The sequence below is a fragment of the Polynucleobacter sp. AP-Melu-500A-A1 genome (genome assembly GCF_018882125.1).
GTDB lineage: Bacteria > Pseudomonadota > Gammaproteobacteria > Burkholderiales > Burkholderiaceae > Polynucleobacter.
The window spans coordinates 1-230686 of the sequence record NZ_JACVOZ010000002.1 but is presented as its reverse complement, the minus strand read 5'-3'; the positions used below and the strand labels follow the sequence as shown (position 1 = coordinate 230686).

General features: G+C 43.7%; 225 protein-coding genes, 11 tRNA genes and 1 riboswitch (1 of these 237 cut by a window edge). Of the genes, 98 read left to right on the top strand and 138 right to left on the bottom strand.

Going from position 1 to position 230686, the window contains the following annotated elements; genetic code table 11:
- Together ICN38_RS04515 and ICN38_RS04510 are read left to right on the top strand one after the other, a co-directional pair.
- A protein-coding gene (locus ICN38_RS04515) for an AMP-binding protein (protein ID WP_216255627.1) crosses the window boundary here: on the top strand, positions 1 to 484 show its final stretch. The gene continues 1190 nt to the left of window position 1, outside the view; 484 of the gene's 1674 nt are visible here — the last part of the coding sequence; its start codon lies off the left edge, out of view; the stop codon is at positions 482 to 484.
- A complete protein-coding gene (locus ICN38_RS04510) occupies positions 484 to 1233 on the top strand; it encodes a 1-acyl-sn-glycerol-3-phosphate acyltransferase (RefSeq protein WP_216255625.1) in 750 nt (249 codons plus the stop codon). Before ICN38_RS04515 ends, ICN38_RS04510 begins: the two co-directional genes overlap by 1 nt.
- On the opposite strand, the gene ICN38_RS04505 is transcribed toward ICN38_RS04510, so the two are convergent.
- The 4 genes from ICN38_RS04505 to ICN38_RS04490 form a co-directional block, all read right to left on the bottom strand.
- Positions 1230 to 2981 (bottom strand): IlvD/Edd family dehydratase, encoded by a 1752-nt coding sequence (locus tag ICN38_RS04505; RefSeq protein WP_216255621.1) that lies wholly within the window; start codon positions 2979 to 2981, stop codon positions 1230 to 1232. The genes ICN38_RS04510 and ICN38_RS04505 overlap by 4 nt on opposite strands.
- A gap of 94 nt (positions 2982 to 3075) precedes the next feature.
- Entirely contained in the window at positions 3076 to 3978 is a 903-nt protein-coding gene (locus ICN38_RS04500; RefSeq protein ID WP_216255619.1) for a transporter, read from the bottom strand.
- Entirely contained in the window at positions 3956 to 4510 is a 555-nt protein-coding gene (locus ICN38_RS04495; RefSeq protein WP_216255618.1) for a hypothetical protein, read from the bottom strand. Before ICN38_RS04495 ends, ICN38_RS04500 begins: the two co-directional genes overlap by 23 nt.
- Positions 4511 to 4575: 65 nt before the next feature.
- Positions 4576 to 4651 (bottom strand) — tRNA-Asn (locus ICN38_RS04490).
- Between the two features lie 21 nt (positions 4652 to 4672).
- On the opposite strand from ICN38_RS04490, the gene thiD reads away from it, so the two are divergent.
- Positions 4673 to 5557, top strand: a complete 885-nt coding sequence (gene thiD, locus ICN38_RS04485) for a bifunctional hydroxymethylpyrimidine kinase/phosphomethylpyrimidine kinase (RefSeq protein ID WP_216255616.1) — start codon at positions 4673 to 4675, stop codon at positions 5555 to 5557.
- A 12-nt stretch (positions 5558 to 5569) separates the two neighbouring features.
- On the opposite strand, the gene thiE is transcribed toward thiD, so the two are convergent.
- The 6 genes from thiE to ICN38_RS04455 all read right to left on the bottom strand — a co-directional run bounded on the left by thiE (position 5570) and on the right by ICN38_RS04455 (position 11643).
- Positions 5570 to 6496: a thiamine phosphate synthase gene (thiE, locus tag ICN38_RS04480; protein WP_216255614.1), complete on the bottom strand. Its 927-nt coding sequence runs from the start codon at positions 6494 to 6496 to the stop codon at positions 5570 to 5572.
- Positions 6497 to 6509: 13 nt separating this feature from the next.
- The gene (locus ICN38_RS04475) at positions 6510 to 7328 is read right to left on the bottom strand and encodes a thiazole synthase (protein ID WP_216862712.1); all 819 of its coding nucleotides are present in this window, start codon (positions 7326 to 7328) and stop codon (positions 6510 to 6512) included.
- Between the two features lie 12 nt (positions 7329 to 7340).
- Entirely contained in the window at positions 7341 to 7538 is a 198-nt protein-coding gene (gene thiS / locus ICN38_RS04470) for a sulfur carrier protein ThiS (protein WP_216255612.1), read from the bottom strand.
- Entirely contained in the window at positions 7529 to 8674 is a 1146-nt protein-coding gene (thiO, locus tag ICN38_RS04465; protein WP_216255610.1) for a glycine oxidase ThiO, read from the bottom strand. Before thiO ends, thiS begins: the two co-directional genes overlap by 10 nt.
- A 2-nt stretch (positions 8675 to 8676) precedes the next feature.
- Positions 8677 to 10620 carry a phosphomethylpyrimidine synthase ThiC gene (gene thiC, locus ICN38_RS04460; RefSeq protein WP_216862711.1) on the bottom strand — a complete coding sequence of 648 codons (1944 nt, stop codon included), beginning with the start codon at positions 10618 to 10620 and terminating at the stop codon, positions 8677 to 8679.
- A gap of 34 nt (positions 10621 to 10654) precedes the next feature.
- A riboswitch (TPP riboswitch) is annotated at positions 10655 to 10761 on the bottom strand.
- A 48-nt stretch (positions 10762 to 10809) separates the two neighbouring features.
- Positions 10810 to 11643 carry an NUDIX hydrolase family protein gene (locus ICN38_RS04455; RefSeq protein WP_216255609.1) on the bottom strand — a complete coding sequence of 278 codons (834 nt, stop codon included), beginning with the start codon at positions 11641 to 11643 and terminating at the stop codon, positions 10810 to 10812.
- Positions 11644 to 11665: 22 nt separating this feature from the next.
- Here ICN38_RS04455 and ICN38_RS04450 point away from each other — a divergent pair, with 22 nt between their 5' ends.
- Positions 11666 to 13324 carry a thiamine pyrophosphate-binding protein gene (locus ICN38_RS04450; RefSeq protein WP_216255606.1) on the top strand — a complete coding sequence of 553 codons (1659 nt, stop codon included), beginning with the start codon at positions 11666 to 11668 and terminating at the stop codon, positions 13322 to 13324.
- 80 nt (positions 13325 to 13404) lie between these two features.
- Here ICN38_RS04450 and ICN38_RS04445 read toward each other — a convergent pair whose 3' ends face one another.
- The 3 genes from ICN38_RS04445 to ICN38_RS04435 form a co-directional block, all read right to left on the bottom strand.
- Positions 13405 to 14427, bottom strand: coding sequence for a tripartite tricarboxylate transporter substrate binding protein (locus tag ICN38_RS04445; RefSeq protein WP_216255604.1), 1023 nt, complete (start codon positions 14425 to 14427; stop codon positions 13405 to 13407).
- Between the two features lie 212 nt (positions 14428 to 14639).
- A tRNA-Arg gene (locus ICN38_RS04440) sits at positions 14640 to 14714 on the bottom strand.
- A gap of 196 nt (positions 14715 to 14910) precedes the next feature.
- Positions 14911 to 16143 carry an MFS transporter gene (locus ICN38_RS04435; protein WP_216255602.1) on the bottom strand — a complete coding sequence of 411 codons (1233 nt, stop codon included), beginning with the start codon at positions 16141 to 16143 and terminating at the stop codon, positions 14911 to 14913.
- A gap of 171 nt (positions 16144 to 16314) precedes the next feature.
- On the opposite strand from ICN38_RS04435, the gene ICN38_RS04430 reads away from it, so the two are divergent.
- Positions 16315 to 18303, top strand: a complete 1989-nt coding sequence (locus ICN38_RS04430) for a DNA topoisomerase IV subunit B (RefSeq protein WP_216255600.1) — start codon at positions 16315 to 16317, stop codon at positions 18301 to 18303.
- A gap of 71 nt (positions 18304 to 18374) precedes the next feature.
- Positions 18375 to 20753: a DNA topoisomerase IV subunit A gene (gene parC, locus ICN38_RS04425; RefSeq protein WP_370624370.1), complete on the top strand. Its 2379-nt coding sequence runs from the start codon at positions 18375 to 18377 to the stop codon at positions 20751 to 20753.
- A gap of 26 nt (positions 20754 to 20779) precedes the next feature.
- On the opposite strand, the gene ICN38_RS04420 is transcribed toward parC, so the two are convergent.
- Positions 20780 to 21739 carry an XdhC family protein gene (locus tag ICN38_RS04420; protein ID WP_216255599.1) on the bottom strand — a complete coding sequence of 320 codons (960 nt, stop codon included), beginning with the start codon at positions 21737 to 21739 and terminating at the stop codon, positions 20780 to 20782.
- A gap of 82 nt (positions 21740 to 21821) precedes the next feature.
- Here ICN38_RS04420 and ICN38_RS04415 point away from each other — a divergent pair, with 82 nt between their 5' ends.
- Positions 21822 to 22463: an NTP transferase domain-containing protein gene (locus tag ICN38_RS04415; protein ID WP_255562712.1), complete on the top strand. Its 642-nt coding sequence runs from the start codon at positions 21822 to 21824 to the stop codon at positions 22461 to 22463.
- A gap of 21 nt (positions 22464 to 22484) precedes the next feature.
- On the opposite strand, the gene ICN38_RS04410 is transcribed toward ICN38_RS04415, so the two are convergent.
- From ICN38_RS04410 to ICN38_RS04400, 3 genes are read right to left on the bottom strand one after another with little or no spacing between them, the layout of a single operon-like run.
- Complete coding sequence (locus ICN38_RS04410; protein WP_216255594.1) at positions 22485 to 22940, bottom strand: RidA family protein; 456 nt, start codon at positions 22938 to 22940, stop codon at positions 22485 to 22487.
- A gap of 48 nt (positions 22941 to 22988) precedes the next feature.
- Positions 22989 to 24164, bottom strand: a complete 1176-nt coding sequence (locus ICN38_RS04405; protein WP_216255592.1) for a VWA domain-containing protein — start codon at positions 24162 to 24164, stop codon at positions 22989 to 22991.
- 23 nt (positions 24165 to 24187) lie between these two features.
- Complete coding sequence (locus ICN38_RS04400; RefSeq protein ID WP_216255590.1) at positions 24188 to 25069, bottom strand: MoxR family ATPase; 882 nt, start codon at positions 25067 to 25069, stop codon at positions 24188 to 24190.
- A gap of 177 nt (positions 25070 to 25246) precedes the next feature.
- Here ICN38_RS04400 and ICN38_RS04395 point away from each other — a divergent pair, with 177 nt between their 5' ends.
- The gene (locus ICN38_RS04395; protein WP_216255588.1) at positions 25247 to 25612 is read left to right on the top strand and encodes a cytochrome c; all 366 of its coding nucleotides are present in this window, start codon (positions 25247 to 25249) and stop codon (positions 25610 to 25612) included.
- A 13-nt stretch (positions 25613 to 25625) separates the two neighbouring features.
- On the top strand, positions 25626 to 25979 hold the full coding sequence (locus tag ICN38_RS04390; protein WP_216255586.1) for a cytochrome c: 354 nt from the start codon (positions 25626 to 25628) through the stop codon (positions 25977 to 25979).
- Between the two features lie 59 nt (positions 25980 to 26038).
- Here the strand turns inward: ICN38_RS04390 and ICN38_RS04385 are convergent, their stop codons facing one another.
- The gene (locus ICN38_RS04385) at positions 26039 to 26677 is read right to left on the bottom strand and encodes a GntR family transcriptional regulator (protein WP_216255584.1); all 639 of its coding nucleotides are present in this window, start codon (positions 26675 to 26677) and stop codon (positions 26039 to 26041) included.
- Positions 26678 to 26738: 61 nt separating this feature from the next.
- On the opposite strand from ICN38_RS04385, the gene scpA reads away from it, so the two are divergent.
- Genes scpA through ICN38_RS04345 form a run of 8 tightly spaced genes read left to right on the top strand, consistent with a single transcriptional unit; the run spans position 26739 to position 35912 of the window.
- Entirely contained in the window at positions 26739 to 28958 is a 2220-nt protein-coding gene (scpA, locus tag ICN38_RS04380) for a methylmalonyl-CoA mutase (RefSeq protein WP_216862710.1), read from the top strand.
- A gap of 15 nt (positions 28959 to 28973) precedes the next feature.
- Positions 28974 to 29999: a methylmalonyl Co-A mutase-associated GTPase MeaB gene (gene meaB / locus ICN38_RS04375; RefSeq protein ID WP_216255580.1), complete on the top strand. Its 1026-nt coding sequence runs from the start codon at positions 28974 to 28976 to the stop codon at positions 29997 to 29999.
- A gap of 9 nt (positions 30000 to 30008) precedes the next feature.
- Positions 30009 to 31541: an acyl-CoA carboxylase subunit beta gene (locus tag ICN38_RS04370; RefSeq protein WP_216255579.1), complete on the top strand. Its 1533-nt coding sequence runs from the start codon at positions 30009 to 30011 to the stop codon at positions 31539 to 31541.
- A gap of 14 nt (positions 31542 to 31555) precedes the next feature.
- Positions 31556 to 33592, top strand: coding sequence for an acetyl-CoA carboxylase biotin carboxylase subunit (accC, locus tag ICN38_RS04365; RefSeq protein WP_255562711.1), 2037 nt, complete (start codon positions 31556 to 31558; stop codon positions 33590 to 33592).
- A gap of 9 nt (positions 33593 to 33601) precedes the next feature.
- Positions 33602 to 34075, top strand: a complete 474-nt coding sequence (locus ICN38_RS04360) for a VOC family protein (RefSeq protein WP_216255577.1) — start codon at positions 33602 to 33604, stop codon at positions 34073 to 34075.
- Positions 34076 to 34108: 33 nt separating this feature from the next.
- Positions 34109 to 34846, top strand: a complete 738-nt coding sequence (gene tsaB, locus ICN38_RS04355; RefSeq protein WP_216862709.1) for a tRNA (adenosine(37)-N6)-threonylcarbamoyltransferase complex dimerization subunit type 1 TsaB — start codon at positions 34109 to 34111, stop codon at positions 34844 to 34846.
- Positions 34846 to 35382, top strand: a complete 537-nt coding sequence (locus ICN38_RS04350; protein ID WP_216255574.1) for a GNAT family N-acetyltransferase — start codon at positions 34846 to 34848, stop codon at positions 35380 to 35382. The genes tsaB and ICN38_RS04350 overlap by 1 nt, the downstream gene beginning before the upstream one ends.
- Positions 35379 to 35912: a DNA polymerase III subunit psi gene (locus ICN38_RS04345; RefSeq protein ID WP_216255572.1), complete on the top strand. Its 534-nt coding sequence runs from the start codon at positions 35379 to 35381 to the stop codon at positions 35910 to 35912. The genes ICN38_RS04350 and ICN38_RS04345 overlap by 4 nt, the downstream gene beginning before the upstream one ends.
- Positions 35913 to 35925: 13 nt before the next feature.
- Here the strand turns inward: ICN38_RS04345 and lplT are convergent, their stop codons facing one another.
- Positions 35926 to 37245 carry a lysophospholipid transporter LplT gene (gene lplT, locus ICN38_RS04340; protein ID WP_216255571.1) on the bottom strand — a complete coding sequence of 440 codons (1320 nt, stop codon included), beginning with the start codon at positions 37243 to 37245 and terminating at the stop codon, positions 35926 to 35928.
- Positions 37246 to 37319: 74 nt separating this feature from the next.
- On the opposite strand from lplT, the gene alr reads away from it, so the two are divergent.
- Entirely contained in the window at positions 37320 to 38420 is a 1101-nt protein-coding gene (alr, locus tag ICN38_RS04335; protein WP_216256252.1) for an alanine racemase, read from the top strand.
- On the opposite strand, the gene ICN38_RS04330 is transcribed toward alr, so the two are convergent.
- On the bottom strand, positions 38421 to 39335 hold the full coding sequence (locus ICN38_RS04330; protein ID WP_216255568.1) for an outer membrane protein assembly factor BamD: 915 nt from the start codon (positions 39333 to 39335) through the stop codon (positions 38421 to 38423). It abuts the gene before it with no gap.
- Between ICN38_RS04330 and ICN38_RS04325 the strand changes: the two genes are divergently transcribed.
- The 7 genes from ICN38_RS04325 (at position 39329) to ICN38_RS04295 (ending at position 46941) form a co-directional block, all read left to right on the top strand.
- Entirely contained in the window at positions 39329 to 40366 is a 1038-nt protein-coding gene (locus ICN38_RS04325) for an RluA family pseudouridine synthase (RefSeq protein WP_216255566.1), read from the top strand. The two genes, ICN38_RS04330 and ICN38_RS04325, sit on opposite strands and share 7 nt — an antisense overlap.
- Positions 40363 to 41127, top strand: coding sequence for a peptidoglycan editing factor PgeF (gene pgeF / locus ICN38_RS04320; RefSeq protein WP_255562709.1), 765 nt, complete (start codon positions 40363 to 40365; stop codon positions 41125 to 41127). Before ICN38_RS04325 ends, pgeF begins: the two co-directional genes overlap by 4 nt.
- A gap of 124 nt (positions 41128 to 41251) precedes the next feature.
- Positions 41252 to 42886 (top strand): class I poly(R)-hydroxyalkanoic acid synthase, encoded by a 1635-nt coding sequence (phaC, locus tag ICN38_RS04315; protein ID WP_216255564.1) that lies wholly within the window; start codon positions 41252 to 41254, stop codon positions 42884 to 42886.
- A gap of 30 nt (positions 42887 to 42916) precedes the next feature.
- Complete coding sequence (locus ICN38_RS04310; RefSeq protein WP_216255562.1) at positions 42917 to 43657, top strand: 3-ketoacyl-ACP reductase; 741 nt, start codon at positions 42917 to 42919, stop codon at positions 43655 to 43657.
- Positions 43658 to 43765: 108 nt separating this feature from the next.
- Positions 43766 to 44326, top strand: coding sequence for a polyhydroxyalkanoate synthesis repressor PhaR (phaR, locus tag ICN38_RS04305; protein ID WP_216255560.1), 561 nt, complete (start codon positions 43766 to 43768; stop codon positions 44324 to 44326).
- Positions 44327 to 44328: 2 nt separating this feature from the next.
- Positions 44329 to 45687 (top strand): 30S ribosomal protein S12 methylthiotransferase RimO, encoded by a 1359-nt coding sequence (gene rimO, locus ICN38_RS04300; protein ID WP_216255558.1) that lies wholly within the window; start codon positions 44329 to 44331, stop codon positions 45685 to 45687.
- A 69-nt stretch (positions 45688 to 45756) separates the two neighbouring features.
- Complete coding sequence (locus ICN38_RS04295; protein ID WP_216255556.1) at positions 45757 to 46941, top strand: acetyl-CoA C-acyltransferase family protein; 1185 nt, start codon at positions 45757 to 45759, stop codon at positions 46939 to 46941.
- 27 nt (positions 46942 to 46968) lie between these two features.
- Here the strand turns inward: ICN38_RS04295 and serB are convergent, their stop codons facing one another.
- Both serB and mfd read right to left on the bottom strand, forming a co-directional pair.
- Positions 46969 to 47856 carry a phosphoserine phosphatase SerB gene (gene serB, locus ICN38_RS04290; protein WP_255562708.1) on the bottom strand — a complete coding sequence of 296 codons (888 nt, stop codon included), beginning with the start codon at positions 47854 to 47856 and terminating at the stop codon, positions 46969 to 46971.
- A 19-nt stretch (positions 47857 to 47875) separates the two neighbouring features.
- Positions 47876 to 51418, bottom strand: a complete 3543-nt coding sequence (gene mfd / locus ICN38_RS04285) for a transcription-repair coupling factor (RefSeq protein ID WP_216255554.1) — start codon at positions 51416 to 51418, stop codon at positions 47876 to 47878.
- A 23-nt stretch (positions 51419 to 51441) separates the two neighbouring features.
- On the opposite strand from mfd, the gene ispD reads away from it, so the two are divergent.
- The 10 genes from ispD to ICN38_RS04235 all read left to right on the top strand — a co-directional run bounded on the left by ispD (position 51442) and on the right by ICN38_RS04235 (position 61299).
- Positions 51442 to 52191, top strand: coding sequence for a 2-C-methyl-D-erythritol 4-phosphate cytidylyltransferase (ispD, locus tag ICN38_RS04280; protein ID WP_216255551.1), 750 nt, complete (start codon positions 51442 to 51444; stop codon positions 52189 to 52191).
- A gap of 10 nt (positions 52192 to 52201) precedes the next feature.
- Positions 52202 to 52705, top strand: coding sequence for a 2-C-methyl-D-erythritol 2,4-cyclodiphosphate synthase (ispF, locus tag ICN38_RS04275; protein WP_216255549.1), 504 nt, complete (start codon positions 52202 to 52204; stop codon positions 52703 to 52705).
- A 41-nt stretch (positions 52706 to 52746) separates the two neighbouring features.
- Positions 52747 to 53337, top strand: coding sequence for a malonic semialdehyde reductase (locus tag ICN38_RS04270; protein ID WP_216255548.1), 591 nt, complete (start codon positions 52747 to 52749; stop codon positions 53335 to 53337).
- A gap of 68 nt (positions 53338 to 53405) precedes the next feature.
- Positions 53406 to 53492: transfer RNA gene (locus ICN38_RS04265), tRNA-Leu, on the top strand.
- 56 nt (positions 53493 to 53548) lie between these two features.
- Complete coding sequence (gene tig / locus ICN38_RS04260; protein ID WP_216255545.1) at positions 53549 to 54886, top strand: trigger factor; 1338 nt, start codon at positions 53549 to 53551, stop codon at positions 54884 to 54886.
- Positions 54887 to 54929: 43 nt separating this feature from the next.
- On the top strand, positions 54930 to 55553 hold the full coding sequence (gene clpP, locus ICN38_RS04255) for an ATP-dependent Clp endopeptidase proteolytic subunit ClpP (protein ID WP_216255544.1): 624 nt from the start codon (positions 54930 to 54932) through the stop codon (positions 55551 to 55553).
- Positions 55554 to 55583: 30 nt separating this feature from the next.
- Positions 55584 to 56942, top strand: coding sequence for an ATP-dependent Clp protease ATP-binding subunit ClpX (clpX, locus tag ICN38_RS04250; RefSeq protein WP_216255542.1), 1359 nt, complete (start codon positions 55584 to 55586; stop codon positions 56940 to 56942).
- Positions 56943 to 57121: 179 nt separating this feature from the next.
- Entirely contained in the window at positions 57122 to 59554 is a 2433-nt protein-coding gene (lon, locus tag ICN38_RS04245; protein WP_216255540.1) for an endopeptidase La, read from the top strand.
- A gap of 107 nt (positions 59555 to 59661) precedes the next feature.
- Positions 59662 to 59737, top strand: a tRNA-Val gene (locus ICN38_RS04240).
- Positions 59738 to 59838: 101 nt separating this feature from the next.
- The gene (locus ICN38_RS04235) at positions 59839 to 61299 is read left to right on the top strand and encodes a peptidylprolyl isomerase (protein ID WP_216255539.1); all 1461 of its coding nucleotides are present in this window, start codon (positions 59839 to 59841) and stop codon (positions 61297 to 61299) included.
- Between the two features lie 6 nt (positions 61300 to 61305).
- Here ICN38_RS04235 and ICN38_RS04230 read toward each other — a convergent pair whose 3' ends face one another.
- Positions 61306 to 61998, bottom strand: coding sequence for an arylesterase (locus ICN38_RS04230; RefSeq protein ID WP_370624364.1), 693 nt, complete (start codon positions 61996 to 61998; stop codon positions 61306 to 61308).
- 4 nt (positions 61999 to 62002) lie between these two features.
- On the opposite strand from ICN38_RS04230, the gene ICN38_RS04225 reads away from it, so the two are divergent.
- From ICN38_RS04225 to ICN38_RS04215, 3 genes are read left to right on the top strand one after another with little or no spacing between them, the layout of a single operon-like run.
- Entirely contained in the window at positions 62003 to 62677 is a 675-nt protein-coding gene (locus tag ICN38_RS04225; protein WP_216255537.1) for an ABC transporter ATP-binding protein, read from the top strand.
- A gap of 21 nt (positions 62678 to 62698) precedes the next feature.
- Positions 62699 to 66736, top strand: coding sequence for a phosphoribosylformylglycinamidine synthase (gene purL / locus ICN38_RS04220; protein ID WP_216255536.1), 4038 nt, complete (start codon positions 62699 to 62701; stop codon positions 66734 to 66736).
- Positions 66737 to 66755: 19 nt separating this feature from the next.
- Positions 66756 to 67511, top strand: coding sequence for a spermidine synthase (locus tag ICN38_RS04215; protein WP_216255535.1), 756 nt, complete (start codon positions 66756 to 66758; stop codon positions 67509 to 67511).
- Positions 67512 to 67587: 76 nt separating this feature from the next.
- On the opposite strand, the gene ICN38_RS04210 is transcribed toward ICN38_RS04215, so the two are convergent.
- Together ICN38_RS04210 and ICN38_RS04205 are read right to left on the bottom strand one after the other, a co-directional pair.
- Positions 67588 to 70173 (bottom strand): bifunctional aconitate hydratase 2/2-methylisocitrate dehydratase, encoded by a 2586-nt coding sequence (locus ICN38_RS04210; RefSeq protein ID WP_216255534.1) that lies wholly within the window; start codon positions 70171 to 70173, stop codon positions 67588 to 67590.
- A 190-nt stretch (positions 70174 to 70363) separates the two neighbouring features.
- The gene (locus ICN38_RS04205) at positions 70364 to 70552 is read right to left on the bottom strand and encodes a superinfection immunity protein (protein WP_216255533.1); all 189 of its coding nucleotides are present in this window, start codon (positions 70550 to 70552) and stop codon (positions 70364 to 70366) included.
- Positions 70553 to 70665: 113 nt separating this feature from the next.
- On the opposite strand from ICN38_RS04205, the gene ICN38_RS04200 reads away from it, so the two are divergent.
- The 4 genes from ICN38_RS04200 to ftsB are packed head-to-tail and all read left to right on the top strand — an operon-like array spanning position 70666 to position 74889.
- The gene (locus tag ICN38_RS04200; RefSeq protein ID WP_216255532.1) at positions 70666 to 72327 is read left to right on the top strand and encodes a CTP synthase; all 1662 of its coding nucleotides are present in this window, start codon (positions 70666 to 70668) and stop codon (positions 72325 to 72327) included.
- 8 nt (positions 72328 to 72335) lie between these two features.
- Positions 72336 to 73199, top strand: coding sequence for a 3-deoxy-8-phosphooctulonate synthase (gene kdsA / locus ICN38_RS04195; protein ID WP_216255531.1), 864 nt, complete (start codon positions 72336 to 72338; stop codon positions 73197 to 73199).
- 56 nt (positions 73200 to 73255) lie between these two features.
- Positions 73256 to 74542, top strand: coding sequence for a phosphopyruvate hydratase (eno, locus tag ICN38_RS04190; protein ID WP_216255530.1), 1287 nt, complete (start codon positions 73256 to 73258; stop codon positions 74540 to 74542).
- A gap of 20 nt (positions 74543 to 74562) precedes the next feature.
- Positions 74563 to 74889 (top strand): cell division protein FtsB, encoded by a 327-nt coding sequence (ftsB, locus tag ICN38_RS04185; protein WP_216255528.1) that lies wholly within the window; start codon positions 74563 to 74565, stop codon positions 74887 to 74889.
- A 15-nt stretch (positions 74890 to 74904) separates the two neighbouring features.
- Here the strand turns inward: ftsB and ICN38_RS04180 are convergent, their stop codons facing one another.
- The gene (locus tag ICN38_RS04180; protein ID WP_216255526.1) at positions 74905 to 75870 is read right to left on the bottom strand and encodes an Hsp33 family molecular chaperone HslO; all 966 of its coding nucleotides are present in this window, start codon (positions 75868 to 75870) and stop codon (positions 74905 to 74907) included.
- A gap of 55 nt (positions 75871 to 75925) precedes the next feature.
- Between ICN38_RS04180 and gltX the strand changes: the two genes are divergently transcribed.
- The 5 genes from gltX to ICN38_RS04155 all read left to right on the top strand — a co-directional run bounded on the left by gltX (position 75926) and on the right by ICN38_RS04155 (position 79102).
- A complete protein-coding gene (gene gltX, locus ICN38_RS04175) occupies positions 75926 to 77332 on the top strand; it encodes a glutamate--tRNA ligase (protein WP_216255524.1) in 1407 nt (468 codons plus the stop codon).
- A gap of 78 nt (positions 77333 to 77410) precedes the next feature.
- Positions 77411 to 77486, top strand: a tRNA-Ala gene (locus tag ICN38_RS04170).
- Between the two features lie 35 nt (positions 77487 to 77521).
- Positions 77522 to 77597: transfer RNA gene (locus tag ICN38_RS04165), tRNA-Glu, on the top strand.
- Between the two features lie 41 nt (positions 77598 to 77638).
- Positions 77639 to 77715, top strand: a tRNA-Asp gene (locus ICN38_RS04160).
- 304 nt (positions 77716 to 78019) lie between these two features.
- Positions 78020 to 79102: a sterol desaturase family protein gene (locus ICN38_RS04155; protein WP_216255522.1), complete on the top strand. Its 1083-nt coding sequence runs from the start codon at positions 78020 to 78022 to the stop codon at positions 79100 to 79102.
- 22 nt (positions 79103 to 79124) lie between these two features.
- On the opposite strand, the gene ICN38_RS04150 is transcribed toward ICN38_RS04155, so the two are convergent.
- The 3 genes from ICN38_RS04150 to ICN38_RS04140 are packed head-to-tail and all read right to left on the bottom strand — an operon-like array spanning position 79125 to position 81530.
- Positions 79125 to 79916, bottom strand: a complete 792-nt coding sequence (locus ICN38_RS04150) for a MipA/OmpV family protein (protein ID WP_216255520.1) — start codon at positions 79914 to 79916, stop codon at positions 79125 to 79127.
- Positions 79903 to 80640 (bottom strand): sterol desaturase family protein, encoded by a 738-nt coding sequence (locus ICN38_RS04145; RefSeq protein ID WP_216255518.1) that lies wholly within the window; start codon positions 80638 to 80640, stop codon positions 79903 to 79905. Before ICN38_RS04145 ends, ICN38_RS04150 begins: the two co-directional genes overlap by 14 nt.
- 17 nt (positions 80641 to 80657) lie before the next feature.
- A complete protein-coding gene (locus ICN38_RS04140; RefSeq protein WP_255562737.1) occupies positions 80658 to 81530 on the bottom strand; it encodes a carboxylesterase in 873 nt (290 codons plus the stop codon).
- Between the two features lie 44 nt (positions 81531 to 81574).
- Between ICN38_RS04140 and ICN38_RS04135 the strand changes: the two genes are divergently transcribed.
- Genes ICN38_RS04135 through ICN38_RS04125 form a run of 3 tightly spaced genes read left to right on the top strand, consistent with a single transcriptional unit; the run spans position 81575 to position 83509 of the window.
- Positions 81575 to 82024: a DUF4118 domain-containing protein gene (locus ICN38_RS04135; RefSeq protein WP_216255516.1), complete on the top strand. Its 450-nt coding sequence runs from the start codon at positions 81575 to 81577 to the stop codon at positions 82022 to 82024.
- A complete protein-coding gene (locus tag ICN38_RS04130; protein WP_255562707.1) occupies positions 82024 to 82251 on the top strand; it encodes an acyl carrier protein in 228 nt (75 codons plus the stop codon). Before ICN38_RS04135 ends, ICN38_RS04130 begins: the two co-directional genes overlap by 1 nt.
- Before the next feature lies 1 nt (position 82252).
- A complete protein-coding gene (locus ICN38_RS04125) occupies positions 82253 to 83509 on the top strand; it encodes a beta-ketoacyl synthase (RefSeq protein WP_216255515.1) in 1257 nt (418 codons plus the stop codon).
- Here ICN38_RS04125 and ICN38_RS04120 read toward each other — a convergent pair.
- On the bottom strand, positions 83506 to 83853 hold the full coding sequence (locus ICN38_RS04120) for a hypothetical protein (RefSeq protein WP_216255514.1): 348 nt from the start codon (positions 83851 to 83853) through the stop codon (positions 83506 to 83508). The genes ICN38_RS04125 and ICN38_RS04120 overlap by 4 nt on opposite strands.
- A gap of 139 nt (positions 83854 to 83992) precedes the next feature.
- Between ICN38_RS04120 and ICN38_RS04115 the strand changes: the two genes are divergently transcribed.
- Positions 83993 to 84217, top strand: a complete 225-nt coding sequence (locus ICN38_RS04115; RefSeq protein ID WP_216255513.1) for a hypothetical protein — start codon at positions 83993 to 83995, stop codon at positions 84215 to 84217.
- 86 nt (positions 84218 to 84303) lie between these two features.
- Here the strand turns inward: ICN38_RS04115 and ICN38_RS04110 are convergent, their stop codons facing one another.
- Positions 84304 to 84972, bottom strand: a complete 669-nt coding sequence (locus tag ICN38_RS04110; protein ID WP_255562706.1) for a hypothetical protein — start codon at positions 84970 to 84972, stop codon at positions 84304 to 84306.
- 90 nt (positions 84973 to 85062) lie between these two features.
- Here ICN38_RS04110 and hyi point away from each other — a divergent pair, with 90 nt between their 5' ends.
- The 4 genes from hyi (at position 85063) to ICN38_RS04090 (ending at position 88105) form a co-directional block, all read left to right on the top strand.
- A complete protein-coding gene (gene hyi / locus ICN38_RS04105) occupies positions 85063 to 85836 on the top strand; it encodes a hydroxypyruvate isomerase (RefSeq protein ID WP_216255512.1) in 774 nt (257 codons plus the stop codon).
- 33 nt (positions 85837 to 85869) lie between these two features.
- Positions 85870 to 86457 carry a YqiA/YcfP family alpha/beta fold hydrolase gene (locus ICN38_RS04100; protein WP_216255510.1) on the top strand — a complete coding sequence of 196 codons (588 nt, stop codon included), beginning with the start codon at positions 85870 to 85872 and terminating at the stop codon, positions 86455 to 86457.
- Between the two features lie 81 nt (positions 86458 to 86538).
- Positions 86539 to 87114 carry an HNH endonuclease gene (locus ICN38_RS04095; RefSeq protein ID WP_370624363.1) on the top strand — a complete coding sequence of 192 codons (576 nt, stop codon included), beginning with the start codon at positions 86539 to 86541 and terminating at the stop codon, positions 87112 to 87114.
- Positions 87115 to 87145: 31 nt separating this feature from the next.
- Positions 87146 to 88105: a DUF3108 domain-containing protein gene (locus ICN38_RS04090; RefSeq protein ID WP_216255508.1), complete on the top strand. Its 960-nt coding sequence runs from the start codon at positions 87146 to 87148 to the stop codon at positions 88103 to 88105.
- A 1-nt stretch (position 88106) separates the two neighbouring features.
- On the opposite strand, the gene ICN38_RS04085 is transcribed toward ICN38_RS04090, so the two are convergent.
- The 6 genes from ICN38_RS04085 to mltG form a co-directional block, all read right to left on the bottom strand.
- Complete coding sequence (locus tag ICN38_RS04085) at positions 88107 to 88520, bottom strand: transporter (protein WP_216255506.1); 414 nt, start codon at positions 88518 to 88520, stop codon at positions 88107 to 88109.
- 165 nt (positions 88521 to 88685) lie between these two features.
- Positions 88686 to 89393 (bottom strand): ankyrin repeat domain-containing protein, encoded by a 708-nt coding sequence (locus ICN38_RS04080; RefSeq protein ID WP_216255503.1) that lies wholly within the window; start codon positions 89391 to 89393, stop codon positions 88686 to 88688.
- Positions 89390 to 90184, bottom strand: a complete 795-nt coding sequence (locus ICN38_RS04075; protein ID WP_216255501.1) for a TatD family hydrolase — start codon at positions 90182 to 90184, stop codon at positions 89390 to 89392. The genes ICN38_RS04080 and ICN38_RS04075 overlap by 4 nt, the downstream gene beginning before the upstream one ends.
- Before the next feature lie 21 nt (positions 90185 to 90205).
- The gene (locus tag ICN38_RS04070) at positions 90206 to 91354 is read right to left on the bottom strand and encodes a DNA polymerase III subunit delta' C-terminal domain-containing protein (protein WP_216255499.1); all 1149 of its coding nucleotides are present in this window, start codon (positions 91352 to 91354) and stop codon (positions 90206 to 90208) included.
- Positions 91355 to 91993, bottom strand: a complete 639-nt coding sequence (gene tmk / locus ICN38_RS04065; protein ID WP_216255498.1) for a dTMP kinase — start codon at positions 91991 to 91993, stop codon at positions 91355 to 91357.
- A gap of 9 nt (positions 91994 to 92002) precedes the next feature.
- Entirely contained in the window at positions 92003 to 93079 is a 1077-nt protein-coding gene (mltG, locus tag ICN38_RS04060; protein WP_216255496.1) for an endolytic transglycosylase MltG, read from the bottom strand.
- A 20-nt stretch (positions 93080 to 93099) separates the two neighbouring features.
- Between mltG and ICN38_RS04055 the strand changes: the two genes are divergently transcribed.
- Both ICN38_RS04055 and ICN38_RS04050 read left to right on the top strand, forming a co-directional pair.
- Positions 93100 to 94101: a folate-binding protein YgfZ gene (locus tag ICN38_RS04055; protein WP_216255495.1), complete on the top strand. Its 1002-nt coding sequence runs from the start codon at positions 93100 to 93102 to the stop codon at positions 94099 to 94101.
- A gap of 6 nt (positions 94102 to 94107) precedes the next feature.
- Positions 94108 to 94965 carry an NRDE family protein gene (locus ICN38_RS04050; RefSeq protein ID WP_216255493.1) on the top strand — a complete coding sequence of 286 codons (858 nt, stop codon included), beginning with the start codon at positions 94108 to 94110 and terminating at the stop codon, positions 94963 to 94965.
- Positions 94966 to 94967: 2 nt separating this feature from the next.
- Here the strand turns inward: ICN38_RS04050 and ICN38_RS04045 are convergent, their stop codons facing one another.
- Entirely contained in the window at positions 94968 to 95450 is a 483-nt protein-coding gene (locus ICN38_RS04045) for a PaaI family thioesterase (protein ID WP_216255491.1), read from the bottom strand.
- Between the two features lie 56 nt (positions 95451 to 95506).
- Between ICN38_RS04045 and ICN38_RS04040 the strand changes: the two genes are divergently transcribed.
- The 5 genes from ICN38_RS04040 to ICN38_RS04020 are packed head-to-tail and all read left to right on the top strand — an operon-like array spanning position 95507 to position 99120.
- Positions 95507 to 96973, top strand: coding sequence for a YdiU family protein (locus ICN38_RS04040; protein ID WP_216255490.1), 1467 nt, complete (start codon positions 95507 to 95509; stop codon positions 96971 to 96973).
- A gap of 25 nt (positions 96974 to 96998) precedes the next feature.
- On the top strand, positions 96999 to 97415 hold the full coding sequence (msrB, locus tag ICN38_RS04035; RefSeq protein ID WP_216256245.1) for a peptide-methionine (R)-S-oxide reductase MsrB: 417 nt from the start codon (positions 96999 to 97001) through the stop codon (positions 97413 to 97415).
- A 25-nt stretch (positions 97416 to 97440) separates the two neighbouring features.
- A complete protein-coding gene (locus tag ICN38_RS04030; RefSeq protein WP_216255488.1) occupies positions 97441 to 97989 on the top strand; it encodes a septation protein A in 549 nt (182 codons plus the stop codon).
- Positions 97986 to 98270 carry a BolA/IbaG family iron-sulfur metabolism protein gene (locus tag ICN38_RS04025; RefSeq protein WP_216255487.1) on the top strand — a complete coding sequence of 95 codons (285 nt, stop codon included), beginning with the start codon at positions 97986 to 97988 and terminating at the stop codon, positions 98268 to 98270. The genes ICN38_RS04030 and ICN38_RS04025 overlap by 4 nt, the downstream gene beginning before the upstream one ends.
- Positions 98271 to 98325: 55 nt before the next feature.
- Positions 98326 to 99120 (top strand): peptidylprolyl isomerase, encoded by a 795-nt coding sequence (locus ICN38_RS04020; RefSeq protein ID WP_216255485.1) that lies wholly within the window; start codon positions 98326 to 98328, stop codon positions 99118 to 99120.
- Positions 99121 to 99132: 12 nt separating this feature from the next.
- Here the strand turns inward: ICN38_RS04020 and ICN38_RS04015 are convergent, their stop codons facing one another.
- The 4 genes from ICN38_RS04015 to ICN38_RS04000 all read right to left on the bottom strand — a co-directional run bounded on the left by ICN38_RS04015 (position 99133) and on the right by ICN38_RS04000 (position 102846).
- Positions 99133 to 100290, bottom strand: a complete 1158-nt coding sequence (locus ICN38_RS04015) for an MFS transporter (RefSeq protein WP_216255483.1) — start codon at positions 100288 to 100290, stop codon at positions 99133 to 99135.
- Positions 100291 to 100304: 14 nt separating this feature from the next.
- Positions 100305 to 101420, bottom strand: a complete 1116-nt coding sequence (gene aroC / locus ICN38_RS04010; RefSeq protein ID WP_216255480.1) for a chorismate synthase — start codon at positions 101418 to 101420, stop codon at positions 100305 to 100307.
- A gap of 43 nt (positions 101421 to 101463) precedes the next feature.
- Positions 101464 to 101919 (bottom strand): CBS domain-containing protein, encoded by a 456-nt coding sequence (locus ICN38_RS04005; RefSeq protein ID WP_216255478.1) that lies wholly within the window; start codon positions 101917 to 101919, stop codon positions 101464 to 101466.
- A 78-nt stretch (positions 101920 to 101997) separates the two neighbouring features.
- The gene (locus tag ICN38_RS04000; RefSeq protein WP_216255476.1) at positions 101998 to 102846 is read right to left on the bottom strand and encodes a YihY family inner membrane protein; all 849 of its coding nucleotides are present in this window, start codon (positions 102844 to 102846) and stop codon (positions 101998 to 102000) included.
- A 21-nt stretch (positions 102847 to 102867) separates the two neighbouring features.
- On the opposite strand from ICN38_RS04000, the gene wrbA reads away from it, so the two are divergent.
- From wrbA to ICN38_RS03980, 4 genes are all read left to right on the top strand, one after another.
- Positions 102868 to 103470, top strand: a complete 603-nt coding sequence (gene wrbA, locus ICN38_RS03995; protein ID WP_216255474.1) for an NAD(P)H:quinone oxidoreductase — start codon at positions 102868 to 102870, stop codon at positions 103468 to 103470.
- Positions 103471 to 103499: 29 nt separating this feature from the next.
- Positions 103500 to 103874 carry a DUF2069 domain-containing protein gene (locus ICN38_RS03990; RefSeq protein WP_370624362.1) on the top strand — a complete coding sequence of 125 codons (375 nt, stop codon included), beginning with the start codon at positions 103500 to 103502 and terminating at the stop codon, positions 103872 to 103874.
- On the top strand, positions 103871 to 105289 hold the full coding sequence (locus tag ICN38_RS03985; protein ID WP_216255470.1) for an FAD-binding oxidoreductase: 1419 nt from the start codon (positions 103871 to 103873) through the stop codon (positions 105287 to 105289). Before ICN38_RS03990 ends, ICN38_RS03985 begins: the two co-directional genes overlap by 4 nt.
- A gap of 79 nt (positions 105290 to 105368) precedes the next feature.
- Complete coding sequence (locus ICN38_RS03980) at positions 105369 to 105557, top strand: hypothetical protein (protein ID WP_216255469.1); 189 nt, start codon at positions 105369 to 105371, stop codon at positions 105555 to 105557.
- A gap of 16 nt (positions 105558 to 105573) precedes the next feature.
- Here ICN38_RS03980 and ICN38_RS03975 read toward each other — a convergent pair whose 3' ends face one another.
- Positions 105574 to 106773, bottom strand: a complete 1200-nt coding sequence (locus ICN38_RS03975) for an MFS transporter (RefSeq protein ID WP_216255467.1) — start codon at positions 106771 to 106773, stop codon at positions 105574 to 105576.
- Positions 106774 to 106902: 129 nt separating this feature from the next.
- Here ICN38_RS03975 and ICN38_RS11605 point away from each other — a divergent pair, with 129 nt between their 5' ends.
- Positions 106903 to 107172, top strand: a complete 270-nt coding sequence (locus ICN38_RS11605; RefSeq protein WP_216255465.1) for a serine/threonine protein kinase — start codon at positions 106903 to 106905, stop codon at positions 107170 to 107172.
- A gap of 3 nt (positions 107173 to 107175) precedes the next feature.
- On the top strand, positions 107176 to 107958 hold the full coding sequence (ppk2, locus tag ICN38_RS03965; protein WP_216255463.1) for a polyphosphate kinase 2: 783 nt from the start codon (positions 107176 to 107178) through the stop codon (positions 107956 to 107958).
- A 4-nt stretch (positions 107959 to 107962) separates the two neighbouring features.
- Here the strand turns inward: ppk2 (ICN38_RS03965) and ICN38_RS03960 are convergent, their stop codons facing one another.
- From ICN38_RS03960 to ICN38_RS03925, 8 genes are all read right to left on the bottom strand, one after another.
- Complete coding sequence (locus ICN38_RS03960; RefSeq protein ID WP_216255461.1) at positions 107963 to 108856, bottom strand: alpha/beta fold hydrolase; 894 nt, start codon at positions 108854 to 108856, stop codon at positions 107963 to 107965.
- Between the two features lie 19 nt (positions 108857 to 108875).
- Positions 108876 to 109133, bottom strand: a complete 258-nt coding sequence (locus ICN38_RS03955; protein WP_216255459.1) for a hypothetical protein — start codon at positions 109131 to 109133, stop codon at positions 108876 to 108878.
- 5 nt (positions 109134 to 109138) lie between these two features.
- Positions 109139 to 109825 carry a DUF3313 family protein gene (locus tag ICN38_RS03950; protein ID WP_216255457.1) on the bottom strand — a complete coding sequence of 229 codons (687 nt, stop codon included), beginning with the start codon at positions 109823 to 109825 and terminating at the stop codon, positions 109139 to 109141.
- Positions 109826 to 109910: 85 nt separating this feature from the next.
- Entirely contained in the window at positions 109911 to 110294 is a 384-nt protein-coding gene (locus ICN38_RS03945) for a hypothetical protein (RefSeq protein ID WP_216255455.1), read from the bottom strand.
- 71 nt (positions 110295 to 110365) lie between these two features.
- Positions 110366 to 113314, bottom strand: coding sequence for an ABC transporter substrate-binding protein (locus ICN38_RS03940; protein WP_216255453.1), 2949 nt, complete (start codon positions 113312 to 113314; stop codon positions 110366 to 110368).
- A gap of 75 nt (positions 113315 to 113389) precedes the next feature.
- Positions 113390 to 113887, bottom strand: coding sequence for an arsenate reductase ArsC (locus tag ICN38_RS03935; protein WP_216255452.1), 498 nt, complete (start codon positions 113885 to 113887; stop codon positions 113390 to 113392).
- Between the two features lie 174 nt (positions 113888 to 114061).
- The gene (locus ICN38_RS03930) at positions 114062 to 114466 is read right to left on the bottom strand and encodes an ATP-binding protein (protein ID WP_216255450.1); all 405 of its coding nucleotides are present in this window, start codon (positions 114464 to 114466) and stop codon (positions 114062 to 114064) included.
- A 35-nt stretch (positions 114467 to 114501) separates the two neighbouring features.
- On the bottom strand, positions 114502 to 114843 hold the full coding sequence (locus ICN38_RS03925) for an STAS domain-containing protein (protein ID WP_216255447.1): 342 nt from the start codon (positions 114841 to 114843) through the stop codon (positions 114502 to 114504).
- Between the two features lie 143 nt (positions 114844 to 114986).
- On the opposite strand from ICN38_RS03925, the gene ICN38_RS03920 reads away from it, so the two are divergent.
- The gene (locus ICN38_RS03920; protein ID WP_216255444.1) at positions 114987 to 116396 is read left to right on the top strand and encodes a SpoIIE family protein phosphatase; all 1410 of its coding nucleotides are present in this window, start codon (positions 114987 to 114989) and stop codon (positions 116394 to 116396) included.
- Between the two features lie 173 nt (positions 116397 to 116569).
- Here the strand turns inward: ICN38_RS03920 and ICN38_RS03915 are convergent, their stop codons facing one another.
- Positions 116570 to 116938 (bottom strand): phosphate-starvation-inducible protein PsiE, encoded by a 369-nt coding sequence (locus tag ICN38_RS03915; RefSeq protein WP_216255442.1) that lies wholly within the window; start codon positions 116936 to 116938, stop codon positions 116570 to 116572.
- 187 nt (positions 116939 to 117125) lie between these two features.
- Between ICN38_RS03915 and ICN38_RS03910 the strand changes: the two genes are divergently transcribed.
- On the top strand, positions 117126 to 117275 hold the full coding sequence (locus ICN38_RS03910) for a hypothetical protein (RefSeq protein WP_216255440.1): 150 nt from the start codon (positions 117126 to 117128) through the stop codon (positions 117273 to 117275).
- A 252-nt stretch (positions 117276 to 117527) separates the two neighbouring features.
- On the opposite strand, the gene ICN38_RS03905 is transcribed toward ICN38_RS03910, so the two are convergent.
- From ICN38_RS03905 to ICN38_RS03895, 3 genes are all read right to left on the bottom strand, one after another.
- Positions 117528 to 118118 (bottom strand): hypothetical protein, encoded by a 591-nt coding sequence (locus ICN38_RS03905; protein WP_255562704.1) that lies wholly within the window; start codon positions 118116 to 118118, stop codon positions 117528 to 117530.
- Between the two features lie 168 nt (positions 118119 to 118286).
- Positions 118287 to 118363: transfer RNA gene (locus ICN38_RS03900), tRNA-Arg, on the bottom strand.
- A 46-nt stretch (positions 118364 to 118409) separates the two neighbouring features.
- Positions 118410 to 118486: transfer RNA gene (locus tag ICN38_RS03895), tRNA-Pro, on the bottom strand.
- A 60-nt stretch (positions 118487 to 118546) separates the two neighbouring features.
- Between ICN38_RS03895 and ICN38_RS03890 the strand changes: the two genes are divergently transcribed.
- Both ICN38_RS03890 and ICN38_RS03885 read left to right on the top strand, forming a co-directional pair.
- The gene (locus ICN38_RS03890; RefSeq protein WP_216255438.1) at positions 118547 to 118909 is read left to right on the top strand and encodes a hypothetical protein; all 363 of its coding nucleotides are present in this window, start codon (positions 118547 to 118549) and stop codon (positions 118907 to 118909) included.
- 100 nt (positions 118910 to 119009) lie between these two features.
- The gene (locus ICN38_RS03885) at positions 119010 to 121085 is read left to right on the top strand and encodes a TonB-dependent receptor (protein ID WP_216255436.1); all 2076 of its coding nucleotides are present in this window, start codon (positions 119010 to 119012) and stop codon (positions 121083 to 121085) included.
- On the opposite strand, the gene ppk2 (ICN38_RS03880) is transcribed toward ICN38_RS03885, so the two are convergent.
- A complete protein-coding gene (ppk2, locus tag ICN38_RS03880; RefSeq protein WP_216255434.1) occupies positions 121086 to 121991 on the bottom strand; it encodes a polyphosphate kinase 2 in 906 nt (301 codons plus the stop codon).
- A gap of 67 nt (positions 121992 to 122058) precedes the next feature.
- Positions 122059 to 122754: a 1-acyl-sn-glycerol-3-phosphate acyltransferase gene (locus ICN38_RS03875; RefSeq protein ID WP_255562703.1), complete on the bottom strand. Its 696-nt coding sequence runs from the start codon at positions 122752 to 122754 to the stop codon at positions 122059 to 122061.
- 182 nt (positions 122755 to 122936) lie between these two features.
- On the opposite strand from ICN38_RS03875, the gene ICN38_RS03870 reads away from it, so the two are divergent.
- The 4 genes from ICN38_RS03870 to ICN38_RS03855 are packed head-to-tail and all read left to right on the top strand — an operon-like array spanning position 122937 to position 126155.
- Positions 122937 to 123746 (top strand): UDP-2,3-diacylglucosamine diphosphatase, encoded by an 810-nt coding sequence (locus ICN38_RS03870; protein ID WP_370624361.1) that lies wholly within the window; start codon positions 122937 to 122939, stop codon positions 123744 to 123746.
- Positions 123743 to 124771, top strand: coding sequence for a glycosyltransferase family 1 protein (locus ICN38_RS03865; RefSeq protein ID WP_216255431.1), 1029 nt, complete (start codon positions 123743 to 123745; stop codon positions 124769 to 124771). Before ICN38_RS03870 ends, ICN38_RS03865 begins: the two co-directional genes overlap by 4 nt.
- A 9-nt stretch (positions 124772 to 124780) precedes the next feature.
- Positions 124781 to 125185 carry a diacylglycerol kinase gene (locus tag ICN38_RS03860; protein WP_216255429.1) on the top strand — a complete coding sequence of 135 codons (405 nt, stop codon included), beginning with the start codon at positions 124781 to 124783 and terminating at the stop codon, positions 125183 to 125185.
- A gap of 43 nt (positions 125186 to 125228) precedes the next feature.
- A complete protein-coding gene (locus tag ICN38_RS03855; protein ID WP_255562702.1) occupies positions 125229 to 126155 on the top strand; it encodes a GNAT family N-acetyltransferase in 927 nt (308 codons plus the stop codon).
- Positions 126156 to 126158: 3 nt separating this feature from the next.
- Here ICN38_RS03855 and ICN38_RS03850 read toward each other — a convergent pair whose 3' ends face one another.
- The 8 genes from ICN38_RS03850 to ICN38_RS03820 form a co-directional block, all read right to left on the bottom strand.
- Positions 126159 to 127640: a Ppx/GppA phosphatase family protein gene (locus ICN38_RS03850; RefSeq protein ID WP_216256241.1), complete on the bottom strand. Its 1482-nt coding sequence runs from the start codon at positions 127638 to 127640 to the stop codon at positions 126159 to 126161.
- Positions 127641 to 127820: 180 nt separating this feature from the next.
- The gene (locus tag ICN38_RS11580; protein WP_370624360.1) at positions 127821 to 128033 is read right to left on the bottom strand and encodes a GDCCVxC domain-containing (seleno)protein; all 213 of its coding nucleotides are present in this window, start codon (positions 128031 to 128033) and stop codon (positions 127821 to 127823) included.
- Positions 128034 to 128086: 53 nt separating this feature from the next.
- Complete coding sequence (locus tag ICN38_RS03845; protein ID WP_216255427.1) at positions 128087 to 128803, bottom strand: MgtC/SapB family protein; 717 nt, start codon at positions 128801 to 128803, stop codon at positions 128087 to 128089.
- Between the two features lie 14 nt (positions 128804 to 128817).
- Positions 128818 to 130563 (bottom strand): alkaline phosphatase, encoded by a 1746-nt coding sequence (locus ICN38_RS03840; protein ID WP_216255425.1) that lies wholly within the window; start codon positions 130561 to 130563, stop codon positions 128818 to 128820.
- An 80-nt stretch (positions 130564 to 130643) separates the two neighbouring features.
- Positions 130644 to 132086, bottom strand: coding sequence for a DUF2252 domain-containing protein (locus ICN38_RS03835; RefSeq protein ID WP_216255422.1), 1443 nt, complete (start codon positions 132084 to 132086; stop codon positions 130644 to 130646).
- A 62-nt stretch (positions 132087 to 132148) separates the two neighbouring features.
- A complete protein-coding gene (locus tag ICN38_RS03830; protein ID WP_216255420.1) occupies positions 132149 to 132589 on the bottom strand; it encodes a tautomerase family protein in 441 nt (146 codons plus the stop codon).
- 22 nt (positions 132590 to 132611) lie between these two features.
- Positions 132612 to 133115 carry an arsenate reductase ArsC gene (locus ICN38_RS03825; RefSeq protein ID WP_216255419.1) on the bottom strand — a complete coding sequence of 168 codons (504 nt, stop codon included), beginning with the start codon at positions 133113 to 133115 and terminating at the stop codon, positions 132612 to 132614.
- A 21-nt stretch (positions 133116 to 133136) separates the two neighbouring features.
- Positions 133137 to 133316, bottom strand: coding sequence for a hypothetical protein (locus ICN38_RS03820; protein WP_216255416.1), 180 nt, complete (start codon positions 133314 to 133316; stop codon positions 133137 to 133139).
- Between the two features lie 402 nt (positions 133317 to 133718).
- Here ICN38_RS03820 and ICN38_RS03815 point away from each other — a divergent pair, with 402 nt between their 5' ends.
- Both ICN38_RS03815 and ICN38_RS03810 read left to right on the top strand, forming a co-directional pair.
- On the top strand, positions 133719 to 134195 hold the full coding sequence (locus ICN38_RS03815) for an MgtC/SapB family protein (protein WP_216255414.1): 477 nt from the start codon (positions 133719 to 133721) through the stop codon (positions 134193 to 134195).
- An 83-nt stretch (positions 134196 to 134278) separates the two neighbouring features.
- Positions 134279 to 134479: a hypothetical protein gene (locus ICN38_RS03810; RefSeq protein WP_216255412.1), complete on the top strand. Its 201-nt coding sequence runs from the start codon at positions 134279 to 134281 to the stop codon at positions 134477 to 134479.
- 3 nt (positions 134480 to 134482) lie between these two features.
- Here ICN38_RS03810 and phoR read toward each other — a convergent pair whose 3' ends face one another.
- From phoR to pstS, 7 genes are all read right to left on the bottom strand, one after another.
- Entirely contained in the window at positions 134483 to 135781 is a 1299-nt protein-coding gene (gene phoR / locus ICN38_RS03805) for a phosphate regulon sensor histidine kinase PhoR (RefSeq protein ID WP_216255409.1), read from the bottom strand.
- Positions 135782 to 135847: 66 nt separating this feature from the next.
- The gene (gene phoB / locus ICN38_RS03800) at positions 135848 to 136561 is read right to left on the bottom strand and encodes a phosphate regulon transcriptional regulator PhoB (protein ID WP_216255407.1); all 714 of its coding nucleotides are present in this window, start codon (positions 136559 to 136561) and stop codon (positions 135848 to 135850) included.
- Between the two features lie 20 nt (positions 136562 to 136581).
- Positions 136582 to 137289, bottom strand: coding sequence for a phosphate signaling complex protein PhoU (phoU, locus tag ICN38_RS03795; RefSeq protein WP_216255405.1), 708 nt, complete (start codon positions 137287 to 137289; stop codon positions 136582 to 136584).
- A 12-nt stretch (positions 137290 to 137301) separates the two neighbouring features.
- Positions 137302 to 138138: a phosphate ABC transporter ATP-binding protein PstB gene (pstB, locus tag ICN38_RS03790; RefSeq protein WP_255562701.1), complete on the bottom strand. Its 837-nt coding sequence runs from the start codon at positions 138136 to 138138 to the stop codon at positions 137302 to 137304.
- 8 nt (positions 138139 to 138146) lie between these two features.
- Positions 138147 to 139013 (bottom strand): phosphate ABC transporter permease PstA, encoded by an 867-nt coding sequence (gene pstA, locus ICN38_RS03785; protein WP_216255403.1) that lies wholly within the window; start codon positions 139011 to 139013, stop codon positions 138147 to 138149.
- Complete coding sequence (gene pstC / locus ICN38_RS03780; protein WP_216255401.1) at positions 139010 to 139999, bottom strand: phosphate ABC transporter permease subunit PstC; 990 nt, start codon at positions 139997 to 139999, stop codon at positions 139010 to 139012. The genes pstA and pstC overlap by 4 nt, the downstream gene beginning before the upstream one ends.
- A gap of 87 nt (positions 140000 to 140086) precedes the next feature.
- On the bottom strand, positions 140087 to 141109 hold the full coding sequence (gene pstS, locus ICN38_RS03775; protein ID WP_216255399.1) for a phosphate ABC transporter substrate-binding protein PstS: 1023 nt from the start codon (positions 141107 to 141109) through the stop codon (positions 140087 to 140089).
- Positions 141110 to 141516: 407 nt separating this feature from the next.
- Between pstS and ICN38_RS03770 the strand changes: the two genes are divergently transcribed.
- Both ICN38_RS03770 and ICN38_RS03765 read left to right on the top strand, forming a co-directional pair.
- Positions 141517 to 142032 (top strand): hypothetical protein, encoded by a 516-nt coding sequence (locus ICN38_RS03770; protein ID WP_216255397.1) that lies wholly within the window; start codon positions 141517 to 141519, stop codon positions 142030 to 142032.
- A 59-nt stretch (positions 142033 to 142091) separates the two neighbouring features.
- On the top strand, positions 142092 to 143003 hold the full coding sequence (locus tag ICN38_RS03765; RefSeq protein WP_216255394.1) for a hypothetical protein: 912 nt from the start codon (positions 142092 to 142094) through the stop codon (positions 143001 to 143003).
- A 34-nt stretch (positions 143004 to 143037) separates the two neighbouring features.
- On the opposite strand, the gene ICN38_RS03760 is transcribed toward ICN38_RS03765, so the two are convergent.
- The 5 genes from ICN38_RS03760 to ICN38_RS03740 all read right to left on the bottom strand — a co-directional run bounded on the left by ICN38_RS03760 (position 143038) and on the right by ICN38_RS03740 (position 149004).
- Positions 143038 to 143598: a hypothetical protein gene (locus tag ICN38_RS03760; RefSeq protein ID WP_216255392.1), complete on the bottom strand. Its 561-nt coding sequence runs from the start codon at positions 143596 to 143598 to the stop codon at positions 143038 to 143040.
- A 446-nt stretch (positions 143599 to 144044) separates the two neighbouring features.
- Entirely contained in the window at positions 144045 to 145388 is a 1344-nt protein-coding gene (gene glmM / locus ICN38_RS03755) for a phosphoglucosamine mutase (RefSeq protein WP_216255390.1), read from the bottom strand.
- 32 nt (positions 145389 to 145420) lie between these two features.
- Positions 145421 to 146293, bottom strand: a complete 873-nt coding sequence (folP, locus tag ICN38_RS03750; RefSeq protein WP_216256239.1) for a dihydropteroate synthase — start codon at positions 146291 to 146293, stop codon at positions 145421 to 145423.
- 23 nt (positions 146294 to 146316) lie between these two features.
- Positions 146317 to 148194, bottom strand: a complete 1878-nt coding sequence (gene ftsH, locus ICN38_RS03745) for an ATP-dependent zinc metalloprotease FtsH (protein ID WP_216255389.1) — start codon at positions 148192 to 148194, stop codon at positions 146317 to 146319.
- A gap of 135 nt (positions 148195 to 148329) precedes the next feature.
- The gene (locus ICN38_RS03740; protein WP_216255387.1) at positions 148330 to 149004 is read right to left on the bottom strand and encodes an RlmE family RNA methyltransferase; all 675 of its coding nucleotides are present in this window, start codon (positions 149002 to 149004) and stop codon (positions 148330 to 148332) included.
- Between the two features lie 126 nt (positions 149005 to 149130).
- Between ICN38_RS03740 and ICN38_RS03735 the strand changes: the two genes are divergently transcribed.
- Complete coding sequence (locus ICN38_RS03735) at positions 149131 to 149757, top strand: YhbY family RNA-binding protein (protein ID WP_216255385.1); 627 nt, start codon at positions 149131 to 149133, stop codon at positions 149755 to 149757.
- A 40-nt stretch (positions 149758 to 149797) separates the two neighbouring features.
- Here the strand turns inward: ICN38_RS03735 and ICN38_RS03730 are convergent, their stop codons facing one another.
- From ICN38_RS03730 to gloB, 7 genes are all read right to left on the bottom strand, one after another.
- On the bottom strand, positions 149798 to 150289 hold the full coding sequence (locus tag ICN38_RS03730; RefSeq protein WP_255562736.1) for a DUF4149 domain-containing protein: 492 nt from the start codon (positions 150287 to 150289) through the stop codon (positions 149798 to 149800).
- A 22-nt stretch (positions 150290 to 150311) separates the two neighbouring features.
- Positions 150312 to 150788: a transcription elongation factor GreA gene (greA, locus tag ICN38_RS03725; RefSeq protein WP_216255380.1), complete on the bottom strand. Its 477-nt coding sequence runs from the start codon at positions 150786 to 150788 to the stop codon at positions 150312 to 150314.
- 58 nt (positions 150789 to 150846) lie between these two features.
- Positions 150847 to 154110 (bottom strand): carbamoyl-phosphate synthase large subunit, encoded by a 3264-nt coding sequence (gene carB, locus ICN38_RS03720; RefSeq protein WP_216255378.1) that lies wholly within the window; start codon positions 154108 to 154110, stop codon positions 150847 to 150849.
- A complete protein-coding gene (carA, locus tag ICN38_RS03715) occupies positions 154110 to 155294 on the bottom strand; it encodes a glutamine-hydrolyzing carbamoyl-phosphate synthase small subunit (RefSeq protein WP_216256238.1) in 1185 nt (394 codons plus the stop codon). The genes carB and carA overlap by 1 nt, the downstream gene beginning before the upstream one ends.
- A gap of 239 nt (positions 155295 to 155533) precedes the next feature.
- Positions 155534 to 157417 (bottom strand): propionate--CoA ligase, encoded by a 1884-nt coding sequence (locus ICN38_RS03710; RefSeq protein ID WP_216255376.1) that lies wholly within the window; start codon positions 157415 to 157417, stop codon positions 155534 to 155536.
- Positions 157418 to 157444: 27 nt separating this feature from the next.
- Positions 157445 to 158875 (bottom strand): transglycosylase SLT domain-containing protein, encoded by a 1431-nt coding sequence (locus tag ICN38_RS03705; protein ID WP_216255375.1) that lies wholly within the window; start codon positions 158873 to 158875, stop codon positions 157445 to 157447.
- On the bottom strand, positions 158875 to 159684 hold the full coding sequence (gene gloB / locus ICN38_RS03700) for a hydroxyacylglutathione hydrolase (protein WP_216255373.1): 810 nt from the start codon (positions 159682 to 159684) through the stop codon (positions 158875 to 158877). The genes ICN38_RS03705 and gloB overlap by 1 nt, the downstream gene beginning before the upstream one ends.
- Before the next feature lie 6 nt (positions 159685 to 159690).
- On the opposite strand from gloB, the gene ICN38_RS03695 reads away from it, so the two are divergent.
- The 5 genes from ICN38_RS03695 to dnaQ all read left to right on the top strand — a co-directional run bounded on the left by ICN38_RS03695 (position 159691) and on the right by dnaQ (position 166169).
- Entirely contained in the window at positions 159691 to 160494 is an 804-nt protein-coding gene (locus tag ICN38_RS03695; protein WP_216255371.1) for a class I SAM-dependent methyltransferase, read from the top strand.
- A 4-nt stretch (positions 160495 to 160498) separates the two neighbouring features.
- Positions 160499 to 160963 (top strand): ribonuclease HI, encoded by a 465-nt coding sequence (rnhA, locus tag ICN38_RS03690; protein ID WP_216255368.1) that lies wholly within the window; start codon positions 160499 to 160501, stop codon positions 160961 to 160963.
- Between the two features lie 114 nt (positions 160964 to 161077).
- Positions 161078 to 162364, top strand: a complete 1287-nt coding sequence (locus ICN38_RS03685) for an efflux RND transporter periplasmic adaptor subunit (protein ID WP_216255365.1) — start codon at positions 161078 to 161080, stop codon at positions 162362 to 162364.
- A complete protein-coding gene (locus ICN38_RS03680; protein WP_216255363.1) occupies positions 162361 to 165459 on the top strand; it encodes an efflux RND transporter permease subunit in 3099 nt (1032 codons plus the stop codon). Before ICN38_RS03685 ends, ICN38_RS03680 begins: the two co-directional genes overlap by 4 nt.
- Positions 165459 to 166169, top strand: coding sequence for a DNA polymerase III subunit epsilon (gene dnaQ, locus ICN38_RS03675; RefSeq protein WP_216255361.1), 711 nt, complete (start codon positions 165459 to 165461; stop codon positions 166167 to 166169). Before ICN38_RS03680 ends, dnaQ begins: the two co-directional genes overlap by 1 nt.
- Before the next feature lie 7 nt (positions 166170 to 166176).
- Here the strand turns inward: dnaQ and ICN38_RS03670 are convergent, their stop codons facing one another.
- The 4 genes from ICN38_RS03670 to ICN38_RS03655 all read right to left on the bottom strand — a co-directional run bounded on the left by ICN38_RS03670 (position 166177) and on the right by ICN38_RS03655 (position 170205).
- On the bottom strand, positions 166177 to 167268 hold the full coding sequence (locus tag ICN38_RS03670; RefSeq protein WP_216862706.1) for a tartrate dehydrogenase: 1092 nt from the start codon (positions 167266 to 167268) through the stop codon (positions 166177 to 166179).
- A 61-nt stretch (positions 167269 to 167329) separates the two neighbouring features.
- Complete coding sequence (locus ICN38_RS03665) at positions 167330 to 167989, bottom strand: SprT family zinc-dependent metalloprotease (protein ID WP_216255359.1); 660 nt, start codon at positions 167987 to 167989, stop codon at positions 167330 to 167332.
- 93 nt (positions 167990 to 168082) lie between these two features.
- Complete coding sequence (locus ICN38_RS03660; protein WP_216255356.1) at positions 168083 to 169060, bottom strand: tripartite tricarboxylate transporter substrate binding protein; 978 nt, start codon at positions 169058 to 169060, stop codon at positions 168083 to 168085.
- A 23-nt stretch (positions 169061 to 169083) separates the two neighbouring features.
- Positions 169084 to 170205 (bottom strand): NADH:flavin oxidoreductase/NADH oxidase, encoded by a 1122-nt coding sequence (locus ICN38_RS03655; RefSeq protein ID WP_216255354.1) that lies wholly within the window; start codon positions 170203 to 170205, stop codon positions 169084 to 169086.
- A 157-nt stretch (positions 170206 to 170362) separates the two neighbouring features.
- Between ICN38_RS03655 and ICN38_RS03650 the strand changes: the two genes are divergently transcribed.
- Positions 170363 to 171883 carry a CoA-acylating methylmalonate-semialdehyde dehydrogenase gene (locus ICN38_RS03650; protein WP_216255352.1) on the top strand — a complete coding sequence of 507 codons (1521 nt, stop codon included), beginning with the start codon at positions 170363 to 170365 and terminating at the stop codon, positions 171881 to 171883.
- Positions 171884 to 171948: 65 nt separating this feature from the next.
- Here the strand turns inward: ICN38_RS03650 and ICN38_RS03645 are convergent, their stop codons facing one another.
- The 26 genes from ICN38_RS03645 to rpsO form a co-directional block, all read right to left on the bottom strand.
- Positions 171949 to 172617 carry an amino acid ABC transporter permease gene (locus ICN38_RS03645; RefSeq protein WP_216255350.1) on the bottom strand — a complete coding sequence of 223 codons (669 nt, stop codon included), beginning with the start codon at positions 172615 to 172617 and terminating at the stop codon, positions 171949 to 171951.
- The gene (locus tag ICN38_RS03640) at positions 172614 to 173351 is read right to left on the bottom strand and encodes an amino acid ABC transporter ATP-binding protein (RefSeq protein ID WP_216255348.1); all 738 of its coding nucleotides are present in this window, start codon (positions 173349 to 173351) and stop codon (positions 172614 to 172616) included. Before ICN38_RS03640 ends, ICN38_RS03645 begins: the two co-directional genes overlap by 4 nt.
- Before the next feature lie 34 nt (positions 173352 to 173385).
- The gene (locus ICN38_RS03635; protein WP_216255346.1) at positions 173386 to 174039 is read right to left on the bottom strand and encodes an amino acid ABC transporter permease; all 654 of its coding nucleotides are present in this window, start codon (positions 174037 to 174039) and stop codon (positions 173386 to 173388) included.
- Between the two features lie 23 nt (positions 174040 to 174062).
- Complete coding sequence (locus tag ICN38_RS03630; protein ID WP_216255344.1) at positions 174063 to 174812, bottom strand: transporter substrate-binding domain-containing protein; 750 nt, start codon at positions 174810 to 174812, stop codon at positions 174063 to 174065.
- Between the two features lie 73 nt (positions 174813 to 174885).
- Complete coding sequence (locus tag ICN38_RS03625; RefSeq protein ID WP_216255343.1) at positions 174886 to 175368, bottom strand: DUF1178 family protein; 483 nt, start codon at positions 175366 to 175368, stop codon at positions 174886 to 174888.
- Positions 175369 to 175432: 64 nt separating this feature from the next.
- Positions 175433 to 176032 carry an NUDIX hydrolase gene (locus tag ICN38_RS03620; RefSeq protein WP_216255341.1) on the bottom strand — a complete coding sequence of 200 codons (600 nt, stop codon included), beginning with the start codon at positions 176030 to 176032 and terminating at the stop codon, positions 175433 to 175435.
- A 123-nt stretch (positions 176033 to 176155) separates the two neighbouring features.
- Positions 176156 to 177655, bottom strand: a complete 1500-nt coding sequence (nuoN, locus tag ICN38_RS03615) for an NADH-quinone oxidoreductase subunit NuoN (RefSeq protein ID WP_216255338.1) — start codon at positions 177653 to 177655, stop codon at positions 176156 to 176158.
- A 10-nt stretch (positions 177656 to 177665) separates the two neighbouring features.
- A complete protein-coding gene (locus ICN38_RS03610; protein ID WP_216255336.1) occupies positions 177666 to 179132 on the bottom strand; it encodes an NADH-quinone oxidoreductase subunit M in 1467 nt (488 codons plus the stop codon).
- Between the two features lie 24 nt (positions 179133 to 179156).
- A complete protein-coding gene (gene nuoL, locus ICN38_RS03605) occupies positions 179157 to 181202 on the bottom strand; it encodes an NADH-quinone oxidoreductase subunit L (RefSeq protein ID WP_216255334.1) in 2046 nt (681 codons plus the stop codon).
- A gap of 2 nt (positions 181203 to 181204) precedes the next feature.
- On the bottom strand, positions 181205 to 181513 hold the full coding sequence (gene nuoK / locus ICN38_RS03600; RefSeq protein ID WP_216255331.1) for an NADH-quinone oxidoreductase subunit NuoK: 309 nt from the start codon (positions 181511 to 181513) through the stop codon (positions 181205 to 181207).
- Positions 181510 to 182157 carry an NADH-quinone oxidoreductase subunit J gene (locus ICN38_RS03595; RefSeq protein ID WP_216255329.1) on the bottom strand — a complete coding sequence of 216 codons (648 nt, stop codon included), beginning with the start codon at positions 182155 to 182157 and terminating at the stop codon, positions 181510 to 181512. The genes nuoK and ICN38_RS03595 overlap by 4 nt, the downstream gene beginning before the upstream one ends.
- A 20-nt stretch (positions 182158 to 182177) precedes the next feature.
- Positions 182178 to 182669 (bottom strand): NADH-quinone oxidoreductase subunit NuoI, encoded by a 492-nt coding sequence (gene nuoI, locus ICN38_RS03590; protein ID WP_215296983.1) that lies wholly within the window; start codon positions 182667 to 182669, stop codon positions 182178 to 182180.
- An 11-nt stretch (positions 182670 to 182680) separates the two neighbouring features.
- Entirely contained in the window at positions 182681 to 183754 is a 1074-nt protein-coding gene (nuoH, locus tag ICN38_RS03585; RefSeq protein WP_216255328.1) for an NADH-quinone oxidoreductase subunit NuoH, read from the bottom strand.
- 8 nt (positions 183755 to 183762) lie between these two features.
- Positions 183763 to 186078: an NADH-quinone oxidoreductase subunit NuoG gene (gene nuoG, locus ICN38_RS03580; protein WP_216255326.1), complete on the bottom strand. Its 2316-nt coding sequence runs from the start codon at positions 186076 to 186078 to the stop codon at positions 183763 to 183765.
- Between the two features lie 31 nt (positions 186079 to 186109).
- Positions 186110 to 187408 (bottom strand): NADH-quinone oxidoreductase subunit NuoF, encoded by a 1299-nt coding sequence (gene nuoF / locus ICN38_RS03575; RefSeq protein WP_216255324.1) that lies wholly within the window; start codon positions 187406 to 187408, stop codon positions 186110 to 186112.
- Positions 187405 to 187911 (bottom strand): NADH-quinone oxidoreductase subunit NuoE, encoded by a 507-nt coding sequence (nuoE, locus tag ICN38_RS03570; protein WP_216255323.1) that lies wholly within the window; start codon positions 187909 to 187911, stop codon positions 187405 to 187407. Before nuoE ends, nuoF begins: the two co-directional genes overlap by 4 nt.
- A gap of 23 nt (positions 187912 to 187934) precedes the next feature.
- Positions 187935 to 189188 (bottom strand): NADH-quinone oxidoreductase subunit D, encoded by a 1254-nt coding sequence (locus ICN38_RS03565; protein ID WP_216255321.1) that lies wholly within the window; start codon positions 189186 to 189188, stop codon positions 187935 to 187937.
- A 3-nt stretch (positions 189189 to 189191) separates the two neighbouring features.
- Positions 189192 to 189791: an NADH-quinone oxidoreductase subunit C gene (locus ICN38_RS03560; protein ID WP_216255319.1), complete on the bottom strand. Its 600-nt coding sequence runs from the start codon at positions 189789 to 189791 to the stop codon at positions 189192 to 189194.
- Positions 189792 to 189794: 3 nt separating this feature from the next.
- Positions 189795 to 190277 carry an NADH-quinone oxidoreductase subunit B family protein gene (locus ICN38_RS03555; protein WP_216255318.1) on the bottom strand — a complete coding sequence of 161 codons (483 nt, stop codon included), beginning with the start codon at positions 190275 to 190277 and terminating at the stop codon, positions 189795 to 189797.
- 5 nt (positions 190278 to 190282) lie between these two features.
- Positions 190283 to 190642, bottom strand: a complete 360-nt coding sequence (locus ICN38_RS03550) for an NADH-quinone oxidoreductase subunit A (protein ID WP_216255317.1) — start codon at positions 190640 to 190642, stop codon at positions 190283 to 190285.
- Positions 190643 to 190751: 109 nt separating this feature from the next.
- Positions 190752 to 190836, bottom strand: a tRNA-Leu gene (locus ICN38_RS03545).
- A gap of 86 nt (positions 190837 to 190922) precedes the next feature.
- Positions 190923 to 191267 (bottom strand): preprotein translocase subunit SecG, encoded by a 345-nt coding sequence (secG, locus tag ICN38_RS03540; RefSeq protein WP_216255316.1) that lies wholly within the window; start codon positions 191265 to 191267, stop codon positions 190923 to 190925.
- A gap of 21 nt (positions 191268 to 191288) precedes the next feature.
- A complete protein-coding gene (gene tpiA / locus ICN38_RS03535; RefSeq protein WP_216255315.1) occupies positions 191289 to 192047 on the bottom strand; it encodes a triose-phosphate isomerase in 759 nt (252 codons plus the stop codon).
- A gap of 13 nt (positions 192048 to 192060) precedes the next feature.
- Entirely contained in the window at positions 192061 to 193059 is a 999-nt protein-coding gene (locus ICN38_RS03530) for an NAD(P)H-quinone oxidoreductase (protein ID WP_216255314.1), read from the bottom strand.
- A gap of 24 nt (positions 193060 to 193083) precedes the next feature.
- A complete protein-coding gene (gene pnp, locus ICN38_RS03525) occupies positions 193084 to 195252 on the bottom strand; it encodes a polyribonucleotide nucleotidyltransferase (RefSeq protein ID WP_216255313.1) in 2169 nt (722 codons plus the stop codon).
- A 268-nt stretch (positions 195253 to 195520) separates the two neighbouring features.
- The gene (gene rpsO / locus ICN38_RS03520; RefSeq protein ID WP_068323724.1) at positions 195521 to 195790 is read right to left on the bottom strand and encodes a 30S ribosomal protein S15; all 270 of its coding nucleotides are present in this window, start codon (positions 195788 to 195790) and stop codon (positions 195521 to 195523) included.
- A gap of 214 nt (positions 195791 to 196004) precedes the next feature.
- Between rpsO and ICN38_RS03515 the strand changes: the two genes are divergently transcribed.
- The gene (locus ICN38_RS03515; RefSeq protein WP_216255312.1) at positions 196005 to 196598 is read left to right on the top strand and encodes a hypothetical protein; all 594 of its coding nucleotides are present in this window, start codon (positions 196005 to 196007) and stop codon (positions 196596 to 196598) included.
- A 35-nt stretch (positions 196599 to 196633) separates the two neighbouring features.
- Here ICN38_RS03515 and ICN38_RS03510 read toward each other — a convergent pair whose 3' ends face one another.
- The 6 genes from ICN38_RS03510 to ICN38_RS03485 all read right to left on the bottom strand — a co-directional run bounded on the left by ICN38_RS03510 (position 196634) and on the right by ICN38_RS03485 (position 203341).
- Positions 196634 to 198181 carry a 2-isopropylmalate synthase gene (locus ICN38_RS03510; RefSeq protein ID WP_216255310.1) on the bottom strand — a complete coding sequence of 516 codons (1548 nt, stop codon included), beginning with the start codon at positions 198179 to 198181 and terminating at the stop codon, positions 196634 to 196636.
- Positions 198182 to 198413: 232 nt separating this feature from the next.
- On the bottom strand, positions 198414 to 199277 hold the full coding sequence (pssA, locus tag ICN38_RS03505) for a CDP-diacylglycerol--serine O-phosphatidyltransferase (RefSeq protein WP_216255309.1): 864 nt from the start codon (positions 199275 to 199277) through the stop codon (positions 198414 to 198416).
- A 24-nt stretch (positions 199278 to 199301) separates the two neighbouring features.
- A complete protein-coding gene (locus tag ICN38_RS03500; RefSeq protein ID WP_216255307.1) occupies positions 199302 to 199949 on the bottom strand; it encodes a phosphatidylserine decarboxylase in 648 nt (215 codons plus the stop codon).
- Between the two features lie 45 nt (positions 199950 to 199994).
- Positions 199995 to 201011: a ketol-acid reductoisomerase gene (ilvC, locus tag ICN38_RS03495; RefSeq protein ID WP_216255305.1), complete on the bottom strand. Its 1017-nt coding sequence runs from the start codon at positions 201009 to 201011 to the stop codon at positions 199995 to 199997.
- Between the two features lie 54 nt (positions 201012 to 201065).
- Positions 201066 to 201557: an acetolactate synthase small subunit gene (ilvN, locus tag ICN38_RS03490; RefSeq protein ID WP_216255302.1), complete on the bottom strand. Its 492-nt coding sequence runs from the start codon at positions 201555 to 201557 to the stop codon at positions 201066 to 201068.
- Positions 201557 to 203341 carry an acetolactate synthase 3 catalytic subunit gene (locus tag ICN38_RS03485; RefSeq protein WP_216255300.1) on the bottom strand — a complete coding sequence of 595 codons (1785 nt, stop codon included), beginning with the start codon at positions 203339 to 203341 and terminating at the stop codon, positions 201557 to 201559. Before ICN38_RS03485 ends, ilvN begins: the two co-directional genes overlap by 1 nt.
- A gap of 193 nt (positions 203342 to 203534) precedes the next feature.
- Between ICN38_RS03485 and ICN38_RS03480 the strand changes: the two genes are divergently transcribed.
- From ICN38_RS03480 to ICN38_RS03465, 4 genes are read left to right on the top strand one after another with little or no spacing between them, the layout of a single operon-like run.
- Entirely contained in the window at positions 203535 to 204104 is a 570-nt protein-coding gene (locus tag ICN38_RS03480) for an RNA polymerase sigma factor (RefSeq protein ID WP_216255298.1), read from the top strand.
- On the top strand, positions 204101 to 204559 hold the full coding sequence (locus ICN38_RS03475) for a DUF3619 family protein (protein ID WP_216255296.1): 459 nt from the start codon (positions 204101 to 204103) through the stop codon (positions 204557 to 204559). The genes ICN38_RS03480 and ICN38_RS03475 overlap by 4 nt, the downstream gene beginning before the upstream one ends.
- A gap of 14 nt (positions 204560 to 204573) precedes the next feature.
- Entirely contained in the window at positions 204574 to 205179 is a 606-nt protein-coding gene (locus tag ICN38_RS03470; protein ID WP_216255294.1) for a DUF3106 domain-containing protein, read from the top strand.
- A 29-nt stretch (positions 205180 to 205208) separates the two neighbouring features.
- Positions 205209 to 205745 (top strand): RDD family protein, encoded by a 537-nt coding sequence (locus ICN38_RS03465; protein WP_216255292.1) that lies wholly within the window; start codon positions 205209 to 205211, stop codon positions 205743 to 205745.
- Between the two features lie 16 nt (positions 205746 to 205761).
- Here ICN38_RS03465 and ICN38_RS03460 read toward each other — a convergent pair whose 3' ends face one another.
- The 8 genes from ICN38_RS03460 to ICN38_RS03425 form a co-directional block, all read right to left on the bottom strand.
- Complete coding sequence (locus ICN38_RS03460) at positions 205762 to 208245, bottom strand: ABC transporter permease (protein WP_216255290.1); 2484 nt, start codon at positions 208243 to 208245, stop codon at positions 205762 to 205764.
- A complete protein-coding gene (locus ICN38_RS03455; RefSeq protein ID WP_216255289.1) occupies positions 208242 to 209027 on the bottom strand; it encodes an SDR family oxidoreductase in 786 nt (261 codons plus the stop codon). The genes ICN38_RS03460 and ICN38_RS03455 overlap by 4 nt, the downstream gene beginning before the upstream one ends.
- A gap of 22 nt (positions 209028 to 209049) precedes the next feature.
- Positions 209050 to 209985 (bottom strand): tripartite tricarboxylate transporter substrate binding protein BugE, encoded by a 936-nt coding sequence (locus ICN38_RS03450; RefSeq protein ID WP_255562733.1) that lies wholly within the window; start codon positions 209983 to 209985, stop codon positions 209050 to 209052.
- A 64-nt stretch (positions 209986 to 210049) separates the two neighbouring features.
- The gene (locus ICN38_RS03445; protein ID WP_216255285.1) at positions 210050 to 210676 is read right to left on the bottom strand and encodes a membrane integrity-associated transporter subunit PqiC; all 627 of its coding nucleotides are present in this window, start codon (positions 210674 to 210676) and stop codon (positions 210050 to 210052) included.
- Entirely contained in the window at positions 210673 to 211605 is a 933-nt protein-coding gene (locus ICN38_RS03440) for an MlaD family protein (protein WP_216255283.1), read from the bottom strand. The genes ICN38_RS03445 and ICN38_RS03440 overlap by 4 nt, the downstream gene beginning before the upstream one ends.
- Positions 211602 to 212378: an ABC transporter ATP-binding protein gene (locus ICN38_RS03435; RefSeq protein ID WP_216255281.1), complete on the bottom strand. Its 777-nt coding sequence runs from the start codon at positions 212376 to 212378 to the stop codon at positions 211602 to 211604. The genes ICN38_RS03440 and ICN38_RS03435 overlap by 4 nt, the downstream gene beginning before the upstream one ends.
- Positions 212378 to 213550 (bottom strand): ABC transporter permease, encoded by a 1173-nt coding sequence (locus tag ICN38_RS03430; protein ID WP_216255279.1) that lies wholly within the window; start codon positions 213548 to 213550, stop codon positions 212378 to 212380. Before ICN38_RS03430 ends, ICN38_RS03435 begins: the two co-directional genes overlap by 1 nt.
- An 88-nt stretch (positions 213551 to 213638) precedes the next feature.
- Positions 213639 to 213715 (bottom strand) — tRNA-Arg (locus ICN38_RS03425).
- Positions 213716 to 213733: 18 nt separating this feature from the next.
- Here ICN38_RS03425 and greB point away from each other — a divergent pair.
- Positions 213734 to 214234, top strand: a complete 501-nt coding sequence (greB, locus tag ICN38_RS03420; protein ID WP_216255277.1) for a transcription elongation factor GreB — start codon at positions 213734 to 213736, stop codon at positions 214232 to 214234.
- Positions 214235 to 214245: 11 nt separating this feature from the next.
- Here the strand turns inward: greB and ICN38_RS03415 are convergent, their stop codons facing one another.
- Genes ICN38_RS03415 through ICN38_RS03400 form a run of 4 tightly spaced genes read right to left on the bottom strand, consistent with a single transcriptional unit; the run spans position 214246 to position 218467 of the window.
- Positions 214246 to 216618 carry a RelA/SpoT family protein gene (locus ICN38_RS03415; protein ID WP_216255275.1) on the bottom strand — a complete coding sequence of 791 codons (2373 nt, stop codon included), beginning with the start codon at positions 216616 to 216618 and terminating at the stop codon, positions 214246 to 214248.
- A gap of 15 nt (positions 216619 to 216633) precedes the next feature.
- Positions 216634 to 216837: a DNA-directed RNA polymerase subunit omega gene (rpoZ, locus tag ICN38_RS03410; RefSeq protein ID WP_011902918.1), complete on the bottom strand. Its 204-nt coding sequence runs from the start codon at positions 216835 to 216837 to the stop codon at positions 216634 to 216636.
- 44 nt (positions 216838 to 216881) lie between these two features.
- A complete protein-coding gene (gene gmk, locus ICN38_RS03405; RefSeq protein WP_216255273.1) occupies positions 216882 to 217520 on the bottom strand; it encodes a guanylate kinase in 639 nt (212 codons plus the stop codon).
- A 17-nt stretch (positions 217521 to 217537) separates the two neighbouring features.
- A complete protein-coding gene (locus tag ICN38_RS03400; RefSeq protein WP_216255271.1) occupies positions 217538 to 218467 on the bottom strand; it encodes a YicC/YloC family endoribonuclease in 930 nt (309 codons plus the stop codon).
- Between the two features lie 42 nt (positions 218468 to 218509).
- Here ICN38_RS03400 and rph point away from each other — a divergent pair, with 42 nt between their 5' ends.
- The 4 genes from rph to ICN38_RS03380 are packed head-to-tail and all read left to right on the top strand — an operon-like array spanning position 218510 to position 222104.
- A complete protein-coding gene (gene rph, locus ICN38_RS03395; RefSeq protein WP_216255269.1) occupies positions 218510 to 219250 on the top strand; it encodes a ribonuclease PH in 741 nt (246 codons plus the stop codon).
- A gap of 12 nt (positions 219251 to 219262) precedes the next feature.
- The gene (gene rdgB / locus ICN38_RS03390; protein WP_216255266.1) at positions 219263 to 219856 is read left to right on the top strand and encodes an RdgB/HAM1 family non-canonical purine NTP pyrophosphatase; all 594 of its coding nucleotides are present in this window, start codon (positions 219263 to 219265) and stop codon (positions 219854 to 219856) included.
- The gene (gene hemW, locus ICN38_RS03385; protein WP_216255264.1) at positions 219856 to 221049 is read left to right on the top strand and encodes a radical SAM family heme chaperone HemW; all 1194 of its coding nucleotides are present in this window, start codon (positions 219856 to 219858) and stop codon (positions 221047 to 221049) included. Before rdgB ends, hemW begins: the two co-directional genes overlap by 1 nt.
- A gap of 44 nt (positions 221050 to 221093) precedes the next feature.
- A complete protein-coding gene (locus ICN38_RS03380) occupies positions 221094 to 222104 on the top strand; it encodes a tripartite tricarboxylate transporter substrate binding protein (protein WP_216255262.1) in 1011 nt (336 codons plus the stop codon).
- Between the two features lie 217 nt (positions 222105 to 222321).
- On the opposite strand, the gene ICN38_RS03375 is transcribed toward ICN38_RS03380, so the two are convergent.
- From ICN38_RS03375 to ICN38_RS03355, 5 genes are all read right to left on the bottom strand, one after another.
- Positions 222322 to 222912 carry a response regulator transcription factor gene (locus ICN38_RS03375; RefSeq protein ID WP_216255260.1) on the bottom strand — a complete coding sequence of 197 codons (591 nt, stop codon included), beginning with the start codon at positions 222910 to 222912 and terminating at the stop codon, positions 222322 to 222324.
- A gap of 154 nt (positions 222913 to 223066) precedes the next feature.
- Positions 223067 to 223945 carry a dienelactone hydrolase family protein gene (locus ICN38_RS03370; protein ID WP_216255258.1) on the bottom strand — a complete coding sequence of 293 codons (879 nt, stop codon included), beginning with the start codon at positions 223943 to 223945 and terminating at the stop codon, positions 223067 to 223069.
- Positions 223946 to 223996: 51 nt separating this feature from the next.
- Entirely contained in the window at positions 223997 to 224638 is a 642-nt protein-coding gene (locus ICN38_RS03365; protein ID WP_216255257.1) for a c-type cytochrome, read from the bottom strand.
- A 97-nt stretch (positions 224639 to 224735) separates the two neighbouring features.
- Positions 224736 to 224981, bottom strand: a complete 246-nt coding sequence (locus ICN38_RS03360) for a hypothetical protein (protein ID WP_216255254.1) — start codon at positions 224979 to 224981, stop codon at positions 224736 to 224738.
- Entirely contained in the window at positions 224981 to 225259 is a 279-nt protein-coding gene (locus ICN38_RS03355; protein WP_216255251.1) for a hypothetical protein, read from the bottom strand. The genes ICN38_RS03360 and ICN38_RS03355 overlap by 1 nt, the downstream gene beginning before the upstream one ends.
- 293 nt (positions 225260 to 225552) lie before the next feature.
- Here ICN38_RS03355 and ICN38_RS03350 point away from each other — a divergent pair, with 293 nt between their 5' ends.
- Positions 225553 to 226413, top strand: a complete 861-nt coding sequence (locus ICN38_RS03350; RefSeq protein ID WP_216255249.1) for a M48 family metallopeptidase — start codon at positions 225553 to 225555, stop codon at positions 226411 to 226413.
- 29 nt (positions 226414 to 226442) lie between these two features.
- Here the strand turns inward: ICN38_RS03350 and ICN38_RS03345 are convergent.
- On the bottom strand, positions 226443 to 230686 hold a 4244-nt coding region (locus ICN38_RS03345), incomplete at its 5' end, for a TonB family protein (RefSeq protein WP_216255247.1).

Below are 230686 nucleotides of genomic sequence, written 5' to 3'. Positions count from 1 at the left end.
AGGTGAAGATGGTATGGAAGTTCCTTTGGGGCAGCTTGGTGAGATCTGTATTCGGGGACCCCAGGTGATGACTCAATATTGGAACATGCCAGAAGAAACGCGCAACGCCTTTACTGCCGATGGATATTTTCGCTCAGGCGATATTGGCATGATGGATACCGATGGTTATGTCAAGATTATCGATCGCAAAAAAGATATGATTATTGTGTCTGGCTTCAAAGTGTTTCCAAACGAAGTAGAGGAAGTTTTATCTTTGATGCCTGGAATTTTAGAGTGTGCGGTTGTCGGCACACCAGACGACGAAACTGGTGAAGCGGTCAAAGTCTTCATCGTTAAAGAGCATGAACATCTTACCGAAGAGCAAGTTTTTGCGTATTGCAAGCAGCAGATGACAAACTATAAGCGCCCTAAGAAAATTATTTTCCGCTCAGATCTGCCAAAATCCAATGTTGGAAAAATATTGCGACGTGAATTAAGGGATTAATGTCAATATTGATTCGTTCCTTTCTGTTTTATCTGTACCTAATATCGATCACGATGATTGCAGGCTTGTTTTGCATCCTGTTTACAGCATTTACCAGTGCTCAGCAACGATATATATTATTTCGTTACTGGAGCGGCCTGAATTTATTGATGCTAGATAAAATTTGTAATATTCAGTGTCGCGTCCTTGGTATGAAGCATGTAATAGAGTGCGGTCCCAAACCAATGATTTTGCTAAGCAAACATCAATCTGCCTGGGAAACCCTTGTGTATCCCTATTTATTTCCCAAAACTTTGTGCTTTGTATCAAAACGGGAGTTGCTATGGCTCCCATTTTTTGGGTGGGCATTAGCATCATTGAAGATGATTACTATTAATCGTGGTGATAGCGATGCAGCACGTGCAGCTGTTGCAGTTCAAGGTAGAGAGCGATTGGCACTGGGTCAATGGATCGCCATTTTTCCGGAAGGCACTAGGACCCCAGTGGGATCCTACCGTCCTTACCGTAAGGGGGGATTTCGCTTGGCGATTGCAACCAATACTGACATTATTCCAGTTGCCCAAAATGCTGGCAATGTTTGGCCACGAAATAGCTTTAGAAAATATCCGGGACTCGTAACGGTCTCGATTGGACCCGTTATATCCGTTAAAGGTAAAACTGAAGAACAAATTCAGACGGAAGTTGAAGGTTGGATCGAGGGAGAAATGCACCGCATCGATCCAGCTGCATATTCACTACGGACAAATTAGTTCTTCGGCGTTTTACCAACTATCGTGACTGCTCTCAAGAAATCAAAGTCCACACCCTTATCTGCTTGCATAACCGTATCTAAAAATAGTTTTTTATAGCCACGCTCAGCAGTAGGTGAGGTGATGGGGTTTTCTTGAGCTCGCTTAGCCAATTCTTCATCGGATATGAGAAGACTAATCTCGCGATTCTGAACACTTAAGCGAATCTGATCACCATTGCGAACATGTGCCAAAGGACCGCCTATCGCAGATTCGGGGGTGACATGTAAAACGATGGTACCAAAAGCAGTACCGCTCATACGACCATCAGAGATGCGCACGATATCCTTTACGCCGGCCCGTGCAAGTTTCATAGGAATGGGAATATAGCCAGCCTCTGGCATCCCCGGTGCACCCTTAGGGCCAATATTTTTGAGAACCAAAATATCATCTGCGGTAACATCTAAATCAGGACTGTCGATACGAGTCACCAGATCTTCAGCATTTTCAAAAACGACTGCGCGGCCAGTATGCTCCATGAGTTTTTCATTGGCAGCAGATTGTTTAATGATTGCACCACCAGGGGCAAGATTGCCATGTAATACCGCAATGCTGCCACGCGGATAAATAGGATTATCAAATTTACGGACAACATCTTGTTTAAAACTTGGGGGTGCTGCATCAATTTCTTCACCCAAGGTCTTGCCTGTTACCGTCATCGTATTTAATTTAAGCAGTGGCTTTAATTCGCGGAGCAGGGTAGTCATGCCACCAGCATCATGAAAGTTTTCCATATAGTGATCGCCAGAAGGCTTTAGATCTACCAGAACCGGTGTTTCATTTCCCATTCTATCTAGCGCATCCAAATCAATTTCGAGGCCCATACGTCCAGCAATAGCAGCGAGATGAACAATGCCATTGGTCGAGCCACCAATGGCAAGCAATACACGCATGGCATTCTCAAAAGCATCTGCTGTTAGAACTTTATCGATTGTGAGGCCATCTTTAGCCATTTGTACGGCACAAGTACCGGTTTCTTCAGCAATACGAATGCGATCAGCAGTAACAGCTGGTGGTGTGGCACCTCCAGGGACTGTCATCCCAAGTGCCTCAGAAATGCAGGCCATCGTACTAGCAGTGCCCATAACCGAACAGGTTCCCACGCTGGCAACCAGTTGATCATTTACTTCATCTTTTTCAATTTCATCAATTTCACCGGCGCGGAACTTACCCCAGTAACGGCGACAATCAGTACAGGCGCCAACCCGTTCGCTGCGATGTGAGCCAGTAAGCATTGATCCGGTGATTAATTGAATAGCAGGTAAACCAGCAGAAGCAGCGCCCATCATTTGAGCCGGTACTGTTTTATCGCAACCACCAATCATCACTACAGCATCCATCGGCTGTGCACGGAGCATTTCTTCGGTATCCATGGACATGAGATTGCGTAGAAACATACTGGTAGGAGCTGCAAAGCTTTCATGAATCGAGATTGTTGGAAAGTCCATCGGCAATCCGCCGGCAAGCATCACGCCCCGTTTTACAGCCTCTATTAGTTGAGGCATATTTCCATGGCAAGGATTAAATGCGCTGCCTGTATTGATGATGCCAATCACGGGACGATCTAGTGCGCTATTGGTATAGCCAGCGCCCTTAATAAAGGCTTTGCGTAAGAATAAAGAGAAGCCCTTATCTCCATAACTCGTGAGACCTTTGCGTAAGCCGCTTTCAGGTTTTTGATCGGATTGATTTTTAGGCTTTGAACTCATAATGGTCTTTTTGTCTCCACAACGATATTTTATTTAATATTACAGATCTCTATTGATATTAAAGGTGATTGTAGCTATACAGGCACCAGCACGCTTACATTCCGCCACCCCAGCGATATTGCCAGGAAATTCCAATCAAATCATAGCTGTTATTAGTACGAGAGTAGGCTCCAGTACTACCATAGATCTTGATTGAATTTTGTTTATCCAGTGGATAGGAAAAGGTGGCACCAAAACGCCAATTTTCTTGAGAACTGCCGACAGGGTTACCGTTCAAAAACGCTTGCCCTCCAAAGTAGTAGGTGGCATCTGCTGAAAGCCATGCGGTATTGGGAAAGTAATAGATTGCATGCGTTTGAGTTGAATAGATAGGGCTTTGCGAAAGCGTATTGCCACCTAAGAAACTATTGTTGCTAGTGTAGATAGTTGCTGATCCAGCTAATTCCAGGCGCCAAGGACCTATGGCTTGAGATGCGCCGATACCGGGTTGGATAAACCAGCGATTGGCACCAACATTAAACATTTGTTGATTGTTGTACTGACCCCAGGGAATGGATGCAGCGAGACTGGCACCGATGATGAGATCTTGTTGATAGTTTTTAAACTCATCTAGGGTGAGTGCTGGTGCACCATACAGATTGATTGAAGCTTTAATCAGAGGATCTGAAAGACCTTCTGAAGAAGCATTTATGGTTTGAGCCCCCAGTTTTCCTGTGCCCGTGAGCTCCGCATATGGCAACACCACAGTAATTTTTCCAGACTGGCCAAAGGCATCAAAGATATGGGTAAAACTCGCCACCTCGGTAGTGAGCTTATATGAACCACTGGAGGCTTGAGCTATTCCTGCGCTGGCAAAGTTAATTCCTATTGGCGCATTGGAATAGGCGCGAGCTTCAATTTCTTGAGCTTGAACGCTTGCCCCTAGGCAAAATAATAGGCAGATGAAAAAAAGTTGTAGGCAAGACCTCAAAAATTTAAGGCTTAGAGCTTGTCTCATCAGGGATTTTTTTTTCGCCAAACAGGATCGCAATGGTTGCATCAGTACCTAAGGCTAGTTTTGTACCAACCAATACTAGATAGGGACAAACAATTAACCAATACACAATACACATAGCAAGAATACGCAAAGGATCTGATTGGCCAAATGCCATCATAGAATCCAAAAAGGGCTTCCCATTAATTAAGCCATGCACACCAGCTTCTAGATAATTTAAGGCTAGCACAATCAAAACATAGAGCAAGGATTGAAATAAAAGGGATCTTATAAGCCCCTCTTTTTTATTTACTTTCATTGGAAATACGGCCTGTCCAATCAGGAGAAACTTAGCAGATAGCGCCCCTTTAATCATGGCGAACCCAAAGATCGATAGTGGGATGGGACGCTCATCCAAAATAGTGACTGCTAAAAAGCTAATAGCGCAAAACCAAGCACTAAAGTAAACCGAAAGGGCAAAAGCCTTTTTGGCTTCGTCCTCAATTTTCTTCTTTAAGTCGGGGTGGGCCAATTTGCCCTTTGTAGGTGTATTCATTGCATTATTGTATGTGCTTGAAATAAAAAAGAAAAAGGCCGCCTAATTAGCGACCTTTTCAGATTTGGCTCCTCGACCTGGGCTCGAACCAGGGACCTACGGATTAACAGTCCGGCGCTCTACCGACTGAGCTATCGAGGAATAAGACGATATTATAGCAAGATGAAATCATCGCTTCCTACTTCCCTGCAGATCCCTAAAGTACTGACTATTGCTGGGTCAGACAGTGGAGGCGGTGCGGGAATACAGGCTGACCTGAAGACCATTGCAGCATTGGGGGGGTATGGTATGTCAGTTATCACCGCGATTACTGCTCAAAATACCTTGGGCGTTACACGAATTCAAGATATTGACCTCGATGTGATTGAGGCGCAAATTGATGCTGTCTTAGTTGATATAGGTGCTGATATTGTCAAAATTGGGATGTTAGCTAGCCCTGAAATTGTGCGCGTAGTTGCAACAACTTTACGTCGTCACGGCATTCAGAAAATGGTGCTTGATCCGGTATTGCGGGCTACTTCTGGAGCAAGTTTAGGTGGTGACGATACTGCGCAGGCCATCATTACTGAATTATTTCCAATGGCGTCCTTAGTGACTCCCAATATGGATGAGGCGGCCTTATTATTAGGTCGCAATCTGAAGAGTCCAGACGATTTTCAGTTAGCAGCGCAAGAGTTACTGGATATGGGGCCACAAGCTGTTTTGATTAAAGGCGGGCATCTCGATGCTACTCATACTCAGATCACAGACTTCTTAATGTGGCGCACCTTAGAAGATGATCTTGAGGTGATTCAATCAAAAGCATTTACGCACTATCGCGTTAATACTGCGAATACCCATGGCACAGGATGCACCTTAGCCTCTGCAATTTCAACGTATTTAGTTCAAGGTCATGACCTCAGTCATGCGGTTGCTAAAGGGATTGCCTTCGTTGAGGCAGGCCTAGAGGCCGGTCGATTCTTAAGTATTGGAGAGGGCCCAGGACCACTTTGGCATATGCATGATTTTTACCCAACTGCTTTAAGCGATGAAAAGGGTAAGTATTAAATACTCGTCTGATTAGGCTCGCATCAAGTTTTGCAATTGTTGAACGGCTGCCTTTGGATCTTTAGCCTGAGTAATTGCTCTCACTACTGCAATTGAACCTACACCGCTCTTAGCGACTGCATGAATACTGTCTTGATCAATGCCGCCAATAGCAACCAAAGGGTAGTGACTCATTAGTTTGGCATATTGATATAGCCTGCCCAATCCCTGAGGGCTAGTGGGCATCTTCTTAAGGTTCGTTGTAAATACTGCACCCATAGCGATGTAGCTGGGGCAGAAACGATCTGCATACGCCATTTCTGCATATCCATGGGTACTCAATCCCAATCGTAAGCCAGCATCCCTAATGGCATCTAGGTCTGCTGTTTCTAGATCCTCTTGACCCAGATGCACACCATAAGCTCCTGCATCAATCGCTTCTTGCCAATAGTCATTAATAAACAAGAGTGTTTTACTGTTTTCAACTGCTTTTACAGATTCCCGAATTTGTTTTCTAATTTTGATGTGATCTTCTGACTTAAAGCGCAGCTGGACTGTAGGTAACTCAGCATCCACCATGCGTTTTACCCAATCGGCATCTGGCATCACACCGTAAAGCCCTAAGCGCTTGGGACATTCTGCAAAAGCATTGGGATTCATATTGCGCGTCCAAGGCAATAAATCAAACTGCTCAGGTCTGTTTGGCCATTTGAGGGCATTAAATCCACCATCTTGAGCTGCCATACGCGACCAAGCTTTACCCAAAATTTTGGCATCCTTTTCTATAAAGCCCATTTCAATAGCGCCTAATGCACCAGCTAACTCGTAATGATCGGAGGCCGCCTCATTATCAATCATGGGTGGTGGTGAATTCAGGCTGTATTGCGGAAGCGGAAGACATAAATCATCAACACGATGTGCCGCAACAATCTGATCTGCAAGGTCGCGTACAAGGCTCATGGAATTTTTCTCATTAACTTTGATGCCAAAAAGGCGTCCCTACTAAAGGGGTACTTGCTTGTGCTGAGGCTTGTGGTTTCATTGCGCCAGATAAATACGCTGAGCGACCTGCATCAACGGCCATTGCAAATGCTTTTGCCATAACAACTGGATCATCTGCTAGAGCTACTGCAGTATTCAGTAAGACGCCATCAAATCCCCATTCCATCACACTACAAGCATGTGATGGAAGGCCCAGGCCTGCATCTACTAGGAGTGGTACCTTAAGGCGGTCACGCAAGAGTTTCATGGCATAAGGATTTAGTGGTCCTTGACCAGTGCCAATGGGAGCTGCCCAAGGCATGACTGCTTGGCAGCCAACGTCGACTAAACGCTGACACAATATTAAATCTTCCGTGCAATATGGCAAGACCTTAAAGCCATCTTTAATGAGTGTTTGCGCAGTATCAACTAAACGCAAGGTATCGGGTTGTAAAGTGTAGTCATCGCCAATGAGTTCAAGCTTGATCCAGTCAGTTTCAAAAACTTCACGTGCCATTTGTGCGGTAGTAATCACCTCTTGAGGGCTATGGCAGCCAGCTGTATTAGGCAGGACCGGTACCGCCATTTTTTTTAATAATTCCCAAAATCCACTATATGCTTCAGTTGTAGAGCTTCCTTGACGGCGCAAGCTCACAGTAATCATTGCTGGCTTAGCAAGGTTGACAGCAGTTTCTAAAACATGCGGCGAGGGATAGCGCGAGGTACCTAGCAATAAGCGACTTGTAAAGATTTCACCATACAGCACCAAGGGATCGGCGCCGTTAAGGGTTTGAGGTATTGGTGCTGTCATCAATATCCTCTATTAACCGCCTGTTACGGGGGCAATGATTTCAACTTGATCATTTTCATTGAGAGAAAATTGTGCATGTTGGTGTTTGGGGACAAATTGCAGGTTTACAGCAACAGCATATGGAGGTTTAGCACCTATCAGCGTGAGGGCATCGGTCACGACACTTTGCCCGGGCAATTCATATTCAAGTTGATTGACAATCACACGCATACTTCTGCCCCAGCAGCAATTGTTTTCTTGGAGATCTTTAACCCCAAGTCAAGAGCTGTTTTGCTATCACCCTGTTCTAAAATTTCTATCGCACAGTCCAGGATTGCCGGTGCAATCATAAAACCATGGCGATACAAACCATTGATCATGATCAAATCAGATAAGCCTTTATCTTTTTGAATTTGGATAGCAGGTAAATTGTCTTGTAAGGTTGGACGACACTGCGTTGCCATCTCTAAAATGCGTGCTTCAGCAAAGCCACTATGCACGGTATAAACAGCACTGAGTAATTCCATCGCTGAACGCACACTCATTTCAGATAAGTCATCAGATTCAATTTCCGTAGCGCCTACGACATAAATATCATTTTCTTTAGGTGCGATATAAATCGGGTAGCGCGGATGAATTAAGCGAGTTGGTCTACGCAGCTTTACTTCTGGGGCATAAAGACGGAGAACTTCACCACGAACTCCACGTAAAGCTGTACTGGTTTTATTCCATGTTGATTGTGCACCTACGCCACGACAGTCAATCACTTGATCATATGACCCTAAACTACGTACTAACTCAGGATTAGTTTCACAATGCCAATGACAGTTCACCGAACTATTGGCTAGCTCAACAGCAAGCGCATCTAGCAACTGACGATTATCTAGCTGACCTTCATTGGGCAAATATAAGCCTTGATTAAAGCGATCTGCTACTCCTGGTTCAAGATTGCGCAGTGCTTGATTATCTAGCGTTTGTGGAGCATGTAGCGCTGCATTATTGAGGCAATTTTTCTCTAAGTGGGCGGCAAAGCGTTCCGCTTCACTGGCATCTTGTCTATGCCACAAAATAAGGGTGCCATCTTGCTGAAAATAAACCGGAGTACTGAGGTCTTTAATCAGTGATTTCCACCGAGGCAGACTATAAATCCCCATGCGCACTACCGCATCTTCGGTAATGGCCGATTCTGCAAGAGGAGCCAACATCGCTGCAGCAATGCGCGCAGCAGCATGACTTGCATCGGGACCACCTTTATCAAATAGATCTACCTGAGCACCTCGCTTGGCAAGCGTAATAGCGAGTAGCCGACCCATCAGGCCGGCTCCAACGATGGCAAACTTGCTATGCGAGATGCTGCTTTTCGTCATGCTTATTGATAAATTTCACTACCGCGCTTACGGAACTCTGCAGACATTTCTTCCATGCCTTTATCGGCATCTTGTGTGACCTGTGCAATCGGAATAACTTTGCCAGGTACTTTAGGGTTGCCATCGGCATCTAAAGTTGCTGCATAGTCACGCACTTCTTGTGTGATCTTCATGGAGCAAAACTTCGGTCCACACATGGAGCAAAAGTGAGCAATCTTGGCACCTTCAGCTGGGAGTGTAGCGTCATGGTATTCACGCGCACGCTCTGGATCTAAGCCAAGATTAAATTGGTCTTCCCAGCGGAATTCAAATCGTGCTTTCGATAAAGCGTTATCACGCAGTTGAGCGCCTGGTAAACCTTTTGCTAAGTCAGCACCATGGGCTGCAATTTTGTAAGTAATGATTCCTTCGCGGACATCCTCTTTATCTGGCAAGCCAAGGTGCTCTTTTGGCGTTACATAACAAAGCATTGCAGTGCCGTACCAGCCAATTTGAGCTGCACCAATGCCGCTGGTAATGTGATCGTATCCCGGTGCGATATCGGTAATCAGTGGTCCAAGGGTGTAGAAGGGGGCTTCAAGGCAATGCTTGAGTTCTTCAGTCATATTTTCTTCAATGCGTTGCATCGGTACATGGCCGGGACCTTCAATCATGACTTGAACATCATGCTTCCAGGCTTTAGCTGTTAACTCTCCAAGCGTATGAAGTTCGCCAAACTGAGCGGCATCATTAGAGTCAGCAATACAACCTGGACGCAGTCCATCTCCCAAGCTGAAGGAAACATCATAGGCTTTCATGATTTCACAGATTTCATCAAATCTGGTGTAGAGGAAGTTTTCTTTGTGATGCGCTAAACACCACTTAGCCATGATCGATCCGCCGCGCGATACGATGCCTGTAATGCGATCTGCAGTGAGAGGAACATAGCGCAATAAGACACCCGCATGAATGGTGAAGTAATCCACACCTTGTTCGGCTTGTTCTACTAAAGTATCGCGGAACATTTCCCAAGTGAGATCTTCGGCAATACCACCAGTCTTATCAAGCGCCTGATAAATCGGCACTGTACCAATAGGAACAGGAGAGTTACGAATAATCCACTCCCGCGTTTCGTGAATGTGTTTCCCAGTGGATAAATCCATAATGGTGTCAGCGCCCCAACGAATTGACCAAACCATTTTCTCTACTTCTTCATTAATGGATGAAGTCACCGCTGAATTGCCTAAGTTGCCGTTAATCTTTACCCGGAAGTTGCGTCCAATGATCATAGGCTCTAACTCTGGGTGGTTAATATTGGCCGGAATAATGGCTCGACCAGCAGCGATTTCAGAGCGAACGAATTCACCAGTGACAATATCGGGAAGGTTTGCACCGTAGCTCTTGCCGGGATGCTGCTTCAGTAATTGTTTGTATTCTGGATTCTTACGCAGTTGCTCTAGACCCATGGATTCGCGAAGGGCCACATATTCCATTTCAGGCGTGACAATGCCTTGGCGCGCGTAATGCATTTGGCTCACATTCTGACTGGTCTTAGCAACGCGCGGGGCACTTATGTGGGCGAAACGAAGACTTTGCGTTGCTTCATCTTGGGATCTCGCAACACCATATTCCGAGCTTGGTCCAGCAAGTTGTACTGTGTCATTGCGCTCTTCAATCCAAGCTTCACGCAATCTCGGCAATCCCATTTCAAGATTGATGAGAATATCTGGATCGCTATAAGGACCAGAGGTGTCGTAGACCGGAACAGGGGGATTTACAATGAGCTCTTCACCAACGCGAGTAGGCAATTGCTCAATCATACGAATGGGCGCTTTCACGTCTGCACGAGAACCCTGTAAGTAGGTTTTCGTAGATGCAGGGTATGCAAATTTTTGACCGAAGTCTCGCTCTAAGCTTTTGATGCTTGGAATCTCATGCTTGGTGTTTTGTTTATTGCTCATGTCCATCTCCTGACTGTTTTTAGATGGACGAAACCGGGTGTGTCGGTCTGATGTAACTCCCCACGCCAGCATTACCTGGATCGGGTTCTAGGGTCTTTCTCAGCGCCTCTTAGCTCTAATTCCAAGAGGGCACCCCTGTTTCATCCTGATGACTATTTAACCATGAATTACTGATTTATGTAATGGCAATTAATCCTATTTGGTGCGGCGCAATATAAAGTCAGCAGTGACAAGGGCAGCATCGCTGGTAAATTCGTCAGCTAAAATTCGGGCTGCCGCCTCAGCTAAGGAAATTTCAATAAAACCACTGACTTCACCATCGTGATTTGTGGGAACAAAGTTATCAGCTAGCTCTAAATCATAGATAAAGAGCAGTTCATCATGAAACCCTCGCCCAGGTATGGGTCGGCGCATATGAATTCTTCCCACCGGTTCAATTTCATCTGCAAGCTTTGCAGGCACCCCAGCTTCTTCCCATAATTCACGTTTTGCACTGACCCAAGGCGTTTCATCTGCAGTAATGCCACCAGCGGCAATATTGTCTAGCTTCCCTGGATCCGTAGCTTTAGTTTCACTGCGCCTGCCAAGCCATAAATTATTTGCTTTGGTAAAGCCATTAATGTGAGTCGCCATGCTGCGAAAGCCAAAAGTACGAAAAGCTGCACGCTCTAAACGAAAGGATTGATGACCGTGTTGATCGAGCCATGCAAAGTCTTCATTACGCCATCCGGGAATAAAGCCTCCCAAACGCATTCTCTGCGCTAGTTGGTAGAGGCTTTCAGACAATTCTTTAGGTCTTCGAAGGGTAATGTTGACCTGATCTGCTCCAATGGATACAAGATCGATTGGATGATTCTCTAAGGTTTCTTGGAGATAAGAAATAAATTCGGGATTAAGATGTCCAATAGTTTGACTGACTGCATTATTAGCTATCAGTTGTATCGGCAAAAAATCTGGAGGCGCGGGGCGTGCGGTGTTTTGCAACATCTCCTCTAGCGCGGCTAATGTGCTGGTTGTAAGCGTATTCATAAGGAAAGTGTAAGAGAAAACAATGGGGTCAACCAAAAAAATCATGCATGGCGGCCAAATATTGGCAAACGCACTTGTCAGACAGGGTGTGGATATTGCCTTTGGCGTCCCTGGCGAGAGTTTTTTGCCGCTGCTAGATGGCTTAGTAGACCAAGGCAATTTTCAATTTATTACCTGCCGCCAAGAGGGCGGCGCTGCCTATATGGCGGAGGCTTACGCCAAGTTAACCGGTAAGCCTGGAGTTGTTATGGTGACGCGAGGGCCCGGTGCCTCTAATGCAATGATCGGCATTCATACAGCCTATCAAGATTCGACTCCAATGGTCTTATTAATTGGTCAAGTAGGTACCGACATGGTGGAGCGCGAAGCTTTTCAGGAGATCGATTACCGTCGCATGTATTCTGAATGTGCAAAGTGGGTTGGCAGTATTGATCGGGTAGACCGGATTGATGAATTTGTATCGCATGCTTTCCACATAGCCCAATCGGGCCGTAAAGGACCCGTGGTTTTGGCTTTGCCTGAGGATGTCCTATATCTTCAAGATGAAGAAAAGCCAACAGCAGCAGCCCATATTGTTCAACCTGGTTTAGATCGTCAGATCTTTGCAAGCGCCATGACTGCATTTGCCAATGCAAAAAATCCCATCATTTTGGCTGGTGGCGGTAATTGGAATTCTGCGGCCTGCGATAGTCTCAAGGCATGGGCCAATCGAGAAGGCGTGCCAGTGGCCACCAGCTTTCGCTCACAAGATCTCATTGATAATCGGGACAACTGTTACGCGGGCGATCTTGGGATTGCGGCTAATCCAGCCCTAGTTAAGCGCATACAAGAAGCTGATGTCTTATTAGTCATTGGTGAACGTTTAGGCGAAATGACTACTGCTGGATACACGGTTCTCATGCCACCACAGTCTCAGAATATCCTCATTCATGTTTTATCAAGTCCTGATGAATTGGGTCGTGTATATCGACCTGAGTATGCTATTAACTGCAGTCCAGAAAATTTCTGTGATGCCCTGGCTGATATCCAAATGGGATCTGCCTATGATCGTAAGCAGATGCAATCTGCCCATCAAGAATATTTAGCGTGGTCTGAACCAGTAAGCGTCCCTGGAAGTATGCAGTTGGCACAGATCATGGCCTCATTAGCGCAAGTTATTCCTCGTGATGCCATTATTACCAATGGCGCAGGAAATTTTGCTACTTGGGTGCATCGCTTTTATCCCTACGGTGGATTTAGAAGTCAACTAGCACCAACGAATGGCTCTATGGGGTATGGTCTTCCAGCAGCTATCGCCGCCAAAATTGCTGAGCCAAATAGAGCGGTGATCGCTGTTTGTGGAGATGGCGATTTCATGATGAATTGCCAGGAGTTGGCAACGGCGGCCAGATATGAAGCTTATCCCATTATTTTGGTGGTAAATAACAGCATGTTGGGGACCATACGAATGCATCAAGAACGCGAATTTACTAAACGCGTAATGGGAACTGGCCTAACTAATCCAGATTTCGTAAAGTTTGCAGAGAGCTTTGGTATTCCAGGTTATCGCGTTAGCAAGACAGAGGAGTTTGCTTCGGTCTTTGAAAAGGCTTTAGCTAGCAATAAGGGCGCTTTGATTGAATTGGTTTTAGATCCAGAGGTTATTACGCCCACAAAGCTTTTATCAAAATTAGCTAAGTAGTAATAGATAACGTTGAGGGATAAAAAAAGAGGAGCAGCGCTCCTCTTTTTGCATATCACTACATAGTATTGTGTTCTTTGTTAGTCAACCTTTGCGCCGGAGTCTTTAACTACCTTAGTCCATTTTGCTATTTCAGCTTTAATAAAACTTGCAAATTGTGTAGGAGTGTTACCAACGGGCTGCGCTCCCATTGCAAGATATTTTTCTTTGACTGATGCGCTATTGATAGCAGCCATTAATTCGGTGCTGTCTTTAGCCAAAATATCAGCAGGCATATTTGCTGGGCCAACAATACCAAACCATGAGGTTGCTTCATAGCCCGGTAAATTTGCAGCTTCGGCAATGGTTGGTAAATCCGGAAAAGCAGGTGAACGCTTTGCACTGGTTACAGCTAGCGCCTTTAAACGTCCAGCGCGAATGTAATTAATGGAAGAAGGTAGATTATCAAACATGATATCCACGTTGCCAGCCATTAAATCGGTTACAGCGGGTGGGCTACCTTTGTAGGGTAGGTGCACCATATAGGTTTTTGTCATCGACTTGAAAAGCTCGCCAGCCATATGAATAGAGGTTCCATTACCACTTGAGGCCATATTCACTTTACCGGGATTCTTCTTGGCATAGGCAATTAAGTCATTGACAGAGTTGATATTGTTTTTGCTGGCAAATTCAGGATTAAGAACCAATACGTTTGGTAATTCAGCTACTAAGGTAATCGGCGTAAAGTCTTTGATTGGATCAAAAGGCATTTTGCCGCCACCTTGGGTATAGAGTGGTTGATTGATTCCGTGCGTACCAACAGAAGCCATTAACCAGGTGTAACCATCAGGAGCAGACTTGGCGACAATTTCTGCGCCGATATTTCCTCCGGCACCTGGCTTGTTATCAATAATCACATTCCATTTGTTAGTGGTAAGTAATTCATTTTGTAAAGGTCTTGCTACGTTGTCAGTTGCCCCGCCTGCTGGAAATGGCACCACAAAGCGAATCGGCTTATTTGGATAATTACTTTGTGCGTAGGAAGGAAAAGAGAATGTTATTAACGCTGAGATACTCGCTAATGCAGCGCCTAGATGCACAATCTTTTTTAAGTTACTTGCCATATATCACATCTCCATTTTTTATAGATCCCTATCACATTTTTACATGAGGTGATATTTAGGGTTTGTTGTTATGCACAATTTAAACCATTTCCTATGGGGTTGTCATAAATGCTTAACAATTGAGCATGCTAGCTTGCTCTATATAAATCTACGACTTACGAAAACTTTTATCGATTTATCCACAAGGCCTGTGGATAAGTTTTATTATTTTCTGGTCCCGCCGACAGGAATCGAACCTGTATCCCACGCTTAGGAGGCATGTGCACTATCCATTGTGCTACGGCGAGAATGATAAAAAGTTAAAAGTATGCTAGCAAATGCTAAGCTTATTACCACCCACAAAGTGCCCAAACTTGATTCGTAATGGCGATCATCATGTCAGGTGCAAAGTAGGAGGAAAAAACTAAAAATAAAACTACTCCAATACAGGGGTATAAAAACCAAGGGGAGAGATACCTTTTTCTCCTCTGAGGGGAATTGTACTTAGGCATTGACGGTTCTAACCAACGCCCGTTCTTTGACTGGTAAATTTACTAAGAAAGCAAAAACTCCCAGGACAATAGCAATTTCCCAAACAATAAGATAAGAGCCGGTGCGGTCAAAGAGATATCCACCAAAAAATGCACCACAGAAACTACCGAGTTGATGTGAGAAGAACACAAGGCCCGATAACATCGTTAAATATTTCACGCCAAAAATCTGTGCCACGATACCGTTGGTGAGAGGGATTGTCGATAACCACAAAAATCCCATGATTGAAGCAAATAGATAAGTACTCCATGGCGAGAGTGGTATTAACAAAAAGCCGGCTATAGCAATAGAGCGTCCTATGTAGATTCCAGAGAGCAAATAACGCTTGGGAAAGCGTTGCCCAAATATTCCCGCGCAATAGGTTCCAAATATATTAAACAGACCAATTAATGCTAAAGCTGTTGTTGCTACTACGGGTGCACCTACAGCTGGGAATAGGCTTGATTGGTCTTTAAGGTAGGGGGCTAGATGAACGGCAATGAACACTACCTGAAAGCCACAAACAAAATATCCCAAGGTCAATAAGCGAAAGCTGGGGTTTCGCATTGCTTCTTTTAATGCTTCCATGATTGTCTGATCGCCCAACTGATGGTGATGAGCAAAATTCCTTTCACGCAACATAAATGCCGTGGGGATCATGAGGCTAGCCATTAATCCCAAAAGTAGCAGTGCATCTTGTGCACCAAAGGCGCTTAATAAACCTTGTTCGACTGGAATCATCAAGAATTGACCAAATGAGCCTGCAGCAGCTGCAATTCCCATCGCCCAAACTCGTTTATCTGCGGGAACATTGCGCCCCAGAATTCCATACACCATGCTGTAGGTGGTAGCGGTTTGGGCAAGTCCAATGAGTAAGCCGCCTGCTAGCGTGAAATTGAGTACATCGTTTGATAAGGCCATCCCTGCCAATCCAAGGGCATATAGAAGCCCACCAGCAAGCATAATTTTGAATGCGCCAAAGCGATCGGCTAGAGCTCCTGTTACTGGCTGGACCGCACCCCAAATGAGATTTTGCAAAGCAATGGTGAAAGCAAAGGTTTCTCGACCCCATCCATTATCTAAAGTAATGGGGAGGTTAAATAAGCCAAATCCATGGCGAATACCCATGGAGAGCGTCACCATGAGGCCTCCAAAGATGAGGACTTGTCTCATCGAGAGGGCTGGTTTGATGGTGGAATTGCTCATGTATGGGTTTATTAGCTTTAAAGAGGTCTACGCCAAAGGCTAGCCTGCGCACGGCTAAGACCTAAAACACATATATGACTTAAGGCTTCCATGCCCTAATTTTGGCATGGAAGTTGGGGGCTTTCCTGAAAAGTTCAGGTTAAGCTACAGACATGACTACAATTTGCGCGCATGGCTACCCGTAAAACTTCCGAATATAGTGAATCATCGATTCAGGTCCTTAAGGGACTAGAACCAGTCCGCCAGCGGCCTGGAATGTACACCCGCACCGATAACCCCTTGCACATCATTCAAGAGGTGCTTGATAACGCATCTGATGAGGCTTTGGGTGGTTTTGGTAAGCAAATTATTGTGACTATGCACACAGATGGCAGTGTGAGCGTTGAGGACGATGGACGAGGTATTCCAGTGGGGATGCATCCCACGGAAAAAAAGCCTGTTGTAGAAATCGTTTTTACCCAACTTCACGCCGGCGGTAAGTTTGAAAAAGGTTCAGGCGGGGCCTATGCGTTTTCTGGTGGTTTGCATGGGGTTGGTGTGTCAGTTACTAATGCCTTATCCAAACGCTTAGAAGTGACCGTATGGCGCGATGGACAGCTATCTACTCTAACCTTTGCCGATGGCAAAGTGATTGAGAAACTGAAAACAAAACCTTCATCAAAAGAAGATAAGTCACATGGCACCCAGGTGAGAGCTTGGCCGGACTCTATGTATTTTGATAGTTCAGTAATTCCAATGCCTGAGCTCATTCGCTTGCTCCGTTCTAAGGCAGTGTTACTGCCTGGTGTCAAAGTGACGCTCATTCAAGAAAAATCAGGGGATACCCAAACTTGGCAATACGCTCAGGGCTTGTTGGGTTATTTAAATGAAGCCATTGCTCAGGCCGGACATGGCCCTGAAGTCATTCCGCCATTTGAGGGCGAGCAATATGCAAGTGGTACTGGTGAAGAAGATTCCTTTGCAGAAGGTGAAGGCGCTGCTTGGGTCGTATCTTGGACTGAAGACGGCCCCCCGGTGCGCGAGAGTTATGTCAATCTCATTCCCACTCCTGCAGGCGGTACGCATGAGAGCGGCTTGAGAGAAGGTTTGTTTAATGCGGTTAAAGGCTTTATTGAGATGCATGCCTTACAACCTAAAGGTGTGAAGCTAATGCCTGAAGATGTATTTGCCCGGGCTTCATTTATATTGTCAGCAAAAGTTTTAGATCCGCAGTTTCAGGGGCAGATTAAAGAGCGCTTAAATTCACGTGATGCGGTACGTTTGGTTTCTGGCTACGTTAAATCAGCACTTGAACTTTGGTTAAATCAGCATGTAGATTACGGTCGAAAGCTTGCTGATTTAGTGATAAAGCAAGCACAAGCTCGTACCCGTGCAGGTCAAAAAGTTGAAAAGAAAAAATCTTCTGGCGTTGCAGTGCTTCCTGGCAAGTTAACCGACTGCGAAAGCCAAGATACGGCATTAAATGAAATATTTTTAGTTGAGGGTGACTCAGCTGGTGGTTCAGCCAAGATGGGTCGCAATAAAGAGTACCAAGCGATTCTACCTTTGCGTGGCAAGGTGTTAAATACTTGGGAAGCTGAGCGTGATCGCCTGTTCGCTAATAATGAGGTGCATGACATCGCGGTAGCTATTGGAGTTGATCCGCATGGTCTGAACGATACTCCCGATTTATCCAATTTACGCTATGGAAAAGTGTGCATCTTATCTGATGCGGACGTAGATGGATCGCATATTCAGGTACTACTATTAACACTGTTTTATAAACATTTTCCGAAGCTCATTGAGCTCGGTCATGTACATATTTCACGTCCACCCCTCTTTAGAGTCGATGCGCCTGCGCGTGGTAAGAAGCCAGCACAAAAAATTTATGCACTTGATGCAAGTGAATTGCAAGCCATAGAAGATAAGTTGCGTAAAGATGGTGTCAAAGAGTCTGCATGGCAAATCTCTCGCTTTAAGGGTTTAGGTGAGATGAGTGCAGAACAACTGTGGGATACCACCTTAAATCCAGATACCCGTCGTTTATTGCCTGTCACTTTGGGAACCTGGACTGAAGATGAAACATTTAAAACAATGGATATGCTGATGGGTAAATCAGAATCAGGTGCTCGCCGAGATTGGCTAGAAGAGCGCGGTAACGAAGTTGAGGCAGATATCTAATGGCAATCAAAAAGACTCCCAATAAAATTGGCGGCAATGAGCAAGCGGATTTGTTTTCAAATCCCGTGGAGATCGATATCGTGGAAGTTAAAGAAGCGCCTACAGGTACAAAGCCCTCCGGAAACGGCCCGAAGGATCCGCATGATCCCAATACGGTTGAGTTGAATGAGGATGGTAAAGATAGTTTGACTCTGGCTGTTTATGCAGAGCGCGCTTACCTTGATTACGCCATTAGCGTTGTTAAAGGACGCGCCTTGCCTGATGTAGCAGACGGTCAAAAGCCAGTGCAACGCCGTATCTTATTCTCTATGAGTGAAATGGGATTGCGCGCAGATGCAAAGCCCGTTAAGAGTGCGCGCGTAGTAGGTGATGTATTGGGTAAATTCCATCCCCATGGAGATCAATCTGCTTATGACGCTTTAGTTCGTCTGGCGCAGAGTTTTTCATTACGCTATCCCCTGATTGATGGTCAAGGTAATTTTGGTTCGCGAGATGGTGATGGTGCTGCTGCTATGCGTTACACCGAGGCACGCTTAACCAAGATTGCCAGTTTGCTAATGAGTGAAATTGATGAAGGTACAGTCGATTTTGCCCCGAACTACGATGGCTCATTTCAGGAGCCTAAGTTATTGCCCGCCCGCCTACCATTTGTTCTTCTGAATGGCGCTTCAGGAATTGCTGTGGGTATGGCAACCGAAATTCCTTCTCACAATTTGCGTGAGGTAGCTGAAGCAGCAATCGCTTTAATGAAGTCACCAAAGCTATCTACAGCCCAACTTCTTGAAATTATGCCTGGGCCAGATTATCCCGGCGGTGCTCAAATCATTTCTTCTACTGCAGAAATTGCGCAGATCTATGAAACGGGCCGCGGTAGCATCAAAGTTCGTGCTCGTTGGTCCGTGGAGGAATTGGCTCGTGGTCAATGGCAAATTATCGTTAATGAGTTGCCACCATCAACCTCATCTCAGCGCGTACTGCAAGAGATCGAAGAAATTACCAATCCCAAGGTAAGGGTTGGTAAGAAGACGCTCACTCCTGAGCAAAACAATCTTAAGTCGACCATTTTGAATGTGCTCGATTGTGTTCGAGATGAATCGAGCAAAGATGCAGCAGTGCGTTTGGTGTTTGAGCCTAAGAGTAAAAATATAGACGTCAATGAATTTGTCAATCTACTGTTAGCCCATACTTCGCTTGAATCTAATGCACCAATGAATTTGGTGATGATTGGCAATGATGGCCGTCCTCGCCAAAAGAACTTAAAGGACATTCTCTCCGAGTGGATTGCATTTAGAGTTGCAACTGTTACACGTCGTACACAATATCGCCTTGGTAAGGTAAAAGACCGAATGCATATTCTAGAAGGACGTTTAACCGTTCTTCTGAATATCGATAAGGTGATCAAGATTATTCGCAATAGCGATGAGCCTAAGCAAGATTTAATTAAAGAATTCAAGTTAACAGACCGTCAAGCTGAAGATATTTTAGATATCCGTTTGCGCCAATTGGCTCGTCTTGAGGGAATTAAAATTGAGCAAGAACTCAAAGATCTCAAGTCAGAGTGTGATGAATTAGAAGGCTTGCTACAAAGTGATACGGTATTGCGTAAGCGCATCATCAAGGAAATTGAATCGGATATTAAAGATTTTGGTGATAACCGTCGTACCCTTATTCAAGAAGATAAGCGTGCAGTAGCAGAAACGAAAGTCATTGATGAGCCTGTCACAGTCATTGTTTCTCAAAAGGGTTGGATTCGTGTGCGTCAGGGTCATGAGCATGATGCAAGCCAATTTACCTTCAAGGCGGGTGACGCACTATATGCCACATTTGAGGTGCGAACCGTGGATGTGATCCAAGGTTTTGGCAGTGATGGCCGAGTCTATACAGTGGCAGTCAGTGAATTACCCGGTGCACGTGGAGATGGTTCGCCATTAACCAGTTTTGTAAATTTGGCTACAGGCTCGCAAATGGTTGCCTATTACGCTGGACAAGCAGATGACCTAGTACTGCTTTCTACTAAAGCAGGTTATGGATTCCTTGCCAATGTATCGGATATGAGTACTCGCAATAAAGCTGGTAAATCATTCATTAGCATTGACAATAAAATGCCTGGCGATGCTCCTTTGGGTGCAGCTAAAGTGCAAATAGGCATGAAACAGGTAGCCTGCTTATCGGCAGCCTCGAAATTATTGGTATTTCCCTTAGATGAATTAAAGCGTCTACCTACTGGTGGTAAAGGCGTTATCTTGATGGGCTTAGATGGTAAAGAGGAGCTAGCATCGGCAATTGCTGTTGGCCCTAATGGCGCCACGTATTCAGGGGCAGGCCGTGCAGGAAAGCCTACTGAGCTCAGTTTGGATGCTAAGACGCTCAAATCATTTGCGGGTAATCGTGCGCGCAAAGGTCATTTCGTTGAGCCTCGATTAAAGGACGGCAAGTTGCAAGCGAACTAAGTGTTTAATTAATTCGCTTCATCCTGCTATTTCTTTTTGGGGATACTAATGCCATATTTAACGGCAATGACTTCAGCCAAAATAGATATAGCAATTTCTGGGGGCGTTAGGGCGCCAATATAAAGTCCTACAGGACCATGTAATTGATCGACTTGTTCTTGGTTAAGATCAAAATCTAAAAGACGCTCTTTTCTCTTTTGGGTATTTTTACGGCTACCCAACGCACCGACATAAAAAGCGGGTGACTTCAGTGCCTCCATTAATGCCATGTCATCTAATTTTGGATCATGCGTAAGTGCAACGACAGCAGTATGTGGATCAACACCTATCTCTAAAAGCACATCATCAGGCATGCCTGTGAAGAAGCTAAGATCATTGCGATTTATACCTTCAGCATATTCCTCACGAGGATCTATCACAATGACTTCAAAGTCAGATGCTAATGCAAAATCAGCGGTATAAAGAGATAGTTGACCAGCACCAATAATGACCATGCGCCAACGTGGTCCATAACTGGTGAGCATTTCTTGATCGGTACAGCTAAATTCATCATGACAAGACCCGGCTGATAGGGTGGAGAGGCCAGATTGTAGGTCAACAGTGCGCCTGGTAATTTGATGAGATGAAATTTGCTCTAAGAGCTGCTCTAAGATAGCTAACTCAGGTTTGGGTTCAACCAAGAGACGAAGCGTTCCACCACAAGGTAAGCCAAAGCGAGCTGCTTCTTGTTGACTGACACCGTAAACGACCATTTCAGGGGTGTCACGTGTCAAAATTTCTGATTGAACTCGTCGAATTAAGTCATCCTCAACACATCCACCCGATACTGAACCAGCCACTTGACCATCGCCTCTAATTGCTAACCATGAACCCACAGGGCGCGGAGCTGATCCCCAAGTTTGAACGACTGTAGCAATGGCAACGGGATGGCCTTCTTTAAGCCAAGTTACAGCTGTTTTGAGGACGCTCAAATCGGTACTGTTCATACTATCTCTGATTTCTTTATCTTGTTTTTATTCTTGCTGGATGCTTTATTCATAATTCCTATTTATTATCACTCTAATGACTATGTCCCGCCCAACTTTTGACTCGCCCAGTCTTCGCTTAGCGGTTTTATTGCTTGCAGCAGGTCAGGGTAGCCGTCTAGGTTCATTCCCCAAGGCTTTATTGAAAAAGTTTGATCAAAGCCTATTAAAACAATTTAGCCTTACTGTCCAAGCACTGAATCCTGTTGAGTTTCTAATAGTGACTGGCTTTCATGCTCAAGCTATCGAAGACCATTTGGAGGTTCTTCAAAGCGAATTAAATATATCCATTAGAGCAGTACGTAATCCTCATCCAGAAAAAGGTCAAGCCTCATCCATACGCCTGGGATTAGAGTCGCTCACTTGGGAATATGATGTATTGCTAGTTGCTTTATCTGATCAGCCAGAGATCGGGAATACAGAAATTCAAGCGCTTTTAGAAGCATTTCAGGACAAAGAAGTGGGTCAAGAAATTGTTCTACCAATGATCAATGGACAACGTGGCAATCCAGTACTATTTTCCAAAAAGTCCATTGAGGCTATATTGCGCGTCCCTGATATGGTTTGTAGACAATATATGGATGCCCACCCTGAGCAAGTTAAGCAATTGATCACCGACAATACCGCCTATCTTGTGGACGTCGATACTGAACAAGACATCCAAAGATTAGGTTTAAATAAATAGCTGTCTGAATTAATTGCTAAGTTAAATTTCAGCAATTAATTCAATTTCAACACAGGCGCCTAAGGGAATTTGAGCAACACCAAATGCGCTACGCGCATGTTTGCCTGATTCACCAAAGACTTCAAAGAGTAATTCAGAGCAGCCATTAATCACTAGGTGTTGATCTGTATATTCAGCAGTTGAATTGACTAAGCCCATTACCTTAACAATGCGCTTTACTTTATCCAAAGAACCCAGATGATTTTGTAATGTTGCAATGAGATCAATAGCAATCGATCTGGCCGCTGCTTTACCAGCTTCTGTATCCAGATCTTTGCCGAGTTTTCCGACCCATGGTTTACCATCACGTTTAGCAATATGGCCTGATAAAAAAACAGTATTTCCCGTAGTTGCAGCCATCACATAGGCTGCTGCAGGGGGTCCTGGTGGTGGCAAATCGATGCCCAGAGTTTTTAGACGTTCAAGAATAGTGCTCATGATTGACCTTCAAAAGGTGAAATTGAAAATTAGTTCAGTAAAAGTATCTTACTTGGAAAGTTGACGCATTGCGCTTTCTAAACCATGAATCGTCACGGGATACATTCGATCTTTCATCAAATTTTTCATAATGTCGATGGACTGGCGATATTGCCATACTGACTCGGGCTCTGGATTTAACCAGGCGAAGTGTGGGAAGTGATCTAGTAGGCGATTAAGCCAAACAGCACCAGCTTCTTTATTGTTGTATTCCACTGAGCCATTAGCACTGAGAATTTCATAAGGAGACATCGTGGCATCTCCAACAAAAATGAGTTTGTAGTCAGGTCCATATTTATTGATGATGTCCTGAGTTGCTGTTACTTGATCTCTACGTCTTCGATTACTTTGCCATAAGTGGTCATAAATACAATTGTGAAAGTAGTAATGCTCAAGATGTTTGAACTCAGCTTTGGCGGCCGTAAATAGCTCTGCGATCCGTGCAATATGATCATCCATCGATCCACCCACATCCATCAGCAACAAGACCTTGACTTGATTGTGTCGCTCTGGGCGCATTTGAATATCCAACATTCCTGCGTTGGCAGCCGTAGAGTGAATCGTTTTATCAAGATCTAGCTCAAGATTGGATCCTTCGCGTGCAAAACGTCGCAAGCGACGCAGGGCAACCTTGATATTGCGACTTCCCAAGGCTAAATTACTGTCATAGTCCTTAAACTCTCTGGCTTCCCAGACTTTAATGGCGGTTCGATTGCCGACACTTTCTCCACCTATACGAATTCCTTCTGGATGGTAGCCGCTGTGACCAAATGGGGAAGACCCACCAGCGCCTATCCATTTATTACCACCGCCGTGCCAATCTTTTTGTTCTTTGAGTAACTCTTCAAGACGTTTTTTAAGGGCTTCTGGGCCCCCCAGTTTTTGAAGTGCCGCCTTTTCTTCTTCTGTTAAAACGCGCTGCAATTTCTTTTCAAGCCATTGCAAAGGGATATCTGGGGACAGGGCAATGATTTGTTCAATTCCCTGGAAGTAACTGCCAAAGACTTGATCGAAGCGATCAAAATACTGCTCATCTTTTACCAAGGTCATTCTCGATAGTTGATAAAACTCATCGATTGAGGGTTGAATGATTTGTGCCTTCAGTCCCTCTAAAAGCGTTAAAAACTCCCTTACCGAGACGGGGATTTTCGCCTCTTTGAGTTTGAGAAAGAATTGAATCAACATCGAATCAGATAGTGCAGGGCAGCTTAACGATGATTACGATTCATCATGACTAAGCGTTCAAACAATTGAATATCTTGCTCATTTTTAAGAAGCGCTCCATGTAAGGGCGGGATCGCGACTTTTTCATCATTACTAAAAAGAGCGCTAGCGGGGATATCTTCTGCTAATAATAACTTTAGCCAGTCAATCAACTCGGAGGTAGAAGGTTTCTTTTTTAAACCGGGCAAGGAGCGGATTTGATAGAAGGACTTCAGAGCAGCATCTAGGAGCTCTTCTTTTATATTGGGGTGATGCACGTCCACAATGCTTTGCATCGTTTTTGCATCCGGGAAAGAAATGTAATGAAAAAAGCAGCGACGTAAAAATGCATCAGGTAACTCTTTTTCATTATTAGATGTAATGATGACAAGAGGACGATGCTTTGCTTTGATGAGTTCTCGAGTTTCATAGACATAAAATTCCATGCGATCAATTTCGCGTAAGAGATCATTCGGAAATTCAATATCTGCTTTATCGATTTCATCAATGAGCAATACGGTTGGTTCTTCTGCTTCAAAGGCCTGCCACAAAACCCCTTTAACAATGTAGTTGCGAATATCTTTGACTTTTTCATCACCCAACTGCGAGTCTCGTAAACGACTGACCGCATCGTACTCATATAAACCTTGTTGCGCCTTGGTAGTCGATTTGATATGCCATTGCATCAGTGGCATATTTAAAGCACTAGCGACTTCTTCGGCGAGCATTGTTTTTCCCGTTCCAGGTTCACCCTTTATGAGAAGCGGCCGTTGTAATGCAATGGCGGCATTGACTGCCAATTTAAGATCTTCAGTTGCTACGTAGCTCTGACTACCGTCAAAACGACTGTCGAATTGGTTTGATGATTGGGTTGTTTTTTTGGTCATAAGGAGCTTGTTGCTAAGTCATTGATTAAGCGCTTAAGTATAGGTAAATGGCGTTAAATTTTCAGTGTTTTCAGTGATTTTTGAGCTTGAAATGCTTAAACACCCCAGGGTGTCGCGTGCTCTCCGCTATACTCTTGTCCAGTTGATCCAAATCAAACTCATTTATAAATGATTGCTATGAAAAAAATCACCGTTCTTTCTCAGTTGGCACTATGCGCTAGCTTGTCTTTTATTGGTTTTGCAGCCCAGGCACAAGACCTTAAGGGTTCTGCTCAAGCTGCTAATGCCAAGGTTTGGCTCTGTGTAGGATGCCATTCAATTCCTGATTACCGTGCTGACTATCCACTGGTTTACAGAGTGCCTATGTTGGGCGGTCAAAGTGCAGCTTACATTGCCAGTGCCTTGGCTGCCTATAAAAAAGGCGAACGTAAGCATCCAACGATGCGTGCTGTAGCAGGCAGCCTTTCAGACCAGGATATGGCTGATCTTGGAGAATACTATGCTGTGCAGACTGCCAGCTCACCTAACAACCCATTGAAGTGATAGAGGCATGTTTATGAAATTTGCATTCGTTTCCGCAGTGTTGCTAGCAAGCATTGGCTCCGTGAATGTAGCATTTGCTGCAAGCATAGATAAAGGTCAAGCCATTGTTGAGAAAGCTAATTGCGCTTCTTGTCATGGTGCTGGTTTGAATGCACCGATTCTGCCGTCCTATCCAAAATTAGCTGGTCAATACCCTGATTACTTGTACTACGCTTTGAAGGCTTACCAGGTGGGTAATAGCAATGCCAAGTATGGCCGTAACAATGCAGTGATGTCATCCCAAGTACAGACATACTCTGAATCCGACTTGCGTGATATTTCTGCCTATATTGCTAGTTTGCCAGGAAACTTCGTGATCAAGAAGTAAGGTGACTCACTTAAGAAAAAGGCTTAGATTAATACTCTAAGCCTTTGTTTTTAATGAAATTACCTAACAGCTTCAAGCCCTCTAGCAAGATGTTTGCGCATTGCAGACTCAGCTGCAAGCTCATCACGCTTTAATAAGGCTCTCAGAATTTCACGGTGCTCAACTAATGAGTTTTGCAGGCGGTCAGTACTCGTCAATGAGTCGCGACGGTGCAATTTTAGTACCTTCCTGAGGCCTCCAATAACGTTATTCATCCAGCGATTTCCTGCAATTTCTTGTATTAAATCGTGAAATTTGACATTAATTTCAAAGAATTGCTCTAAATCACGATCAGCTGCAGCTTTTTCTAGTCGATGGTGTAAGTGATCAAGAAGATTCAACTCGTCTTCAGTAGCCTTGGTCGCAGCTTCTTTAGCTGCTTGGCCCTCCAAGAGCGATAGCACGGTAAAAATTTGCTCTAAATCACGACGAATTACCTCTGTAACGTAGGCTCCCCGACGCATCTTAATGGTGACCAGGCCTTCAGAAGCCAATACTTTAATAGCTTCGCGCATAGGAGTGCGGCTAATTCCAAACTGATCTGCAAGACTTTGTTCATCTAACCAGCTGCCTGATGGCAGTTGCTTAATAAAGATTTGTTCACGCAGTCTATCTGCTACATCTTCGTAGAGCGGCCTGTTATTCAGTTTTGTATTCATAATTATGAATACATTAACTGGACAAATACCCAATTGTCAAGGAGAATAAGAATTAGTTTAGATGCAATGCAGCAATACCAAATGGGAGTGCTTTGTGAGTTCAGAAAAGAAAAGATCAGACAAAAATTCATGGCCATCTGTACCTGATAGCAATCTTGAAGGATGGAAAAAATCTGCCCAAAAATCTGCACCAAATGGAGATATCGACAAGCTTGGATGGAATACACCAGATGGCATTCATCTAAAAGCGCTCTATACATCGGCTGATACTGATGGTCTTCAGTACACCAATTCATTGCCGGGCTTTGAACCGTTTGTGCGTGGTCCACAAGCTACCATGTATTCAGTTCGTCCGTGGACTATTCGCCAATATGCAGGATTTTCAACCGCCCAAGAATCCAATGCGTTTTATCGAAAGGCCTTAGATGCCGGTGGTCAAGGGGTATCGGTTGCTTTTGATTTGGCTACGCACCGAGGTTATGACTCCGATCATCCGCGCGTTACAGGTGACGTTGGTAAAGCCGGTGTTGCTATTGACTCCATTGAAGACATGAAGATTTTGTTTGACGGCATTCCTTTGGACAAAGTCTCTGTTTCTATGACTATGAACGGTGCAGTTTTGCCAGTATTAGCAGGATATATCGTTGCTGGTGAAGAGCAGGGCGTAAAGCAAGAGCTGCTATCGGGAACGATTCAGAACGATATTCTGAAAGAGTTCATGGTGCGTAATACCTATATATACCCTCCTGAACCTTCAATGCGGATTATCGGTGACATCATCGAGTACACCACGAAGTACATGCCAAAATTTAACTCGATATCCATTTCGGGTTATCACATTCAAGAAGCTGGTGCCAATCAAGTTTTGGAACTTGCGTTCACCTTGGCGGATGGTAAAGAGTATGTCAAAACTGCTTTGTCAAAAGGAATGGATGTAGATGGATTTGCAGGTCGATTGTCATTCTTCTTTGCAATCGGCATGAATTTTTACCTAGAGGTTGCCAAGTTACGTGCTGCTCGTCTTTTATGGTGGCGCATTATGAAATCCTTTGAACCTAAAAATCCAAAGTCCTTAATGCTGCGTACGCATTGCCAAACCTCTGGATGGTCACTTACAGAACAAGATCCTTATAACAACGTTGTGAGAACGACCGTTGAGGCGATGGCCGCAGTATTTGGCGGCACTCAATCCTTGCATACCAATTCTTTCGATGAAGCGATTGCCTTGCCTTCAGAATTCTCAAGTCGCATTGCTCGTAACACTCAGCTCATTTTGCAAGAAGAAACCCATATCACGAGCGTCATTGATCCTTGGGCTGGCTCCTACATGATGGAAAACCTAACGCAAGAAATGGCTGATAAAGCCTGGGAAATTATCCAGGAGGTTGATGCTATGGGTGGCATGACTAAAGCTGTCGAGAGTGGTTGGGCAAAGCTGAGGATTGAAGCGGCTGCCGCTGAAAAACAGGCCAAGATTGATTCTGGTTCAGACGTGATTGTCGGTGTGAATAAATACAAGTTAGCTACAGAAGATCTAGTAGATGTCTTGATGATTGATAACGATAAAGTTCGCGAGAGTCAGATAGTTCGTCTTAAAGAAATTAAATCTAAACGTGATACTAAAAAAGTAGAGGCTGCATTGGAGGCATTGACCCGAGCCGCAGAAGACAAGACCGGCAACTTGCTGGAATTATCAGTCAAGGCAATTCGCTTGCGTGCTACCGTGGGAGAAGTTTCTGATGCTTTAGAAAAAGTTTACGGGCGCCATCGCGCCGATACTCAAAAGGTGACTGGTGTGTATGCTGCTGCTTATGATTCTGCTGAAGGCTGGGAAAAACTAAAAGTTGAAATTGCGGATTTTGCAAAAGACTTTGGACGTCGACCCCGCGTGATGATTGCTAAATTGGGACAAGATGGCCATGATCGTGGCGCAAAAGTGGTTGCTACTGCGTTCGCCGATTTGGGTTTTGACGTCGATATTGGCCCTTTATTTCAAACTCCAGAGGAGTGTGCTCGCCAAGCAATTGAAAACGATGTGCATGCCCTGGGTATCTCAACCTTAGCGGCTGGTCATAAAACGCTAGTTCCAGCGATTATTGCTGAATTGAAGAAGCAGGGTTCTGATGACATCATCGTATTCGTTGGTGGCGTCATCCCAAGGCAAGATTATGAATTCCTATATGAAGCAGGTGTTAAGGGTATTTATGGTCCTGGAACACCTATTCCTGCTTCCGCGAAAGATGTCTTGGAGCAAATTCGTAAATCCGCAAAACCTAACTAAGACGGAATAGGAAGAATGCTTACTGCTACTGATCAGACTTTGATCAATGATCTCATTGGACCGCCGTCGCTCATGCAGCGTCGTGCCCTTGCAAAAATTATTACTTTGCTTGAATCAACACGCATGGATCATCGTAAACGTGCAGATGATGTTCTAAATACTTTGCTCCCCAAAACAGGCAAATCCTTGCGAATTGGGATTTCTGGTGTTCCTGGAGTCGGTAAATCTACTTTAATTGAAACACTAGGCCTTTCTCTGATTGAGAAAGGTCATCGGGTTGCAGTGCTAGCCATTGATCCCTCCTCTAGCTTGTCTGGCGGATCCATTCTGGGTGATAAGACGCGCATGGAACGTTTATCTGTTTTAGATAGTGCCTTTATCCGGCCTAGCCCTTCATCTCTGAATTTGGGTGGGGTAGCTGAAAAAACCCGTGAGGCGATGTTGGTAGCTGAGGCTGCTGGTTTTGATGTAGTGATTGTTGAAACGGTTGGTGTTGGGCAGAGTGAAATTGCAGTCTCTGGAATGACCGATATGTTTGTATTGCTTCAACTGCCCAATGCTGGCGATGATTTGCAAGCCATCAAAAAAGGCGTGATGGAAATCGCGGATTTAATCGTGATTAACAAGGTCGATATCGATCCAGATGCAGCAATGCGAGCGCAATTATTTATTACGAGTTCATTACGATTATTTGGTTTTCAGGGCAACCCTGACCACGCTTCGCATGATCAAGAGTTTTGGCACCCTACAGTGATGACCTTAAGTGCCCTTGATGGCAATGGTGTTCCTGAGCTATGGGAAAAAGTGCTGCATTTTCAAAACCTACAGAAGGCTAATGGCAAATTTGATGCGCGCCGCAAGCAGCAGGCTGGTGCATGGATGTGGGATCGAATTGAAGCCGGATTAAAAAGTGCATTCCGTAACAATGCAGCAGTACAAGCGCTTTTACCAAGCTTGAGCGCTCAAGTGAATCAAGGAACCATAGCTTCCTCAGTAGCAGCACGACGTCTGCTCGAGGCTATGGGTCATGAATTTTTCTAAGGAGTAGAAATGAAGGAAATCATTCAACAGCTGGAAGCCAAGCGTGAGCTTGCCCGATTGGGTGGCGGACAGAAGCGAATACAGGCACAGCACTCAAAAGGGAAGTTGACTGCTCGTGAGCGAATCGAGCTCTTGCTTGATGCCGGTACCTTTGAAGAATGGGATATGTTTGTAGAGCACCGTTGCCATGATTTTGGTATGGGAGACCAAACCGTACCAGGAGACGGTGTTGTTACTGGTTATGGAATGATTAATGGACGTCTAGTGTTTGTATTTTCACAGGACTTTACTGTTCTGGGGGGTTCCTTATCAGAAGCTCATGCTGAAAAGATTTGCAAGATCATGGATCAAGCACTTAAAGTGGGCGCTCCAGTGATTGGCCTGAACGATTCAGGCGGTGCGCGTATTCAAGAGGGTGTTGCCTCTTTGGGTGGATATGCTGAAATTTTTCAGCGAAATGTCAACGCTTCTGGCGTGATTCCGCAAATTTCTTTAATCATGGGCCCTTCAGCTGGAGGCGCAGTTTATTCTCCCGCATTGACTGATTTCATCTTTATGGTGAAAGATAGCTCTTATATGTTCGTAACTGGCCCCGAAGTGGTCAAGACAGTAACGCATGAGGATGTGACTGCAGAAGAGCTAGGTGGTGCCATAACTCACTCAACCATTTCTGGTGTGTGTGATCTCGCATTTGAAAATGACGTTGATGCAATCATGATGTTAAGGCGATTTTTCAATTACTTACCTTTATCTAATCGCGAAAAACCCCCGCTGATTAAAGGCGCGAATCGTACTGAAGAACCAGACTTCTCATTAGATACCTTAGTCCCATCTAATCCAAATCAACCTTATGACATGAAAGAGTTGATTGAAAAGATTGCCGATGATGGTGAATTTTTTGAATTGCAACCCGACTATGCCAAAAATATTGTCATTGGCTTTGCTCGGATGGAAGGGCGTTCGATTGGCATTGTTGCAAATCAGCCTTTAGTTTTGGCGGGATGCTTGGATATCAAGGCCTCCATTAAAGCGGCGCGTTTTGTGCGTTTCTGCGATGCTTTTAATATTCCAGTAGTGACTTTAGTCGATGTCCCAGGCTTTATGCCGGGTACTGCTCAAGAATATGGCGGCATTATTAAGCATGGTGCGAAATTACTTTACGCCTATGCAGACTGTACTGTTCCTAAAGTAACTTTGATTACTCGTAAAGCTTACGGTGGGGCTTATGATGTGATGGCCTCTAAACATTTGCGAGGCGATGTTAATTTTGCCTGGCCATCTGCTGAGATTGCTGTGATGGGCCCTAAAGGTGCTGTAGAAATTATCTTCCGCGAAGAAAAATCAGACCCTTTAAAAATTGCTGCTCGCGAAGCAGAATATAAAGCGAAGTTTGCCAATCCATTTGTTGCGGGTCGCCGTGGCTATATTGATGATGTGATCCTTCCTCATGAAACTCGCAAACGTATTGCTCGTTCTTTAGCAATGCTAAAAGATAAAGAATTGAAGAATCCTGCGCGTAAACACGGCAATATTCCTCTGTAAGGCGCAGATAAATTATGACTACGAAAATGTTTAAGAAAATTCTGATTGCCAATCGCGGTGAGATTGCTTGCCGTGTGATGAAGACTGCTAAGCAGATGGGCATTAAAACAGTGGCTGTTTATTCAGAGGCTGACAAAGAAGCACGTCATGTTCAAATGGCTGATGAAGCTGTATGTATTGGACCTGCCCCATCACGCGAATCTTATTTAGTAATCGATCGTATTATTCAGGCCTGCAAAGATACTGGTGCTGAAGCTGTTCATCCTGGGTACGGTTTTTTATCAGAAAATGAGCAATTTGCAAAACGATGCGAAGAAGAGGGCATTGTTTTTATTGGACCAAAATTCCAATCCATTGCAGCAATGGGCGACAAAATTGCATCAAAGAAATTGGCTATAGCAGCCAAGGTAAATACCATCCCTGGTCATAATGAAGCGATTGCGACAAGCGAAGAAGCCCTAAAGATTGCTCAGGGCATCGGCTATCCTGTGATGATTAAAGCTTCTGCTGGTGGTGGCGGCAAAGGTTTGCGGGTGGCTTTTAATGACCAAGAGACTACCGAAGGATTTGCTGCCTGCAAAACTGAGGCTATGAATAGCTTTGGTGATGACCGAATATTTATTGAGAAATTTGTAGAGGGCCCGCGCCATATTGAAATTCAGGTTTTGGGCGATTCATATGGCAATGTGGTGTATCTCAATGAACGTGATTGCTCAATACAACGTCGACATCAGAAGGTAATTGAAGAGGCGCCATCACCCTTTATCGATCCAGCAACCCGCAAAGCAATGGGTGAGCAGGCAGTTGCCTTAGCTAAAGCGGTGAATTATCAGTCGGCTGGTACCGTTGAATTTGTGGTTGGTAAAGATAAGTCTTTTTACTTTCTTGAGATGAATACCCGCTTGCAAGTAGAGCATCCCGTGACTGAGAGTATTACTGGACTAGATTTAGTTGAGCAGATGATTCGTGTCGCTGCTGGCGAAAAGTTGGCATTCAAGCAAGAGGATGTCAAGCTTGATGGCTGGTCAATGGAATGTCGGATTAATGCGGATGATCCATTTCGTCATTTCTTGCCATCGACAGGTCGCTTGGTTAAATATCGTCCACCAGAGTCTATTAATGGTGTACGTGTAGATACCGGCGTATTTGAAGGTGGCGAAATTCCGATGCACTACGACTCCATGATTGCAAAATTAATTGTGCATGGGAAAGATCGCTCTGAGGCAATTGAGAAAATGCGTGCGGCCTTAAATGAGTTTGTGATTCGAGGTATTCATTCAAATATCCCTTTTCAAGCGGCCTTATTACAACACCCTCGATTTGTTAATGGCGATTTCACAACTGGGTTTATTGCTGAGGAATATCCAGAGGGTTTCCAAAAAGATTCGGTACAGCCAGCTGACCCTAAGCGATTAGCAGCTTTGGCAGCATTTATGCGCTATCGATATCTTGAATATATCAAGATGATTGATGGCCAGTTGGCTGGTCATGAAATGGTCATCGCGAAGAAGTTTGTTGTCGTAACGGGTAAAAAAACAGGATCTATGAATGATCCGCATGAAGTGCCGATTCGTGTAGAGCCCAAAGATGGCATCTATTCTGTTTACATAGATGAGGCTGATGGGGTAAGTCGTTACGACATTGTGAGCGATTGGCGTCCAGGTGAAATCTGCTTGAACGCGACTATTAATGGCATTCATAAAATCACTGCGCAAGTTGAGCGTCGTGGCGTAAGACATGTATTGATACTCGATGGGGCTCACTACGAATGTATGGTACTGAGTCCCTTGGGTGCTGAGTTGCAACGCCGTATGCCAATCAAACTGCCGCCAGATACCTCTAAAATGGTAATGTCACCGATGCCTGGTTTATTAACCAAAATAGGCGTAAAAGTAGGTGAAGCGGTCTCTGCAGGGCAAAAACTCGCAACTATTGAAGCTATGAAAATGGAAAATACTCTATCTGCAATGCAAGATGGTGTGGTAGCTGAAATTTGTGCCAAAGACGGCGATAGCTTGGCGGTGGATCAATTAATTATTCGATTTGAATAAGGAAGAATAATGACGGCAACAAAAAAGCCATTCAAAATTCTAGGAATTCAGCAAATTGCGATTGGTGGTCAAGATAAGAATGAGCTTAAAAAGCTCTGGGTCGATATGCTAGGCTTTCAGTTTAAGAGCACTTTTGTTTCTGAACGAGAAAATGTTGATGAAGATATCTGCGCCATTGGTACAGGCGTGCATGAGATAGAACTTGATCTTATGCAGCCCTTAGATATTGAAAAGAAACCTGCTGTTCATCAGACACCCCTCAATCACATTGGTTTGTGGGTAGATGATTTATCTAAAGCGGTTGAGTGGCTTTCTGCTAATGGTCTCCGTTTTGCCCCTGGCGGTATACGCAATGGTGCAGGTGGTTATGACATTGCCTTTGTTCATCCTAAGGGTAACGAGGAGTTCCCTGTTAGTGGTCAAGGAGTCCTCATCGAATTGGTTCAAGCACCACCAGAAGTGATTGCTGGATTGAGTTCATAATCAGCCATTGCATTTAATCTTAAAGAGTCTGACTTGACGCGTATATTAGCCATCGACACATCCTCTTCATGGTGTTCGGTGGCTTTATCTTTGGGTGATGAACCACCACTCTTAAAGCATGAGCCTGTTTCGGCTGGTGCTAGTCAACTCCTGCTTCCTTGGGTTAATCAATTGCTAGAGCAAACAGGCACGTCTATAAAAGATCTTGACGTGATAGCTATCGGAGTCGGCCCTGGTGCTTTTACAGGCGTTCGTTTGGGGGTTGCAGCAGTTCAGGGACTTGCTATTGCAAGGCGTATTCCAGTTATTCCAGTTGCTTCACTTGATGCAATAGCTGCACAGCTGATGTATGAAGAGCAATTTATATCAGCAAGACCAAAACAGATAGTGATAGCTATAGATGCACGTATGCATGAGATATATTGGGCTCAATACCAAGTAACCGATAAAGCTTTGCCAATTCGTATGGGGGATATCACGCTTTCTAAGCCAGAAGATCTCGAACTCGAAGGTATTGAATACATTGCTGGTAATGGACTTAAAGAGTATGGTAGTCGCTTATTTTCAAAGGGCAATCTGCTATTACCTAAATCTCATTTAGATCCAGAAATTGTCGTATCTGCTCTTGGTATTTTAGAGTGCGCAAAATTACAATGGGCGGAGCATCATCAAATTGATGTTCATTTGCTTGAACCGCTGTACATCCGAAATAAAGTTGCCTTTACCACCACAGAGCGCCTCGAGAATTTAGAGTTAGGACCTAAGCGCTAATGGCTATAAATGAGAGTGTGCCAACAGAAGGTATTTCGGAATTATCTTTTTTGCCTATGCAATCTGCAGACCTAGATGCGGTTTTAGCCATTGAGTCGGTTTCACATATTCACCCTTGGACCAAGGGAAACTTCGAGGATTCCTTAGCTGCTGGGCATTGGGCCTATTGCATCAGACCCCAAGTTGAGCAGTCAATTAAGGGATCCTTCTTAGATCCAGCTGTTCTCTGGGCTTATTGCATCCTCTTTCCGGCGGTTGATGAATTGCACTTGCTCAATATAACGGTTTCACCAAAACTCAGAAAATTAGGCCTCGCTACCAGGATGATGGGTGCAATTGAGGGTGTAGCTGCACAACAAAATATACCCAGAATTTTGCTAGAAGTGCGCCCGTCCAATACTGGCGCCTTTACTCTTTATCAAGGCTTGGGCTACGAGCAAATCGGGATTCGAAAAAACTACTATCCTGCAGATGGACAGTCGGGCGCTCGAGAGGATGCACTCGTCATGGCTAAATCGATTAAGCTATCGGTATGAGCAATATGCACTCGAACTTCTTAAAAGAAATGGGTATTACCGAATGGTCTTCCCGCGATCCTGCCGATCCGAGTGTAGAGCTTTCAAGTGTTGTAATTGAGCAAGTTGATAGCCAACAAAAATCAGATGACCTCAGCGCAGCACCACGCTGGCATTGGTGGTTTTTTGGAGATCAACCCAAAGACGATACACAGATCCTTTTTCAAAACATGGTACGTATTTTAGGTTTGAGTTCCTCTGAGTGGACTTGGCTAAAGCCTTCGGACAAACTGAATCTGCTTCAAGCGCCTGCTGAAGATATTCCCATTGTTGCTATCGCGTTTGGATCCACCTCTCTTCAAAAAATAACGGGCGAGCGTGACCCATTAACGCAATTGCGTGAAACAGTTTTAGCGATGAATACTGAAGGTAACGAAGAGATTCCAGTTCTAGCGTCTTTTGAGTTAAATCATTTTTTGACAAAACCTAAAGATAAAGCTCTTCTCTGGCAAGACCTCTTACTTGCTAAATCAGTACTTCTCAGTAATTAAAACAACAATATGATTAGTGTTTATGTTCACCGATGAGGTGCATAGAGTCATATTCTGCTTGGTTCCGAGCGTGACGCTTAATCACTAGCCACATAATTGCACTGACAGCGAGACCAAATCCAATAATGACAAACTGGATTGGGGCATCAAGCCAAATTAATAGCGAGTACACCAGCAGCATTGTCAAAACAGAAATATTTTCATTGAAGTTTTGTACGGCAATCGAATGACCGGCAGACATGAGGACATGACCGCGATGCTGCAAAAGAGCATTCATTGGAACAACAAAATATCCAGCGAGCCACCCAACCAGTACCAATAGAAAATAAGCGGGAAGTAAATTTAGGGAAACTTTTAGACTACCGATAGTCATGATGGTTGTGTCCGGTAGCATGTCAGCGTTGTAGACCGCCAAAATACAGACCACAAACCCCATCGCAACTCCGTAAGGTAGAACTCGTAAAGAGTCACGAAGCGGTATGCGCCATGCCGCCCACATCGCACCTCCAGCAACGCCAACTGCTGAAATCGCTTGCAGAATCGCACCTTGTGAAAGGTTCATATTTAATGCAACTTGCGCCCACTTAATCACAATAAATTGCAAGGTGGCGCCTGCACCCCAAAACAAAGTAGTCACTGCTAAGGAGATTTGACCAAGGCGATCATTCCAAAGTGTTGTGAAGCAGACAGAGAAATCTTTAATCAGCTCGATAGGATTGGTTTTTTGAGATACATAACGAGCCCCTGTATCTGGGATTTTTAAGTTAATGAATGCTGCAACGACATAAATCATCATGATGATGAGAATGGCGGATTCGGCAGGGGTATCAATGCCTGTATCAAATGTTGGTATATCCCAAGAAAGCAGACTTTGGGAAACCGTATTGCTGATCAATACGCCACCCAATACTGTTCCTAAAATAATAGAGCTTACTGTCAGGCCCTCTATCCAGCCATTAGCAGCAACTAATTTTTCCGGGGGAAGCAATTCAGTCAAAATACCATATTTGGCTGGGGAATAAGCTGCCGCACCCAGTCCAACGATTGCATAGGACATTAAGGGATGGCTGCCAAAAAGCATTGCTATACAACCAACAAACTTAATCGTATTGGTAATAAACATCACATTCCCTTTTGGGCGGGAATCTGCAAAGGCTCCTACAAAGGCAGCAAGCAATACATAAGATAATACAAAGAAGAGCTTGAGTAGCGGCGTCATCCAGGCCGGAGCATTGAGCTGGACCAATAGGGCAATAGCCGCTATGAGGAGGGCGTTATCAGCAAGCGACGAAAAAAATTGCGCCGCCATAATGATGTAAAAACTACGGTTCATTCGTACAATCTAGTCATTAATGTTATTAAAACATGAAAGGAGGGGTGAATATGGGTAGTCAAGCTAACAGCATGATAAATAGACCAATCTTGGCAACTATACACACGCAAGCCTTTCAGCATAATTTAAACAGAGTTCGGGAATTGGCTCCAGACTCAAAAATTTGGGCTGTTATTAAGGCAAGAGCTTATGGCCATTCCTTTGATGCCGCTTTCAAAGGCCTTGCTGCTAGTGATGGTTTTGCGCTTCTAGATATTGAAGATGCTCGCTGGCTGAGGCAACAAGGCTGGAGAGGTCGTATTTTGATGCTGGAGGGTCTATTTCATGAAAATGAACTTTTACTTGCCCAAGAGCTTAATTGCGATTTGGTTGTTCATTGCGAAGCTCAAGTTCAGTGGTTGGAGAAGTTTGAGGGTAAAGCCCATAATCCTTTCAATGTTTTTCTGAAAATGAATTCAGGTATGAACCGTCTCGGTTTCAAACCAGCAGTCTATCGGACAGTTTTTCATCGCCTACATTCTGCTGGCTATCATCTGCATCACATGACCCATTTTGCTAATGCAGATCAAGTGGATCAGCAGCCATCAGTGGGTAGCCAGATGGATATCTTTAACGAAACGATTGAGGGGCTGAAAGCTCCTACATCACTTGCGAATTCAGCGGCAATTCTATGGCACCGAAATGCACTTGGAGACTGGGTTCGTCCTGGCATCATGCTGTACGGCGCCTCTCCTACCGGTAATTACGAAGATATTGCGCATGCAAATTTAAGTGCAGTAATGCAACTGCATAGTGAAATCATTGATATTCAAGAATTACGGAAGGGCGATCGTATTGGTTATGGTGGTCGTTACGAAGCGCCTGAAGCAATGCGTATCGGTATAGTGGCCTGTGGCTACGCAGATGGCTATCCGCGTCAAGCACAAGATGGAACTCCAGTTTGGGTATTTGATGGCAATAATAATGGTGCAGGGCTTATTTGCCCGATCGTCGGGAGAGTGTCAATGGATATGCTTTCTATTGATCTTCGCAATACCCCTAATGCAAAAATTGGTAGCGTCGTAGAGTTATGGGGGGATCAGGTGCCGGTAGATCTAGTAGCGCAAATGAGCAATACGATCGGTTATGAACTGATCTGCGCGCTGGCGCCACGCGTTCCAGTAAAAATTAAATAATTACTTGTTCCAGATCTGCCACCATTGACGCTCTTTTTTAGCCCGTTGCCCAGTTTGTAGCATTGGGCTATCGGGGAAATTCAGGGCAAACACACGACCAGTATCGCTACTGAGTTCAACCATGCCCAATTTTTCATAGGACTTAAAAAGCAAGTAGAGCGCCTCTTCAACAGCAGGAGCGCGATCGTAATCACGAATGACCAATTGCGCGCGGTTGGCAGAGGCTAGGTAAGCACCACGCTGATAATAGAAGCGAGCAACTATCACATCGGCTTCAGCCAAAGAGTTCACGATGTAGCGCATACGATCTAAGGAATCTGGAGCGTATTTGCTATTCGGGAATCGCTCAACAACAATCTTGAATGACTCAAAAGCATCTTTAGCGGCCTTAGGATCACGCTCGCTCAAATCTTGTCCGGTAAATCGACCTAACCAACCCAGATCGTCATTAAAAGTGATGAGTCCTTTGAGATAGTAGGCGTAGTCTAAATTATCACTACCTTGATGGAGTTTAATAAAGCGATCAATTGCCACCATTGCCTGCGGGGTGTCTTGCGCTTTCCAGTAACAATAAGCAGCATTAATTTGTGCTTGTTGAGAATAGGGGCCAAATGGAAAGCGCGCCTCTAATTTCTCAAAATATTTTCCGCACTTTACAAAGTCAGTGTTATTTAATCTATCGGTAGCCTCGGAGTAAAGTTTGGATTCAGACCAGATATCGGTATCGTCCTTTTGCCCCTCACTGCCAGCACATCCACCGAGAGCAACCAACACTAATAGGCAGACTAAGACGAGCCCTAAAGATCTCAAGACTGAGGACGCTCCAAATTTAGATGGAGCAAAATTGACGGCAAGCCTTAAACTGGCGTCTGGAAATACATCGGATACAACTGAAAGGCCTTTTAAGCGTGGCATTGCCGCAAACTCCTGAATCGAATCCCGTTGATTATATCGATGAAGAGGATTTCATCTCATTAGAGATTTCTCAAGATATGTCTGGGGAACGCCTGGATAAGGCTTTGGCGACTTATTTGCCAGATTATTCCCGTAATAGGCTAAAGGCCTGGGTTGAGGCTGGGGCTGTGACGGTGGATGGCAGGGTTACAAAAGCCCGGTATTTACTTCATGGTGGGGAGAGTATCAAGGTGTTTCCTCAGGAAATGCCCGAACAATTTGCCTTTGAACCTGAGGATATTCCTTTGGATGTGGTTTACGAAGATGATTCTGTCATTGTTATTAATAAGCCACAGGGGCTGGTTGTTCATCCAGCAGCGGGTAATTGGACGGGTACTTTATTAAATGGCTTACTGTTTCACTTTCCTGAGTTGAAGCATTTGCCGCGTGCTGGAATAGTGCACCGCTTAGATAAAGATACTTCAGGTTTAATGGTGGTTGCTAGGACATCTCAAGCCCAGACTTCACTTGTTAAGCAACTTCAGGAGCGAACTGTAGGGCGACGCTATTTGGCGTGGGTGTGGGGTGATGCCCCAAGTCAAGGCAAGGTGTTGGCAACTGTGGGCCGGGATCAACGTGATCGTCTGAAAATGTCTGCCGGTAGTCCGCTAGGTAAGCCAGCGGCAACACTTTTTAGAAGACTTGCCAAGGGATCATTCAATGATGCCGCCTTGGCATTATTGGAATGTCGATTAGAAACTGGTCGGACCCATCAAATAAGGGTGCACTTAGAGTCGCTAGGTTTACCTATCTTGGGCGATCCAGTGTATAGAAAAAAAACACCAGGAGCAGCCAAGATACTCAATTTTAGTCGGCAGGCACTGCATGCTTATGCTTTAAGTCTTCAACACCCTATAAGTCATGAGGTAATGACGTGGTTTAAGTTGCCCCCGCAGGATATATTCCAGATTCTTCCCCAAATAGGTATGAGCTCAGAGGATTTACCTAAGGAAGAAGCGCTCTTAGCTTCTATCAAAAACGATCGAGCATGATGCGTTTCATTAAGCCGCACTGGCAAGCTTCGCCGATGGTTCATGCAATAGCGACCACTCGTATGGGGGGTTGTAGCCAATCACCTTATGACTCACTCAATTTGGGGGACCACGTAGGGGATAGTCTTGAAAATGTTATTGAAAATCGACGACTATTGAGAATGCAGATTCCATCAGATCCTTTATGGATGAAGCAAGTCCATGGTGTAGCAGTAAGCACGCCGTCTAGCAGATCTCAAGGCCTTAATCAGCTGATTGAGGCAGATGCCATTGTGACTAAGACACCGAATGAAGTATTAGCCATTTTGACTGCAGATTGTCTACCAGTTTTATTTGCTGCAAAAGATGGTTCTATTGTTGGCGCGGCACATGCCGGCTGGAGAGGTCTGAGTGCTGGGGTCATTGAACGAACCATCAAAGAAATGCTCTTGCTTTCTAATCATCTGGTAGCAAGTGATTTGTTGGTCTGGCTTGGACCTGCAATTGGGCCTGACGCATTTGAGGTCGGTCAGGATGTGTATCAAGCCTTTACAGACTCTGGGATCCCTATTGGAACGAAAGATTTTGTAGCCATTGACCGAACGCCTGGAAAATATATGGCCAATCTCTACTCTTTAGCCATAACCCGTTTAAGGGCCGCAGGAATCTCTCAGATTAGTGGTGGTGATCTGTGTACGTATCATGACAAACAAGATTTTTTTTCATATCGTCGTGATGGTGCATCTGGTCGGTCCGCTTCCCTTATTTGGATTTCTAAATAAATCGCTTGGACTTTCCAGGTTTAGTGCGGGTAATTACTAGATTTGCCTCAGGGCTAGGGTTATTGCGTATAACTCAATATGTCTTATGGATGGAGAATGTCTTTAATTAATTCAAGAGACTAATATGTTTGCAGGCATGAATACCGGTGCAACGCCATCCTTGGCGGCGCATCATATGGCGTTAATTCCCCCAGAACGTTTGGCGGAAATCCAAAAAGAATATTTTGCGGAGTTGGCGCATATTGCTACCAATCCAGAAGCGATTAAAGTGAAGGATCGTCGTTTCGCTGGAAAAGCTTGGCATTCATCTTGGAGCAAGGTGATTGCTGCAACCTACCTTTTAAATTCAAAACATTTGATGGCCTTAGCCAATGCTGTCGAGACTGACGATAAGACTAAGCAGAAAATCTTGTTCACTACCGAACAAATGATCGATGCACTATCACCATCTAACTTCATAGCAACTAACCCAGAGGTTCTTGAAAATATTATTAGTACTCAGGGTCAATCTATACAAAAAGGGATTGCGAATCTGCTTGGAGATATGAAAAAGGGTAAAGTTTCTATTACCGATGAAAGTGCCTTTGAAGTTGGTAAAAATATTGCGACTACCGAGGGACATGTGGTATTTCGTAATGACTTATTTGAGTTAATTCAATATAAGCCCTTAACTGAAACGGTATTTGAGCGCCCCTATTTAATGGTGCCCCCATGCATCAATAAATATTACATTTTAGATTTACAGCCGGATAATTCAGTAGTGCGTCATATGGTTTCACAGGGGCATATGGTTTTTCTGGTTTCTTGGAAAAACCCCGATGCGTCAATGGCTAAGGTCAGCTGGGATGACTATGTAGGCAATGGTGTTATCAAGGCAATTGAGGTTGTGAAGGATATAAGTAAAAGCAAGCAAATTAATATTTTGGGTTTCTGTGTTGGCGGCACACTGACTTCTTCAGCCTTGGCAGTCCTTGCCGCGCGAAATGAGCATCCTGCGGCAAGCCTTACCTTGTTTACCACTTTGTTGGATTTCACAAATACCGGAATTTTGGATGTCTTCATTGATGAAGGCATGGTGGAGCTGCGTGAAAATACTATTGGCGGTAAGGGTGGTAAGTACGGCATGATGTCGGGCCTAGATCTAGGTAATACATTCTCTTTTTTACGACCCAATGATTTAGTTTGGAACTATGTTGTAGAGAACTATCTGAAAGGTAACTCGCCACCACCATTCGACTTACTCTATTGGAATGGAGATGCTACCAATTTACCCGGTGCCATGTACTGCTGGTACTTGAGACATACCTATTTACAAAATGATTTAGTCAAGCCGGGCAAACTGACTATTTGCGGTGAGAAAATAGATTTAGGCAAAATCAAATGCCCTGCATATATATATGCCTCACAAGAGGATCACATTGTTCCATGGCAGTCTGCTTACGAGTCTGCGCATATTCTAAAAGGTAAAAATCGCTTTGTCCTAGGCGCATCAGGACATATCGCTGGGGTAATTAATCCTCCTGTAAAAAATAAACGCTATTACTTTGAAAACAACAAAATAGCACCTACTGCCCAAGCGTGGTTAGAGGGGGCTAAGCAAATGACAGGAAGTTGGTGGCCCAATTACACCAAATGGCTAGAGCAGTTTGGTGGAGAGCAAAAACCCGTCTCCAATACTTTTGGAAACGCAAAGTACAAAAAGATGGAAGCAGCGCCTGGAGTGTATGTCAAAGAAAAAGCTGCAACAGCAATCAACTAATTAACGAGTGTTTTTTACAAGGGGAAAGTAATGTCTCAAAAAGTCGCATATGTAACTGGTGGCATGGGTGGTATCGGTACTGCTATTTGCCAACGCCTAGCAAAGGATGGATTTAAGGTGATTGCTGGTTGCGGCCCGAATTCACCACGTAAAGACCGTTGGATCGGTGAACAAAAAGCGCTTGGATTTGATTTCATTGCTTCTGAGGGTAATGTCTCAGATTGGGATAGCACTGTTGCTGCATTTGAGAAGGTTAAGGCAGAGGTAGGCCGGGTTGATGTGCTGGTGAATAACGCCGGTATTACGCGTGATAGCGTATTTCGCAAAATGACCCCCGAGGCATGGAAGGCAGTCATTGATACCAATCTGAACTCCTTATTTAATGTTACAAAACAGGTGATTGAGGGTATGGTAGATAACAATTGGGGAAGAATTATTAATATCTCCTCAGTGAATGGTCAAAAAGGGCAGTTTGGCCAAGCCAATTACTCCACTGCCAAAGCGGGTTTGCATGGCTTCACAATGGCTTTAGCGCAAGAAGTTGCCACCAAGGGTGTCACAGTCAACACTGTTTCTCCTGGCTATATTGGAACTGACATGGTTAAAGCGATCCGTGAGGATGTGCTAGAAAAGATCGTTTCTGGCATTCCAGTCAAGCGTTTAGGCACTCCTGATGAAATTGCATCAATATGCTGCTGGATTGCCTCGGATGATGGCGGCTATGCAACCGGCGCAGATTTCTCATTAAATGGCGGTATACATACTGGCTAATCCTATTAATACAAGATTTGCAACGGCGCGACGCATTGAATTTACCTTTTGGTCAAACTAGGGATAAACTATGCTGATGTTGCGTTGCAGTACTAAGTAAGGAAAATTATGGTTACCCGAACAAAGCGAGTTGGCGAAGAGCGACTTATTAAGAAGTATCCCAATCGTCGTTTATATGACACTCAAACAAGTACCTATGTCACTTTAGCTGACATTAAAGCTCTAGTCATGGCAAACGAAGTATTTAAGGTGATTGATGCCAAAACCGAAGAAGAGCTGACGCGCAATATTCTCTTGCAAATAATTCTAGAAGAAGAGGCTGGCGGCGCACCCGTTTTTTCTTCGCAAATGCTTTCGCAAATTATTCGCTTTTATGGAAACTCCATGCAAGGTCTAATGGGAAATTACCTCGAAAAGACCATGCAATCTTTTGTTGATATTCATCATAAGTTGGGCGATCAAACTAAAGGCTTGGGCGCTGGAAGTACTCCTGAGGCATGGTCTCAGATGCTCAACCTGCAAAATCCCCTCATGCAGAATTTGATGGGCAGTTATATGGATCAAAGCAAAGACTTGTTTATTAAGATGCAAGAACAAATGCAAGGGTCACAAAATATTTTTGGTGGCTTTCCGTTTACTCCCCAGCCTACTAAAACAGAAAAAGAATAGTTGTGGCAGGAAAAATTGGTTTTGTATCCTTAGGTTGTCCTAAGGCCTTAGTCGACTCTGAATTAATTCTGACCCAACTCAGTGCTGAAGGGTATGAGACTGCTAAGGATTATTCCGGCGCAGATTTGGTAGTGGTCAATACTTGTGGCTTTATTGATTCTGCAGTTGAAGAAAGTCTTTCTGCCATCGGTGATGCTCTTGCGGCCAATGGTAAGGTCATTGTCACTGGTTGCTTAGGCGCTAGAAAGAATGCAGATGGCAGTGATCTGATCCAAAGCATTCACCCTAAAGTCCTTGCTGTTACTGGGCCTCATGCCACCGCTGAAGTGATGCAAGCAATCCACTTGCATTTACCCAAACCTCATGATCCCTTCATGGATTTAGTGCCACCAACAGGGGTTAAGCTGACACCCAAGCACTATGCTTACCTTAAAATTTCTGAAGGTTGTAATCACCGTTGTACCTTCTGCATTATTCCCAATCTTCGCGGTGATTTAGTTTCTAGACCGATTGGTGAAGTCTTGCTTGAAGCTAAACGTTTATTTGAATCTGGGGTTAAAGAGTTACTAGTTGTATCTCAAGATACCAGTGCCTATGGGGTTGATATTCAATATCGAACCGGCTTTTGGGATGGTAAGCCAGTAAAGACGCGCATGTTTGATCTGGTAAATGCTTTAAATCAAATTGCACGTGAGCATCAAGCTTGGGTAAGATTGCATTATGTTTATCCTTATCCCCATGTTGATGATATCTTGCCATTGATGGCAGAATTTTCAGAGCATGGTTATGGAGTCTTGCCTTATTTAGACATTCCTTTGCAGCATGCACATCCCGATGTTCTTAAAAGAATGAAGCGGCCTGCTAGCGGCGAAAAGAACTTAGAGCGTATTTTGGCTTGGCGCAATACATGCCCTGATCTGGTGATACGTAGTACTTTTATTGCCGGCTTTCCAGGAGAGACCGAGGAAGAATTCGAATATCTTCTTAATTTCTTGGATGAAGCGCAAATAGATCGGGCAGGGTGCTTTGCTTATTCTCCAGTGGATGGGGCACTTGCTAATCAGCTAGAAAATCCATTGCCTGATCTGATTAGAGAAGAGCGGCGCGCTCGTTTTATGGCTAAAGCTGAAGACATTTCCATTAAGCGTCTTGCTAAAAAAATAGGCAAACGTATTCAAGTCCTGATTGATCGCATTGATGAATCGGGCGGAATTGGTCGCACAAGTGGTGACGCCCCTGAAATTGACGGATTAGTGCGGGTTTTGCCAGCCAATAAGCCTTCTAAACGCTATCGTGTGGGTGAAATCATCCGTGTAACGGTCATTGACTCCCAAGGGCATGACCTAATAGCCGAAACTTGAGCAATGTAATAAAAATGATAGTTGTATTATTAATTAAGCCTATTTTTGGGTTCAGCTAAGGGGATTTTTATGAGTCGTGATGTCGTTGTCTTAAGTGCAGTTCGTTCCGCTATCGGTGCCTTCAATGGTGCTCTCAGTAGCTTTGAGCCTTCTGAGCTCGGCGGTATTGTGATGAAAGAGGCAGTGGCTCGTTCTGGCGTTGATCCAGCCCTTATTAATTACGTGACTGTAGGCAATACCATCCCGACCGATAGTCGCTATGCTTATGTTGCTCGAGTAGCTGCGATCCAGGCTGGCTTGCCAATGGAATCAGTCGCAATGGCTTTAAATCGTTTGTGCAGCTCTGGCTTACAAGCAATTGTGACTACTGCTCAACAAATCATGCTGGGTGATTGTGATTATGGTGTTGGCGGTGGCGTAGAAGTCATGTCACGTGGCATGTATGGATCACCAGCAATGCGGAGCGGTGCTCGCATGGGCGACACCAAAATGCTCGACTTAATGGTAGCAGTATTGACAGACCCATTTGGTGTTGGCCATATGGGCGTTACTGCTGAGAACCTCGTTGAAAAGTGGAAGTTAACTCGCGAAGAGCAGGACGCATTAGCGGTTGAGTCTCATCGTCGCGCGGCACATGCCATTAAAGAGGGCCGTTTCAAATCACAAATCGTGCCAATCACTATTAAGTCTCGTAAAGGTGACGTGGTATTTGATACCGATGAGCATTGTAAGCCTGACACCACGATGGAAACTCTTGGCAAGATGAAGGCTGTATTCAAAAAAGAGGGTGGCTCTGTAACTGCAGGTAACGCCTCGGGTATTAATGACGGTGCCGCTTTCTTTGTTTTGGCTGATGCTGAAACAGCCCAGAAGGCTGGTCATAAAGCTATCGCCCGTCTAGTGTCTTACGCTGTTGCAGGTGTGCCAAACCATATCATGGGTGAAGGTCCAATCCCAGCAACGAAGCTTGCGCTCGAACGTGCTGGTCTGAAGCTTGAGCAAATGGATGTGATTGAATCGAACGAAGCGTTTGCGGCGCAGGCATTAGCCGTTACTAAAGGCTTAGGACTTGATCCAGCAAAGACAAACGTGAATGGTGGCGCAATTGCGTTAGGGCATCCGATTGGATGTTCTGGTGCTGCTATCGCTACTAAAGCAATTCATGAGTTACATCGTGTTCAAGGGAAATATGCCTTGGTCACCATGTGTATTGGTGGCGGTCAAGGTATTGCGACTATTTTCGAACGTATGTAAAAAGGCGTAGCTTGCTTAAGTATGAACTTAGGCAAGTAAGAGTAAGGCTGCATCTAAGCCGACATGGTCAAAAGCCGCGTCGGTTTTTTCTTTTACAACGGGCTTTGCCTTATATGCCACGCTAATACCTGAGCCATTCATCATGATGAGGTCATTGGCCCCATCACCCATTGCTATGGCATTTTCTTTGGTGTATCCCAATTCCAAGCATGTCTGATCGAGATAAGCGGCTTTAGCCATACCATCAACGATCTCACCGATGACCTTACCAGTGAGTTTGCCGTCAATAATTTCGAGAGTATTGGCTTGTGTTTGTTTTAGACCAAATTGCTCGCGTAATTTTTCTGTAAAGAAAGTAAAGCCTCCAGAAACAAGCAGGGTATAGATGCCACGCTCATGAGCGCCTGCCAAAAGTTCAGCAGCACCAGGATTAAGACGTAATCTTTCACGGTAAACAGACTCTAATGAATCAGCAGATACACCCTCCAAAAGAGCAACTCGTCGACGCAAGCTCTCTTTGAAATCTTTTATTTCACCACGCATGGTTGCTTCAGTAATTTGGGCGACAGCCGATTTTTTTCCAGTGAAATCAGCAATTTCATCAATGCATTCAATGTTAATCAGGGTTGAATCCATGTCCATTGCTAAAACTTTGATGGCACTTGGCTGAAATTTAGGCTTTAGGAAACAAAGATCAGTATAAAAACTGCTGGCTATCCCTCGCAATAATTGCCTTTGGGGTGAATCAAGATGCTGGCTTATTTCCCAGCTAGCTAAATGGTAGTGACCATGAGTAGTTTGACTATCGCTAGTGTGCAAAGAGGCGCCAAATTTTGATGCATGGTCCTTGAGCTCAAAGACCATTTTTTCAGAAATAGGTGATTGAGAAATAGCAACAAGGGATTGATAGCTCATGTATCTAATGATAGTGGGGTTAATTGGCTTGTGCTGAATTGAGCATGGCAGATTCATTGAGTCGCCGTAGTATTTGCCTTATTGCATCTAGGCGCTGCTCTAACTTCTCAAACTCACGGTCTTTTTGAGGTAGAACCTTCAGTTTGTCTTGGCCATTGAGTTGAATATATTTTGAGCTTTGAATTAACTGAATAATCTTCATTGGATCGATGGGTGGATTCGGAATAAATTGAATTTGTATTGATGCAGGTGTCGCATCAATCTTCTTGATCCCAAAACCAGTCATTTCTAAACGCAATCGATGCGTTTCATAAAATGATTTGGCTTGATCTGGTAGGTCACCAAAGCGATCAACGAGCTCTTCCCGCAACCCCATCAATTGTGAAAAATCATTAGTTCCAGCAAACCGTTTATATAAAGATAAGCGCTCATGAACATCAGGACAGTAGTCGCTAGGCAATAGAGCAGGAACCCCCAGATTGACATCGGTAGTTGCTTGAAGTGGGGATAGTAGATCTGGTTCTTTACCGCTACGGAGCGATTTCACTGCACGATTGAGCATTTCTGTATATAGCTGAAAACCAATTTCATGAATTTCACCTGACTGCTTATCACCCAATACTTCTCCAGCTCCACGAATTTCAAGATCATGCATGGCCAAATAGAAGCCTGAGCCAAGCTCTTCCATCGCCTGAATGGCATTGAGTCGTAATTGTGCCTGTTTGCTAAGAGCCTCAGGATCAGGAACAAGTAAATAGGCGTATGCCTGGTGATGGGATCGACCCACGCGACCACGAAGTTGATGTAATTGAGCTAGGCCAAATTTATCTGCGCGATGCATGATGATAGTGTTGGCAGTAGGTACGTCAATTCCGGTTTCAATAATGGTAGTACAGAGCAAGATATTGGTTCTTTGCGTAACAAACTCTCTCATTACTGACTCTAGCTCACGCTCATGCATTTGGCCGTGGGCAACGCTAATACTTGCTTCCGGTATCAATTCCTGAAGAGCATGTTTACGATTTTCAATGGTTTCCACTTCATTGTGGAGGAAATACACCTGACCCCCACGTTTGATTTCACGTAATACGGCCTCTCTAATGACGCTATCTCCTTCTCTTCGTACAAAGGTTTTAATCGCCAAGCGCTTTTGCGGTGCTGTGGCGATGATGGAAAATTCCCGTAAGCCTTCCATTGCCATCCCTAAAGTTCTTGGTATCGGCGTAGCTGTGAGGGTCAATATATCGACTTCTGCTCGCAATGCTTTTAACGCATCCTTTTGGCGAACTCCGAAGCGATGCTCCTCATCCACAATCACAAGACCCAGGTTGGCAAATTGAGTTTCTTTAGAAAGTAATTTATGCGTACCAATGATGATATCGGCATCACCTTTAGCGATAGCCTCTAAGGCGGCATTAATTTCCTTAGTAGTTTTAAAACGTGACAGCTCTACGATTCGCACAGGCCAATCTGCGAAACGATCTTTCCAGGTTGCCACATGTTGTTCTGCGAGTAGGGTAGTTGGAGCTAGGATAGCTACCTGCTTGCCACCCATGACTGCAACAAAACTGGCCCGAAGAGCAACTTCGGTCTTACCGAAACCAACATCACCGCATACTAAGCGATCCATGGGTGTTCCACTGGTCATATCCCCGATGACTGCAGCAATGGCATTGGCTTGATCCGGTGTTTCCTCAAACCCAAAACTTTCGGAAAAGGCAGCATAATCATGTGCAGAAAATTCAAATGCATGACCTTTGCGAATTGCTCTGGCCGCATATAGGCTCAATAATTCAGCGGCAGTATCACGAATTTGCTGTGCTGCTTTGCGCTTAGCTTTATCCCATTGACCTGATCCTAGCTGATGTAATGGTGCTGAGTCGGGGTCAGAGCCAGCATAACGTGTCACCATTTGTAATTGCTGGACTGGCACGTAAAGAGTAGCTTGGCCTGCATATTGCAAATGTAAAAATTCTTCAAAAACAGGTGCTTCTTTTTGAGTTGCCAGATTTAGCAAAACTAAGCCTTGATATCTTCCAATACCATGTTCTGCATGCACTACCGGATCACCAATTTTAAGTTCGGATAAATCTTTAAACAGCATATCCGGGTCGGCTGACTCTGATCCTTTACCCTGACGTCTTTGCCTTGCTGTAGAGGTGAATAATTCCGCCTCTGTAAGAATGATTAAATTTTCTGCAGGCCAGGAAAAACCATTAAAAAGAGAGGCTGTAACAAGGCCAAACGGCGAATCGCTTTTAATAAACTCTGCAACCCCTTCAAATCCTTCGGGCTTTAATAGAAATAGCGGTTTGCCATCTTGCCCTGCAAGAGCATTACTTTCTTCAAATAGCTGTCGAATGGATTCCTTTCGTCCAGCACTGTCTGCACAGATCAAAACTCGCCCCGTCTGATTTGTGAGCAAATTTCGCAAGCTTGCAACGGGGTCAGTCTCTTTACGATGGACGGCAATATCGGGTACTGATTGAAATTGGGCTGACTCTGTTACACCCTTTTCTAAAACTAAGCGCGCATAGGGTTTGGCTGTTGAAAAAAATTCATCTACATCTAGAAAAAGTTCCTTAGGGGGTAGTATGGGACGATCAAGATCATGCTTTAAGAACTCATATCGTGATTGAGTATCTTTCCAAAAGGTGCGGATAGTTTCCTCTAGATCACCAATGCTCAGAATCCATACTGGATCGCCTGAACGTGGAAAATAATCAAATACAGTAGAGCTCTCATTGAAAAACAATGGAAGATAGGACTCAATGCCAGCACTTGGTATGCCTAAGTTTGCATCTTTATAGATAGAGCATCTTGATGGATCTCCTTCGAAGACCTCTCTCCAGCGCCCTCGAAATGCAGTACGTGAATCATCGTCAAACGGAAATTCATGACCAGGTAAGAGGCGGACTTCTTTAACTGGATAAAGACTGCGTTGGGTATCGGGATCAAAGGCGCGGATTTGTTCAATCTCATCACCAAATAGATCTAAGCGGTAGGGAAGATTTGATCCCATTGGAAAGAAGTCAATAAGTCCACCGCGAATGCTGTATTCACCAGGTCGCATTACTGCGCTAACTGGATCGTAGCCTGCCTGTTGTAACTGAAGTCTTAGTGCTCCCTCATTCAACCTGTCTCCTTGCCGAAAGAAAAAGGTGTGCCCAGAAAGAAAATGGGGCGGCCCTAATTTCTGTAAGGCAGTTGTAATGGGTACTAAAACAATATCGCAGCTTCCATTGAGCAACTCATACAAAGTAGCCAGACGCTCGGATACTAAATCTTGATGTGGGGAAAAGTGATCGTATGGAAGGATTTCCCAGTCTGGCAGAAGACGGGTTTTAAGCTGCGGCGCAAAAGTAGGGATTTCCTCTAAGAGACGTTGGGCCTCTTGTGCCTGGGCACAAAAAACCACCATGACAGAAAAATCGTTACGGTAACGTAAGGCTGATTGGGCAATTAAGGCCGCATCTGCTGAGCCAACTAACCCTGAATAGGTAAAGCGCTGCCCAGCCCGCGGAGCGGGTATGGGGGTTACTGGATTTAATGCATCAAACATCTGGGCTCATTATAGAATCAGGTATGGGCTTAGGAAACCAATCAATAGCAAAGTGTCACGCTCTCTTGCCAACGGCAGGAAGTGGGTCACGTCTGGGAGGTGACTTGCCCAAGCAGTTTAGGCAGTTGGCTGGAAAGCCTATGTTGTCATATGCGGTGGAGGCATTTCTTCAAAGTCCGCATGTTGAATCTATTTGGATTGGTGTGAGCCCTGGATTTATAGATAATCCCATCCTAAAAAAATTTGCACAAGGTAAAAAGCCAATTCATTTTCTGCCAACTGGTGGTCCTACAAGGCAGGAAACCGTTCGCAATACCCTGGGAAAAATGCTGGAGTCTGGTCTGCCTATAAATGACTGGGTGATGGTTCATGATGCTGCAAGGCCTGGTATTACTCCTGAACTCATTGAAAAGTTATTTCAGGCGGTCAAGATATCCAACGTAGGTGGTCTTTTGGCTATGCCATTAGCTGATACCTTAAAACAAGCAGATTTGGATTCGGCTGTAGCGGGTAATTTGCCACATTCAGAAAAGACCATTCCTAGAGAACGCTTGTGGCAAGCACAAACACCGCAAATGTTTGGCTTGAAAAGTCTGCATGATGCACTCACTGATGCCATTCGACTTGAGCTTGATGTAACTGATGAGGCAAGTGCAATGGAGCTAGCGGGAATTAAACCTCTGCTGATTGAAGGCGCCACTCGGAATCTAAAGGTTACTCATCCAGCAGATTGGGAATTGATGCAAATCATATTACAGTCAACTGGTAAATAAAGAATCTCTTATGACTCAAATAACAACACACACACCACAGTTTCGTATTGGCCAGGGATACGATGTTCATGCGCTTGTACTTGATCGCAAACTCATACTAGGGGGCATTCATATTCCTTATGAGAAGGGTCTCTTGGGGCACTCCGATGCGGATGTTTTGCTTCATGCTCTAACAGATGCTTTGTTGGGCGCTGCCGGCTTAAATGACATAGGACAGTTGTTCCCAGATACTGATCCACAATTTAAAGATATGGATAGCCGAATATTGCTCCGAGCTGCCTTGCAAAAGGTTCAAGCTGCTGGTTTCCAAATTGGCAATGTAGATGCGACCATCATCTGCCAAAAACCTAAATTAGCAGACTATTTGCCAGCAATGATTAAAAATATTGCAGCAGATCTTGCAGTAACGCCAAGTCATGTCAATTTAAAAGCCAAGACGAATGAATCACTTGGTCATCTAGGTCGTGGTGAAGGGGTTGCAGTCCATGCAGTAGCCTTGCTTTATAAGGCATAGCAAATTTAATTAATAGTACTTAGGAAATGGCAGAGTAATTCATGGCAGATACGATTGAACAGCGCGCAATGGCGCAATTATTTACTGAAGCACGGACACATAACTCCTGGCAGTCAAAACCAGTCAGTGATGAAAAGCTGATGCAACTTTATGATTTATTTAAATTTGCCCCCACTTCGGTCAATTGCAACCCAGCAAAGATTCTTTTTGTGAAGAGCCCCAAGGAGAAGGAGCGGCTTGTAGCTTGCGTGAGTCCAGGGAATGTCGATAAAACTCGAGAGGCACCTGTCACAGCTATTATTGGTATGAATTTGGATTTCTATGAGAATCTGCCAACGCTCTTTCCCCATGTAGATGCTAAAAGCTGGTTTGTTGGAAAAGAGGGGTTTATTGAATCAACAGCCTTTCGCAATTCTAGTTTGCAGGGAGCTTATTTAATTATGGCAACCAGGGCGCTTGGCTTAGATTGTGGGGCCATGAGTGGTTTTGATGCAGATAAGCTTAATGCTGAGTTTTTCCCTGATGGCAGGGTAAAAGTGAACTTTTTGCTCAATATCGGCTATGGCAACAGTGCTAGCTTGATGCCACGTCACCCCCGCCCATCCTTTGCAGATGCTTGCAAGATCCTCTAAAGCCCTAAGCATTGTAGAATTAGGGTCTTTAGAGTGAAGTTTAAGCTTGGCAGAGTTTGCGGATATTCGCGAGGATGGCGAAATTGGTAGACGCACCAGGTTTAGGTCCTGACGCCAGAAATGGTGTGGGGGTTCGAGTCCCCCTCCTCGCACCACAAGATTGCTACTTGGCTTGGACTTCACATATCCTGATTTAAATTAAGAGACGAGAATGGCTGTGCAGATAGAAAATTTAGGTTCGTTAGACCGCAAAATGACTTTGGAATTCCCTCGCGCCGATTTGGCCAAAGCGCGTGAAGCTCGCTTGGCGAAAGTTGGTAAGACCATGAAGATGGCTGGATTTCGTCCAGGCAAAGTGCCAAAGAATTTAATTGAGAAGCAACATGGTATGCAAGTTGACTTCGAACTTCAGTTCGATAAAGCTGCTGAACTCTTCTATGAACAAAGTCAAAAAGATGGTCTTGCGTTGGCAGGACAACCGCGCCTTGAGCCTAAGAGTGAACTCAATGCTGACAATATTGTCTTTGAAGCTTTTTTTGAAGTTTTGCCTGAAGTGAAGCTTGGTGACTTTGCTATTGCAGAAGTTACTAAGTACACCACCAATATTGGCGATGCTGAAATTGACAGAGCCTTAGATGTATTGCGTAAACAGCAAGTTCACTACCATCCTCGTGGCCAAGCTGGAGCCCATGGTGATGGCGGCGCTAACACGGCTGCTCAAAATGGTGATCAAGCCATTATTGATTTCGTTGGAAAAATTGATGGTGTTGAATTCGCCGGTGGTAAAGCCGAAAACTTTGAATATGTATTGGGCGAAGGTCGTATGCTTCCGGAATTCGAAGCTGCAACCCTCGGCTTAAAAGCCGGAGAGAGTAAATCCTTTCCATTAAGTTTCCCTGCTGACTACCATGGCAAAGATGTTGCTGGTAAAACAGCGGAATTCACTATTACTGTAAAAGCTGTTAACTGGCCACATATGCCAGCAGTAGATGATGCATTTGCTTTATCACTAGGTGTTGCCGAAGGTGGTGTTGCAAAAATGCGCGAAGAAGTCAAAGAAAATCTTGAGCGCGAAGTAAAACGCCGGATTTCTTCCTTGCTCAAAAATGAAGTCATGGAAAAGCTAAACTCGCTATGCGAGCTAGATGTACCTAAGTCTCTAGTGGCATCTGAGCAAGAACGTTTAGTGGATGGGGCACGTCAAGATTTGATGCAACGTGGTGTACCTAACGCTAAGGATGCACCTATTCCTCCTGAATTATTTGCCGAACAAGCCCTCAAACGCGTGCGTTTAGGTTTGATTTTGAGCGAGCTGGTTAAGAAGCAAAATTTAGCTGCTACTGCAGATCAAATTAAAGCTGAGATTGATGAGCAGGCGGCAACCTATGAGGATCCAAAAGAGGTTGTTCGTTGGTTCTATAGCAATCCTAGTCGTTTAAAAGACATCGAAAACTTAGTTCTTGAAGACAATGTGATCAAGTACTTCACTTGCCTTGCCAAAGTAAGCGATAAGTCTGTAAGCTTTGAAGAATTAAGCAAGCTGAACTAATTTAAAAATCGTTGCCATCAATCACTCTATAAAGGCCTCCATCATGAATCATTTTCAATCAGAAAATTTTGAACCTCAAGGATTAGGTTTGGTTCCGATGGTGATTGAAACCTCAGGTAGAGGTGAGCGGGCCTATGATATTTACTCACGTCTTTTAAGAGAACGAGTTGTATTTTTGGTTGGAGAAGTCAATGACCAGACTGCTAATTTGGTGATTGCGCAGCTACTGTTTCTGGAGAGTGAAAATCCAGATAAAGAAATTTCTCTCTATATCAACTCACCGGGCGGATCTGTTTCTGCTGGTTTGGCGATTTATGACACGATGCAATTTATTAAGCCGCACGTTAGCACCTTGTGTATGGGTATGGCTGCCAGCATGGGTGCTTTTTTATTATGTGCTGGTGAAAAGGGTAAGCGTTATGCCTTACCGAACTCTCGCGTTATGATTCACCAGCCCTTAGGCGGGGCTCGTGGTCAGGCCTCGGACATCGAAATTCAAGCTCGTGAGATTTTATATTTACGCGAACGTCTTAATAAAATCTTGGCTGATCGCACTGGACAATCAATTGAAACGATTGCTAAAGATACTGACCGTGATAACTTTATGTCAGCCGATCAAGCTCGTGAGTATGGCTTGATTGACAAAGTGATTGATAAGCGTCCTTAATTTAGTACATCAGAACCATAGGTAAAAGACTTGAGCGATACCAATTTACCCAATTCAACAGACAAAGTTCTGTATTGCTCATTTTGCGGCAAGAGTCAGCATGAAGTCAAAAAGCTCATTGCCGGTCCATCTGTATTCATTTGTGATGAGTGCATTGATCTTTGTACGGACATCATTCAAGAAGAGATTGCCAAACTACCCAAAGAAGAAGGCAATGATTCTCTTCCAACCCCACACCAGATTCGTGAAAATCTTGATCAATATGTTATTGGTCAAGACCATGCCAAAAAGACCCTTGCTGTTGCGGTTTACAACCATTACAAGCGCTTGCAATATCTGCCGAAGCCAAAAAAAGAGAAGTTGGATAAGGACGGAAAACCATTAGAAGTGGCAGATAAAAAAGAGTCAAAATTACCAGCAAAAGCGATGGTTGATGGTGTTGAATTAGCCAAGAGCAATATTTTGTTAATCGGGCCAACAGGCTCCGGTAAAACTTTATTGGCTCAAACTTTGGCACGTATGTTAGAGGTGCCATTTGTAATGGCAGACGCTACTACCCTGACTGAAGCTGGTTATGTTGGTGAGGATGTAGAGAACATTATTCAAAAGCTATTACAAGCATGTGATTACAACGTTGAAAAAGCACAGCGTGGCATCGTTTACATCGATGAAATTGATAAAATTTCTAGAAAATCTGATAACCCTTCGATTACTCGTGATGTTTCAGGTGAAGGTGTCCAGCAGGCTCTCTTGAAATTGGTTGAGGGCACTATGGCTTCGGTGCCACCACAGGGTGGGCGTAAGCATCCTAATCAAGACTTCTTGCAGGTTGATACAACGAATATCCTCTTTATTTGCGGGGGCGCTTTTGATGGCTTAGAAAAAGTTATTCAGCAGCGTACTGCCAAAACCGGCATTGGTTTTAATGCCTCTGTTCCGGGTAAAGACGACAGAGGGATCAGCGATCTTTTGATTGAAGTTGAACCAGAAGACCTGATTAAGTTTGGATTAATTCCTGAGTTGATTGGTCGTTTACCAGTGGTGGCAACCCTTGCTCAACTTGATGAGACTGCCTTAATTCAAATTCTCACAGAGCCAAAAAATGCGCTTGTAAAGCAATATCAAGCCTTGCTCACGATGGAGGGCGCAGAGCTAGAGGTTCGTCAACCGGCTTTGGCAGCTATCGCTAAAAGGGCTATTGCACGTAAAACAGGCGCCCGTGGTCTTCGATCTATCCTTGAGGGCTCGCTTACTGATGTGATGTATGACTTGCCATCATTAAAAAATGTGCAAAAAGTCGTTATTGATGAAAGTAGCATTGCTGATGGAGGCAAGCCTTTACTTGTTTACAAACAGGTAGCTGAGTCAGAATTACCTAAAAAAGCCTAATTTATTAGGGTTTTCTTTCTTTTTTGGGCATTTTGGACCATTTTTCACACTTTTTCCCCTTGTTTTTTCCAAAGGTCTACCCATATAGGTAGTATGCTACTCATGAATATTGTCTCCATATAGTGGTTCTATCACTTTTGTAGACTAATGAGAATTGATTACTTTGGAGGATTTGCCTTATGCCTGGCCACTTATTACTACCCTCTGAACCGATTCAACTACCTTTGCTCCCACTAAGGGACGTAGTTGTTTTTCCCCATATGGTGATTCCTTTGTTTGTGGGACGTCCAAAATCCATCAAAGCCCTAGAAGCGGCAATGGAAACTGGTAAAAATGTCCTCTTGGTTGCTCAAAAGGCAGCAGCCAAAGATGAGCCTGTCATAGAAGATCTATATGAAGTAGGTTGTATTGCCAACATTCTTCAAATGCTTAAACTCCCAGACGGTACTGTCAAAGTATTGGTTGAAGGCGTGCAACGTGCAGAAGTAAGCCAGATTGAAGACAGTATGGGTTACTTCAATTGTGAAGCAACACCAACTGCAATCAATGCGCTTGATGCACATGAAACTGAAGCATTACGCCGTGCAATCATGGCTCAGTTTGATCAGTACGTAAAACTGAATAAAAAAGTACCACAAGAAATTTTGTCATCACTTGGTGGCATTGATGACCCGAGCCGCTTGGCCGATACCATCTGCGCTCATTTGCCAGTAAAGCTAGAGCAAAAGCAGCGCTTGCTGGAGATGACGGATGTAGTGCAGCGCCTGGAAAGCCTTTTGGCAGATCTCGAAAGCGAGATTGATATTTTGCAGGTAGAAAAGCGTATTCGTGGACGCGTTAAACGTCAGATGGAAAAGAGTCAACGCGAGTACTACCTGAATGAACAAGTGAAAGCAATTCAAAAAGAGCTTGGTGAAGGTGAAGAGGGCGCTGATTTAGAGGAGCTCGAAAAGCGCATCAAGGCTGCACGTATGCCTAAAGAGGCTCTTAAGAAAGCGGAGTCTGAGCTTAAGAAATTGAAGTTAATGTCGCCAATGTCCGCTGAAGCTACCGTAATCAGAAACTTTATCGACACCTTAGTAAATCTTCCCTGGAGGAAAAAAACCAAGATCAATAATGACCTGACTAATGCCGAAAAAGTACTGGATGAAGATCATTATGGTTTAGATAAGGTTAAAGAACGTATCTTGGAATACCTTGCTGTTCAACAACGTGTTGACCGTGTGAAGGCTCCTATTCTTTGCTTGGTAGGCCCCCCGGGAGTGGGAAAAACCTCCCTCGGTCAATCTATCGCAAGGGCGACCAATCGTAAATTTGTACGGATGGCCTTAGGTGGCGTACGTGATGAATCAGAAATCCGGGGGCATCGTAGAACCTACATTGGATCAATGCCCGGCAAGATACTCAGTAGTCTTACTAAGGTCGGTGTACGTAACCCATTGTTCCTGCTTGATGAGGTCGATAAGATGGGTATGGATTTTCGTGGAGATCCAGCAAGCGCCTTATTAGAAGTGTTGGACCCAGAGCAAAATCATACTTTTCAGGATCATTATGTAGAGGTTGATTTTGATTTGTCAGATGTCATGTTTGTTGCAACATCTAACTCCTTAAATATTCCTGGACCCTTGCTTGACCGGTTAGAGATTATTCGCTTAGCTGGGTATACCGAGGATGAGAAAACAAGCATTGCAATGAACTATTTACTTCCTAAGCAAATCAAAAATAATGGTTTAAAAAAGGATGAATTAAAAATCGAGGAAAGTGCTGTCCGCAGCATGATTCGTTACTACACCCGCGAGGCAGGGGTTCGATCTCTTGAGCGTGAAATTAGCAAGATTTGTCGCAAAGTAGTGAAGCTATTGCTACTTAAAAAAGAATCTGCCCCAATTGTCGTGAATGCAGATAATCTTGAGAAATTCCTCTCGGTTCGCATGTACGACTTTGGTTTGGCCAGCAAAGAAAATCAAGTTGGTCAAGTTACCGGTTTAGCCTGGACTGAAGTTGGCGGTGATCTTTTAACCATTGAAGCAGCCGTCATGCCTGGTAAGGGTGTTATTACACGAACCGGTTCCATTGGTGATGTAATGAAAGAATCTGTTGAGGCTGCTCGTACAGTTGTGCGATCCAGATCGCGTCGCCTTGGAATTGCGGATGAATCTTTCGAGAAAAAAGATATTCATATTCACTTTCCTGACGGCGCAACCCCTAAGGATGGTCCTTCAGCAGGTATCGCTATTACAACTGCTTTAGTTTCGGTTTTCACTGGCATTCCAATTCGCTCTGATGTTGCAATGACGGGTGAAATAACCTTGCGGGGTGAGGTATTACCAATCGGAGGTTTAAAAGAAAAATTGTTGGCTGCGCATCGTGGTGGTATCAAGCTCGCATTAATCCCAGAGGAGAATATTAAAGATTTAATCGATATTCCCGATAATGTGAAGAATGCAATTGAGATAGTTCCAGTTCGTTGGATCGATAAAGTATTGGAACTTGCTTTAGAGCGCGCACCACAAGCATTAGCAGATCCAACCCCAGAAGAGTTGGCAAAAAAGGCAGCAGAAGCCAGTAAAGCCAATGAAAAAATCTCTTCGGGAGATGTTTTAAAGCATTAAGGATTGTGGGATTTTCCGTCTTTTTTTGTGATGCTTTTTAATTAAATTAGACGGAATCCTGCTTTCTATTTGGCGATTAGGTTACAATCTACCCTGTAAGATTTTTGGGGCGCTTAGCTCAGCTGGTAGAGCGTCTGCCTTACACGCAGAATGTCGGGAGTTCGAGCCTCTCAGCGCCCACCAAATATCGACTTCTTAAAAGCCTTTTTTCAGGCAATTCCAGCTTCTTATGCGACCCCCTAGTAAACTATCGGAATTCTTCATTTTTACTAGCGACCCTATACATGTTAGACACCATTCGTAAGCATCAAAGGTTAATGCAGTTTGCATTAATGTTGGTCATTGTTCCTTCATTTGCGTTTTTCGGTATTTCCAGTTATTCCGGTTTTTTAGATAAAGAAACAGACTTGATAAAAGTCAATGGAAAGCCCATTACAGCCCAAGAGGTCGAGGTAGCAGCTAAACGTCAGGCCGAACGTGCTGGTAGAAACATTCAGATCGCCCAAAGCCTACAATTTCGTCAAGCAGTTTTAAATGAGCTCTTGCAGCAAAGTATTTTAGGTTTTGCTGTAAATAACTTACGGCTTCAAGTTGGAAAAGAGGCGCTAATTAAGAGCCTACAGAACATCCCACAGATTAGAGCGCTATATAAGCCCGATGGAAGTTTTGACGATGAGCGCTTTAAGCAGCTCTTGGCAAACAATGGTCTTAATGAAGAGCAGTTCTATGCAAGCCAAGCCTTTGATCTAAAGATCAGTCAATTACTCAATTCGGTAGCTCGTACTGAGTTAGCAAGTCCAAAAATTTCTGAGATTGTTTCCACTCTCTATGAGACTGAGCGCCAAGTGCAGTCCTTACAATATGATGCAAAAGATTATTTATCCAAGGTAAATCCTTCCCCTGAAGAGCTGCAAACATTCTATGAGTCGAATTCCAAGCTATTTGTTAGCCCAGAGTTTGTTGATGTTGAATATATCGTTCTTAAAGCTGATCCCAAAGAAGATGCCAAGATCTTTGGTGAAAAGGCAGATCAATTCGCTAATTTGACCTATGATCAATCAGATAGCCTAAAGCCTGCAGCTGATAAATTAAAGCTGAGTATTCAAACCCAAAAGGGTCTTACCAGAGCAGGTATCAATAATGCTAAAGATCATCCCTTAGCAAACCCGAAAGTGGTGCAGTCCTTATTTGGCGATGAGGCGGTAAAAAATAAGCGCAATATTGAGGCTGTGCAAACTATACCTGGGGTATTTGTCTCCGCAAGAGTTGTGACTTTTCACCCAGCTCAAACTTTGCCTTACAAAGAAGTTGCTGCTGAAGTGAAGCGTCAGGTTACTCAACGTTTAGCTGAAAAGATGGCTGTAGCTGCTGCCTCAGAGCGATATACCGCTCTACAAAAGGACCCTAAAAGTACCATTGGTTTTGCAAGTCCAATCTGGATCTCTCGCAATAAACCAGCAAATTTAGTTGGATCTGCTCTGGATGATTTGATGATAATTAATCCCGACACATTTCCAGCTGTAGTTTCAGTATCGAATCCTGGTGTTGGGACCACTCTTTATCGCGTAGATCAGGTACGTCAACCTGCCAGCGTTGATGCAAAGATACATAAGGCTCAGGCAGCACAAATTCAATCCTTGTCTGCTCAGGCTGAATTTGCAGGCTTTATGTCCTATTGGCGCGATGCAGCAAACGTCAAAATAATCAATCCATTGAAGCAAGCGCCAAGTACCTCTGGCAGTTAAGGCTCTTTACTGAGTCGGATTACTTCTTAGTAAATTTTGATAAGGACTCATAGCATTCCAGACATTTTTATAAAGGATTGCTTGCGCTTTTTCGTTTGGATGAATGTTGTCGCCCTGGAAGAAATCTGTTTGCGGCGCAAGTCCTTGCATAAAAAATGGCAGTGACTCAATGCGCTCCTGAGCTGCTAATTTGGCAAATAATTCCTTAAATCTTTTGGTGTATACCTGTCCGTAGTTTGGCGGGATTTGAATACCAAATAACAATACTTTTGCACCTGATCGCTTGCTCAGTTGGATCATTTTTCGAAGATTATTTTCAGTTTGATCAATAGAAAGACCACGTAACGCATCATTTGCACCAAGTTCTAATAAGACAATCGACGGTTTTTTTTGCTCCAATAATTTAGGCAGTCTAGTCAGGCCACCGGAGCTTGTTTCCCCACTAATGCTGGCATTAAATACTGTCCAGGAACTTCCTTGCTTTTGAAGTTGTTCTTCAAGTAGTTTCACCCATCCAGTACCTCTAGCTAGTCCATATTCAGCCGATAGGCTATCGCCCATGACTAAAATACTGTTATTCGCATAGGACGATGTGACAAAAGTCAATAACAGGCAAAATAGACCTGCAGTTATCATTCTTCCGGATTGGATAAATTTCCAACAGTTTCGTTTCATCATTTTAAGAATATTTGCATTCACATTTATGAGCCGCTCAGTAAAAGTCCTTAGTGCAAATCAATTGGGTAAATCCGTCTTATCTAGCGACGGTACATTGACTATTTTGCACGACATTTGCTTTGAACTCTTCCAGGGGGAAAGCGTGGCCATTACTGGCTCCTCAGGCTCTGGGAAAAGTACATTATTAAGTTTGGTGGCAGGCTTAGATGTTCCAACAACAGGTAATGTCAATTTAATGGGGCAAGATCTTAATCTCATCGATGAAGATGGTAGGGCAGCCTTACGGTCCGCTCATGTTGGCTTTGTATTCCAGTCTTTTCAGCTCCTAGCCCATCTGACGGCTCTTGAAAATGTCATGCTGCCAGCTGAACTCAAGGGATCCCTAAATGCAAAAGAAGAGGCTTGCTATTGGCTCGATAAGGTAGGTTTAAGTGATCGACTAACGCACTTTCCTAGAACACTGTCTGGCGGGGAGCAACAGAGGGTAGCATTAGCGCGAGCATTTATTAATCGGCCTGCCATACTATTTGCTGACGAGCCTACGGGTAGCCTTGATGAGACCAGTGGCAATCGGGTAATTGACCTACTTTTTGATCTTAATAAAGCCAATAATTCCACCTTAATTCTGGTTACTCATGATCCAGCCCTAGCCAGCAGGTGTCAGCGGCAACTGCAGCTTCAAGGTGGACGTTTGTTGTAGGCTAAACCTTATAATCTAGGGATGTCATTTTTTCACTTTTTGCCCGGCGCTGATGCGCTTTCCGCGTTCCGTCAACAACGACTTTTAGCCTCATTAGCAGATCAAGGAATTTTGCTTGAGTCCATCGAGGCTCAGTTTATTCACTTCATTTGGTCCGAAGCTCAGCTTAGCCCTATTAATCAAGAAGTCCTATCAAGTTTGTTGACTTATGGTCAACCCTTCGTTTCAAAAGTGAGCCCAGGCAAATCTTGGTTTGGAAAGGGGTCTAGTGAGCTACAAGGGGCTATCGTTATTCCTCGTCTCGGTACAGTTTCACCATGGGCAAGCAAGGCAACAGATATTGCTCAGCAATGCGGTTTGAATGTATTGCGCATTGAACGAGGAATTCAGTACGCCTGGAAGAGTCAAAAAGTTTTAAGCCCACAACAATTGCAAACGGTTTTGGCTGCAGTTCACGATCGCATGACTGAAGTGGTGATAGATTCTGTTGAGGCTGCAAATGCCCTCTACCAAACTTTGGATGACCGTCCATTGAGCCGCATTCCAGTCTTAACTAAAGGTCGTGCTGCTTTAGAAAAAGCTAATCAAGAATTGGGTCTAGCCCTTTCTGATGATGAAGTAGCTTATTTAGCGGAAAGCTTCATTCGTCTTGAGCGAAATCCTAGTGATGTAGAGCTGATCATGTTTGCACAAGCCAATAGTGAGCACTGCCGACATAAGATATTTAATTCTAGTTGGACTATTGATGGTGACGATCAGGAGCGTTCATTATTTGCCATGATCCGAAATACCCATCAATTACGCCCAGAAGGCACGATCGTTGCTTACTCGGATAACTCAGCGGTGATGGTTGGTTGTGAATCTGAGACTTGGATTCCGCAAGGTGCTGATCATCGCTACGAAAAAGATACCCGATTAGTTCATACCTTAATGAAGGTAGAGACTCATAATCACCCAACCGCGATTGCTCCGTTCCCCGGTGCCTCTACTGGTGCAGGTGGTGAATTACGTGATGAAGGTGCAACTGGAGTTGGTGGGCGTCCTAAGGCTGGTTTAACAGGTTTTTCCGTTTCAAATTTAAATATCCCTGGAACAGATTTTCCATGGGAAGCTGAAAAGTACGGGAAGCCTGACCGCATTGCCACACCTTTGCAAATCATGATTGATGGTCCACTAGGAGGTGCAGCGTTCAATAATGAATTTGGCCGCCCTATTTTAGGTGGTTATTTTAGAGTTTTTGAACAAACTATGGATGGCACACGTCGGGGGTATCACAAGCCCATCATGATTGCCGGCGGGATTGGAAGCATCGACTCCATTCATACCGATAAGAAAGCGATTCAACCGGGACACCTTTTAATTCAACTAGGTGGTCCTGGCATGCGAATTGGTATGGGTGGTGCAACAGGCAGCTCAGTTGCTACTGGCACCAATACCGCAGACTTAGATTTTGATTCAGTGCAACGTGGCAATCCAGAAATGGAAAGACGTGCCCAAGAAGTGATTAATGCCTGTCGAGCGCTGGGGGAGAAGAATCCGATTGTGTCCATTCATGACGTTGGTGCAGGTGGACTATCCAATGCCTTCCCTGAATTGGCTGACGGAGCTTGTTTGGGTGCTAAATTCAAGCTGCGAAGTGTTCCTCTTGAAGAGAGTGGTATGAGCCCTGCGGAAATCTGGTGTAATGAGTCTCAAGAACGTTACGTCTTGGCCATCGATGCTAAAGATTTAGACTTATTCCAATCTTTCTGCGAACGCGAACGCTGTCCATTTGCAGTAGTCGGTGAAGCGACGAGTGAGCGTCAATTAAAGTTACTTGACTCAAAGCAGGTAGAGGATTCAGATGCAGCATTACCAATCGATATGCCGATGGAAGTGCTGCTTGGAAAACCGCCTCGTATGCATCGTGATGTTAAGCGTGTCCCACAAGAATTTATAGAGCTAGATGTTACTGATGCTGATCTTGCACAATCAATTGCTTGGGTTCTTCAGCAACCTACTGTTGCGAGCAAATCTTTTTTAATTACCATCGGCGATAGAACCGTCGGTGGACTGAATGCTCGCGATCAATTTGTAGGTCCATGGCAAGTACCGGTTGCAGATTGTGCTGTTACCTTCATGGATTTCAAGGGTTACCGTGGCGAAGCCATGTCTATGGGAGAGAGAACCCCTATTGCGGTGATAAATGCACCTGCTGCTGCTCGTATGGCTGTAGGCGAAGCAATTACTAATCTCTTAGCCGCCGATATTGCTCGTATAGAAGATGTTAAATTGTCTGCAAATTGGATGGCTGCTTGCGGAGCGCCAGGTGAAGATGCAAAGTTATACGAGTCTGTTAAAGCGGTAGGGATGGAGTTGTGTCCCGCTTTAGGCATCTCTATACCCGTAGGTAAAGATTCTTTATCGATGGCAACCGAATGGCGCGAGGGTGGTGAAGCTAAGAAAGTAGTTGCGCCTGTTTCTCTCATCATATCTGCGTTTGCTTCTGTTTATGATGTGCGCAAAACAGCTACACCTTTACTAAAACTCAAAAACCAGGATGGATCAGCCTTAGAAACTGAACTAATTTTGATTGACTTAGGTCGTGGTAAGAATCGTATGGCTGGTAGTATTTTGGCTCAGGTGCTTAACCAATCTGGTAAATCAACTCCTGATCTTGAGAGTCCAGAGGATCTTAAGTCCTTAGCTGCAGCCATTATTGAGTTACGTAAAGAAAATAAATTACTGGCATATCACGATCGGTCTGATGGTGGTTTACTAGCTTGTGTTGCTGAAATGGCTTTTGCATCGCGTGTTGGTATCTCTATTAACGTTGATATGATTGCACTCGACCCAGGTCATGAGCCAGACTACGGCGATGCCAAAAATTGGGCGCAGCAAGTTTCTGGGTTACGCCATGAGCAAACCATGCGGGCATTATTCAATGAAGAGCTGGGAGCGGTTATTCAAGTCCGCAGGGATGATCGAGATATTACCTTTGCAATTTTGCGCAAATTAGGTTTGAGTGCCTGTAGCCATGTCATTGGCAAACCGAATACGAATGGTCGCATTGAAATTTGGCGTGATGCTAAGAATATTTTTGCAGAGCCACGTGAAGTTTTGCAAAAAATGTGGATGAATACCAGTTATCAAATCGCCCGTTTGCGTGACAACCCTGCTTGTGCTGACTCTGAGTTTGCCATGCTGGATAACTTATCTGATCCAGGAGTGTCGCCTAAAGTGACATTTGATATTGCTGAGGATATTTCCGCACCATTTATCAATAAGAATTCTAAGCCAAAAGTAGCTATCTTACGTGAGCAGGGCGTTAATTCTCATGTGGAAATGGCTTACGCAGTGAGCTGGGCAGGCTTTGAAAGTTATGATGTTCATATGTCTGATTTATTAAGTGGTAAATCCAAGCTAGACAATTTTCGAGGTCTGATTGCTTGTGGCGGCTTTAGCTATGGAGACGTTCTTGGTGCTGGTGAAGGTTGGGCTAAAACTATTTTATTCAATCAGCAATTGCGCGATCAATTCGCAAGTTTCTTTAATCGACAAGACAGCTTTGCCTTAGGTGTTTGTAATGGCTGTCAAATGATGAGTAATCTTGCGGGAATTATTCCTGGTGCACAAGCATGGCCAAAATTCACTCGTAACCAATCTGAGCAATATGAAGCCCGCTTGGTAATGGCGGAAGTCCTTAAATCGCCATCGATCTTTATCCAAGGTATGGAAGGTAGTCAATTGCCAATTGCTATTGCACACGGCGAAGGCTTTGCAAATTTTAGTCAACAAGGCAGTCTGGACAAGATTAGCCAGCAGGGCTTAGCAGCAATGCGTTTTGTTGATCATCAAGGAAATCCAACAGAAATCTATCCAATGAATCCCAATGGCTCACCAGGCGGTTTGACAGGGGTTACCACACCTGATGGTCGTTTTACCGTCATGATGCCCCATCCAGAGCGTGTATTCCGTGCCGCTCAGATGAGTTGGTGTCCACCAGAATGGTTAGATACCCCTGACGGTGCCAGTCCTTGGCTGCGCCTATTCCGTAACGCACGCTTCTGGGCGAATTAGTCCCGAATAGATTATGTTAATGGAGTCAGTTACCTTTTCTGAAAGTGGCGGTGTTCGCTATCTTCATTTTGGTACTGAGCTCATTCAGGGAGCGATGCGTATTCGCGATCCTGATGAAATTTATCTCGAGTACAACCAACAGATGATGGCTTGGCTTTTGTTCTTAGAGACACAACCAGGCATGAGGATCGCTCAACTAGGTCTAGGAACTGGGGCATTAACAAAGTTCCAGCACCGCTATTGCCATGCAGTTAAAACGACTGTTGTTGAATTAAATCCTTCAGTCATTATTGCCGCTCGATCCATGTTCTTTACACCAGATGATGATCGTAGGCTCGAGACTTTGCAGGCAGATGCTAAGACCTTCGTTAAATCCAGTAAATATCGGAATCAATTTGATGCCGTTCAAGTGGATTTATATGATGCAATTTGTGATGGTCCTTCGGCCAGCTCATTAGAATTTTATAAAGGTTGTTTTGGACTTCTTAAGAGCCCAGGCGTGATGACAGTAAACTTGTTTTCACGTCACAAGAGCTTTGATCTTAACCTTAAGAATATCTGTGAGGCATTTGATAATCGAGTCTTGTTATTTCCAGAGTCCCACGATTGCAATGTCGTTGCAATCGCTTTCAAGGGTCCAAAGCTTGAGGCGCAGTGGAGTGATGTCTCTAAACGCGCCAAACTCATCCTAGAAAAAACTGGTCTTCCAACCAATAAATGGGTGTCAGGCATTAGTCGTGAAAATGCTCGACAGGAAAGTAAACTTTCGATTTAAAAAAGTTTAAGATATAAAAAAAGGCGATCAAGTGATCGCCTTTTTAATCCCAGCTATAAAAGTTAGGGGATTCTTATTACACCACTACAGTATCAGCAAGGTCACTAAATGACTTGATCTTATCGAAGCTCATGTATTTATATACTTCGCCAGCTTTAGCATCCAGAGCCTTCACTTGCTCTAAGTACTCGCTAGGAGTAGGTAGGCGACCTAAGAGTGCAGCTACAGAAGCTAATTCTGCGGAAGCTAGGTAGACGCGTGTATCAATACCCAAGCGGTTAGGGAAGTTACGAGTAGAGGTGGATACTGCAGTAGAACCCTTACGGATTTGGGCTTGATTACCCATGCAAAGAGAGCAGCCAGGGCTTTCCATGCGAGCGCCTGCAGCACCCAACATACCGTAATAACCTTCTTCCATCAGCACCATGGCGTCCATCTTGGTGGGTGGAGCAACCCATAGACGAGTTGGCATATCTTTCTTACCTTGCAATACTTGACCAGCTGCACGGAAATGACCAATATTAGTCATGCATGAACCAATAAAGACTTCATCAATCTTGTCACCAGCAACTTCAGACAATATCTTTACATCGTCTGGGTCGTTAGGGCAGGCAAGGATAGGTTCTTTGATTTCATCAATATTAATTTCAATGATCTCAGCATAGTCAGCATTTGCATCAGCTTTGAGAAGTTGTGGGTTTGCAATCCAAGCTTCCATTGCTTTAATACGACGGCCAAGAGTACGTTTATCTTCATAACCATTAGCAATCATCCACTTCATTAAAGTGATATTAGATTGCATGTACTCAATGATAGGTTCTTTATTGAGATGAACTGTACATCCACCAGCAGAGCGCTCGGCAGAGGCGTCCGATAATTCGAATGCTTGTTCAACCTTAAGATCAGGCAGACCTTCAATTTCTAAAATGCGACCGGAGAAAATGTTTTTCTTGCCTTGTTTCTCAACAGTAAGTAAACCTCTCTTGATAGCATACAAGGGAATAGCATTTACCAAGTCACGCAAGGTGATGCCAGGTTGCATCTTTCCTTTAAAGCGAATGAGTACAGACTCAGGCATATCTAAAGGCATCACGCCCGTAGCTGCTGCAAAGGCCACTAAACCTGAACCTGCTGGGAAAGAAATTCCAATTGGGAAACGCGTGTGGCTATCACCACCTGTACCGCATGTATCTGGGAGTAGCAAGCGGTTCAACCAGCTATGGATCACGCCATCGCCTGGACGTAATGCAACGCCGCCACGATTCGTCATGAATGGTGGTAATTCGTGTTGGGTGCGAATATCAACGGGTTTTGGATAAGCAGATGTATGACAGAAAGACTGCATGACCAAATCAGAAGAAAAGCCTAAGCAAGCCAAGTCTTTTAATTCATCACGAGTCATAGGTCCAGTAGTGTCTTGTGAGCCAACTGTAGTCATGTGTGGTTCGCAATAGGTTCCAGGACGAACGCCTTGACCTTCTGGCAAGCCACAAGCGCGACCAACAATTTTTTGAGCCAAGCTGAAACCTTTTTTGTTATCGGGCGGGCTCACTGGGAGGCGGAATTCAGTAGAAGCTGGCAATCCAAGTGCTGCGCGAGCTTTGGCTGTTAAGCCACGTCCAACAATCAACGGAATACGGCCGCCAGCGCGCACTTCATCCAAGATAACAGGGGACTTCAGAGAGAAGCTGGTGATCTCCTGACCATTCTTAAATACTTTGCCTTCATATGGACGTAATTCAATTTCATCGCCCATATTCATTTGAGAAACATCAAGTTCAATCGGCAAGGCGCCGGAATCTTCCATAGTGTTGAAAAAGATAGGGGCAATATTGGTACCAAGGCAGACACCACCAAAACGTTTATTGGGTACGAATGGAATATCTTGACCAGTCCACCAAAGTACAGAGTTAGTTGCGGACTTTCTTGAAGAACCAGTACCAACAACGTCGCCAACATAAGCAATCTGATTCCCTTTTTTCTGCAGAGCAGCGATTTGCTTCATTGGCCCACGAACACCAGACTCATCTGGCTCAATACCAGGGCGAGGATTCTTGAGCATGATAGTTGCATGCAATGGAATATCCGGGCGGCTCCACGCATCAGGAGCTGGAGAGAGATCATCTGTATTGGTCTCGCCAGTAACTTTGAATACTGTGAGTTTCATGCTTTCCGGAACTATAGGGCGACTAGTAAACCACTCCGCATCGGCCCAACTTTGCATGACAGCCTTAGCGTTTGCATTACCTTTTTCAGCAAGTTCTTGAACGTCATTAAAGTAATCAAACATCAAGAGTGTTTTCTTGAGAGCTGCAGCAGCAGTTGCACCACATTCTGCATCAGTCAAAAGCTCCACTAATGGTTTGATGTTATAGCCGCCAAGCATGGTGCCAAGCAATTCAGTCGCTTTAATGCGTGAAATCAGTGGAGATTTTTCCGTGCCTTTTGCAACTGCATCTAAAAATTCTGCTTTTATCTTAGCAGCGTCATCAACTCCTGCTGGGACGCGATTCGTAATGAGCTCAACCAGTTCGGCTTCTTTGCCTTCTGGCGGGTTTTTTAGTAACTTTACTAATTCACTTGTTTGATCCTTGGTTAAAGGAAGGGCTGGAATACCCAGAGCTGCTCGTTCGGCTACTTGGGCGTTATAGGCTTCTAACATTGTGTTTCCTAAGAGGTAAAAGTGATCAATTGAAAGGCCAAATAGGCATTTTCACCCGATTTTCTCAATTATAGTGACTAAATTAAGTCTTATATAAGAGTTTAACCCTAAGAATTTTGATTAGGCCTAGTTGGGTGATAAAACATGTTTTTTTGATCTTTAGTTGGGCATAAACCACCACAGGGTGTCTTTAAACAACTTGTTCTTCCTTGAGCGCCCAAACTAAGGCTACTACCCAGCCAATCAAGGACCACCCCAAAAATAGGTTTAAAGCGAATATTGCCCCCGTGTTAGCCCTTTTCCTGTTGAATGCGATGGCAAATGGCAGGAAATAAAACAGGGAAAGAAGGGTGATCACTACGGCGAATAGGAGGCGCATATGGGGTATGAAATAGCAAAGAGAATGGCTAGACCCCCAATATTAATCATTTTCAATTTACCGCCATCGTTATCTGTGTCGTTATAATTACTTTTTCCAACAGAGCTTAAGCGATGACCAAATACGTTTTTGTCACTGGTGGTGTGGTTTCTTCCTTAGGGAAAGGAATCGCAGCTGCCTCGCTTGCCGCGATTCTTGAATCCCGCGGCCTGAAAGTCACCCTCCTAAAATTAGACCCCTATATCAACGTTGACCCGGGCACTATGAGCCCACTCCAGCATGGGGAAGTATTTGTTACCGAAGATGGGGCTGAGACTGATTTAGATTTGGGCCATTACGAGCGCTTTGTTTCCGCGAAGATGCGTAAAAGTAATAACTTTACTACTGGGCAGATTTATGAATCTGTCATCAGCAAAGAGCGTCGTGGCGAGTATCTCGGCAAGACTGTTCAAGTTATCCCACACATCACCAACGAAATTCAAACATTTGTTGAGCGCGGTGCTAAAGCTAGCCATGACGGTTATGCAGATGTTGCCATTTGTGAAATTGGTGGAACTGTTGGCGATATCGAATCATTACCTTTTTTAGAGGCTGCTCGTCAAATGAGCTTGCGTCTACCTCCTCACAGCTGCGCCTTTGTTCATCTAACTTTAGTCCCATTTATCAGCAGTGCCGGTGAGCTCAAAACCAAGCCAACTCAACACTCCGTTCAGAAGTTACGTGAGATTGGCATCATGCCTACTGTTTTATTGTGTAGAGCAGATCGCCCAATACCTGAGGATGAGCGCGCGAAGATCTCTCTCTTCTCTAATGTTAGAGAAGAGGCTGTTATTTCTGTTTGGGATGTCGATACCATCTATAAGATTCCCGGGATGCTGCATGCACAAGGTATGGATGATTTAATTTGTCGTGAATTGCAGATCAATGCTAAACCTGCGGACTTAGCTGTATGGACAAATTTAGTTTACGAAATGGCTAATCCACAACATGAAGTTACTATCGGAATGGTTGGTAAGTATGTTGAGCTTACCGAATCTTATAAGTCTTTGATAGAAGCCTTACGCCATGCAGGAATTCATACGCACACCAAAGTCAATATTAATTACATCGATTCTGAGGTAATTGAAAAAGATGGGATTGATTGCTTAAGAACATTGGATGCAATCCTTGTTCCAGGTGGATTTGGAAAACGGGGTACGGAAGGCAAGATCTCCGCCATCCGTTTTGCTCGTGAAAATAACGTTCCATATCTGGGGATTTGCCTGGGAATGCAGTTGGCTGTCATTGAGTTTGCTCGTCATGTAGCTAATATTGCTCATGCTAATAGTACTGAGTTTGACCCTGAAACCAATAACCCCGTTGTAGCCTTAATTACCGAGTGGCACGATCGAGAAGGCCGCATTGAAAAGCGTACTAATGAATCTGATCTGGGAGGAACTATGCGCTTAGGGTCACAGCGCTGCCCAGTCAAACCGGGCACTTTAGCGCATCGCATTTATGGCGCTGAAGTCAATGAACGTCATCGCCATCGTTATGAAGTTAATAATGCCTATGTACCTAAACTCGAGCAATCAGGATTAATTATTTCTGCGAGGACGCCAAATGAGTCTTTGCCAGAGATGATGGAGTTGCCTGATTCAATGCATCCTTGGTTTTTCGGGGTTCAATTTCACCCAGAATTTACTTCAACACCACGCGACGGTCATCCTTTGTTCTCGGCTTTTATTAGCGCAGCTCTAGAACACCAAAGTCTAGCGTTGAAGCAGCCTGCGTAAGGGAGAATATGAGCACATTTAAACTATGCGGCTTTGATGTAGGTTTGCAAGATCCTTTTTTTCTGATTGCTGGAACATGCGTTATTGAATCCGAACAGTCCGCTATTGATGTGGCCGGTCAATTAAAAGAAATTACTAACTCTTTACAAATACCATTTATTTACAAATCATCTTTTGATAAAGCCAATCGCTCCTCGGGATCTTCTTTTAGAGGACTGGGAATGGAGAAGGGCCTAGAAATTCTTGCCAAGGTGAGAAAGCAAATTGGGGTTCCCATCTTGACTGACGTGCATGATATCAATGAGATTAAAGCAGTATCTGAGGTAGTTGACGTGATACAGACACCTGCATTTTTGTGTCGCCAGACAGATTTCATACGTGCTTGTGCACAAAGTGGCAAACCAGTGAATTTCAAAAAAGGGCAATTTCTATCTCCACAAGAGATGCTTAATGTGATTGAAAAGGCTCGTATTGCTGCAGCAGAAAAAAATCTGCCAGACCAATTTATGGTTTGTGAGCGGGGCGCTTCTTTTGGTTACAACAACCTTGTATCGGATATGAGAAGTTTAGCTATTTTGCGTGAATCCTTTGCCCCTGTTGTATTTGATGCTACCCATTCTGTTCAACTACCTGGTGGACAAGGTAGTTCAAGCGGGGGTCAACGCGAGTTTGTTCCTGTTTTGGCAAGAGCTGCAGTAGCCGTTGGAGTCAGCGGATTATTTATGGAGACTCATCCAGATCCAGCCAAGGCACTTTCAGACGGTCCTAATGCCGTGCCATTAAATCGAATGAAGGAGCTGCTTGCATCGCTTGTTGCAATCGATCAGGTTGTTAAAGGAAGTGGTTCATTTCTAGAGGATAGTTTTAAATAAATTAAGTAGATAAAACTGAATTAATCCCATTTCATATTGCTTTAAGGAGAAGGTGCATGAGCGCCATTGTTGATATTATTGGTAGAGAAATTTTAGATTCACGCGGTAATCCAACTGTTGAGTGCGATGTACTGCTTGAGTCTGGTGTAATGGGTCGTGCCGCAGTCCCCTCTGGTGCATCTACAGGGTCACGTGAAGCTATTGAATTGCGCGATGGAGATAAAGAGCGTTATTTAGGCAAGGGTGTTCTTAAGGCCGTTCAAAATATCAACATCGAAATTGCAGAATCAATTTTAGGTTTAGATGCTAGTGAACAAGCTTTCTTGGATCACACCTTAATCGAGCTAGATGGCACTCACAACAAAGCACGCCTTGGAGCAAATGCAACTTTAGCGGTTTCTATGGCGGTAGCAAGAGCTGCAGCAGAAGAAGCGGGCTTACCCTTATACCGTTACTTTGGTGGCTCAGGAGGCATGCAGTTGCCAGTACCCATGATGAATATTGTGAATGGGGGAGCACATGCCAATAACAGTCTGGATATTCAAGAGTTTATGGTTATGCCTGTTGGCGCAAAGAGCTTTCGCGAGGCCTTACGTTGCGGTGCCGAGATCTTTCACGAGTTAAAGAAGATCATTGGGGTCCAAGGAATGCCAACAACTGTAGGTGATGAGGGCGGATTTGCGCCTAATTTCAAAAGTAATCAAGAGTGCCTGCAAACCATCATGAAAGCGATTGAAGGCGCAGGTTATCAGGCTGGAGAAGATGTATTGCTGGCGCTAGATTGTGCTGCTAGCGAGTTCTATAAGGATGGCAAGTACCATCTTTCCGGCGAAGGTTTGCTATTGAGTTCAAGTGAATTCTCAGATTATTTAGGTCAATTAGCAGATCAATTTCCAATCGTATCAATCGAAGATGGAATGCACGAAGGTGATTGGGATGGTTGGGCTGACATTACTAAAAAACTAGGTAAAAAAATTCAATTAGTTGGAGATGATCTATTCGTCACCAATACCAGGATTCTTAAAGAAGGCATCGATAAGGGTATTGCAAATTCCATCCTGATTAAGATTAATCAGATTGGAACTTTGACTGAAACTTTTGCTGCGATAGAAATGGCAAAGCGCGCTAATTACACTGCAGTGATTTCACATCGTTCTGGTGAAACTGAAGACAGTACTATTGCAGATATTGCAGTTGGTACCAACGCCGGCCAAATTAAGACTGGATCTTTATCACGGTCGGATCGTATTGCTAAATACAATCAGCTATTACGCATTGAAGAGGATTTAGGTGATGTAGCAACATACCCAGGAAAATCTGTTTTCTATAACCTACATCGTTAAGTTTAATTAATTATTAGTTTATGCGAATAGTCATCTACTCTATGCTGGTATTGCTTATTGCAATCCAGTATCCGCTTTGGTTAGGTAAGGGTGGATGGATTAAGGTATACGAAATGGAAAAGCAAGTAGAGTTACAAGAGGCTAAAAATAGCCTCTTGGCTCTGCGCAATGCAAAATTATCGGGTGATGTGAAGGACCTAAAGGATGGTACTAGAGCAATTGAAGAGCGTGCTCGAGTTGAGCATGGCTTAATTAAAGAGGGCGAGTATTTTGTTCAAATCTTACCTTCAGATAAAGCCTCTACAAGCCCTAGCGAGGATACTGCTAGGCAAGTGGGTGGCAAATAAAGCGCTTACTAAGTTTCAATGACTTCCAGATGGTGGCCTCGTTGCATCGCTTAATAAATCTGTTTTAAACACTTGCTCGCAATCGACTGCATCAAATCGGTATGGCTTGGCACAAAAGTCGCATACAGTTTCCACAAGCCCCTGTTCAGCGAGGATGCTTTGGACCTCTTCTTGACCCAGCATTCTTAATACATCGGCAACCTTAGTACGTGAGCATCGGCAGGAAAAGCTGATTGGGCGGGGTGGAAAACTACGCACTCCATTTTCTTCAGATTCCTCAAGAAATAGTCTACGCAAAATAGTTGCAGGCGGGAGGGTGAGCAGCTCTTCGCTAGTAATTGTTTCGCCTAAAGTCTGAATACGCGACCAACCTTCAGCTGCTACCTGGGGGTCTAAATGGGCATGTCCCCCAGAATTTGGTAGGCGTTGGAGAAGAAGACCTCCAATATGTGTTTCATTGGAGCTTAACCAAATCCGCGTATCTAGTTGCTCAGAATTTTGCATATAGAGGGCGATTGCTTCTGCAGCGCTGGTAACCGGTTTTATGACGGTGCCATGATGTTCTTGCAAAGCAACAATACCCTGGTAAGGTGGCTGACCCGGTTCACGATCTGCCGGATCTAATGTAATGACTAATCTTCCTGATTGACTGGCATCCAATAGATATCCAAGGCTTGCATCCAGAGGGATATCAGACGGATCAACTGAGAGCTTCACCGTGGCTCGCATTGATAAATCCGACTTGCATTCAACGACCAGTAATTGGATTGGGCCCTTACTTTGAGCTTGAATAATGAGGGTGCCGTCAAATTTTAAACTGGCCGTTAACAGGGTTGCCGCTCCAACAAAATCACCCAGGATTCTCCGGACTGCAGGGGGGTCGTTGCGACGTTCTAAAACAGCCTCCCAAGCGCTTCCAATCGACACAATTTCCCCTCGTACCGGGGCTCCGTCGCACATAAATACAAGTAATTCGTTCATATGTCAAAGTATCCATGTTTTTTAATTTTGCTACTAATTTGCCTGACCTGAGATAATGTCATTTATGAAAATTCGTACCCGCTTTGCCCCCAGTCCCACTGGCTTTATTCATCTGGGAAACCTTCGTAGCGCACTCTATCCCTGGGCTTTTGCTCGTCACAATAAAGGGGATTTTATTCTGAGGATTGAAGACACTGATCTTGAGCGCTCTACTCAAGAGGCTGTAGACGTCATCATTGAAGGTATGTCATGGTTGGGGCTGGATTTAGATGAAGGCCCGATCTACCAAATGCAACGTATAGATCGTTATCGAGAGGTTATCAAGCAAATGCTTGATAGTGGCCTTGCATACCCATGCTATATGAGCGAAGAAGAGTTAAATAAGCTTCGTGATCAACAAATGGCCAATAAAGAGAAGCCGCGCTACAACGGCTTATGGAGACCGGAGCCAGGAAAGACCCTTCCTCCGATCCCAAATGATGTGCTACCTGTAATACGCTTTAAAAATCCCATTGGCGGATCCGTAGTGTGGAATGATGCTGTGAAGGGGTCTATTGAAATCAACAATGAAGAATTGGATGACTTAGTCATTGCTCGTCCAGATGGGACGCCCACTTATAACTTCTGCGTGGTGGTCGATGATTTGGATATGAAGATTACCCACGTAATTCGTGGAGATGACCATGTCAATAATACTCCTAGACAAATCAATATCATGAGGGCTTTGGGAGGCGCACCCCCAGTTTATGCACATTTGCCAACAGTCTTAAATGACGCTGGTGAAAAAATGAGTAAACGCAATGGGGCTATGAGTGTTCGTGATTATCAAAAAGCAGGGTACCTACCCGAAGCCATTCTGAACTATCTTGCGCGTCTTGGTTGGTCCCATGGTGATGCTGAGGTTTTTACCAAAGAGCAATTTGTTGATTGGTTTGATCTTGAAAGCTTAGGTCGCTCACCAGCCCAACATAATCCAGAAAAATTACTTTGGTTAAATCATCAATACATTCAAAAAACTGATCCTGAGATTTTAGCGAAGCTCACAAAGCCCTTTGCTCATGCCTTAGGCATTGATACAGAAAGCGGACCTAATTTTGTTCAAGTGGTGGGACTCTTAAAAGACCGTGCCAATACCCTGATTGAAATTGCGCAGAGCGCTAAATTATTTTATCTCCCTCCACCGACCCCAAGTGCTGAGCATATTGCTGAAAATATTCCTCAGACAATCATGCCGGCACTTCAAGATTTAATCAAAGCGCTTGAAATTGCAGAACCGAGTAAAGAGGGTTACGGAGCAGCCTTTAAACAAGTATTAGCGCAACATCAAATTAAAATGCCCGCCTTAGCAATGCCCGTTCGCTATGCATTATTTGCTACTACTCAGACTCCAGCAATTGATTCTGTTTTAGTAGTTTTGGGCAAGGATGAGGCAATTAAAAGGCTCTCCAAGGTGCTCCACTAGTCAATTTGCGCACTTGCACAAAAATAGGCTAAAATCTTGGATTGTTTTAAGTGCCTTGTAATTTTATTGCGGGATTTCGGGGGTATAGCTCAGCTGGGAGAGCGCTTGCATGGCATGCAAGAGGTCAGCGGTTCGATCCCGCTTATCTCCACCAAGCATTTAAAATAATCGGTATTTGCAGCAGTCCAGGTCCCCATCGTCTAGAGGCCTAGGACATCACCCTTTCACGGTGAGTACGGGGGTTCGAATCCCCCTGGGGACGCCAGATTTTTTGGTTTGTTTTAAAAGCAGTGCTCGTTGTAATTTGGAGCGGTAGTTCAGTTGGTTAGAATATCGGCCTGTCACGCCGAGGGTCGCGGGTTCGAGTCCCGTCCGCTCCGCCAGAATAAGTGACTAAAAGCCCGAGAAATCGGGCTTTTTCTATTTTCACCCTAAGCGCGTTTGTTTACACTAATCCACATGTCTTCAATTAAGAGAGCAAACAAAAGTAGCCAAAGCGGGCAATATGCTGAAACTACATTGATAGAGGATGTGCTTGAGGCAAAATTGGAATGTTTGTGAACATATGGATTCCTTATTTTTTAGGATCAGGTAGAGACATAAAATTGAGTTCTCGAAAGCCTTCTAGTCAAAATCGATATGGAGTAGGTTCTGTCACTAACTTATTGGCCCCACTAAAATAAGCATATGAACCTTCAGCTGCTTAATCAGGTTGTCCTTTTAGCAATCCCAGTTTTCCTTATTTTAATGTTGGGAGAATTTATTTATGGATTTTTGATTAATAAAAATACTTATCGCTTAAACGACACTATCAGTAATCTTAGTCAAGGTATTCTTAGCCAAACTATTTTGATGTGCCTTGTTTTTTTTCAAATAGGGGCCTACGAATTGGTATACCAATATTTTGGTTTTAAAACTTTTAGCCCATTTTGGGAAACTTGGTACGGTTGGATTTGCATTTTTTTAGTTTACGATTTTTTGGACTATTGGCTGCATAGGCTAAGTCATCAATCGGGCTTACTTTGGAGTTCCCATGCCGTCCATCATCAAAGTCAATTATTTAATTTTTCTACAGCATTAAGACAAGAAAGTTTTTTTCCCATCATCGCCTGCATTTTTTTTGCAATAATGGCGCTCGTCGGAATTCCACCGTATCAGTTTGTGCTAATCAGCTCCTTTGTATTAATTTATCAATTCTGGATACATACTGAACATATTAGTAAATTAGGATGTATTGATCTTCTTTTTTCAACGCCTTCAAATCATCGCGTTCATCACGCCATTAATAATGAATACATAGATAAAAATTTTGGTGCTGTTTTGATTATTTGGGATCGAATTTTTGGTACTTATCAGAAAGAAGAGGGTGAATGTATTTATGGTACAAAAATCCCATTAAATTCTTGGAACCCTCTATTAGCCCTGTGCTCAGTGTTTATTGATCTTTACGCTAAGGGGAGTAAATCGTCAGGATTAACTAAGAAGCTCTTTATTATGGTTAGAAGTCCCACCTGGGATCCAGAGATGCAAAAAGAGCTGCCTGTGAAAAAAATTAAACCCTCTGATGGAGTCTATAACCCTTTATTAGATGGGTATCGTAAATATGCTGTACTTGCTATTTTTTCCTTAACTGTAATGTTTTCCATCACTTTTTTTAATAGCGGAGATCAGTTACCCTATGTAGAGAAAATAATTAACTTAACGATTATTTGCATTGGCCTATATTGCGTTGGATATCTTATGGAATCTAAAAAGGCGAATAACCTTTAGCGATCACTTAAAAAATATTCATTTATTCAAATCGATAAGCCAATGCCATAAAGAGGTTATCTTGGAATGATCGGTTCATCACAGGACTATTACTAATTCCGCTTCCCATCCACTTACGCTTTCCATAAATATTGATATACCAGCTATCTATGACGGGAATTTCTAGCAAGAAGCCTGCCATTAAATTGTTTGTAGCAGGGGCGGTGTAGCTTTGATAGCCAATAGCATTGGCTTGTTGACTGGTTAAGCCATAGTAATAATTTGCATATTGGCTTGACTGTTTTTCAATTCCGAACTGCGGGTATAAAATAACTTTTTCAATAGTTTCAATTTTTCCAAAATAGGAAAATTCATACAATGCACTCTTAGATTGACTAAAGTCATGGTAGGCGTTTATTAGAAAAGCGCCAATTGGAGTTTCTTGGAAAGTACCAATACCGATAGGAATAGGATAACGCCTCACAATAGTATTTGTTGTGTAGGGTGACTTTACAACATAATTATCAAGTATTGCCTTTCCAGTAAATTCAAGATAGCCATAACCAATTTTCGCAGTCTTGATACCAAACATGTCGATGCGCACGAAAGCGCGCTTATAGTCTGCAAAGGCATAGGGAGCAAAAAATGTCTGTGTTCCATAGGTACCTAAATGTAAATTAGAAGTGTATGTAGCCAGGCCTATATCACCGACTATATGGTCTGGAAGACTATCGTCATAGGATTGGTCTTGCGCCAAAGAGCAAATAGCATATGAGAAAAAAAGCATAAATAGGAATTTACGCATTAAGAATAGAAATCGTTCAGCTAATATCACGGCAAGATAACATCAGCTTTACTTTGCTCTCTGCTTCGAGATCAAATCCACACTCTACTTTACGTGATGAATTCTCATAAGTTCTAAAAAGGATATCCCATATTGGTAAACCATAATTATTAGTATGACGATCCCGCTCATGATGAATACGATGCATTTCAGGTCTAACGATGATGTAGCCTAGCCAGTGGGGTGTTGGTGTATTAGTGTGCTCCCAGAATTCGAAGATGCCAACCCAAAGAGATGCCCATGCTGCGGACTCAACATCTAAGCCTAAAAGAGAATAGGAAACAACATTAATAATGAAGGCGTTTGCTAGAAAATCACTCGGGTGCGCATATATGGCTGTTAAGGCTTCTATGCGATGAGTGCTGTGATGTATCTGATGAAAAATTCTCCAAACAAGATTGTTATGATGACGCAAACGGTGCCACCAATAAACAAAAAAGCTAATACAAACATAAGCAATCAGGCCATTAAGCCAGTCCGGAGTATTCAAAAATAAGCGAGTTAAAGCGGGGAAAAGTGCGATGCGCCCTAAATGCGGAACCAAATAAATACCAATTACCGTTGTAAGAAATACACCAAGGCCGCCAAAGATAAGAAGCCTAAGAAGCCATGATCTATCTGAGCTATATGGATATAAAGGGCGAATCTTTTCCATTCCAATAAAAATACCAGCAATAGCAATACTAAAATAGATAGAAATCTCAGAAATTAACACAAGTCAATTTTCTTAAGTTAATTATTGAGTTCTCGGTGCGTCTTTTCAGATCTTAGAAAACGCTGTAATTCAGGAGAAATTATTTTATTTTTGATATTTGCAATGACTGAGCTATCGTGCATTTCTTTAAAAAAATTGGCTGTTTCATAAGCAACTGTTTCACGTTCATTATCAACGGTGATCATGTGATAGCTATTACCAAGATAAATTACTCTTTTTATTTCCGAACTCACTGACTTTACTAAAAGGTCGATATTATTTGGATGGGCAATTTCATCATCGACTGCATGAATCGCTAGCAAAGGAGCATTTACATTCGGTAGGTTCTTTTTCACGTTAAAGCATAATTTATCTGCTTGATAGATATGGTTTAGTGTCATATACGAACCGCCCACTTCAGAAATATCGTAGTTCAACATAGCTTTCTTGATATGGGCTCGAATCTGGATATTTTTGATACCAAATGGATCACGTTCTTTATATTTAAATCGTTTGCCCAAGCCGAGCCAAATGCCCGCTCGAGTGAATATGCGATACCAAGGACTAGCCCAGCCGTTGTAATTTAATGTAGTAGAAAGACATACGATTGCATTAATTCCATCCAGGGTTGAGGCAACTCCTAGTGCCAAAGTTGCCCCAAGTGAAATTCCACCAACAGATATTGGGGCAGATTCAGTCTTTTGTAATTGCTGGACAAAAGCGCAGGCCTCAGCAAGCCACTCATTCCAGTTGCCAGCGTGATCACCAAATCCATAACCCTTTAAAGCGGGGGTTTCCACCCGAAACCCATTCTTGCGCAAAATGTCTCCTAGATAGGACAATTCGATTGGAGACGAGGAAAGCCCATGAAATAGTACAATAATGGGCGAGTCTATCCGAGGAGGCTGCATACTATTCATAGAGATATTTTAGGCCTTATGACAGTAAAATCAAAATGAACCTAAAAAATGCAAAAAAATGGTGTCAATACCCCATTTGGGCCATCTCTACCTACATCCTAATCAGCTTTACTTTGCTCTCAGTTTTTCTGCATATGACAGGAGAGAGTTTTTACTCTGAAAATCCATACAAGTTTTATTACTTAGTGGGTATATTTGGAGCCTTCTATTTTGGCTTTTGGCCGGCTTTAGTATTCATTATCATGGGTACTTTGTACGCTAATTTTTGGTTTGTCCCACCCTTTGGAAAATTTATCTTCAGTTACCATGATTTTCAAGTTTGGCTATTAAATTTTTTGTTAGGTTTTACTTGTATTGTTTTAATTGAATACTTACAGCGTGAGCGGTATAAAACAAAACTACTCTTGTTTGTTTCAGAATCACGTTATTTAATTTTATTGCACCGTGATAATGACCTCATGAATGTCCTAAAAAAAGAAAAATAATGTCAAACACTATGAATGTCCTGCTTCAGCAAGTCGCTGAGCGATTCGATAAAAATATAGATGAAATTGGACCCGAAACATCTTTGGAATCTTTAGGCGTTGATTCGCTTGGAAAAATCGAATTATTATTCGACCTGGAGGATCATTTTGAAGTGCGGCTTCCAAATGAAGATTTTAAAGTCGTCACATTGCAAGATGTAGCTGATTTGATCGATTCAGCAAAATAAAATGGGTCGAGACTCTGATTTAGGAAGGGTAGTTATCACCGGATTGGGCGCAGTATCTTGTCTTGGACTTGGCTCAGATATTCAATTCCAAAAAGCTTCCCTTTGTAATTCTGGCATCACAAGTTTTTCTAATTCTTTTTCTATTCCAGTTAATTTAAGCTGTGCAGGGCTAGTTCCAGCTGACATAACAAATTATTTCGATTCCTCTACGCTAGGTATGTACGATCGCGTTGCGCACATATCTTGGGTAGCTGCAAAAGAGGCGCTTGAACACTCAGGCTTAAAAGATTTGGGAGTAGAAAAGCTAAATCGAAGTGGGATATTTTGGGGAACGGGTTTTGGCGGAGCCAATACCGTAGAAAATGCATACGATACTATTTATATCCATGGTAAGGATCGAGTTAGGCCTTTTACAGTCATTGGCGTAATGGCTAATGGTGCCACAGCTCTTATTTCTTTAAATACCGCTTTTAAAGGCCCCTCAATTACTTATTCCACGGCTTGTGCTTCCTCTGCTCATGCAATTGGAGAGGCGTATAGAAGTATTAAACATGGTTATTGTGATCGTGCAATTGCAGGTGGGGCAGAAAGCCTCTTAACTGCTGCTTCTATTAAGTCTTGGGAGGCCTTAAAAACACTTGCTATTCCAGACTCTGAAAATATTGCGCATTCATGTAAGCCATTTTCAAAAAATCGCAGTGGATTTGTATTAGGTGAAGGAGCTGCAGCAATCATCCTCGAGTCTTTATCGAGCGCAAAAAAAAGGGGCGCAATAATACTTGCTGAAATTATTGGATATGGAGCTACATCAGACTCCTTACACATCACAAAGCCTGATCCTTTGGGACAATCAAAAGCAATGCAATTGGCTATAAAGGATGCGGGCTTAAGTGCTGAAAAGGTAGTTTACATAAACGCCCATGGAACTGCGACCCAAGCTGGGGATATTGCTGAAACCATTTCTATTAAGAATACCTTTGGGCTAGATCAGGCAAAAAAACTAGCCATAAGCTCGACTAAAGCTGTTCATGGACATACCCTTGGTGCTGCTGGAGCGTTAGAGCTACTAATTACTATACAGGCGATGCAAAATAATATTGCACCCGGTACAGCATTTTTAGAAATTAACGATCCTGAATGCGATTTAAATTATTTACCATTACGTTCAATTGAAATACCCATTCCATATGCAATGAGTAATTCATTCGCATTTGGCGGATCCAATGTTTCCTTGCTATTAGCTAGGGATGTGAATTAACTTTTTATCTTCTTTGTCACTGGCACTGTAATGCTATAAAACCAAAGAATACCTAAAGTGATGCCCGTAACCAATACCTCCGAATCACTCACTAAACCGTGAAAATTATCTGCTGCATAAGAATTTGAATTTAAATTAATCACCAGTTCCAGCAAAATAAGGGTGGCTGTAAAAATTAATCTCACCCTTTTTAGGGGATTAATTAAGGGGATAGCTAATTTATTTGAATTGACTAATAGATAGACTGCAGAAATAAAATTGATACCCCAAAACAAATAGATAAAAAAGTTTAGCGAGAAAGGCGCAGACATATAGTAAAGAGCTGAAATACTAATCTGCAACATAAGTATATATTTAGTCACTGAAGTAATGGATTTTGATTAAAGTTGTAATTAAAGATTAGGTTCAAATTATAAATTTAGTAAATATTTTAAGTGTATATTCTTTCCTATAATTATTCAATGAACAAGGCGTTGAGTTCTAATGTCGGGAAGTGTCAAAAAAAATCAAAGTAAACAAAGCAGCCGGTATGCTGAAACTACTCTATTAGAGGATGTATTAGAGGCGAATCGTCACGTCGGTGAGCATATTGACTCATTAACAAGAAGATCGACTTTAATTCAAGAGCGTCTCATAGGATTGCATCCAGAAGTGACGATCCGAATTATCAGAAGAATTCTGACTAAGGATATAGAAAAGTTAGGATAATACATCATCTCGACAAGCTATGTCCGCAAAAAAATAAAGCCCCAATGACGGGGCTTTATTACTAATGAAGACTTACTACTTGAAGATTATTTTTTCTTAGGAGTTGTTATAGATGCAGCCATCGCATCAAAGTAAACTACTTTCACCTGTTCGCCAACGGCAACATCTGCCAATAGGGCAGGGTTCTTAACAGTGACAGTTGTGATATTGCTGCTCGGACCTTTAACAGAAACCAATTTCTTTTCACGGTCTACACCAACTATATCTGCAATGATGGTGGTCGTATTTGCAATGACTTCCGCTGGCTTTTCATTGGCCTTGGAATTCGTAACAGTATTTGTTTCGACCTTGCTACGGACTCCAGTGCTCTTAGTTTTAATTAATTCAATAGCTACAGCTGTTTCATAGGACACATTCACTAAATCGCCTTTTTTAATTTGAGCAAAATTAGTGATTTCAGGCCCCGCAACAAACTTAGATTCACCCTCTTTATTTTTAAAGGTGATGGTACGTGTTTTAGCATCCACTTTAAGCACTTCACCCTCATATAGTTTGTAGCGATTATCAGTAACCGCTGCATCAATTACCATAGGTTTAGTGCCGCTTGTATCTGTTGGCTTAGTTTGAGCCATTAAAGACGCGCTAGTAAGCATAGCCGCAAGAATGACTGCGATAGGGGTAAGTTTGATATTCATTATTTCCTTTGTAATTAAAACTTCTATGTCAAATATTAGCTTATTTTTATCAAAGTTCATGGTTTTACTTAATTAAGGGCCATCTAATGCTAAACGCTCATTTTTGTTAAGATCGAATGATTGGAATTAATAGATAAAAAGGGGAATTAAATGACTCAGTTTGCCGCCAATCTGACAATGCTTTTCAATGAAGTTCCATTTATGGAGCGATTTAAAAAAGCTGCTGATTCCGGTTTTAAAGGGGTCGAGTTTCTTTTTCCTTATGCTTATTCTGCTGCCGATATTAAGCGTGAATTGGATCAAAATCAATTGAAATTGGTTTTACATAATTTGCCTGCAGGAGATTGGGATGCGGGTGAACGTGGTGTTGCGTGCTTACCTGATCGTATCGAGGAATTTCGGGAAGGGGTAAAAAAGGCGATTGAATACGCTACGGCACTGGGCGTTAAACAGATTAACTGTTTAGCGGGAAAAGCTCCAAGCGAAATCGATCCTAAATTACTGCATGACACCTTTGTTGCAAACTTAAAATTTGCGGCCGATGAGCTCAAGAAGGTCAACATTAGGCTTTTAATTGAGCCAATCAATACCTTTGATATTCCAGGCTTCTTTTTATCAAAAACTCAGCATGCAATTCAAATCCTGAGTGACGTAGATTCAGATAATCTTTTTATTCAGTACGATATCTATCATGCGCAACGGATGGAAGGCGAGCTTTCGAAAACTATCGAAAACAATCTAGCCAAGATTGCTCATATTCAACTAGCTGATAATCCTGGAAGGAATGAGCCGGGGACTGGTGAAATTAACTACGCATACCTCTTTAAATTACTAGATGATCTTGGCTATGAGGGCTGGGTAGGCTGCGAATACAAACCCGCTACCAATACTGAGGCAGGTTTGGGGTGGATTTCTACATACTAATTAACAACTAGGAAAAGAAAGGTAAGTATTTATATGGGATCTACTCTCTTTGTCTATTTGCATGGTTTTAGATCCTCGCCAAGATCGAGTAAGGCTGTTATGACAGGTGCTGCTGTTAAGGCCATCTCCAACCCAAATAATCCTATCGAATGGTATTGCCCACAATTACTAGCCTCTCCTAAAGATAGCATGGCTCTAGTTACCAAACATATAGAAGAATCTAATGCAGATAGAGTTGTTGTGGTTGGATCATCGCTTGGGGGTTTTTATGCCAATTATTTGGCTGAAAAATATGGGTGTAAAGCGGTTGCTCTTAATCCTGCCGTACGTGCAGCCCGTGAACTGGCGCCACATGTAGGAATGCTGACTGCCTACGACAGTGACGAGCCTTTTGATTTTCGTCCTGAATATATTGACGAGCTAAAAGCCCTACAAGTTGAGGGCATATCTAAGCCAAGCCGATACTTTTTGATTGCGGCAAAAGGAGATGAATTGCTCGATTGGCGAGAGATGTCAACCTTTTATCCTGGCGCAAAGCAACTGATACTTGAGGGCGGGGATCATGGCATTTCTGATTACTCCGAACACCTTCCTGCAGTCCTAAAATTTATATTTGAATAGTCGATTGATTGAAGGGTATAAGTTCTGTAAGATGATTAAAACAATCGCAACCTTATAAGGTAGATTGAGAAGGGAGAGTTTGTGCTGAGTATCTTAAAGTTAGACGCTGGTGGAATACCCCAGGGTTGGGTTAATGCAGAAGAAGCTACTAAGCACTACGCTGATAGTAGTGTGCTTTGGACTTTAGGTGACCCCATTTTTAAAATGCGGGGAGGTATTTCAAGATCTAGCGGTATTCAGTCCGTGATTGAATTGCATTCCATCATCGCCATCAAAGGCACCGCAAAGATAAATCTTTTCGATGTTGTGCCGGCTATCACTAAGCACAAACTTTTCAAACGGGATCGTGGACTTTGCGCATACTGCGGCGACTCCATTCATGAAAGTCAAGCCGAAGCGGAACATATCATTCCTAATAGCCGTGGTGGGAAATACACTTGGATGAACTTAGTAATCTCTTGCCGGTCATGCAATCAGCGAAAAGGTAATCGAACTCCTGAGCTTGCTGGGATGGGTCTGCTCTACACGCCATATCAGCCGAGTCTGTATGAAGATATGATTCTTAAAGGCCGTAATATATTGGCAGATCAAATGGATTTTTTAGCAGCTAATCTTCCTAAAAATAGCCGTTTACTTGAGGCATCTCTCTGCGACTAAAGCTTCGGCAGTTTATTAGTATCATCACAATATGAAGTCCCTTTGGATCATAGCGGCTGCATTGGCTCTATCTTTGTTGGGCCATTTGATTATCTTTTTTGGTATTCCTTTTTTCTCGTTTTCTTCTGCGCCAGAGATATCTGAAGATCTCATTATTAAAACGGAACTAAAGGTAGAGCCGCCTAAGAAAATTCAAATGGCTAAGGCCCCAAAGAATAAACCCCCCTTAGCAACGCAAAACAGTACATCAATTGATGATCCTAATTCCTCAAACTCAAGAGGGGAGCAGGGTGGCAACTCTAATCAAAAAGGCGTAGCTTTTAAACTTCCTCAATCTGGCATTATTTACTATGATTCTTACGTTGATGGACAGAAATACCAAACAGGTGAGATCGACTGGGTAGTTGAAGGAAATAGCTACCGTCTTTATATTAATATCCCGTATGCCTTCGTTGGCCCTTTTGTTTTTGAATCGAGGGGCACAATAGATCCTTATGGTATTGCTCCATCCATATATTGGACGCAACGTGGCACTAGAGCCCCTCGGTACTCACGTTTTGATCGAGATGAAAAAGGTGCAGGGCAGATGTACTTTTCGGAGAAACCGGAATTTACTCCAACTATCATGCCAGGTACTCAAGATCGATTTAGCCTCATATTCCAAATTGCATCTCTATTAAATGGAGATGACAAAATCGATGAGCCAGGGAGCATTAGATCAATTCCCGTTGTTGATTACAACACTTTAGAAATGTGGCAATTCAAGAGTTTTGGTGAGGCAATTAATGATGATGTTCCTAGTTTAGGTAAAACATCAGTAAGGCGCTATGCACTCATGCAACGAGAGAGCGATCCCTATAAAAGACAGGTTGATATTTGGTTAGTCAAGGATCTTGAATGGCTTCCAGGCCGCATTAGATCTCTAGAATCGAATGGACGGGTGCTCGAGCTAGTTTTTAAGCAGAAAAATCCTATTGATAAGTTGCCTTAGTCTATTTTCTTGGGGGTGGCGCAAATGTCGAGACCAGAAGCCCATAGAGCGCTGAGCCTGATATTGCTACTGCAAATAATCCAGAAAATGAAATCAGTATAGGGAGCATATTCCACTGAGGCCCAAGCTTATATGCTGGGTCGTTATGGTCTAAGTTTGTATACATTTCACCTGCAAAGTAGAAGGTTTTTACAACACTTGGATAGACGTTTACGCTCACCATGGCGTATGTCCATATAAAAATATCAATGATGTGGCTTAGTAAGATAAGTAATACAACCATGAAATAGACCAATATATCTACCTGCATATGACGCAGATTCCCATATTTTCGGTCAAATGCATGAAAGCATCCCATGATCAACAAAATCAATATTCCATGAGTTAGGACAACCAACACGGCAACGAAGCTCATCAACCTAATCGACGTATCAGTGAGATCTCCCATAATTTCATTGAAGACAAACATTACGTTGGGAAGAGAATTGAAGAATTCAGGCATAGGTGGTCAATAGAATAATGGAGGGTTGTAGTAGTCTATTTCTTATTTGACATAATAATGATTATACGCAGATAGGTATTACGGGGATTTAGGCTGGATCAGCTTTGAGGTGCTCAAATAAGGTTGCTTATAGAGTTTCATCCAGCGCGAACGCAATCCCTCACTAATTTCTGGCATTCCGTAAATATCTGCAATATCAATGGCAGTAATGCCTTCAACATTACGTGACTGTAGATTTGCTCCTCTATCAAGTAAGAGTTTGACTAATAGTTCATTACCCGATTGAACGGCCATCATTAAGGGTGTGGTTCCACCCAAGCTAAGCGAGTCAACCTTAGCCCCATTGGCAATTAGAAATTGAGCAACGTCAAGGTGACCCTTGGCACAAGCGTAATGCAAAGGAGTCCAGCTTATATGATCAAGTTGGGCTTTATTTTTCAGTACCAAGGTCCTGACTAAAGGCAAGTCGCCATTGATTGAAGCCATCATTAATGGTGTTTCACCTTGCTTATTTGAAAGATCAACATCTATACCCTTGGAGACTAAAAGAATGTCAATTACTTTGTATGAACGGTCTTTGATAGCCAAAACTAACATGGGGTTACCGTTCGAATCCACTAAATTTGGATTTATTCCCTGAGAAATCAGAGATTTAACTGTATTCACATCATCAAACTTCATCGCTTTTGCGAACTCATTACGCTGAGAGTCTGACTGTGACAAAACTGGCTGGATATAAGACAGACTTAAGGTTATTGCAATAATCAAATACTTTAGATAGCTCATGAAGTTAATTGCCTATCTATTTGAAAACAATCGAAAAAATTATTTGATGTCTGAAGTCCCAATGTCTCTAATGGAACCCCCTTCAGATCGGAAATAAATTCAGCGACTTTGGCCACCCAGGCTGGTTCATTAATCTTGCCTCGATAAGGTATTGGGGCTAAATATGGCGAATCTGTCTCAATAAGCATCCTATCTAGAGGTACTTGCTTGCAGGTCTCCTGAAGCTCTTTAGCGCTCTTAAATGTCACTATTCCAGAAAAGGAGATATAAAAGCCCATGTCCATGGCAGCCTTCGCCACTTCATAGCTCTCAGTAAAGCAATGCATCACCCCACCTATTTGATCTGCGCCCTCCTCCTTGAGGATTCTGATGGTATCAAGCGATGCAGAGCGAGTGTGAATGATGAGTGGTTTTCTAGATGCCAAGGCAGCGCGTATATGTGTCCTAAAACGCTCTCTTTGCCACTCTAAAGAGTCATAACTTCGATCACCCATTCGGTAATAGTCCAGCCCTGTTTCTCCTATAGCAATGATTTTAGGATGCTTTAAAGCAGTCTCAACTAAAAACTCAAGGCTAGGCTCAGGCGTATCCTCATAGTCAGGATGAACACCAACGGAGGCGAACAGATGTGGATGTTCTTGAGCAAGTTTGAGTACATTTGGGAAATCGGGTAAATCCACAGAAATACACAAGGCATGATCTACTTTAGCGGCATTCATATTCGCCAACACTTCCGGCAGGCGAGATTGAAACTCAGGAAAATTGAGGTGGCAGTGTGAGTCTATGAACATGACTCGATATTTTAGTCTGCCTTAAGCCTCAAATACTTGTTGATATTGAGATAGTAGGGCTTCGAGCTGAACCCTGGTTGCCAAGGGGTGGTTTTCATACCGGCGGGATTGGATCAGGGATCTCCAGAACAGCAATAACCTAGAAATATTTGCTTTTTGTGAAAGTGCTTGTAAGGTGGCAAGATGCTTTGGGTAGTATCTGGGTGCGCCACCTTGGGCCATATTCTGTAAATCCGAAACCCAGCGTTGCATAGTAGCGAGCAAAATAGGATATTGGGCCTTGTGAATTTTCTCTGCAGTTTCAAGCCAATTGATCCTAGCACCCTGAGACATTGACTGCAGAAGAAAGCGCGACGCTTGTAGTGCGATAGTAAGTTCATCCTTTTCATCTTTATTGTGACGAGCGAGTAAAGAATTGAGAACAGAGTATGGCGCTCCACCCTGCTCATCATAGATGGTCTCAATATCGGCAAAATTGAATTTGGCATCAGACAAGTTACTAACTTTGGAATTGAGCCACTCCAATCCAATTGCTCTATCAGGCCTAGGTACGCCGAGTAGACGACAGCGTGAGCGGATAGTAGGTAATACACGATCTAAACGATCAGACAATAAGATGAAGATCGTATTTGCAGGAGGCTCTTCTAAGGACTTCAGTAATGTATTTGCGGAGTCAGACCGCAACATCTCAAGCGGATAAATCAGAATGACTCGGTTACCACCGCGATGAGATCCAATCGAAAGGCTTACTATCGCTTGTCGAGTTTCCTCAATGGAAATATTTTTCTTTTCTTTTTTCTCCGGAGTCTCTCCATCGGAATCATCGCGAGTCGATTTTCCCTTTTTAGGTAAATCATCGCTTTCATAGTCAGCATGAGGCAGCAATCTGCGATGCGTTTCAGGCACTAAAGCAATAAAATCAGGATGATTCGCCGTATCAAACCAGTGACACGCTTCACAATGGTTGCAAGGTTTAGATTCTATTGGTCCAGAATTTTCACATAGAAGGGCTTTTGCTAAATGAACGCCAAATTCAAATTTACCAATTCCTGGTTGCCCGTGTATTAATACTGCATTGGGAAAATTTTTCAAGTCAAAGCTATTCCACAATGGCTCAAGCCATGGGGCTATTTGGCTTTGCTGCTCTATAGATTTTGATAATTCACGCATTTATAGGTTTATCTTTATCCCTTTCAGGCCCTTCCAGATTACTTCTTGCGTTTGAGTGGCGTCAACTAAATGAAAGCGTTTAGGATCTTCCTGGGCTCGACGCAAGTACTCTTGGCGAACCTTTTCAAAAAAATGGAGATCCATTTTTTCAAATTTATCAGGAGCACGGACTTTTGATCTTCTAGATTCAGCTACGGAGCCGGGTAAGTCGAACAAAATCGTTAAGTCAGGCTGAAGAATTGCTCCGTTGGCTTGCTCTTGAACCCAGCGCTCAAGAGTATTGAGCTTCTGAATACTTAAGCCCCTACCCCCTCCTTGATATGCAAAACTCGCATCTGTAAACCTATCTGAAATAACGATGTTGCCGGCTTGTAGTGCTGGCTGAATAATTTGTGCCAGATGTTCACGTCGAGCCGCAAACATTAATAATGCCTCTGTTTCAAGATTCATTGGTAAATCAAGTAATAATTTCCGTAAATGTTCGCCTAGTGGGGTGCCGCCAGGCTCACGTGTCATCACCACTTTACGATCTGGAAAGGATTCTTGCATTAACTTAGCAAATGATTCGATATGGGTACTTTTTCCAGCGCCATCAATGCCCTCAAAGCTAATAAAAAATCCCGAATGTAAAGAACTCATATGATCACTTTATTTATTAAGGTCGGCTTTTGGGGATTTCTTGCGTTGATAACGATCAACTGCACTTTCATGCTCAGTTAGACTACTCGAGAAGTGACTTGATCCATCTCCTCGAGCGACAAAAAACAAAGCGGTACTTTGCGCAGGCTTTACTACTGCCTGAATGGATTCTAGGCTAGGCATCGCTATGGGTGTTGGAGGCAATCCTTTATGCATGTAAGTATTGTAAGGACTGTCTCTACGAAGATCTGTTTTGCGCAAATTTCCATCAAATCGGGGCCCAATTCCATAAATAACGGTTGGATCTGTTTGCAAAGGCATAGCCTTATTTAAACGATTCAAAAATACAGCTGATACCTGACCCCGGTCACTTGCGCGCCCCGTTTCTTTTTCAATGATGGAGGCAAGAATCAGAAGTTCATAAGGTGATTTGATGGGTGATTTCTCAGGCTTTTGCTCCCAAGCCTGGGCGATCTGTTTTTGCATGGCTTGAGACGCTCTTCTATAAATATTAATATCTGGTTCATCAGGATCAAATATATAGGTATCAGGCATAAATATTCCCTCAACACTCGGATAATTTAGGCCAAGGCTTTGAAGCATTTCTTTCGAGCTAATACCTTTGGTTTGGTGTATTAATGCTGGATGGGCATCAACCACCTCGCGTAATTGCCAAATGGTCATTCCTGGAATAATGGCAATACTTTCGCGGACTCTATCTCCCCGAGCAATTTGCAAAAGAACTTTCCCAATGCTTGCCCTTGTTGGCAGGAGATAGGTGCCTGGCTTTAGTTTTGAACCAATGAAGAGTGCTCTGGCGCTAATTTGAATAAATAAGGGTGAAGAGCCAACACCTTGTTCTTCAAGTTGGGAAGCTACCCCAGCAAGACTAGATTGAGACTTAATCTTTACTTTATAGACTGGCGCCTCAGGAATGTTGCCCTCTCTTGGCACTACAGGCAATAAAAAGACAAATCCATAGAAAATCGCAATAACCGCAACTAGCCATAGGACGTAGCTTTTGAAGCCCGGGGACTTTGATTTATTGCGGACGAAAAGATTTCTGCTCTGAATTTTTTTGCTCATCAGGCTATGATAAAAGGGTCATGACAAATACCCCCCAAAATAACCCTACTTCAACTGGTTTTCCCCTATCCGGGATAAGCCTTCTCCCCCAGTGGGGCCTGATCTTGATTGAAGGCGAGGATGCGACCAGCTTTCTTCAAAACCAACTGACCAATTCCGTTATGGGGTTGCAGGCTACCCCTCCCAATCAGATTGCACGATCCTTTAACTTTGTTCGCTTGGTTGGGTATTGCAATGTAAAGGGAAGATTATTGGCTAGTGCATGGCTTGCACTTTACCCCGAGACCGAAGGTTCGATTAATCGCTATACCCTCTTTATCAGCAAAGACATTGCAGCAAGTTTTGCGAAACGTCTTTCAATGTTTGTCTTGCGCTCTAAGGTAAAGATAAAAGATGTTTCTGATCAATGGAACGTAATGGGAATCTATGGGACTGCACAACAAGTTGAAAAATTTGGCTTGAGAGATGATAGCGTTGCACTGATGCTTCCAGAGGTGTTAAATAAAGATCAGTCCTATTCGCGACTTCTGGTAGCCAATCCTATTTCTGATGAGGCCTCTCTATTATCAGAAGACGCATTGTGTCAGTGGAATAGTCTCGAGGTGCTTAGCGCAATTCCCAGAATTGTTTTAGCAACACAAGAACAGTTTGTTCCCCAAATGATCAATTTTGAATCTGTAGGCGGGGTCGATTTTAAAAAGGGGTGTTTCCCAGGACAAGAGATTGTCGCGCGCAGTCAATACCGTGGCTCTATTAAACGGCGGCTGCAGTTAGCGCATTTGGAATCTAACCCTGATGGTTCCGATATATCACCTGGCACTGAATTGTTTCACCAGGATTACCCAGATCAGCCTGCTGGAATGGTAGTTTTATCCGCCGTTAATGCGAAAAACCCCAATTGGATCGACTTTCAGATTGAATGCAAATTAGAAGCGCTTGAGCATGGTGAAATTCACCTTGGAAGTAATCAAGGACCTGTGTTAAAAATAGATCCATTGCCCTATCCATTGCTGGAAATTTAATCCAATATGTGCCTCATTTTATTTGCCTGGAAATCGCACCCTGACTACCCATTGGTAGTGGCTGCAAATCGTGATGAGTTTTATGAGCGTGATACCGATGGTATGGGATGGTGGCCAGAGCACCCCCATCTGTTAGCAGGGCGCGATCGCGCTGATGTATTGGGAAGTCCTGGCACATGGTTGGGTTTTACTAAGACGGGACGTTTTGCAGCGCTTACCAACGTCAGGGCTCCTAGTGAAAAAAATCCAGACGCCCGAACCCGCGGTGAACTCTCTTTGATGTACTTGATTAATAAAGATCGCCCTAATGATTTCATTCAAAATCATTCCAAACGATTCTCGCAGTACAACGGATTTAATTTATTGATGGCAGATCTTAGCGATCCTGAGAATGCAGAGATGCACTGGGTTAGCAATCGAATGATGATGGGTCCTAATATTCGACCAAGAAAAGTATTTCCTGAGCAAGCCTTATCGCCTGGTGTTTATGGACTTTCCAATGCCATGCTAGATACGCCCTGGCCAAAAGTAAATCATCGGGTGGCTGCATTTGCCCAGACTTTAGCGATGGATCAGGGGCAGCTTAAAAATGCAGACCAATACCTGAAATTATTGGCCGATACCCATGTCGCAAGCGATCATGAACTGCCCAATACGGGGGTAAATCGTGATTGGGAGAAGGCACTCTCGCCGGCATTTATTAAAACCCCCTCTTATGGAACCCGCTCAAGCACTATTTTGCGTATTCGCAAAGATGGTCATTTTGAAATGGTAGAGCGACGTTTCGATGCAAGCGGTACTGTTGGACATGACGTGGTCACTGGTGCGCTGAGCGCCGCACCCGGCTCTAACCTTTCGGTGTAGATCTATTCTGAACGGTTGTCATCGTTCACTACTCTAGATCCATCAGCATTGCGTGTAGCTAGCCGCTTTAAATATTTGAAGGTACCAGTTGCCATGCAACATACCTCTCCCTGATCGTTATAGAGCTTAGCCTCACAAAAGGCCATGGTTACTGTACGTCGTACCGTATCTGCTTTTACGCGCAGTACACCATTTGCGGCTTGCATGAAGTTATTTTTTAGTTCAATGGTGACTACACTGCGATCAGCCGGGTCACCTGATCTTGCTGCAACTGCCATTGCTACATCCATCAGAGTGAGTAAAACCCCGCCATGCGCCACCTCCCAAGTATTAGTGTGTTCTGGCTTCAGGGCCAGTAATATTTCTCCTTTGCCCAATTCGGCGCTCAGGCAGCGAACGCCTAAAAGCTTAAGAAAGGGAACATTTAATTCCTCACCTAAATTGGCTAACTGAGTTTGCGGATTGATTTGTACTTGTTTATTCATAGGTTAATTTTACGAGCTTAAACCTTGTTTGTAATTTCCACCTAGAATAGCTCAATATGGCCTTTTCATTAACTGGTGACGATGCTTGCCAACTGACACTTCCCACCCCTATTCCCAGTCCTTACTGGGTAGCATTTTCATCATCAGCGGCAAGACTCCTGGATATTCCGCTCGATGACAATGGCTTACCCCAAGACCAGTCGTGGTTAGCGCTGTTGGCGGGGAACCAGCTGAAAGTAAGTGACTATCAATTTTCTAAGCCATTAGCTACCGCATATAGTGGCCACCAATTTGGAGTCTGGGCTGGCCAACTTGGTGATGGTAGAGCAATTCTTTTGGGTGAGATTGCAGGTCAAGAATTGCAGCTTAAGGGGGCAGGTAAGACACGCTACTCACGCATGGGTGATGGTAGAGCAGTTCTACGCTCTTCTATACGAGAATTCTTATGCAGTGAAGCCATGCATGCCTTAGGAATTCCAACTACGCGGGCACTCTCGGTTGTCGGCTCCGATCTCCCTATTGTGCGGGAAACCCTTGAGACTGCTGCGGTATGTGCACGCCTTGCCCCTAGTTTTATTCGCATTGGCCACTTTGAGCATTACAACGCCTTAGATAACATCATAAGACTTCAAGAGCTTGCCGACATGTTGATTAAAAATCACTTCCCTGACTGTATAGAGAGTGATTCACCCTATTTAGATCTTTTCAAAAATATCTCCAGTAAAAATGCTAGCCTAGTGGCTCAGTGGCAAGCTGTCGGTTTTTGTCATGGCGTTTTGAATAGTGACAACATTAGCGCCTTAGGGCTCACTATGGACTATGGCCCTTTTGGATTTTTAGATTACTTTCAGATGAATCATATCTGCAACCATAGTGATCATGGTGGTCGCTATGCCTATCATCGTCAGCCCCAAATCATGCACTGGAATATGGCTTGCCTTGCTAGTGCACTCCTCCCCTTGCTGGAGTTACAAGACGACTCAGAAAAGGCTCTGGCATTGATGCGATCAGCGTTAGATGAATTTCCAGTGCAATATGCACAAGAATGGCAGGCGCTATTTAGAAAGAAATTGGGATTGTTGACATCCCAAGATGAAGATATCGGGCTACTAGAGCGTCTACTGCAGTCCATGCATGACTCAAAAGTAGACTTCACATTCTTCTTCAGACAACTTGGCAATATTAAAATACATGTGCCAATCGAGATGATTCCTCTGCGAAATCAATTCATTGATCGTAAAGCATTTGATCAGTGGCTTAAGGATTACCTATTGCGCCTTCAATCCGAAAATAGTTCTGATGAAGAGCGAAAACGCATGATGGATAAAGTAAATCCTAAATTTGTACTGCGCAATCACTTGGCACAAAGGGCAATAGCAATGGCGCAGCAGCATGACTTTTCTGAAGTGTATAAGTTACATTTAATCTTAAGTAATCCATTTGATGACCAAGCAGATTTTGAAGAATACGCAAATCCGCCACCACCAAACCTAGAAGCAGTTGAAGTCAGTTGCTCTTCATAAATAACTTTTGAGAAATAATGGGGCTATAAATATGAAAAAAACGGATCAAGAATACAAAGCAGTCTTAAGTGATATGGAATATCGCGTGACACGCGAAGCGGCAACAGAGCGTCCATTTTCTGGAAAATATTGGGATCATTGGGATCAAGGAAAATATAAGTGTATTTGTTGTGGCACCCCCCTTTTTCTTTCTCAAACAAAATTTGATGCCGGTTGTGGCTGGCCTAGTTATAACGCCCCAGAAGAAGAAAATGCGATTAAAGAGATCCGTGACAGTAGTCATGGAATGGTTCGGACAGAAGTGCGTTGCGCTAACTGTGACGCTCATCTTGGGCACGTATTTGATGATGGCCCTAAACCTACTGGATTACGCTACTGTATCAATTCAGCCTCGCTCAGTTTTGAACCCAGCGACAATGCTCAGCCTAATCCTAAGGACTAATTTTAAATAGCAGGATAATCGCCCCATGAAATTTTTATTCGACCTCTTCCCCATTATCCTGTTCTTCATTGCTTTCAAGTTCGGTGATATCTATACCGCTACGATTGTTGCAATGGTCGCAACGATTGGTCAAATTCTCTGGGTTTACTATCGTCATCGCAAAATTGATGCCATGCAATGGGTCAGTCTAATCATGATATTGGTGTTTGGTAGCCTTACCATTTTCCTTCATGACAAAACCTTTATTCAATTGAAACCTACCGCGCTATATTGGCTATTCGCATCAGTTCTCTTTATTAGCTCAGAATTCTTTCAGAAAAACTGGATTCAAGTATTGATGGGTAAACAAGTGACGCTTAAGGAAAAAAGTGCTCATTCTGTCTGGCACCAATTAAATCGTGCTTGGGCTGCATTTTTCTTTTTCATGGGTGCACTCAATCTCTATGTTGCATTTGAATATTCTGAGGAGACTTGGGTTAACTTCAAGCTCTTCGGGAGCACTGGCCTCTTAGTAATCTTTGTCATTATTCAAGGGATTTGGTTAAGTCGTCATATGGAGCACACAGAGACGTGAATCTGAACCAAAAGAGAATAGTTACTTTCGAAGAGGATCTTAGCAAGGCCTTCACCATTAAACACCTTCAAATTGATGATGAAAGCCATTTACATGCTGGTCACGCTGGAGCTGCCACTGGTGGAGGTCATTTCAAAGTGACTATCGTTGCACCGGAATTTACGGGCTTAAGCTTAGTGGCACGCCATCGCGCAATTTATGCAGCTTTAAACAAGCACATTCCCCAAGAAATTCATGCCCTCACTATCTCCGCCCTCACCCCCGAGGAATTCTGGGCTTGATAGTGTTTTAATATAGACCACGCATCCTTATTTCCCCTTTACCTTTATAAAAATCATGTTCAATAAACGACAATTCATTGCCATCAGCTTTTTAAGTGCCTGTCTCTTCTCAACCGCCGCTTTAGCTCAGAATGCTGCAATTGTGAATGGCAAAGCAATTCCCAAAGCTCAGCTCGATAAATTGGTTCAGAAATCGAATCAACCAGATAGTCCTCAAGTTCGCGAACAAGCTCGAGAAATGCTAGTCACACGGGAACTTGTTTTACAGGAAGCTGATAAGCGTGGTCTTATTCAAAAGGAATCTGTTCGAGATCAGCTCGAGCAATCACGCATGGGTGTGTTAATTGCTGCTGTTTTTGAAGATTATGTTGAAAAGGAAGGTGTTGCAGATTCTGATCTTAAGGCTGCCTATGAATCAGTAAAGACTCAATACACTGGCAAGGAATATCACGTTGAGCATATTTTGGTTGAAAAAGAGTCTGATGCAAAAGCGATTACCGCACAACTTAAAGCTGGTGGTAATTTCGAAGAAATCGCCAAAGTCAAATCTAAAGATCCAGGCTCTGCTCCAAATGGTGGAGATTTAGGCTGGGTTTCTGATAAAGCACTAGTCCCTGAATTCACTAAATCGATGGTGACATTGAAGAATGGTCAGATTACAGATAAGCCTGTTAAATCTCAATTTGGCTGGCACATTATTAAGATGGTCGATGTCCGTGATGTAAAAGCGCCAAGTATGGAAGAGATTAAAGATCAATTAAAGCAAATGATCATGTCAGATCAAAATTGGCAAAAAGCAAAATTCTCTGAAATGATGCAAAAGTTCCGTTCAAAGGCGAAGATTCAGTAAGCCTTTGAAGTTTTATCTAGCGGGATAACGACGAGGTCGTAGTTTTTGAATCGCCATGCCAGCTAATCCGCAGGCAAAAGCAGAGACAACAAAGACGTCTCTAGGTTGTGTGGCTTCCCATATCCAACCTGCAAATAGACCCCCTAAGGTCCCTCCAAAACCATAAGAAACTGTCGCCATGAGTGCCTGCCCCCTAGCTTGAAGGGGTCCTGTAAACCAGCGCTGTAAAAGCTTGGTAGCTGCACTGTGGTGGGCTGCAAATGTTCCAGCATGCATAACTTGCGCAAAGATCAATACAGATGTGAATGGAAAAAAGGCCATTAAAGCAAATCGAATGACACCAATTCCAAAAGAGGCCTGAAGAACTACTTCGGGATCAAGCCTACTTAAAACTTTACTTTGGAAATAAAAGAAGACAACTTCAGCTGCAACTCCTAGAGCCCAAAAGAGCCCTATTTGTAATTTATCGTAACCAAGATTGGAAAGATAGAGTGAGTAAAAAACATAAAACGCAGCGTGGGCAAACTGCATAAAAAAACCAGATAGTAAAAACCAGCGGACATCAGGGTTCAGTAATACCGTAAACAGTTCACCCTTAACTAATTTGCGGCGCTCTATTTTTGGCTCATGCAATAAGAAGGTCACTACTGCCAGTGCGATAAATACACAGGTACCTACTAGTGGGTATAACTCAATCCCCTCGCGCTGAAATAATTCGCCAGCAAAGAGCACCATGGCAATAAATCCAATAGAGCCCCAAAGACGCAATCGACCGTAGCGCTTGTCAAAGGAGTTGTCTTTAAAAAGTGCGTGTACTGTAGCGGATTCCCCAAGAGGCATGAGGCTACTTAAGATAGTGTGCAAGACGAACATCCAGATAAAAAAGGCAATGTAGCTATGCAAAAAATAAATTGTTGTAAATACCAGCGCAGCAAGACAAGCACAGAATCGAATGATCCCTATGCGGTTAGATAGATAATCAGAAAGCCATCCCCAGGAAAACGGTCCAACAATGCGAGTAATTTGCAGCATTGACATCAGTACAGCAATCTCAATGACAGTGAAGCCTCGGTCTAAAAAAAATAGACTTGCATATGGAGAAACAAGGCCAACATAAGCAAAGTACAAAAAGAAAAAGGACCCGAAGGCCCAGCGAACCAGTGGTGTCATTTCAATGAAGAGCGCTAATCAGTTTTAGAGCCAGGACGCGATGCAGGAATAGGTGCTGTAGGCAAAGAAACATCGCCGCATTGAGCGCGGTGACGTAAAACGTGGTCCATTAGCACCAGGGCAAGCATAGCCTCGGCAATCGGGGTTGCGCGAATACCAACACAGGGGTCATGACGACCCTTTGTTTGGACGATAATAGAATTGCCCTCCAAATCAATGGATTGCTTTGGACTATGAATACTTGATGTCGGCTTGATTGCAATGGATACGCGGATATCTTGGCCTGTACTAATGCCTCCTAATGTTCCGCCAGCATTATTACTTTCAAAACCATTTGGAAACAGTTCATCGCCGTGCTCACTACCGTGCTGGGCAACTGACTTAAAACCAGCGCCGATTTCTACACCTTTTACTGCATTAATACCCATCATGGCATGTGCAATATCAGAATCGAGCTTATCAAAAAGTGGTTCACCAAGTCCTATTGGGACATTGCGAGCCCGAACCTCAATTCGTGCACCACATGAGTCCCCTGCCTTACGCAACTCATCCATATAGGATTCGAGCTTAGGGATCATTTCTGCATTAGCTGCAAAAAATGGGTTTTGCCCAATCTGAGCTAGATCTTGAAAAGGAATTTCAAGCTCGCCAAGTTGACTCATGTAGCCATAAAACTCGGTACCATACTTTTCGTTTAACCACTTTTTAGCTATTGCAGCAGCAGCTACTACTGGTGCGGTCAAACGAGCTGATGATCGACCACCGCCACGGGGATCACGAAATCCATATTTATGATGATAGGTATAGTCTGCATGTCCAGGCCTGAAGGTTTGCAAAATATCGCCGTAATCTTGGCTACGATGATCCGTATTGCGAATGAGTAGACCAATTGGCGTCCCAGTGGTCTTACCCTCAAATACCCCAGACAAAATCTCAACCCTATCTTCTTCTTTGCGTTGCGTCACGTGACGCGATGTTCCTGGCTTACGGCGATCTAAGTCGATTTGTAAATCGGTCTCAGAAAGTTGCATGCCTGGTGGGCAGCCATCAACTACAGCGCCAATGGCGGGGCCATGAGACTCACCAAAAGTGGTGACGGTAAAAAGGAGGCCTAAGGTATTTCCTGACATAGGGATATTATGTCATTTGTCACGAATTTAGGTCTAGAACTACTTAACTGGGCGCTTTTTCGGTATCTTCGGGCCAATCGCGAATATAAGCCTTCAACATCGTATTTTCGAAATCTTGGGCCTCAACGACGGATTTAGCAACGTCATAAAAGGAAATAACGCCCATGAGCATTTTTTGGTCAAGCACTGGAAGATAACGTGCATGATCAACGAGCATCATGCGACGTACCTCGTCAATTTCGGTTTCCATATTGCAAGTTAATGGCTGTGCATTCATGACAGATTGAACCTGTAAACCATCTAATTTGCCATGATGTGTTGCTAGGGCTGAAATCACTTCACGGAATGTCAAAATTCCAACCAATTTGTCATATGTCATAACAACTAAGGAGCCAATATCATGTTCGCTCATAACCAGCACTGCGGTTTGTAATGCAGTGTCAGGGGCAACGGTAAATAATGTGCTGCCCTTTACGCGCAGGATGTCACGAACTTTCATTTGGTCTCCGTCAATAATGCTGCTATAGATTCAATATAGCCCTAAGACCTCTATGAATCAAGGGTTAATAGAACTCTTTTAGTAACGAATAACCCTAATCACTCCACTTCGTATATCTGGCAGATCAGATACAAGCACAGCTCCTGCCAGGGTAATCCACCAAGTTAGATAAATCCAAATGAGGGCAAGTGGAAAGATTGCAAAGGCGCCATACACTGTTTTATAGAAGGCGGTATGGGTCAGAAAAATAGCAAAACCCAATTTCATCAACTCAAAGGCAAAGGCAGCAAAAAAGGCTCCAGTAAATGCATCCGTCCAAAGAATTTTGGAGTAAGGAAGAATCTTATAGACCACGGCATAGACTGTGATTGAGAGAGCAAAGGGAGCAATTGTCGCTACTAATCGAAACCCCAGGGAGACTGCTTTGATCCATCCCTCTGATGCACTAAATAACATGCCACTGAGGTAAATTCCCAGACCCAGGAGAATGGGCCCCAAAATAGTGGCCGCACCATAGATTAAGAATTTTTTTCGTAAAGGCCTTGTTTCCTGAACTTTAAAAATTTGGTTAAAGGCGCTTTCAATAACTGCTAGAGTCATGATTGTTGTAAGCACTAAGCTTGCTATGCCCACAAAAGTCAAACCCGCAGCCTTTGAGGAAAACTGATCTAAATAAACAAATACCTGTTGATTTATTCCTCCCGGCATATAGGTATCGAGCAACCAATATCGAAAGGCGTTCTTAATTTGAATCACACTAGGCAAGTAGCTAATTAAGATGCTGGCAAGGGTGACCATGGGAACCAAGGACAAGGTGGTTGTAAATGCCAAACTAGCCGCTATTTGCGTTAAGTTTTGACCACGATTGCGGTCCCAGATCTCTTTACCAAGAGCGAGCCATAATTGGGGGTTACGATTAAGACGCATCGCCGTATCATAAGAGATCATATGAGCCAATACGATATTTTAGTTTTGTACTACTCCCGTTCCGGATCTACCAGGGACCTAGCGCGTTATATCGCTGAAGGGATCGAGTCCGTCCCAGGCGTAAATGCGCGACTGAGAACCGTTCCTGCCATTTCTGCTGTCACTGAGGCAACGGAACCTCCTGTGCCATCTGATGGCGCTCCTTACGCAGAGTTATCCGACCTGAAGGAATGCATTGGCCTTGCGCTGGGTTCGCCAACACGCTTTGGAAATATGGCTGCACCGATGAAATACTTTTGGGATTGCACCTCATCGGAGTGGTTGTCTGGCGCCCTAATTGGTAAACCAGCCTGTGTATTTACCAGTGCTGGTAGTTTGCATGGAGGCCAAGAGACTACCCTGCTCACCATGATGATTCCTTTGCTGCATCACGGCATGATTATTTTGGGTTTGCCTTATAGCGAGTCAGACCTGATGTCTACCAATTCTGGCGGGAGTCCTTATGGAGTAACCCATCATGCTCGATCGCACGGTAATGAGCCAATTAGCATTGAAGAACAGCGTCTTGCAAAAGCTCAAGGCAAACGATTGGCACAAACTGCTTTGCGCCTAATTCAATCATAAGAATAGGTAGCGCCTATATGTTCAAGAACTTGCTTGATAAAAATCCTTACCAATTATTGGCTACGGCTGCCTTTATTGATCTATTCATACTTTGCGTTTGTTGGGAATGGTTTATCTCTCCTTTACGACCTAATGGATCCTGGCTGATTTTAAAGGGAATACCGCTTCTGTTTGCTATTCCCGGCCTCTGGAAGGGAAAGGTTTACACCATGCAATGGGCTTCCATGTTAATTCTTCTATACCTGACCGAAGGATTGGTTCGTATATTAGAAACGGGTGCTAATTTTTGGTTGGCAGTAGTCGAAATCATTCTGGCAACGACAGGCTTTATTTGTTTATTGATGTACTTAAAACCGATCAAAAAAGAGGCAAAGGCTAAAAAGAAATTACAGGCTGAAGGATGAACCCAAATTTGATTGCCGAGTTTGAAGCTATCTTGAATGGCAAATATATACTGACCGATGAAGAAGCCAAGGCGCCATATCTAACCGATTGGCGCAAACGCTATACGGGCAAAGCGCTTGCAGTACTTCTACCAGCAAACACTTCAGAAGTAGCTGCTATTGTTAAGGTTTGTGCTGCCTCAAATATCGCTATCATTCCCCAAGGTGGACACACTGGCTTTTGTGGTGGAGCTACTCCTGACTCAAGCGGTAAGCAAATTATTATTAACCTTAAGCGCATGAATCAGGTGCGCGAGCTTGATGTTGCTAATCAAACTATCAGTCTTGAGGCAGGCTGCATATTGCAATCAATCCAAGAAAAAGCAGCTGAACAGGGATTTTTATTTCCCCTAAGTCTTGGTGCTGAGGGCAGCTGCATGATCGGTGGCAACTTAGCCACCAACGCTGGCGGAACCAATGTACTGCGCTATGGCAATACCCGCGATCTCTGTCTTGGCTTGGAGCTTGTTACAGCCCAAGGAGAAATTTGGAATGGCATGAAGGGTTTACGAAAAGACAATACTGGCTATGATTTGCGGGATTTATTTATAGGTTCGGAAGGCACGTTGGGGATTATTACTGCTGCAGTCATGAAGCTGTATCCATTACCGATTTCTCAATGGACCACTCTGGTGGCGACACAAGATATTGGCTCTACAATTTCCCTATTAAATCTATTTCAGAAACGCGCCACTTCTTTGCTTACGGGTTTTGAGATGATGACGAAAGAATCATTAGCACTCAATCAAAAACATTTCCCACATATGGCCAATCCTTTAAAAGGAAATCCCCCTTATACGATTTTGATTGAATTATCCGACCACGAAAGTGAAGCACATGTGAAGTTGCTCCTTGAAACGATTCTTGAAGAAGCTTTCGATGCTAGACTGATTTCTGACGCCGTAATTGCCAGCAATCTCAGCCAAGCCAATAGTTTCTGGCACATGCGTGAACACATCACATTGGCGCAGGCTGAGGAAGGAGCTAATTTGAAGCATGACATTACCATCCCTCTCTCCGCCTTAGATAGCTTCATCACCGAAACCGATAGGCTTATTCAAACTCAATACCCAGGCGCTCGAATCATCAATTTTGGACATTTAGGCGATGGTAATCTCCATTACAACATCGCACCCCCTCCCGGAATTGACTTCAAAGCGTTTAATTTGGTCAATGAGAAGCCAATACATGAGCTTGTTTATAAAGAAGTTGAGCGCTGCAAAGGTTCCATTTCTGCTGAACATGGGGTTGGGCAGCTCAAATTGGAGGGTTTAAGGGCTCACAAGGGCGAAGTGGCTCATGACCTGATGAAGGCCATTAAGAAGGCCTTAGACCCCCAAAATATCCTCAATCCCCATAAAGTGATCTCAATTTAAGCATTTTTATTAAACATTTTGATATTCCTGTCATCTCGGCCTATTTGTAATGCGTTGTATGGGCATGGAGGTGACAAATATGTCAACAAGACTAAAACGTTGGGCCCGTGCAATCGAACAGATTGATCTTTCTAAGAGAACAGATCCTGAGGTCGCTATCGGCTATTTAGATAGTAAATACCGTGACATCGCCTGGAGATATATCCGTATTTTAGGCTTTGAGCGCACAATCAGCTTCATGGCCAGCAACAATTTTCATCCAGAATAAGCTTTAAAAATAAACCCTAAATAACTGATTTACTTAGGGTTTTTTCTTCTCTGAATACCCAGAGCGCCAAGAGAACTGCAGCTAGGGATGAACAGATTCCTGAAAAAAGGAATGCTGAGGTGGGACCTACCCCTTCATACATATATCCAAAAATGATTGAAGCAGGAAGTAGCATTATTCCAGAGGCTAAATTAAACCAGCCAAACGCAGTGCCCATCATCCCGGCTGGTGCTAGATCAGCCACCAAGGCCTTCTCTACCCCTTCGGTAGCAGCTTTAAAAAGGCCATAGACTGCAAATAAACCCAAAAGCATCCATACAGTCAGTTCTGTGTAGCCCATGGATGAATAGAAAAATGCAAAAATCCCCCAAGAAATCACAATGAAGTATTTGCGACTGAACCGATCTGACAGTGCCGATAGTGGTGTCCCAAATAATGTAGTGATGAGGGAGATTCCAGCCCAAAGTAAGGGAATTTGCTCTTGCGTCACCCCTATTTCACGAGCCCTCAGTAACAGAAACATATCGGACGAGTTGCTTAAAGCAAATAATGAAACCACAAAAATATAACGTTTAAATTTAAGCGGCATTCCCGCCAAGCTCCATTGGAAACTTTGAGGAGTTAATTCTCGGGCAATTGGGGGATCTTTTAAGTTCAGGGCCAAAATAACCGTAATTGCCGCTGGTAAGGCTGCCCAAAGGAATATATCCCTCAGAGGAATACCAGCAGAGAGAAGAAAGAATGCAATTAAAGGGCCTATCACCGCGCCAGCATTATCCATGGACCGGTGTAAGCCATAGGTAATCCCTCTTTGGCTGGCTGGCACACTTTCTGCCAAAAGAACATCTCTTGGCGAACTACGTAAACCTTTACCCAGTCGGTCAGTAAAACGAATACACAAGACCCCCAGCCAAGAACTCGTAAATGCAATCAGTGGCCTACTAATCCCCGCTAGCAAGTAGCCAATAACAATCCAGGGTTTAGTCTTTTTGCTCCTATCGACGATTACCCCTGAGATCAGCTTGAAGATACTGGAAGTAGCCTCTGCTACCCCCTCAATGATGCCAAGCGCTTTGGGGCCAGCCATTAATACAGATGCTAGATACAAAGGCATTAAGGGATATAACATCTCGCTTGCAGAATCATTCACTAGGCTTATCAGACCGATAAGCCACACCGTTTTGGGAAGAGAAAAGAGAATTTTGAACATGCTCATTTAATGTAGCACCAATCCTAAATATTGAAAAAAGACCCTTCTATCTGTCACAATTGCTTGATCCAGGAAAGAAGAGCTCGTAGGATGAGAGCTAAATCACAATGGAATTACTGACCCTCGGAGTGAAGAATGAGCCAAAGAAAAATAGTTAAAGAATTAATGAAGAAGCTTGATAAGCTAGAAACAGATAGAGAAAAGCTGATTGATAAATTAGCCAAGGCCTTAGATAGGCTCGAGAAGAAAGAGATTAAAAAAGCTACTGCAAAAGTGCCTGTAAAGAAAACTGCTGTCAAAAAGACACCAGCAAAAAAGGTGGTACGAAAAAGGGTACCAGCGAAGAAGGTGGTTGCTAAAAAAGTGGCATCAGTACCCAATCCAACACCAGCATCTAGCAACTAATTCATGGCTAAAAAATCACAAGCAAGTAATCATGAAAATGATTACGATGTAAATCTTAAGCAATTACAAATTGAGCTTGTAAAACTTCAGCGACAAATCATTTCCAGTGGTTCACGTCTCTTGATCATCTTTGAGGGTCGCGATACCGCCGGTAAAGATGGCACCATTAAGAGCATTGTTGAGCATCTGAGTCCCCGTGAGAGCCGGGTTGTGGCACTAAGTAAACCGTCCGATCGCGAGGAAGGGGAATGGTATTTTCAACGCTATATAGCTGAATTACCCTCTTCTGGAGAAATCGTAATCTTTAACCGTAGCTGGTACAACCGTGCTGGTGTTGAAAAAGTGATGGGTTTTTGTACTGATGCCCAATACAAGCAATTTATGGATTCTGTGAATGAATTCGAGAGCTTGATTATTGGCTCAGGAATAAAACTCATTAAATATTATTTGGATATCAACAAAGAAGAGCAAGCAGAACGTTTAAAGTCTCGCGAAACAGATCCATTAAAGCAATGGAAGATTAGTCCGATCGATCAGCAAGCACAAATAAAATGGAAGGACTACAGTCTTGCTCGAAACGCAATGCTTCAAAAGACGAGTTCTAAATTAGCGCCATGGACCGTTATTAACGCAAATAATAAAAAATTAACGCACTTAAATCTCATTAGGGATCTCTTATCTAGACTTGATTATTCCGGTAAAGATAAAACGCTTTTAACAGTTGATTCAGAGGTAGTGATGCCCTGCCCGCCATTAGGAAAAAAAGCGCCGAAATTAGCGCCTTAGATCATTATTTGAAGAAGGCTCTTGCTTCTTCTATCAATTTATCAGGTAGTTCTTCAGGAATGTAGTGTCCGCAGGGCACTGACTTTCCAGAAACTTGATTAGCAACCTGCTTCCAGTCCTCAATCGGATCAAAACATCTATTGACTAGGCCATGCTCACCCCAGAGCACCCTTAATGGCATCTCCAGTTTCTTTTCTAATTGCCTATCGGCGCGATCATGCTCTAAATCAATGGTGGCAGCAGCACGGTAATCCTCACACATAGCATGCATGATTTCAGGATTGCTAGCACCAGCCAGATACTCTGCCCACCTATCTGCTGAGAATATTCCCGTACCTGCATGACGACCCATATGATTCTGTAACCAAAACTCTGGATTTGCACCAATCATCGTTTCCGGTATAGGTTCAGGCTGGATTAAGAAAAACCAGTGCCAGTAGCCCCTAGCAAATTCCATTGTGGTGTTCTCATACATCGTCAGGGTTGGCGAAATATCCAGCACCATTAAACGTAAAACACTTTCTGGAAAGTCAGAAGCGAGGCGGTGAGACACTCTGCCACCGCGATCATGGCCAAGCAAGAAGAATTGATCAAAGCCAAGAGACTTCATAAGCGCATGTTGATCTGTAGCCATGGATCTTTTGGAATATGTCGAATGATCGTGCTTGCCGTGCGGCTTAGAAGACTGGCCGTAGCCACGAAGATCTGCGGTAATCACCGTGTAATCTTGTGCTAAAGCAGGAGCAACTTGATGCCAAATTGCTTTTGTTTGGGGAAAGCCATGTAGCAAAAGCACGGGTGGCCCCGATCCGCCAATTTGGTATGCAATATCAATCTCACCATCTTCTGATGGAATGCTGGCTATCTTTTGTTCGAAGCCGGGAAAACTCACTGTCATTTACATATTCTCAAATATATTATCTTGAAGCCAAAGCTTGAATTTGGGCAACAGTGACATATCCTTTTCCATCAGAATCAATGAAGCTGAAGTGATCATAGATACGGGGCATGCAACCTTTTGCCTCTTCTTTGGTAAGCTTACCATCATGATTCTTGTCGCAACTAGCAAAACGATCCGCAATCTCTTTATTCCGCACTGAATTGTCTGCATGCGATGTTATAGATGCAAATAAACCAATCACCATAAAAGGCAGGCTCTTAATCAACAAAGACATATACTTTATTTAGCTAAAGTTGGCATTGGATTGGCAGAAGTTTCTAAGGCTACACGAACTGCCTTTTGTGCCATTGCGATGAAAGAGTCCACAGATCCAGAGGCTGTTCTGAAGGATTCCCCTTGAATAGTAACCAGTCCCATTCCAAGAATTTCATTAGTATTGCTGTCGGTAATTTTATTTTCAACAACCAATGCTGGTGTCTTTGCATTTACACCAGCAGCAAATGCAGCTGCATTCGTGGCCAGTCCAATAGGAGTGAAGTTCCATGGCTTTAAATAATCATTAGAACTTTCAGCACCAGTAATTCCGGCAGAAACGCGAACCACTCCAGGGCCTGGTTGAGTAACAATCTTGATGTTGCCACGAGCATTAACAGATTCAACCATGGAGGCTTGGAGAGTTGCCTTTGCTCTGGCAATGGATTCGGCGCTCACATCACTAGTAGCAGTTTGATTTAAATAAATTGGCTCTAGAATCACGCCGGTAACCATGCTTGGATTAATGCCATCTTTACGATAACGCCAAATACGTGTATCCGCCTCGATGGTATACATAGGAACTAAGAGGGAATAGTTTGGCAAAAATCCTGATCTTGGCATTGGTTCAGCAGCAAGCTTTGGAGTATTACTACAAGAGGCAAGGATGGCAACAGCCGAAATGATTGCGGCACAAAATCCAATTTTTTTCATATTATTTCCATTCAGTGAAATGTTCAATTCGTGACAAGTCATCATAAAGCCCTTTATCAGATAGACAAGCTTTATTAATCATTCATCAGTCTGAGGGGCATGGCAATGTCCCGCCTGTTTTTTGATGAATCTTGGACTTGCAGTCTACCGTTGCCGATGATTTTGCATTCTGTTTCGCTACTGGGGTTGTGCCAGAAGGAGTTAAAGATGCGCCTTTAGGGAGAATTTCTGCACTAGGTTGTGTTCCCAAAGTTGTTGGTACATCCGTTTTAACGGGCGCTAGACCAGCTGCCAAATAGAATGCCTTATCTGTGCCAGGGCATGGCATAAGCGCTCCTGTCTTGGGATTAATAATAGGCTTGCATTGAGGATCAGCCTCTAAACGTGCTTCTAGTTTTGCAAATGTACAGGCAGACACACCAAGGCACAGACTTGAGGAAATAATCAAAAAATGGGAGGTTAATTTCATCAATGATGGGCAATATATCTACAACGCAATCTATCAAGAGATCAGGCTGCCTAAGTTTGCCCCCTACTCACTTACTTATCCTTAAGAGCAATTGACATAAACGGTAAAGCATTATGTTCTCGAAGTAAGCGATTTACCAATTCAAGAACAATTGTAGATAAATTATCAGCTGACTGATCAGCGCGATAAAAAATTTGTACATTTAGCTGCACACCACGAGACTCAATCTCTTCGCAGACCGTCCGTATTGGTTTTGTATGATCGACAAACGGGTTATCTGTTAGTAACTCTCCAATACCTTCAGTAATGATTTCATTAAGTAGCTGAAGATTTGCCGTTGGACTAACTCCAAAAGGAATCTCTACCCTTTCATAGCCGCCACTACTTGAAGCATTTGATACAGCTTTTTGAATCAAGATTGAGTTAGGGATGAAATGAACCAGTCCATCTCTTGAATGGATGCGCACATTTCTCCAGCCGAGCTCTTCAATGACGCCATCAATATTATGATCTTGAGCATTAATATGAACCCAATCACCTGGTTTAATTGCTCCTTCAAGTCCAATGGTGATGCCACCTAGGGCATCTAGGATTAATTCGCGCAGAGCTAAACCCACTACAGTCAAAATAACAGAAGATGCTGCAAGAACCGGCAAAATATCGCGGTTCAGAACATCGGTGTAGTAAAAACCAAAAAAGGTTGAGTAAATTAGAGTGGAAAGTAGTACTTTAAGCGATCCTTGTAAAGCAGTTTTTTTCGACTTTTGTTTTTCAATAATCCATCTAACTATTAAATTCAAGCTTGCCGCAGTAGCAAAATAATAAAAGGCTGAAAATGAATTTTGCAGTGTGAGCAATAAAATAGAGTTTGTCTTATCGAGTATCGGACTGGAAAATAAGCCAACTTCCACAAAAAAGATGGCAATAAAGCCGCACTCTAGTGAGATGAGTCTTGACAGTTTTTTACGTTCAGCAAATACCCCTTTAAATAGTTTTGGCAAGATGGACATAATAGCTAGAATGAATGCAATGCCAAATGAGAATCGCCAGTCCAACTTACTACCAACGTAAGAGCCAAGCATGGCATCTTTTTTACGCAATCCATAAGATGCCTTAAATTCCGAGAAGTTTCTTTCTCCAGTAGCTGATACTGGATTACCCAAAGAGTTCACAATGTCATTTTCAATGGCAAGACCAGCGGTCTCTGCTCGGTAATCCATCTCGGGAGCCAATACCTCCGCTTTATTCATATCTCGGATGATGGTTGTACCTGTGCCCATATTTACTTCGTCAATAACAAAGCGCAATTTAGACGAATCCAAACTCTTATGTCTAAACGCAACAGCAAGTGGCAACTGACCTAAGGCTAAATCCTTTGCTAAGGCTTCAAACTTAAAAACGCCTCGGTAACGGAATAATCGATATTTCTCAGTTTTTGTATCAGAAGACTCTAAGACGGTAAATGAAGGATTATCTGTAAATAGCGCAGGGAAGAATATGTCATCTGCATTAATTGCTATACCACCACGAAACCAGATATCCATTTCTGCAGTAAAAGTTCTTTTTTCCAGGTTAATAAAACTAATTTCTCTAGGAATGAGGCCTGTAAATATCACTGGGACTAGGTCATATACTCGATTATCGAGTTGAATTTGATTATCGGCAATTTTTTCAGTGAAATTGAAGCGCGATGCATCAGTTCCATATTGAAGTAAATACGGAATTTGTTTGCCATTTTTAAAAGAGACTAGCGTTGGAGGAACGTCACGTTCCTGATTTTGGTCTAGTCTGATTTGCCCCGTAAAAGCTCCGCCCTTAAATTGATTGCCATTGAGCGATAGCAAGTAAGTTTGGAAATTTTTACGTAGCTCTTCTGGTGGAAGTTTTTTCCACTCAGGTGTTTCTTGTTTGAGCTTTTCAATGAAATGGCTTAATAAATAACCCGCATCGTAACCATATGCGTAGGCCCAAGAGGGGTCTGAGCGATTTTTCTTTTGATAAGAGTTGATAAGCACACGAGCTTGTTCATCAGCCATGCTCGGTAAAAATGGGGTTACGCTCATCATGCCATTTGTATAAAATCCTGGCGATAAAATTTCCTTTGGAAACTTCTGAAATTGTTCTGGAAAAGTTGGCAAACTTGCCCCGCCAAAGCCAACGAGTTGCCCAGCATACTTACTATCTCTTAGAGCCTTTACAAGCTGAACTGCATCAGTCGTTGGTAATGAAAACGCAACGTAATCGTAATTAGAAATAGCCTTAATCAGTTGTTCAATACTCTCTGCATCAGGATTTTTTGGCCAAGTTTTTAAAGCAAATTTATCTTTTGAATTCTTGGTATATACCTTTTGAAAGCCAGAGGCATATCCATTGTTGCTATCGCCATCATAGGTAATGAAAACGGCTGAAGAACCTCCTTTTGATTTCAGCAAGATATTGCTGACAAACTCCCCTTGCCTTTGTTGGCTTGGCTGTAGCGCAAAGATCCATTTATCGCTACCTTTGCTATTAGGCGGACCAATCGGCACTAAGCCAGGTACCATCCCCTCCTCTAGCGAAGTGATCATATCCTGATATCCAGCAGCTTGCGTGGGGCCTATCACTGCTAAGGTGCTAAATCCTGCTGCTGCACCGTCTGCTAGGGCGGCCACTACATTCGCATCACCACGATCATCTCGAATAATCAGTCGAACATCATTTGAAATATTTCCAGCTGCTGCTGCATCCTTAAAGCCCTGAGCAAGATCCTGACCAATCATTCGAGTGGGTCCTGAGAAATCTGCAATGGCCACAACATCAAGCAGATCTGCTTTATTTTCTGATTGAGACTGAATAAACTCTGAAACTTGAATGCCGGGGGGCAGTTCGAAGTAAGCAGTTCCGCCCAATATGGCAGCAATGAATAGAATGCCAATGGCGAAGGATTGCAGAACTTGACGCTTTTTAATCTTGAAAGATAAATGCTTCAAGGGCAGTCGAAGCTTAGGTAAGCGGGTTTTAAGGCGGGTAAATAGCTTCATAATGGTAATTGCACCATTAAAAAATTAGGCATATTGCGAAATATATGCCGCCAACTCGCCATTAATAAACTCACGTTACAGCAAATTTTGATGAATTGCGTTTAATTCATCCTGCAATCGAATCTTGTCGAGTCGATCAAAAGATAAGGCAGCCAAAATATCAATGCGATTTTGTAAACCCTTAAACAAGGCTACATAAGCCGACTTCATTTCCATATTATTAGTGCTGCTGATAAGCGCAGGATCGGGGAAGTCCCAATGTGCTGTAGCTGGGCTACCCGGCCAAATAGGGACATCTTCACCCCTCACCTTGTCAGATAGGGAAATAATAAAATCCATCTTTGGCGCACTGGGTGCTGAGAAAACATCCCAGCTTTTCGGTTTTAGAGGCTCGCCTTGATAATTAGATTCATTAATTAATTCGATTGCATAAGGATTTAAGCCATCGCTAGGCATGGAGCCTGCAGAGTAACCTTCAAATTTTTTACTTAAGTGGGTAGAGGCTAAGACCTGAGCCATGATGGATCTAGCACTATTGTGATGGCACAGAAATAAAACTTTGTATTTTTTCATATTAATAATCAATAAACATCATTCAGGAGTGCCATTATTAAAGGGGCGAGCTAGTCCGCCAAATTTTAGAAATCAGTCTAATGGGCACACATGACAAAAATATGACAGAAATTTGACTTAATTCCGAGGATTAAATGCACTAATTAGGTGCAAGAATCAAATGAAAAAAGAAGCTTAGATGGCTACTGCAAAAGTTAAAACATTGCGACCTTCTTTGAACTCATAATCAAGGTGATTTGATAAACCTTTGATAATGGATAAACCTAGCCCCCCAGGCTCTGCCTCTTCCAAAGACAAAGGTTTTGGCTTTGGGGGGGCATTGACTGGATCAAAGGGCTTACCAGAGTCACTGACCGTAATGGCAACCTCTTTTGGAGTAAGCGTAAGGGAGAGCTGAACTGGGGTATTAGCCGCAGAGGATCCTCCATGCATCACAATATTCATCAATATCTCATCTAGACACTGATCTAATGCGATAGCCTTGTTTTGAGGCACTTCATATTTCAGCGCCACGTCATGCAACCAGTCAGCTGCCGTCCTTACTTCAGAGCGATCCGCATTAATAGCTAAGGTTGCCAAGGGGGCTCCTAACATTCGGGGAAGTATTTATAGAGTTATCCAGCGATTGCTTGCTCGGCTAACTGAATATTATTAAAAATGGGCACTAATGAGCTAATCCCTGTTGACTCCAAGGTACCGCTGACATGCTCATTTTCGCCAGTAACAAGTAACATTTTTCCACCCTTGCCTTGTAGCGCTTTTGCATTTTGAATAATTAAGCGTATACCAATTGAGGAGAGAAAGCTGACTTCTGACAAATCTACTATGACGGATGGTTTGGCGCCAGAAGACATTGCAGAAAAACGCGTGGCTATTTCATCAGAACCGGCGCTATCAAGACGGCCGTCGATTTTAATGAGTCTGATGGTATCGAAATCTTTGAAGTCTATTGGCATAGTAGAAGTTGTATATAAAAAGGGTGTAAACAATCAGTTAAAAATGGGGCTATTATAATTTGGATACATAATATATAAGAATTATGACAATTAAAATATCATTCAAACTTCCGAAAATCAATGCTTTTTTGTAGCTTATTTAGATGAATCCAAGTACCTCTCAAGCTGATAGGCAGCAATTAAAGTCCAACTTTTCGATTAGGCAGCTCCTGGCAACCTATTTTTTGGTTGCCGCTCTCATGACGCTATATGAGCTTGCAAAAGAGACCATTTTCAAGGGGCGGCTCACACCCTGGGAATCGCATACGATTACGATCTTTGTGACGGCAACCTTCGCAACAATCACGGCCCATTTCATTAGAGCGAGAACCAATAAGTTAAATGTTGAAATTCAGCAAGCACACAACCAAGCCGCAGACGTGATTGACAATATGCATGATGCGGTCATCATCATGAATAAAGAAGGTTTAATCACAAGATTTAACCCAGCCGCAGAATATACCTTCAAGCTAAAAACTGCAAAAGCTATTGGTAAAAATTTCACCACATTACTCGATCACGAGGATGCCATTGAGTATGAGAATAAAATTCAAGACTACGCCAGTAGTAAAACCTCTCCAATTTTAAGTGGCACCAAAAAGGAAGTACTTGGCAAACGAGTCAATGGCGATATTTTCCCAATGGATCTGAGCATCAGCAGCATGGTCATTGATGGTCATTTAATGTTTTTAGGGGTTGCACGTGATGCTACTGAGTCTAAAAATGCAGAAGCTGAATTGACTCGTCTAAGGCAAATAGAGCAACAGATACATGAAAGCTTAAAACAAGAAGTATCTATTGCAGCAACTATTCAGATGAATATGATTCCACCTAGCGACAATTTATATCCAGGTCATAGTAGGATCAAGGCTTATGGATTAACAAAGCCCGCAAAAGAGATGGGCGGCGATTTTTTTGATGCGTTTTCAATTGATGAAGACCACATTGCTTTTGCTATTGGAGATGTCTCCGGAAAGGGTGTTCCTGCAGCCCTTTTCATGATGAAAATCATGACGCTTCTGCGATCCAATGTTACAAAGTCTACGAACTTGGTTGAGTCTTTGCTGGACGTAAATAAATCCCTATGCTTTAACAACGATAGCAATATGTTTGTAACAATGTTCATTGGAATTATGAATATTCATACGGGCGAGCTGCAATTTATCAATGCAGGCCATGATAGCCCTCTAATAGCTGGAAAAAATCAAGAATTCACCGCCCTTTCAGGACCTAGAAATATGATTTTAGGTATCCACGCAGCCAATACCTACAGTATTGGCAATGCAAAACTTAAACCTGGGGATACTCTTGTGCTGTATACGGATGGGGTGACTGAGGCAGAGGATCAAATGGGGCAATTGTATTCTTTAGATCGGGTTAAGAACTTGCTATCGGCAATCGATAGAAAAAATAGCAAACTCATCGTCGCTAGTTTGCTGCAAGACATCGATCTACATGTGAGCTCGAACCAACAGTCAGATGACATAACAGTATTGGCGCTTCAATACCACTAAGCACTGAGGTTTGATTAGCAATCAATATTATTTGAAAACCTCACAAATGGGCAACAACACCCCAAAAGATCTAATTTAGAAATCCTTAATTGCATGTTAGCAACAATGCCTAAGCACTTTTGGGTAAGCAACAAATCATGAATACGATAATGACTCGTATTCGTGATTTGCTACTATTCGTTATTTTTATCTATATTGACCCGACTAATAATCCAGCAAGCTCCTGCGATCATGATGATAGCCCCGCTCTCATAGAGCAAGATTGAAGGATTTCCATCCTTTCCCTGCAGAATAATTAGTCGACTCAATGCAGTCATTGCAATAAACAAAGGGATTGTTATTGGGATGCGATGACTGGAATAAAAGGCTGCAAGCATCCCAAGTACCTCTGCATAAATAAACATCAGCAAAAGGTCCTGTAATTCAACGCGACTTCTATCAATCAGAGAAAATATTTCTTGACCCATTGCTGCAATCGTAAAAATTGCAATAATGACTAGGAATAACTTTTCAATAAAGCCAATGATATTTTTAACGTTCATACGTTGACCTTTTCAAAAATATTAGAAATTTGATCGTACTACCTTAAACCTTATATAGATGTATTGCTATATTAGCTGATACACCATTTAAATTAGCCCTTAATTTAAATGGGATATTTATTCCCCCTGGAGACAACTATGTTTTTAGGTCACATCATGATTGGCTTATTCGCTAAAAGGCAAATATATGGATAACTTCGGTCCTATTATCCTGATTGAGGTAGTGCTGATCTTTGGGGGAGTCTTGCTATTTGCATGGTGGCAATTACGTGATCTCCGAAAGGAGCGAGAAAAAGACGCTAAGAACAATGCGCAAGACTTAGCTCAAGATAAATAGTCCTACACTTTACCGCGGCGTTCCATGTGATGTACATGCTTGGTCAAGTGATCATCATGGTATTGGGGTCCTTAAAGTCATCTCATCGGCTAACCTGGTATTTAGCCTAAGCAGTACGATCCAAGCGTGCGAAATACGCCTTAGGCTTCTTTGTTGAAATTACCCAACTCTAAAGCCTATCACTTCAAATACCTGTCTCCAAATAAAAAAGGCCACTTCAAAAAGTGGCCTTCCTAAGCTTGAAATTACTAATTATTTCTTGGCCTTGGCTGGGGTAGCAAAAGTCATGATTGTATCGTCTACAAACTCAATCATTACATCATCACCAGCCTTGAACTTCTCAAGACCAAGAACACTTTTATCCACTTTAACTCTTTGCTTCTCACCGCTTGGCCATGTAAAGGTCACAATACGTTTTTTTGAATCTATGGAGTCGATTTTTATAGTTGCAAAAACGGTGTCAGTAACTTCTTCAAATGGTTTGGCGGAACCCTTAGCAGAAATCGTTACAGAACGTACGCCGGATACACCGGGCTTTTGTCCCTTGGGGGCTGCAACTAGACCAACAGCAATTGCGGTTGCACTCTCAACTACAAATACATCACCCTTCTTTATTTTATCCAAATCATTTACCTGTTTGGAGACCTTCATCTGGGCGAGATTACCGCTAGAATCTTTTAACTCGATAGTGCGATTTTGCAAATCTACGTCCATTACAAATGCTGTTACTACTTCAACTTCAGCTACTAATGGCAACATTTTTGCAGGTGCTTGAGCATAGACAGGGGAGACAGCAATCAAACTGAGTGCGCTGAACAATAAGACAAGTGAGGTTTTTTTCAAGATAGCTCCTGGCAAAGGGGGATTATGTATTTATGTGTGCCGACTAAAATACGATGACTTTTAATTTAGCAACTAATTAAGGCACTTTTGTGACTTAGTTAGCGATATTAGAGGGTGCTACACAAGAAGGATTTGCTTGGTCAACTGACCACCATACAGTTGGGTTTTTGGCCTGCCCAGCACGATTCGAACGTGCGACCTACGCCTTAGAAGGGCGTTGCTCTATCCAGCTGAGCTATGGGCAGATAAATGCTGGAATTGAAGCTACTATCTAAAACTAAATAGGAAAAGTGGTCGGAGTACAAGGATTCGAACCTTGGACCCCCTGCTCCCAAAGCAGGTGCGCTACCAGGCTGCGCTACACTCCGACGGAATACATATTCTACACCGACAGGGTTATAAGAGGCAAATCCTGTAAGATTTAGCCCATGGTTACCTACTTATCCAGCAAATTTAACAAACGAGTACAGAGCGTAATTGCTCTGGGATTACTTGTTTTTTGCTTGTTGGGTACCCACTGGGTTGGTCTTAATCACAGCATTTCTCATGCGCAAAGTAATCAAATTGTTGAGCTTGGTTCTAGTGAACTCGATCCCCTTCTTCAACACGGATCTGCAAGCTGTCATTTATTTGATGCATTAAGTCTCGCCACATTTATTAGTCCCGATATTAGTATTGTTATTGCTCAAAACCAATTCATCGAATCTTATTTTGAATACGATCATTCGCTACAGAACCCTCAATATCTAGTCCTCTATCAATCTAGAGCGCCTCCTGCTTTCATTCTTTAATTACTAAGGCGTTAAGTCATTTGACTTAACTCATGAATTAGCATCATCTAGCCGATAAAGCTAGACTGCTTTAAAGAACGGAAGATCCAAAATGCAAGGTATGCAACAACTGCTTGCAAAGCATCAATTTATTTATATAGTGATATCAGGGCTTTATGGCACTAGTGTATTAGCGCAATCATCAGGGCCTCAACTTGAAATTACGGCCACGGGCTCGCAAGAATCGATGCAAAGCATTCTTACGCCAAACAAGATCCTGCAAGGCGATGAGCTATTGAATAAATTAGGAAGTACTTTAGGAGCAACCTTAGCGAACGAGCTAGGAGTTTCTGCTACTGGATATGGTGCTGGTTCATCTAGACCGGTGATTCGTGGTTTAGAAGGGGCACGTGTTCAAATTTTGCAAAATGGTTTATCCGTAGGTGATGTGTCGAATATTTCACAGGATCATGCCGTTGGTAATAATATGCAAAATGCCCATCAAGTTGAAATTTTGCGAGGTGCTGCAGCCTTACTTTATGGTTCTGGCTCTAGCGGAGGCTTAGTCAATGTTGTCAATGACCGAATTTTAACTAACCTACCAGATAGACCCACGGGTGCAATCAATACTAGCTATGAAACAGTCAATAATGGCCGCGCTGGCGCCGTAGAGGTTGATAGCGCATTTGGATCCCTAGCCATTCATGTTGATACGGCCATAAACAACGCCAACAACTATCAAATACCTGGGTACGCCAACCAAAATGGCCCTAATCAGGAGTGGTCCATCAATCCAGGGGCACCTCAAAGCGTCCCCTATTCCGGCAAGCTTCCAAACTCTTGGAGTAACCAAAATAATCTCGGCGCAGGCATTTCGTATATTGGTAGCACCGGATATACAGGAGTATCAGTAGAGCGACTTAATAATAATTATGGAATACCAACACCTGATGGTGGCTTTATTAACCAATCACAAAATCGTTACGATTTACAACATCAAACGCGCGATCCATTTGAAGGATTTTCATCATTTAAATTTAGCGCTGCCAATTCAAATTACAACCATACAGAGTTTGCTAATACAGGTGAAGCTGCATCTGTCTGGAAAAATATTGCGAATGAAGCGCGACTGGAGCTGGCCCACAATCCCGTATTGGGCTGGAAGGGTATATTTGGAGCGCAAGTAACTACTGCTTCCCTTAATGCAACTGAAGTTGGAACCGGAAGCTATGCCATTGTTCCTCCTACCAAAACGAATTCAAATGCTCTATTTTGGATTGAGGAAGGCAAATGGGGACCATTGCAAGGTAATTTAGGATTGCGCTATAACAGCGTATTTCAAAACCCTAATACTGGTACGACTCTCGAACAACAAACTACGGATAACGGCGGATCAACTCCGCTGATTACCCTGCAAAACCGACAATTTAATTTGATGTCATATTCTGCAGGCGGCTTGTGGAATTTCATGCAAGGACACGGTATTGGAGTTGCTTATACCGTATCTCAAAGAGCGCCAACTGCACAAGAACTCTACTCCTATGGAGCGCATGAATCTACAGCGACTTTTGATATTGGAAATCCAACCCTCAATAAAGAAACCTCACATAACCTTGAGATCAATATTCAAAAGACCAGTGGTTTGATGCGTGGAAAAGCAAGCGCCTATGCCAACCGATTTAATAATTACATCTATGGTTATTACACTGGCCTATACATACCAACTTCGGCAAATTTTTCTGTTGTAACAGCTCAACAAGCAGCCGCTACAATCAAGGGTATCGAAGGAGAGTTATCTTATAACTGGAATCAATCGGGACTAGCGGGACGGATCTTTGGCGACGCCTCGCAAGGCTCATTTGACGCTGGAGGTAATTTACCTCTTCAACCTGCCCCTAGACTGGGTGCTGAGATTGCCCATCAGAAAAACGGTTGGCTTGCAAATGCTAGCTATATTTATAGCTATCAACAAAATCGTTTAGCGAGCTGGGAAGTCGGACCCGCACCAAGCTATAACTTAGTCAATGCTGGCCTTTCATATACAGAGAGAGTCAAGGATATTAATTGGACTATTTATTTAAATATGAAGAATCTTTTAAATCAACAGATTCGCTATGCCACAACACCTATGGCCGTCAGGCTATTTGCACCACAGCCTGGAAGAAGTTTTATGATGGGCTTACGAGGTACGTTTTAACTAAAAAATCTCGGGAACGTACATGTGGGGTGGCACTGGTCCACGCAAGTAATCTGGATTGTGAACACGTTCTGGTAATGTAATGACCGGGTGATCTATTTCATTGTATGGAATTTGATTAAGAAGATGGGTGATGCAATTTAAGCGCGCTTTTTTCTTGTCATTAGCAGCCACGACCCACCATGGCGCTTCAGGAATGTGCGTACGCTCAAGCATCGTCTCTTTAGCCTTGGTATAGGCTTCCCATAAACGACGGGCTTCCAGATCCATTGGGCTAAGTTTCCATTGCTTAAGCGGATCATGAATACGCATCATAAAGCGGTTGTACTGCTCATCATCTGAAATAGAGAACCAATACTTAATCAATATGATTCCTGAACTAATCATCATTCGCTCGAGATCAGGCACTGTTCTAAGAAATTCTTCATATTCTTGGTCGGTACAAAATCCCATAACCTTTTCAACACCAGCTCGGTTGTACCAACTACGATCAAAGAGGACTATTTCACCGCCCGCAGGTAGTTGAGATATATAGCGCTGAAAATACCATTGCGTTTTTTCACGCTCGTTTGGTGCTGGAAGTGCAACTACCTTACATACACGAGGATTTAGACGTTGGGTGATTCGCTTAATAGCGCCGCCCTTACCTGCTGAATCACGCCCCTCAAATAAGACTGCAACCTTGACCTTATTGGCAACTACCCAATCTTGTAGTTTTACTAATTCGCCTTGTAAGCGAAATAATTCTTTGAAATAAACACTACGAGGTACATCGGATTCGCCATCCCCATCTTGAGAAAGGCGATCGTCATCAAGCTCCATCTCAAGCTCTTCGTCCATGCTGTCAAGAATCTCTTCTTGAGCACGCCGATACCACTCTGCCATTTCTTTATGCTTTGAGGTCATATTCTATCCGCTGAAATATCGTTTATTTTTAAACTAAGGATATGTCATTTTCGTTACAAATGCATATTTATAGGGCTAGGTAGGAAGATATTTGCTCATGACTATGCAAGGCAAGCCACTTACGATCATTCGAAAATCCGGGGCTTGCAGCCGATGGAGGGAAAAAGGTCAGCTCAACACGTAAATTTCGATGCTTCAATATGGTTGACATAGACTCCAAAAGACCCATTTCCCCAATAAATGCCGTCACATCAGTGCGTAATCCTGACTTCCTATCAAAATATTCAATAGCAAGCGAATATACCGGGACTTGACTAATAACAGCTGATTCAAATAGGTTGGCTTTAAAGGGGCGAACCGAATTACCATCAGTCGATGTACCCTCTGGAAATATGCAAATAGATTCCGTGCCTAGAGCGCTTACCATATTGCCAACCACTTGAATTGCGTGCCTTGAATTACCGCGCTCAATAAATACCGTCCCTAATTGTTTAGCCATCCACCCAAAAATAGGCCAGCGCTCAACTTCTGACTTGGCAACAAAACGGATGGGCTTAAAGGAATTAATAACATGAATATCCATCCAAGAAATATGATTAGATGCAAGAAGATATGGGGTATTGGGAACAATGGATGGGTTGTTAATTTTCAAATGAATGCCAAATAAGGCTAGTAAATGCTTTGACCAGCTCTTAATAAGTGCATCTTTAGCGGGTGGTTTGCTCGCAGGAAATAATATGAAGAGTGTGATAACTCCCCTCATTACGTGAGCCCAGACTAATAACCATAGAAAAAATCTCCTAAAGAATGGCTCCTCATCTGACTGAGTCAGTTGTTTCTTATGCATAGTAGTTGACAATATAAATCATTAAATTAATAACCCGTCATAAAACTGACTTAAAAGTGTCATGATGATTACACAGTGCAAGGTTTAAATGTCTACTCATGATGCATTACCGAGCTATCTGGATTTCAGACGTACACCTAGGAACAACAGGGTGTCAGGCAAACTACCTCCTCGATTTCTTAAAACACAATGAAGCCGATAAATTTTATCTTGTAGGCGACATCATTGATGGTTGGAGACTCAAAAAATCATTTTATTGGCCTCAAGCCCACAACGATGTCGTGCAAAAGCTACTTCGTAAAGCTCGTAAAGGCACTGAAGTAATCTATGTTCCTGGGAATCATGATGAGAGTGCCAGACAATTCTTTGGACTTTCCTTCGGTGATGTAAAGGTTGTGGAAGAGGTTATCCATGTAACTGCCGATGGCAAGAAGCTTTGGGTAACGCATGGCGACTTATTTGATGGCGTAATGCAGTATGCCAAGTGGTTGGCTTATGTCGGCGACACCCTATATTCATTTATTCTGTATATCAATCGTTATTTCAACATGTTGCGCGTCAAGATGGGCTTGCAATACTGGTCACTTTCTCAATACCTGAAACATCAAGTGAAAAATGCGGTGAGCTATATTGCCGATTTTGAGCACATCATGGCTAGAGAAGCCCGCCTCAGAGGTTGCGATGGCGTTGTCTGTGGTCATATCCATAAAGCAGAAATTCGTGAAATTGATGGCCTACTCTATTGCAACGATGGCGACTGGGTTGAGAGCTTAACTGCTTTAGTCGAGACCCATGCCGGCGAGCTAAAGATAATCCATTGGCCCTATATCAAAGGTGAGCCGGTCGAAACACCCGAAATTACTTTTCAACCTGCTATAGATTCACTTATTAAAGAGGCTGCGTTATGAAAATTATGATCATTACTGATGCATGGGACCCGCAAGTCAATGGCGTTGTGAGAACTTTAAAGCAAACGCGTGCCGAATTGATTGGAATGGGACATGAAGTTGAGATGATTACGCCAAATGGGTTCAAATCCATTCCATGCCCAACTTATCCCGATATTGCCCTTTCTCTATTTCCGGGCAAAGAAGTGGCTCGCAGGATTAAAGAATTTGCTCCTGATGCCATGCATATTGCAACGGAAGGACCATTAGGATTATCTGCGCGCTCATATGCGGTTAGAAACAAGCTGCCATTCTCTACCGCCTATCACACTCGATTCCCAGAATACGTCAAAGCGCGTACTGGAATTCCATTGTCCATTACTTATGCATTCATACGCTGGTTTCATGGTCCATCGATGGCTGTGATGGCGCCAACCATTGTAGTGAAAGAAGATTTAGAAAAATATGGCCTTACTAATGTGGTTCTCTGGTCCAGAGGTGTAGACCTAGAAATCTTTAAGGTGCAAGAATCCAAAACCTTAAATACTGCTCATCCAATTTTTCTCTATGTCGGAAGAGTTGCAATCGAGAAAAACATTAATGCCTTTTTAGAGATTGATCTACCAGGATCTAAATGGGTTGTCGGTGATGGCCCTGCTATGGCCGCTATCAAAGAAAAATATCCTGAAATTAACTATCTTGGCGTATTGCAGCAGCATGAGTTAGCTAAAGTGTATGCAGCAGCTGATGTCTTTGTATTCCCTAGTAAAACAGATACTTTTGGCTTAGTACTGCTTGAGGCTATGGCCTGCGGCACACCAGTTGCAGCCTATCCAGTGACTGGTCCGATTGATGTTTTAGGAGACTCTCCTGCAGGCGTCATGAATGAAGATTTACGTGAAGCTTGCCTGCAAGCTTTAAAGATTCCTCGCGAAGTTGCTAGAGCCCATGCCGAAAAGTTTTCTTGGAGAGCCGCTTCTGAACAGTTTGTAGATCACCTTAAGCCGGTGGAAACTACAGAAGTACATTTGACCGCCCTAGCCTAGAGAACTTTTTTGAACATCAAATACCACATTAATCAAAATCCGCACAAGGGCAATAAAGGATTTACGCGTGCATGGCATGCTGCCAAGAATTCTTGGTGCGGCTTGGTATATGCATTTATGGAAGAAAGTGCGTTTAGACAAGAATTAACGTTATTTGCTCTGTTAACGCCATTAGCAATTGTTTTGCCCATTAACTATCTAGAGAAGGCTTTATTGATCTCCTCCTTAATGATGGTTTTAGTTGTTGAACTCCTGAATTCAAGCGTAGAGGCAGCTATTGATCGCATCTCCTTTGAGCATCATGATTTATCAAAGCGAGCGAAAGATTTTGGCTCGGCTGCAGTGATGATAGCGCTATTTATTGCAATCCTGGTTTGGGCTGCAGTATGTATTCCCCTTGTCTTAAAACTCTAATAAACTTTGCTTAGGATAAGCAATAACAATATATAGGTAAACTATGTCTGATATTCCAAACCCGATCGGCGCATTTGATATCTTCTCTTCTAAGAAAGATGGCAAAGCAAAAACCTCAAAAACTCAGGCGTTAAAAAAGCTTTCCAAAAAATTTGCCAAAAAATTATTTGGAAAAAAGTTTGCTACCAAGGCACGCATGCAATTGACTGAAGCTGAGTCTGTTTCTATTGCAAAACCATTAACCAGAGCTAAAAAAGCGGCATTTCAAATTAGCTGGGCCTCTAATTCAAATGAAATCAAAGAGGCGCAACGATTACGTTACAAGGTATTTGCAGAGGAAATGGGTGCAAATCTTTCTCAAAATCTAGAGGGATTAGATGTTGATGAATTTGATGCTTACTGCGATCATTTATTAATTAGAGATCAAGATACTTTGAAGGTGGTTGGAACGTATCGCGTATTACCACCACATAAGGCTCAAGAAATTGGTCGCCTCTATTCAGATTCTGAATTTGATCTGTCTCGCTTAGACCATTTGAGACCTAAATTGGTAGAATTGGGTAGATCTTGCGTTCATAAGGATTATCGTTCTGGAGCCGTCATCATGGCTTTGTGGAGTGGCTTAGCCCAGTATATGCAAAAAAATGGTTACGAGATCATGCTAGGTTGTGCGAGTATTCCGATGGCTGATGGTGGTCATTTTGCTGCCAGTCTCTATAACTCCCTTAGCGACGATCAAATGGCCCCAACAGAGTTCCATGCATTTCCCCGTCTACCGCTGCCCTTAGATAAGTTAAATGGCGGCTTAGAGGTAGATGCTCCTCCTTTGATTAAGGGATACCTCAAGCTTGGCGCAAAAATTTGCAGCTCTCCAGCCTGGGATCCAGATTTCAATACTGCGGATTTATTGACCATGCTACGTCTATCGGAGATTAATCCTAGATATGCAAAGCATTTCTTGGGTCTGTAAAAACTATTTAAGACTTACTTCATAAGAACGGCCTACTCTTATCCATTCGGCTGCTTCTTTTTGTAAGCTAAATTCTGTCAGTGGGTGCTCATCAGCCCACTCTTTAGATAGACTAACGAGATAGGATCCACCATGTTCCGAAACTTTGACTTTTGGTAGATCATTATCATTACGTCCACGACACAAGACCTGAGCAAGACGTAAGCAAAACAGCATTCGCCAATCATTAAAACTAGCATTACTGGCTAACTTACCGAGCTTACCAGCATGACCTATTAATAAGGCCGCTAACCTAGCCTGATCATTTTTGGAGAAACCAGGCATATCGGCATTCCCTGCTATGTAGGCTGAATGCTTGTGATAGCCATTGTGTGAAATCGAAAGTCCGATCTCATGTAAATTGGCAGCCCACTGTAATAGGGCGATATTGTCAGAACGATTCTCAACATCTGGTTTTGGTAGTTGATCTAAAAAATCAGCCGCCAACTTACCTACACGGGCTGCCTGCTCTCGATCTGCCGCATAACGTTGCATAAACTGCTCTACAGTGACATAGCGCATGTCACTGTGTTGAGAACGACCCAATAAGTCGTATAGAACTCCGACACGTAAGGCTGCATCAGTAACTTCCATAGATTCAATAGCTAACTCATCGAATACGGCAAGCATGATCGCTAAACCTCCGGGCCATACTGATCTTCGATCATCTTTAAGACCAAGAAGTTCAACCTGACTAACGTGTTCATATTTCAGAAGTTGTTTCTTTAGAGCTCTCAGTCCATCTCTCGTAATGAGGCCACTACCGCCATTAACTCGCCCCATGCTTAATCCATCGCTATGGCCATTAAAATCATTCTGAGAGATGAGCTCAGCCAAGGCTCTAGCGGTTCCTGAAGAGCCTATAACCTGCTTCCAGCCGCTCTTGAGGTAAGCACCTGATATAACTTGGATTTCACGGCGAGCTGCCAGCTCTGCCTCTTTAAATGCATGGCCGTCAATATTGCCCTTTGGAAAGAAGCGCATGCTATGGGATACACAGCCAATATATAAACTTTCCATGAGCTTTGGCTCATAACCTTTACCAATAATAAATTCTGTTGAACCACCACCAATATCCACTACCAAGCGATTGCCTTGTACGGCTGGGACTTCATGGGCTGCACCGATATAAATCAAACGCGCTTCTTCAACTCCAGCAATCACCTCAATAGGAAATCCTAGGGCTGTTTGTGCATCTTCTATAAATTGTTGTGAGTTTTTAGCAACTCTAAGCGTATTAGTAGCTACAGCACGAACGTTTGCAGGATCAAAACCACGAATGCGCTCTCCAAAGCGACGAATAGCTATCAAACCACGTTGATATGCATCGTTACCTAGAAGCTTATTTTCAGTAAGACCTGCTGCTAAACGCACAGATTCACGAAGGGTGTCAATGGGTCGAAGTTGCGTCCCAGAGGGTGTATTAACAGCTTGGGCCACCAGCATACGAAAACTATTCGAGCCCAAATCAACTGCAGCAACTAAATCTGCAGGATTAGAGACTGGATCGGCAGGATAAGCTAACAAAATACTCCCTAAGTTGGATAACGCTATTCAATTGTGTCGATTTTATGAAAAATACATGACATATTGATGAAATTCATGCGTAGTCTACTAGGGTATTGATTAAGCAGCTAAATTTTGTTCGGCACTGGAGCAATCGATATCTCCAAAACTGCAGAATATGCAGCAATCACCAGACTTAGGTTTTAAAATAGCACTACAGGCCCTGCAACGATATAGATGCTGAGAGGATCCCTTGGGAACTTCTAGAATTTCTGCAGCATGACATTGAGGGCAAGTGATAGTGGAATGCTGTATCAATGGGGTAATGTTCACCGCGTTATATTGAACCGTAAATGTTGCAGAAATATGTCAGTACACCAAGACGCTTAATCCGTTGTACTGGGCGTCCAAAATGCTTGCGTTATATATTCCTTATCGGCAATTTGAGCAATCAATTGATCCATTTCATCGCCATTAACAGCAGACGCTGTCAATACAGCCTGGATCTCCACCTCATCTGCACCAAACTGACGAACTTCAATATCCTGCGTTTGATATCCAGCAGCCTCTAGAATTCCGATGAATTGTTTAAGAGCAATTTTTTGCGAATGTTTCGGGGTAATGATAAAGACCGAGTTGGTAACTTCTACTGACTGAGTATCTAAAGGCTGTCGATTAATCACACTCACTATTGGTCTTAAAAGCGTATTGGCGGCAAGAATAAAGATGGTAGCTAGACCCGCCTCTAAAATCAGGTCAGCTCCAGCGCATGCTCCAACAGCTCCAGAAGCCCAAAGAGTAGCTGCAGTATTAATTCCGCGAACATTACCCTCTTCACGCATGATGACACCAGCACCCAGAAAACCGATTCCAGAAACCACATACGCCATAATATGGACGGCACCATCATGACCAGTTAGGCGATTTGCGGCATCCACAAATATTGCAGCACCAACAGCAACCAATATATTCGTTCGTAGACCAGCAGTCCTCTGGCGGTACTGCCGCTCAAGACCTATTAATCCGCCAAATAAAAAAGCTGCCGATAAGCTCAGCGTGGTATCTGCCAGAGATACAAGATTAATATTTTGAAATGCTTCCAATGATGAATAAAATTCTATTTTCGGCCAAGGCCCAAAGTATCCACCATCACTTTGAAGACTTCAGTATTGTCCATAAAGCCTTTAAATTTCTCAGAACCTGGGCCCATTGCATTCAATACCGCATCGTCAGCGGTATGAACACCCGTTTCTTGGTTAGTCGGTAAATTTCCACCAACATGAATGGCATCCTCATGTAATTGAATGTACTTGGGATTAGCAATATATTTTCCACTCTCATTCTTGATCGCAGGCACAAAGGTACCATCCAATTTAGGATGCATTGTTTCGTAGTGATCTGGATAGTTTCCATAGAAAAAAGCGAGTCGTTTTGAGACATCGATCTGGTTTGGGTAGCCTTTGACATCGGCCTTTGGATAATTTGGATAGCCTGCATCAGCATAAGTTCCAACCTTTTCACGTAAGGCCCCTGGCTTTTCATCATTGACAACGCCACTAATCGAGCCGCTATGGGTATGATCTGGCGTGACGATAATGAGTGTATCTGGATGCGTTTTGGCAAACTCTTTCGCAATTTGTACGGCATTACTTAACATGATGGTGTCAAATGCAGCTCGCTCCCAATCCAATGGATGATTAAATTTATCAATTAACGCCGCCTCGACCATCAGGAAAAAACCATTTGGATTTCTTGAGAGAACCTCAATTGCAGATGAGGTCATCTCGGTTAAATCAGGTTGATTAGGATATTGACTGACAGTATTTTTCTTCAGAAAGAATCGATCGAGTGATCCATCCATATTATCTGGATGAAATACTCCAAACAATTTTTTAGTATTTTTATTAGCAGATTCTGCTAGCAATTCTTGCTTTGTCAAAACTACCTGATAGCCATTGGATTTAAATGCGTCAACAAGATTTTTCTCATCTTTTCTTTTGGAGCCCTTAGAGGATTGGGGATAAAAATAGGCTGATCCACCACCAAGAATAACTTCAGCCCCGCTCGCAAATAGCTGATCTGCAATATATTGTTTATCAGCTCGACGTCTTGTATGGGCAACTACAGCACCTGGGGTCGCATCCTGCAATTCAGAATCTGCAACGATTCCAACTGACATCTTCGTTTTCCGCTTAATCAGTTCTGCAATTGTTTCTACCTTAGGATGAGATAAGTTATCGCTTGCTCGAGAAACATATACGCCCATGGCATTGACGGCTGTTTTGTGACCAGTTGTGTAAGCACTCATCGAATTAGCAGAGTCAGTAATTAATGAATCAGACCCAGAAGTACCAATCATTGCGGTGCTGGGCATATCATCAAATGCAAGTCTTCCTTGATACTTACCTTCGCTAATGCCTTTGGATAAAACGCGTGCCGATGTTCGATTGGCAATCGTCATACCATCACCAATAAAAAGTATGACATTCTTTACTCGTCGAGGCCCACTCGCATAAACATCCCATGTGACCTCCACTTTTTCCTGTGGAGTTCTGGCTGATATTTGATATTTACCAGCCTTTGAAAGCTCAACGTCTCTATAGATAAACGTGCTACCTTTACCTACTTCATTTGAAATGAACTCGGGTTTTGTAGAAATGACTTTGCTTATAGGTAGGCCATTTAACTCAATAATCGCATCTTCTTGACTAATGACATGGTTCAATTCCAATTTAATGTCAAATTTTGACCCTAATAGAATTGATGCATCTTGAATAGGGTAGATGACTGCTGCAATAACAGAATTGGCTAGAAATGCAGAGAAAATGACAATTGGTAGTTTAAAGGACTTAGTGATGTTCATGACTCGATATGTTAGTGGTAATTATGAACTTCACTATCCACAATATTGATGTCATTTCTATGACAGGCAGTCCGAATAGCCTATAAGGAGGCTTTCTTGCTTGCTATTTTGAGCACCCCACTATGAACCGCTTTACGGAATTGAGCAAAATCAGCCTCATTTTGTTCGGCATAGGAGCGGGCAAAGGTATACAGAGCATTGTTGAGCTCTTTAGATTGCCCCCAGTAGCCCGCAATCATGGCAGCATCCCCTGATCGGGCATGTCCTAGGGCAAGTGCCCAACCAAAGAGTTTTGCGTATTCTGGGAGCGTTTTTAAGGTAACTCCACCAGAACCAACCTCAATTCCGCCCTTCATGTCACGTAATTGCCTTAAATAAAAGCCCTGGCTATAGTCAATATCAAACTGAACTGCTCCATAGTTTAAAAAGATATCCGGCGCACCTTGAAGCAATCTTTGGCCGGCTACTACGCGCCTACCCATATCGCGAAATATCGATTCACCTAAATAAGGAGATAGCACTGACTTCTGTGCTTCTTTATATTGCAAGAAAAGCGGATCATGTTCACTATCACCTTCAAAGTAAAGAACCATAGTGTTCGTGCCTACACTACCAATACCAACAACCTTTCGGGCAAAGTCTTTTAAGGAATAGCGCTCAAATAAAATTTGTCTATCCGCCAATAAAGTATGCGAGTAATTCAGTAATGCCCGATCAATTAGTTTTGATAATGAAACACCAAATGCATTCTTTTTAAAATGCTCAATAAGGGGTGGCTTATTGATAATCTTACGATTCTTGCCAACGATAGTAGTTAACTTTTCTAATACCTGTATATTGCCCTGACCCTTAATACTCTTAAGTACAAGATCTAACTTCTTCTGTTGCTCCTTACTAAATTGCTTACGGATGTCTTTCTCGGCAATGAACTCTTGAGCTAACTCTAAATAGGGCATCTGAGCGTATTGCATCATACGTTTTTGATATTCTGCGCATATTTGATGCACCAACTTTTTACTTAAGCTTTTTTCTCCACCCATCGACTCGCAGGCAATGACAGCGCTTGCAACTAAGCGTTTAATATCCCACTCCCAACTGCCAGGTAGGGTTTCATCAAAATCATTGATGCCAAAGACAAGGCGATGCTCTGCTGTACCAAACATTCCGAAATTAGAAACATGCATATCTCCACAAAGTTGCACAGTAATATTTGTTGCCGGTTGATTGGCTAGGTCTTGAGCCATGATCGCAGCGCCACCACGATAAAAGGCAAATGGAGATTGCATCATTCGCTGGTATCGGATCGGAATAAGTTCCTTGATGCGACTCTTCGCCTGCCTCTCTAGAATCTCTATAGGACTAATGCGATGCTCAGGGGGGGTATAAGTACCCTGTGCAACAAAATCAACTTGCTTACGCTTGGCTTTTCCGTCTGCCATGCGCCTTTTAATACTAGGGCGTGGATCTTGAAATGATTCAACAGAGTGAAGAACGGAATAATTCGAATTTTTAACGGCGGACATTCAAAGATCTCAACGGGTTCATCTAAACCCCATACTAATCCTAAACTAAGTGATAGCCTAAACTAAGAATTGAGTATGCTTAATCTCTGTTGAATGTTGGCAGGTAGAGTCGCATACCACGAATTTTCATCTCCTACCCCAGGAAGTATTTGGCCATATTCAATCATTTGACCCGGAGGAAGCTCATCGATGTAGGCCCAGATATGTTGGCTCGCTAATTTACTTGCCTTTTGAATAGCAATTTCCAGCTCTACGAGCAATTGTTTTTTCATTTGCTCAGATCTACCTAAGCGAATTTGCCCATTCAGAAAAATATGGGGTTCATCAAGCAATACACCCCCAATAAAGCAATCATGTTGATCCAATTGCTTAAAGATTACTTGCGCAAAATAAGCCTCTGCTCCAGTTACCTCTGCATGAATCTTGGTAATTGCCTGCGCAATAGAATATTTTTGATGGGTGTTAAGAGAGATGCCTGCGTAGTACACGCTATAAGTTGCCATATTAATCTTTGTAAAGTGATATTTATATTTTTGAGCAGTTTTTATGAATCGAATGTAAGGCTTCCTTGATCTGCAAGTGATCAAGTTGGTGAATTGGAAGATCTAGCAAGAGGTCGATGCGGTTGCGAAGACCTAGTTCAAGCTTCCTAAATGCGTCTAGCTGTTCTTGCTCATTGAGCACAAGTTCAGAGGGGTCTTGAAATCCCCAATGTGCGGTTGAGGGATGTCCTGGCCAATAAGGGCATTGCTCCCCAGCTGCAGAGTCGCATAATGTAATAATAAAATCCATATGGGGCGCACCCTCTTTCCCATATTCTTCCCAGCTTTTGCTTCTGAGCACCTCGAGTGGATAGCCCCATTCTTTAATGAGTTTAATGGCTAATGGATGAACGAATCCGAGTGGCTTTGACCCAGCAGAGTACCCAATGAAGCGGCCATGGCTTAATGTAGTAGCAAGCGCTTCACCAAAAATAGATCTAACTGAATTACCGGTACTTAAAAATAAGATGTTGTAAGGACGATTCATGGGTAGCGCTGCCTGACAGTATTAGATGATCTCATCAAGTTGTAATTTATATTTATTGTTTAAAATAAATTTGGATGTATTTTGATCAGCCATCGCATCCAGTAATACACTTTTTCCCCCAGTAGGGCTTGTATTATTATCTTGCTTTGAAACTTTTCCTCTGAATACATCGGATATAAATTTTGTTAGATTATTATTCATGAGGTCTCCATTGCGCTTCAAAATTAGCTGAATTCGATCTTATCGCTGCTTTATTTCAGTATTATTACCAAATCAAGAATATGAAAAACCCAGCATCTGCTGGGTTCCTTTCAAACTGTAGCGGCTAATAAACCTAGCTACCCAGTTGATGTCTCGTGGTGAAACGCTTTGCGTAAGCCAGCCGAGCTTCATTCCATGCCTGTAGTAAATTCAGTGCAAATTTCTTCATAAACCATCCTTATGGTGAAAGATTAATTAAACATTGCTTTTATGAAACAATGCCTTAGAACGCTCTTATTTTGATGTATTGAAATTACATTAGTGAGACGATTTTGTGTCAGATCAAAGTCCAATGCTATACACTGGGTCGGTATAGAAGAAACTTGAATAGATGGATATCAAATGGCTCACCTGGACCTGTATTCAACAATCGCCTTGAGGCTTGGCTTGGCTTTATTTGCTGGCTCTATTCTTGGACTTAATCGATGGCTGCACCATAAATCAGCCGGTATTCGTACACACTCTTTAGTTGCCATCGGATCAGCTACAGCTGTAATCTTAATCAGCGATTTTGTTCAAGATGACGCTCAAGCCATGAGTCGTGTTCTGCAAGGACTCATTACTGGCTTGGGGTTTTTGGGTGCTGGCGTCATCATCCATGAAAAACAATCCTCAAGGATTCATGGACTAACTACCGCTGCTAGCCTATGGACATGTGCCTTAGTTGGTGCAGCATTTGGGGCTGGACAGTTTGTCTTGGGCTTGATCAGTATTGGAGCGATTTTTCTTGCATTAGCGCTTGGCGGTCCTTTGGAGAGGCTTGTTTCACGCCTTACGGGGATCGAAAGAGGGTCTGAAGTCTCAGAGGATTCAGAGTAAAACCAGTCCATATGCTCTAAAAAAAGAGTTTTGTCATATTTATTTGTTAGGATATGAGTCTTCATTCACTAAATGTCATAAATATGAGCAACTATAAATACGAAGACGCCATCAAGCAGCTTCAAGAATCAGGTAGCATCGGTCTGACTGATCTAAAAAGTCTCTCACATGACGACCTCGTAGAGCTTTTTGAAGAGATTAAGGTTTGGTGTCTTTACGCCAATGGGCATTTAGATAAACTGCCCAAAGAATCAAAGAAGAAGAAAAAGAAAAAGAAGGATTGACTCCTACGTACTAAGGCGATCCCCAGGAAAGCACAAAATAAACGTGCTTCCCTTACCGGGGATACTTTCAATGATGAGTTGGGCTTGATGTCGACTGGCAATATGTTTGACAATTGCCAATCCTAGACCAGTACCGCCAGTATCCCGCGATCTACTACGATCCACGCGATAAAAGCGTTCCGTAAGTCTTGATAAATGTTCCGATGCAATTCCAGGACCAGTATCTGATACTGAGAATTCTCCCTGTCCTTCGCTATTAATATTCCAGATTACATTAATAGTGCCTAGGTCTGGGGTGTAACGAATTGCATTGGAAACCAAATTACTAAAGGCGGATAATATTTCACGCTCATCACCCAATAGATTGGCATTTGACTCAACATCGAAAGTAAAATCATGACGACCTTGTGATAATGCTTCTGCATCATTTTTTAGCAGAGCCATTAGGGTTTTAATTTTTACTTCATTAGTGGCTGCAGGTAATGCATTTGATTCTAGGTTGGCTAAGGTAAGTAAATCTTCAACCAGACTTTTCATCCTTTGCGCCTGTGACATCATCATCTCGAAATATTGATCCTGTTGAGACTTCTCGAGATCTAAGGATTGAACTGTTTCCAAAAAACCCATTAAGACCGTGATAGGAGTCCTCATTTCATGGGAAACATTCGCTACAAAGTCTCGACGCATTGCATCTGCCTTATGAAGATCAGTAACATTTTGTACTAAAAGTAAATGACGATTTTGGCCATAAGGAAAAGCTTGTAGCATTAAGCTAAGACTTCCGTTGGGACCCATGCGTTCAAGTAGTAATGGCTCATCAAAATTTCGCTTAATGAGGTATTGAATAAATTCTGGACGTCTAATAAGAAAATTGATTCTTTGTAGTGCATCGCGTTTGAAATGAAGACCAAAAAAACGCTCTGCAATACTATTGCACCATTCAATATGATCACCATCATCGAGCATCACAATGCCATTGGGGGAAGCTTGAAATGCTTCTATGAAGTGTGCATGTTGTTCTTCAATAGTACGCATTCTTTGCTTAAGCCCCTTAATCAGGCGTTGCAAACCAAAGTAGACTTCCTCCCAATATCCACTTGGAAGTGAGATATTCTCAACCGTATCTGTTCGAATGTATTGCTTTAAACGTGCAAGATTAATATAGGAATAAATCAGAGGCATTAAAAGCACTGTTATTCCAGTAAAAATTGCCCAATCGGATCCTAAGAAATATAGGGAAATATAAGCAGCAATTACTGCCAGGCAAGCTACAAAAAATAGGCGGGATAAAGCAGGAATCATGGGTGCAATCTTAGACCAACTTTAGAAAACACCAGAAAAATGCTGAATCAGTAAGAAAACAGGGAATTATGTCTGAGTTGGGGTTTTAGTGATGCGGTATCCACTCCCCCTTACGGTTTCTATGTAACGGTCACAGTCTACCGATGCTAGTGCTGCCCTTAATCGCTTGATATGAACGTCTACGGTGCGCTCTTCAATATAGACTTCATTGCCCCAGACGTTATCAAGCAAATTAGCGCGTGAGTGAACTCGCTCAGGATTCGCCATAAAGAATTGAAGAATTCTATATTCAGTAGGCCCAAGGGATATGGGCTGAGGATCTGAATTTTGCCATGTCGCAAAGACGCGATGAGAGCTGGGATCTAATTTAAGCGGCCCTACGGTCAATGGACCCGTATCTTCAAGCGGAGTTTGCCTGCGAAGCAGAGCTTTCACTCTAGCCACTAGCTCTTTAGGGGAGAAAGGCTTTGTAACATAATCATCTGCGCCTGAATCTAGCCCTAAAATCTTATCTGCCTCTTCACTTTTGGCAGTCAGCATTAAGATTAGAAGGCCTCTAGTCCGTTCATTTGCACGAAGCTCCTTAGCGAACTGTACGCCAGATTTACCTGGAAGCATCCAGTCTAAAACGAGTAAGCTCGGGAGGCGCTCTTTCATCAATGAATTAGCAACTTCTGTTTGCATGGCCTTCTCAACCTCATATCCAGCATGAGTTAAGTTAATCGCAATTAATTCAGCGATTGACGGCTCATCTTCAACAACGAGTATACGCTGAGTCATTATGAGTTGAGAGTTCTAAATTAAGGTTTATTGGCTTCGCGAACCAAGTCTTCATGGGGAATATGGCGAACATCCGCACCTTTTGCAATATAAATTACAAATTCAGCAATATTCTTGGCATGATCTCCAATGCGCTCAATTGCCTTAGCAATTGTCAGCATATCCAACCCAGTACTGATCATGTGAGGATCTTCAGACATATACGTCATCAGTTTTCTAACGAAGCCTCTAAACTCTTCATCAATCTGACGATCTTCTGCAACTACTTCGGCAGCAGCTATGGTGTCAAGTCTTGCAAAAGCATCGAGACTACGGCGCAGTAAGGTAATGGCCATTTGACCAGAAAGCCTAATTTCAGCGACGTTAATATTGTAGGTTGCACCTGCTTCGATTAGGCGTTTAGTTCTGTTTGCCACCCGCTCTGCTTCGTCACCTGCACGCTCTAAATTAGTAATCGCTTTGGATACTGCCATCACTAGACGTAAGTCACGAGCAGTTGGTTGTCGTCTTGCTATTAACTCCGTGCAGGCTAAATCAATCTGAATTTCAAGATCATTTACTAGCTTTTCATTTTCAATCACGATATTGCATGTATCAAGATCCATTTGCGTAAAGGCACGCATGGCCGTAGATATCTGAGATTCAACTAAACCACCCATCTCAAGCAATCGACTTGAAAGAGAATTCAGATCAGCATCAAATTGTGATGAAAGGTGTTTATCTGGCATTTATATCTCCAATTAACCGAAGCGGCCGGTAATGTAGTCTTCTGTTTCTTTACGCTTAGGTTTGATAAAGATGTCATCCGTTTTACCATACTCAATTAAGCTACCTAGATACATATAGGCAGTGTAATCCGATACCCGTGCAGCTTGCTGCATATTATGGGTAACGATCGCTATTGTGTACTCATGCTTTAATTCATTGATAAGTTCTTCAATCTTGCCTGTAGAAATCGGATCTAAAGCAGAAGTGGGTTCATCTAACAGAATAACCGATGGTTTTACTGCTACGCCACGAGCAATACAGAGACGCTGCTGTTGACCACCAGAGAGTGATAAACCGCTTTGATTAAGCTTATCCTTAGCCTCATTCCATAGGGCAGCTTTATTCAAAGCCCACTCTACTCGCTCATCCATTTCTGAACGTGAGAGTTTTTCATACAAACGTACACCAAAAGCGATGTTTTCGTAAATGGACATCGGAAATGGCGTGGGTTTTTGGAACACCATGCCAATGCGAGATCGAAGTAAATTTAAGTCTTGGCCTGACTCTAAAATATTTTGTCCATAGAAATTAATTTCGCCCTCAGCACGTTGTCCGGGATACAAGTCGTACATACGATTTAAGGTTCTTAATAGGGTAGATTTGCCGCAGCCAGAAGGGCCAATAAATGCGGTCACTTTACCCTGCTCAATATCGAGATTAATATCTTTTAGACCTTGAAAAGATCCATAATAAAAATTCAGATTTCTGACCTCAAGAGCATTAATAGCAACTTGTTCTGATTCTTGTTTTGATGTTTCCACTACGCCCCCTTGACTATCAATCCGATTTAAGTCAAACATTGTTTTCATATTACTCATCATCCTTGGACTTTCTCACGGAATACAACGCGCGCTAAAATATTTAGCGCAAGCACTGCAAACGTAATTAATAAAGCACCACCCCATGCCAATTCAACCCAATTGTCGTAAGGGCTCATTGCAAACTGGAAAATGACCACTGGTAAATTAGCCATTGGCGCATTCATGTCAGTTGAGAAAAACTGATTATTTAGAGCGGTAAAGAGTAATGGAGCCGTCTCACCGCTAATGCGTGCAAGAGCCAATAAGATTCCGGTCATCACACCACTTTGAGCAGCGCGTAAGGTTATCTTAAAAGCCACTTTCCATTTTGGGGTGCCCAATGCATAAGCTGCCTCACGCAAACTACCAGGAACTAGTCGCAGCATATTCTCAGTGGTACGAACCACAACAGGTACTGCAATTAAGGCTAATGCAATGGTTCCAGCCCACCCGGAAAAATGTCTAACTTGAGCAACAACAAATGCATAAACAAAGAGGCCAATCACAATGGATGGTGCGGAAAGCATAATATCGGTTACAAATCGTGTAATCGAAGCTACGCGGCTACGATCACCATACTCTGATAGATATAAGCCCGCTAATACACCAATAGGCGTGCTAATTAAAGTACAACATCCAACTAAGAGAATACTTCCTACGATTGCATTTGCAAGACCACCGCCTTCGGATCCCGGTGCTGGAGTGCTATTAATGAACAAAGAAAGATCAAGCGCAGAAAAGCCTTTAATGACTAGGACACTTAAAATCCACAACAAGAAAATCATTCCAAGGACCATTGCCCCCATGGAAAGAGTTAGGCCAATCTTATTGTCACGTTTGCGTTTAGCAAAAAGTGCTTTGTTGATATTAGAAGTATTGTTCATGTTTTTAAACCCTGCTTCTTCTCCATATTATTCAGCATTAACTTAGCAGAGGACAAAACAACAAAAGTAATGAGAAATAACGCCAAACCGAGTGCATACAATGAAGATAAGTGATTGCCAGCTTCAGCCTCGCCAAATTCATTGGCAAGTGTTGAGGCAATAGAAGTTCCGGGCGAAAATAAAGAAGCGGATAGTCGATGGGCATTCCCAATGACAAAGGTTACTGCCATTGTCTCCCCTAAGGCCCTACCTAGCCCCAACATCACACCACCAATTACACCCGCTTTGGTATAAGGGAGAACTACATTTTTAACCACCTCCCAAGTTGTACAGCCAATTCCGTAAGCTGATTCTTTGAGTACTGGTGGTACGATTTCAAACACATCACGCATGACTGAAGCGATGAAAGGCAAAATCATCATTGCAAGAATTAAGCCTGCACATAGAACGCCAATACCATTAAAGGCACCTGAAAATAAAATACCTAGTCCGGGTACTTGACCCAAAGTTGCAGCTAAGGCTGGTTCAATATATTCGGCAAAAAGAGGAGCAAAAACAAATAACCCAAACATTCCGTAGATGATAGATGGCACTGCAGCTAGTAACTCGACTGCGGTACCTAAGGGACGTCTTAGAGGGCCTGGGCATAACTCAGTAAGAAAAACAGCAATACCAAAACTGAGAGGCACAGCAATCAGCAAGGCAATTAATGATGTTACAACAGTACCGTAAATAGCAATCAAACCACCAAATTCACCATTAACAATATCCCACTCTTGAGAGAAGAAAAAACCGATTCCAAAGGTAGACAAGGCTGGCCATGCATTAATCAGTAAAGAAATAATAATTCCTGTTAAGGCAATTAAAACTGACAACGCGAAAAATTGTGTAATGCCATGAAACAGAAAATCCTGAACGCGTTGCAATTTTGCAATGCTTAAGGCTTGACGGGTAGGCATTGAATGCGACTGTGTAGTATCGATCATTTAATCAGTATCTTTAGTTAATGAAACAGCCCTGCCAACCGGCAGAGCTGCACATCATTAATGACGTAAAAATAAAGTCGCCCAAACTTATTTGGTAACAACCTTGGTAAAGACATTCTTACGAATAAATTCAGTTGTAGAGTCTGGCATAGGCACATAGTCTAAATCTTCAGCCATTTTTTTGCCATCCTTGAATGCAAAGTCGAAAAACTTAATTACCTCAGCAGCATTTGCCTTGTTTTCAGGAGCTTTGTAAAGCAATATAAAGGAAGCACCAGAAATTGGCCAAGATTTAGGCCCTGATGCATTGGTAATAAAAGTTCCCATGCCAGGAATTTTTGCCCAATCTGTTCCAGCGGCAGCTGCAGCAAAAGTTAAATCATCAGGAGCAACAAAATTACCGTCTTTGTTCTTCAAGGAAATGAAAGTCATCTTGTTTTTCTTAGCGTAAGCATACTCAACGTAACCTACCGAATTCTTTACACGAGTAACGTTAGCAGCAACCCCTTCGTTACCCTTGCCGCCAACAGTAGATGCTGCAGGCCACTTCACGTTAGCTCCGGAGCCAACCGAATCCTTAAATAATTTACTTGTCTTAGCGAGATAATCTGTAAAGATTGCTGTAGTTCCAGATCCATCAGCTCGGGTGACCACAGTAATCGGTCCAGACGGAATCTTTACGCCAGGATTCATAATCGCAATACGCTTATCGCCCCAATCAGATATGAGTCCTTGGAAAATATCAGCTAGTGTAGGACCATCTAATTTAATCTCGCCAGGTTTAACGCCATCTACGTTAATCACAGGAACTACCCCACCGATAATGGCTGGAAATTGAACCATGCCATCTTTTTCTAGATCTTCAAAGGACACAGGGTTGTCAGTTGCACCGAAATCAACCGTCTTTGCTTTAATCTGCTTGATACCACCAGAAGATCCAATGGATTGATAATTCAAATTTGACCCAGTTTTAGCCTTATATGCTTCAGCCCATTTTGCATAGATTGGATATGGGAAAGTAGCGCCAGCTCCTGTCATATCCACAGCAAAAGCTGTTGGAGCAATAGAAATAGCGCCAATAACAAGCGCTTTCTTTAGGAAAAAATTCATTTGACTCGTCCTTTAAGTAGGTAAAGCTAAACCACGATAGGAGGACGATACGTTTTGACTATGACGTTTTGATGACAAGGCAGGAATAAGGAATATATTGTTTAAATTCAATAACTTAGAGAATATCCCTAAAAATCTAAAAAACCTTGTTCAAATCATTTACTAATTAAGGCACGCCAAAGTAATCATCTTATGGATTACAAATTAGCAGTATTGAAGTGCTAAAAATTATTAGTAATGACATCAAACTGCAACAAAAAATGGTAATTATAGGAGCTGTTGTAAAAGTGTAACTTCCGTGAAGTAATTATCCCCAAGCCAGCTTGGGGATTTTTTTATTCCGCAATAAAAATCAAATAACAGCGGGCATATAGGTTGTTTTCTTAAAATCCTTCTATCAATGTGGAATGTTTATTTTGGGAAATAAAGGGGATCTAATTGTCACAATTGGTAGTCACAATTCAGACAAAGATTTAACCACCATTGATGAATTGGAGTTTCCAATGCACTATCAAATTATCCCCCTAGAGATGGGCTCTTTAGTTGAGCGCCAGATATTTCAGCTTGGCAATAAAGAAATTAAGTGCGGAGTTGTATGGAAACTTGGTTCTGTTGTAACGACAATAAAGCCCTCATTTGAGGCAAGTTATGATCCAAATCTTGGCATATGCATACAAGATATTCCTGGTGGCTCAATAGGAGAAACATATGGCAGTGAAAAAGTCATTTACTTCTCCGAAACCATCAGCGAGGACGAGCAAAATGAACTCACTGATATCTTTTATGGCAACACTAAAAAATATTCAAAAAAATATGATGATGTATTTTTAGATCTGGGCTGGATTGAAGTGAATTCGGAATCATATATTTTTGGCGAAATAGAAATTAAAGAATTTAGAACTATCCCCTCCTTATACAAATGAAACTTCGAATTTTTAAAACTATATTAGCAGCATTATTTCTAAGCTTCGCATGTGTTGCGATGGCCCAAAATTTTAAATTTGTTGCTCTCGGAGATATGCCTTACAACATACCCGAAGATTATGTGCGATATGAAAGACTAATCCAACGAATTAATAGCCAAACTCCAGCATTCTCTATTTTTATAGGTGATACAAAATCTGGCTCAACACCCTGTTCAGATGAATACAACCTAATCGTTGAAGGATATTTCAAAAAATTTAACTCACCACTACTTTATAGTCCTGGTGACAATGAGTGGACAGATTGTCATAGGCCCTTAGCTGGTGCCTATGATCCAATTGAACGATTACAAGCATTAAGACAAAAATTTTTCCAATCAAAGTTTAGTTTAGGCCAGCAAAAAATTCCGCTGATCAGGCAGGCCGATATAGACCCACTTTTTAGTAAATTTGTTGAAAACTCACTTTGGGTGAAAAATCAATTTTTATTTGTTAATGTTCACATCATAGGATCCAATAATAATTTTGAGCGTGACGATCGCTCCAAAGCTGAGTATTTTGAAAGAAATCAAGCCAATTTAAATTGGATTAAATATGCCTTTCAACAAGCTCTCAATCAGAATTATGAAGGCATTATTTTTTCTTACCAAGCTGACATGTTCTACTCACCAAAACAAGCAATAGATTCAGTAAGTGGCTATCGGGAGACACTTCAACTATTAAGCTCGAGTGCAGAAACATTCAAAAAACCGGTTCTTTTAATTCATGGTGATAGTCACCGCTTAGTAATAGATCAACCCTTAAAGACGGTGGACCAAAAACACGTTCTTGAAAATGTGATCAGACTCGAAGTGATGGGCGCTGACGAGGTACAGGCAGTTGAAGTGCAAGTAAGCCCAGGACAAGAACAGCCTTTTAGCTTTACGCCCCTCTTACTAAGAGACAACATGCGGATGCTAAACCCCAAATAAAAATTTTATTTGGGGTTGTCATTGCCTGTAAGGGTTATGAATTGCTCTTTGATATTTCAGTAGAAGGTATAGTGTGGGTTTTAGTTGCTAGCTCATTTGCACTTGCCATATTATTCAGAGCATGATCCGCATCATCCATTGCACTAGTGATCAACTTCCTACCTTCCTCGAATGCAATCGATCCAGAAGATGCAATATCACGCACGACTTTTCCAAGATAGTGATTAACAGATGGCATTTTATTGTCACTGTGCTCGATCCAATCAGATAAAGAATTCATTGCTTTTTGAATATGCTTAGAGGAGTGATCAGTTAGCTCATGATGAGCATCTACTAATAAGGTTTTAGCCTTCATTCTGTATTCATCCATGCGAAATGCCGCTGCAATGGCTGCATCATTTTGTAATCTCTCAATCTCCTTAAGATTGTTTTTAGCGCTATGTTTTGCTAATTCAATCGTATGGTTCACATGTATACGCATTTCTTTAGCGTTGCATTCCGTTAATTCTTTTGCTATATCTAACATCTTATGCGATAAGGAAAATAGCTCCTCAGCTTTTTGTTTATTCCATTGCTCTAAGTTTTCTGATTTCATAATGTGCCTCCTGCATATTAAATAAATGATCTGAATTCTTAATTTATTCAATCTAAATGACAATTCAAAGTCAGATTTATTACAGATCAATGTGTAAATTTCAATCTTTTTCATTACATGAAATTCATTGGTGAATTGATAGCCATGTCACATTTTTTTTGTAAAACTAAATCCCTACTTATGGGAAATGAAGGATTATTCTTTCGTTACCGATTGCGAAAAGTCTCTCCTAACAGCCCATAGGTAACCAAACATTTATGTCTTCGCTATTACCATGAGTAAAGAACGTCTTCAGAAGCATAAAAATAGAAGAGCGGTGAATGAACCTATCTTAGAGGCAGAGAAACTCATCAAAGAGCGGCTAATCTGGCAGCACTTAGCCCGCAAGAAAATGAAGAGGGTCCTGAAGAAAATGCTTCACATCTCAGAAGGGCAATAACTGCGTCTTAGCTAGCGGGAATAAGATTAGCAATACTCTTAGCAGCATTCATAGCAGTATCCGCATTCTGCGTTTCAACCATTACCCGAACAAGAGGCTCGGTACCTGAGGCGCGAATAAGAACCCTACCAATACCTTTAAGTTCATCTTCGACTTTGGCTATTTGTTTTGCAAGACTCTGATCCGCTTTCCAATCATAGCCAGGTTTGAGTCGTATGTTTAAAAGTACTTGAGGGAACACATTCACTCCCTCTAGTAGCTGGGCAAGACTTTTCTTATTTTTCTTCATAGCAGCTAGAACTTGTAACGCTGCAATCGTACCATCGCCAGTCGAATGCTGATCTAGGCACAATAAATGTCCAGAGCCTTCCCCTCCGATGATCCAGCCCTTTTGCTTTAAGAGTTCAAGTACATATCGATCGCCGACATTTGCTCGTTCAAATTCAATACCAAGAGATTTGATAGCATTTTCTACCGCAAGATTGGTCATTAAGGTGCCAATAATTCCGCCCAACTTCTGGCCACGATCTACGCGATCCTTGGCAAGCACATAAAGGAGCTCATCACCATTAAATAAGCGGCCTAATGCATCTACCATTTGTAAGCGATCAGCATCACCATCTAAGGCAATGCCTAAATCCGCCTTTGTTTCTTTAACCTTTGCAATCAATGCTGCTGGTGCTGTGGCACCACAACCATCGTTAATATTGCGTCCATCTGGACTAACCCCAATAGAGATTACTTCTGCGCCAAGTTCATGAAAAATATAAGGCGCTATGTGATATGCAGCTCCATTAGCGCAATCAACTACTAATTTCATACCCTTGAGGTTGAGATCGCCTGGAAAGGTAGATTTACAAAATTCGATATAACGGCCTGCTGCGTCATCTAAACGAAATACCTTACCTAGCTCTTGTGAGCTAACACAACCCATTGGCTTCTCTAATTCAGCTTCAATAGCAAATTCAAAATCATCCGATAACTTATCGCCATTAGCAGAGAAAAATTTAATACCGTTATCTTGATAAGGATTATGCGAAGCAGAAATCACCACCCCAGCTGACAAACGCAACGCTTTTGTTAAATAGGCGACGCCGGGAGTTGGCATTGGTCCACACAACATGACATCGACGCCCGCAGCTGCAAAGCCTGCCTCTAATGCGGCTTCCAATAAGTATCCAGAAATTCTGGTGTCTTTACCGATCAAAACTTTACTCCGCTCACCTGGTTTTGCGTCTTTGCTAAGGACTTTTCCAGCGGCATAGCCAAGGCGAGTCATAAATTCGGGGACTATCGGAAATTGCCCTACTTCTCCACGAATGCCATCGGTACCAAAGTATTGTTTTTTCATAGATTAGATTATAAAACTGAGGACTAGATGCCTCAGTGTTTGGGTAATTGATGCTGTTGAATAGCTTCCCAGAGCTTTAGAGCATCGACTGTTTCAGGCACATCATGGACGCGAATTATTTTAGCGCCTCGATCTGTGGCCATGACAGCAGCAGCAACACTGGCAGCTACCCGATCATTAGTATCTTTACCGGTCACTTTTCCAATCATGGATTTACGTGAAATACCAGCCAATACTGGATAACTCAACTTGGAGAAACTTTTAAAATTAGATAGCATATTGAGATTGTGCTCAAGACTTTTACCAAACCCAAAACCAGGATCTATTGCAATGCGGTCTCTATTGACCCCTTTTTGAACTAAATAATCTGTACGCTCACGCAAAAATTGCATGACTTCAGCAATTACATCCTCATAGTCTGGATCAAATTGCATGGTTTGTGGATCACGTTGCATGTGCATCAAAACAATGCCACAACTCGAATTCTCTAAGATTGCATCAACTGCACCAACTTGTCTGAGTGCCCAAATATCATTAACACAATCTACACCAGCTTTTAATGCTTGACGCATCGTCTCTGCTTTATAGGTATCGATCGATAGCGCTACACCACAATCTTTTAAGCCATCAATCACAGGCAGTACTCGATCTAACTCTTCTTGTAAGGAAATAGGTTCTGCGCCAGGACGTGTAGACTCACCGCCAATATCAATGATGTCAACACCGCTACTAATCATTCGCTCTGCTTGAGCTCTGGCATCTTTAGAAGCTCTAAATTGGCCGCCATCGGAAAATGAATCTGGCGTTACATTCAGAATGCCCATAATGACTGGGCGCTTACGTTTAGCGAAGTCAAAAAGAAAACGCCCGCAACGCCATGTTGCGGGCTGATATTGCTCAAGCATCAATGAAGAAACTTAGATTGCCATTAAGCAGTTGCTGGGGCATTGCCAGCCGCTGGACCTGGCGTTCCAGCTGAATTACCAAAGGTAGTGGCTGGAGGGGGCGTAGGTGCTCTTGGTGGGCGGCCTTCCATGATGTCCGTAATTTGCTCAGCATCAATGGTTTCCCATTCCAGTAATGCAGTAACCATCGCTTCTACCTTATCCCGGTTTTGTTCGAGAATAGATCTAGCTAAGGCATATTGACTATCAATCAGCATTCTGATTTCTGCATCAACTTTCTGCTGTGTTAATTCAGAAACAGTCTTAGTGCTATTACGACCAAAGATACTTTCAGATTCAGTATCGACATAGACCATTGTACCCAAGCTATCACTCATACCATAACGCGTAACCATGTCGCGCGCCATTTTAGTGGCACGCTCAAAGTCATTCGATGCACCAGTACTCATGGAGTGTAAAAATAATTCTTCAGCAGCACGACCACCAAATAAGATCGCTAACTCTTCCAACATACGATCTTTGTAGAGGTTTACACGATCAAACTCAGGGAGCTGCCATGTAACACCTAATGCCATACCCCTGGGCATGATGGTTACCTTGTGAACTGGATCTGCCTTGGGTAATACCTTAGCTACAACCGCATGTCCAGACTCGTGATAAGCAGTATTACGGCGCTCTTCTTCACGCATCACAGCAGATTTACGCTCAGGCCCCATGTAAATTTTGTCTTTTGCGTCCTCGAAGTCTTTCATATCAACTGCTCGCTTATTGCGACGTGCAGCAAACAATGCAGATTCGTTTACTAGGTTTGCTAAGTCGGCGCCCGAGAATCCTGGTGTACCCCGAGCCAATACGGCAGCATTCACATCCGGATCAATCGGAACCTTACGCATATGCACTTGCAAAATCTGTTCGCGACCACGAATATCTGGTAAACCTACGTGTACTTGGCGGTCAAAACGACCAGGACGTAACAGTGCTTTATCCAATACGTCTGAGCGGTTGGTAGCGGCAACTACAATCACGCCGCTATTGCTCTCAAAGCCATCCATCTCAACCAACATTTGGTTCAGTGTCTGCTCGCGCTCATCATTACCGCCACCCATACCGGCGCCACGATGACGACCGACTGCATCAATCTCATCAATAAAAATGATGCAAGGTGAATTCTTCTTAGCAGTTTCAAACATATCGCGCACGCGAGATGCTCCAACACCCACAAACATTTCTACGAAGTCAGAACCAGAAATAGAGAAAAAAGGCACTTTAGCTTCACCCGCAATCGCACGCGCTAAAAGCGTCTTACCCGTTCCTGGAGGGCCAACCAACAGAACGCCGTGTGGAATGCGTCCACCAAGCTTTTGAAACTTCTGGGGGTCTTTTAAAAAGTCAACTAATTCAAAAACTTCTTCCTTAGCTTCATCGCAACCGGCTACATCTGCAAATGTAACCGTATTGCTGTTTTCATCAATCAAGCGTGCTTTGGATTTTCCAAAAGAAAATGCACCGCCCTTACCGCCACCTTGCATCTGGCGCATCATGAAAAACCAAAATCCAATAATCAGTAATGTAGGTCCAAGGTAGTAAAGAGCAGAGACCAGCACGTTGGGCTCATCATCTGCTTTGCCAGTAACTTGAACACCATACTTCATCAAGTCACCCACCATCCAGATGTCACCGGGAGAGATGAGAGAGTATTTATTACCATCTGCAGGCGTTACCTGTAATGTACGACCTTGCACATCAACACGCTTTACTTTGCCAGTTTTGGCATCGTCCATGAATTGGGAATACGTGACTTGATTTTGGTCCTTAGGCTTATCAAACTGTTTGAAAACAGTAAAAAGCACTAAGCCCACAATGAGCCATACACCGATTTTTTGGAACATATTGCTGTTCAAAATGAGTCCTTTTCTGGATTAACCCAGCAGTTAAAGCGGATTGCTACCTAAGTATTTGATTCTACTACCAGCCTTTTTCAAGAGCTAATGGTGTTTTTATTTAATAAACCCCTATATTTTATGGGTAATTGGGCATTATTTAGGGGGTTTGAGGTTTTTACCCAATAAGAAGATTTCTGAAGAACGGGCCCTAGAAGCCTTTGGTTTCCTAGAGACTACCGTTTTAAAGACCTTTTTGAAGGCCTCAACGATTTGACTATAGCCACTACCGTTAAAGCATTTAATCAACAGAGCCCCTTCAGGCTTGAGGTGTGTAGTAGCAAAATCTAGAGCAATCTCAGCTAAAAAAGCCATTCTGGCTGCATCCGCTACCCCAACACCCGATAAATTAGGAGCCATATCGGATAAAACGAGATCAACCTTCCCATCTGCTTCCTTGGGCAAGAGCGCCTCTAGGGCAGCTAAGCCGTCATCCTCCCGAAAGTCACCCTGAATAAAGCTGACATCTGCAATATCTTCCATGGGCAAAATATCAATCGCAATGATGATGCCATCTGGTTTACCAGACTCAATCTTGGGATTTGTCTTGCCTAACTCAGTTAAGCGATTGCGGACATACTGAGACCAGCTACCCGGAGCGCTACCAAGATCAATCACCGTCATGCCTGCTTTAATGAGGTGATCTTGCTCATCGATTTCACTCAACTTGTAAACAGCTCTCGCACGATAGCCCTCTTTTTGAGCCATCTTCACATACGGATCCGTTAAGTGATCTTGTAACCAACTTTTATTAAATTTATTCTTTGCCACAACTTACCCACTTTCGCTCACTATTTTCCTTGTTTATGCCTTCCAAGGCAAAGGAATCGAGCTAAAAGATTGGAAATAGTCTAAAACAGCCCTAATTTTCGTAGTCAATGCTCTATCATCGTGCCCATGACTGCACTCACCATTACCCCTACACAACGTAAATCCCTCAAAGCAGATGCACATGAACTTTCTCCTGTCGTCATGATTGGAGGGGATGGACTTACGCCTGCTGTTATCAAAGAAGCAAAGCTTGCTATTAGCCACCACGGTCTAATCAAGATTCGAGTTTTTGGTGATGATCGTGATGCACGGATTGCGATCTATGAAGAGCTATGCGATAAATTAAATGCAGCTCCGGTTCAGCACATCGGTAAATTATTGGTGCTGTGGAAGCCAAAAGACATTGTTGATGAGGCTTTTACTAACTTAGGTAGATCTAGTAAACAGACGAAAAAAAGTTTGCAAGCTCAGCGTACTAAACGCCAGCCAAATCGAGCGCCAGCAAAAGCAGGTGTTCGCACCAGTGACTCGGAAAGATCTGATCGTCGTTTGGCTTCGAATAAGTCTCCATTTGCACGAGCCGCTGCAGTGAAGTCCGCTACACCTAAAAAACGGGTGCTGCGTGCCGATGCTACAGAGTCTAAAATTGGCTGGTCGTCACCAGGCTATCGTAAGGCAGCCGCCGCACCTGGGCCAATCAAGAGACGTAAGGTACGTATGAGTAGTACCAAAAAGAAATCTCTTGGGTCTTAAGAGTTAGTGTAATAGTAAAAATGCCGCGAGTCGGCATTTTTTAATGATGATTTTTGGTTAATTGCCAAAGTAAATAAAGACCAAGTGCACTTTGTATTAAATAGACTAGGCTGGAAGCGCCATGCAGTTTTGAAAATAGTCCTGCAGAGGGCGAGAGCATGACAGGCATACCTTGCAACAATGCCTCATCTCGTAGTGTATTCATCCAGGGTATGAAAATCAATAATGCAGTTAGAGCGCAAAGTAGTATTCCCAATAACAACCAGCGAATAATACGGAAATGGGAAAGGCCTCTATTGATCAGCAAATTGGCCAAGACCATTAATGCAATACAAACTATCGTACTGATGAGTGCCTCAACTCTGAAGATGCTACCCGCAACCATGCCTGCTACCTGACGGTCAGTCAATGTACTAAAAATAGTGGGAGCAACTAAATAAGCGCTAGTGAATATGCTTCCAACCCATAATCCAGTGACGAGGGTAAAGAGTCTTTGCGCCCCCAAATAGTTTGAGGCACTGGATATCTGCATCACCATTACTGGGGTCCAGTGATTAGATGTAGCGCACCGCTAAGATTTCAACCTGACGATTTCCGCCTGGAGCTTGAACAGCAACAACATCACCCTCTTCCTTGCCAATTAATGCGCGGGCTATAGGAGAACTAATAGAAATTTTCTTGACGGCAATATCTGCCTCATCATCACCGACTATTTGATAGGTCAGCTTGGTGCCATCTTCAAGGTCTTCAAGATCAACTGTCGCACCAAAAACCACTCTACCAGTCACATCTAAGGTTGATGGATCAATAATTTGAGCAGCAGAGAGTTTACTTTCAAGCTCTTGAATACGGCCTTCAATGAAGCCTTGCTTTTCCTTCGCGGCATCATACTCAGCATTTTCCGAAAGATCGCCTTGTGCGCGAGCTTCAGAAATAGCGTTAATCACAGACGGACGCTCAACATGCTTGAGGCGGTGCAATTCTTCTTTGAGAAGTTCTGCACCGCGCTTAGTAATCGGAATTGTGCTCATGCTACTAACCTAACTTATATTCTGGCGCCTAATTGCGCGTGTAAAAATTGATTTTAGATTAAATGAGCGCCCGATGTAAGTTTTGCAAAGAATATACTTCTAGCGATTCTTTATTGCCGTTTTGCGAGGCCATTAAGCCATCCATCACCGCCCTAGCAGCACTAATGGTCGTGTAATAAGTAACACCATTCGCCTGAGCGCTGGTACGAATCGAACGCGAATCAGCAATGGCAGTTCGAGTCTCATCAACAGTGGTAAATACCAATGATATTTCACCATTTTTAATTAAATCGACTATGTGAGGACGACCATCCTTAACCTTATTCACAACCCGTACAGGCAATCCCGCTGCCTCTATTGCGGCTGCCGTCCCCTTAGTGGCCACCATTGGGAATCCCAATTGATGGAGTAATTTAGCAACTTCAACCGCCTTTGGTTTGTCACTGTCTTTAACGGTAAGGACTACTGTTCCAGATTTCGGAAGCTTGATACCTGCTCCTAATTGAGATTTGAACAAGGCTTCACCAAAAGTATTGCCCACGCCCATTACCTCACCGGTAGAGCGCATCTCAGGTCCTAAAATTGGATCAATTCCTGGAAACTTATTGAATGGAAATACGGCCTCTTTAACCGAGTAGTAAGGTGGCCTCACTTCAGTTTTGATACCTTGTTGATCTAATGATTGACCCACCATACAACGCGCTGCAATCTTGGCTAACTGAAGACCGGTAGCTTTGGAAACAAAAGGCACGGTACGTGAGGCGCGTGGGTTCACCTCCAACACATAAATAACGTCTTTGCCGTCGACATTTTGAATGGCGAATTGAACGTTCATTAAGCCAATTACATTGAGGCCTTTAGCCATTGCTGCAGTTTGGCGTTTAATCTCTGCAACCGTTTCATCGGAGAGTGAATAAGGGGGCAATGAACACGCAGAGTCACCAGAATGAACGCCGGCTTGTTCAATATGTTCCATAACGCCACCGATAAACACGCGGGTACCATCGCTAATGCAATCTACATCACACTCAATCGCATCATTTAAGAACCGATCTAGCAATACTGGCGAGTCATGTGAAACCTTGACAGCTTCACGCATATATCGCTCAAGGTCACGACCATCATGAACTATTTCCATGGCGCGTCCACCCAATACGTAGGATGGACGAACCACTAATGGATAGCCAATTTCTTCTGCAAGTTTAAGCGCCTCATCCTCTGCCCGAGCAGTACGGTTTGGAGGTTGACGCAAGCCTAGCTCTTGCAATAACTTTTGGAAACGCTCGCGATCTTCTGCAGCATCAATCATATCGGGAGAAGTTCCAATAATTGGAACACCATTACGCTCAAGATCTAAAGCCAATTTCAAAGGCGTTTGACCACCGTATTGAACAATCACACCTTTCGGCTTTTCCTTTGCAACGATTTCTAGTACATCTTCCAAGGTTAAGGGCTCAAAATACAAACGATCTGAAGTATCGTAGTCGGTAGACACGGTTTCTGGATTACAGTTGACCATGATGGTCTCATAACCATCATCACGCAAAGCTAAGGCTGCATGTACGCAGCAATAATCAAACTCAATACCTTGACCAATTCGGTTAGGGCCACCACCCAAGACCATGATCTTGTCTCTATTACTTGGCTGGGATTCGCATTCACCATGCTCTGCTTCGTAGGTTGAATATAAGTAGGCCGTATTGGTGGAAAATTCCGCCGCACAAGTATCAACTCGTTTATAAACCGGTACTACCTTCAATCGATGACGGGCGGCACGAACAAAAGATGCTTCAACACCCAACAATTTGGCAAGACGGCGATCTGAAAACCCTTTTTGCTTAACGGCACGTAATTCGGCAGCCGTTAGGCTATCGATCTTACGGAGTTTTAATTGCGCCTCCATGGAAATGAGCTCCTCAATTTGCTCTAAGAACCAAGGATCGACTTTGGTTTCGTTATAGACCTCATCAAGCCCCATGCCCATTCGGAAAGCATCGGCCAAATACCAAATACGATCTGGGCCTGGTTCACCAATCTCTTGAATGATGTCATCTAGATCGGTAGAAATCTCATCTAAGCCATCAACTCCAACTTCAAGACCTCGAAGGGCTTTTTGGAATGATTCTTGGAAGGTTCGCCCAATCGCCATAACTTCACCCACGGACTTCATCTGGGTAGTCAGACGAGAATCAGCTTGCGGAAATTTCTCAAAAGCAAAACGTGGGATCTTAGTTACAACATAATCAATCGAAGGCTCGAAAGAAGCAGGAGTAGCACCGCCAGTGATGTCGTTTTTTAATTCATCTAAGGTGTAACCAACAGCTAATTTTGCCGCTATCTTAGCAATCGGAAAGCCGGTTGCTTTAGATGCTAAAGCAGAAGAACGTGAAACCCGCGGATTCATCTCAATAACAATCATGCGACCATCTACTGGGTTAATTGAAAACTGTACGTTTGATCCACCAGTGTCAACGCCAATTTCACGCAGAACAGCAATCGATGCATTACGCATGATTTGATATTCTTTATCAGTTAGAGTTTGCGCTGGGGCTACGGTAATAGAGTCACCGGTATGAACGCCCATTGGATCTAAGTTTTCAATGGAGCAAACAATGATGCAGTTGTCATTGCGATCACGCACCACTTCCATTTCAAATTCTTTCCAGCCCAATAAAGATTCCTCAATGAGGAGTTCACGGGTTGGAGATAAATCTAGACCGCGTTTACAAATTTCTTCAAATTCTTCGCGGTTGTAGGCGATGCCACCACCAGAGCCGCCCATCGTGAATGATGGGCGTATGACTACCGGGAAACCAGAGCTACCCGTTTCTTTTTGAATGCGCTGTTGCACTTCATGGGCCTCATCCATAGAATGCGCAATGCCAGACTTAGCTGATCCTAAACCAATCTTAGTCATCGCATTTTTAAACTTCTGGCGATCTTCAGCTTTATCAATCGCTTCCGGTGAAGCACCGATGAGTTCGCAGCCATACTTTTCTAATATGCCATGGCGATGAAGGTCCAATGCGCAATTAAGTGCTGTTTGTCCGCCCATGGTCGGCAATATCGCGTCTGGCTTTTCTGTAGCGATAATGCGCTCTACAACCTCCCAGGTAATCGGCTCAATATAAGTAACATCAGCCATTTCTGGGTCAGTCATGATGGTAGCGGGATTACTATTTACCAGAATGACTTTATAACCTTCATCGCGCAAAGCTTTACAAGCTTGAGCGCCTGAATAATCAAATTCACAGGCCTGCCCAATCACAATCGGACCTGCACCAATAATCAAGATGCTCTTAATGTCGCTACGCTTAGGCATTATTTGCCCTCCTTCTTGCTAGCATTCATGAGCTCAACAAATCGATCAAATAAATAGGCTATGTCATGGGGGCCTGGTGAGGCCTCAGGATGCCCCTGAAAACAAAGTGCTGGCTTATCTTTCCAAGCAAGACCTTGAAGTGAGCCATCGAATAAAGAGACATGCGTAACGCGAATGTTGTCTGGCAAGGCATTAGCATCAACAGCAAATCCGTGATTCTGAGAAGTAATGGCTACTCGGCCGGTATCTAAATCCTTGACCGGATGATTGGCGCCGTGATGGCCAAATTTCATTTTCAAAGTTTTCGCACCAGCTGCAAGTCCCATGATTTGGTGACCTAAGCAGATACCAAATGTCGGTGTACCCTTTTCAATAATTTCCTTTGCAGCAGCTATTGCATAGGTGCAGGGTTCAGGATCGCCAGGACCGTTGGAGAAAAATACGCCGTCGGGTTTCATGGCCAATACATCAGCAGCACTAGTTTGTGCTGGCACAACAGTTAACTCACAGCCACGTTCAGTCAACATGCGCAGAATATTTCGCTTAACGCCAAAGTCATAAGCTACTACTTTATTAGAGGGCTTACTTTTATCCAAAGTTCGATAGGCAGGCTTTTCATCTGGGCCATGAAGATCCCATTGTGCTTCACGCCATTGGTAAGATTTATGGGTTGTCACAACCTTCGCAAGATCTAGGCCGGCCATTCCTGGAAATGCCTTTGCTAACTCAAGTGCCTTTTTGCCCAAAACTTCGCAATCATCACCAAGCTTTCCAGCAACAATCGCGCCTGATTGCGCGCCCTTATCCCTTAGGATACGGGTTAATTTACGGGTATCAATACCAGAAATACCGAGAACACCTGCCTTGGTGAGATATTCATCAAGGCTAGCTTCTGAACGAAAATTAGAGACTCGCTTAGGAAGATCTTTAATGACCAAGCCAGCAGCATGAATTTGATCCGATTCAGCATCCTGAGAATTTACGCCTACATTACCAATGTGTGGGTAGGTCAATGTCACAATTTGACGGGAATAACTTGGATCGGTAATGATCTCTTGGTAGCCAGTTAAAGCAGTATTAAAAACCACTTCGCCGGTAGTTTCGCCTGGGGCGCCAATACTCAACCCGAGAAATACAGTGCCGTCGGCTAGTGCCAACACGGCAGGAGGAAAAGAAGGAAGCAAGGGTGACAAAACATCTCCAGTCCCTGCTCCATCCGACGCTCAAAACCCCCAAAAATACCAACCCGAGGCTTGTTTATGCGGGAGGTGAGTGTCTTTAAGCGCTAGGGTATTTAATAAGTTCGAACCTTTCAATCATACCAGTTTTGCTTCTAAACCCTTGAATACCTCACCAAATAGGCCTTGCAAGCACGACACCCTTCTCTGAAGTAAAACCAGGGGAGGTGCTCAAGGGGGGAAGGCTAAGCCCATACGCTGTTTTCGATGATGGTCTTAATTTGGGCTAGGACAGTTTGATCTTCCATCGTACTAATATCACCAGGATCACGGCCTTCTGCAACTGCTTGCAATGCACGCCGCACAATCTTGCCTGAACGTGTCTTAGGAAGTGCTGTGACAACATAGACACGACCTGGACGAGCAATGGCTCCCAAAGTGATGTCTACGGTTTTCATGCACTCGGCTTCAAGAGTTGCGGTATTGGAAGAATCTTTTGGAATCACAAATGCAATTGCGGCCTGACCTTTGAGCTTATCTTCAATACCAACGACCGCTACCTCTGAAATATTAGGATGACCAGAAATACTCTCTTCAATTTCGCGAGTACCTAAACGGTGTCCGGCAACGTTAATCACGTCGTCAGTACGGCCCAAAATAAAGAAATAACCATCTTTATCTTTGATACCCCAGTCAAAAGTTGAGTAAATTACCTTGCCAGGAATAGTTTCCCAATAGGTACTGACAAAGCGCTTGTCATCACCCCAAACAGTTTGCATACAACCTGGGGGTAAAGGGCCTTCAATTGCAATAACCCCTTTTTTATCAGGACCCAATTCTTCTGAGCTTACGTCATCAAGCAACTTCATGTTGTAGCCAAATGAGGGCACGCCAGGAGAGCCAAATTTATGCGGCATCACTTCAACGCCACGCTGAATTGCCAGCATCGGCCAACCTGTTTCTGTTTGCCAGTAGTTATCTATGATTGGTTTTTTTATCGCGTCATGTATCCACGTTGCGGTGGGCTCATCTAATGGCTCGCCTGCTAAAAATAAAGCACGTAAAGTAGAAAGATCATATTTTGTTAAGAAGGCAGGATCCTGTTTCTTTAAAACGCGCACTGCTGTTGGAGCTGAGAACATCACTGAGACTTTGAATTTCTCCACAAGCTCCCACCAGATACCAGCATCTGGACGCAGAGGTGTGCCTTCATACATGATGGTTGCCATGCCACTGATCAAGGGTGCGTAAATAATGTAACTATGCCCGACAACCCATCCAATATCAGAGGTACAAAACATCGTCTCACCTGCATTGCCAGTAAAAATATGTTTCATGGATGATGCCAAGGCAACAGCATATCCTCCGGTATCACGCTGCACACCTTTAGGTTTTCCTGTAGTTCCAGAGGTATATAAAATATAGGATGGGTGCGTTGCATCGACCCACTCAATGGGAACAATGTCATTCAAATGTTTTTGACGCTCGGTGGCATAGTCAAGATCGCGACCAGTAACTGTGGTGTACTCCGTTAAACCGCGGTTGATGATCAATACTTTTTCTGGCTTATACGTTGCCAAGGTAATCGCTTCATCCAATAGAGGCTTGTAAGGAACGGCTTTTCCGCCACGCGCACCTGCTTCTGCACAAACGATCATCTTTGGTTTTGCATCGTCAATGCGTGATGCAAGGCTATGTGAAGCAAACCCACCAAAAACCACAGAATGGATCGCCCCAATCCGCGCACATGCCAGCATTGCAAAGCACGCTTCAGCAATCATTGGCATGTAAATAAGAACACGATCTCCTTTCCCAATGCCATTGGCTTTATAAATTGCCGCCATACGATTGACTTCTTCGTATAGCTGTTTATAGGTATATATTTTTTCTTGATTGGTTTCTGTTGAGACCGCAACTAAGGCGATCTGATCAGCTCGCTCTTTAGCGTGGCGATCTACTGCGTTGTAGCAAAGGTTGGTTAAGCCCCCTTCGAACCACTTTGCAAAAGGAGGATTATCGTAATTTAGAACTTTCTCGAAAGGTTTTTCCCAGTGAATTAACTTCGCTTGTTCGCCCCAAAAACCATCTGGGTCTTGAATTGAGCGTTCGTGATGTGCTTTATAGGACATATTCAACCTAAGTAAAAGTGACTGAAATTACTGTTGTTTACTAGCCCCCTTATTGCTGGGGTTAGCTGAAGTGCTATTTTTCGCAGATTTTGTAAGCCCTGTCGATGCGGATTTATGCTGAGATGCAGCATTATTTGAGGAAGAATTACCCTTAGAGCCTGCTTTTTCGACAGTTTTAACTTGTTTAACAGGGGCACATTTCACTGGTTTAGCCCCCTTCACCGTCTTTGAGGGCTTGGTACATTTATTGGGTGAAGGTGGCGGGGGTGGTTTTTCAAGGCTAAGGCTGGCATTGTCAGCCAATGCGGTCGGTACATCACCAGGGCGACGGCTAGTCTTTGGAATAATCACAGTGGAACCTGCTCTGATTCGCATTCCTCTGGGAATGCCGTTAATGTCCCGCAGAACATCCGAGTCAACTCCTAAGGTTTTGGCTGCTTGATCTAGACTTTCCGTTTTAGAGACTTGGACCGCAGTCCAAGAAGCTAATGGTTTGCTGTAATTTTTGAGGTTGTCCTGAAAAATCTCAGCATGGGCAAAAGGGAGCAAGATCTGTTGATTGGCATTAGCCAAAATTACAGGTTTATTAAATGATGGGTTTAAGTTGTGGAATTCTTCAGAAGGAATCTCGGCCAATTTAATAACGACTGCTACATCAATGTCATTACTAACATCAAGAGCTACAAAATAAGGGTGGTTTTCTAATTCAGGCAAAACAATGCCATAAGCACTAGGGTCAAGCACGATTTGCCGATAGGCCATCAACTTTGGAACATAGTTGCGGGTTTCCTTAGGCATAGTCAAACTCTCGTAATCCGTAGGCAAGCCAGCAGCAATATTCCGTTTTTGGGCCTTTGAGATATTCCCAGCACCCCAGTTGTATGCAGCTAAAGCAAGCTCCCAACTGCCAAACTGATTTTGCAAACGCTGTAAATAATCTAAAGCAGCATCAGTAGATTGAATGACATCTCGACGCTCATCTCTAAAAACGTTTTGAGTTAAACGAAAATCCTTTCCAGTTGCTGGCATAAACTGCCACAAGCCTACTGCCTTTGCGCTAGATTTGGCATTCGTTACAAAAGCACTTTCCACAAAAGGAAGTAGTGCAATTTCTGTAGGCATATTACGAGCATTCACCTCTTGGACAATATAAAAGAGATATCTTGATGATCGCGCCATCGAGCGATGAACGTAATCTGGGCGGCCACTTAACCACCGGACTTGCTCAATCTCTAGAGGGCTGTTCATGGGTTCCATCTGAAAACCATCCCGAATGCGCAGCCACAGGTTGTCTGAGGGTGCATAGACCTTACTGACCGATTGGTTCTCCAGGTTTACACGCGCTGCTTTAGAAGCTTTGGGATTAGCCTTGGTGGGGACATCAGAAGACCAATCACCAGTGCTCGCGCAACCAGAAAGTAATGCAGCCAGGCACAATGCTGCAAATATCAAGCGCATTAGAATCGGTCTTTCCAGGCGCGTATAGCTGCAAGAACATGGGCTGGCGTAGGTAAGTGATCTTGACCAGAAATTTCTTTGGCAGCAGTAATAACATCCGCCTGATCACAGCGCATAAAAGGATTTACCTGTAACTCCTGTCCAATCGTCGTTGGCAAAGTTGGAAGATTTTGTGAACGTAGCGCTTGCGCTTTTTCTGCCCATGAAATGAGCTCGGCATTATGAGGCTCTACCGCTAATGCAAAGCGAATATTGGATAAGGTGTACTCATGGGTGCAATACACCAAGGTGTTTTTTGGCAGCACTGCAAATTTCGCAAGAGACTGACTCATTTGGGTTGGACTTCCCTCAAAGAGTCGTCCACATCCTGAGGCAAACAAAGTGTCTCCACAAAAAAGCATGGGCTGGGGTACATTGGATTGCGTATTAGCGAAGTACGCTATATGACTTAGTGTATGACCGGGAACCTCAAAGACTTTGAGACTAATTCGTGGCACCGTAATTTCAACTGTGTCTCCTTCCATGGCCACTTGAGTTCGCCCTGGAATTTCATCATGGGCTGGCCCATATACGGGAATCGCAGATTTCACAGTGCGCAATAACGCTAATATTCCACCAGTATGATCTGCATGATGGTGGGTAACCAAAATGCCGGAAAGGGTTAATTTCTCCTGCTCTAGATAGCGTAAAACTGGAGTCGCGTCACCTGGATCAACTACAAGTGCAGAGATACCGTCATGAATACACCAGATGTAGTTATCATCAAATGCGGGTATAGGCCAGACTTGCAATAAAGTATTCTTATCCATAGACCGATGATACCAACCCCACCTATTCCTATGCAGTCTCCAGCACCCCCATGGACCTCTTGGGAGAGATGGCTGCAATCTCCTCCGGGCCAATATGTGCTCAATTGGGAACAAACCTGCTTTGATCACATCGTAGATAACGTCTTTGGATACCACGCCCTACAAATCGGACTTCCGCAAATTAACACTCTGCGAGAAAACCGGATGCCGTTACAAGTTTTACTAGTGCATGCCAATGACAATATGGATGCCCACTCCAGTCCAACATGGCATTACATCAAAGCCGAGACAAGAGAACTTCCTTTTGCATGTGAAAGTATTGATTTAATTGTTCTACCGCATGTTCTGGAATTTGCCTCGGACCCACATCAAATATTGCGTGAAGTTGATCGAGTACTTCGACCCGAGGGAAGACTGGTTATTTCAGGATTTAATCCAGCAAGCCTTTGGGGTATGCGCCAATACATCAGCAGGCTAATAGGAAGCCCCTATCTTCCCAGGGATGGCCAATTTATTGGCCTAATACGCATCAAGGACTGGTTGCAGTTGCTCAATTTTTCCCTCGATCGGGGCCATTTTGGCTGTTACAAGCTACCCCTGCAAGGTCAAGGAATCGCTAGGATGGATTTTTTAGAGCCGATGGGCAATCGTTGGTGGCCCATTTTTGGTGCAGTGTTCATCGTATCAGCGATTAAGCGCCATCAAGGAATCCGCTTAGTTGGCCAAGTGCAAACCAGCCTTATTCCTTCAATTGCCCCCTTAAGTCCTGCTGCTGAACGGGGCAATCTGAACAAAGACCCATTACAGTAAAGCTATGTCACACACCAGACATTCAGATACGCCCCACCATATTGTGATTTATACGGATGGTGCCTGCAAAGGCAATCCTGGTCCTGGAGGCTGGGGAGCCGTACTACGTTCCGGCAAGCACGAAAAACACCTTCATGGCGGTGAAAAACACACTACTAATAACCGCATGGAAATCAGCGCCGTTATCTTTGCCCTGCGTGCCCTCAAGCAGCGTAGCTCCGTAGAGCTCTGGACAGACTCCCAATATGTCCAAAAAGGAGTCACTGAATGGCTTGAAGGCTGGAAAAAACGGGGTTGGAAGACTGCTAGCAAGGATCCAGTCAAAAATGCGGATTTATGGCAAGAATTAGATGCCCTACTTCCCGATCATGATATTTCCTGGCATTGGGTGCGTGGACACAATGGCCACCCTGGCAATGAACTAGCAGATCAGCTTGCAAATAAGGGGGTTGAGGAGTTTTTAAACTAATGCGGATAAGCGTGGGGCCGCCATCATTTTTTAGCCTCTTATGAGAGAATGCACAGTCATTACGGCGACCAAAAAACCCCATTAGAATCCTAAAAAACCTAGAAAAACGAGACCGTGTCAAAAATAGAATCTACGCTGAATAAATTACCTGCCAAAGTTGCGCAACTATTTGGCTTTGCCAAGTCTCGCCTTAGTGCCCTTTGGAACAAATTATCACCACGCATACCGAAAATTTCTTTTGCGTCTGTGAAAGCTTTTGTCTTGAAGTTCAAATGGCGAATCTTGATCACGCTGATTGTTTTATATGCAGGCTCCAAAACTTATGATTATTTTTTTCCAGCAGCCGATAAAGCGGGTGGGCCTACTACTGTTACCACTATCGTCGTTGATAAGAAAGATATTCCTCTGATTATTGAAGCCACTGGCACTATTGTTTCTAATGGCATTGTTGATATCAGACCCATGGTGACTAATACGGTTGCCAAGATCCATGTGAAAGATGGCCAAGAAGTTAAGGCTGGTGATTTACTCTTCACTCTTGATGCTCGCAATGACACTGCTAATTATGAGCGACTGAAGGCATTGGCAGAAGATGCCCAAAAACAATATCTACGCGCTAAAGAGTTGGTTACTAAAAACTTTATCTCTAAGGCAGGTTTAGAAACTTCGTTGGCCAATGCTAAGTCAGCACAAGCTGCTGCCCGCTCAGCAGAGGTACAACTGTCTTATGACTCCATTCGTTCTCCTATAGATGGACGCGCTGGAATTGTGAATGTCTTCCCAGGATCTTTGGTGCAAGCTAGCAACGTTGTGACAACAGCCACTAGTTCGACTGCAACCTCTAGTGTTGGTGCTATGGTCACCATTTCTCAGCTCAATCCCATTAATGTGCAATTTGTGATTCCGGAAAAAGATATTCCAATTTTGCTTGAGAATCAGCTTGACGGTGAGCCTTTAAGTGTCAAAGTAACAGTGGGTGACTCGGGTAAGAAAGCCTATGAAGGAAAAGTGTTGGTGATTGATAACCAGGTTGATCCCTCCATTGCAGCCGTCCGTGTAAAAGCACAAATTCCCAATGATGCAATGACATTGCTACCAGGTCAGTTTGCCCGGGTTTCATTGGTTGCGAATACTCTGAAAGATGCACTTTCTGTGCCGTCTCAAGCTATTGTGATGAATCCCAGAGGTCGCATTGTGTATACGGTTGATAAGGATGGCAAAGCTGTTTCTAAGCCTGTGAAGGTGGTTTATGAATACCAAGGTTCAACAGTCATCACCGGCATCGAAGCAGGCGATAAGGTAGTAGTTGAAGGTAAACAAAACTTACGTCCCGGAAGTAAGGTACGCGAGGCCAAGCCTCAATCTGCCCCTAAAAACGCACCTGCGACAGAGAAAAAATGACGCTTTCCGAATTATGTATTCGGCGCCCCGTAATGACGGTTTTGCTTTCAGTAGCAACCGTTGTTGCAGGTACAGTTGCCTACTTCAATATTCCTGTAGCTGCCCTACCGAGCTTTAATACCCCCATTATTTCGGTCAGCGCATCCCTGCCAGGTGCCTCACCTGAGAACATGGCTTCTGCTGTAGCGTTACCTCTTGAAAAAGAGTTCTCCACTATTGACGGTATTAAGGTCATTAGCTCAGTGAACTCTCTGGGTAGCACTAGTATTTCCTTAGAATTTAATAACAACCGAGATATCGATAAAGCTGCGGTTGATGTCCAGGCGGCACTCCTAAGAGCGCAAAGACGTCTGCCTATTGAAATGACAGTTCCACCGTCATACCGCAAGGTCAATCCTGCTGATACGCCAGTATTGGTTGTTCGTATGAATTCACCATCAGTGAGCTTATCCGAACTAAATGCTTATGCGGAAAACTTACTATCGCCCAATCTTTCTACTATAAGTGGTGTTGCGCAAGTATTAGTCTATGGTGCAAAACGTTATGCAGTGCGTATTCGAGTTCACCCCGACGCATTAGGCAATCGCAATCTCACTATGGATGATGTTGCTGCTGCTGTGAATAAAGCAAACTCTAATAGCCCTGTTGGAGTATTGGATGGTCCTCGCCAGTCAATCACTATTTATGCCAATGAGCAGCTCGTCAGACCAGAAGAGTTTGGTAATCTCATCATTAGCCAAAAGAATGGCTTACCTATCTACCTTAAAGATGTAGCTGAGGTAATGGAAAGTTACGAGGATGTGAAAAGCTTTGCTAGCGCCAATGGAGAGCGCTCTATTGCGATTGCAGTTCTGCGTCAACCAAACGCTAATACTGTTGAAGTAGTTAAATCCATTAAGGCATTGATTCCAGAGCTACAAAAGCAAATGCCGGAATCGATCAAGCTCCAGCTATTAAATGATCGCTCGCTATCGATTATTGAAGCGATTCATGACGTTAACATCACCCTGGCGCTGACTGTGCTCTTAGTGGTTCTCGTTATTTTCTTATTCCTTAAGCATGCTTCGGCAACCTTAATTCCTTCAATTAGTTTGCCTATTTCGCTCATTGGTGCTTTTTTCCTCTTGTATTTTTTAGGATATAGCCTAGATAACATTTCTTTGTTGGGCATCACGCTCGCAGTGGGATTGGTAGTTGATGATGCGATTGTGGTGCTTGAAAATATCATGCGTCATATTGAAGATGGTATGGATCCACTGAAGGCCTCACTTAAAGGCAGTAAAGAAGTGGGCTTTACGATTATTTCCATTTCAATCTCTTTGATTGCTGTGTTTATCCCCCTCTTCTTTATGGCTGGTCCTATTGGCTTGCTCTTTAGGGAATTTGCTGTTGTTGTGTCCTTATCAATTTTTGTGTCTGCCATTGTCTCCCTCACGGTTGTACCCATGTTGTGCAGTCGCTTCTTACCAAAGCCAGGGGTACACGCAAAAGAATTTGCCATCAATAAAAAATTCGATCAATTTTTTGAGTGGATGCTCAGGACCTACGTTCACTATTTAGATCTTGCGCTAAAACATAGAAAGGTAGTCCTCTGGGCAGCTATCTCTACTTTTGCTATTACGGTAATCTTATTTGTTAATAGTCCAAAGGGATTCTTCCCTGAGGAAGATATTGGACAAATTCAGACAACTACAGAAGCCTCTGAAGATATCTCCTTTACTGCGATGCTCAAATTACAGGATCAGGCAGCAGAAATCGTTAGCAAAGACCCCAACGTAGAGAGTTCAATTTCAGTTGTGGGTGGTGGTGCTAGCTCTGGAAAAAATACTGGTCGTATCTTTATTATTCTGAAGCCTAAGAGTGACCGCGCCAAAATGTCCAAGGTAATGGAAGGCCTTCGTAATAAATTTAAAGAAATTCCTGGTCTTCAGGTCTATATGCGTCCTGTTCAAAATTTACAACTTGGCGGCAGAGCCAGTAAGAGTCGCTATCAATTCACCCTACAAAGTGTTGGCTTTGAGGGTGTCAATGAATGGTCAGATAAGTTAATGCAAAAGATGCGGGTTGACCCGATGTTTAGGGATGTCACCAGCGACTCTCAGCTGAAGGGTCTAAACGTCAAAATTAATATCGATCGAGAAAAGGCAGCGAGCGCGGGTGTTAGCATCGCTGATATTCGCTCTGCACTGTATTCATCCTATGGTGAAAAACAGGTGTCCACTATTTATACGCCTGTTAATACCTATTACGTCATCATGGAAGCAGCAGATGAAGATCGTCAATATGAAACGGACTTGAATAAAATCTATGTACGTGGACGCGCAACTGATAAGCTCATTCCACTTTCCAGCGTGGCCAGCTTTACTAGAAGTGTTGGCCCTACTGCAGTAAACCATCAAGGACAAATTCCTGCGGTTACCTTGTCATTTAACCTGGCCCCGGATGTATTCCTTGGTGATGCCACTAAGAAAATCGAAGAGTACACCAAAGAGATTGGTTTGCCCCCTTCAATCATTACTAGCTATGGTGGTGATGCCGCAGTCTTTAAAGATAATCAGTCAGGACAGGTTGTGTTAATTTTGGCTGCCCTTGGGGTTATTTATATTCTTTTGGGGGTTTTATACGAGAGCTATATTCATCCACTTACCATTTTGGCTGGATTACCCTCAGCTGCAATTGGCGCAATCTTAGCCTTGAGAATATTTGGTTTTGAGTTATCTGTCATCGCTTCGATTGGTATTTTACTGCTCATCGGTATTGTGAAAAAGAATGCTATTTTGATGATTGACTTTGCACTGGACGCACAAAGAAACAAGGGTATGCCACCGGAAAAGGCTATTAGAGAAGCCTGTATCTTACGTTTCCGCCCTATTATGATGACTACCTTTGCCGCTTTAATGGGCGCACTACCGATTGCATTTGGAATTGGTGCCGGAGCTGAGCTCCGACAACCATTAGGTATTAGTGTTGCTGGTGGACTCATCTTTTCTCAGTTTGTTACCTTGATCATTACTCCCGTTATTTATCTCTACCTAGATAAATATGCTGGTAATGGGCCAATGGAAATCCCACCATCAGTTCTAGAGGGAACCTAATGCGCCAAGTGATTCTGGATACTGAAACCACTGGCTTAAATCCAGCTACTGGCGATCGGATTATTGAAATTGGTTGCGTTGAAATGGTCGGACGTCGACTAACTGATAGAACCTTTCATTACTACGTCAATCCAGAACGCGATATTGATGCTGGTGCGTTTGCAGTTCACGGATTATCCAGAGAGTTTCTTTCTGATAAGCCGGTGTTTGGCAATATTGTTGAGCAACTCATCGAATTTGTAGATGGCGCTGAAGTCGTCATTCATAACGCCGCATTTGACTTGGGATTCTTGGATAACGAGTTTGCACTTTTAAAACGACCAGCCTTTCGTAATTTAGCCAGCAAGATTACCGATACTTTGTTAGAAGCAAGGCAAATGTTCCCAGGCAAACGCAATTCCCTGGATGCTCTTTGCGAGCGCTTCTCGATTACTAATCAACATCGCACCTTGCACGGCGCGCTCTTAGATGCCCAGCTTCTCGCTGAAGTGTATGTAGCGATGACAAGAGGTCAAGAAGACTTGTCTATAGACCTCATTGACTACACCGTTGGTGCCGACTCTAGTGGTCATATAAAACCGCTACCCACAGAGCTCAAATTCATTGCAGCTAGTGATGAAGATTGTCTGCTGCACGAAAAGGTCTTGGCAGAAATTGCCAAGTCAAGTAAAAAGGACCCCGTTTGGAGTCCTCTTGCTCAAACTGACTGATCAATCTTCAGATTGCTGCTGCAATCGCTTTTCCTAAATCATCAGTCTTAGCAGTACCACCCAGATCAGGGGTCAATGGCGCGTTTCCAGCGCCTGAAACAAGCACCCTTTCAATCGCTGAAAAGATGGCTTGACCTGCTTCTGGGTAACCCAGATGATCGAGCATCATTGCGCCACTCCAAATCTGACCAATGGGGTTGGCGATCATCTTGCCGTATATGTCAGGGGCAGATCCATGCACTGGCTCAAACAAGGACGGAAATTTACCTTCAGGATTAATGCTTCCAGATGGCGCTACTGCAATAGTTCCAGTACAGGCAGGTCCAAGATCAGACAAAATATCACCAAATAGATTGCTTGCAACGACAACATCAAAGCGATCGGGGTTCATAACAAAGTGCGCCGCCAAAATATCAATATGGTATTTATCCGTACGTACATCAGAAAACTTCTTAGACATCTCTTCAACGCGTTCATCCCAATATGGCATGGTGATCGCAATACCATTGGACTTGGTAGCGGATGTTAAATGCCTCTTTGGGCGACTTTGGGCTAGATCAAAGGCATATTTCAAAATTCGGTCAACGCCCTGTCGAGTGAAAATAGATTCTTGAATCACAAACTCACGGTCAGTGTCAGGGAACATTTTTCCACCAACGCTAGAGTATTCTCCCTCAGTGTTCTCACGAACAACAAAGAAATCAATATCGCCAGGCTTACGGTTCGCCAGAGGACAAGGAACACCAGGAAGTAAACGCACTGGACGTAAATTGACATACTGATCAAAGCCACGACGGAATTGGATCAAGCTACCCCATAGCGATACATGGTCAGGGAGAATGTCTGGCATACCAACGGCACCAAAGAAAATAGCGTCGTATTTCATTAAGGTATCAAACCAATCATCGGGAAGCATCTTCCCATGCTTCAAATAGTAGTCACAGCTTGCAAAGTGAAAATAATCAAATTGCATACCAATACCAAACTTGCTATTAGCAGCTTCAAGAGCCCGAATACCCTCAGGCATCACTTCCTTGCCAATGCCATCGCCAGCGATGACTGCAATCTTTGGATTCTTAAATATTTTCTTTGTGCTCATGGGATAAATCTCTTTTATGGGTTGTGATTATGGAATTAGGAAATTTTTATAGGGGTGGGGATTAGCTGATAGCACGACGAATCTCGTCAGGGACTTTTTTGGCTCCATCGCCTGACTTGCTATCGTATTCACTCGTATTTTCAATCGTTTCAGGAATGTCCTCTTGCATGCGAATGTTATCTTTGGGGCATATAGGAGCACCATAGCTAGCCCACTTCTTCAATAGAGTAACCTCATAACCGCACTGCCCACACTTGGCTTTACTACGACTGGCATTACTGGGGCGTGGAGGTGGAAAAACAATTGCCTGATGGGGGTATGGGCCTAGCTCTTGACTAATCATCATGAGCCTAACAGTGAGCTCTTCAGTAGCATGGGCCATTCTAGCGGGACCCTCTAATCCAACCATTTGGGCTATGCCTTTAAAGTCTTCTCCATGACCGCTAAAGCAGTCATCAACAGCATGACAGAGTTCGTGGACTAACGTATCGAGCAGTTGGACTGGATCATCAATTTTTGGGGAGATGAAAATTTCATTGACGCCACCGCCTGAGCGTTCCCTAGGCCAACACTGGCCTAATGTTGTTCTTGGGCTGCTGGAGGCTGGGAAACCACAGGAAACTCTTACAGGTGGTATTGCATACCCAGCTTTAGAGAAGACAGGTTCAAGGTGTTTTACGGCATCCTCCAGCCATGCTTCTCGAACAGAATGTTGCTTCATTTGCGCTAATTTTTAGGGTGTATCAAAACGTTAAATTGCGATAATACGCCACCCTGCGGTGGGTATTAAGAGTTGAGACTGAGCAATTCCAGATTAATCGAGCGTGATATTGGCTGATTTAATCGCTTTATACCAATATGGCAATTCTTTTTTCAGCAATGCATCCATCGCCAGGGGATTTAGATAGCGCAACTCTACCCCTGCTGCATCTGCTCTCTCCTTAACCTCAGGCAAAGCAAGACTCTTTTTCACCGAGTCTGTCAATTTAGTGATGACTGGCGCAGGAGTACCGGCTGGAGCATATAAAGCGACCCAAGACTCAAGCTGGAAAGAAGCCAGCCCAGCTTCTGCTGTGGTCGGAACATTAGGCATTCCAGCATGACGGTTCTTCCCAGTCACTGCCAAGCCTTTTAATTTTCCGCTTTGGACATGCTGCATCACCGATGGTGGCGTAGTAATAAATACTTGTACCTGACCTGCGAGCACATCCTGCACTGCTGGACCAGAACCCTTATATGGTACATGCACCATATCTACACCAGTAGTTTGTTTGAAGATTTCGGTACCGATGTGAGATACGGAACCATTTCCTTGCGAGGCATAATTTAACTTACCAGGATTCGCCTTTGCATACGCAATCAATTCTTTAAGGTTATTTACTGGAACTGATGGGTGTACAGCAATCACATTAGTAGAAACTGTTAAAAGAGCTACAGGAGAAAAATCTTTCACTGGATCCCATGGTAATTTATCCATGAGCGCTGGATTTCCAACGTGGTAACCAGAATAAGAAATCAGCAAGGTGTAGCCATCAGGTTTTGCCTTAGCTACATATTGATAAGCAGTATTTCCACTAGCACCCGGTTTGTTATCCACTACAACCGGTTGGCCAATAACCCGAGTTAATGGCTCGCTTAATAGGCGTGCAGAGGTATCTACCAGTCCGCCAGGTGGATTTGGTACCACTAGGGTAATTGGCCGATCTGGAAAGACATCCGCAACAGCGAAGTTGCAGGCGAAGGAAACACTTAAAGCTAGTAATGCTTTGCGAGCAAGGTAAATATTTTTCATGACTATCTCCTATTATTTTTTAATTAGCGCTGACCGATTTTGACATTGCCAAATATAGCTTGTGCTTCGCGTGGTAGACAACGCCAATAGCGCTCGTTTGATGGGACCGTTCCGCCTAAGGCAGCTGCTGCCTCCCATGCCCACCTTGGCTTATATAAGAATGCCCGTGCTAATGCAATAAGATCTGCATCGCCACTTTGTAAAATTTCTTCAGCTTGGTGTGGGTCTGTAATGAGCCCAACTGTCATCGTGGGAAGACCAGATTTGTCTTTCACAATCTTGGCAAATGGCACTTGATAATGAGGGCCAATGGCAATTTTTTGCGCAGGTGAAATTCCGCCTGAAGAAATATGTACAAAGTTTGCGCCTAAAGATTTTAAACGTGCTGCAAAGTCTGCAGTTTCCTCGGGAGTCCATCCGCCTTCAATCCAATCGCTAGCTGAGATACGGATACCTAGAAGACCCTGATAAGCAGCCCTGACTGCTGTAAATAACTCCAATGGGAAGCGTATGCGATTTTCATAGGCGCCACCATACTCATCAGTTCGCTGATTAGCGATTGGCGATAAAAACTGATGCAATAAATATCCATGGGCGCCATGTAATTCAATTCCATCAACACCCACTCGATCGGCACGTTGAGCTGACATTACAAATGCATCAATCATCTCTTGCAAATCAGTTTTATTTAGCTCATTTGGTGCTCGCTCACCTTCAAGCTGTGGAATTGCAGAGGGAGCGCCAGTCGCCCAACCGCCTTGATCCACTGAGAGCAGTTGACCGCCATCCCAGGGTGTCGCGCTAGATGCCTTACGACCTGCGTGTGCCAGTTGAATAAAAACCGGTGTAGCAGGCGCCAATTGGCGTGCCCTAGTCAATTTATCTTTTAAGGCGGCCTCAGTGCGGTCATCCCATAAACCTAGGCATGCTGGAGTAATACGGCCTTCAGGGGTTACTCCAGTAGCCTCAATAATGAATAAAGCTGCCCCGCTATTGAGCAAATTACCCCAGTGCATGAGGTGCCAGTCAGTAGCCTCACCATTGACTGCTGAGTATTGGCACATAGGAGCGACGACAATGCGATTAGCCAGTTTTAGGGGCCCACGAGGGCTATTTAGGGTATAGCTAGTAAACAGAAGACTCATTGCAGACCTTTAAAAACTCAGAAAATGGGAAAATAACCAAATTCAATATATAGCGATAAAATAGAAGAAATAAGAATAAACGAGACCGCAAAGCCGTAGGCTAAAGAGCCATTCGGCTTTATTTTTAACACCCTTGAAATAATAAGCACAAATCACTATGAATGCACCTAAAGCCTTTGACTCAACCGATGATACTGGTCACTATGTTGGCGGAAATATAGTTATCCCAAAAGATGGGCGTTTTGCAGACGTATACAACCCTACAAAAGGCACAGTGGCTCGTAAAGTAGCACTCGCCAGCCGTAATGATGTAGATGCGGTCGTAGCTGTTGCCCAGAAGGCATTTGAAAGCTGGAGCCAAACCAGCCCATTACGTCGCGCACGCATCCTATTTAAATACCTTGAGCTTCTTAATGCCCATCGCGATGAATTGGCTGCCATGATTACTGCTGAGCATGGCAAGGTATTTACAGACGCTCAGGGCGAAGTTACTCGAGGTATTGAAATCCTTGAATTTGCCACTGGTATTCCGGAATTATTAAAAGGCGACTACACAGAGCAAGTCTCTACCGATATCGATAACTGGGTGATGCGCCAACCACTGGGTGTAGTAGCGGGTATTACGCCTTTTAACTTTCCCGTAATGGTGCCAATGTGGATGTTCCCAGTGGCGATTGCCTGTGGCAATAGTTTTATTCTTAAACCGAGCCCGATTGATCCTTCTGCCTCGCTATTGATGGCAAAGTTGATGAAGGAAGCAGGATTACCCGATGGCGTATTTAATGTAGTTCAGGGCGACAAAGAAGCGGTAGATGCATTAATTGAAAATCCTGATGTTAAGGCTGTAAGCTTTGTTGGTTCAACGCCAATTGCCAATTACATTTATGAGCGTTGCTCCCATTTTGGTAAACGTTCTCAAGCCCTGGGTGGTGCTAAAAATCACATGGTCATCATGCCCGACGCTGATATTGATAAAGCCATTGATGCATTAGTTGGCGCAGCCTATGGTTCTGCTGGTGAGCGCTGTATGGCCATCTCTGTTGCTGTTCTCGTTGGAGATGTCGCTGAAAAGATCATGCCAAAGCTCATCGAGCGCACCAAAACATTAAAGGTGAAAAATGGTATGGAGCTCGATGCTGAAATGGGTCCTATTGTTAGCAAAGTAGCTTTAGATCGTATTACCAGCTATATCGAAAGCGGTGTAGCTTCAGGTGCAAAGCTCTTAGTAGATGGTCGCGGATTGAAGGTAACTGGCAGCGAAAATGGCTTCTTTATTGGTGGTACCTTGTTTGATAATGTCACACCCGATATGAAGATTTATTTAGAAGAAATTTTTGGACCGGTATTGTCTTGCATACGTGTAGCCAACTTTACCGATGCCCTAAAGCTTGTCAATTCTTGCGAATTCGGTAATGGCGTTGCTTGCTTTACAAGTGATGGCAATATCGCCCGCGAATTTGCTCGCCGCGTTCAAGTAGGCATGGTTGGGATTAACGTCCCTATTCCAGTCCCTATGGCTTGGCACGGCTTTGGCGGTTGGAAAAAATCCATCTTTGGTGATATGCATGCTTATGGCAAGGAAGGTGTGCGTTTCTATACCAAGCAAAAGAGTGTGATGCAGCGTTGGCCAGAGAGCATCGCTAAAGGTGCTGAATTTGCGATGCCTACCTCAAAATAGTCAGATCATTGCTTCCAAATCAAAAGTGACCCTCGGGTCACTTTTTTTACATCTCAGATATCTTATTAGGATGTCGGGTAAATCACCTTGCGCTCAAGAGCCCTAGCACACAACACAATGACTGAAACTAAAGCCAAGTAAACAATCGCGGTTAATAAATAGGCCTTGAAGAATTGAAAGTTGCTTGCAGCGAGCTCTTGCATGCGTGCAAAAAATTCCGTGTATTGAATTAAAAAGGCTACTGAGCTGTCTTTTAAGTTACCTATCACTTGATTAGTTAATGCAGGTATCGATAAACGCAGTACTTGGGGCAAGGTAATTAAGCGAAAAATCTGAAAAGGACTAAACCCCTGTGCAGCAGCAGCCTCAAGCTGAATAAAATCCAGACCGTTATAGGCCGTCTTCATATAAGCAGCGTTATAGGCCCCTACATTTAAGGTAAATCCAATCGCAGCCACTACAAAAGGATCCATTCTTAGACCCCATTGTGGAAGCCCGTAATACATTAAAAAGAGCAATACGATCAGCGGCATTCCAATAAAGAAAGAAATATAAGCATTGGTCGCAGTACGTATGAAAAAGTTCTTACTAATAGACAAATAGAAAACGGCAATACTTAAGAGCAAGCCTGTAACACTAATTAATCCCGCTAGCTTGAGCGTATTTACTAGACCCGCCAATATCTGCGGCATCTGTGTGATTAGATCTGTTTCAAAGATCACCCAGGTATTCATTTAAAGCCATCCTTATTGCCAAAGAATGCTTGAATATCGGGATCAGATGTATCACTTGCTAGTATAGAAATTTTTTCATCAGCACGAATGACGCCTTTATCCAAAAACATCACGGTATCTGAAATGTTTTGCGCTAAAGCTAAATCATGGGTTACACAAAGCATGGTGATGCCCGTGTCATGAAGACGATTAATCAGATCCGCGACATCCCGCGACATAATAGGATCTAGGGCTGAGGTCGGCTCATCTAGCACCAATACTGCGGGATCCATTGCTAAAGCACGGGCAATGGCAACACGCTGTTGCTGTCCTCCCGATAATTGCGCTGGGTATTTATGCTGTTGAATCGCCATATCAAATTTCTCTAAAGTGGCCAAAGCCTTTTCATCTGCTTCGGGCTTTTTCATACCTTCAAGCACTTTTAAAGCCAAAGAGACGTTTTCTAAAACAGTTAAGTGGCTATACAAGGCGAATTGCTGAAAAACAAAGCCAATCTGCTTACGTAAGGCGCGGACATCAACACCTGGGCCAGCAACCTCTTTGCCACGGAAAACAATAGAACCAGATGTAGGGTCTTCTAGGCGGTTAATGCAGTGCAAGATGGTGGATTTACCTGACCCAGAAGCACCCATTAATACCCTTACCTGCCCATCTTGAACATCGAAGTTGATATCTGAGAGTACGACCTGCTCGCCAAAAACTTTCTTTAGGGCGCGAACCTGAATTAAAGACATGTCGTACCTCCACGTAATTTGTTATATAGGTTTCTCATGCTTTGCCTAGTCCTGGTATTTGGTAATGGCGATTAATCAACTGAATGCCTACTAATAAAATACGGTAGATCGCAAAATATAAAATGCCCACAGCAAAATACACCTCAACCCCACGTAAGGTTGTGGAGGTTAAAGCAATGGCTTGTTTAGTAATTTCTGGAATGCCTACGGTATAAGCAAAAGGTGAATACTTCAGAACAGAGGTGAATTCATTAATCATGCCTGGCACAGAGAAACGCAACATTTGCGGTAAGTCGATATACCAAAGGACTTGCAGCTTAGTCATTCCCATAGCCTCTCCTGCCAAGATTTCAACTACATTGACAGAATTAAAGGCACCGCGAAATACCTCAGCAAGATAGGCAGAAGTAACAAGGCCTAAACTCATCGCCATCGCCATTAATGGTGGTACTTTAAGTCCAACACTCGGTAAGCCAAAATACACCATGAATAGCAAAACTAGAACGGGAACACCTCGAAATATATAGGTATAGATATCAATAAACGGAGTTAAGCCAGGGATAGCCAATCGGCGTAAGCAGGCCAGGGTTAAGCCAATAACCAAACCTGTAGCACTACAAACTAATGTAACGAGTACTGTGTACGAGATTCCTTGCGCTAGCTGCGCAAGGATGTCATAAAAATTCACTAATACGCCCTATTTTCCAGAGATTAATTCATCCACTTATCTAGAATGGCCTTTACCTTATCTGGGCCCAGCTCTTTCAAGTAGGCATCAAAATCATCGCGCAACTTAGACCCTTTGACAAAGGCAAAGCCCAGCTTATCGTATCCAGAAAATACATAATCACTTTCAATAGGTAGCTTCAGCTTATTGATGTAATTCGCTAAGACAGGCTCTTCAATGAAGGCAAGATCAATATTGCCATTTTGTAAATCAGTAATGACTTCTGTGTAAGAGGGGTAGAGCTTCACCTTACTTAATGAGTAATAGCCTTTTGGCTCTAACTCATTACGAATCAAGTCATCGTAAGCCATTCCGCGTGGATAACCAATCTTATATTTCTTGAGCTCACTTAAATCTTTAATTTGAATATTGCGATTTTTCATACTCACTAAGTGCCAGGCATTGTCATAGTAAGGTTGTGAAAAATCCATCACCTCTTTACGCTTGTCAGTAATAGAGATACCCGAGAATGCAACATCAGCCTGACCACTGGAGACGGCACCGAGCATACCTTGCCAATCGTATGGGGTAACTTTGAATGTGCAAGCACGCGCTTTACAGTAGCCCTCAAAGATATCCATATCGGCACCGACTATCTTGCCATTTTGCTCAAAAACCATTGGGGGTGAAGCTGGAGATACGGCTACTTTAATTTCTTTTGAATCGGTCTTAGAACATGCTGCGATTCCCAAAGCCATCAGCACAGCAATTAAAAGTAAAAAAAGGCGTTTCATTTACGTATCCCTATCCATCAAGTTGGGTCCAAAAGGACGTCCCAACAAGTATATGGGATTTGCAGGAAATGCTTTATTGGAGAGTATTTTTGAATGCTGGAATGAGAGGCATCGCCATGACTTCAATCCCCTCATCTCTTAAGGATTCAGCTTCATCTAAGGTCGTTTGTCCACGAATGCTCCGTTCTGGGGCCTCTTTGTAATGGATTTTACGAGCCTCTTCAGCAAAGGTATTTCCAACATCCTCTGAGCGCCCCATTAAATCACGCATACCCTTTAAGAAGGCTGCTTGAACCTGCGCCTCAAGCTGAGAGTGGTCATTACCAGCAAGTGCAATAACATCGCCGCTTAAGCTAGGGCCATCCTTAGATACCGTTAATTCTGTCGAAGAGGTTCTGGCAATATGTGGCGCCGATGGCATGCGGGTAATTTCTGTACTATCGCAAACTGGGCACGCCAAAATGCCTTTGTCTTGCTGAGCAAGGCAATCTTCCTCTGAGGCAAACCATCCTTCAAAACGATGTTCCATTGGGCAAGCAAGGTTATAAACTTTCATAAGACTTATATCGGGGCAAAAGTACTAAATTCAATACCCTCATTTTAATAGGTTTTAAGTACCCCTACTCGATAGGTTGAGGCTTTACTAGTCCACGCCTGTAGCGGTCAAGCCAATAAGCAGAAATAGTGGTTTTTACATCCGTAATTTCACCCTCTTCAACCCAGGCAATCAATTGGTCCAGTGGGGCGGCAAATACATCCAAAAACTCTTCATCATCTAGCTTGCTTTTACCCGGCACTAAATCTTCAGCCAAATAAATATCAATCAATTCAGTCGAATAGGAAATCACGGGATGAATGCGGCGAATGTAGCTCCATTTTTTAGCGGTATAGCCAGTCTCTTCTTCCAGCTCACGCTTAGCACATGACAAATGGTCTTCTTCACTATCCAGTTTCCCAGCAGGAATCTCGATACATGTCTTGGCAATAGGATAACGATATTGGCGCTCTAGGAGAACTCTGCCGTCATTTAAAAGGGCCACAATGGCTACTGCCCCGGGATGTGTTAAGTACTCACGAACTGCTTCTTGTCCATCTGGCAAAGACACCTTATCACGCTTCATATGCAGAAATATACCGCCATAGATATCCTCTCCGGATATCAGCTTTTCTTGTAAATGCTGATCTCCAGCAGGCAAGTCCTCAAATGATTTTTCGGTCATGAATATCAAAGCCTTATAAATAAACGTATTCCATCATACAAAATATCAATGTCACTTTCATGGCAGGTGAAAAACGATAAAGGCCCCTTAATGGAGCCTTTAGTAATCGAGCAAGTTGACAAGCTAGGAACCCAGTAATGTGCGACGCATCGCATCCAAACAAAGACTCATTAAACCTGCAGGAACAATGCCAATGACTAATACCAAAATACTATTTAAGCCCAGAATTCCCTTGGCAAAACCTGATCCTGATACTGTAATTTCATGGTCTGGCTGATCAAAATACATTACCTTCACTACACGAAGGTAGTAGAAGGCGCCAACCAAAGAAGCCAGAACAGCAATGACTGCCAAGAATGTATGCTCGGCATCTACTAGGGCTTCTAAGACTCCTAATTTGGCAGCAAAGCCAACGGTTGGAGGAATACCAGCCAAGGAAAACATCATTACTAGGCCGATAAAAGCAAACCATGGATGCTGTTTATTTAATCCTTTGAGCCCGTCTAGGGTTTCGCAGTCATATCCCTTGTGGGATAAAACCATCAGCAATCCGAAGGTACCCAGTGTTGTCAGAACATAAGTGATTACATAAAACATAGAAGCACTAAACGCATGATCATCGAATACTGAAAGCATACCCAGAAGCACAAAACCCATTTGCGCAATTGCTGAATAAGCTAACATGCGCTTTATATTGGTTTGGGCAATTGCGGTTACATTACCCACAACAAGAGAAAGAACCGCAAGCAATATCAACATTGGTTGCCAGTCGCCTAAAAGAGGCAACAGGGTATTGACTAAGAGGCGGAACAATAAAGCAAATGCTGCTAATTTTGGTGCAGCAGCAATCATCAAGGTAACCGCTGTTGGCGCACCTTGATAGACATCAGGCACCCACATATGGAAAGGAACAACACCTAATTTAAATGCCAATCCAGCAACAATAAATACCAGACCAAATGCCATCACAAGGTGATTAATACGTGGATCAGCCACAATTTTAAATATCTCAATTAAATCTAAAGAGCCGGTAACCCCATAAAGCATGGACATGCCATACAACAAGAATCCAGAAGCTAGAGCCCCCAAGATAAAATATTTAATGGCTGCTTCAACACTCTTTTCACTACTGTGGCGCATTGCAACTAAAGCATACATTGGCAAAGCCATGAGCTCTAAGCCAAGATAAAGAGTCAGTAAATTAGCGCCAGAAATCAGAACCATCTGCCCTAACAAAGCAAGCAGAACCAGGACAATAAAGTCTGGTCGGAACATCGCCCTATCTTTGAGATATTGCTTGGAATAGATCAAGCCGACCAATACCGCTCCACATGAACATGCTTTCAGCAAATTCGATAATGGATCAGACTGAAACAGCCCATTCATGGCAACTAAAGATATATCGCCCATCCGGCCTAAAAATGCAAATATCAAATACACCAGCAGGATGATAGTAAAGAAGTAAACAAAACCTACACCGCGAGGTGTATGAAAAATATCTTGCTCTACTCCTGGTGTAGAACTTGGGTTCTCACGCACATAAACACTCACCACCAACAATAGGCTAGCGACTATGAGTAAAACAAGTTCTGGCAGGATAGCGTATAGGTCGAATGCTTGCATTTGCTTTTACTCAGAGTTTGCTCACAGCAACGTGCTGTAGCAGATTAATTACGGCAGGATGAATGATGTCGGTAAATGGTTTTGGATAAACACCCATACCAATTACGCAAATACTTAAGACGGCCATCATCAAATACTCGCGGGCATTGAGATCTTTTAATGTTTCTACATGCTCATTGGTAATGACGCCGAAGAATACCCGCTTGACCATCCACAAAGAGTACGCAGCACTCAGAATCAAGGTGGTCGAGGCTAACAAGCCAATGGTGAAATCGTAATCTACGGCAGCCAAAATCACCATAAACTCACCCACAAACCCAGACGTAGCCGGTAGGCCGCAGTTTGCCATTGCCATCAAGACTGCAAAGGCAGCAAAGACCGGCATTCGATGGATAACACCACCGTAGTCTGCAATTTGACGTGTATGCATGCGGTCATAGAGCACGCCAATCGAGAGAAACATCGCACCCGATACGAAACCATGGGAGATCATCTGCACAATACCGCCCTCAATGCCCAGCGGGCTAAAAAGAAAGAAGCCCAGAGTGACAAAACCCATATGTGCGACTGATGAATAAGCTACGAGCTTTTTCATATCCTTCTGGACCAAAGCCACTGCACCCACATAAATCACTGCCACCAAAGAGAGGAAGATGACGAATGGACCCAGATATTGACTGGCATCTGGCGCAATCGGTAATGAGAAACGTAAGAAGCCATAAGCGCCTAGTTTGAGCATGATGGCAGCCAAGACTACCGAACCACCTGTTGGGGCTTCAACGTGCACATCTGGCAACCAAGTATGTAATGGCCACATTGGCACCTTCACTGCAAAGGCCATAAAGAAAGCTGCAAATAACAAAATCTGCTCAACAATATCTAAACGAGCATTTTGCCAAGCCAAGATATCAAAGGTATTGGTTACGTTGTACAGGTAGAGCATCGCGATCAAGGTAAGCAAGGAACCCATCAAGGTATATAAGAAAAACTTGAATGCCGCATAAATCCGGTTATGTCCGCCCCACACCCCAATGATGATGTACATCGGGATTAAAGTCGCCTCGAAGAATACATAGAATAGCAAAGCATCTAACGCAGCAAATACGCCAATCATTAATCCAGACAGGATCATGAAGGAAGCCAAATATTGGGATACCTTGGTGGTAATCGACTCCCAAGAAGCAATCACGACAAAGATATTGATAAATGCAGTTAATACAATGAACCATACCGAAATACCATCAACGCCTAAGTAGTAATTAATATCGTAACGCGGAATCCAAGCCAATTTCTCCACAAACTGCATTCCGGGATTTTCAATATCAAAATTCAAAACTAGCGGAAGCGTCGCAATAAAGCTGATCACAGAACCAATGAGCGCTAACCAGCGAACACCAGCAGATGGCTTCTCAGACCCATAAAACAAAATGATGAGTCCAAAAACAATCGGCGTCCAGATGGCGTAAGAAAGAATCATAGTGGCTACTTAAGTAACAAAGGTCTAACGAACAAAAGGCAGGTAAGCGTACAAAACCCAAGCTAACAATACCGCTAGGCCTGCAATCATGGCGAAGGCATAGTGATAAAGATAACCGGATTGCAAATGACGAATGACGCCAGCAAAGCGCCCAACAGAGTAGGCACTGCCGTCCACAATAAATCCATCGATGATTTTTTGATCGCCTCGATACCACAAGACATTACCGATCCACAGCAAGCCTTTAGCGAATACCAATTGATTTAGTTCATCTAAATAGTATTTGTGATCTAACAGCTTTTTGACTGGTGCAAATGCTTGCGCTAACTTAGCGGGTAATTTAGGAGCCCAAAGATACCCAACAGCGGCAGTAAGTACACCAAGCACAACCAATAACAATACTGGTGAGGTAAATGCATGAATTGCCATAGCTAACGGTCCATGGAACTCATCTTCAAGTTCTCTCATAACTGGATGGCGTGCAATGTCAATAAAGATAGAATCACCAAAATAAGTGCCAAATAAAAGTGGTGTGATGGTATAGAAACCAATAATCACCGAAGGAATTGCCAGCAGAATTAATGGTAATGTCACGACAAATGGGGACTCATGGGGCTTCTGTCCTGGTGCTAGACCATGGTGCGCATGATCTTCATCCTGCCCTACATGATCGTGATGATGATCTGCATGACCCCAACGTGCTTTTCCATGAAATACCCAGAAATACAAACGGAATGAATATAGAGCAGTTACAAAAACACTGACCATCACCGCAAAATAGGCAAAGCCTGAACCAGGTATATGGCTTGCTGCAACCGCCTCGATAATGGAATCTTTAGAGTAAAAGCCAGAGAAAAATGGCGTGCCAATCAATGCAAGATTGCCCAATAACATCATGAGGCAAGTCAGTGGCATGTATTTCCAGAGGCCACCCATTTTTCGCATATCTTGCTCGTGATGCATTCCCAAAATCACGCTACCTGCAGCTAGGAATAACAAAGCTTTAAAGAATGCATGGGTCATTAAATGAAAGATAGCTACTGGATAGGCGGATACACCAAGCGCTACCGTCATATATCCAAGCTGAGAAAGCGTGGAATAGGCAACCACCCGCTTGATATCCGTTTGCACAATACCCAGAAAACCCATAAATAGAGCGGTGATAGAACCAATCACCAGAATGAAGCTCAGAGCAACATCGGATAGTTCAAACAATGGCGACATACGCGCAACCATAAAGATGCCAGCAGTAACCATCGTTGCAGCGTGAATCAAAGCAGAAATAGGTGTTGGACCTTCCATCGAGTCCGGTAACCAAACATGCAATGGAAACTGGGCTGACTTACCCATTGCGCCAATGAACAAACAGATACATGCCACTGTCACTAAGCTCCAGCTAGTACCAGGCAAGGTTTGCGCTGCTAATGCTGTATTTTGAGAGAAAATCACGTCGTATTGCATCGAACCTGTGCTTGCTAACAATAAACCTATACCCAAAATAAAGCCAAAGTCACCAACCCGGTTTACTAGGAAGGCTTTCATATTGGCAAAAACTGCTGATTGACGCTCAAAATAGAAACCAATCAAAAGATAAGAAACAACGCCTACCGCTTCCCAGCCAAAGAAAAGTTGCAAGAGGTTATTGCTCATCACCAACATCAACATGGCAAAGGTAAATAAAGAGATGTAAGAAAAGAAACGGTTGTAACCCTCTTCACCACGCATATAACCAATGGTGTAAATATGCACCATCAGCGAGACAAAGGTCACCACACACATCATCGTTGCAGTTAATGAATCGATTAGGAAGCCAATATCTAAATTGAGTTCACCCAATTCCATCCAACGATATACCGTACCATTAAAATAAAAACCATCCATTACTTGAGCCAGCACGTTACAAGATAGAACAAAGGAGATCGTTACGCCAAGGATCGTGACAAATTGGCATGCGCCATGACCGATACGGTTGCCACCTAATTTAGTACCGAAGAAACCAGCAATGATTGATCCAATTAATGGTGCTAATGGAATTGCACAGAGAATGGGAATGTTCAAGGTAAATTGCATGACTAGCCTTTGAGGTGGTCAAGATCTTCGGCATTAATAGTGTCCACCTTACGGAAGAGCACGACTAGGATTGCCAAACCGATAGCCGCTTCAGCAGCAGCCACAGTCAAAATAAAGAATACGAATACTTGACCTGCCATATCTCCTAAATAATGAGAGAAAGCAATAAAGTTCATGTTCACCGCGAGCAGCATTAGCTCGATTGCCATCAAGAGCACGATGATGTTCTTGCGATTCAAGAAAATTCCAACAACACTAGTAGCAAATAAGATTGCGCCGAGCACTAGATAATGAGCAAGAGTGATATTCATTTCTGCTCTCCTCTAGAATCTTGCTTTGCACCCATATCTGAATTCATCTTTACAATCCGCATCCGATCAGTAGCAACCACATTGACTTGTTCGTGGATATTTTGGGATTTGGAGTCTTTCCGATTACGTAATGTCAAAGCGACCGCAGCAATAATGGCAACTAATAAGATCACCCCTGCAATTTCAAAGGCATAAACATAGTCTACGAAAATCAACATGCCCAAAGCTTGTGTATTGTTGGCCATCATCTCTTCTGGCATCGGCTGAACAGGTACCTTAGTACCGATAAAGCTACGAATGATGACTATTGATAGCTCCAGCACAATTACTGTGCCCATCAGGAAGGCAACAGGTAGATATTTTCTAAAGTCGCGACGTAGATGCTCTATGTCAAGATCAAGCATCATCACCACGAAGAGGAATAAAACCATGACTGCGCCGACGTATACCAGGATCAAAGCCAAGCTCAGAAACTCTGCTTTCAGGAGCATCCACAGACCTGAAGCACAAAAGAAAGCCAAGACCAAGAACAGCGCAGCATGAACTGGGTTACGAGCAGTGACTACGCGTAATGCAGAAATGACCAAGAGGCCAGCAAAGCCGTAGAAGAAAACTGCGAATAATGTAGAGGGATCGAATGTCATTTTATTTTTGCTCTATTCGATTATCGGTATGGTGCATCAATAGCACGGTTAGCAGCGATATCTTTCTCGTACTTATCACCTACGGCTAACAACATCTCCTTGGTGAAATACAAGTCGCCGCGTTTATCGCCGAAATATTCAAAAATATTAGTCTCAACAATGGCATCAACAGGACAAGCTTCTTCACAAAAACCACAGAAAATGCATTTTGTTAAATCAATGTCGTAGCGGCTAGTGCGACGAGTACCATCATCACGTTCAGCAGTCTCGATCGTAATGGCATAAGCTGGACAGACAGCCTCGCAAAGCTTGCACCCAATACAACGCTCTTCCCCATTTTCGTAACGACGTAAGGCGTGCAGGCCACGGAACCGTGGCGACAAAGGTGTCTTCTCTTCTGGATATTGAATCGTAATCTTTGGCTTAAAGAGATAACGTCCAGTAATAGACATGCCAGTCAAGATGTCTTTTAACATCAAGCTGTCGAGGAATTGGGAAATTTTCTTAAACATAGTAGATCAACCTAATTCCAAATATTCCATGGAGACACAACCCAGGCACCAACAACAACCACCCAGAATACTGAGATGGGAATAAAGATCTTCCAGCCTAGACGCATAATTTGATCGTAGCGATAGCGAGGTAATGTTGCGCGTAACCAGATAACACATGACAGCAGAAAGAATGTCTTCGTAAAGAGCCAGAAGAAGCCTGGAATATCTCGCAAAATGGGTAAATCCACAATTGGCAACCAGCCGCCTAAAAACATAATGGATGCAACAGCCGCAATTAAGATCATGTTGGCATATTCAGCCAAGAAGAACATAGCAAAAGACATGCCTGAGTACTCAACCATATGTCCAGCAACTATCTCAGATTCACCCTCAACAACGTCAAACGGATGACGGTTTGTTTCTGCGACTCCAGAAATAAAGTAAATCAGGAACATTGGCAGCAATGGCAACCAATTCCAAGATAGGAAATTAAGGCCCATATCAGCAAAAAATCCTCGCTCTTGTGAGGCAACAATAGTGCTCAGATTTAATGAGCCTGAAGTAAGTAATACTGTTACCAATGCAAATCCCATAGCGATTTCATAAGAGATCATTTGTGCTGAAGCACGCATTGCGCCAAGGAATGGATATTTAGAATTTGATGACCAACCCGCTAGGATCACACCATAAACACCAATCGAAGAGATTGCCATGATGTACAAAAGACCAGCATTAACATCGGCAAGCACCATCTTTGCCTGAAATGGAATTACTGCCCAAGCTGCAAATGCCGGCATGATCACCATAATTGGCGCTATGAAGTACAAAATCTTGCTGGCCTTAGCAGGAGCAATAATCTCTTTCAATAAGAGTTTTAATGCATCGGCAATTGGTTGCAATAAACCTAATGGACCAACGCGATTTGGACCAAGGCGAATATGCATCCAGCCAATTAACTTACGTTCCCATAGTGTCAGATATGCAACACAAGCAAACATGGGTAATACGATAATGACGATTCGTACTAAAGCCCAGACTAATGGCCAAAGTGAACCGAAAATAGACTCACCATGTGTGGTGACAAGGTTCAAGAAATGATCCATCTTGTCCCTTAAACCTTACTAACAGTTACAGGACCAAACATAGATCCTAATTTTGCACTGGCTACAGTACCAGCAGAAATACGAACAGCTCCTAGGGCTAAATTTTGTTCAAGGGTTGCGGGCAGCACAACAGATTGAGCATCTTGAGTAACGAGAATAGAGTCACCCTCTTTTAGCCCCAGTTCTGAAAATAGTTTCTGCCCAAGTCCAATCTGATTACCCCGTTTAGCATCACGCGTCAGTTGCAATGCTGATGAACGACGAACAATTTGGTCGCCGCCATAAATATTGACATCAGCAATACGTTCTAAACCATTTGGTGGTGCTTGGTTCCCATTTGTTAGGGCATTTGCAGAAGATTGATTGTTTAATTTGGCGCAATAGTTATCGCCTAAAGCTTCACCCAATACCTCTTCAGGCATATTGAATAAAAAACCATCCACATTTAAAAGGCTGCCAAGTACTCGCAACACTTTCCAGGCTGGACGAGAGTCTCCCAGTGATTTAACGGATGGCTGAATGGTTTGTACAAGACCTTCAGCGTTTATAAATGTTGAAACTGTTTCTGTAAAGGTAGAAATAGGCAAAATGACATCGGCAACTTCAAGCAAATCAGCGCTCTTGAATGCGCTTAGTGCAATGACAGTATTTGCCTTAGCTAATGAAGCGCGTGCAAGGACCGGATTAGGTAAATCAGAATCAGGCTCAATGTTCATCAAAATGACTGCGCGACGATCACCAGAAAGAACAGACTGAACCCCTACTCCGTTTGCATTAACAAGAGAAGCTCCAACAGCATTTCCGCCAACAGGCAAGAAACTTAAGGTAGCACCTGTTTGCTCGGCGATAAATTGTGCCAAGACATGCAAATCAGAAGCCTGGGGATGAGATATGGCAGCAGAGCCAAGTAGCACCGCTGAAGATGAGCCAGAAAGAAGACTATCTGCAATTTTTTGAGCTTGCGCTGTGATTGGCTGATTCAATGTACCGGCTGGAGCGGCTACGGATTTGACTTTTGCAATCGCCAAAGCTACTTCACTTAATGTATTGATCCATGCACTTGGAGTGGATGCAATCGAAATGCTCGGAATCAACCAGTCGTCTCCACCTGTATCAATGCGTGAAACTTGTAAACCCTTTTTAGAAGCAGTACGAATCCGCGCTGCAATCACTGGTTGATCTTTACGCAAGAAACTACCAATGATCAAGGCTCGGTCTAATTCGCTGAGTTTAGAAATCGGCATACCCAACCAAGGTGCATTAGCCGCACCCACTACATCAGTTTGACGCAAACGCGTTTCAATCTGATTGGAACCAAGGCCCCGAATCATCTTTTGCAAGAGATGCAACTCTTCAGTACTGGAAATAGGATGGGCTAATGCACCCACTGACTCAGCCCCACTTTCTGCTGCAATAGTCTTTAGTGAATGAGCAGCATAATCAAGTGCGGACTGCCAATCTGTTTCTAGCCACTGACCGCCCTGCTTCACCATAGGGGTCGTAATACGGTCTGCGCTATTGAGGCCTTCGTAAGCAAAGCGATCACGATCACTAATCCAGCATTCATTAATTGCTTCATTTTCCAAAGCAACGACCCGCATTACCTTATTTGCTTTAGTTTGGACGGTGGTATTGGCACCCAAGCTATCGTGAGGGCTTACTGAGCGCTTACGGCCCAATTCCCAGGTACGCGCTTCATAACGAAAGGGCTTGCTTGTTAAAGCACCAACAGGACATAAGTCAATCATGTTTCCAGAAAGCTCTGAATCAACTGTTTGACCCACAAAGGTAGTGATCTCTGAATGCTCACCACGATTAATCATGCCTAATTCCATCACGCCAGCAACTTCTTGACCGAAACGAACGCAGCGCGTGCAATGAATGCAACGACTCATCTCCTGCATGGAGATCAATGGACCAACATTCTTATGAAAGACAACACGCTTTTCTTCATCGTAGCGCGAGTTAGATTTGCCGTAACCCACCGCTAAATCCTGTAACTGACACTCACCCCCTTGATCGCATATTGGACAATCCAATGGGTGGTTAATCAGTAAAAATTCCATTACTGAGCGTTGAGCTTCAACTGCTTTAGCTGAATGGGTAAAGACTTTCATGCCTTGAGTAACTGGTGTAGCGCAAGCAGGCAATGGTTTTGGTGCTTTTTCTACTTCGACTAAGCACATACGGCAGTTAGCAGCAATAGATAATTTCTTGTGATAGCAAAAATGCGGAACATAGGTACCCAGCTTATTCGCGGCGTGCATCACCATTGAACCTTGCGGAACTTCTACTGTCTTACCATCTAATTCGATTTCAACCATACTCACTTTAAGATTTCCCGTACTCAATAACTTATAAAGGTTGTGCAGAATCTAAGCAGCGCTTATGTTCTACGTGATACGCAAATTCATTCATGTAGTGCTTCAACATGCCACGTACAGGCATTGCTGCTGCGTCACCTAAGGCACAAATCGTACGGCCCTGAATATTAGCTGCTACATCATTGAGCAAATCCATGTCCTCTGGACGCCCTTCACCATGTTCAATACGATGGACTATGCGCCACAACCACCCTGTTCCTTCGCGGCAAGGAGTGCATTGACCACAGGATTCCTCGTGATAGAAATAGGACAGTCGCTCTAGCGCACGAACCATACAACGAGTTTCATTCATAACAATCACAGCGCCAGATCCCAACATGGAGCCAGCCTTAGCAATGCAGTCATAATCCATTGTTAAATCCAACATTTGCGCACCTGGAACTACGGGTGCAGAAGATCCGCCAGGAATCACTGCTTTTAGCGCAATACCATCACGCATACCGCCAGCCAGTTTTAAGAGCTCTGCAAATGGAGTGCCTAATGGAACTTCATAATTACCCGGATGCACTACATCACCTGAAACAGAGAATATCTTTGTTCCACCGTTATTAGGTTTTCCAAGTTCAAGATATGCTTGACCACCGATTGCCAATATGAATGGCACGGCAGCAAATGTTTCAGTGTTATTAATAGTCGTTGGCTTACCGTATAAACCAAAGCTGGCAGGGAATGGTGGCTTGAAACGCGGCTGACCTTTTTTGCCCTCTAGTGATTCCAGTAGAGCAGTCTCTTCCCCACAGATGTAAGCACCCCAACCTGGCGTGGCATGCAATTGGAAGGAAAAATCACCTCCCATGATCTTGTCACCCAAATAGCCAGCAGCACGTGCTTCCTCTAGAGCCTCTTCAAAACGAGCATAAGTTTCCCAGATCTCGCCATGAATATAGTTATATCCAACTGAGATTCCCATGGTGTAGGCACCAATGATCATGCCTTCAATTAAAGCATGCGGGTTATAACGCATGATGTCGCGGTCTTTAAATGTACCCGGCTCACCTTCATCGCTATTACAAACTAAATACTTTTGACCAGGAAATTGACGGGGCATAAAGCTCCACTTCAAACCAGTTGGAAAGCCAGCGCCACCGCGACCACGCAGTGATGATGCTTTCAACTCAGCAATGATGGCCTCGGGTGGCACTTTGTCATTGATTAAACGATGCAGTTGCTGATATCCACCCCGGCTCTCATAATCTTTTAAACGCCAGTTATCCCCATTCAGTCCAGCAAGAATTAAAGGCTTGATATGACGATCGTGCAAGCTGGTCATGCTGCCTCTCCTTCAGCACGAAGCTCATTTAATAGAGCATCAATTTTTTCTTTACTCATAAAACTACACATGCGTTTGTCATTAACTAGCATCACAGGAGAATCACCGCAGGCACCCATGCACTCACCCTCTTTCAGGGTAAAAGTACCGCATGGGGTGGTTTCGTTATATCCAATCCCCAAAGTTTTCTTTAGGTAGTTAGCTGCGGTTTCACCATGCGTTAATTGACAAGGTAAGTTTGTGCAAATAACCAGCTTGTACTTACCAATTTGCTTGTTGTTATACATATTGTAAAAAGTAGCTACCTCTTCGACTGCAATAGTTGGCATCTCTAAAATCTGTGCAACCGTAGCAATCACATCGGCTGATACCCAGCCCAATTCAGTTTGAACAGCAATCAATGCGGCCATCACAGCAGACTGCTTTTGCTCAGGCGGGTATTTTGCAACGTTAAGAGCGATATCTGCCAGTGTTTTATCGGATAGTTGAAGCGTTGTTGTCATTAAATAATCCTTGGCGCGCTAAATTAGCGGTCAATCTCCCCGAACACAATATCTTGAGTACCAATGATGGTTACGGCATCCGCCAGCATATGTCCACGTGACATTTCATCCATAGCAGATAAATGCACAAATCCGGGTGCACGAATCTTCATCCGGTATGGCTTGTTAGCGCCATCAGAAATCAAGTAGATGCCAAACTCACCCTTTGGATGCTCAACAGCTGAGTAGGCCTCACCATTCGGAACATGCATACCTTCTGTAAAGAGTTTGAAATGGTGAATCAACTCTTCCATATTGGTTTTCATATCCACACGCTTAGGCGGAGCAACCTTATGGTTATCGCTCATCACGGGACCTGGGTTCGCTTTAAGCCAAGCTATGCATTGCTTAATGATGCGATTGGATTGACGCATCTCTTCCATGCGAATTAAATAACGGTCATATGAGTCCCCATTCACACCCACTGGAATATCAAAGTCTAGGCGGTCATACACTTCGTACGGTTGCTTCTTACGTAAATCCCATTCAATTCCAGAGCCACGCAACATGGGACCTGTAAAACCTAACTGCAATGCACGTTCAGGCGTGACAACGCCAATATTGACCAAACGTTGCTTCCAGATGCGGTTATCCGTCAGTAGGTTGCAATACTCATCAACATGTGTATCAAAGCCATTGCTAAATTGCTCAATAAAGTCGAGCAAAGAACCGCTACGGTTTTCATTTAGTCTTTTAATAGCCGATGCACTGCGGATCTTGGACTTACTAAATTGCGCCATCTGCTCTGGCAAGTCACGATAAACACCGCCCGGACGATAGTAAGCTGCATGCATACGCGCACCAGATACCGCCTCATACATATCAAAAATATCTTCACGATCACGGAAGGCATACAAGAACACCGCCATTGCACCAACGTCAAGCCCATGACAGCCAATCCAAAGTAAATGATTCAACAAGCGCGTTAACTCGTCATACATCACTCGAATATATTGCGCACGTAATGGAACATCTATTTGCAATAACTTTTCAATAGCCAGTACATAAGCATGTTCATTAGACATCATGGACACATAGTCCAGGCGATCCATGTAAGGAACATTCTGAATCCAGGTGCGTGTTTCAGCTAATTTTTCTGTAGCACGATGCAATAAACCAATATGTGGGTCAGCACGTTGAATAACTTCCCCATCAAGCTCAAGCACTAAACGTAATACCCCGTGCGCCGCAGGGTGCTGAGGTCCAAAGTTCAGAGTGTAATTTTTAATTTGTGCCATGACTTATGCTGGGCCTCCGTACTGTTCTTCGCGAACGATACGCGGAGTAATTTCTCGGGCCTCAATAGTCACAGGCTGATAAACAACCCGCTTTAATTCAGGGTCATAACGCATCTCTACGTTGCCACTGATTGGGAAATCTTTTCTAAATGGATGGCCGATAAAGCCGTAATCAGTCAAGATACGACGTAAGTCTTCATGGCCATCAAACAAGATACCGAAGAGATCGAAGGCTTCACGCTCAAACCAGTTAGCCGAATTCCAGACAGGAGTAATGGAAGCAAGCAGTGGATAGTTATCATCTGGAGCAAATACACGTACACGTAAGCGCCAATTGTGGGCTAATGATAGGAGGTGGCTCACTACTCCAAAGCGTTGGCCGCCCCAAGCACCATCTCGAAAATCTTGATAATCAACACCGCATAAATCAATTAATTGCTCAAATGCCAAAGAAGGATTATCACGGAGCAACATCGCCGATTCAAAATAAGTATCAGCATTAACAACTAAGGTAACTTCACCTAAGGCAATCTCAATGGATTGAGCGCGCTTACCCAGAACTTTTTCTAGGTTGGCTGCTAATTGAGCTAAACGATCTGACATTGATTAAGCCTTCCGAGCAATCGTGCTGGTACGCGCGATCTTCGATTGCAACTGAATAATTCCATAGATCAAGGCTTCTGCAGTTGGAGGGCAACCAGGTACATAAATATCTACTGGCACGATACGATCACACCCGCGCACTACTGAATAAGAGTTATGGTAATAACCACCACCATTGGCACAAGAACCCATAGAAATGACCCAACGTGGTTCTGGCATTTGATCGTAAACCTTGCGCAATGCTGGAGCCATTTTGTTGCACAAGGTGCCAGCAACAATCATCAGGTCAGACTGACGCGGAGATGGACGAAAAACTACGCCAAAACGATCTAAGTCATAACGAGAAGCGCCGGCATGCATCATTTCAACTGCACAACAGGCTAAGCCAAAAGTCATCGGCCATAAAGACCCACTACGCGTCCAATTAATCAACTGATCCGCTGTAGTTGTCACAAATCCTTCTTTCAGTACGCCTTCCAATGCCATATCGATCACTCCCAGTCGAGGGCGCCCTTTTTCCAGATATAAATAAAACCCACAATGAATTCCAAAAGGAAAATCACCATGGAGGCATAGCCTAACCATCCAATATCACGAAGTGCTACACCCCATGGAAATAGGAATGCAGTTTCTAGGTCGAACAAAATGAAAAGAATGGCAATCAGGTAGTAGCGCACGTCAAACTTCATACGCGCATCTTCAAAAGCTTCAAAACCACATTCATAAGGTGACAGTTTCTCAGCATCAGGCTTTGAAGGAGCCAGAATTTTTCCGAGGAACATGGGCACTAAACCAACCCCAATACCTACAAGGATAAAAAGCAGAACAGGAAAGTAATTAGCGAGATCCAAAATAGCTTTGATTCTTTCGTCTGATAAGTCTGAATAGGATACAAATTAACTACGACTCTATTACATCAAATCTGTGTTACGGCCTAATTCTTTTAATTAATCTAACAAATGGTGCCGACGGCGAGACTCGAACTCGCACAGCCTAAGCCACTACCCCCTCAAGATAGCGTGTCTACCAATTCCACCACGTCGGCATCTTGCAAAACCTCACAATTCTACTGCATTGCACAAAGAACTACCCCAAATTCAGGGAAGAAAAAAACCTTAAAAAACTACTGTTTTACTTAGGAACTGCAGGTTTTGTAGGGTCTTGTACAGGGGCCGCTGGAGCTACAGGTGCAACCGCTGGGGCTGTGCTTCCAGATAGGACGCCGGGACTCACTTCTTTCTTATTGCCTAACCAAGTAATACCTAAGGTACTCATGAAGAATACTGCTGCAAAAATGGCAGTTGTATGGGATAAAAAGTTCGCCGAACCACTCGCTCCAAATAAGCTTCCAGAAGAACCAGATCCAAAAGCTGCGCCCATGTCTGCTCCTTTGCCTTGTTGCAACAAGACCAAGAGAATGACGGCCAGAGCCGAAACCACCTGCAATACGATTAATAAAGTCTTAAACCATTCCACAGCTCATCTCCAATAAAAAATCTATGCCTTGCATATGGCAAGGAAATCCTGGGGATCTAAAGAAGCGCCCCCAACCAATCCACCATCAATATCCGGCATTGCAAACAATTCGACAGCATTATCAGGCTTGACACTGCCACCATATAAAATTCCGACATGTGAAGCGACGTCTACATCAAATTCAGCCAATTGATGACGAATAGCGCGATGCATGTCCTGTGCAACTTGGGCACTAGCAACTTTACCCGTGCCGATAGCCCATACTGGCTCATAGGCAAATAGGCAATCTGCAAGACGATCTTGCAATACTGTGGCCTGTTTAGCTACTTGCGCACAAACAATTTCCTGTGCTCTACCTGAATTTCTTTCATCGGCAGTTTCACCTACACAAATTACTGGTGTCATGCCACTGTCTAAAACTTGTAAGGCTTTCGCAGCAACTACCTCATCGACTTCATGGTGCATTTGCCGGCGTTCTGAGTGGCCGACAATGACGTAGCTACAATCTAACTCCTTGAGCATAGAGGCAGCAACTTCACCGGTATAAGCTCCGGAAGATTGCGCTGAAGCATCCTGCGCTCCCAAGCTTAAAAAAGCTAAAGAATATTCCTTGATCAGACTAGCACATTGAGATAAATACGGAAAAGGTGGGCATACCGCAAATTTACGACCAGCTGGCATGCCACTTTCCATCCCACGAGCAACCGTCTTAACCCAGTCTTGGTTGCTTGCAAGACTGCCGTTCATTTTCCAATTGCCGATAACGATAAGTGGACGCATAACTATAGAATCATTAAACCGTCAGAACAATCTTGCCGACATGCTCTGATGACTCCATCAAACGATGAGCTTCAGATGCTTGGTCTAGCGTAAATGTTTTATAAATAACGGGTTTCAGTTGACCAGAATTGAGTAAAGGCCATATATGGTCATATAACTGCTTGGTAATTTGTTTTTTAAATGCAACTGGCCGTGGGCGTAAAGTTGATCCGGTAACAGTGAGGCGACGACGTAATATTTGATTCGTACTTACTTCTGCTTTAGATCCACCTTGAATAGCAATAATCACAATGCGTCCATCATCAGCAAGGCAGTCAATCTCGCGTTGAACATATGACCCGGTAACCATGTCCAGGATGACGTTAACGCCTTTACCATCAGTAGCCGTTTTGATTTCTTCAACAAAATCATGAGTTTTGTAATTGATGGCTACGTCAGCGCCCAATTTGAGACAAGCAGCACATTTTTCATCTGTTCCAGCAGTAACAAAGACTTTATGACCAAGAGCCTTAGCAATTAAAATTGCTGTAACCCCAATGCCGCTTGATCCACCTTGGACTAATAAGGTCTCGCCTTCAGACAATTGACCGCGCATGAACACATTGCTCCATACGGTATAAAAAGTCTCTGGCAATGCAGCTGCCTCTTGATCAGTGAAGTCTTTGGGATAAGGTAAACATTGAGCAATCGGAGCAAGGCACAAATTAGCATAACCACCACCTTGTACTAAGGCACAGACCTTATCGCCCATCTTCAACCCAAAAACATTATCGATATGCGCTAAGTCACCACCAACAATCTCCCCGGCAACTTCAAGACCAGGAATATCGGAAGCTCCAGCAGGAACAGGGTAATGGCCTTTACGCTGCAATACATCGGGGCGATTAATGCCAGCGGCTAATACTTTAATCAAGACCTCGCCAGAACCAGCATTAGGTATCGCTGGGTCTGGGCGAGTGGCAGGGACCAACATTTCTGGTGTGCCGTACTCTTTGATCTCTATGACACGCATATAAGACTCCTACTGGCCGCTAACTTAAGCAGTTTCGTCAGAGGCAGGAGCTGTTTCTGCAGCTGCTTCAACAGCACCAGCCAAAGGAGCAATCGTGCCACCTTCATCAGCCATTGCAGCCTTTAGCGATAAACGCAAACGACCACGCTCATCCGCAGCTAACAACTTCACGCGCACGATCTGACCTTCTTGTAGGTAATCTTTGACTTCTTTTACGCGCTCACTTGAAATTTCTGAGATATGCAAGAGACCATCTTTACCAGGAAGAATATTGACTAAAGCACCAAACTCAAGCAATTTCACTACTGGACCTTCGTAGATCTTGCCTACTTCAGCTTCAGCAGTAATGCCTTCGATACGCGCTTTAGCTTCAGCCATACCTTCAGCGCTTGTAGATGCGATAGTTACGGTGCCATCATCTTTAATATCGATGCTGCAACCCGTCTCTTTGGTCAAAGCTTGGATAGTAGCTCCGCCCTTACCAATAACTTCACGAATCTTGTCTGGATGAATCTTGAATGACACCATGCGTGGCGCATGAGCTGACAATTCTGTGCGAACTGAACCCATTGCTTCTTGCATTTTGCTCAAGATATGCAAACGACCTTCTTTAGCTTGTGCCAAAGCAACTTGCATAATTTCTTTAGTGATACCTTGAACTTTGATATCCATCTGGAGCGCTGTAATACCGTTAGCAGTACCCGCTACCTTAAAGTCCATATCGCCTAAGTGATCTTCATCACCCAAAATATCTGTCAACACCGCAAAACGGTTGCCATCGAGAATCAAGCCCATCGCAACACCTGCAACATGTGCCTTCACTGGAACACCAGCATCCATCATCGCCAAGCAACCGCCACAAACAGAAGCCATTGAAGATGAACCATTGGACTCAGTGATCTCTGAAACTACACGAATACTGTAAGCAAAGTCTTCTGCACTGGGTAATACTGGGATCAATGCGCGTTTAGCCAAACGACCATGACCAATTTCACGGCGCTTAGGACTACCTACACGTCCTGTTTCACCAGTAGCAAATGGAGGCATGTTGTAGTGGAACATAAAACGATCACGGTATTCACCTTCGAGCGCATCAATGATTTGTTCGTCACGAGCAGTACCTAGAGTAGCTACTACCAATGCTTGCGTTTCTCCACGAGTAAACAATGCAGAACCATGTGTGCGGGGCAATACACCATTACGAATTTCAATCGGACGAACAGTACGGGTATCACGACCATCAATACGCGGCTCACCATTCAAAATCTGGCTACGAACAATCTTGGCTTCGATTTCAAACATGATGTCGCTTACAGCAACGGCATCAACGTCACCCTCTTCAGATAATTTGGCCATTACTTCTTTAGAAATAGCTTTGAGCTTGTCTGAACGAGCGCCTTTTTGACGAATCTGATATGCCTCACGCAAAGGTACTTCAGCCAAAGCGTTAACCTTAGCAATGAATGGCTCATCTTTAGGAGTAGCAGTCCAATCCCACTCTGGCTTACCAGCTTCACGGACTAAATCATTAATTGCGTTGATTGCAGTTTGCATTTGGTCATGACCATAAACAACCGCGCCCAACATGATCTCTTCAGATAATTGATTTGCTTCTGACTCAACCATCAATACAGCTGCTTGTGTTCCAGCAACAATCAAATCGAGTTCGCTAGTTGCTTGCTCTGTGCGGGTTGGATTCAACAGGTATTGACCATCAGCATAACCGACACGAGCTGCGCCAACTGGGCCAGCAAATGGAATGCCTGAGATAGCTAAAGCAGCTGAAGCAGCAATTAAAGCGGGGATATCAGAAGGAACATCAGGGTTGATAGACAACACATGAACCACTACCTGAACTTCGTTCAAGAAGCCCTCTGGGAACAAAGGACGCAATGGGCGATCGATCAAACGGGAGATCAATGTCTCACCTTCCGATGGACGACCTTCACGACGGAAGAAGCCACCAGGGATCTTACCGGCTGCGTAAGTTTTTTCTAAATAATCTACTGTTAATGGGAAAAAGGATTGGCCTGGTTTTGCAGACTTAGAGGCTACCACTGTACCCATTACTACTGTGTCATCAACATTCACGATAACGGCACCACCAGATTGACGAGCAATCTCGCCTGTTTCCATAGTTACTTGATGGTTACCCCATTGAAACGTTTTTACTGCTTTTTTAAACATAGTCATTCTGATCTTCTCCAAATTGTTCACACAAAACTCACATGAGCCTTGTGCTTGTCGTGGGATAAGGCAGTGTCACGACAACACTGGAGCGAACTTAGATTACAAGGGATGCCATTCCAGGGAGGCTCTGATGATTACCCAGAAACTCATTGGAATGACACGATCCCCTACACTAATAATCTTGAAACGCCCAAAAAACATGCCACCTTCTTAAGACTGGATCTAGAAAGAAGCACCCTTAAGTGAGATGGCATTGCAATACTGATAAGAATTACTTACGGAGACCTAATTTCTCAATCAAAGCGCGATAGCGATCCAAATCTTTGCCTTTGAGGTAATCCAAGAGGCGACGGCGACGTGAAACCATCTTCAACAAACCGCGACGGCTGTGATGGTCTTTAGCGTTAGCCTTGAAATGGGGGGTTAATTCATTGATGCGAGCTGTTAGCAATGAAACTTGAACTTCAGGACTACCCGTATCGTTTGCACTGCGCGCGTTTTCTTTGACGATTTCCGCCGTTTTGATATCAGCAACTGCCATTTTTAATACTCCTTACTTGCGAACACTCGAGCTTTCACCCAAATTGTGTCGTGCGTTATTAACAAAATAAAACAAAAAAGCTTTATAAATCAAAGCCCTCGAATTGTATCAGATAGGCCACAAAAATAGGTCTTGAAGACTAATTATTGCTATGCTTGAGCTTGTATAAAAGTCATACCTTCTAAAAAACCTATTAAATTCAACAAGTTAAAAAATGAGCCTAAACTTTCGCGCCCTGCTAATCATTACTTTTGGCATTTTTTGCCTCCAAAATACTGCTTTGGCCCAATTTACCAATCCCTTTGGCACCCAGAAGACAATTGCCCAGCAACGGGAAGATATCCTCAAAACCAGCAGCCAGACACTCAAAAAACTCTATCAAGTCGAACCCAAAGCAAAAGAGTTGGTTGATAAATCGATTGGCTATGCCACCTTTAGCAACTTTGGTATGAAGATTTTGATTGCAGGCGGAGGCACTGGGAGTGGTGTCGTACTGAAAAAAGACGGAGGTAAACCCATTTATATGAATATGGCCGAGGTTCAAGCAGGCCTGGGTTTTGGAATTAAGTCCTTTCAAAATATCTTTATCTTTGAAACGCTGGCGGCATTAAATGACTTTGTAAACTCCGGCTGGTCTTTTGGTGGCCAAGTAACAGCTGCGGCCAAATATGACAACAATGGCGAGGCCTACCAAGATGTCGTAGCAGTGGCACCTGGCGTGCTGATGTATCAATTAACAGACTCAGGCCTAGCCGCTGAAATCACCGGCAAAGGTACTAAGTATTACAGGAGCACTGAGCTCAATTGATGTGGAACTAGCATTGCAGATAGCATCAAAAACTCCTAAGGCGTCATCTGTGCATTAATTTTTACATGACTGGGGTCGTGAAGCTTATTCAATGCTGCTAAATAGGCTTTTGCTGATGCAGCAATGATGTCAGGATCTGTACCAACGCCGTTAACAATGCGTCCGCCTTTGGCAAGCCTCACCGTGACTTCACCTTGAGACTGAGTGCCTGAGGTAATCGCGTTCACTGAATACAGCAACTGCTCTGCACCACTTTTAGCCACTTCTTCAATAGCATTTAAACTGGCATCCACTGGGCCATTACCTTCTGCTTCAGAGCTCACTTCCTGATCGCCAATCCGCAAAGTAATCCGGGATCTAGGACGCTCGCCTGTTTCAGAATGTTGGCTCATCGAGATAAATTTGTAATGCTCGCCCGCCTCAGCTGAAGTCGTGTCAGACATGATGGCAATAATGTCCTCATCAAATATTTCAGACTTTTGATCAGCTAAGGTTTTAAAACGTGTAAAAGCCTCATTGATATCTGCCTCGGCCTCGACCACGATTCCCAAATCATGTAATCGTTGTTTGAATGCATTACGACCTGACAACTTACCTAAAACAATTTTATTCGCACTCCAGCCCACATCTTCTGCACGCATGATTTCATAAGTCTCACGATTTTTCAAAATACCATCTTGGTGAATCCCAGAGGTATGTGCAAACGCATTGGCACCAACGACTGCTTTATTTGGCTGCACTACAAAACCGGTAATGTGAGAGACCATTTTGGAGGCGGGAACAATCTGATGCGCATCGATATCGCAGACCAAATCAAAATAATCTTTGCGAGTACGCAAGGCCATCACAATTTCCTCTAAAGCGGTATTGCCAGCGCGCTCACCCAAGCCATTAATGGTGCACTCAATTTGACGTGCTCCGCCAATCTTCACGCCAGCCAAAGAGTTAGCGACTGCCATGCCCAAGTCATTGTGGCAATGAACAGACCAAACGGCCTTATCAGAATTGGGTACGCGGGTACGCAAAGTCTTGATGAATTCACCATACAACTCTGGTGTTGCATACCCAACAGTATCCGGAATATTGATAGTAGATGCACCTTCTTTGATGGTTGCCTCAACAACGCGACATAAGAAATCCATCTCAGATCGGTAGCCGTCTTCAGCCGAAAATTCGATATCGTCCGCCAAATTGCGTGCAAACCGAATCGAACGCTTTGCTTGCTCTAAAACCTCTTCAGGAGACATGCGTAATTTAACGGCCATGTGTAATGGACTGGTTGCCAAAAAAGCATGGATACGCTTGGCTTTAGCGGCCTTTAAAGCATCGGAGGCACGGGTAATATCCTTGTCGTTAGCTCTAGCTAAAGAGCACACAATCGAATCTTTTATCGCAGCCGCTACTGCAGATATCGCCTGAAAGTCACCTTCAGAGCTAGCTGCAAATCCAGCCTCAATCACGTCTACCTTTAAGCGTTCAAGCTGACGAGCAATTCGAACTTTTTCATCTTTGGTCATTGAGGCGCCAGGAGATTGTTCTCCATCACGCAAGGTGGTATCAAAAATAATCACTTTATCGCTCATCACTACTCTCCAATTCTGATTGCGTCATTCTCGTAATACTTCAATTTCAATTTCAAAAAACAAAAACCCCAGCAATGTGCTGGGGCTGGTATGTGGTGGTTAATGATTTATTGAGATCTCATCAACTCAGGCCTTACCCGCCCCAAGCTCAAGGCTTAGTGCTAGTAGAAGCAGGCTAGATAAAGGTGAGAAATTCATGGACATGGAATTAATATACCCGAAAATCCGCAAATTAGCTAAAACGCTTACCGCTGAGGTGTTCCCAGGCCCAAATAACATAGCCAGAGATGGAATAAAACACAAATAAGCCAAAAAGCGTTAACGGTGGATTAGAAGATATAAACACAAAGGTCAGAATCATGAGAATCATGACGCCAAATGGAACACGATAGCGCACATCCAAAGCTTTGCCACTGTAGAACCGGGCATTGGATACCATTGTCAATCCAGCATATACAGCTAAGAAAAAGGTAATCCAAGGAATCGCCGTATCACGCACAGGAATCTTGTTGTCATCGGCCAACCAAATAAAGCCAGCCATTAAAGCACCGGCTGCTGGACTAGGTAATCCTTGAAAGAACTTCTTATCTACTACGCCGGTATTCACATTGAACCGAGCTAAACGCAAGGCAGCCCCAGCGCAATAGGTAAATGCAGCCAACCAGCCCCACTTACCTAAATCTTTTAGAGCCCATTCATAGGCAACCAAAGCAGGCGCTACACCAAAGGAAACCATATCAGCTAGTGAGTCGTATTGCTCACCAAATGCACTTTGCGTATTCGTCATGCGAGCTACACGACCATCCATACCATCTAATACCAATGAGGCAAAGATTGCGATCGCAGCCACTTCAAACTGGTGATTCATGGCATTGACGATTGCAAAAAAACCGCAGAATAGCGCTGCTGTAGTAAAGGCATTTGGGAGCAAATATATGCTCTTACTGCGCAAACGAGGTTTTTGAGGGTGTAATTCTTCTACTTCAAAATCTAAGCCATCCCCTAGATCATCTACCCAACCCTCCGGAGGATTATCCAAACGTGAGCGGGGTAAACGACTACGATCTATACGGCCACGACGACGAAAGGTTGGCAAAAGTCGCTCCGGTAATTTATTTAGTTAATCTAAGCCTGGCAAACGAGCCAAGGCTGTATTGGTCGCAAATACTTTATCACCAACGCTCACTAGGGGTTCTGCAGTCAAAGGCAGATATACATCCACCCTTGAACCGAAACGAATGAACCCATAACGCTCACCTGCTTTAAGGCGATCTCCAACATGAATATAGCAAAGAATGCGGCGAGCAATAAGACCAGCAACCTGTACTAAAGTCACAATTTGACCGTTAGCATCAATCACGACTGCATTGCGCTCATTTTCTGTAGAAGCTTTGTCCAAATCGGCATTGACAAACTTGCCAGGGAAATATTGAATTTCTTTTACCAATCCATTAATGGCACTACGATTGGAATGAACATTAAAGACGTTCATAAAAACACTGATCTTGAGAGCCTCACGTCCAGCATAGGGATCGTTCGCTTTTTCAACGACAACAATGCGTCCGTCAGCTGGCGATAAAACCAAGTCCCGGCCCATGGCAGGAATGCGCTGAGGATCACGGAAGAACTGCAGAACAAAGATAAAGATAATCCAGAGCGGCAAAGACCAAACAATGCCACCTAGATACTGAACTAGCAAAGTAAAGAACCCCACTAGCGCTAAATACGGCCAACCTTCTTTTGCAATAATGGGGTGCGGATACATCATCTTTGTTCTAAGCCTTTATTTAATAAAACAGTGTTTACTAATTGCTTAGTTTTTAGTTTGGTCAACTAACTTGTTCTTGGCAATCCAAGGCATCATAGCGCGCAACTTAGCGCCAACTAGTTCAATATCATGCTCAGCATTTAAGCGACGACGTGAAATCAAAGTTGGAGCACCCGCTTTATTTTCTAGGATGAAGCTCTTTGCATACTCACCAGTCTGAATGTCCTTAAGGCACTGACGCATTGCATTTTTCGTTTCTTCCGTAACAATGCGTGGGCCAGTAACGTACTCACCATATTCCGCATTATTAGAAATAGAGTAGTTCATGTTGGCAATACCACCTTCGTAGATTAAGTCAACAATCAACTTGAGCTCATGCAAGCACTCGAAGTAAGCCATTTCAGGGGCATAGCCAGCTTCAACCAAAGTTTCAAAACCAGCTTTGATTAATTCAACTGCGCCGCCGCACAAAACAGCCTGCTCACCGAACAAGTCAGTTTCAGTTTCTTCACGGAAGTTCGTTTCGATAATGCCGGCACGACCACCGCCGTTTGCGGTTGCATAGGACAAAGCGAGGTCACGAGCAGAACCCGATTTATCTTGATAAACGGCGATCAAATGAGGAACACCGCCGCCCTGTGCGTAGGTTCCGCGCACAGTATGGCCAGGGGCCTTAGGAGCAATCATGATGACGTCTAGGTCAGCTCGTGGCTGAACTTGACCATAATGAACGTTAAATCCATGTGCAAATGCAAGGGCAGCGCCCTGCTTAATGTTGCCGTGTACTTCTTTGCTATACACATCAGCTATTTGCTCATCAGGCAGCAACATCATGACGATGTCAGCATCTTTAACAGCTTCAGCTACTTCTTTTACCGCTAAACCTGCATTTGCTGCCTTGTTCCAGGAAGCGCCGTCCTTACGTAAACCAACGGTTACATTAACGCCAGAGTCTTTTAGGTTCAATGCATGTGCGTGACCTTGGGAACCATAACCAATAATGGTGACTTTCTTGCCCTTAACGAGGGACAAATCAGCGTCTTTATCGTAAAAAACTTTCATGCTCTTTCCTTGTATTGAAAATGTGTTTTATTGCTTAATAAATCAGTTAAAAAATTAAACCTTCAAAATGCGTTCACCACGACCAATACCAGAACCGCCTGAACGAACAGTTTCTAGAATTGAAACGCGATCAATTGAATCAATAAAGGCATCTAACTTAGCGCTGTCGCCCGTCAATTCAATGGTGTAACTCTTATCGGTCACATCAATAATTCGTCCACGAAAAATATCCGTCGTGCGCTTGAGCTCTTCACGCTCTTTACCAACGGCACGAACCTTGATCATCATCAGCTCACGCTCAATATGAGGACCCTCGCTCAAATCAAATACCTTCACCACTTCAACCAAACGATTTAGATGCTTTGTGATTTGCTCAATCACATCATCAGATCCAATGGTCACAATCGTCATGCGTGACAACGAAGGATCTTCAGTCGGCGCAACACTCAAAGTTTCAATGTTGTAACCTCGGGCGGAGAAAAGACCCACTACGCGAGACAAGGCACCTGGTTCGTTTTCGATCAAAATAGAAATAATATGTCGCATTAGAGGTCCTCGCTGCCCAAAAGCATTTCAGTAATGCCTTTGCCCGCTTGAACCATCGGCCAAACGTTCTCTTCTGGATCGGTTTGGAAATCCATGAACACAGTGCGATCTTTAAGACGAATGGCTTCCTTGAGCGCACCCTCGACATCCGATTTCTTCTCAATGCGCATACCTACGTGACCAAAGGCCTCAGCCAACTTCACAAAGTCAGGCAAAGAGTCCATATACGAACTGGAATAACGCTTGTTATAGGTAAGTTCTTGCCATTGACGAACCATACCCAAGTACCGGTTGTTTAAAGAAACAATCTTTACTGGTGTGTTGTATTGCTTACAAGTGGAAAGTTCCTGAATACACATCTGGATGGAACCTTCGCCAGTAATGGCAAATACGTCCTTATCTGGAAAGGCCTTTTTAATACCCATGGCATAAGGCAAGCCTACACCCATGGTGCCTAATCCACCTGAGTTAATCCAACGACGTGGCTTATCAAACTTGTAGAACTGAGCCGCCCACATTTGATGCTGACCAACATCAGAAGTAATAAAGGCATCACCACCGGTCAGTTCCCACAGCTTTTGAACAACATACTGCGGCTTCACAATTTGTGATGCTTCGTCATACTTCAAGCAATCTTTTTTGCGCCATTCATTAATTTGATCCCACCAAGCGGCAACTTTATCGCCATTCTTGCGCGGACCAGCCGCTTTGAGTTGTGCAATCATCTCTTGCAAAACTTCCTTGAGATTACCAACGATTGGAACATCTACTTTCACGCGCTTAGAAATCACGGAAGGATCGATATCAATGTGAATAATCTTACGTGGATGACTTGCAAAGTGAACGGTATTGCCAATCACGCGGTCGTCAAAACGTGCGCCGATCGCAATCAACACATCGCTGTGCTGCATCGCCATATTGGCTTCATAGGTTCCATGCATACCGAGCATGCCTACAAATTGCGGACTTGTTCCTGGAAATCCACCCAAACCCATTAAGGTATTGGTTACTGGATAGCCGAGTAAATCTGCAAATTCTTTTAGCTCTGGCGCTGCATCAGCCAAAATGATGCCGCCGCCTGTATAAATATATGGGCGCTCGGCTTCTTGTAATAAAGCAATTGCTTTGCGGATCTGGCCACTATGCCCTTTAACAACTGGGTTATAAGAACGCATTTCCAAAGTTTCTGGATAAACAAAGGGTCCTTTAGCGGCAGATACATCCTTCGGGATATCAATCAGAACTGGTCCTGGACGTCCTGTCTGTGCAATATGAAAAGCCTTCTTTAAAACCAAAGGCAAATCTTTAACATCCTTCACTAGGAAGTTATGTTTCACAACAGGTCGCGTGATACCAACGGTATCTGCCTCTTGGAAAGCATCTTCACCAATAGCATAGGTAGGTACGTTGCCGCTAATGATCACCATCGGGATCGAGTCGGTATAAGCTGTAGCAATTCCGGTAACCGCATTGGTTACCCCTGGGCCTGATGTGACTAATGCAACGCCAACCTTACCGGTTGCACGCGCATATCCATCAGCTGCATGAACTGCTGCTTGCTCATGGCGAACGAGAATATGTTCAAACTTATCTTGTTTAAAAATTTCATCGTAGATAAAAAGCACTGATCCGCCTGGGTATCCCCAAACGAATTCAACCCCTTCTTTGTGCAAGGCCTGCACCAGCATTTCTGCACCAATCATTTCAGGAGGCGCTGCTACGGGATTTGTGTTTGAGTCTTTGTTAGCTTTAGGAGCTAAAAATTCGGCGTTGCTTGTATTCATTTTCTTTCGTCCTTTGCAATTTTCGGCAAAAAATTGATTGGTCTGTTCTGTCTCTTGCTTTTGGCCTGAGTTCGAACGGCGCTGCTACCGGAAAAAACCACTTCGTAAATGAGAATCTAGGTAGCAAGCCCTATATTCTATAGCAATCCCCTAAAATGACCCAATTCCTTCTGATTCAGGTCTAATCCATTGCATGGCATCAGCCCAAGAACTATCTGATTTTCTAAGTGGTATCGAACAGCGCGCTTTCAAGCAAGCTGTGTACGCCGTGCGTGATGACGATGCTGCCTTAGATATTGTGCAAGATGCGATGATTAAATTAGCTGAAAAATATGGTGATCGGCCTGCTAATGAATTACCTTTAGTTTTTACGCGAATCCTGCAAAATCGCATCCACGATTGGTTTAGACGTCAAAAGGTCAGAAATACCTGGGTAACCCTATTTTCCAATATGGGCAAGAAATCGGATGAAAACGACGATTTTGACCCCTTAGAGTCCCTTTCTGCACCGGATGACAGTAAGATTCACCAAGATGGGGCCTATAAACTAGAGCAAAGTCAGCTTTTACAGGCTTTGGAGTCAGAAATAGCTAAATTACCTGTACGTCAACGAGAAGCCTTCCTAATGCGTTATTGGGATGAGCTCAGTATTACTGAAACTGCCAAAGCCATGAGTTGTAGCGAGGGTAGCGTCAAAACGCACTGTTCTAGGGCAACCCAAACCCTAGCTAAAGCACTGAAATTAAAAGGAATTACGCTGTGAAACACATTAAAGATCAACTCACCCAGTCAGAATCTGACCAATTTGGTCGGGCCAGCGCATCTCTGCTCCGCCAAGGAGCTAGCAGCTTATCTTCTGAAGTAAAAGATCGCCTCTATGCAGCGCGTATGAAGGCCCTTTCTCTGAAAAAACCTGAGAAAGTGCGTGTCCAAAAGCGTGCCTTGGTCAGCTCTACTGGGGCATGGAGCTCTAATTCATCGAATGGTGTCTGGGATACCGTGAGCTGGGCTGCTCCATTAGCAGTCTTGGTTTTTGGATTAATTGGTATTGCCCAATGGCAAGATGACTCGCGTATTAACGATATTGCTGAAGTTGATGCTGCACTGTTAACAGATGATGTGCCGCCTGATGCCTATGCTGATAGCGGATTTATGGCTTTCTTGAAAAATGGTCCACTTTCGGATTCCACAAGCAACGACAGCATTCAAAGTAAATAAATAAACGCTATCGGATGTCCTTTAAGCTCAAGACCTTTCTTGCTAGTACTGGATTAGCACTGGCTTTTGGTCCTTTTGCTTTTAGTGTTGCTTATGCACAAACCTCTGCAGCCCCGAGTGGTTCACACAGCAAAGCTGCTGGCATTCCAGAAAAAAAACCTGACGGGACTTGGGAAGGCTTAAAGCCAGCACAACAAAAAATTCTCATGCCTCTTGAAAGCGATTGGGACTATATGTCGCCCGATAGCCGCAAAAAATGGATTCAGGTTGCTATCATCTACCCCAAGATGAGCGAGAAAGATCAAGAGCGCCTTCAATCCAGAATGTCAAGTTGGTCAAGTCTTTCGCAAAAAGATCGTCGTCTTGCGCGTGATAACTATCTCAGTAGCCTCAAGTTCCCAGCTGAAAAAAAGGCTGAGGCCTGGAGTGCCTATCAAAAACTCAGTGATGAGCAAAAAAAGAAGTTAGCTGACTCTGAAGCCAAGAAAAAGCCAACGGCAGCTAGTGCGCCAACACTACAACAGATTCCGATTAAGCAAAAGCCTAGCTTTACGCCAATCAGTCCAGTAGAGAGTGCGCCACCTCCAGCCAGCCCTGAGCCTAGCTCAACCAATAATTAATATATTACCAACGGATTCAAAACTGCTTTATGACGCCTGCGGAATTAAACGTATTACCCTCGCCTCACTTTTGGCGCCGTGTTTCTTGCAGCCTCTATGAACAACTCGTTTTGCTTGGTGTTATTGCCTTCACTTTTCTCTTGCCCAATCTTGGCTTAGGAATTTTATTCAATATCTCTCTTCCTAGTTGGCTAACTTTTATATATTTATACGCAGTGCTCGCAATGTATTTTGTATGGTACTGGACTAAATCTGGACAAACCCTTGCCATGCAGACATGGCGGATACGGATGATCGGCCAGAATGGATACAAGCTCACTAAACGCCAAGCACTCTGGCGTTATGTATTTGGCTCTCTTTGGATCATGCCATGCGTTCTATTGCAATTCATTTTCCATCTAGAAAAATGGCAAATTATTGAAATGTTATTTACAGTAGCGCTTTTTCTATGGCCGCTCAGTATTTATCTTGACCGCAGGATCCCTATAGAACGACAGGGAGTGCCTGATCGCTTTGCTGGCACTCGCTTAGTTGAGTTGCCCAAGAATCTGGTGACACTAGCTTAAAGACCTTTGATGGGGCTTAAACTGTCCTCAAGCATTCGATAGAGGTAGCATTCTGGATTTTTTTCTGGAATCGATAGCCTGCCATCAAGCAAGCAGTAATACCAAATACAAGACCCATCAATATCGATTGAGCAAATGCCTGGAATTCAATTTCCAGAACAAACCGACCTAAAGCCCAGGCGGCTATCCCTGCTGCAATCCCAGCTAAGGCACCAGAAATGGCGCCAATCAGAAACAACTCAAGAGTGGCAATCCGTGCAAGCACCTTACGTGAGGCGCCGAGCGCTTTTAGTAAAGCTGCATTTCTAAAACGTTCATCTTGAGTGGCAGAAATTGCCGCTATTAACACTAAGATGGCAGCAATAATAGTGAAGATAAATAACAGGCCCAATGCGGCAGTTAACTTATTAATTACTTCCTGAATTTGCTGTAAAGAATTAGCAACATCTACCACTGTCAGATTGGGGTAAGTTTGCGTTAAACGATAATCTAAATCTTCCTTATTGGGACCTTGGTAATAAGATGTAATCCAGGATTGGGGTAATTGACTTAGTAAGCTTGATGGCATAATCACAAAAAAGTTGACCCGCATCGAGCCCCAGTCGAGTTTTCTCAAAGATGTAATGGGTGCACTAATTTTTTCACCTGCTATCTCAAAAGTGAGCTGATCGCCTAATTTCAGTTTCAAGGTTTTAGCAATACCGGCTTCTAAGGAAACTTGCGGCGCGCTTCCATCGATCCATTTGCCTGCAGTAATGCGGTTACCACTAGGTAATTGATCAACATAAGAGAGATTAAATTCGCGATCTACTAAGCGCCTCGCATTCTCATCCTGGTAATCATTTGGGGTAATGGCTTGGCCATTGATATCAATTAAGCGCCCCCGTACCATCGGATAAAAATCAGGCTTACCGACACCAGCGTCGACTAAGAACTGATCAATACCCTGTTTTTGATTTTCCTGAACGTTAATCATAAATCGATTAGGTGCATCTGGCGGAATATTGCTCTGCCAAGCGCTCAATAAATCTTGGCGCAATAAGAGAATCATCAGCAGAGCCATGATGGCGATACCAAGTGCAGTAATTTGCACAATGGCATAGCCCATACTTCTGCTTTGCGTGAGCAATACAAAGCGCACTATAAAATGTTGACTACGAATTTTACCTAGTAAGCGTAAAGATACCCAAGACATAAATCCAAAGAGTGCAACAGCACCTCCAAAACTTCCAGCAGTCCATAGAGCCAGCTTCCAATCACGTGCCGCTATTGCAATTAAGGCCAGACAAATCACCAGCCCAAAAATAGCGACCCATATTGCTGAACCTGAAAGACGCGTATATTCTTTTCGTATTAATCTGACTGGAGAAACCTTCACCAAACCCAAAAGTGGCGGTAAAGCAAATCCAATCAATAAAATCCAAGCTAAAGCAGTGCTCCACAAAACTGGCCAGATTGAAACCGACTGTAAATTTCCCATCACGAGATTATCTAAAAGCGATAAGAGCAGGTATTGAACGAAGTAACCAATGCTTGAACCCACAATCGCTGCAATGATTCCCAAACTGATGAGGGTTTGAAATTGCTTTTTCAGAATATCGCCAGAGCTTGCGCCAAAACACTTCAGAACCGCACAAGAATCAGCCTGCTTTAAGACATAGCGTCGCGCAGAAAGTGAAATGGCTACCGCAGAAACCATAGCGGTTAATAAAGCAATCAAAGATAAGAAGCGCTCTGCCCGCTCCAAAGTTTTACGCATAATGGGTTGCGCATTTTCCATAGTCTCAATACGTAGACCCCGGATACCCTCTGCGTTAATAAAGTTTGTCGCCCATTTCTCATAAGACTGAATATCAGCGTCTGCGCCAGCCAACAATAATCGGTAGGTCACTCTGCTTCCAAGCCCAAGCAGGCCGGTTGATGGAAGGTCCTCAAGAGACATCATCACTCTAGGAGCAAAATTCATGAAACCTGCACCACGGTCTAATTCTTGGGTCAGCACTCCAGCAATCAAAAATTGACGAGAGCCTAAAGTTATGCGATCTCCCAAGCCAGCTTGCAAACTTGCCAACATAGCCTTATCAACAAATATGGATCCAGTCGAAGGACTTGCAGATACTATTGAAGTTGTAGGTGATTGAACTTGCAAAGCGCCTCGCAAGGGATACTGCGGACTTACTGCTTTGAGTGATGCCAATTTACTTTGTGTTCCAACCGTTGCCATGCTCGGAAATACTACAGTGTTGGCAATGCGAAGATTACGTCTTTGAGCCTCTTGAATAAATTGCTCAGATAAAACTTGGTCTGAAGCAATCAATAAGTCTGAAGCAAGGAGTTGGCGTGCATCAAATGCAAAGGTTCTTTGCATCCGGTCAGCTAAAAAGCTGACGCTTGATAAAGCAGTGACAGAAAGGGTCAAAGCAAGTACCAACCAAAGTAATTCAGTTGATCGTAAATCTTGTCTGAGGCCTCTGATGAGACCGGATATGTATCGAATCAAACCGCTTGGGTCTGACCGCCATCGATACGCATGACTGTGCCAGTAATAAAGGATGCGTTCTGACTTGCTAAAAATGCCGCAGCATCGCCATATTCTTTGGGATCGCCATAGCGCCCCATCGGAATTTGGCGCAAACTGGCTTTTACTACTTCATCGTAGCTAATCGATTCACGTTTTGCACGGGCTTCATCTAACTGACGCAGACGATCAGTGGCAACTCGACCTGGCATGATGATGTTCACGGTAATTCCTTCGGCAGCCACTTCAGCTGATAAGGTTTTAGACCAAGCCAATAATGCCGCTCTGAGCGTATTAGAAATTGCTAAATTTTTAATGGGAGCAATAGCGCCTGAGGTAGTGCTAGTAATAATGCGGCCCCACTTGCGTTGACGCATACCTGGTAAAACTCGATCAGTAATGGCGATCAATGAAAGCACCATATCGTTAAAACACTTGAGCCATAAAGCAGGATCTTGTCCTGCCGCGGGCGTAGGAGGTGGCCCGCCAGTATTGTTAATTAGGATATCAATAGGGCCGAGTTCTTTTTCAACTTTAGAAACTAAGCTATCAATCAGTGTGTGATCAGAAAGGTCCCAGTTCAAGGCCAAAGCAATACCACCAGCAGCCTCAATCAATTCAACTGACTTTTGTAGCCCTTCAGGACTGCGACCAGTAACCGCTACCTTTACGCCCTCTTTGGCCAATGAAACCGCCATAGCTTGTCCTAGGCCACGGCTTGAGGCTATGACTAAGGCAACCTTACCTTGAATTCCTAAATCCATATATCCCCCAAGATTCTATTTTTTAATCTAATTGTAGTTTTTGTTTTGCCACCACTTCTTTGTATACCGTGTACTCCGCTTTAATTTCTTTAGTAAAGGCTTCTGGACCATTCACATTAATAATGGATCCCGTTTCTTCAATCCGTTTTTTAACAGCAGGATCGGTAATCACTTTTTGGATAGCGGCATAGTATTTATCAACGATATCTTTAGACATTCCTGCAGGCCCTAGAATGCCGTAATAAGCCATACGGTTTACCGGTGCTAAACCCACCTCAGCAAAGGTGGGCACATTCGGCAACTGAGCTAAGCGCTTAGGGGCCGCTACAACAATCGGGATCAACTTGCCATCCTTGATAAAGGGTAGCGACGATGGCAAGTTATCAAAAATCATCGACACCTGTCCGCCCACAGTATCCGCTAAAGCGGGTCCGGCACCACGATAAGGAATATGCACAATGAATACACCAGCTAGACTCTTAAACAACTCTGTTTGGAGGTGGCCAATGCCGCCAGTCCCTGAACTTGAATAAGAATACTTACCTGGATTCTCTTTTAAGACGGTCAGAAATGTTTTGAAATCTTTTGCCGGAAATGAGGGATTGACAGCAATCACGTTCGGAGTTGCAGCAATATTGGTAATCGCTGTGAAATCTGTAATAGGGTCGTAGCCAATCTTGGGATTAATTGCTGGATTGGCAGCGGTGGTTGATACAGTGGCCATGCCAATGGTGTAACCATCCTTAGGTGATCTCATCACCTCTAGTGCGCCAATCGCACCACCCCCGCCCGCTTTATTCTCGACAATCACAGGCTGGCCTAGCTGACGGCCTAAAGCATCGGCTACAGTGCGAGCAATGATATCTGTGCTCCCGCCAGGTGCAAACGGCACCACCAAACGAATGGGTTTAGTAGGAAATGATTGCGCTAAAGAAACTCCACTCATAAGGAAGCTCATGCCCAGCAGAATTGACTGAGCTGCACCGACAAGAATGATACGACGTGACATTATTTTCATAAACCTACTGCCCCATGGGTTTTGGTAAATTACCGGCATATTTATAGAGCTGTGCTTCATATTCTTTAAAGATTTCTGCCAAAGCCTGCTGTTGGCCTAATACAAGTGCCTCAGGAGTATTGTCCTTGAGAGTAATTCGCTTGGAATAACGATTGGCACCAATAATGGGATTGCTGGTACCGGCATTTGTTACCGCCAAGAAGAATTCTACGGATACCACGGCTTCAGGCTTGACTCGATAGTCCCCATAAAACTCATCCACCGAAGCTTGCAAGGTGTAGAAGGGGAAAAAACTATTGCTTGAGCCCACGGTAGCCGAGAAAATATTCGCTTGATTTAGCCACTGACGCTGAGCATTAGCAAACATCTCCGCAGGGATCACGCTATATACATTGTAAAAATCTTTTTCGTAACGCTGGTCGCCAAGGCGATAGACCAATGACCTGCCATCAAAGGGAGTTGCCACCGAAACCGAGCCCATCTTGAGCCAGTAATCAGTTCTCGGTTTATAGGGAGCGCCTGTTCGTTCAGGCGCAACTAACCAAGAGCTTGGTGTTATGGGGGCGCGCGTTGGTAAAGAGCACGATGCTAGGGTCAACAAGGCCAATGCTGCAAAAATGTAGTTTTTCATTTTTGAGCTCCTGATGGGTTTTGTGTGCCATTCATAGGCAACGCAATCTTCGGAGGTGGCTCTCCCCAAATCAGACTAGCAGGAGACTGGCTGGCGATGCGACTCAGTTCATTGAGATTTTCACTCGTTTGCTTAAGATTTTCTACAGTTAAAGCAGTATTCCCCTGAATGCTGGTAACCGTTTGCTGTAAAGAAGTCATGGCAGCAACCAGTTCACGCATCAAAATATTTAACTGATCTTTATCGGTTACGCGCGTAATGCGGGCCAGTAATACGTTCAGATCTTTAACCGAGCGAATAAAACCTTCATTATCTTTTCCATCACCTACCATCATCTTATTCAAACTAATCAATACCTGATCTAATTTCTTTTGGGTGTTATCAATATTCATTTCATTGGCAGAAGCAATAAACTTTTGGATACCAGAAATAATTTCATCCGCCTGATTGGGCATTGATGGAAGTACTGGATATTCAGGTTCCCAGTTATACGGTAATGGGGGGTATTCTGCTGCGCTTGAAACAAAATCAAATTCAATATAGTTCACTCCAGTAATGCCCATAGACTTTACTCGTGCACGTAAATTCTCTTTCACAAAATGCGCGAGCTGCTCTTCAGTAAGCTCTTCACCAAAAATTTTCATACGAACGACTACATACTGTTTGCGTTGATCAAAAGGCAACTTTTTCTCGTATGAATCTCCAGTAAGACCAATGGTGGTGACCTGGCCAATCTTCACGCCTCTAAAGCGAACAGCAGCACCAGGATCAAGGCCGGTAACCGATTGCTTAATATAAGTTTCCAGATAAAACGATTTCTTAAAGAATTTCCCAGAGCCAAATATTAAGATAACAGCAACTAGTACTCCAATTGCAGCGAGTACAAAGACACCAAGGCGGAAATAATTGGGATTAGAGTTATTGCTCATGCTGCATCCTTACTCATAATGCGATTAAAGAATTGATGGACTCGTGGATCGGTACTGGTATCTCTTAAAACCTTAGGATCGCCCTCGGCAATGATTCCTTGGGCGCCCTTATCTAACATTATGACTTTATCGGCGATTGCATAAATACTCGCCAATTCATGAGAGACGATCACGAAGGTAATGCCAAGATTCTTGGATAAATCCAAGATGGTGCTATCTAAATCAGCCGATGTAATGGGATCAAGACCTGCTGAAGGCTCATCTAAGAATAAGATCGCTGGGTCTAAGGCCATGGCCCTAGCAATCGCAGCGCGTTTTTGCATACCACCGCTAATCTCACTGGGCATATAAGACTCATAGGGCAGCAAACCAACCAAATCGAGCTTACAGCGTGCTAATAGATTCATCTCGCTTTGAGTCATCTGGGTGTATTCCTGCATAAATAGGGTCACGTTATCTAGCAAGTTCATAGAACCAAATAAAGCACCTTGCTGATACATGACGCCAAAACTAGTCATAATTTTTTGGCGCTGCACACCTTGGGCAGTAGTAATGTTTTGACCTTCAATCAACACATCACCAGAAATCGGCTGATATAGGCCAAATAAATTCTTCAGAAGACTAGATTTACCACAACCTGATCCACCCAAAATCACAAAGATTTCACCATTATTGACCGTGAAATTGAGATCCTTCATCAAGATATTAGAACCATATCCGACAGTGAGATTTTGGACATCAATAGCGTAGGTGACAGGATTATTACTCATCATCAGAAGCCTGTCTTATAGGAAATCACTGCAAAGATCCCATCGACCAACACAATCATGACGATACTGCTCACTACTGCACGCGTAGCTGAGATACCCACTGCAGCAGCTCCAGTACCAGTCTGCATGCCGCGTAAACAACCGACAGCAGAGACTACAACACCAAAGAGGGTTGCCTTTACCAAGCCAGAGAGAATATCTTCCAAAGAAACTGCAGCGACCATACCGTTGTAGAAATTGATAAATGGAATGCCATATGCCAACATCGTAAACATCGATGCCAGAATGCTAACGATGTCTGCATATAAGGTGAGAATAGGCATCACCAAAATACCAGCAAGAACCCTAGGTACCACTAAAAATCGAATCGGACTTAATCCACCGGTCACTAAGGCATCGACTTCACTATTGACGGTCATGGTACCGATCTCTGCAGCAAATGCGGCGGAAGATCGTCCAGCAAGCAGAATGGCAGTAATCAATGGACCCATTTCTCGAACAATGCCTAGCGCAGCTAAGGGGCCCACAAAAGAGGTGGCGCCAAATTGCTGCATGCCAATCGCAGCTTGGAAGGACAAAATAATGCCAATTAAAAAAGAAACTAATCCGACAATCGGTAAAGCAGCAATACCAGCCTCTACCGCTGCATTCACAAAGTCACCCCAACGAACTTGGCTTGGGTTCCTGAGTGACCAAAATAAGTCTGCAGCAAGATGGCCAGCAAAGGTGATCAAGCCCTTGGCATCTTCAAGTAGGTTTTGAGTTGCCATACCCGTACTCACAATAAAACCTCGCTGAGGCTTTATTACTGAGGGGGGAAATAAATTGGAGATCGGGTCAAACTCTTTCAGCAAGGGCTGATAGCGAGGATCAAGTCCTACCAGTGAAAAGGTGCCACCGGATTTTTGCTGAGCTTGCTCTAAATCAATGATGAAAGCAATTCCAGCACCACCTAAAGAATCTACCTGAGAAGCATCGAATGTCAAGGTCTTGGATTGTTGTGGATTTTGACCTAGCCAGCTATGTTGGATGTCATTAATCTGACCCCAAACTTCACCCAATGAATAGACATCAACATTGCCACTGAGAAGCACTCTGGCATTCGTGTCATCAATAGTGGACCAAACCGCAACTGGCGTAGTTGGATTTGAAGCGGCGGGCTGAGAAATGTCCATAATCAAACTATAAGGGATCTACCAAAAAACCATTAAAAACGTCCGAAAGTAAAAAAGGGCCTAGTTGGAAACTAGGCCCTATGTAGACTGGTGCGGCTGGCAGGAATTGAACCCACGACCCCTTGGTTCGTAGCCAAGTACTCTATCCAGCTGAGCTACAGCCGCAACAGCCATAATTATGCCATGGAAGAGAAGAACTACATTACCCCCGCAGGTCACGAACGCATCAAAAGTGAGCTTCTGCAGCTTCTAAACCTTGATCGGCCTGAGGTGGTCAAAGTTGTGCACTGGGCAGCCTCCAATGGAGATCGATCTGAAAATGGGGACTATATCTATGGAAAAAAGCGCCTCAGGGAAATTGATCGGCGTATTCGGTTTCTCAATCAGCGCCTGGAATTTGCGGTTGTTGTCGATAACTTAGCCAGAAAATCAGGTGATGCTGATGCGCAGCAGGTCTTTTTTGGTGCAACAGTAACTTATGCCCTACTCGAAGGTTCGTCAGCAGGAAAAGAAACCATCATCACGATTGTTGGCGTAGATGAGGTGGATTTAGATAAGGGTCACGTAAGTTGGGTCTCACCAATTGCAAAAGCCCTCATCAAGGCAAGGCTGGGGGATTGTGTCAAGATACAAACACCTAATGGTCCAGCTGAAATTGAAATCTTAGACGTCCAGTATCTTTAAGAACGTAGAGTCTAATGCGTCCGAATGCGAGTCACTCTCATCACATCATGATTGGTACGCAAGCTTCGCATGACTTTCGATAAGTGCAAGCGGTCATACACTTGTATCGTAAATCGAATCGTGACTGAATCTTCTTTATAGCGGTCTTCCATAGACACGTTCATGATGTTCGAGTCGGCGGCAGTCACGCTGCTAGCAACTCGGGCCAGAACACCCTTCCCTTGCCGTGTATCAATCGCCAGATCTACTTCAAACTCACGATTTAAATCTTTGCCCCACTCTACCTCAACCCATTTATCGCTATCTTTAGAGAGCATACGCAGGGCAACCGGGCATTCATTACTATGAACTTGTAGACCCTCGCCTTTACCAAGGTATCCAATGATGTTATCTCCGGGAATTGGATGGCAACAGGTTTGAAAACTAATGGAATTACCCTCGCGACCATCTACCAAAATAGCTTGTCGCTGATGATGAATCTCTTGGGTTGGATTAACCCAATCAGCAGCGCCCAGGCGCATTTGCTCTGAACCACCATCGTCATCAATCAAAATCTTTAGGCGAATCGCTAGCTCTTGGGGCGAACGACGTCCTAAAGCAATATTGACACAAGCTTCTTCACGATTTTTATCGCCCGTCCAGTGCATCAGCTTTTCCCAAATCTCTAAAGTGATTAGGGCAGCATCTACACCCTGCTGGCGCAGCGCATTCGCAAGAAGTCTTTCGCCAAGCTGTAGAGATTCTGAATAGTGCTTTGTCTTTAATGAATGTCGGATCGATGCACGCGCTTTACCAGTCCGTACAAATGCCAACCAACCAGGATTTGGCTGAGAGTTTGTAGAGGTAACTACCTCAATAATGTCGCCATTCTTCAATTCGCTTCGCAAAGGTAGTTGCAAGCCATTGATCTTGACTGCTACACAGGTATTTCCTATGTCGCTATGAATAGAGTAAGCAAAGTCTAGAGCGGTTGCTCCTCTTGGAAGTGCACGAATCTGTCCCTTAGGCGTGAAGACATATACCGCATCTGGAAAAAGATCGATCTTGACATGCTCTAAGAACTCTTGCGAGTCACCACTACTATCTTGAATATCAATTAAGGATTGCAGCCATTGATGGGCACGATTTTGCACCTCACTCATGTCCGGTGAGCCATCTTTATAGGCCCAATGCGCCGCTACTCCTGCCTCAGCAACTGCATGCATCTCTGTAGTACGAATCTGGAACTCGACTGGGACCCCAGACGGACCTAATAAAGTAGTGTGTAAGGACTGATAACCATTTAATTTAGGGATCGCAATGTAATCCTTAAATTTACCAGGCATGGGCTTATATAAGGAATGCAATATTCCTAAAGCGCGATAACACTCATCAATGCTATTGACTGTTACTCTAAAGGCGTAGACATCCAATACTTGTGAGAAGCTGAGACGCTTACTACGCATTTTGTGATAGATACTAAAGAGAGTCTTCTCACGACCACGCAAGTCAACCTCAAGATTGGCTTTAGCAAAAGCCATACGAGACGATTGCAAAATCTTCTCGACCATCTCCTTACGATTACCACGAGCCTTCTTAACAGCTCCTTCAATGACTCTAAAGCGCAATGGCATGGAGTAACGGAAACTGAGATCTTGTAAGTCGCGATAGATGATGTTAAGACCCAGGCGGTGTGCAATTGGCGCATAAATCTCAATGGTTTCAGCGGCGACTCTACGGCGCTTTTCCATCGGAACGGCATCTAAAGTGCGCATATTGTGCGTACGGTCTGCCAACTTCACCAAAATGACGCGGACATCTCTGGCCATCGCCATAAACATCTTACGAAAACTCTCAGCCTGTGCCTCAGCATGACTTTGAAACTCTAATTTATCAAGCTTGGTTAGACCTTCAACCAATTCAGCTACTTTTCCACCGAACTTCTCAACTAGGTTAGCTTTAGATACACCTGTATCTTCAATCACATCATGTAAGAGCGCTGCCATGATCGATGGAGCATCTAAACGCCAGGAAGCACAGAGCTCAGCAACGGCTACAGGATGCGTAATATAGGGCTCGCCACTATGTCGGTACTGACCTAAGTGAGCGGCATCTGAAAATTGAAAAGCTTTTTTAATCAGCGCCACTTCATTAGATTTGAGATAGCTTAGCTTAGACAGTAAACCTTCAATCGAAACAACTTGATGCTTTAGCGGTAAATTGGGCGCAGAGGTTGGCCCAAATAAATGACGACTGGATTGCGCCAACAATGTGGCAAGAACAGACTGCTTCTTGTTCTCAGAAGCTTGCAGAGTACTAGCCCGCTCAGCTACTGAAGCGGCCTCACTGGACGAGACCCCTCCTACTAATTCCGATGATTTGTGAGTACCTAGAGGGAGCTCCACACCGGAACTCCTAAATTACAAAGGTACTTTGGTCAACATGTCACGGTCAGTTACACCAGCAGCCACTTCGCGTAAAGCAACTACCGTGGCTTTATCTCTGGACTCAACACGTGGAGAGTGACCTTGAACCAATTGGCGAGCACGATAAGTCGCAGCCAATACCAGTTCAAAACGATTTGGGATAGTTTTAAGACAATCTTCTACAGTAATACGCGCCATGCTGAACTCACTTAATTTAGCTTTAGTGCCTATAGGATAACTGATTAGACACCAAGCCGCTTTAAAAGGGCTGGGTTTCTGGCCATACTAGGCCCTGAGCGCAGCCGGCTGGCAGCCAAAATCTGCTTTAGGTCGACCAAAGCCTGATCAAAGGCGTCATTGACCACAATAAAGTCTGCCTCGTGGGCATGCTGAAGCTCAATATGCGCCGCCGCTAAACGTCTCTGAATAGTCGCCTCATCATCTTGACCCCGTTTACGTAAACGCTCTTCCAGGGCCTCAATCGACGGTGGGAAAATGAAAATCCATTGCACTGAAGGAATCAGTTTTTGGATCTGCTGTGCGCCTTGCCAATCAATTTCTAACATGACATCGTTACCGGCTTGCATCTGAGATTCAATCCAAGGTTTAGAGGTGCCATAGAAATGGCCATGTACTTCTGCCCACTCTAAAAATTGACCTGCATCTCTTTCGCGGATGAATTCTTCTTTAGTAACAAATCGATAATCTTTTCCATCCCCTTCACCAGGTCTTGGTGCGCGAGTAGTTGTCGAAAGTGATAATTTCAAACCCGATTCATCTTGCAGCAAAGCATTGACTAAAGAGGATTTGCCAGCACCTGAGGGCGCCACAATCATCAGCATGCTTCCTTGATAAGCGGGTGTCAAAATCGGGTTCGTCATAAAAGAGATTGTAAGAGTTACTCGAGGTTTTGTACTTGTTCGCGCATCTGCTCAATCAAAAGCTTAAGCTCTAAGGCGGCCTGAGTGCATTCTTCGGAGACTGACTTAGAGCTGAGGGTATTGGCTTCGCGATTGAGCTCTTGCATTAAGAAATCAAGGCGCTTGCCTATCGGCCCTTTGCCCACCAAGGCAGTATCAACTGCCTGTAAATGTGTCTTTAGTCGAGCGAATTCTTCTGCAACATCAATTCTGACAGCATAGAGAACGACTTCTTGACGAATACGCTCCATGAGTTCTGGTCCGCCCTTAGATTGTTCTTGAGCAGCCAAAGCTTCTGCCAAGCGCTCAGTTAACTTCTCTTGATATTGGGTGACATAGAGCGGGACTTTTGGTTCGATGACAGCAACGATCTCGCGCATCTTCCCGGTAATGGTGCTTAATACCCCAGCTAAGGCTTTACCTTCAGCATGACGACTATCCATCAGTGCAGTCAATGCTGCACGCCCTGCCTCTACTGTAGCGGCAATCCATCCCTCTTCTTCACCACGAGGTTCTGAAACTACGCCTGGCCAACGTAATACATCGGAGATGCTTAATTCGGCCGCCTTAGGAAAGGCAGCTTGCGCCTTTTCTTGGAGGGTATAGAGGGCATCGAGGCGATCTTTACTTAAGGCGCCTAATACATGGGGGTTGGACTTACTGTTAGCCGCCGCTCCCGCATTAACGCGCCAGGCAGCCCTAAATTCCACTTTTCCTCGTGAAAGGTTTTGTGTTGCTAGCTCGCGCAAAGCAGGCTCTGCACCACGACACTCATCTGGGAGCCGAAAACCCAAATCCAGAAAGCGGCTATTAACAGCCCGACATTCCACTTGCAGATCAGCAACCACACCCCCTCCTAGGGAGACTTGGCGGGATGCGCTGCCATAACCAGTCATGCTCGATATCATAGGAACATTGTAGATTGATAGCTAACGAACAGGAAAAAATCCATGAGTACCGTAAACCCAGCCAAGATAACCCGCCCCAGCGGACGTGCTCCACAAGAATTACGAGCCGTCTCCATCTCGCGCGCTTTTACTAAACATGCGGAAGGTTCAGTCCTGATCGCCTTTGGTGATACCAAGGTTCTATGCACTGCCAGCATTCTTGAAAAAGTACCGCCTCATAAAAAGGGTTCAGGTGAAGGCTGGGTTACCGCTGAATACGGCATGCTCCCCCGCTCAACTCATACTCGCAGTGATCGCGAAGCAGCACGAGGAAAGCAGTCTGGACGTACACAAGAAATTCAGCGCCTCATCGGGCGCGCAATGCGTAGCGTCTTTGACCTAAAGATATTAGGCGAGCGCACCATCCATCTAGATTGCGATGTCTTACAAGCAGATGGCGGAACAAGAACGGCATCTATCACTGGTGCCTATGTCGCTGCTAGAGATGCTGTTAATCAATTGCTCAAAAGTGGTGTACTTACTCAAGATCCCATTATTGATAGCGTTGCCGCAATTTCAGTTGGCATTTACCAAGGTACCCCAGTGCTCGATTTAGATTACCCCGAAGACTCTTCATGCGATACCGATATGAATGTCGTCATGACAGGCAATGGTGGCATGATTGAAGTTCAAGGAACAGCGGAAGGTGCCACCTTCTCTAGAGTAGAGTTAAGTGCCTTACTCGATTTAGCCGATGAAGGTATTCGTGAATTAACACGCTTGCAAGCAGATTCTTTAAAATAATTTTCTTTAGTTATGCAAAAACTGGTTCTGGCCTCCAATAACGCAGGCAAGTTGCGCGAGTTTCAAGCTTTATTGGCCCCTCTGAAATTTGAAGTTATTCCGCAGGGTCAATTAGGAATTGCTTCTTGTGAGGAGCCCTTTCATACCTTTGTCGAAAATGCTTTAGCCAAAGCACGACATGCCAGCGCAGCAAGTGGACTTCCTGCCTTGGCTGATGATTCAGGCATCTGTGTTCAAGCGCTTGACAATAAGCCTGGAGTGCTCTCTGCGCGTTTTGCTGGTGAGCCAGCCAATGATGATGCCAATAATCAAAAGCTCGTTGAATCATTACAGAACACTTCCAATCGAGCAGCACATTATGTCTGCGCGCTGGTACTAGTGAATAACGCAGATGATCCAGAGCCTCTCATTGTGCAAACGCGCTGGAATGGCCTCATTGTGGATCAAGCCCAAGGCTCAAACGGCTTTGGTTATGACCCCTATTTTTTCTTACCAGAGTTTGAGTTGACGGCAGCACAATTAGAGCCGGATCAGAAGAATGCTATAAGCCATCGTGGACAAGCGCTACGCGAACTCATCGCTCAATTGAAAACGCGCACTGAATAATGGCCCTCAATAGTAGTTTAAATAAAGTCAGTTTGACTGCGCTACCGCCGCTTTCACTCTATATTCATTTCCCTTGGTGCGAAAAGAAATGCCCTTACTGTGATTTCAATTCTCATCAGATCAAAGAGGGAGTAGGCACATCATCGGGCTTTGATGAAGAGCGCTATATCAAGGCATTGATCGCAGATCTGGAGACTGAGCTACCCCGAATCTGGGGCAGACAAGTTCATAGTATTTTTATTGGTGGGGGCACTCCTAGCCTTCTCTCTGCAAGAGGTATGGATAGCTTGCTGTCAGCGATTCGTGCTCGAATTAATCTAGAGCCTGATGCTGAAATCACAATGGAAGCTAATCCTGGCTCTGTTGAAGCTGAAAAATTTGCTGGTTTTGCTAAAGCGGGAATTAATCGGGTTTCATTGGGTATCCAAAGTTTTCAAGATGCTCAGCTAAAAGCACTAGGTCGCATTCATAACGGTGAAGAAGCCAAGCGTGCCATTGCAATTGCCTTGGATCACTTTAAGTCGGTAAATTTGGATTTGATGTATGGGCTACCGATGCAAACCATAGACGATGCCAAAAAGGATATTGAAACAGCGCTGTCCTTTAATACGCCCCACTTATCCCTATATAACCTCACCCTAGAACCCAATACCTACTTTGCCAATTTTCCACCAAAGCTACCCAACGAAGATGAGATAGATACGATTTTTGAGCAAAACTTAGATTTGCTCACAAAAGCGGGATACAAGCGCTATGAGGTTTCTGCTTATGCAAAAGCAGGCATGGAATGTAAACACAATCTGAACTATTGGCGCTTTGGCGATTACATCGGCATTGGTGCGGGAGCCCATGGCAAGATTTCCTTTCCAGATAAGATTACCCGCCAAGTACGAGAGCGTCACCCAGAGACCTATATGCAGAGTATGGAAACTCAGGGAAATGCCCTAGTCGAATCTAAGGACGTAGCAACTTCAGATCTTCCCTTTGAATTTATGCTCAATACTTTACGTCTCACCGATGGCGTAGCTACCAATACTTTTACTGAACGTACAGGCCTTCCATTAAATATGATCAGCAAAGGTCTTCATGAGGCTACGCATAAAGGCTTGCTTGATCCAAATCCCTCACTACTTAAGGGAACAACTCAGGGTTTACGCTATCTTAATAATCTGCAAGAGATCTTTCTAGGGTAAAGTTTCCCGAACTGGATTCGCATTTACTAATAGGGTTAATTACGATGCTTACATTGAATGGATTAAAGCGATTTGCAAAACTCTTCATCGCTGCCACGAGTTTACTGAGTATCTTGGCCCTATCACCTCATGTGTATGCGCAAGCAAAGAACTGGCCTGATAAATCTATTAAGCTCATTGTTGGATTTCCTCCTGGCGGCGGTTCAGATGCAGTCGCCCGCATTATCGCCATCAACCTCTCGCAAATGTGGGGCCAACAAGTCATCATTGATAACCGAGGTGGGGCCGCTGGCACCATTGCTGCTGATCTTGTAGCTAAGGCGCCTAATGATGGCTATACCCTAGGTCTTGCGCACGTCAATGCCATGTCGATCATTCCGGCTTTAGGTCAAAAGATGCCCTACAACGCGACAACGGATTTCACGCCGATCGTACTCTTAGGTATTACGCCGAATATCTTGATCGCCAACGTGGATGCACCAGCTAAGAATGTGAAGGATTTGGTGGCATACCTCAAACAAAATCCAGGCAAAGTAAGTTTTGGCTCTGCTGGTAATGGTAGTACCCAACATCTCGCATTTGAACTCATGATGCATACCGCTGGCACTCAAGCGCTACACATTCCCTATAAAGGTAGCGGTCCTGTATTGGTCGATTTAATGGCAGGTCATATCACTTATGCATTTGAAACTATGGGAGCAGCTACTCCGCACATTCAGAGCGGCAAAGTCATTCCAATGGCACAAACGCGCACTAAACGCTCTGCCGCATATCCAAATGTTCCCACCATGGATCAATTGGGCTTTCCTGGTTTTGAAGCGACGGCTTGGTATGGTTTAATGGGCCCCGCCAAATTAGATCCAAAAATTGTTGAAAAAATTAATGCTGATGTCAATACCGTTTTGCGCAAACCAGAAATTCAAGCCAAGATGGCTGAGATCGGTGCAGAAGATGGCGGTGGCTCTCCTGCAGCATTTAGCAACTTCATCAACAAAGATCGCAATCAATGGGCAAAGCTAGTAAAAGATGCGCGCCTGCAAGTAGATTTAAACTAATCTGAACTCCTCGAAATCTACTATTGAGTCTCTATCAATGGTAGATTTTTTTATTGAAGTAATGACCTTTTCTTTCTGAAATGATCACTCAACCTTCATCTCGAGTAGTAGTTCCTTCATAAAGTCACTACATAACAAATCCAACTTCCTTAAAGTAAATTAGGCAAGCCCGAATAAAAGATTAATAATTAGTTGAAGGACTTCGCGGACCCAATAATTATTGGTGGGATTTTAGGGCTATAGAAATTCTAGTGAGATCTTGCAGGGTCTCAATTTGCAGCTTTTGCATGATATTCGACTTATGCAATTTGACTACTGACTCAGATACATCCCACTTAATGGCAATCGCTTTCAAAAGTTGGCCATTAACCAACTCCTCGAATACCTCTTTTTCACGTGGTGTTAATAAGTCATGCTTATTCTTTATTTGTTTGTAGTCTAAGTCTAATTTCAAACATTTATCAATTGAGAACAAAAGGTCCTCAAACTTAAATGGTTTAAGTAAAAAATCACTAGCGCCGTGTTTGAGCCCTTGAATAATTTCCTCTTTATGACTTTGACCACTGATAAAAATAATGGGTATATGAGCTTGCATTTCAGCTAGCTTTGACTGCAACTCTAAACCTGTCATGGCAGGCATTTTCATATCCAGAACGATCACTTCTGATTTGGCTGAAGGTTTAAAGCTTTCTAGAAACTGAGCGGCACTTGAATAAGCTTGAACATTCAAGCCATGTTCTTCAATGATAGAAACTAAAGCTTCCCTCACTGAATCATCATCCTCTACTAACAAAACTTTTCCATTCATAGTGTTACCCCAAGCTCTCACTGTTAGTCAAAAATGAAAGTTATTTACCTTATTAAGGTCCATCATAAGCCAAGCCATACCCCTTAGTCTACAAAACTTAAAGAACTGGAAAGATTTCAGGCAAACTTTTTGCGGCTCATCTTTTTAGGTGTGACTATTTCTGAAGAGGAATCAGCTTATAAGGCGGGTTAATCGCTTTGTATGGAGCCTGAACGTCGTGCAAAAACTGGGTTAAAAAGGGCTCCCACACCACCCTCCCGTTGGGATCCATAAATAGTAGATGGGCATCAGTAGAAAAATTACCGTAGGGAATGAAACGTGAGTTTGGGTTTCCCCGCGCATAATTCGCAAACATTCGGTCTGAAACATAGCGATTAAATAAGGAATCGTTATCTCCATAAAACCAGATAGAGGCAACTGTAGTTTGTGCACCAAATTTCTTGGAGGCGTCAATCATTTCTTCTAACAGACCAATGCAACAAGGGTCTCTTACCCCACCCGAGAAATTAATAATCCCTATGACCGATGGATCTGGTTTTGAGGCCCCATAGGCTAAGCTTATCCAACCCCCTTCTGAATATCCGACTACGAGCGTGATATCTTTTTTCACATATGGCAAGGTATGAGCATATTGAATGGCAACATCAATATCGCGCGCCTGATCTCTTCCAGCCAGCTCAGCAGAATTCCCATGAAATTGGTACTCCCCGCCAGATTTTGAGAATCCATGACGCATGGGTACAAAGACGACATAGCCTCTTTCTACAAAATAGAGTGCAACAGACAGCGGCTCAAATCGTTTTTGTGAATGCGGATTCCCTAGTTGCTTGCCATGGTTAATGACAACTAGCGGAAATGGCCCAACGCCGGGTGGTTTATAGATAGTCGTTTCAAGCTGAACATCTCCTAAAAATGAGGTCTTATCTATATAGACAATTTCTTCGGGTGGATCTAGTTGTGCGTAAGCAAGATTTATCCCTAAAAACGTAAAGATACTGAGAATGAAAAATGCAATCCCCAGTGCCCTTCTCATTCTGTTCTGCTCAAGTACTAAAAAGGGCTTCACTGTTTTAACCAGTCAAACTTACTTTGATCCAACTTGCAAAGATCCGAGATAGGCGCTTACCGCATGAATATCCTCTTCAGACATCGAGTGCGTCAAAGCCATCATTGCAACGCCATTGGGACGTTTTGTGGAACTCTTAAATAAATGGATTTGCTCAGCAATGTACTTAGCATGCTGACCTGCCAGGCGAGGTATTTCATTCCTTCCGACGGCATTGCTACCATGGCAAACACTACAAGCTGGAACATTCGATCCGGCAATACCCTCTTCGTAGATACTCTTGCCGCGTGCCAGTAGTGGAGAATTACTTGGCTCTCCAACCATGGGAGCTTGAGACGAATAGTACTGAGCTAACTCATTCATCTGACTAGGCGTGAGTTGATTAAAAGACCACATAAATGCAACGGCATTCGGAGTACTTCTGCGGTGCTCTGCAAATTCACTCAATTGAATCAATAAATATTCTTGATGTTGGCCAGCCAATTTTGGAAATTGGTCTGAGACCGCTTGGCCAGTTTTTCCATGACAGGCCGAACACACCTGCAAAGCCAGCTCTGTTCCGGTGGCATCGGATTTATAGACATCTTTAGATTGCTCTACGTTAGTACAAGCACCAAGCGCAAAGAATATAAGGAGGAGAAATGATCTAAATAGGCGCATGGGTCAAATAGGTTCTATGAAGACCCATTCTATGACATTGGCCCTACTCATTGATGCTATTTAGAGGGGCTCAGAGCAATACTCTATAGCGGCCCGACTAACTGATGCTAATGAGCACCACTTCCTTTTCTGTAACCATCATCTCTAGTGTGACGGCATTTAAAGACACGCTTTGCACCCCACTTAATCGTCCTTCATAAACCACGGGGCGTAAAGACGGATGTCGAGGATTGATTTGGAGTAATTGCAAGGCTTTGCTGTACTGACTCACTACTTCAGGATGCAGATGGAGAAAGCTGGCAGCACGCTTAGAGTAGCGATCAGTAAAGACTAAAGATCTCATTACGCACTCTTCTTGGCGACTTTGGCTGATTTTTGAATCTTTTCAATATGGGATTCAGGGCTGCCAGTCTCAAAACGCCCTGCTTCTATTTCTGCTTTGGATTGGGCGATCGCTGCCTCCAGCTCACACTCACGCATGTACTGGTATTGCTCTTGGGTCATCACGACAAACTTTGGCTGACCGCGCACGCTGACAGCAACCTCTGGCTGCATCGCAAGAGCGTCTTCAAAAGCTTTAATCCCTTTGACCTTCAGATCGTTTGCAGAAATCGCGATCACTAACTACTCCCTTCACTACTCCCTTAAGAGTACTCATTATCACATAGATAAAAGTACTTTTTATATTACTTTAATAATACTTCTTGCAGTACTTTCATTAATGTTGTTAAATCACATTTCTAAATGAAACTACTGATATGAATAATCATACCTTTATAAATACTTTTACAGCAAGTTTTAATTGCACTTTAATAAGTACTATTGATAGTGCTATTAATCATTACCTAGCCTTAGGGAGTAAGCCCTTTGTTGTAGAAAACTTAACCTTTTCAATAACTTACAAGGTGTAAGCCATGAAACCACGTTCCCTACTCTTGCCATTGTTTGCTAGTATTTTTTGCCTCTTTTTGAGCCAAAATGCACTGAGTTCATCCCTCACAATCTCCATTCCAAATGGCCAATGGTGGGAAGAAGTTCGCCAGGGAAATAGCAATTTAGCAACAAAATTGGGGCTTCAAGCACCTGCGCAAGCCCTAAAAACACTGGCTCAAGTACGTAAAAATATGCTTTCGTACGCAAAAACAACATTTACAGTGGGTCTGATCCCCTCAAATGAGGTCAATGCTTACGCTAGAGTCGAATCTGGCTACACTTTGATCATCTTTACGAGTGGTTTTTTGTTGCGTTTTGGCAACGACCCTGATGTTTTAGCTACCACCCTTGGCCATGAATTAGCCCACCACGTTTTAGGTCATACAAACCATCACTTAGGTGAACCAGAAAAGCCAGTTTATATGTTGACGGGTAATTCTATGGGAGCAAATTCAGCGCTCACTATAGAGCGTCAAAAATCAGTCAAAGACATTCAACATAATGAGCGTCAGGCCGATTTAGTGGGTATGGAATGGGCAGTAAAAGCGGGATATTCTGCTTGTGGTTCTTATCGTCTTGCTGAAGGTTTGGCCGAGATTCAATCAAACTCAACATCAAATCTCTATTTATCTACTCACCCTAGCAATCTAGAACGTATGGAAACAGCTAAACAGTTTGGTAGAAATAATTATCAAGCGACTAGCTGTATGGCTAGTAATGATAAGGTGCCTGTACCAGAAACGGCTACTGAACTCCCTACTCTTGCATCTGAGCCTCTAGTATCGAGTAATAGCAATCAACTCAGCCATTCAGAAGCGCAGGATTACATGGGATGGATGTAATTCTTAGCATCCCTTGAAGATTGAAGGGTTCAAGGCGTTAAGTTGTTTACGTTGCCGCCTGATGAGAAGTTTACTGGTACTTGGATAGATTCTGTTCCACTATTACCAGTAGCATTCGGTGTAAATACCCAAGTCTGAGCTGCATCAACCGCGGCCTGATCTAAGTCCTTATTTCCACTTGAAGAAGACACCTTCACGCCAACGACTTTTCCGCTGGAATCTACGGAGACTTCAACGACGGTCTTTCCTTCAACGCCCTGTCCTTTTGCGGATGCTGGGTAGTCAGGTGTTCCACCACTCACAATTGTTCGTGGTGATTGAACATCCACACTTGGGCTGCTCACTACTGATCCGCCAATGGCAGAGGATGCAACTCCTAAGCCTGTAGAGCCTCCAGCCACTGTTAATGTGGTAACGCTAGCTGTCGTACTTGGTGCGGCTGGCGCGACAGATTGAACAATCACAACCTGGTTAACAGGTGGTGGAGCAGGCGGCTGTGGTGGGGGCACAGGCGGCTCTGGTGGCGGAGGCGGCGGTGGAGGTGGAGGTGGTGGAGGTGGAGGTGGAGGTGGTGGTGGTGGAGGCTCTACTACATCGGTTAATGTCACTGAATTTACTGGCAACAATGGAGTTGTACCATTAGCTGCAAGCAAGACTGGTGTAGCGCTACCGGATAAATAGTAGTTACCGCCAGTGGTACTAGAAAGAGTAATCACTTGACCGCCTACGAAACTGCCTAAGGCTGCTGCAACTACTGCATTAGAACCGTCTAATAAAGAGGTCACATAATTAGTAGCATTCTGTGCAGCTGCGGCATAAGCCACAATAGCACTACTTACCGTTACCGTTGAACTACCAGTCACGATCGCACTAGAAATTGGATAGGTCGTTGTGCCATTTGATTGCGCAGTTAAGGTAACGCCTAATGGCGCTTTATTAATAGTCGCCACATTGACGGTATTGTTCAATACATTGCTATCAGGCGTAGCAATGGTGCCGTTATAAGCTCCAGTAATGGAGTAGTTAGATAGACTGCCTGCTGAAATTACACCAGTAATGCTGGTGATATAGTTTGTTCCATTATTAGCAACATTGGCATAAACCACATTTGCACTACTTAATGAGGTTACTGTCTCCCCGCCAACTAATCCATAGAACGTATAGCTTGTAGGCGTAACCGTGGTACTGCCGTTATAAGTGGCAGCTAATGCAACACCCAAGTCAGCTTTACTGATCGTGCCATTAGCGGTATTCGTTGTCACGCTGTAGTTACCACCACTATTGCCGTCGTTCACGGTATAGCCACTCACGCTTAAGGTTGAACCATTAGTACCCAAGACATTTTTACTATTAAAGGTTTGTGCTTTATCGGTAACGCTATCCGTACCGACTAAGCCACTAACGGTTGGCGTAACACTTGAGCTTGTATTGCCGTTATAAACCCTGCTATCGGTGACCGCATTAATGGTCAGCGGTGCTTTGTTAATGGTAGCACTTACTGCTCCGTCACTAAACGTGTAGTTATTGTTAGATAAGGTGAATGTATTGGTTACGAAACTGGTATATAAACCCGCATTAACTGAGCTTACTGTTGCATTACCACCAGTAATAATTGGTGTTGCATCGCCATTAACCATACCAGTCAAGGTATAAGTAAAGTTGCTAGCCAAGCTACCAGAGGTTACATAGAAATTATTCGTAGCATCATAGGTTTTAATAGCAGTGATATTGCTGCTATTTAATCCCAATTGAGAGATTGTTACTGCATTTGGCGTAGTACTTGCAGTCGCTTTAGCGGCCAATGGTGAATTAGCAGCTGTGTAGCCTGAATTAATTACATAGTTATCTAAGGATGCACTACCCGTAATTGAAGTGATAGTGGTTACGTAATTAGTACCGTTAGCGGCAACGTCTTTGCTGTTGACATTAACACCGGTTACAACCATGGTTTCGCCGTTCACTAAGCCAGCCACATTAATCGTAGCATTGCTATCAGTGAAGCTAGTGGTCCCGTTATAGGTACCGCTGACGGTAATCGCCAGTGGTGCACCACTCAAAGTAACCAAGTTTTGAGTATTTCCAGGTGTTGTGACCCGACCACCAGAAATCGTATAGTTCGATGAGTTCACTGCCCCACCATTACCTGCTGTTCCACTAAACGCTGTTACATAGTTAGTTGCATTATCAGCAACATTGAGAGCAGTTGTAGTAACACTAGTAATGACATCACCACCTACTAAACCAGTAGGGGTAATATTATTGGTAAAGGTATTCGTACCGTTATAGGTACTAGTGATAGCAAGGCCTAATGGGGCTGCACTTAAAGTAACCGTATTAGTTCCGTTGATATTGGCCCCATTGACTGCATTGACCACACCAGAATAGACCTCACCAGTTTTGCTACCAGCGCCACCTGCATTATTGGCGTTATAAATACTGTAGTTCGTGAGGTTGACAGCTCCAACACTTCCTGCAGTACCACTGATACCAGTCACATAGTTGGTGGCATTATCGGCCACATTGGCGCTATATGTAGTGACGCCACTGATAGTATCTCCACCCTGCAATCCGCTAGACGCGATGGAAGAAGTAAAGCCATTAGTACCGTTATAGGTGCTTGTCACTGTTAGGCCCAAAGGCGCAGGTGAAATATTCGCTGCATTTTGCGTACTACCAGCAGCAGTCACCCTACTACTAGAAAGCGTGTAATTGGACAGATTAACGCCACCAGATCCGCCAGCCGTTCCACTAATACCAGTGACATAGTTGGTAGCATTGTCGGCCACATTGGCACTGTAAGTAGTGATGCCAGTTAATTTATCGCCGCCCACTAAACCAGTAGGTGTAACAGTAAAGCTATTAGTACCGTTATAGACTGCATTGATACTCAGACCTAAAGCAGCAGCACTGAGGCTCACAGTATTTGTGCCATTAGCATTGACGTTACCAGTGTTAGTACCAGAGTAGATGCCATTAGCGAAACTACCACCTGAACCTGCAGTACTTCTGCTATTAATAATGTAATTACCACTAGAGCCATCCCATAAGGTGGTTCCTGCAGAACCGCTGATGGTAGTAATCAGATTATTTGCTGTTGCTACATTAGCGTCATTAATAGTGACTCCTGTCACATTATCACTAGCTTGCAATCCATTAACTGTCAGTGTGCCGCCAGTAGTCACACTTCCTGTAGTGCTCACTGCGCTAGAAGCCGTAAAGGTCTTGCTGCCGTTATAAGTGGCATTAAGTGCAATACCCAAAGGTGCAGGATTAATGGTCAAGCTTCCATTGATCACAGTAGTCACAGAATAATTAGAATTTGGTGTGATGACTAAATTATCTGGATTAGCAACAATATTGGCATTAGTGCCGGTTGCATATCCAGATAAGGTCAATGTATCAGAGCCTAAACCAGCGATGGAGGTACCAGTGACTATTACCTTATTGCCATTGATTGTTACCACTGCTCCGGTATTCGTTTGAGTAGTACCGTTATAGACCAAGGAATTATTAGCACCAATCACCGTTAAGGTGGCCGGTGTAATGGTGATCGAACCGTTGGTGACCTTAGTGCTGTAGTTGCTATTGGTGGTGCTCGCTGCCAAGAGATCAGCCACAGTATTCTGGCTGACATTGGTGGCCTTCGCCGAGCCGCTCACAACTAGACCTGCGGTAGTCGCGGTTTCAGCACCAACATAACCGGCTACTTGATAGGTGTTCACTTGCTCTGCGCCGTTATAGGTTGGCGTGGTCACATTACCAATCACCGTTAAGGTGGCCGGTGTAATGGTGATCGAACCGTTGGTGACCTTAGTGCTGTAGTTGCTATTGGTGGTGCTCGCTGCCAAGAGATCAGCCACAGTATTCTGGCTGACATTGGTGGCCTTCGCCGAGCCGCTCACGACTAGACCTGCGGTAGTCGCGGTTTCAGCACCAACATAACCGGCTACTTGATAGGTGTTCACTTGCTCTGCGCCGTTATAGGTTGGCGTGGTCACATTACCAATCACCGTTAAGGTGGCCGGTGTAATGGTGATCGAACCGTTGGTGACCTTAGTGCTGTAGTTGCTATTGGTGGTGCTCGCTGCCAAGAGATCAGCCACAGTATTCTGGCTGACATTGGTAGCCTTCGCCGAGCCGCTCACAACTAGACCTGCGGTAGTCGCGGTTTCAGCACCAACATAACCGGCTACTTGATAGGTGTTCACTTGCTCTGCGCCGTTATAGGTTGGCGTGGTCACATTACCAATCACCGTTAAGGTGGCCGGTGTAA

What these genes read in the sequence shown, in the direction of transcription:
- ICN38_RS04405 (WP_216255592.1), bottom strand. Translation starts at nt 24,164, where the DNA reads ATGTTGATTCAATTCTTTCTCAAACTCAAAGAGGCGAAAATCCCCGTC.
- lplT (WP_216255571.1), bottom strand. Translation starts at nt 37,245, where the DNA reads ATGAACCGTAGTTTTTACATCATTATGGCGGCGCAATTTTTTTCGTCG.
- ICN38_RS03430 (WP_216255279.1), bottom strand. Translation starts at nt 213,550, where the DNA reads ATGGACATTTCTCAGCCCGCCGCTTCAAATCCAACTACGCCAGTTGCG.
- ICN38_RS03665 (WP_216255359.1), bottom strand. Translation starts at nt 167,989, where the DNA reads ATGAAGCAACATTCTGTTCGAGAAGCATGGCTGGAGGATGCCGTAAAA.
- ICN38_RS03850 (WP_216256241.1), bottom strand. Translation starts at nt 127,640, where the DNA reads ATGCTGGTGGCCCAAGCTGTTAATACACCCTCTGGGACGCAACTTCGA.
- nuoG (WP_216255326.1), bottom strand. Translation starts at nt 186,078, where the DNA reads ATGGTTGAAATCGAATTAGATGGTAAGACAGTAGAAGTTCCGCAAGGT.
- ICN38_RS04500 (WP_216255619.1), bottom strand. Translation starts at nt 3,978, where the DNA reads ATGAGACAAGCTCTAAGCCTTAAATTTTTGAGGTCTTGCCTACAACTT.
- ICN38_RS03830 (WP_216255420.1), bottom strand. Translation starts at nt 132,589, where the DNA reads ATGGCAACTTATAGCGTGTACTACGCAGGCATCTCTCTTAACACCCAT.
- ICN38_RS03810 (WP_216255412.1), top strand. Translation starts at nt 134,279, where the DNA reads ATGAGCAACTATAAATACGAAGACGCCATCAAGCAGCTTCAAGAATCA.
- ICN38_RS03435 (WP_216255281.1), bottom strand. Translation starts at nt 212,378, where the DNA reads ATGATGAGTAATAATCCTGTCACCTACGCTATTGATGTCCAAAATCTC.
- ICN38_RS04295 (WP_216255556.1), top strand. Translation starts at nt 45,757, where the DNA reads ATGAGTCGTGATGTCGTTGTCTTAAGTGCAGTTCGTTCCGCTATCGGT.
- ICN38_RS03915 (WP_216255442.1), bottom strand. Translation starts at nt 116,938, where the DNA reads ATGAACGTTAAAAATATCATTGGCTTTATTGAAAAGTTATTCCTAGTC.
- ICN38_RS03380 (WP_216255262.1), top strand. Translation starts at nt 221,094, where the DNA reads ATGCTTACATTGAATGGATTAAAGCGATTTGCAAAACTCTTCATCGCT.
- ICN38_RS03565 (WP_216255321.1), bottom strand. Translation starts at nt 189,188, where the DNA reads ATGGCACAAATTAAAAATTACACTCTGAACTTTGGACCTCAGCACCCT.
- ICN38_RS04360 (WP_216255577.1), top strand. Translation starts at nt 33,602, where the DNA reads ATGACGGCAACAAAAAAGCCATTCAAAATTCTAGGAATTCAGCAAATT.
- ICN38_RS03465 (WP_216255292.1), top strand. Translation starts at nt 205,209, where the DNA reads ATGACGCCTGCGGAATTAAACGTATTACCCTCGCCTCACTTTTGGCGC.
- purL (WP_216255536.1), top strand. Translation starts at nt 62,699, where the DNA reads ATGTCATTTTTTCACTTTTTGCCCGGCGCTGATGCGCTTTCCGCGTTC.
- nuoL (WP_216255334.1), bottom strand. Translation starts at nt 181,202, where the DNA reads ATGCAATTTACCTTGAACATTCCCATTCTCTGTGCAATTCCATTAGCA.
- rnhA (WP_216255368.1), top strand. Translation starts at nt 160,499, where the DNA reads ATGTCACACACCAGACATTCAGATACGCCCCACCATATTGTGATTTAT.
- ICN38_RS04140 (WP_255562737.1), bottom strand. Translation starts at nt 81,530, where the DNA reads ATGCAGCCTCCTCGGATAGACTCGCCCATTATTGTACTATTTCATGGG.
- ICN38_RS03890 (WP_216255438.1), top strand. Translation starts at nt 118,547, where the DNA reads ATGGTTACCTACTTATCCAGCAAATTTAACAAACGAGTACAGAGCGTA.
- ICN38_RS04200 (WP_216255532.1), top strand. Translation starts at nt 70,666, where the DNA reads ATGACCAAATACGTTTTTGTCACTGGTGGTGTGGTTTCTTCCTTAGGG.
- ICN38_RS03695 (WP_216255371.1), top strand. Translation starts at nt 159,691, where the DNA reads ATGATACCAACCCCACCTATTCCTATGCAGTCTCCAGCACCCCCATGG.
- ICN38_RS03445 (WP_216255285.1), bottom strand. Translation starts at nt 210,676, where the DNA reads ATGAAAAACTACATTTTTGCAGCATTGGCCTTGTTGACCCTAGCATCG.
- ICN38_RS03375 (WP_216255260.1), bottom strand. Translation starts at nt 222,912, where the DNA reads ATGAATGGAAAAGTTTTGTTAGTAGAGGATGATGATTCAGTGAGGGAA.
- clpP (WP_216255544.1), top strand. Translation starts at nt 54,930, where the DNA reads ATGAATCATTTTCAATCAGAAAATTTTGAACCTCAAGGATTAGGTTTG.
- scpA (WP_216862710.1), top strand. Translation starts at nt 26,739, where the DNA reads ATGCAATGCAGCAATACCAAATGGGAGTGCTTTGTGAGTTCAGAAAAG.
- ICN38_RS03975 (WP_216255467.1), bottom strand. Translation starts at nt 106,773, where the DNA reads ATGAGCATGTTCAAAATTCTCTTTTCTCTTCCCAAAACGGTGTGGCTT.
- ICN38_RS03400 (WP_216255271.1), bottom strand. Translation starts at nt 218,467, where the DNA reads ATGATATCGAGCATGACTGGTTATGGCAGCGCATCCCGCCAAGTCTCC.
- ICN38_RS03640 (WP_216255348.1), bottom strand. Translation starts at nt 173,351, where the DNA reads ATGTCTTTAATTCAGGTTCGCGCCCTAAAGAAAGTTTTTGGCGAGCAG.
- ICN38_RS03440 (WP_216255283.1), bottom strand. Translation starts at nt 211,605, where the DNA reads ATGAGCAATAACTCTAATCCCAATTATTTCCGCCTTGGTGTCTTTGTA.
- ICN38_RS04115 (WP_216255513.1), top strand. Translation starts at nt 83,993, where the DNA reads ATGTCGGGAAGTGTCAAAAAAAATCAAAGTAAACAAAGCAGCCGGTAT.
- rdgB (WP_216255266.1), top strand. Translation starts at nt 219,263, where the DNA reads ATGCAAAAACTGGTTCTGGCCTCCAATAACGCAGGCAAGTTGCGCGAG.
- ICN38_RS04135 (WP_216255516.1), top strand. Translation starts at nt 81,575, where the DNA reads ATGAACCTAAAAAATGCAAAAAAATGGTGTCAATACCCCATTTGGGCC.
- ICN38_RS04005 (WP_216255478.1), bottom strand. Translation starts at nt 101,919, where the DNA reads ATGAAAGTTCGTGACATCCTGCGCGTAAAGGGCAGCACATTATTTACC.
- phoR (WP_216255409.1), bottom strand. Translation starts at nt 135,781, where the DNA reads ATGATTCCTGCTTTATCCCGCCTATTTTTTGTAGCTTGCCTGGCAGTA.
- ICN38_RS04225 (WP_216255537.1), top strand. Translation starts at nt 62,003, where the DNA reads ATGAGCCGCTCAGTAAAAGTCCTTAGTGCAAATCAATTGGGTAAATCC.
- phaR (WP_216255560.1), top strand. Translation starts at nt 43,766, where the DNA reads ATGGTTACCCGAACAAAGCGAGTTGGCGAAGAGCGACTTATTAAGAAG.
- aroC (WP_216255480.1), bottom strand. Translation starts at nt 101,420, where the DNA reads ATGTCAGGAAATACCTTAGGCCTCCTTTTTACCGTCACCACTTTTGGT.
- ICN38_RS04130 (WP_255562707.1), top strand. Translation starts at nt 82,024, where the DNA reads ATGTCAAACACTATGAATGTCCTGCTTCAGCAAGTCGCTGAGCGATTC.
- ICN38_RS03510 (WP_216255310.1), bottom strand. Translation starts at nt 198,181, where the DNA reads ATGAGCGATAAAGTGATTATTTTTGATACCACCTTGCGTGATGGAGAA.
- ICN38_RS04420 (WP_216255599.1), bottom strand. Translation starts at nt 21,739, where the DNA reads ATGAACAGTACCGATTTGAGCGTCCTCAAAACAGCTGTAACTTGGCTT.
- ICN38_RS03650 (WP_216255352.1), top strand. Translation starts at nt 170,363, where the DNA reads ATGAATGCACCTAAAGCCTTTGACTCAACCGATGATACTGGTCACTAT.
- ICN38_RS04125 (WP_216255515.1), top strand. Translation starts at nt 82,253, where the DNA reads ATGGGTCGAGACTCTGATTTAGGAAGGGTAGTTATCACCGGATTGGGC.
- ICN38_RS03500 (WP_216255307.1), bottom strand. Translation starts at nt 199,949, where the DNA reads ATGATGTATCCGCACCCCATTATTGCAAAAGAAGGTTGGCCGTATTTA.
- rpoZ (WP_011902918.1), bottom strand. Translation starts at nt 216,837, where the DNA reads ATGGCGCGTATTACTGTAGAAGATTGTCTTAAAACTATCCCAAATCGT.
- ICN38_RS03610 (WP_216255336.1), bottom strand. Translation starts at nt 179,132, where the DNA reads ATGATTCTTTCTTACGCCATCTGGACGCCGATTGTTTTTGGACTCATC.
- tpiA (WP_216255315.1), bottom strand. Translation starts at nt 192,047, where the DNA reads ATGCGTCCACTTATCGTTATCGGCAATTGGAAAATGAACGGCAGTCTT.
- ICN38_RS03705 (WP_216255375.1), bottom strand. Translation starts at nt 158,875, where the DNA reads ATGCGCTTGATATTTGCAGCATTGTGCCTGGCTGCATTACTTTCTGGT.
- phoB (WP_216255407.1), bottom strand. Translation starts at nt 136,561, where the DNA reads ATGACTCAGCGTATACTCGTTGTTGAAGATGAGCCGTCAATCGCTGAA.
- ICN38_RS04055 (WP_216255495.1), top strand. Translation starts at nt 93,100, where the DNA reads ATGACAAATACCCCCCAAAATAACCCTACTTCAACTGGTTTTCCCCTA.
- nuoK (WP_216255331.1), bottom strand. Translation starts at nt 181,513, where the DNA reads ATGAATATCACTCTTGCTCATTATCTAGTGCTCGGCGCAATCTTATTT.
- pnp (WP_216255313.1), bottom strand. Translation starts at nt 195,252, where the DNA reads ATGACTATGTTTAAAAAAGCAGTAAAAACGTTTCAATGGGGTAACCAT.
- ICN38_RS04205 (WP_216255533.1), bottom strand. Translation starts at nt 70,552, where the DNA reads ATGCGCCTCCTATTCGCCGTAGTGATCACCCTTCTTTCCCTGTTTTAT.
- meaB (WP_216255580.1), top strand. Translation starts at nt 28,974, where the DNA reads ATGCTTACTGCTACTGATCAGACTTTGATCAATGATCTCATTGGACCG.
- mfd (WP_216255554.1), bottom strand. Translation starts at nt 51,418, where the DNA reads ATGTTTGATGCATTAAATCCAGTAACCCCCATACCCGCTCCGCGGGCT.
- ICN38_RS03815 (WP_216255414.1), top strand. Translation starts at nt 133,719, where the DNA reads ATGGCTCACCTGGACCTGTATTCAACAATCGCCTTGAGGCTTGGCTTG.
- eno (WP_216255530.1), top strand. Translation starts at nt 73,256, where the DNA reads ATGAGCGCCATTGTTGATATTATTGGTAGAGAAATTTTAGATTCACGC.
- ICN38_RS03730 (WP_255562736.1), bottom strand. Translation starts at nt 150,289, where the DNA reads ATGCAGATATCCAGTGCCTCAAACTATTTGGGGGCGCAAAGACTCTTT.
- ICN38_RS03840 (WP_216255425.1), bottom strand. Translation starts at nt 130,563, where the DNA reads ATGAACATCACTAAGTCCTTTAAACTACCAATTGTCATTTTCTCTGCA.
- ICN38_RS03670 (WP_216862706.1), bottom strand. Translation starts at nt 167,268, where the DNA reads ATGAGCACAAAGAAAATATTTAAGAATCCAAAGATTGCAGTCATCGCT.
- ICN38_RS04495 (WP_216255618.1), bottom strand. Translation starts at nt 4,510, where the DNA reads ATGAATACACCTACAAAGGGCAAATTGGCCCACCCCGACTTAAAGAAG.
- ICN38_RS03825 (WP_216255419.1), bottom strand. Translation starts at nt 133,115, where the DNA reads ATGAATCGTCCTTACAACATCTTATTTTTAAGTACCGGTAATTCAGTT.
- ICN38_RS03950 (WP_216255457.1), bottom strand. Translation starts at nt 109,825, where the DNA reads ATGAAAAAAATTGGATTTTGTGCCGCAATCATTTCGGCTGTTGCCATC.
- ilvC (WP_216255305.1), bottom strand. Translation starts at nt 201,011, where the DNA reads ATGAAAGTTTTTTACGATAAAGACGCTGATTTGTCCCTCGTTAAGGGC.
- ICN38_RS03980 (WP_216255469.1), top strand. Translation starts at nt 105,369, where the DNA reads ATGTCAACAAGACTAAAACGTTGGGCCCGTGCAATCGAACAGATTGAT.
- gloB (WP_216255373.1), bottom strand. Translation starts at nt 159,684, where the DNA reads ATGGATAAGAATACTTTATTGCAAGTCTGGCCTATACCCGCATTTGAT.
- greB (WP_216255277.1), top strand. Translation starts at nt 213,734, where the DNA reads ATGGAAGAGAAGAACTACATTACCCCCGCAGGTCACGAACGCATCAAA.
- ICN38_RS03620 (WP_216255341.1), bottom strand. Translation starts at nt 176,032, where the DNA reads ATGACCGAAAAATCATTTGAGGACTTGCCTGCTGGAGATCAGCATTTA.
- ICN38_RS04385 (WP_216255584.1), bottom strand. Translation starts at nt 26,677, where the DNA reads ATGAATACAAAACTGAATAACAGGCCGCTCTACGAAGATGTAGCAGAT.
- ICN38_RS04050 (WP_216255493.1), top strand. Translation starts at nt 94,108, where the DNA reads ATGTGCCTCATTTTATTTGCCTGGAAATCGCACCCTGACTACCCATTG.
- ICN38_RS04330 (WP_216255568.1), bottom strand. Translation starts at nt 39,335, where the DNA reads ATGCCACGCTTAAAAGGCCTTTCAGTTGTATCCGATGTATTTCCAGAC.
- ICN38_RS03370 (WP_216255258.1), bottom strand. Translation starts at nt 223,945, where the DNA reads ATGAGAAGGGCACTGGGGATTGCATTTTTCATTCTCAGTATCTTTACG.
- ICN38_RS03875 (WP_255562703.1), bottom strand. Translation starts at nt 122,754, where the DNA reads ATGAGGGGAGTTATCACACTCTTCATATTATTTCCTGCGAGCAAACCA.
- thiS (WP_216255612.1), bottom strand. Translation starts at nt 7,538, where the DNA reads ATGCGTGTGATTGTCAATCAACTTGAATATGAATTGCCCGGGCAAAGT.
- ICN38_RS03595 (WP_216255329.1), bottom strand. Translation starts at nt 182,157, where the DNA reads ATGACATTCGATCCCTCTACATTATTCGCAGTTTTCTTCTACGGCTTT.
- thiD (WP_216255616.1), top strand. Translation starts at nt 4,673, where the DNA reads ATGAAATCATCGCTTCCTACTTCCCTGCAGATCCCTAAAGTACTGACT.
- ICN38_RS04345 (WP_216255572.1), top strand. Translation starts at nt 35,379, where the DNA reads ATGAGCAATATGCACTCGAACTTCTTAAAAGAAATGGGTATTACCGAA.
- thiC (WP_216862711.1), bottom strand. Translation starts at nt 10,620, where the DNA reads ATGGACATGAGCAATAAACAAAACACCAAGCATGAGATTCCAAGCATC.
- ICN38_RS03985 (WP_216255470.1), top strand. Translation starts at nt 103,871, where the DNA reads ATGAACCCAAATTTGATTGCCGAGTTTGAAGCTATCTTGAATGGCAAA.
- ICN38_RS04080 (WP_216255503.1), bottom strand. Translation starts at nt 89,393, where the DNA reads ATGAGCTATCTAAAGTATTTGATTATTGCAATAACCTTAAGTCTGTCT.
- ICN38_RS04180 (WP_216255526.1), bottom strand. Translation starts at nt 75,870, where the DNA reads ATGAACGAATTACTTGTATTTATGTGCGACGGAGCCCCGGTACGAGGG.
- ICN38_RS04505 (WP_216255621.1), bottom strand. Translation starts at nt 2,981, where the DNA reads ATGAGTTCAAAGCCTAAAAATCAATCCGATCAAAAACCTGAAAGCGGC.
- wrbA (WP_216255474.1), top strand. Translation starts at nt 102,868, where the DNA reads ATGAGCCAATACGATATTTTAGTTTTGTACTACTCCCGTTCCGGATCT.
- pstA (WP_216255403.1), bottom strand. Translation starts at nt 139,013, where the DNA reads ATGAACAATACTTCTAATATCAACAAAGCACTTTTTGCTAAACGCAAA.
- ICN38_RS03655 (WP_216255354.1), bottom strand. Translation starts at nt 170,205, where the DNA reads ATGAGTCTTCTGTTTACTAGCTATACCCTAAATAGCCCTCGTGGGCCC.
- ICN38_RS04085 (WP_216255506.1), bottom strand. Translation starts at nt 88,520, where the DNA reads ATGAGCTTCGTTGCCGTGTTGGTTGTCCTAACTCATGGAATATTGATT.
- ICN38_RS04370 (WP_216255579.1), top strand. Translation starts at nt 30,009, where the DNA reads ATGAAGGAAATCATTCAACAGCTGGAAGCCAAGCGTGAGCTTGCCCGA.
- ICN38_RS04020 (WP_216255485.1), top strand. Translation starts at nt 98,326, where the DNA reads ATGTTCAATAAACGACAATTCATTGCCATCAGCTTTTTAAGTGCCTGT.
- ICN38_RS03450 (WP_255562733.1), bottom strand. Translation starts at nt 209,985, where the DNA reads ATGAGCTTCCTTATGAGTGGAGTTTCTTTAGCGCAATCATTTCCTACT.
- tig (WP_216255545.1), top strand. Translation starts at nt 53,549, where the DNA reads ATGGCTGTGCAGATAGAAAATTTAGGTTCGTTAGACCGCAAAATGACT.
- ICN38_RS04410 (WP_216255594.1), bottom strand. Translation starts at nt 22,940, where the DNA reads ATGAGCACTATTCTTGAACGTCTAAAAACTCTGGGCATCGATTTGCCA.
- ICN38_RS04475 (WP_216862712.1), bottom strand. Translation starts at nt 7,328, where the DNA reads ATGACAGCACCAATACCTCAAACCCTTAACGGCGCCGATCCCTTGGTG.
- ICN38_RS03560 (WP_216255319.1), bottom strand. Translation starts at nt 189,791, where the DNA reads ATGTCAGATCGTTTAGCTCAATTAGCAGCCAACCTAGAAAAAGTTCTG.
- ICN38_RS03470 (WP_216255294.1), top strand. Translation starts at nt 204,574, where the DNA reads ATGTCCTTTAAGCTCAAGACCTTTCTTGCTAGTACTGGATTAGCACTG.
- gmk (WP_216255273.1), bottom strand. Translation starts at nt 217,520, where the DNA reads ATGACGAACCCGATTTTGACACCCGCTTATCAAGGAAGCATGCTGATG.
- ICN38_RS03925 (WP_216255447.1), bottom strand. Translation starts at nt 114,843, where the DNA reads ATGCCAATAGACTTCAAAGATTTCGATACCATCAGACTCATTAAAATC.
- ICN38_RS03485 (WP_216255300.1), bottom strand. Translation starts at nt 203,341, where the DNA reads ATGAATACAAGCAACGCCGAATTTTTAGCTCCTAAAGCTAACAAAGAC.
- ilvN (WP_216255302.1), bottom strand. Translation starts at nt 201,557, where the DNA reads ATGCGACATATTATTTCTATTTTGATCGAAAACGAACCAGGTGCCTTG.
- pstS (WP_216255399.1), bottom strand. Translation starts at nt 141,109, where the DNA reads ATGAATTTTTTCCTAAAGAAAGCGCTTGTTATTGGCGCTATTTCTATT.
- ICN38_RS03835 (WP_216255422.1), bottom strand. Translation starts at nt 132,086, where the DNA reads ATGTCCGCCGTTAAAAATTCGAATTATTCCGTTCTTCACTCTGTTGAA.
- ICN38_RS04270 (WP_216255548.1), top strand. Translation starts at nt 52,747, where the DNA reads ATGGCAGATACGATTGAACAGCGCGCAATGGCGCAATTATTTACTGAA.
- rpsO (WP_068323724.1), bottom strand. Translation starts at nt 195,790, where the DNA reads ATGGCAGTTGCTGATATCAAAACGGCGGAAATCGTCAAAGAAAACGCG.
- ICN38_RS03945 (WP_216255455.1), bottom strand. Translation starts at nt 110,294, where the DNA reads ATGAAATTAACCTCCCATTTTTTGATTATTTCCTCAAGTCTGTGCCTT.
- dnaQ (WP_216255361.1), top strand. Translation starts at nt 165,459, where the DNA reads ATGCGCCAAGTGATTCTGGATACTGAAACCACTGGCTTAAATCCAGCT.
- ICN38_RS03865 (WP_216255431.1), top strand. Translation starts at nt 123,743, where the DNA reads ATGAAAATTATGATCATTACTGATGCATGGGACCCGCAAGTCAATGGC.
- ICN38_RS04400 (WP_216255590.1), bottom strand. Translation starts at nt 25,069, where the DNA reads ATGACCAAAAAAACAACCCAATCATCAAACCAATTCGACAGTCGTTTT.
- nuoI (WP_215296983.1), bottom strand. Translation starts at nt 182,669, where the DNA reads ATGTTTAAGAAAATTTCCCAATTCCTCGACAGCTTGATGTTAAAAGAC.
- ICN38_RS04215 (WP_216255535.1), top strand. Translation starts at nt 66,756, where the DNA reads ATGGAGTCAGTTACCTTTTCTGAAAGTGGCGGTGTTCGCTATCTTCAT.
- ICN38_RS04070 (WP_216255499.1), bottom strand. Translation starts at nt 91,354, where the DNA reads ATGCGTGAATTATCAAAATCTATAGAGCAGCAAAGCCAAATAGCCCCA.
- ICN38_RS03870 (WP_370624361.1), top strand. Translation starts at nt 122,937, where the DNA reads ATGATGCATTACCGAGCTATCTGGATTTCAGACGTACACCTAGGAACA.
- ICN38_RS04045 (WP_216255491.1), bottom strand. Translation starts at nt 95,450, where the DNA reads ATGAATAAACAAGTACAAATCAATCCGCAAACTCAGTTAGCCAATTTA.
- gltX (WP_216255524.1), top strand. Translation starts at nt 75,926, where the DNA reads ATGTCATTTATGAAAATTCGTACCCGCTTTGCCCCCAGTCCCACTGGC.
- ICN38_RS03935 (WP_216255452.1), bottom strand. Translation starts at nt 113,887, where the DNA reads ATGAAAAAATACAAAGTTTTATTTCTGTGCCATCACAATAGTGCTAGA.
- ICN38_RS03625 (WP_216255343.1), bottom strand. Translation starts at nt 175,368, where the DNA reads ATGAAAGTTTATAACCTTGCTTGCCCAATGGAACATCGTTTTGAAGGA.
- ispD (WP_216255551.1), top strand. Translation starts at nt 51,442, where the DNA reads ATGGGCTTAGGAAACCAATCAATAGCAAAGTGTCACGCTCTCTTGCCA.
- ICN38_RS04450 (WP_216255606.1), top strand. Translation starts at nt 11,666, where the DNA reads ATGGGGTCAACCAAAAAAATCATGCATGGCGGCCAAATATTGGCAAAC.
- pstB (WP_255562701.1), bottom strand. Translation starts at nt 138,138, where the DNA reads ATGAAAACAATGTTTGACTTAAATCGGATTGATAGTCAAGGGGGCGTA.
- ppk2 (WP_216255463.1), top strand. Translation starts at nt 107,176, where the DNA reads ATGGCTAAAAAATCACAAGCAAGTAATCATGAAAATGATTACGATGTA.
- ICN38_RS03630 (WP_216255344.1), bottom strand. Translation starts at nt 174,812, where the DNA reads ATGAAACGCCTTTTTTTACTTTTAATTGCTGTGCTGATGGCTTTGGGA.
- serB (WP_255562708.1), bottom strand. Translation starts at nt 47,856, where the DNA reads ATGAGCTATCAATCCCTTGTTGCTATTTCTCAATCACCTATTTCTGAA.
- ICN38_RS03955 (WP_216255459.1), bottom strand. Translation starts at nt 109,133, where the DNA reads ATGTCTTTGTTGATTAAGAGCCTGCCTTTTATGGTGATTGGTTTATTT.
- ICN38_RS03885 (WP_216255436.1), top strand. Translation starts at nt 119,010, where the DNA reads ATGCAACAACTGCTTGCAAAGCATCAATTTATTTATATAGTGATATCA.
- greA (WP_216255380.1), bottom strand. Translation starts at nt 150,788, where the DNA reads ATGAGCACAATTCCGATTACTAAGCGCGGTGCAGAACTTCTCAAAGAA.
- ICN38_RS04210 (WP_216255534.1), bottom strand. Translation starts at nt 70,173, where the DNA reads ATGTTAGAAGCCTATAACGCCCAAGTAGCCGAACGAGCAGCTCTGGGT.
- ICN38_RS04040 (WP_216255490.1), top strand. Translation starts at nt 95,507, where the DNA reads ATGGCCTTTTCATTAACTGGTGACGATGCTTGCCAACTGACACTTCCC.
- folP (WP_216256239.1), bottom strand. Translation starts at nt 146,293, where the DNA reads ATGCTTGAGCAATATCAGCCCGCAACATGGCGTTGCGGGCGTTTTCTT.
- pstC (WP_216255401.1), bottom strand. Translation starts at nt 139,999, where the DNA reads ATGATCGATACTACACAGTCGCATTCAATGCCTACCCGTCAAGCCTTA.
- ICN38_RS03710 (WP_216255376.1), bottom strand. Translation starts at nt 157,417, where the DNA reads ATGTCCTATAAAGCACATCACGAACGCTCAATTCAAGACCCAGATGGT.
- ICN38_RS03530 (WP_216255314.1), bottom strand. Translation starts at nt 193,059, where the DNA reads ATGCGTGTCATAGAGATCAAAGAGTACGGCACACCAGAAATGTTGGTC.
- ICN38_RS04100 (WP_216255510.1), top strand. Translation starts at nt 85,870, where the DNA reads ATGGGATCTACTCTCTTTGTCTATTTGCATGGTTTTAGATCCTCGCCA.
- ICN38_RS03360 (WP_216255254.1), bottom strand. Translation starts at nt 224,981, where the DNA reads ATGAGATCTTTAGTCTTTACTGATCGCTACTCTAAGCGTGCTGCCAGC.
- ICN38_RS03480 (WP_216255298.1), top strand. Translation starts at nt 203,535, where the DNA reads ATGGCATCAGCCCAAGAACTATCTGATTTTCTAAGTGGTATCGAACAG.
- ICN38_RS03910 (WP_216255440.1), top strand. Translation starts at nt 117,126, where the DNA reads ATGGATAACTTCGGTCCTATTATCCTGATTGAGGTAGTGCTGATCTTT.
- kdsA (WP_216255531.1), top strand. Translation starts at nt 72,336, where the DNA reads ATGAGCACATTTAAACTATGCGGCTTTGATGTAGGTTTGCAAGATCCT.
- ICN38_RS04310 (WP_216255562.1), top strand. Translation starts at nt 42,917, where the DNA reads ATGTCTCAAAAAGTCGCATATGTAACTGGTGGCATGGGTGGTATCGGT.
- nuoN (WP_216255338.1), bottom strand. Translation starts at nt 177,655, where the DNA reads ATGCAAGCATTCGACCTATACGCTATCCTGCCAGAACTTGTTTTACTC.
- ICN38_RS04155 (WP_216255522.1), top strand. Translation starts at nt 78,020, where the DNA reads ATGAACCTTCAGCTGCTTAATCAGGTTGTCCTTTTAGCAATCCCAGTT.
- ICN38_RS04390 (WP_216255586.1), top strand. Translation starts at nt 25,626, where the DNA reads ATGAAATTTGCATTCGTTTCCGCAGTGTTGCTAGCAAGCATTGGCTCC.
- mltG (WP_216255496.1), bottom strand. Translation starts at nt 93,079, where the DNA reads ATGAGCAAAAAAATTCAGAGCAGAAATCTTTTCGTCCGCAATAAATCA.
- nuoH (WP_216255328.1), bottom strand. Translation starts at nt 183,754, where the DNA reads ATGGATCATTTCTTGAACCTTGTCACCACACATGGTGAGTCTATTTTC.
- pgeF (WP_255562709.1), top strand. Translation starts at nt 40,363, where the DNA reads ATGATGCGTTTCATTAAGCCGCACTGGCAAGCTTCGCCGATGGTTCAT.
- ICN38_RS04415 (WP_255562712.1), top strand. Translation starts at nt 21,822, where the DNA reads ATGTCCCGCCCAACTTTTGACTCGCCCAGTCTTCGCTTAGCGGTTTTA.
- ICN38_RS04000 (WP_216255476.1), bottom strand. Translation starts at nt 102,846, where the DNA reads ATGCGTCTTAATCGTAACCCCCAATTATGGCTCGCTCTTGGTAAAGAG.
- lon (WP_216255540.1), top strand. Translation starts at nt 57,122, where the DNA reads ATGCCTGGCCACTTATTACTACCCTCTGAACCGATTCAACTACCTTTG.
- ICN38_RS04510 (WP_216255625.1), top strand. Translation starts at nt 484, where the DNA reads ATGTCAATATTGATTCGTTCCTTTCTGTTTTATCTGTACCTAATATCG.
- ICN38_RS03660 (WP_216255356.1), bottom strand. Translation starts at nt 169,060, where the DNA reads ATGAAAAATATTTACCTTGCTCGCAAAGCATTACTAGCTTTAAGTGTT.
- phaC (WP_216255564.1), top strand. Translation starts at nt 41,252, where the DNA reads ATGTTTGCAGGCATGAATACCGGTGCAACGCCATCCTTGGCGGCGCAT.
- thiE (WP_216255614.1), bottom strand. Translation starts at nt 6,496, where the DNA reads ATGAGCCTTGTACGCGACCTTGCAGATCAGATTGTTGCGGCACATCGT.
- ICN38_RS03760 (WP_216255392.1), bottom strand. Translation starts at nt 143,598, where the DNA reads ATGAAATCAGAAAACTTAGAGCAATGGAATAAACAAAAAGCTGAGGAG.
- glmM (WP_216255390.1), bottom strand. Translation starts at nt 145,388, where the DNA reads ATGAAAAAACAATACTTTGGTACCGATGGCATTCGTGGAGAAGTAGGG.
- ICN38_RS04075 (WP_216255501.1), bottom strand. Translation starts at nt 90,184, where the DNA reads ATGTTCATAGACTCACACTGCCACCTCAATTTTCCTGAGTTTCAATCT.
- ICN38_RS04395 (WP_216255588.1), top strand. Translation starts at nt 25,247, where the DNA reads ATGAAAAAAATCACCGTTCTTTCTCAGTTGGCACTATGCGCTAGCTTG.
- nuoE (WP_216255323.1), bottom strand. Translation starts at nt 187,911, where the DNA reads ATGACAACAACGCTTCAACTATCCGATAAAACACTGGCAGATATCGCT.
- ICN38_RS03765 (WP_216255394.1), top strand. Translation starts at nt 142,092, where the DNA reads ATGGCCCAAAATTTTAAATTTGTTGCTCTCGGAGATATGCCTTACAAC.
- ppk2 (WP_216255434.1), bottom strand. Translation starts at nt 121,991, where the DNA reads ATGACCTCAAAGCATAAAGAAATGGCAGAGTGGTATCGGCGTGCTCAA.
- ICN38_RS04015 (WP_216255483.1), bottom strand. Translation starts at nt 100,290, where the DNA reads ATGACACCACTGGTTCGCTGGGCCTTCGGGTCCTTTTTCTTTTTGTAC.
- ICN38_RS03455 (WP_216255289.1), bottom strand. Translation starts at nt 209,027, where the DNA reads ATGGATTTAGGAATTCAAGGTAAGGTTGCCTTAGTCATAGCCTCAAGC.
- ICN38_RS04030 (WP_216255488.1), top strand. Translation starts at nt 97,441, where the DNA reads ATGAAATTTTTATTCGACCTCTTCCCCATTATCCTGTTCTTCATTGCT.
- ICN38_RS03350 (WP_216255249.1), top strand. Translation starts at nt 225,553, where the DNA reads ATGAAACCACGTTCCCTACTCTTGCCATTGTTTGCTAGTATTTTTTGC.
- nuoF (WP_216255324.1), bottom strand. Translation starts at nt 187,408, where the DNA reads ATGACCAGCTTGCACGATCGTCATATCAAGCCTTTAATTCTTGCTGGA.
- ICN38_RS04090 (WP_216255508.1), top strand. Translation starts at nt 87,146, where the DNA reads ATGAAGTCCCTTTGGATCATAGCGGCTGCATTGGCTCTATCTTTGTTG.
- ICN38_RS04350 (WP_216255574.1), top strand. Translation starts at nt 34,846, where the DNA reads ATGGCTATAAATGAGAGTGTGCCAACAGAAGGTATTTCGGAATTATCT.
- ICN38_RS04430 (WP_216255600.1), top strand. Translation starts at nt 16,315, where the DNA reads ATGGCTACCCGTAAAACTTCCGAATATAGTGAATCATCGATTCAGGTC.
- hyi (WP_216255512.1), top strand. Translation starts at nt 85,063, where the DNA reads ATGACTCAGTTTGCCGCCAATCTGACAATGCTTTTCAATGAAGTTCCA.
- ICN38_RS03680 (WP_216255363.1), top strand. Translation starts at nt 162,361, where the DNA reads ATGACGCTTTCCGAATTATGTATTCGGCGCCCCGTAATGACGGTTTTG.
- thiO (WP_216255610.1), bottom strand. Translation starts at nt 8,674, where the DNA reads ATGACGAAAAGCAGCATCTCGCATAGCAAGTTTGCCATCGTTGGAGCC.
- ICN38_RS03365 (WP_216255257.1), bottom strand. Translation starts at nt 224,638, where the DNA reads ATGCGCCTATTTAGATCATTTCTCCTCCTTATATTCTTTGCGCTTGGT.
- ICN38_RS04455 (WP_216255609.1), bottom strand. Translation starts at nt 11,643, where the DNA reads ATGAATACGCTTACAACCAGCACATTAGCCGCGCTAGAGGAGATGTTG.
- phoU (WP_216255405.1), bottom strand. Translation starts at nt 137,289, where the DNA reads ATGCCAGATAAACACCTTTCATCACAATTTGATGCTGATCTGAATTCT.
- ICN38_RS03645 (WP_216255350.1), bottom strand. Translation starts at nt 172,617, where the DNA reads ATGAATACCTGGGTGATCTTTGAAACAGATCTAATCACACAGATGCCG.
- ICN38_RS03770 (WP_216255397.1), top strand. Translation starts at nt 141,517, where the DNA reads ATGTTTATTTTGGGAAATAAAGGGGATCTAATTGTCACAATTGGTAGT.
- carB (WP_216255378.1), bottom strand. Translation starts at nt 154,110, where the DNA reads ATGCCTAAGCGTAGCGACATTAAGAGCATCTTGATTATTGGTGCAGGT.
- ICN38_RS11605 (WP_216255465.1), top strand. Translation starts at nt 106,903, where the DNA reads ATGAGCCAAAGAAAAATAGTTAAAGAATTAATGAAGAAGCTTGATAAG.
- accC (WP_255562711.1), top strand. Translation starts at nt 31,556, where the DNA reads ATGACTACGAAAATGTTTAAGAAAATTCTGATTGCCAATCGCGGTGAG.
- ICN38_RS03735 (WP_216255385.1), top strand. Translation starts at nt 149,131, where the DNA reads ATGACTGCACTCACCATTACCCCTACACAACGTAAATCCCTCAAAGCA.
- tmk (WP_216255498.1), bottom strand. Translation starts at nt 91,993, where the DNA reads ATGAGTTCTTTACATTCGGGATTTTTTATTAGCTTTGAGGGCATTGAT.
- ICN38_RS03960 (WP_216255461.1), bottom strand. Translation starts at nt 108,856, where the DNA reads ATGACAGTGAGTTTTCCCGGCTTCGAACAAAAGATAGCCAGCATTCCA.
- ICN38_RS03820 (WP_216255416.1), bottom strand. Translation starts at nt 133,316, where the DNA reads ATGAATAATAATCTAACAAAATTTATATCCGATGTATTCAGAGGAAAA.
- rph (WP_216255269.1), top strand. Translation starts at nt 218,510, where the DNA reads ATGAGTACCGTAAACCCAGCCAAGATAACCCGCCCCAGCGGACGTGCT.
- ICN38_RS04435 (WP_216255602.1), bottom strand. Translation starts at nt 16,143, where the DNA reads ATGAGCAATTCCACCATCAAACCAGCCCTCTCGATGAGACAAGTCCTC.
- ICN38_RS04110 (WP_255562706.1), bottom strand. Translation starts at nt 84,972, where the DNA reads ATGAACTTTGATAAAAATAAGCTAATATTTGACATAGAAGTTTTAATT.
- ftsB (WP_216255528.1), top strand. Translation starts at nt 74,563, where the DNA reads ATGCGAATAGTCATCTACTCTATGCTGGTATTGCTTATTGCAATCCAG.
- ispF (WP_216255549.1), top strand. Translation starts at nt 52,202, where the DNA reads ATGACTCAAATAACAACACACACACCACAGTTTCGTATTGGCCAGGGA.
- hemW (WP_216255264.1), top strand. Translation starts at nt 219,856, where the DNA reads ATGGCCCTCAATAGTAGTTTAAATAAAGTCAGTTTGACTGCGCTACCG.
- ICN38_RS03555 (WP_216255318.1), bottom strand. Translation starts at nt 190,277, where the DNA reads ATGGCATTGGAAGGCGTACTGAAAGAAGGATTTGTGACAACTACAGCG.
- ICN38_RS03855 (WP_255562702.1), top strand. Translation starts at nt 125,229, where the DNA reads ATGTCTGATATTCCAAACCCGATCGGCGCATTTGATATCTTCTCTTCT.
- ICN38_RS03515 (WP_216255312.1), top strand. Translation starts at nt 196,005, where the DNA reads ATGAGCCTAAACTTTCGCGCCCTGCTAATCATTACTTTTGGCATTTTT.
- ICN38_RS04445 (WP_216255604.1), bottom strand. Translation starts at nt 14,427, where the DNA reads ATGGCAAGTAACTTAAAAAAGATTGTGCATCTAGGCGCTGCATTAGCG.
- ICN38_RS03920 (WP_216255444.1), top strand. Translation starts at nt 114,987, where the DNA reads ATGAATCCAAGTACCTCTCAAGCTGATAGGCAGCAATTAAAGTCCAAC.
- ICN38_RS04235 (WP_216255539.1), top strand. Translation starts at nt 59,839, where the DNA reads ATGTTAGACACCATTCGTAAGCATCAAAGGTTAATGCAGTTTGCATTA.
- ICN38_RS03940 (WP_216255453.1), bottom strand. Translation starts at nt 113,314, where the DNA reads ATGAAGCTATTTACCCGCCTTAAAACCCGCTTACCTAAGCTTCGACTG.
- ICN38_RS04120 (WP_216255514.1), bottom strand. Translation starts at nt 83,853, where the DNA reads ATGTTGCAGATTAGTATTTCAGCTCTTTACTATATGTCTGCGCCTTTC.